The sequence below is a fragment of the Butyrivibrio sp. VCD2006 genome, from assembly GCF_000423925.1.
Taxonomy (GTDB): domain Bacteria; phylum Bacillota; class Clostridia; order Lachnospirales; family Lachnospiraceae; genus Butyrivibrio.
This window is the reverse complement of record NZ_AUIX01000009.1, coordinates 1-210,917: the sequence shown is the minus strand read 5'-3', so window position 1 is coordinate 210,917 and position 210,917 is coordinate 1. Positions and strand designations below refer to the sequence as shown.

Annotated in this window: 170 protein-coding genes and 5 pseudogenes; 29 read left to right on the top strand and 146 right to left on the bottom strand. The window is 41.0% G+C overall.

Going from position 1 to position 210,917, the window contains the following annotated elements; translation table 11 throughout:
- Positions 1-295 precede the first annotated feature (295 nt).
- The 4 genes from G586_RS22000 to G586_RS0106675 form a co-directional block, all read right to left on the bottom strand.
- On the bottom strand, positions 296-1,363 hold the full coding sequence (locus tag G586_RS22000; RefSeq protein WP_035772664.1) for a pyruvate kinase: 1,068 nt from the start codon (positions 1,361-1,363) through the stop codon (positions 296-298).
- A 39-nt stretch (positions 1,364-1,402) separates the two neighbouring features.
- Positions 1,403-2,671, bottom strand: a complete 1,269-nt coding sequence (locus G586_RS24715) for a CapA family protein (protein WP_081674251.1) — start codon at positions 2,669-2,671, stop codon at positions 1,403-1,405.
- A gap of 93 nt (positions 2,672-2,764) precedes the next feature.
- Positions 2,765-3,385 (bottom strand): MBL fold metallo-hydrolase, encoded by a 621-nt coding sequence (locus G586_RS0106680; RefSeq protein ID WP_026527136.1) that lies wholly within the window; start codon positions 3,383-3,385, stop codon positions 2,765-2,767.
- Positions 3,386-3,459: 74 nt separating this feature from the next.
- Positions 3,460-4,089, bottom strand: coding sequence for a lactate utilization protein (locus tag G586_RS0106675; RefSeq protein WP_026527135.1), 630 nt, complete (start codon positions 4,087-4,089; stop codon positions 3,460-3,462).
- 263 nt (positions 4,090-4,352) lie between these two features.
- Between G586_RS0106675 and G586_RS0106670 the strand changes: the two genes are divergently transcribed.
- Entirely contained in the window at positions 4,353-5,276 is a 924-nt protein-coding gene (locus G586_RS0106670; RefSeq protein WP_026527134.1) for an ArsR/SmtB family transcription factor, read from the top strand.
- A gap of 148 nt (positions 5,277-5,424) precedes the next feature.
- Here G586_RS0106670 and G586_RS0106665 read toward each other — a convergent pair whose 3' ends face one another.
- The 7 genes from G586_RS0106665 to G586_RS0106630 all read right to left on the bottom strand — a co-directional run bounded on the left by G586_RS0106665 (position 5,425) and on the right by G586_RS0106630 (position 18,419).
- Positions 5,425-6,351 carry a carbohydrate ABC transporter permease gene (locus G586_RS0106665; RefSeq protein WP_081674247.1) on the bottom strand — a complete coding sequence of 309 codons (927 nt, stop codon included), beginning with the start codon at positions 6,349-6,351 and terminating at the stop codon, positions 5,425-5,427.
- Positions 6,352-6,364: 13 nt separating this feature from the next.
- A complete protein-coding gene (locus tag G586_RS0106660; RefSeq protein ID WP_026527132.1) occupies positions 6,365-7,282 on the bottom strand; it encodes a carbohydrate ABC transporter permease in 918 nt (305 codons plus the stop codon).
- A 244-nt stretch (positions 7,283-7,526) separates the two neighbouring features.
- A complete protein-coding gene (locus G586_RS0106650; RefSeq protein WP_026527130.1) occupies positions 7,527-9,065 on the bottom strand; it encodes an ABC transporter substrate-binding protein in 1,539 nt (512 codons plus the stop codon).
- 198 nt (positions 9,066-9,263) lie between these two features.
- Complete coding sequence (locus tag G586_RS21990; protein ID WP_051204615.1) at positions 9,264-10,904, bottom strand: glycoside hydrolase family 43 protein; 1,641 nt, start codon at positions 10,902-10,904, stop codon at positions 9,264-9,266.
- Positions 10,905-11,146: 242 nt separating this feature from the next.
- Positions 11,147-12,103 (bottom strand): glycoside hydrolase family 43 protein, encoded by a 957-nt coding sequence (locus tag G586_RS0106640; RefSeq protein WP_026527129.1) that lies wholly within the window; start codon positions 12,101-12,103, stop codon positions 11,147-11,149.
- Between the two features lie 374 nt (positions 12,104-12,477).
- Positions 12,478-17,436: a leucine-rich repeat protein gene (locus G586_RS0106635; RefSeq protein WP_026527128.1), complete on the bottom strand. Its 4,959-nt coding sequence runs from the start codon at positions 17,434-17,436 to the stop codon at positions 12,478-12,480.
- Between the two features lie 116 nt (positions 17,437-17,552).
- Positions 17,553-18,419, bottom strand: coding sequence for an aminoglycoside 6-adenylyltransferase (locus G586_RS0106630; RefSeq protein WP_026527127.1), 867 nt, complete (start codon positions 18,417-18,419; stop codon positions 17,553-17,555).
- Between the two features lie 280 nt (positions 18,420-18,699).
- On the opposite strand from G586_RS0106630, the gene G586_RS0106625 reads away from it, so the two are divergent.
- On the top strand, positions 18,700-20,049 hold the full coding sequence (locus G586_RS0106625) for an MATE family efflux transporter (RefSeq protein ID WP_026527126.1): 1,350 nt from the start codon (positions 18,700-18,702) through the stop codon (positions 20,047-20,049).
- A gap of 35 nt (positions 20,050-20,084) precedes the next feature.
- Here the strand turns inward: G586_RS0106625 and G586_RS0106620 are convergent, their stop codons facing one another.
- From G586_RS0106620 to G586_RS0106550, 14 genes and pseudogenes are all read right to left on the bottom strand, one after another.
- Complete coding sequence (locus tag G586_RS0106620; RefSeq protein ID WP_026527125.1) at positions 20,085-21,302, bottom strand: iron-containing alcohol dehydrogenase; 1,218 nt, start codon at positions 21,300-21,302, stop codon at positions 20,085-20,087.
- 195 nt (positions 21,303-21,497) lie between these two features.
- The gene (locus G586_RS25550) at positions 21,498-22,829 is read right to left on the bottom strand and encodes a DUF1287 domain-containing protein (protein WP_081674245.1); all 1,332 of its coding nucleotides are present in this window, start codon (positions 22,827-22,829) and stop codon (positions 21,498-21,500) included.
- Between the two features lie 129 nt (positions 22,830-22,958).
- Positions 22,959-23,828, bottom strand: a complete 870-nt coding sequence (locus G586_RS0106610) for a hypothetical protein (RefSeq protein WP_026527124.1) — start codon at positions 23,826-23,828, stop codon at positions 22,959-22,961.
- A 1-nt stretch (position 23,829) separates the two neighbouring features.
- Positions 23,830-24,285 (bottom strand): hypothetical protein, encoded by a 456-nt coding sequence (locus G586_RS0106605; protein WP_026527123.1) that lies wholly within the window; start codon positions 24,283-24,285, stop codon positions 23,830-23,832.
- Positions 24,282-24,830, bottom strand: a complete 549-nt coding sequence (locus tag G586_RS0106600) for an RNA polymerase sigma factor (protein WP_026527122.1) — start codon at positions 24,828-24,830, stop codon at positions 24,282-24,284. Before G586_RS0106600 ends, G586_RS0106605 begins: the two co-directional genes overlap by 4 nt.
- A 227-nt stretch (positions 24,831-25,057) precedes the next feature.
- On the bottom strand, positions 25,058-25,855 hold the full coding sequence (locus tag G586_RS0106590; protein ID WP_026527121.1) for a response regulator: 798 nt from the start codon (positions 25,853-25,855) through the stop codon (positions 25,058-25,060).
- Positions 25,856-25,865: 10 nt separating this feature from the next.
- Positions 25,866-26,885: a response regulator gene (locus tag G586_RS0106585; RefSeq protein WP_026527120.1), complete on the bottom strand. Its 1,020-nt coding sequence runs from the start codon at positions 26,883-26,885 to the stop codon at positions 25,866-25,868.
- Positions 26,863-27,525, bottom strand: a pseudogene (locus G586_RS0106580) (EAL domain-containing protein); the annotation flags it as partial. The pseudogene G586_RS0106580 and the gene G586_RS0106585, both read right to left, overlap by 23 nt.
- Positions 27,526-27,543: 18 nt before the next feature.
- Positions 27,544-28,800, bottom strand: coding sequence for a hypothetical protein (locus tag G586_RS0106575; protein WP_026527118.1), 1,257 nt, complete (start codon positions 28,798-28,800; stop codon positions 27,544-27,546).
- A 3-nt stretch (positions 28,801-28,803) separates the two neighbouring features.
- On the bottom strand, positions 28,804-31,479 hold the full coding sequence (locus G586_RS0106570) for a DegV family protein (RefSeq protein WP_051204614.1): 2,676 nt from the start codon (positions 31,477-31,479) through the stop codon (positions 28,804-28,806).
- A gap of 17 nt (positions 31,480-31,496) precedes the next feature.
- Positions 31,497-34,040, bottom strand: coding sequence for a hybrid sensor histidine kinase/response regulator (locus G586_RS0106565; RefSeq protein ID WP_026527116.1), 2,544 nt, complete (start codon positions 34,038-34,040; stop codon positions 31,497-31,499).
- 369 nt (positions 34,041-34,409) lie between these two features.
- Positions 34,410-36,032, bottom strand: coding sequence for a chaperonin GroEL (groL, locus tag G586_RS0106560; RefSeq protein ID WP_026527115.1), 1,623 nt, complete (start codon positions 36,030-36,032; stop codon positions 34,410-34,412).
- Positions 36,033-36,237: 205 nt separating this feature from the next.
- Positions 36,238-36,522 (bottom strand): co-chaperone GroES, encoded by a 285-nt coding sequence (locus G586_RS0106555; protein ID WP_022763119.1) that lies wholly within the window; start codon positions 36,520-36,522, stop codon positions 36,238-36,240.
- 146 nt (positions 36,523-36,668) lie between these two features.
- Positions 36,669-37,562, bottom strand: coding sequence for a metallophosphoesterase family protein (locus G586_RS0106550; protein ID WP_026527114.1), 894 nt, complete (start codon positions 37,560-37,562; stop codon positions 36,669-36,671).
- Between the two features lie 123 nt (positions 37,563-37,685).
- Between G586_RS0106550 and G586_RS0106545 the strand changes: the two genes are divergently transcribed.
- Positions 37,686-37,985 (top strand): hypothetical protein, encoded by a 300-nt coding sequence (locus tag G586_RS0106545; protein ID WP_026527113.1) that lies wholly within the window; start codon positions 37,686-37,688, stop codon positions 37,983-37,985.
- A 90-nt stretch (positions 37,986-38,075) separates the two neighbouring features.
- Here G586_RS0106545 and G586_RS0106540 read toward each other — a convergent pair whose 3' ends face one another.
- The 10 genes from G586_RS0106540 to G586_RS0106495 form a co-directional block, all read right to left on the bottom strand.
- Positions 38,076-40,487, bottom strand: coding sequence for a glycoside hydrolase family 3 protein (locus G586_RS0106540; protein WP_026527112.1), 2,412 nt, complete (start codon positions 40,485-40,487; stop codon positions 38,076-38,078).
- Between the two features lie 218 nt (positions 40,488-40,705).
- A complete protein-coding gene (locus G586_RS24710) occupies positions 40,706-42,181 on the bottom strand; it encodes a hypothetical protein (protein WP_155834040.1) in 1,476 nt (491 codons plus the stop codon).
- 236 nt (positions 42,182-42,417) lie between these two features.
- Positions 42,418-45,054, bottom strand: a complete 2,637-nt coding sequence (ppdK, locus tag G586_RS0106530; protein ID WP_026527110.1) for a pyruvate, phosphate dikinase — start codon at positions 45,052-45,054, stop codon at positions 42,418-42,420.
- A gap of 96 nt (positions 45,055-45,150) precedes the next feature.
- Positions 45,151-46,038, bottom strand: a complete 888-nt coding sequence (locus G586_RS0106525; protein ID WP_026527109.1) for a glycerophosphodiester phosphodiesterase family protein — start codon at positions 46,036-46,038, stop codon at positions 45,151-45,153.
- A gap of 110 nt (positions 46,039-46,148) precedes the next feature.
- Positions 46,149-47,963 carry a hypothetical protein gene (locus G586_RS0106520; RefSeq protein ID WP_026527108.1) on the bottom strand — a complete coding sequence of 605 codons (1,815 nt, stop codon included), beginning with the start codon at positions 47,961-47,963 and terminating at the stop codon, positions 46,149-46,151.
- A gap of 31 nt (positions 47,964-47,994) precedes the next feature.
- On the bottom strand, positions 47,995-51,087 hold the full coding sequence (locus tag G586_RS0106515) for a toll/interleukin-1 receptor domain-containing protein (protein WP_081674239.1): 3,093 nt from the start codon (positions 51,085-51,087) through the stop codon (positions 47,995-47,997).
- 158 nt (positions 51,088-51,245) lie between these two features.
- Positions 51,246-52,115, bottom strand: a complete 870-nt coding sequence (locus G586_RS0106510; RefSeq protein ID WP_026527106.1) for a phosphoribosylaminoimidazolesuccinocarboxamide synthase — start codon at positions 52,113-52,115, stop codon at positions 51,246-51,248.
- Between the two features lie 58 nt (positions 52,116-52,173).
- Complete coding sequence (locus G586_RS0106505; protein WP_026527105.1) at positions 52,174-53,814, bottom strand: ABC-F family ATP-binding cassette domain-containing protein; 1,641 nt, start codon at positions 53,812-53,814, stop codon at positions 52,174-52,176.
- Positions 53,815-53,946: 132 nt separating this feature from the next.
- Positions 53,947-54,444: a hypothetical protein gene (locus tag G586_RS0106500; protein WP_026527104.1), complete on the bottom strand. Its 498-nt coding sequence runs from the start codon at positions 54,442-54,444 to the stop codon at positions 53,947-53,949.
- A 116-nt stretch (positions 54,445-54,560) separates the two neighbouring features.
- Positions 54,561-55,424 (bottom strand): PHP domain-containing protein, encoded by an 864-nt coding sequence (locus G586_RS0106495; RefSeq protein ID WP_026527103.1) that lies wholly within the window; start codon positions 55,422-55,424, stop codon positions 54,561-54,563.
- Positions 55,425-55,565: 141 nt separating this feature from the next.
- Between G586_RS0106495 and G586_RS0106490 the strand changes: the two genes are divergently transcribed.
- Together G586_RS0106490 and G586_RS0106485 are read left to right on the top strand one after the other, a co-directional pair.
- Entirely contained in the window at positions 55,566-56,372 is an 807-nt protein-coding gene (locus G586_RS0106490) for a Cof-type HAD-IIB family hydrolase (RefSeq protein ID WP_026527102.1), read from the top strand.
- A gap of 58 nt (positions 56,373-56,430) precedes the next feature.
- Positions 56,431-60,153, top strand: a complete 3,723-nt coding sequence (locus G586_RS0106485; protein WP_026527101.1) for a leucine-rich repeat protein — start codon at positions 56,431-56,433, stop codon at positions 60,151-60,153.
- Positions 60,154-60,210: 57 nt separating this feature from the next.
- Here the strand turns inward: G586_RS0106485 and G586_RS0106480 are convergent, their stop codons facing one another.
- The 7 genes and pseudogenes from G586_RS0106480 to G586_RS27485 form a co-directional block, all read right to left on the bottom strand.
- On the bottom strand, positions 60,211-60,924 hold the full coding sequence (locus tag G586_RS0106480; protein ID WP_026527100.1) for a hypothetical protein: 714 nt from the start codon (positions 60,922-60,924) through the stop codon (positions 60,211-60,213).
- Between the two features lie 132 nt (positions 60,925-61,056).
- Positions 61,057-61,311 (bottom strand): hypothetical protein, encoded by a 255-nt coding sequence (locus tag G586_RS0106475; RefSeq protein ID WP_026527099.1) that lies wholly within the window; start codon positions 61,309-61,311, stop codon positions 61,057-61,059.
- Positions 61,312-61,360: 49 nt separating this feature from the next.
- Entirely contained in the window at positions 61,361-61,960 is a 600-nt protein-coding gene (locus tag G586_RS0106470) for a Maf family protein (protein WP_242831978.1), read from the bottom strand.
- Positions 61,961-62,036: 76 nt separating this feature from the next.
- Positions 62,037-64,199, bottom strand: coding sequence for an RNA degradosome polyphosphate kinase (locus G586_RS0106465; protein ID WP_026527097.1), 2,163 nt, complete (start codon positions 64,197-64,199; stop codon positions 62,037-62,039).
- A gap of 23 nt (positions 64,200-64,222) precedes the next feature.
- Positions 64,223-65,767, bottom strand: a complete 1,545-nt coding sequence (locus G586_RS0106460) for a Ppx/GppA phosphatase family protein (RefSeq protein ID WP_026527096.1) — start codon at positions 65,765-65,767, stop codon at positions 64,223-64,225.
- Between the two features lie 65 nt (positions 65,768-65,832).
- A complete protein-coding gene (locus G586_RS0106455; protein WP_035772692.1) occupies positions 65,833-67,155 on the bottom strand; it encodes an ATP-binding protein in 1,323 nt (440 codons plus the stop codon).
- 78 nt (positions 67,156-67,233) lie between these two features.
- Positions 67,234-67,473, bottom strand: a pseudogene (locus G586_RS27485) (chorismate mutase); the annotation flags it as partial.
- Positions 67,474-67,620: 147 nt separating this feature from the next.
- On the opposite strand from G586_RS27485, the gene G586_RS0106450 reads away from it, so the two are divergent.
- On the top strand, positions 67,621-68,646 hold the full coding sequence (locus G586_RS0106450) for a DUF5050 domain-containing protein (protein WP_026527094.1): 1,026 nt from the start codon (positions 67,621-67,623) through the stop codon (positions 68,644-68,646).
- Positions 68,647-68,733: 87 nt separating this feature from the next.
- Here G586_RS0106450 and G586_RS0106445 read toward each other — a convergent pair whose 3' ends face one another.
- The 7 genes from G586_RS0106445 to G586_RS0106415 all read right to left on the bottom strand — a co-directional run bounded on the left by G586_RS0106445 (position 68,734) and on the right by G586_RS0106415 (position 76,655).
- Positions 68,734-69,171: an aspartate carbamoyltransferase regulatory subunit gene (locus G586_RS0106445; RefSeq protein ID WP_026527093.1), complete on the bottom strand. Its 438-nt coding sequence runs from the start codon at positions 69,169-69,171 to the stop codon at positions 68,734-68,736.
- A 14-nt stretch (positions 69,172-69,185) separates the two neighbouring features.
- Positions 69,186-70,142, bottom strand: coding sequence for an aspartate carbamoyltransferase (pyrB, locus tag G586_RS0106440; RefSeq protein ID WP_026527092.1), 957 nt, complete (start codon positions 70,140-70,142; stop codon positions 69,186-69,188).
- A gap of 155 nt (positions 70,143-70,297) precedes the next feature.
- Positions 70,298-71,962: a DUF1720 domain-containing protein gene (locus tag G586_RS0106435; RefSeq protein WP_026527091.1), complete on the bottom strand. Its 1,665-nt coding sequence runs from the start codon at positions 71,960-71,962 to the stop codon at positions 70,298-70,300.
- Between the two features lie 162 nt (positions 71,963-72,124).
- Positions 72,125-72,898, bottom strand: coding sequence for an ABC transporter ATP-binding protein (locus G586_RS0106430; RefSeq protein ID WP_026527090.1), 774 nt, complete (start codon positions 72,896-72,898; stop codon positions 72,125-72,127).
- A gap of 1 nt (position 72,899) precedes the next feature.
- Positions 72,900-73,784 carry an ABC transporter permease gene (locus G586_RS0106425; RefSeq protein WP_026527089.1) on the bottom strand — a complete coding sequence of 295 codons (885 nt, stop codon included), beginning with the start codon at positions 73,782-73,784 and terminating at the stop codon, positions 72,900-72,902.
- A 121-nt stretch (positions 73,785-73,905) separates the two neighbouring features.
- The gene (locus tag G586_RS0106420; protein WP_026527088.1) at positions 73,906-75,099 is read right to left on the bottom strand and encodes an ABC transporter substrate-binding protein; all 1,194 of its coding nucleotides are present in this window, start codon (positions 75,097-75,099) and stop codon (positions 73,906-73,908) included.
- Between the two features lie 137 nt (positions 75,100-75,236).
- On the bottom strand, positions 75,237-76,655 hold the full coding sequence (locus tag G586_RS0106415) for an MATE family efflux transporter (RefSeq protein ID WP_035772663.1): 1,419 nt from the start codon (positions 76,653-76,655) through the stop codon (positions 75,237-75,239).
- A gap of 145 nt (positions 76,656-76,800) precedes the next feature.
- Here G586_RS0106415 and G586_RS21975 point away from each other — a divergent pair, with 145 nt between their 5' ends.
- On the top strand, positions 76,801-77,157 hold the full coding sequence (locus G586_RS21975) for a hypothetical protein (protein WP_051204613.1): 357 nt from the start codon (positions 76,801-76,803) through the stop codon (positions 77,155-77,157).
- Here the strand turns inward: G586_RS21975 and G586_RS0106405 are convergent.
- From G586_RS0106405 to G586_RS26535, 6 genes are all read right to left on the bottom strand, one after another.
- A complete protein-coding gene (locus G586_RS0106405; RefSeq protein WP_026527086.1) occupies positions 77,108-78,421 on the bottom strand; it encodes a leucine-rich repeat protein in 1,314 nt (437 codons plus the stop codon). The genes G586_RS21975 and G586_RS0106405 overlap by 50 nt on opposite strands.
- A gap of 150 nt (positions 78,422-78,571) precedes the next feature.
- A complete protein-coding gene (locus tag G586_RS0106400; RefSeq protein ID WP_026527085.1) occupies positions 78,572-78,802 on the bottom strand; it encodes a hypothetical protein in 231 nt (76 codons plus the stop codon).
- Positions 78,799-79,968 carry a M56 family metallopeptidase gene (locus tag G586_RS0106395; protein ID WP_196811553.1) on the bottom strand — a complete coding sequence of 390 codons (1,170 nt, stop codon included), beginning with the start codon at positions 79,966-79,968 and terminating at the stop codon, positions 78,799-78,801. Before G586_RS0106395 ends, G586_RS0106400 begins: the two co-directional genes overlap by 4 nt.
- 29 nt (positions 79,969-79,997) lie before the next feature.
- Positions 79,998-80,396 carry a BlaI/MecI/CopY family transcriptional regulator gene (locus tag G586_RS0106390; protein WP_026527083.1) on the bottom strand — a complete coding sequence of 133 codons (399 nt, stop codon included), beginning with the start codon at positions 80,394-80,396 and terminating at the stop codon, positions 79,998-80,000.
- Positions 80,397-80,853: 457 nt separating this feature from the next.
- Positions 80,854-81,597 carry a leucine-rich repeat protein gene (locus tag G586_RS0106385; RefSeq protein ID WP_026527082.1) on the bottom strand — a complete coding sequence of 248 codons (744 nt, stop codon included), beginning with the start codon at positions 81,595-81,597 and terminating at the stop codon, positions 80,854-80,856.
- A 39-nt stretch (positions 81,598-81,636) separates the two neighbouring features.
- Positions 81,637-81,813: a hypothetical protein gene (locus G586_RS26535; RefSeq protein ID WP_196811552.1), complete on the bottom strand. Its 177-nt coding sequence runs from the start codon at positions 81,811-81,813 to the stop codon at positions 81,637-81,639.
- Between the two features lie 261 nt (positions 81,814-82,074).
- On the opposite strand from G586_RS26535, the gene G586_RS26530 reads away from it, so the two are divergent.
- On the top strand, positions 82,075-82,236 hold the full coding sequence (locus G586_RS26530; protein ID WP_196811551.1) for a hypothetical protein: 162 nt from the start codon (positions 82,075-82,077) through the stop codon (positions 82,234-82,236).
- Positions 82,237-82,399: 163 nt separating this feature from the next.
- Here G586_RS26530 and G586_RS0106370 read toward each other — a convergent pair whose 3' ends face one another.
- From G586_RS0106370 to G586_RS0106235, 28 genes and pseudogenes are all read right to left on the bottom strand, one after another.
- Positions 82,400-82,957, bottom strand: a complete 558-nt coding sequence (locus G586_RS0106370; protein ID WP_155834039.1) for a CAP domain-containing protein — start codon at positions 82,955-82,957, stop codon at positions 82,400-82,402.
- A 315-nt stretch (positions 82,958-83,272) separates the two neighbouring features.
- Positions 83,273-84,109 (bottom strand): AmmeMemoRadiSam system radical SAM enzyme, encoded by an 837-nt coding sequence (gene amrS / locus G586_RS0106365; protein ID WP_026527079.1) that lies wholly within the window; start codon positions 84,107-84,109, stop codon positions 83,273-83,275.
- 78 nt (positions 84,110-84,187) lie between these two features.
- The gene (locus G586_RS0106360) at positions 84,188-85,099 is read right to left on the bottom strand and encodes a LysR family transcriptional regulator (protein ID WP_026527078.1); all 912 of its coding nucleotides are present in this window, start codon (positions 85,097-85,099) and stop codon (positions 84,188-84,190) included.
- Positions 85,100-85,185: 86 nt separating this feature from the next.
- Positions 85,186-86,121: a cysteine synthase A gene (gene cysK, locus G586_RS0106355; RefSeq protein ID WP_026527077.1), complete on the bottom strand. Its 936-nt coding sequence runs from the start codon at positions 86,119-86,121 to the stop codon at positions 85,186-85,188.
- Between the two features lie 139 nt (positions 86,122-86,260).
- The gene (locus G586_RS0106350) at positions 86,261-87,397 is read right to left on the bottom strand and encodes a M20/M25/M40 family metallo-hydrolase (RefSeq protein WP_026527076.1); all 1,137 of its coding nucleotides are present in this window, start codon (positions 87,395-87,397) and stop codon (positions 86,261-86,263) included.
- A gap of 71 nt (positions 87,398-87,468) precedes the next feature.
- Positions 87,469-87,996, bottom strand: a complete 528-nt coding sequence (locus G586_RS21970) for a GNAT family N-acetyltransferase (RefSeq protein ID WP_051204611.1) — start codon at positions 87,994-87,996, stop codon at positions 87,469-87,471.
- Between the two features lie 58 nt (positions 87,997-88,054).
- On the bottom strand, positions 88,055-88,987 hold the full coding sequence (gene cysK / locus G586_RS0106340; RefSeq protein WP_026527075.1) for a cysteine synthase A: 933 nt from the start codon (positions 88,985-88,987) through the stop codon (positions 88,055-88,057).
- A 2-nt stretch (positions 88,988-88,989) separates the two neighbouring features.
- Positions 88,990-90,237: a glutathione S-transferase C-terminal domain-containing protein gene (locus tag G586_RS21965; RefSeq protein ID WP_081674236.1), complete on the bottom strand. Its 1,248-nt coding sequence runs from the start codon at positions 90,235-90,237 to the stop codon at positions 88,990-88,992.
- 54 nt (positions 90,238-90,291) lie between these two features.
- Positions 90,292-91,011 carry a hypothetical protein gene (locus tag G586_RS21960; protein ID WP_051204609.1) on the bottom strand — a complete coding sequence of 240 codons (720 nt, stop codon included), beginning with the start codon at positions 91,009-91,011 and terminating at the stop codon, positions 90,292-90,294.
- A 23-nt stretch (positions 91,012-91,034) separates the two neighbouring features.
- Complete coding sequence (locus G586_RS0106325) at positions 91,035-91,403, bottom strand: NifB/NifX family molybdenum-iron cluster-binding protein (RefSeq protein WP_026527074.1); 369 nt, start codon at positions 91,401-91,403, stop codon at positions 91,035-91,037.
- Positions 91,404-91,418: 15 nt separating this feature from the next.
- On the bottom strand, positions 91,419-92,750 hold the full coding sequence (locus G586_RS0106320; protein WP_026527073.1) for a nitrogenase component 1: 1,332 nt from the start codon (positions 92,748-92,750) through the stop codon (positions 91,419-91,421).
- Positions 92,743-94,224, bottom strand: coding sequence for a nitrogenase component 1 (locus G586_RS0106315; RefSeq protein WP_026527072.1), 1,482 nt, complete (start codon positions 94,222-94,224; stop codon positions 92,743-92,745). The genes G586_RS0106320 and G586_RS0106315 overlap by 8 nt, the downstream gene beginning before the upstream one ends.
- 24 nt (positions 94,225-94,248) lie before the next feature.
- Positions 94,249-95,091: a nitrogenase iron protein gene (gene nifH / locus G586_RS0106310; RefSeq protein ID WP_026527071.1), complete on the bottom strand. Its 843-nt coding sequence runs from the start codon at positions 95,089-95,091 to the stop codon at positions 94,249-94,251.
- Positions 95,092-95,123: 32 nt separating this feature from the next.
- The gene (locus G586_RS0106305) at positions 95,124-96,029 is read right to left on the bottom strand and encodes an ABC transporter permease (RefSeq protein WP_026527070.1); all 906 of its coding nucleotides are present in this window, start codon (positions 96,027-96,029) and stop codon (positions 95,124-95,126) included.
- Positions 96,026-96,826 (bottom strand): ABC transporter ATP-binding protein, encoded by an 801-nt coding sequence (locus tag G586_RS0106300; protein WP_026527069.1) that lies wholly within the window; start codon positions 96,824-96,826, stop codon positions 96,026-96,028. Before G586_RS0106300 ends, G586_RS0106305 begins: the two co-directional genes overlap by 4 nt.
- Positions 96,813-98,096, bottom strand: a complete 1,284-nt coding sequence (locus tag G586_RS0106295; RefSeq protein ID WP_026527068.1) for an ABC transporter substrate-binding protein — start codon at positions 98,094-98,096, stop codon at positions 96,813-96,815. The genes G586_RS0106300 and G586_RS0106295 overlap by 14 nt, the downstream gene beginning before the upstream one ends.
- Positions 98,097-98,428: 332 nt before the next feature.
- The gene (gene carB / locus G586_RS0106290) at positions 98,429-101,677 is read right to left on the bottom strand and encodes a carbamoyl-phosphate synthase large subunit (RefSeq protein ID WP_026527067.1); all 3,249 of its coding nucleotides are present in this window, start codon (positions 101,675-101,677) and stop codon (positions 98,429-98,431) included.
- Between the two features lie 155 nt (positions 101,678-101,832).
- A complete protein-coding gene (locus tag G586_RS21955; protein WP_081674235.1) occupies positions 101,833-102,519 on the bottom strand; it encodes a PLP-dependent transferase in 687 nt (228 codons plus the stop codon).
- 33 nt (positions 102,520-102,552) lie between these two features.
- Positions 102,553-102,714: pseudogene (locus tag G586_RS0106280) on the bottom strand (cysteine synthase A); the annotation flags it as partial.
- A 143-nt stretch (positions 102,715-102,857) separates the two neighbouring features.
- On the bottom strand, positions 102,858-104,048 hold the full coding sequence (locus G586_RS0106275; RefSeq protein ID WP_035772658.1) for a trans-sulfuration enzyme family protein: 1,191 nt from the start codon (positions 104,046-104,048) through the stop codon (positions 102,858-102,860).
- Between the two features lie 34 nt (positions 104,049-104,082).
- On the bottom strand, positions 104,083-105,288 hold the full coding sequence (locus tag G586_RS0106270) for a MalY/PatB family protein (protein ID WP_026527064.1): 1,206 nt from the start codon (positions 105,286-105,288) through the stop codon (positions 104,083-104,085).
- The gene (locus G586_RS0106265; RefSeq protein WP_026527063.1) at positions 105,281-106,153 is read right to left on the bottom strand and encodes a radical SAM protein; all 873 of its coding nucleotides are present in this window, start codon (positions 106,151-106,153) and stop codon (positions 105,281-105,283) included. The genes G586_RS0106270 and G586_RS0106265 overlap by 8 nt, the downstream gene beginning before the upstream one ends.
- Positions 106,154-106,173: 20 nt before the next feature.
- Positions 106,174-106,329: a YezD family protein gene (locus G586_RS25545; RefSeq protein WP_081674234.1), complete on the bottom strand. Its 156-nt coding sequence runs from the start codon at positions 106,327-106,329 to the stop codon at positions 106,174-106,176.
- Positions 106,330-107,070 (bottom strand): amino acid ABC transporter ATP-binding protein, encoded by a 741-nt coding sequence (locus G586_RS0106255; RefSeq protein WP_026527062.1) that lies wholly within the window; start codon positions 107,068-107,070, stop codon positions 106,330-106,332.
- Positions 107,067-107,747, bottom strand: a complete 681-nt coding sequence (locus tag G586_RS0106250) for an amino acid ABC transporter permease (protein ID WP_026527061.1) — start codon at positions 107,745-107,747, stop codon at positions 107,067-107,069. Before G586_RS0106250 ends, G586_RS0106255 begins: the two co-directional genes overlap by 4 nt.
- Positions 107,728-108,387: an amino acid ABC transporter permease gene (locus G586_RS0106245; protein ID WP_026527060.1), complete on the bottom strand. Its 660-nt coding sequence runs from the start codon at positions 108,385-108,387 to the stop codon at positions 107,728-107,730. Before G586_RS0106245 ends, G586_RS0106250 begins: the two co-directional genes overlap by 20 nt.
- Positions 108,388-108,389: 2 nt before the next feature.
- Positions 108,390-109,331, bottom strand: a complete 942-nt coding sequence (locus G586_RS0106240; RefSeq protein WP_026527059.1) for a transporter substrate-binding domain-containing protein — start codon at positions 109,329-109,331, stop codon at positions 108,390-108,392.
- A gap of 292 nt (positions 109,332-109,623) precedes the next feature.
- Positions 109,624-110,907: an O-acetylhomoserine aminocarboxypropyltransferase/cysteine synthase family protein gene (locus G586_RS0106235; RefSeq protein WP_026527058.1), complete on the bottom strand. Its 1,284-nt coding sequence runs from the start codon at positions 110,905-110,907 to the stop codon at positions 109,624-109,626.
- A gap of 223 nt (positions 110,908-111,130) precedes the next feature.
- Between G586_RS0106235 and G586_RS0106230 the strand changes: the two genes are divergently transcribed.
- Positions 111,131-111,526, top strand: a complete 396-nt coding sequence (locus tag G586_RS0106230) for an RrF2 family transcriptional regulator (protein ID WP_026527057.1) — start codon at positions 111,131-111,133, stop codon at positions 111,524-111,526.
- Between the two features lie 98 nt (positions 111,527-111,624).
- On the opposite strand, the pseudogene G586_RS27480 reads toward G586_RS0106230, so the two are convergent.
- From G586_RS27480 to G586_RS0106200, 5 genes and pseudogenes are all read right to left on the bottom strand, one after another.
- A pseudogene (locus G586_RS27480) lies at positions 111,625-113,519 on the bottom strand (extracellular solute-binding protein).
- Positions 113,516-114,328: an ABC transporter permease gene (locus tag G586_RS0106215; protein WP_026527055.1), complete on the bottom strand. Its 813-nt coding sequence runs from the start codon at positions 114,326-114,328 to the stop codon at positions 113,516-113,518. The pseudogene G586_RS27480 and the gene G586_RS0106215 overlap by 4 nt, the downstream one beginning before the upstream one ends.
- On the bottom strand, positions 114,321-115,394 hold the full coding sequence (gene potA / locus G586_RS0106210) for a spermidine/putrescine ABC transporter ATP-binding protein (protein WP_026527054.1): 1,074 nt from the start codon (positions 115,392-115,394) through the stop codon (positions 114,321-114,323). The genes G586_RS0106215 and potA overlap by 8 nt, the downstream gene beginning before the upstream one ends.
- 24 nt (positions 115,395-115,418) lie before the next feature.
- Positions 115,419-117,068: a PP2C family protein-serine/threonine phosphatase gene (locus G586_RS24705; protein ID WP_207640718.1), complete on the bottom strand. Its 1,650-nt coding sequence runs from the start codon at positions 117,066-117,068 to the stop codon at positions 115,419-115,421.
- A 134-nt stretch (positions 117,069-117,202) separates the two neighbouring features.
- A complete protein-coding gene (locus G586_RS0106200; RefSeq protein ID WP_026527053.1) occupies positions 117,203-117,862 on the bottom strand; it encodes a hypothetical protein in 660 nt (219 codons plus the stop codon).
- Between the two features lie 258 nt (positions 117,863-118,120).
- Here G586_RS0106200 and G586_RS0106195 point away from each other — a divergent pair, with 258 nt between their 5' ends.
- The 4 genes from G586_RS0106195 (at position 118,121) to G586_RS0106180 (ending at position 121,201) form a co-directional block, all read left to right on the top strand.
- Positions 118,121-118,978 (top strand): Rpn family recombination-promoting nuclease/putative transposase, encoded by an 858-nt coding sequence (locus tag G586_RS0106195; protein WP_026527052.1) that lies wholly within the window; start codon positions 118,121-118,123, stop codon positions 118,976-118,978.
- Between the two features lie 254 nt (positions 118,979-119,232).
- The gene (locus G586_RS0106190; RefSeq protein WP_026527051.1) at positions 119,233-120,063 is read left to right on the top strand and encodes a bifunctional hydroxymethylpyrimidine kinase/phosphomethylpyrimidine kinase; all 831 of its coding nucleotides are present in this window, start codon (positions 119,233-119,235) and stop codon (positions 120,061-120,063) included.
- A 21-nt stretch (positions 120,064-120,084) separates the two neighbouring features.
- Entirely contained in the window at positions 120,085-120,606 is a 522-nt protein-coding gene (locus G586_RS0106185) for a TIGR04002 family protein (protein WP_026527050.1), read from the top strand.
- The gene (locus G586_RS0106180; protein WP_026527049.1) at positions 120,599-121,201 is read left to right on the top strand and encodes a TatD family nuclease-associated radical SAM protein; all 603 of its coding nucleotides are present in this window, start codon (positions 120,599-120,601) and stop codon (positions 121,199-121,201) included. Before G586_RS0106185 ends, G586_RS0106180 begins: the two co-directional genes overlap by 8 nt.
- Positions 121,202-121,209: 8 nt before the next feature.
- On the opposite strand, the gene G586_RS0106175 is transcribed toward G586_RS0106180, so the two are convergent.
- The 10 genes and pseudogenes from G586_RS0106175 to G586_RS0106135 form a co-directional block, all read right to left on the bottom strand.
- Positions 121,210-122,283, bottom strand: coding sequence for a tyrosine-type recombinase/integrase (locus G586_RS0106175; protein WP_026527048.1), 1,074 nt, complete (start codon positions 122,281-122,283; stop codon positions 121,210-121,212).
- A 149-nt stretch (positions 122,284-122,432) separates the two neighbouring features.
- Positions 122,433-123,920: a glutamate synthase subunit beta gene (locus G586_RS0106170; RefSeq protein ID WP_026527047.1), complete on the bottom strand. Its 1,488-nt coding sequence runs from the start codon at positions 123,918-123,920 to the stop codon at positions 122,433-122,435.
- A 170-nt stretch (positions 123,921-124,090) separates the two neighbouring features.
- On the bottom strand, positions 124,091-128,638 hold the full coding sequence (gltB, locus tag G586_RS0106165; protein ID WP_035772654.1) for a glutamate synthase large subunit: 4,548 nt from the start codon (positions 128,636-128,638) through the stop codon (positions 124,091-124,093).
- A 466-nt stretch (positions 128,639-129,104) separates the two neighbouring features.
- Positions 129,105-131,213 (bottom strand): glutamine synthetase III family protein, encoded by a 2,109-nt coding sequence (locus G586_RS0106160; RefSeq protein WP_035772672.1) that lies wholly within the window; start codon positions 131,211-131,213, stop codon positions 129,105-129,107.
- Positions 131,214-131,393: 180 nt separating this feature from the next.
- Entirely contained in the window at positions 131,394-132,977 is a 1,584-nt protein-coding gene (gene asnB / locus G586_RS0106155; protein WP_026527044.1) for an asparagine synthase B, read from the bottom strand.
- Positions 132,978-133,110: 133 nt separating this feature from the next.
- Positions 133,111-134,880 (bottom strand): ammonium transporter, encoded by a 1,770-nt coding sequence (locus tag G586_RS0106150; RefSeq protein WP_026527043.1) that lies wholly within the window; start codon positions 134,878-134,880, stop codon positions 133,111-133,113.
- A 432-nt stretch (positions 134,881-135,312) separates the two neighbouring features.
- Positions 135,313-135,528 carry a hypothetical protein gene (locus G586_RS21940; protein WP_035772652.1) on the bottom strand — a complete coding sequence of 72 codons (216 nt, stop codon included), beginning with the start codon at positions 135,526-135,528 and terminating at the stop codon, positions 135,313-135,315.
- A gap of 16 nt (positions 135,529-135,544) precedes the next feature.
- A complete protein-coding gene (locus G586_RS0106140; protein WP_330363245.1) occupies positions 135,545-136,165 on the bottom strand; it encodes a hypothetical protein in 621 nt (206 codons plus the stop codon).
- Between the two features lie 2 nt (positions 136,166-136,167).
- Positions 136,168-136,311 (bottom strand): annotated as a pseudogene (locus G586_RS27615) (hypothetical protein); the annotation flags it as partial.
- A gap of 113 nt (positions 136,312-136,424) precedes the next feature.
- Positions 136,425-137,996, bottom strand: a complete 1,572-nt coding sequence (locus G586_RS0106135) for a Y-family DNA polymerase (RefSeq protein ID WP_026527041.1) — start codon at positions 137,994-137,996, stop codon at positions 136,425-136,427.
- 220 nt (positions 137,997-138,216) lie between these two features.
- Here G586_RS0106135 and G586_RS0106130 point away from each other — a divergent pair, with 220 nt between their 5' ends.
- Positions 138,217-139,599, top strand: coding sequence for a lysophospholipid acyltransferase family protein (locus G586_RS0106130; protein ID WP_026527040.1), 1,383 nt, complete (start codon positions 138,217-138,219; stop codon positions 139,597-139,599).
- Between the two features lie 118 nt (positions 139,600-139,717).
- Here G586_RS0106130 and G586_RS0106125 read toward each other — a convergent pair whose 3' ends face one another.
- The 13 genes from G586_RS0106125 to G586_RS0106060 form a co-directional block, all read right to left on the bottom strand.
- Complete coding sequence (locus tag G586_RS0106125; protein ID WP_026527039.1) at positions 139,718-140,239, bottom strand: cysteine hydrolase family protein; 522 nt, start codon at positions 140,237-140,239, stop codon at positions 139,718-139,720.
- Positions 140,236-140,451: a hypothetical protein gene (locus tag G586_RS26780; RefSeq protein WP_026527038.1), complete on the bottom strand. Its 216-nt coding sequence runs from the start codon at positions 140,449-140,451 to the stop codon at positions 140,236-140,238. The genes G586_RS0106125 and G586_RS26780 overlap by 4 nt, the downstream gene beginning before the upstream one ends.
- Before the next feature lie 2 nt (positions 140,452-140,453).
- Positions 140,454-141,992 (bottom strand): flotillin family protein, encoded by a 1,539-nt coding sequence (locus G586_RS21935; RefSeq protein WP_035772646.1) that lies wholly within the window; start codon positions 141,990-141,992, stop codon positions 140,454-140,456.
- 226 nt (positions 141,993-142,218) lie between these two features.
- The gene (locus tag G586_RS21930) at positions 142,219-143,076 is read right to left on the bottom strand and encodes a class B sortase (protein ID WP_051204605.1); all 858 of its coding nucleotides are present in this window, start codon (positions 143,074-143,076) and stop codon (positions 142,219-142,221) included.
- Between the two features lie 40 nt (positions 143,077-143,116).
- On the bottom strand, positions 143,117-145,444 hold the full coding sequence (locus G586_RS0106105) for an ABC transporter permease (protein ID WP_026527037.1): 2,328 nt from the start codon (positions 145,442-145,444) through the stop codon (positions 143,117-143,119).
- Between the two features lie 38 nt (positions 145,445-145,482).
- Positions 145,483-147,174 carry an HlyD family efflux transporter periplasmic adaptor subunit gene (locus G586_RS0106100; RefSeq protein WP_026527036.1) on the bottom strand — a complete coding sequence of 564 codons (1,692 nt, stop codon included), beginning with the start codon at positions 147,172-147,174 and terminating at the stop codon, positions 145,483-145,485.
- Between the two features lie 76 nt (positions 147,175-147,250).
- On the bottom strand, positions 147,251-147,955 hold the full coding sequence (locus tag G586_RS0106095) for an ABC transporter ATP-binding protein (protein ID WP_026527035.1): 705 nt from the start codon (positions 147,953-147,955) through the stop codon (positions 147,251-147,253).
- A 649-nt stretch (positions 147,956-148,604) separates the two neighbouring features.
- Complete coding sequence (locus G586_RS0106085) at positions 148,605-149,702, bottom strand: hypothetical protein (protein ID WP_026527034.1); 1,098 nt, start codon at positions 149,700-149,702, stop codon at positions 148,605-148,607.
- Positions 149,703-149,807: 105 nt separating this feature from the next.
- A complete protein-coding gene (locus G586_RS0106080) occupies positions 149,808-151,253 on the bottom strand; it encodes an MBOAT family O-acyltransferase (RefSeq protein WP_196811549.1) in 1,446 nt (481 codons plus the stop codon).
- 131 nt (positions 151,254-151,384) lie between these two features.
- Positions 151,385-152,311: a hypothetical protein gene (locus tag G586_RS0106075; RefSeq protein ID WP_155834035.1), complete on the bottom strand. Its 927-nt coding sequence runs from the start codon at positions 152,309-152,311 to the stop codon at positions 151,385-151,387.
- Between the two features lie 20 nt (positions 152,312-152,331).
- Positions 152,332-153,405 (bottom strand): hypothetical protein, encoded by a 1,074-nt coding sequence (locus G586_RS0106070; RefSeq protein WP_026527031.1) that lies wholly within the window; start codon positions 153,403-153,405, stop codon positions 152,332-152,334.
- A 404-nt stretch (positions 153,406-153,809) separates the two neighbouring features.
- A complete protein-coding gene (locus tag G586_RS0106065) occupies positions 153,810-155,201 on the bottom strand; it encodes a PhoH family protein (RefSeq protein ID WP_026527030.1) in 1,392 nt (463 codons plus the stop codon).
- A 189-nt stretch (positions 155,202-155,390) separates the two neighbouring features.
- Complete coding sequence (locus tag G586_RS0106060) at positions 155,391-156,410, bottom strand: TRAP transporter substrate-binding protein (protein ID WP_026527029.1); 1,020 nt, start codon at positions 156,408-156,410, stop codon at positions 155,391-155,393.
- A gap of 127 nt (positions 156,411-156,537) precedes the next feature.
- On the opposite strand from G586_RS0106060, the gene G586_RS0106055 reads away from it, so the two are divergent.
- Positions 156,538-157,803, top strand: a complete 1,266-nt coding sequence (locus tag G586_RS0106055) for a hypothetical protein (protein WP_026527028.1) — start codon at positions 156,538-156,540, stop codon at positions 157,801-157,803.
- Positions 157,804-158,088: 285 nt separating this feature from the next.
- On the opposite strand, the gene G586_RS0106050 is transcribed toward G586_RS0106055, so the two are convergent.
- A complete protein-coding gene (locus G586_RS0106050) occupies positions 158,089-158,817 on the bottom strand; it encodes an SEL1-like repeat protein (protein WP_026527027.1) in 729 nt (242 codons plus the stop codon).
- Positions 158,818-158,931: 114 nt separating this feature from the next.
- On the opposite strand from G586_RS0106050, the gene G586_RS0106045 reads away from it, so the two are divergent.
- Positions 158,932-159,969 (top strand): CPBP family intramembrane glutamic endopeptidase, encoded by a 1,038-nt coding sequence (locus tag G586_RS0106045; protein WP_026527026.1) that lies wholly within the window; start codon positions 158,932-158,934, stop codon positions 159,967-159,969.
- A 71-nt stretch (positions 159,970-160,040) separates the two neighbouring features.
- Here the strand turns inward: G586_RS0106045 and G586_RS0106040 are convergent, their stop codons facing one another.
- The 12 genes from G586_RS0106040 to G586_RS21920 all read right to left on the bottom strand — a co-directional run bounded on the left by G586_RS0106040 (position 160,041) and on the right by G586_RS21920 (position 174,177).
- Positions 160,041-160,292: a hypothetical protein gene (locus tag G586_RS0106040; RefSeq protein ID WP_026527025.1), complete on the bottom strand. Its 252-nt coding sequence runs from the start codon at positions 160,290-160,292 to the stop codon at positions 160,041-160,043.
- 14 nt (positions 160,293-160,306) lie between these two features.
- A complete protein-coding gene (locus tag G586_RS24700; protein ID WP_051204604.1) occupies positions 160,307-161,791 on the bottom strand; it encodes a methyl-accepting chemotaxis protein in 1,485 nt (494 codons plus the stop codon).
- A gap of 178 nt (positions 161,792-161,969) precedes the next feature.
- On the bottom strand, positions 161,970-162,620 hold the full coding sequence (locus G586_RS24695; RefSeq protein ID WP_051204603.1) for a hypothetical protein: 651 nt from the start codon (positions 162,618-162,620) through the stop codon (positions 161,970-161,972).
- 19 nt (positions 162,621-162,639) lie between these two features.
- Complete coding sequence (locus tag G586_RS0106025) at positions 162,640-163,701, bottom strand: glycosyltransferase (protein ID WP_026527023.1); 1,062 nt, start codon at positions 163,699-163,701, stop codon at positions 162,640-162,642.
- Between the two features lie 9 nt (positions 163,702-163,710).
- A complete protein-coding gene (locus tag G586_RS0106020) occupies positions 163,711-165,618 on the bottom strand; it encodes a hypothetical protein (protein ID WP_026527022.1) in 1,908 nt (635 codons plus the stop codon).
- Between the two features lie 89 nt (positions 165,619-165,707).
- The gene (locus G586_RS0106015) at positions 165,708-167,309 is read right to left on the bottom strand and encodes a helicase HerA-like domain-containing protein (protein ID WP_026527021.1); all 1,602 of its coding nucleotides are present in this window, start codon (positions 167,307-167,309) and stop codon (positions 165,708-165,710) included.
- Between the two features lie 167 nt (positions 167,310-167,476).
- Entirely contained in the window at positions 167,477-167,755 is a 279-nt protein-coding gene (locus G586_RS0106010; protein WP_022761419.1) for an HU family DNA-binding protein, read from the bottom strand.
- Positions 167,756-167,962: 207 nt separating this feature from the next.
- Positions 167,963-169,384 (bottom strand): amidophosphoribosyltransferase, encoded by a 1,422-nt coding sequence (locus G586_RS0106005; protein ID WP_026527020.1) that lies wholly within the window; start codon positions 169,382-169,384, stop codon positions 167,963-167,965.
- Between the two features lie 88 nt (positions 169,385-169,472).
- The gene (gene glgD, locus G586_RS0106000; protein ID WP_026527019.1) at positions 169,473-170,594 is read right to left on the bottom strand and encodes a glucose-1-phosphate adenylyltransferase subunit GlgD; all 1,122 of its coding nucleotides are present in this window, start codon (positions 170,592-170,594) and stop codon (positions 169,473-169,475) included.
- Positions 170,594-171,736: a glucose-1-phosphate adenylyltransferase gene (locus G586_RS0105995; RefSeq protein WP_026527018.1), complete on the bottom strand. Its 1,143-nt coding sequence runs from the start codon at positions 171,734-171,736 to the stop codon at positions 170,594-170,596. Before G586_RS0105995 ends, glgD begins: the two co-directional genes overlap by 1 nt.
- Before the next feature lie 163 nt (positions 171,737-171,899).
- Positions 171,900-173,594 carry an extracellular solute-binding protein gene (locus tag G586_RS0105990; protein WP_026527017.1) on the bottom strand — a complete coding sequence of 565 codons (1,695 nt, stop codon included), beginning with the start codon at positions 173,592-173,594 and terminating at the stop codon, positions 171,900-171,902.
- Positions 173,595-173,715: 121 nt separating this feature from the next.
- Entirely contained in the window at positions 173,716-174,177 is a 462-nt protein-coding gene (locus tag G586_RS21920; RefSeq protein ID WP_051204602.1) for a CAP domain-containing protein, read from the bottom strand.
- A 360-nt stretch (positions 174,178-174,537) separates the two neighbouring features.
- Between G586_RS21920 and G586_RS0105980 the strand changes: the two genes are divergently transcribed.
- Positions 174,538-174,798 carry a hypothetical protein gene (locus G586_RS0105980; RefSeq protein ID WP_026527016.1) on the top strand — a complete coding sequence of 87 codons (261 nt, stop codon included), beginning with the start codon at positions 174,538-174,540 and terminating at the stop codon, positions 174,796-174,798.
- Positions 174,799-174,903: 105 nt separating this feature from the next.
- Here the strand turns inward: G586_RS0105980 and G586_RS0105975 are convergent, their stop codons facing one another.
- The 8 genes from G586_RS0105975 to G586_RS0105940 form a co-directional block, all read right to left on the bottom strand.
- Positions 174,904-175,398 carry a hypothetical protein gene (locus G586_RS0105975; protein WP_026527015.1) on the bottom strand — a complete coding sequence of 165 codons (495 nt, stop codon included), beginning with the start codon at positions 175,396-175,398 and terminating at the stop codon, positions 174,904-174,906.
- A 69-nt stretch (positions 175,399-175,467) separates the two neighbouring features.
- The gene (locus G586_RS0105970) at positions 175,468-176,448 is read right to left on the bottom strand and encodes a phage tail tip lysozyme (RefSeq protein ID WP_026527014.1); all 981 of its coding nucleotides are present in this window, start codon (positions 176,446-176,448) and stop codon (positions 175,468-175,470) included.
- A gap of 27 nt (positions 176,449-176,475) precedes the next feature.
- Entirely contained in the window at positions 176,476-177,255 is a 780-nt protein-coding gene (locus tag G586_RS0105965) for a CheR family methyltransferase (protein ID WP_026527013.1), read from the bottom strand.
- Positions 177,256-177,435: 180 nt separating this feature from the next.
- A complete protein-coding gene (gene rpsA / locus G586_RS0105960) occupies positions 177,436-178,569 on the bottom strand; it encodes a 30S ribosomal protein S1 (RefSeq protein WP_026527012.1) in 1,134 nt (377 codons plus the stop codon).
- Positions 178,550-179,404 carry a 4-hydroxy-3-methylbut-2-enyl diphosphate reductase gene (gene ispH, locus G586_RS0105955; RefSeq protein WP_026527011.1) on the bottom strand — a complete coding sequence of 285 codons (855 nt, stop codon included), beginning with the start codon at positions 179,402-179,404 and terminating at the stop codon, positions 178,550-178,552. Before ispH ends, rpsA begins: the two co-directional genes overlap by 20 nt.
- A 2-nt stretch (positions 179,405-179,406) precedes the next feature.
- Entirely contained in the window at positions 179,407-180,069 is a 663-nt protein-coding gene (cmk, locus tag G586_RS0105950) for a (d)CMP kinase (RefSeq protein ID WP_026527010.1), read from the bottom strand.
- A 91-nt stretch (positions 180,070-180,160) separates the two neighbouring features.
- The gene (locus G586_RS0105945) at positions 180,161-181,432 is read right to left on the bottom strand and encodes an NAD(P)/FAD-dependent oxidoreductase (RefSeq protein WP_026527009.1); all 1,272 of its coding nucleotides are present in this window, start codon (positions 181,430-181,432) and stop codon (positions 180,161-180,163) included.
- A gap of 21 nt (positions 181,433-181,453) precedes the next feature.
- Positions 181,454-182,008 carry a TetR/AcrR family transcriptional regulator gene (locus tag G586_RS0105940; protein WP_026527008.1) on the bottom strand — a complete coding sequence of 185 codons (555 nt, stop codon included), beginning with the start codon at positions 182,006-182,008 and terminating at the stop codon, positions 181,454-181,456.
- A 242-nt stretch (positions 182,009-182,250) separates the two neighbouring features.
- Between G586_RS0105940 and G586_RS0105935 the strand changes: the two genes are divergently transcribed.
- Positions 182,251-183,057, top strand: a complete 807-nt coding sequence (locus G586_RS0105935) for a hypothetical protein (RefSeq protein WP_026527007.1) — start codon at positions 182,251-182,253, stop codon at positions 183,055-183,057.
- A gap of 107 nt (positions 183,058-183,164) precedes the next feature.
- On the opposite strand, the gene G586_RS0105930 is transcribed toward G586_RS0105935, so the two are convergent.
- The 7 genes from G586_RS0105930 to G586_RS0105900 form a co-directional block, all read right to left on the bottom strand.
- A complete protein-coding gene (locus G586_RS0105930) occupies positions 183,165-184,514 on the bottom strand; it encodes an NCS2 family permease (RefSeq protein ID WP_026527006.1) in 1,350 nt (449 codons plus the stop codon).
- Between the two features lie 188 nt (positions 184,515-184,702).
- Entirely contained in the window at positions 184,703-185,452 is a 750-nt protein-coding gene (tpiA, locus tag G586_RS0105925; protein WP_026527005.1) for a triose-phosphate isomerase, read from the bottom strand.
- A 22-nt stretch (positions 185,453-185,474) separates the two neighbouring features.
- Positions 185,475-185,972: a shikimate kinase gene (locus tag G586_RS0105920; RefSeq protein ID WP_026527004.1), complete on the bottom strand. Its 498-nt coding sequence runs from the start codon at positions 185,970-185,972 to the stop codon at positions 185,475-185,477.
- 106 nt (positions 185,973-186,078) lie between these two features.
- Positions 186,079-186,825 carry a triose-phosphate isomerase gene (tpiA, locus tag G586_RS0105915; RefSeq protein WP_026527003.1) on the bottom strand — a complete coding sequence of 249 codons (747 nt, stop codon included), beginning with the start codon at positions 186,823-186,825 and terminating at the stop codon, positions 186,079-186,081.
- Positions 186,826-186,847: 22 nt separating this feature from the next.
- Complete coding sequence (locus tag G586_RS0105910; protein ID WP_026527002.1) at positions 186,848-188,083, bottom strand: phosphoglycerate kinase; 1,236 nt, start codon at positions 188,081-188,083, stop codon at positions 186,848-186,850.
- Positions 188,084-188,323: 240 nt separating this feature from the next.
- Positions 188,324-189,349 carry a type I glyceraldehyde-3-phosphate dehydrogenase gene (gene gap / locus G586_RS0105905; protein WP_026527001.1) on the bottom strand — a complete coding sequence of 342 codons (1,026 nt, stop codon included), beginning with the start codon at positions 189,347-189,349 and terminating at the stop codon, positions 188,324-188,326.
- A gap of 336 nt (positions 189,350-189,685) precedes the next feature.
- Positions 189,686-191,704 carry a methyl-accepting chemotaxis protein gene (locus G586_RS0105900; protein WP_026527000.1) on the bottom strand — a complete coding sequence of 673 codons (2,019 nt, stop codon included), beginning with the start codon at positions 191,702-191,704 and terminating at the stop codon, positions 189,686-189,688.
- Positions 191,705-191,985: 281 nt separating this feature from the next.
- On the opposite strand from G586_RS0105900, the gene G586_RS0105895 reads away from it, so the two are divergent.
- Complete coding sequence (locus G586_RS0105895; protein WP_026526999.1) at positions 191,986-194,016, top strand: methyl-accepting chemotaxis protein; 2,031 nt, start codon at positions 191,986-191,988, stop codon at positions 194,014-194,016.
- Between the two features lie 144 nt (positions 194,017-194,160).
- Positions 194,161-195,006: a histidinol-phosphatase HisJ family protein gene (locus G586_RS0105890; RefSeq protein WP_081674230.1), complete on the top strand. Its 846-nt coding sequence runs from the start codon at positions 194,161-194,163 to the stop codon at positions 195,004-195,006.
- Between the two features lie 86 nt (positions 195,007-195,092).
- Here G586_RS0105890 and G586_RS0105885 read toward each other — a convergent pair whose 3' ends face one another.
- Both G586_RS0105885 and G586_RS0105880 read right to left on the bottom strand, forming a co-directional pair.
- Positions 195,093-197,120: a methyl-accepting chemotaxis protein gene (locus G586_RS0105885; protein WP_026526997.1), complete on the bottom strand. Its 2,028-nt coding sequence runs from the start codon at positions 197,118-197,120 to the stop codon at positions 195,093-195,095.
- Between the two features lie 28 nt (positions 197,121-197,148).
- Entirely contained in the window at positions 197,149-197,385 is a 237-nt protein-coding gene (locus G586_RS0105880) for a hypothetical protein (RefSeq protein WP_026526996.1), read from the bottom strand.
- A gap of 176 nt (positions 197,386-197,561) precedes the next feature.
- Here G586_RS0105880 and G586_RS0105875 point away from each other — a divergent pair, with 176 nt between their 5' ends.
- The 9 genes from G586_RS0105875 to G586_RS24685 are packed head-to-tail and all read left to right on the top strand — an operon-like array spanning position 197,562 to position 204,378.
- Complete coding sequence (locus G586_RS0105875; protein ID WP_026526995.1) at positions 197,562-198,284, top strand: GGDEF domain-containing protein; 723 nt, start codon at positions 197,562-197,564, stop codon at positions 198,282-198,284.
- A 10-nt stretch (positions 198,285-198,294) separates the two neighbouring features.
- Positions 198,295-198,792, top strand: coding sequence for an RNA polymerase sigma factor (locus G586_RS0105870; RefSeq protein ID WP_026526994.1), 498 nt, complete (start codon positions 198,295-198,297; stop codon positions 198,790-198,792).
- Positions 198,789-199,949 carry a transglutaminase domain-containing protein gene (locus G586_RS0105865; protein ID WP_051204597.1) on the top strand — a complete coding sequence of 387 codons (1,161 nt, stop codon included), beginning with the start codon at positions 198,789-198,791 and terminating at the stop codon, positions 199,947-199,949. The genes G586_RS0105870 and G586_RS0105865 overlap by 4 nt, the downstream gene beginning before the upstream one ends.
- Before the next feature lie 14 nt (positions 199,950-199,963).
- On the top strand, positions 199,964-201,016 hold the full coding sequence (locus G586_RS0105860; RefSeq protein ID WP_026526992.1) for a type II secretion system F family protein: 1,053 nt from the start codon (positions 199,964-199,966) through the stop codon (positions 201,014-201,016).
- 6 nt (positions 201,017-201,022) lie between these two features.
- Positions 201,023-201,379, top strand: coding sequence for a hypothetical protein (locus tag G586_RS0105855; protein ID WP_026526991.1), 357 nt, complete (start codon positions 201,023-201,025; stop codon positions 201,377-201,379).
- Complete coding sequence (locus G586_RS0105850) at positions 201,376-201,873, top strand: DUF4860 domain-containing protein (protein WP_026526990.1); 498 nt, start codon at positions 201,376-201,378, stop codon at positions 201,871-201,873. Before G586_RS0105855 ends, G586_RS0105850 begins: the two co-directional genes overlap by 4 nt.
- Entirely contained in the window at positions 201,870-202,460 is a 591-nt protein-coding gene (locus G586_RS24690) for a hypothetical protein (protein ID WP_051204596.1), read from the top strand. The genes G586_RS0105850 and G586_RS24690 overlap by 4 nt, the downstream gene beginning before the upstream one ends.
- Entirely contained in the window at positions 202,450-202,866 is a 417-nt protein-coding gene (locus G586_RS0105840) for a hypothetical protein (protein ID WP_026526989.1), read from the top strand. The genes G586_RS24690 and G586_RS0105840 overlap by 11 nt, the downstream gene beginning before the upstream one ends.
- A 21-nt stretch (positions 202,867-202,887) precedes the next feature.
- Complete coding sequence (locus G586_RS24685) at positions 202,888-204,378, top strand: diguanylate cyclase (protein WP_026526988.1); 1,491 nt, start codon at positions 202,888-202,890, stop codon at positions 204,376-204,378.
- A gap of 64 nt (positions 204,379-204,442) precedes the next feature.
- Here G586_RS24685 and G586_RS0105830 read toward each other — a convergent pair whose 3' ends face one another.
- From G586_RS0105830 to G586_RS0105810, 5 genes are all read right to left on the bottom strand, one after another.
- On the bottom strand, positions 204,443-206,383 hold the full coding sequence (locus G586_RS0105830) for an ABC transporter ATP-binding protein (protein WP_035772645.1): 1,941 nt from the start codon (positions 206,381-206,383) through the stop codon (positions 204,443-204,445).
- A 21-nt stretch (positions 206,384-206,404) separates the two neighbouring features.
- On the bottom strand, positions 206,405-208,150 hold the full coding sequence (locus G586_RS0105825; protein WP_026526986.1) for an ABC transporter ATP-binding protein: 1,746 nt from the start codon (positions 208,148-208,150) through the stop codon (positions 206,405-206,407).
- A gap of 112 nt (positions 208,151-208,262) precedes the next feature.
- Positions 208,263-209,399, bottom strand: a complete 1,137-nt coding sequence (locus G586_RS0105820; RefSeq protein WP_026526985.1) for a DUF4317 domain-containing protein — start codon at positions 209,397-209,399, stop codon at positions 208,263-208,265.
- A 37-nt stretch (positions 209,400-209,436) separates the two neighbouring features.
- The gene (fliY, locus tag G586_RS0105815; protein ID WP_026526984.1) at positions 209,437-210,036 is read right to left on the bottom strand and encodes a flagellar motor switch phosphatase FliY; all 600 of its coding nucleotides are present in this window, start codon (positions 210,034-210,036) and stop codon (positions 209,437-209,439) included.
- Between the two features lie 112 nt (positions 210,037-210,148).
- On the bottom strand, positions 210,149-210,799 hold the full coding sequence (locus tag G586_RS0105810) for an HAD family hydrolase (RefSeq protein WP_035772644.1): 651 nt from the start codon (positions 210,797-210,799) through the stop codon (positions 210,149-210,151).
- Positions 210,800-210,917: the final 118 nt, after the last annotated feature.

The following is a 210,917-nucleotide window of genomic DNA, read 5'->3' as shown; positions in this document are numbered from 1 at the left end:
ATCGTTCGTCTGACCAGAACTTAAGCTTGGCTTTTGTTCTGTCCGTTTTACCTTTAGTTAGGTTGTTTTGTTCTCTGAATATTCTTTTTGGAATTTTCAGGGTTGCATTACTATTTTATTGTCAAAGTGCTGATAAACACTGGGCTTGCGGGCTGTTTGTTAACTGCCGTGCGCCGCAGCGATATTTAATATATCACCTAGGTATTATAGTGTCAACAACAAATTACAAATTTTTTTGAAAAATTTTTATAAAGTGTTTTCGTTTCCTCAAAACCCGCATAATTACTGGATTTGTTCAAAATAATTCTTTGTTTTTTTCTTTATTTTTTTCATATTCATGTACTGTATTGGATAAATACTGTATAACTCCCACCGGAAATTCACCTATTGCTGTTTCTCCGGTGACCATAACAGAAGTAGCTCCGTCAAATGCCGCGTTATAGATATCGCTCACTTCTGCTCTGGTGGGAACAGGATTATGCTCCATTGAGGATAGCATCTGTGTGACTACCATAAATCGTTTATTTTGTTCTCTGCATGTTCTTGATATCCTTTTCTGCAAAGCCGGAAGCTCCCAAAGGGGAACTGCATTGCCAAGGTCTCCTCTTGCTATAACGATTTCATCGCACTCTCCTATAAGTTCCGGAAGCATTCTGACTCCATCAAGATTTTCAACCTTCGCGTAAATCTCTATATCTTTTCCTCCAGCTTCATCAAGAGTAGCTCTGAGTGTCCTTAAATCCTCACTGTTTCTGACGAAAGGCAGCATTACACCAGTGATACCATGTTTTGCGGCCACGCTGAGATTTGTCAAATCATCTATAGTAAGTGTTGGCATCATAACAGTTTTATTCTCTATAAGAATGCTTTTTCTACCGGTAAGTATTCCGCCACGCTTAATAATGATTTTTGCAGACAGATTAGTTTTATTGGAAACAATGCCTAGTATTTTCCCATCATCAAGAAGAATACTGTCACCATCCTCCATCTTCTCAATGACTCTTTGATCTACAGTTATTCTGCTTTCATTAAATGTATTGCAGTCTTCGGTTTTTTCAGAAGTCTCAACAATTGATAAAAACCCGTCATTAGGAATAACCGATATTTCATTCCCATCCTTAAGCTGTAATGGTTTATCAAGATCACCAATTCTTAGTTCAGGCCCCTGAAGGTCAATAAGAAGCTTTGGCTCTATATTTACGGATGAAGCTGCTTTTTTTACAGTATTAAGTAATTCAAGGTTATCATGAAGCATCGCGTGGGAAAGGTTGAGTCTAACTCCTGTCATTCCTGCGCGAAACATATCTGTCAGAGTCTGTTCATCATTACATGAAGGGCCAAGTGTGCCAAAAATATCTATCATATTTCACCATTATTCTTCAATAATTATATTGGGGTTATTTCAATCCCAGAGATTACCCCAAACTTCATTGCATAAATTTACACATTTGTCTTTTGAAAAGGAGCTGTCCTGGGCTCTTATGGCATTGGTATCAGCCAGGTTATCTGGATATTCATTAAGCGGAAAAACAGTAACACCGCCTTTTTCATTTGAGACATGGCATACAAGGGCCTTTACGCCATAATCGGATACTTGGGCGATTTCGTTTTCATCCTTTGTAATCGTAACCTCCGCCATTCCACCAACCATTCTATTAGTCACTCCTTCTCCTGTTCCTGATGTCCAGTTGACGAAATTGCCAAGAGAATAGTATACAAGCATCTTATCGTCTAGAAACTCAATGGGTTCTATGACGTGCGGATGTGTTCCAATGACGAGATCTGCGCCATGTTCTTCAAAAAGCTTTGTCCATTTTTCCTGGGATGAATCGGGAGTCAGTCTGTATTCCGTTCCCCAGTGCGGAAACACTATAGTAAAATCTGCATGTTCTTCCGCGTAGTCCAGATCTGCTATCACTTTGTTTTCTTCAAGAAGGTCTACAGCAAAGGGCATATCGGATGGCTGGGAGATTCCATTGGTGCCGTAGGTATAGTTTAGTAGCGCGATCTTTATGCCGTTCTTTTCTATTATATATATGTTCTCTTTGTCTTCTGGCGTTTCGTTTATTCCTAATACAGTAATATCCGGGTAGTTTTCCTCCCAAAAGGTGCAGGCGTTTATGAGTCCCTGTTTTCCTTTATCGAGCACATGATTAGTAGCATGGCAGACAATATCAAAGCCCGCATCTACGAGTGCATCTCCGATTTCATAGGGAGCGTTGAAGGTTGGATAACCGCTGATTCCAAGCTCTTTCCCACCTATAATTACTTCCTCGTTTACCACGGCCAGGTCGAAAGAGCTGATATCCTCCTTCATATTGGAAAAAATAGGACTAAAATCGTATGTGCCATCTTCTTCCATGGAAAGCTCTTCTATTGGTGTGTGAAGAAGAATATCACCTACCATGCAGAGGGTAACGGTGTTTTCCGAACTACTATCAATTTCTGTGCTACTAGTGCTCGCTGCAATATCTGATGTATCAAAGACTTCGCTATTTTCAAACGCCTTAGCATTATCAGTAATATCGTGTTCCTCTGCAGAATCAGCAGCTATCTTCCCAGATGAAAATTCCGTTTTTGTTGTTTCACTTGATATTTCAGGCGCTGGCTTGGAACCGCATCCGGAAATCAGCGCCATTATTGCCAGTATATTTACCAATTCTCTTTTCATATAAGCATTAATATCCTGTATGTCTGATCTGCGCTCCAAAAGATGTTCCAATAAATCGATTACCACTGCTGTATTTAGCATTGAACATGTAGCTTATAAAAGATCATTACTAATATAAGGATTATCCTTCTGTCTTCTGGAGAATATTTCTCTCAGATTACCAAGAAGATAGTCCCGGTCGTGGATAGTGTTGTCGTGACTAAAGATAGTCTTTGTGAATGGTACGCTCTCAAGAAGCTTTATCTCGTCATGGAGAAGCGAGACATTATAGCCTTTCACAGAGCTATAGAAGGAGTCTCCCATGAAAAGGTATTCATCATTAACAATCACACAAAGAGAATCCTTTGCGTGACTGTTTTTTATAGGAAGAATTCTTATTTTCACTCCGTCATCAATAACTATTTCAGTATTAACGACTGTGCCCTTCCCGGGGGATTTTTGGAGATAATTCCCTATGGTCTTATATGTGTAATTACCCACAAAGAGATTCTCATCTTCAATGTCAATCCGTTTCATGTTTTCACAATGATCCTGATGAAAATGAGTGATGATTATTCTCTTATTTGTAATGCCAGAAATTTTCTCATAAGCAGAATCGTTGCTGCCGACATCAATTATATATGTATAAGCATTTCCTTCTATAAAATATACATCTGCCGACAGCGGATTCTCAGATGCTTCCAAACGTGTTATGTTTTCATCTATCTGCGTCACAAAGTTTTATCTCCTTTTATGATTCGTACCTTTTATTACATATATATAGAAAATAATTTCTAATGTAATGCGTATCAGAATCCAAGATTATCATTTACAAGGATAACGTGGATTCGTCCCTCATGTCTTGAGAATCTTGTTATAAGGAACTGACAGCATATAGTGTCGGGTGATTTGCAGTCCATACATGAACCGGTCTTAGCACAGGGAGTTGAAAGTCCGAATCTCTGAGCATTTATGGGTGCTGCCACATTTCTGGCTCTCTTCATTGCACCATCGAGATCATCACACACCTTATTCATTCCTACTATGAAAACGACTTTTTTAGGGCCCTGAGCGATTGCTGATACTCTGTTTGCATTTCCATCGATATTTACAAGAATGCCGTCCTCTGTCATAGCGTTAGCACTTGAAAGAAAAACGTCAGCATCATAAGCTGCGAGCATAGCAGCTCTCTTGTCAGTTGCCTGGTCTCTGTCAATAAAATTGTAGTTGCCGTTTTTTATAGCATCAACAAGTCCGATCTCGTGGGCAGACATGGCGCCACCCATTGTAACTGTGCTGCCTTCTTCAATAATGCCGAGAGCTATTTTCAAAGCCTCTTCCTTAGTTTCAGCGTAGTAGCCGCTCATATTTCTGGATTCAAGTCCTTTGATAACTTTTTGTGATAAAAGGTTGTTTCGCTTAGTTATGTTTTCGTTCATGAAATCTCCTCCTTAATTTACGTTTAAGTGTAGCCTTGCAAAACATATCCGAAAAGAATAAACTATATGAGTTTTGCCTATTAGAATTATTCTTTAATTGTACCCTTTACAGGTTGTAAAGACAAAGCTAAAGTTGCCTCTTTTCAATAAAAAATACGCGGTTTATTGATGTTTTATAGGAGGGGTATTTTAGTTGAAATTAAACCACTTTATATGTTATTATATTATTGTTAAATATTTTACTTTTTATTAAAGGAGTCACCATGCTTCATATAAAATCTCTTTCTGAGGGATTGGATTTATTCAAGGCTCTCGGATCTGATGTCAGAATTGAAATCATTAAAATTCTTCTCGAAGACAACGGTATGAATATGAATGAACTTGCAAGCCGCCTTAATATCACAAACGGCGCTCTTACCAGTCATATCCGCAAGCTTGAAGAATGTGGCATGATAACCGTAAGTAATGAAACCAATGGACACGGCAACCAGAAAATCTGCTCTGTACACGTGGATAAGATTCTTATAGATATTCAGGATGAAGCACAGGATGAGAACATTTACACAGCCGATATCAAAGTTGGCCAGTTTTCCGATTATGAGGTTTATCCTACCTGTGGTCTTGCTTCTTCTTCAAAGATTATAGGCGAGGTTGATGATACCAGGTATTTCTCCCACCCTGATCGCTATGATGCTGACATTCTTTGGTTTACGAAGGGGCATGTGGAATATGTTGTTCCGAACTTTATTCCGTTTAATCAGAGAATTGATGAGATTTGCATTTCAGCAGAGCTCTCAAGCGAAGCTCCCGGAGTAAATAATGTCTGGCCTTCCGATATTCACTTTTATCTAAACAATGAATTTTTGGGAACCTGGATTTCCCCGGGTGACTTTGGTGATGTGAAGGGTATCTTTACTCCCGACTGGTGGTTCCCTAACTGGAATCAATATGGTCTGCTAAAGATGCTGGTTATTAACCATCGCGGTACTTTCATCGATGGCTTACAGATTTCTGATATCAACATTGATCACTTCAAATTGACAAGCAAGAGCAGCATAAAATTCAAGATGGCCGTCCCTGAAGATACAGCTCATGTCGGCGGTCTCACGATTTTTGGTAAGACCTTCGGTAACTACAGTCAGGATATCAATGTAAAGATTGCATATAGTCCTATTGAACAGTCTTGATCAAAGAAATAATCCTATGATTTGATTCGATATTCGAAAAAGCCAGAACATGTTAATAAAAATGGTGATTACTTCATTTTTGAAGTAGTCACCATTTTTGATTAAGCTAAACTATATATCATTTTTCAAGCTATTTTGAAAATGATTTTTATTTGATACCACTAATGGCTATGGACTCTATAATTACACGCTGGAACAGGAAGAACAGTACCAATGTGGGCAGCATTGCTATAACAGAAGCTGCCATGATCAAAGCATAGTCACTCTGAATCGCATAATAGGAATTGAAGGATCTGATAACTACCTGAAGAGTCCAGTGCTTCTCACTTCTAAGGAAGATTGTCGGAGCAAGGTAGTCGTTCCATATTCCCATGAACCACAACATAAGCTGGGTTCCAAGAGCTCCCTTCATAAGAGGAAGGAAAATCTTGTAGTAAATCTCAAAGTAATTACAGCCATCGATTTTTGCAGCATCCATAAGCTCTGTAGGAATACTGTAAAGATTCTGCCTGAGGAAAAAGATCATGCTGACATTGCCAAAGCACCCGGGAATGATAAGGGGTGCGAGGGAATTGGTCCATCCAAGCTTTGTGAAAAGCACATACTGCGGAATCATGACAACTGCGAAAGGGATCATGATAGTTGCAAGAAGTGCAAGGAACAAAGCGTTCTTTCCTCTGAAGTTCATCTTAGCGAAGGCGAAGGCTGCCAATGACGATGTGAAACCACCAATAAGAAGAACAGGAATCTCAACCGTGATCGTATTGATAATGCCTGATATAAACTGGCCTTTACTAAGAACCTGACTGTATTTTCCTATAAGAATAGGGTTAGGAAAAAGTGTCAGAGATCCTGATAATATCTGATTCTTAGTCATGAATGATGTCGCCACCATGTAAATAAGTGGGAACACCATTGTAATTGCGAATACAAAAAGTACTATGAAGATCACTACGTTCATGACCTTCTCTTTGGAAGATGTGACGCGGTCACTCTGATAGTCTTTTGTACTTGCTTTTGCTCTTTTGGGAGAGCCAGAATTCGCATTTGATTTTGCTTTTAATGCAAGTTCCATCTGTCACACCTCCTTAATCTATAGTTTTTACCCATTTATCCTGTCCCCAGAAATTGATGGCAGTGATAATGAATATGATAATCGCAAGAATTACTGCTACTGCACTACCGTATCCGAGCTGACCATTAGTAAACGCTTTTTCATAGAGATAAAATACAACTGTTGCAGCGCTGTAGTTAGGCCCGCCGGAGGGTGTCATTACCTGAACTTCTACGAATACCTGGAAACCACCGATAAGAGATGTGATAAGGACGTAGAATGTAACAGGTGAAAGCAGAGGCAAAGTAATGCTCTTAAATTTCTGCCAGCTGTTAGCACCGTCAATCATTGCTGCTTCGTAATAGTCTCTCGGAATATTCTGAAGTCCTGCGAGATACAGGATAATTGTGCCTCCAAGTCCCTTCCATACCATGAAGATGATGAGCGATATTTTTACCATGAGTTCATCGCCAAGCCAGTTGGGTCCATGAAGTCCTGTAAGTGCCTTGTAGATTCCGTTCAAAAGGCCATAGTCGTAATTAAATACCCATGCCCAGAGAATTGATACCGCAACAAGTGAGGATACTACAGGAACGTAGTACATTGTTGTAAGGAAACGCTTGCCGGGGATTTTTCTATTAAGTCCCATAGCCACAAGAATTCCCAGGATCATTCCGATGGGAATACCTATCATGTAAATAATTGTGGTACCCATGGCTTTCCAAAATTTTGCGTCATTTAGAATTTTGATGTAATTTCGAAGGCCTACGATATTGCCCCACAAGGAGTTAATTCCGGTCCATTTACTTGTGCTGGCAATCAGGGCAAAGACGATCGGATATGCCATAAAGAGCATAAATCCTACAAACGGGGCAGCGATAAAAAGCCATGCCCATCTCTCTTCTCTCTTTGCCATCGCGGACATCCGAGGTTTTACTTTATTTGATGCCATAAAAATGCTCCTTAAAAATGAAGTCCCTTCATTTAATGAAAGGACTTTATGATAACCCTCATCCGTCAGCTAAAGCTGACACCTTCCCCCAGAGGGGGAAGGCTTATGTTTTAAGTCAGATGCTTAACTTAATACAAGCTCATTATGTTTTAAGTCAGATGTTTAACTTAATACAAGCTCATTATGTTTTAAGTCAAATGCTTAACTTAATACAAGCTCATTATGTTTTAAGTCAAATGCTATATTAGTTTGTTGCTGAATTCTGAAGCTCGATTGCTTCGTCAAGTGCTTCCTGCATCTCAGGCTCTACCTGCTGTAAGAAATCCTCTACAGTAATGTCGCCATTCTTGATGTTGAATACGCCTGACCAGAAAGGTGTCCACCACTCTGCGTTGTAAGTGTAATCGAACTCCTGAAGAGCTGCTGCATAGTGATCGTTGCTGTCGAAGTATCCGAAGATAACATCTACGTTTGAAGCATAAGGAACTTTTCCGCTATCTACAGCATCCTTGAACTCGCCATAAGCAAGATCTGTGATGTTAGGAAGCTGAATGGACTCACCGGTTGAAATACCTGAAACTGCTTTCTGTCCTTCAGGATCTGTTGAAAGCTTTGTGATAAGCGCTGCTGCAAGTTCAGGGTTCTCGGACTTAGCTGAGATACCATAACCAACTGAACCCATCCATGTGTGTGATCTGCCGTCACCGGAAGGTCCTACAGGCCATCCGCAAAGGTTCCACTTGTAAGGGAATGTAGCATCATCCATGAATGCTGCAACGTCCCAAGTACCGCATGCGTAGAATGCAACCTGTCCGTCAAGCCATCTCTGATATCCACCAAGCGCTGTATCCTGCTCAACTGAAGGTGTGAGACCATTTTTTGTAAGATCTGTGTAGAATGTAAGAGCTTCCTTAAGCTGCTCGTTGTTAGCTACGTTAACCTTGGTCATATCATCGTTAAGGAACTTAACTCCATTAGAATAAAGAAAAGGTGTCATACCCCACTGATCAGCATTTGCAACGCCCCACTGATCGATTTCTCCATCGCCGTCCTTGTCTATTGTAAGCTTCTCACATACCTCAACGAACTCATCGTAGGTGTAAGGCTTCTCGGGATCAGGATAATCCAGTCCTGCTGCATCGAAAAGATCCTGATTATATGCAAATGCGAAGCAGGAAAGATCCTTAGGAAGTGCGTAAAGTGATCCCTTACCAATATCCTTACCGTCATAACGGTATATCTCCTGAGTTGTTCCCCAAACACTGCCGATTGTGTCAGCATCAACATAATCATCAAGAGGAAGTACATAACCATTGTCTACGTAAGAACGAACTGCTGCAGGTCCTACATAAAATACATCAGGCATGTCGTTTGCTGTCATATTAGCGATCATCTTCTGGTTGTACTCGTCCTGAGTTGTAACCTCAAATACAACTTCCTTGATTTCATCCTTGTGTTCATCTACGAACTGCTTAACGAGATCTTCATATATCTTCTTCTCATGCTCCTGCATATAAAGGAATACATGAAGTGTCTTGTCGCCGTTACCAGTGAGTGAATCAGAAGATGAACCATCAGAAGTCTCAGCCTCAGCGGCACCGGCATCCTCAGTAGCTTCGCCGGCATCAGTGGATTCTGTAGCATCTCCTGCAGCCTCCTCTGTCTTGCTCTCAGCAGGTGCCTCAGCCTCGCCTGCCTCTTCAACTGTAGTTGTAGCGCAACCTGTAATAGTACTAAGTCCCATAACGGTTGCCATTGCAATACCTAAAAATTTCCTTCTCATTACCATATCCTCCTAAATAAAGTTGTACGGTGATTAACTTATACTAAAATTTTACTCGGCGTAATTTAGAGCGTCAATAATTATTTTAGATTTTAGTAAAGCATTTTATATTTTTGTCAATTTCAATAAAATCATAAAATAGTTTTTGTGTAATTAAACAAACTTATCAAAAATTGCTTTAAGCTCTTTACAAAATTGCTATTTTGTGAATTTTACACACCAGATTGTCTGATTGTCAGAACCTTTTGCTGTGATACATACAGTATTATTTCCCGCCTCATCCATCATAGTGAAGGCACAACCCTCGTATTCAGTTCCATTTATAGCAAGCTGTATGTAAGAAGTTCCATCTTTTACTTCATATGTTCCTGTAATACTCTCGCTACTCGTAGCCGCAGAAATGGTACCGTTTTCAAAAGTGCATTCCACAGGCCTATTTATCAAATCATTTACGTCAAGGCCATGATTCAAAATATAGAAGTTGCCCTCAAGAAATTCAGGCGAGATAGCGGTATTAGCGCAGTTAGAAGGTGCACTCTCATCTCCTGTATACTCGAAGGGAGCTGCGGTAAACCAGCCATCCTCCGTCATAAATAGTTTATGCACTCTTGGCTCATGGAATTCCTGACCATCATCAAATCTCTGGTGATAGACGATATAGTAGTCGCCCTTTTCATCCTGGAACACAGACTGTCCTCCGGGAGCCATGTAAGTCACTGAAAGACTGGGAAGCGTGTAATTTCCCATCATTTTTAGGCCATAGTTCATGTAGTCCTCTTCGCTTCCAAGCCTGTGACCTTCTGCGTCCACATATGGCCCTGTTGGGGTCTGACTTCTGAATTGCCTGATCTGATAACCGCCATTACTGGTAAGTCCGCCATAGGACACGAACAAATAGTAATAACCAGTCTCCGGAGAGTAAGTTATGTACGGTCCCTCAATCGCATGATGTCCACCGCCTACAAGTTTGTATCCAAAGTACGGATCAGGTGCATCCTCTCCTCCACTTTTTGCTTCTTCTATGGGATGAATCGGTTTTCCTGTAGCAGGATCAAGTTCTAATAGAAAAATTCCACCTGACCATGATCCATAAACCATCCACATTTTTCCTTCTTCATCGGTGAATATTGCAGGATCTATGCAATTGGGCCACTTATTGTTATCGTATCCGCCAAGTTTAAGATAAGGCGTGATATCAGCATCTTCTCCCAGAACATCATAAATATCAGTCTCTGCCGCTGTCGTACTTGTAAAACCTGAATACAGAATGGTATCCGTGTAGGTGTACTTGCCCCCAGGCTCATCTGACACTGCCATGCAGAGATTGGACTTAATATAGGTAGATGTTGTGCAGAAGTACATCACATACTTGCCCATTGTTTCGTTATAAAAGGTGTTCGCTGCCCAAACTGAATAGCCGCCCTCTTCATTCTTGCCAACATATTTGAAGGCATCCAGATCTCCAGAAAAAATGTTATCGAACACATTGTTGCCATTACCTATGTAGCTCCAACTTTTCAGATCATCAGACTTTGCAAGAACCTGATGGGAGCCTGTCATGTAGTAGGTTCCGTCAGCAAGAATAATCTGCGGGTCGTGGCAGCATACTGCATTTTTATAGACTCCTTTTTTGATATCCAATTCAGTAGCCTCCTTACCTTCCTTGCCGCTTTTATCATCAGCAGTCGCGGTTTCTTCGATGTTTTCTGAAGAAGATGGTTGTTCTGTTGTAGAGACGTTGCTTGTGGTGTTACCAGAACAGCCGGAAAACGTAACTGCGAGAGCTGATAAAAAAATGGCGCAGCGGATTTTGTATTTTAGCTTTCTTTTTTTATACATTCGACTATACTCCTGTTACTCATACCCTCATCCGTCAGCTTCGCTGACACCTTCTCCCAGAGGGAGAAGGCTTTTGTTTTTATCAGCTTCGCTGACACCTTCTCCCAGAGGGAGAAGGCTTTTATTTTTGTCAGCTTTGCTGACGCCTTCTCCCAGAGGGAGAAGGCTTTTGTTTTGTTAGCTTCGCTGATGTTTAGTACTTTTCTAGATGTTTAGTACTTTTCTAGATGTTTAGTACTTTTCTATCTATAAGAAAATATTGGATAGCCATTCTCGTCGTAACGGATTTTCATGAGCATTGCATGGCGATTAGGGTTGTAAAGCGGATCCCCCTCAATCTCAGCCTCCGTTCTTGCGTGATATACCATAATGTCATCGCCGTTCTCATCTACTGTAAAAGAATTGTGACCGGGACCGTAAATGCCAAGTTCCGGATCACTCTTTAGAACAGGATAACGCTCCTTGGACCATGATCTAGGATCTAAAAGATCAGCATTTTCGTCAGCAGTAAGCATTCCAACGCAGTACGCTATGCCAGTCTCACTTGCTGAATAGGTCATGAAAATCTTTCCGTTTTTCTTGAGGATTCCAGGACCTTCGTTAACCCAGAAGCCAACTCTCTCCCAGTCATAATCAGGAGTCGTCAGAAGCACCTGGATAGTAGAAAGCTCATAAGGACTCTTCATCTCAGCTATGTAAAGGTTTGAAATCTGCTTGCCAACCCCTACCTTCTCAGCCCAGATGTAGTACCACTTCCCTCTGTGCTCGAAAACAGTCGCATCAAGTGAAAAAGCCCTGAAGGAAAACTCATCATCAGCAGCACAGGTCATTTTACCCTTCTCGACCCATGCATCAGCTATCGGATCATCTCCCTGACACTCTAGGACATAGGGGCGAATCATCCATATATCCTCTGCTGATCCTGCTGCGAAATATATGTACCACTTTCCCATAACACGATGCAGCTCGGGAGCCCAGATGTGTTCTCCCATTATTCCTTCAGAATGCTTCATCCAAATGGTATGCTCCTCTGCTTCTGCCAGGCCAGCAAGGCTCTCGGACCGCCTAAGAACTATCCTGTCATAGGCGGGAACTGAAGCAGTAAAATAATAAAAACCATCCTCTGCCTTTGTTACATAGGGATCAGCCCTTTGCAGTATCCACGGTTCATTAAATTTTAGCTCTTTTTCTTTGCTCATATTACCTTCCATAAATAATATTTTTTAATGAGTAGTTGTTGAATTATGTAAAAAGTTCAGCATTAAAGCTAATCACCAATTGTTATAAGTTAATCACCAGTTCATTTGTTAATAAGTTAATCTTTTATTTATTGCTGAACTATTTTATCTATATCTAAATTATATTATTCATATCTAAATTTATCAACTTATTTGTAAAATATTGTAAAGCAGTTTTTTAACCTGTTTTTAAAGAAATAGCAAGCTTACAGAAAAATGAAAAAGCCAGAGAATATATCTCAAACCTCTTTCATTACTAAGTTGTAATCAACAGATTTTTCAATATATTTCCCTGACTTTTTGGGATATTACATATGCAATTGCTTAGCTATGTATCAGCCTTTTTTGAATTTGTACTTAGCCTTCTTGGCTCCTGCCTTTTTAAGTTGCTTTACAAGCTTATTGAAGGTCTTTTTATCCTTACAAATAATAGTGATTTTTGCGCCATTTTTAATTCCTTTGAAGCTGGCTGCCCCAATGGTTCTAAGATTGTTTGCCTTTATTGTGATAGATTTAAGGTTCTTACATCCTTTGAAGGCAGAGGAGCCAATCTTCTCTATGTTGGCACCTATCTTAACAGTTCTGAGTTTTTTGCAGTTTTTGTAAGCCCCACCGGCAATCTCATTTATCTCATAGCTCTTGCCATTGTAGCTTAGATTATCGCCAATGTTTACTGACTTAGCCTTCTTGTCTCCATTGATAATAGTAGCTGCCGTTCCAGAGTTGTAAACCTCATACTGCTCACCTCTCACAGTGATAATTCCGTCTTCATCCTCCGCATCATTCTCTTCAGAGCCTGTTGTATTGGCAGTATCAGACGAATAATCATAATGCTTCTTGGGGGTTACTGTCCACGGTAAGCTGCCTGATGAACTATCTTCTGTAGAATACTCGGATTGATCAGTACTATCAACGTTGTCTGAAGTAGATGTTCCACTTTCGTTATTATTGGAGTCTTCCTGCTGCCCACTATCAGGCTCACCGTTCTCGTTTTCATTCCGGTTGTCAGTCTGATTATAGTCATCACCAACATATCCCCACATTCCATAGACAGTGCGGTCAACATATACAGGTGAATCAAACCAGAAAAGCACTCCTTTTGACTTGGCAGTATACCAGCCCATAAACATATAACCACTTCTAACCGGTACCTCAGGCTCTTCTATAGTAGTTTCTTTATCAGTTACTATTTCAAAGCTTTCAAAACCTTCTCCCGGTTCAAATATAACGCTAACCTTGGCATAAGTATACCAACCTGCAGGGAGCTTAGTTTGGCAGCACGCATAATATAAATCGTTAAGCCGTCTTTCTGTGCCATTATATCTAACTTCTGTAAACCTGTTCAAATTATTAAATGCGTTATCATCAAATGTAGTAAGCGTAGAAGGCAGGCTAATATTTTCAAGCTTATTCATGCCATTGAACGCATTAGTACATACAGAAGTTACTCCCTCGGAAATTACGATTTCCTGTATTCTTTGTCTGAATGCGTACCATGGAGCAGAATTATTTTCGGTTACCTTGCCCATATCACCATTTCCTGTGATGAGCAGTTTGTTACCAATTATTTTCCACGACACGCTTCCAAAGGCATGCTCATTTTCAGCATCATCCTGGCTTTCTTCAGGAGTATTACCCTGTCCCTCTGTCTGAGAATTACCCTGATTTTCTCCGGATGTGTTTTCCTGTTCCTCAGTCTGAGTATTACCCTGATTTTCACCGGATGTGCTTTCATGTTCCTCGGTCTGAGGGTTGCCCTGATTTTCACCGGATGTGTTTTCCTGTTCCTCAGTCTGAGTGCTGCCTTGATTTTCTCCGGATGCGTTTTCCTGTTCCTCAGTTTGAGTATTGCCCTGGTTTTCACCTTGATTATTATTATCAGAGTAATCTCTCACCCATGACGGAACAAGATAAACGTCTTCATCTATCGGAGTATTGAACTCATAGAAGCTACTATAATCCGTGGATTTATACCAGCCCTCAAGCTTGTAACCTGTAAGCACAGGATCAGCGGGTCTTGTAGGGATGGAATTTTTGTCAATAATCTGAGGCTCAATAACATGGCCTGCTACAGTACTGAATTCAACATATACTTTAGTAACATCCAGATCAGCCTTACTTAAGTACCAATACCACCCATTTCCAGCCAATGTTTTAAGCTGATGTTTTGAGCCGTCATAATGGATCTTTACATTCTGACCTATACCGGAAAATGCAGAGGTATGAATTGAAGTTATTGTGTCCGGTATATAGAATTCTTCAAGGTTAGTTACATTACTGGTTATATATGCACAAATTGATGTGACGCCTTCCTTAATAACAATCTTTTTAATCTGGTTTCTTCTATTGTACCAAGGAATACTTAATGAGTTGGTAACATCATCCATGTCGCCGTTTCCGCCGATGGTAAGAGTATCATTACTAAGGGTCCATTTTACAGAACCAAATTCACGGTCAGTAAGAATCTCGGTCCACTTCGCATATAGAGTAATATCCTCTGTCAGGTCTGTATCAAATGAATAGACCTGGCTATAGTCACTCGAGGTATACCAGCCATCAAACCTATATCCATTCTTTTCAGGATCAGTAGGTCGTACCGGTATAGTATTCTTCTCTATTATCTGAGCATCGCGCTGTGAGCCATTAACAAAATCAACATTCACCTTAGAACAGTCTATGCGGCAGTTTTTCAGATACCAAGAATATCCACTTCCTGCAATAGCCTTTAGATTTTTAAGTGTACCATCATAATAAATTTCTGTGCTTTCGCTGATGTTTGAAAAAGCATAGTTCTCTATTTTAGTTATGGATGCAGGAATGCTGACTGATTGAATATTCGTATTATATCCAACAAAATACTTACATATATATGTAATACCGTCTTCAATTACCACCCTGTCAATTCTGTTCTTGAAATCATCCCAGGGAATGTCTCTACTACCGGAGACTTCAGGCATAGCCTCATTGCCACTGATGGTAAGTGTTCCATCTTTAATGCTCCAGTTAAGATTGCCAAATTCAGCATTTTCCACCGGCGCTTCATCCCATTTAGCAGTAAAGGTTACATCCTCAGAGATACCGGTATTAAATCCATATACGGTATTGTCGCTTCCTATCCATCCGGTAAAGGTATAACCCATAGAACTCGGGTCTGCCGGTCTTGACGGTATACCATTCTTTGAAATCACCTGTGATATAGAAGTCTGATTCTTACCGGCTGCAAACTCCACATTAACCTTGGTACAATCAAAAGTGCATCTGTTCAAATAATATGAGCATTTACTACCTGCCATTGAATCAAATTTCTTGCGTGTTCCATCATAGTGAATAGTTGCACTGCTAACAAGACTACCAAATGCATAATCGTCAATCTCAGTTATTGTTGAAGGAACATATATATGTTCAAGGTTTTGGGAAGCTGTTACCAGGTATTTGCAAAGAGTTGTTACGCCTTCCTCCACAACAATCTTTTTAATATTAGATGTCTGCTTATACCATGGCAAATCCGGAATATATGTGATTCCTGACATAGCTGCATCGTTTTTAATTGTTAAAATGCCATCTTTATAAGTCCAATTCCCATCACCAATCGTAGGTTCATCCTTAGCATAATGAACTGTCGCCAAAACCAGTTCATCATTACTATACAGACCAGATGTAAGCTCTTCCCATTTAGAAGGATAGCCTCCATAATAAACATTAAATTGTCCCACATTCACTACTGCAGAACTAGAAATATAAGTAACACTCTCCGGGATTCTGATAACACTTACCCTTCTCAGGTTGCAGATAGAATAATCAGACATATCTGTAACCCCTTCTTTAATATCCACCTCTGTTATGGCACCAGCAAGATGACTCCAGGGAACAAGCGATGAATACTGCCATGTCCCCATGGAACCATTACCTGATATGGTAAGTTTGCCCTTTGAATATCTCCAGCTCAGATTATCACCAAACGTGCCTGAAAATGTGGGTTGCCAACCAGTATAAGCGTATGTTTTGGGTTTTCTTCTCTGCGTCTCACTGCCACTCCCCTCAGGGGTCTTTAGCCATGTAGTGTATGTAACCACGCCTTCGTTTACACTTATATCATGAATATATCTATTACTAATGATGCTGCTTCCAGGAGAATATATTTCCTCCACTTTGCCACTCATATCAGTGAGCAAAAGATAGTCCGTTCCGGCAGTAACAGTGTAAGTACCAATATATCCCTCCAACACCCCTACCGGAAGCTTCTCTTCTTTAATAAGATATGAGCTCCAATCAAGTGTTTTTGTAGTTTTGGAATTACTCTTGCTGACAACATAATTAATCAGAGTATTACTAATGCTAACATTTTTTATATATCCCCCATTACTGATATCATCTCTGAATGAATGTCTGGCTAATAATCTTCCGGATTTATCTGTAAGTATCATATTATTTGCATCTGCAAAAATGAACTTATCTCCATAGGAAAGCAGCCAAATAATCTCAGACATGTCAACTCCGCCTAATGTTGTCACAGAAGACATGTTTCCGGTCTTATAGTCATAATAATAGCCGTTATAATCCTTTCTGTAACACCATTTCCCATTAACATATTTCATAGGCTTGGATACATCTGTCCAATAATACGAATCGTGATCCTTAGATGTCTGATATTTTGTGCTGGAGTAAATATGTTCGCCGCCAATTTTCCAATCAGAACTGTTATGCGCACTAAAACCCTTATATCCATCATGAAGAGCCTCTTTACTGCGCATGAAATTTCGATGCTCACATGCACCGGTATCAACACGAAGGGTAGTCGGATCATCCCATGTACAATCAACGTAATACCACTTGCCATTTACCTTAATAATATTCCATGCATGACTTAGGGCATCGCTTGTTACATACTTGCACTCAATGCCTAATCGATTCATGATTTTTTCATAAGCATACGCATAACCTGAACACACAGCCTTATGTAATACAATTGCACCATAAGAGCTGTATGCGAGAGGATACTTTGAGTAACCATTATCATATGCATCATAATCATATATGACAGTTTCACATAAATAATCATGCACAAAAAGTGCCTTTTCTTCATCAGTCCATCCAGTATTTACCTGACTGATTATCTTACGAATAATCTCTTCTTCTTCAGCATTTCTTCTGGCTGCAACTTTAACATTATCAGAAACAGTCACTGATAAATCATATTCTCTTTCTGCTTTAACGGAAATACCAGTGCTAAGAACCAGCACTGCACTGAATAATAGACATAACCTAGCTACATTTAGCTTTATATCACGTATCATTTTTCTAAATTCCCTCTCAAATAAAAAAACGCGAAGCAAGCAATCATATTTTATTGCGCGCTTCGCATATTATATTCTTTTTATTATTAAATTTCAATATAAAAATTCTATGTATTCTAGTCTTTACTAAATAATTCTTTCCTATGTACCATAAAAGCTCTGACGTTCTTTGATTCATCAAGATCAAGTGGGAAGCCCAGCTTTTCTGAGACATAGATTGATAGTTCCTCAAAGTAGTCGTACATAAGAAAGAGCTTATTCCACATATCTTCATATTCGCCGTTTGCAAAAATTCCGGTGAAGCGGTTCATTTCCTCATCGGTGAGGTAGTTTTTTAGATACTTTGAATTTGACCCGGTTGTAACTTTAAAGTCATTATCGATGCCAACTTTCCAGTTGATCATTTTCATAAACATGTCCATCATGTAATGTTCCATGACACGCCTCGCATAATAGACCTCGTGTCTGCATAGGCCTTTGGTGGCGTAATTGCTGACCCATCGGAATTCATTAACTGTATTAAAGAATTCGAATTCGGAGGGCTTTTTAATATAGAAGATTTCTTTTGAGTCTATGTCTTTGAGCACCTTGAAATTGTCTTTATTTATCAGAACTGTTCTGGGCTCAGCAAATTCCCTTTGCTTCTCAATCTCGCTAATATCTATGAAAGTGAGGTCGATTCGATTTCCGTCCTTATATTGGGTTAGATAAGCAAAGCGAGATTTCCCACTGTAATCATAGGGCTCTGCATAAAAATCATCTGGCATTTGCATAATCAGTATTTCCCCGAAGCGCTTCATGTACTCTTTATCTGCAGTAAATTCTCTAATGTCCGAGACAAAGAAGGTGACATCGAAATCCGAAAACTCATCATGAACTGCTCCCTTGGTGACATTGGAGCCTTCCATGGTTACGGCTCTTATTCTGTCATCCTCCTCTGCAGTTTTTATTATCAGGTCATACATCTCATCGTAAGATTTCATTGCTGCTCTCCCTTGATCAAAATTTCTCTACTATTATAACAGTATTATAAAACGTAGAATATCTTAGATAACGACTGAATACGCTTTATTTGTAGAAGGTTTAATTCCGTATTATTTCTTAAATTTTACAATATTTTTGTAAACTCTATTGAAAAAAATCCGGCTTTGAAATAGAATCATATCTCTATGTAGATTTTGCAAAGCTCAATTTTATATATTATTGATTTTTATAGCTTGAAGCACTTTAAGTTTAGTTTGAAATAATGATGGAGATAAGCTTATGAATGGAAAAATGACTGAGGGTAAGCCTCTTCCGATACTTTTGAAATTTGTTATCCCAATTCTGCTTGGATTCATTTTTCAACAGTTTTATAACATGGTAGATACCGTTATCGTTGGCCGGTTTGTTGGACCTGAAGCACTTGCGGCAGTTGGTTCCACAGGAACAATAATGTTCATGATCATGGGACTTGCAAATGGAATGACTACCGGTTATACGGTGCTGATAAGCCATCAGTTTGGCGCAGGAAGTAAAGAAGGTACCAGACAGGCTTTTGTAAATGCGATAATACTTGGCGTTATTAGTACGCTGATTGTTACTGTTGTAGCTATTATCGTTATGCCATCTCTCCTTCATATAATGAATACACCTGATGATATCTATGATTACGCATATGCTTATATCATTACTATATGTGCAGGAAGCTTTGCTCTTATTGGTTATAACCTGTTTGCTGCTTCTCTTCGCGCAATAGGAAACAGTAAGACTCCGCTTTATTTCCTGATTTTTTCAGCGGCACTTAATATCATTCTTGATCTGTTGTTCATTATAGTGTTTAAACTCGGTACTTTTGGTGCAGCACTTGCTACGGATATTTCCCAAGGTGCATCCGCTATACTATGTATCTTCTATATTTATAAGAATGTGGAAATACTAAGGCCCAATAAGGGAAAATGGACGCTCAATAAGAATTTTGCAGGAAAGCAGCTTAGGATCGGCATTCCCATGGCGCTTCAGTTTGGAATAACAGCATCCGGAACAATGGTAATGCAGGCTTCAATCAATATTTATCAGTCAGTTGCCATCGGTGGTTTCACTGCTGCAGGCAAGGTTGTAAATCTAATGACAGCAGGCATGCCTTCCATTGGACAAACTGTTGCTGCGTATGTTGGTCAGAATTATGGCTATGGTGACCTCGACAGAGTACACCAGGGAACCAAGGATGCCATGAAGATCATGACAATTTATTCAGTTGTCACCGGTGTTTTGAGTGTGGTACTCATGCCAACGATTGTCAGCATGTTCTTTGATAAGGGCGTAGATATATCGCAGTATCTGCCCTACAGTAGAACTTACATCTTAGAAGCAGCGATATTCTATATTCCGCTGTCTATGATATTCATATATAGAAATGCAATGCAGGGATGCGGATTTGGTCTTACAGCTTTGATGCTGGGTGTGATGGAATTAATATCAAGACTTTTGACAGCATTCGTTTCAACAAGAATGCATAGCTATGCAATTGCTGTTGCCGGAGATGGATTCTCCTGGCTGACGACAGGAATCTTGTCATTTATACTTTATATGGTCGTTATGAAACAGTTAAGAGAAAGAAAGCGGAGGGATTAAACCTCCGCTTTCTCTATATTAGTTATAGCCAGTTATTAGAAATCCACCTCTGTGTCGTAGTAGCAGCACTTGAGGAGCTTCTCCATCTCTTCCTGGCTGGGCTGGCGAGGATTGGAGCCTGTGCATGCATCGAGGATTGCGTTAGCAGCGATGTCATGAAGTCTCTCAAGGAATACGTTCTCAGGAACGAAGCCCTGCTCTGCCGGAAGTCCGTCTGCACCGTAGTGGTTGATGCTGTGAGGAATGTTCAGAGCATCGTTCATCTTGCGGAGGTAGTCAATGAGGAGTTCAACCTTCTCATCGTCATCCTTACCGCCGAGGTGCATGTAATCAGCGATAACGCCATAGCGCTTCTTAGCTGTCTCGTCCTTAGCGTTGAATGCAACTACCTTAGGAAGGTACATAGCATTAGCTGCGCCGTGGATGATGTGAGCTCCGAGGTCTGCGAAAGCAGCACCTGTCTTGTGAGCCATTGAGTGAACGATACCAAGAAGTGCGTTGGAGAATGCCATACCGGCAAGGCACTGAGCGTTGTGCATAGCGTCTCTGCATTCCATATCTTCGTTGTAGGATTTAACGAGGTTTTTCTGGATCATCTCGATTGCATGGATAGCAAGCGGATCTGTGTAGTCACAGTTAGCTGTGGAAACATAAGCCTCAACAGCGTGTGTCATAGCATCCATACCTGTGTGAGCTACGAGCTTCTTAGGCATTGTGTGTGCAAGCTCAGGATCAACGATAGCAACATCGGGAGTGATCTCGAAGTCAGCAATCGGGAACTTGATACCCTTCTGATAATCTGTGATGATTGAGAATGCAGTAACCTCTGTAGCTGTTCCTGATGTAGAGGAAATAGCACAGAACTTAGCCTTTGTGCGGAGTTTCGGAAGTCCGAATACTTTACACATATCTTCAAATGTGGTCTCAGGATACTCATACTTGATCCACATAGCCTTAGCTGCATCAATAGGTGATCCGCCGCCGATTGCAACAATCCAGTCAGGCTGGAACTTCTGCATAGCTTCAGCACCCTTCATAACTGTCTCAACTGAAGGATCGGGCTCGATGCCTTCAAAGAGTTCAACTTCCATTCCGGCTTCCTTAAGGTAATCCTCTACCTTCTGAAGGAAACCGCCCCTTTTCATAGAACCGCCACCTGTACATACGATGGCTCTTTTGCCCTCAAAAGTTTTAAGTGCTTCAAGAGCACCCTTTCCATGATAGATATCTCTGGGCAGTGTAAAACGTGACATACAAAATACCTCCTTAAAATAGACTTGTTAAATAAATAACGTAACCCATAGGTATATTATAGAAGCATATTTAAGTAAAAACAAATCTTGACTTTTATCTTTTTTTCATAAATTTTATTAGTTATATAACGCAAAAAAGGCACAGAAATATCTGCACCTTTTTTAGGTATATTATGACGATGTTAATTCTCGTTCTTAATTGCCAATATGAGACAGTATGTCATCAAGTGTGAGCTCTTTTCCGGTTCTTCTTTCGTATAGTTCTTCAAAGGATTTATTCTGATCCTGCGGATCAAAATCTACATCCTTCGCATTCTGAATCCAATGACTGTCAGATGGCAACATTTCATATAGGATATTGTGCTGTAGCCATTCGTATGCCATATCATCAGCAGTTCTGTAGGATGTCATGTCAGAGCCATGTATGGGATGCTCATCTATGAGAGTCTGACATATTAAAAGCATATCCTTTTCATTATCTATCTTATAGGAGTCAATTATTTTCCAATTATCAGGAGTATAGACTGCGGAAAATTCTTCGCCTCCATAAGTGAAGACGTATTTGCTGCCAGCGGCGTCAGTACTATGGAAGTTCAAGTCAGTAACGTTAGAAAGCAGAGATGTAGCATCAGATGATTCTGCGCTATCTGTTGCAGGATTTTCCTCAATTTCCTCATCTGACAGCCCTGATTCATATTCTTCACTGTCCTGGTCATTTGAATCTTCATAGGATATAGCATCATCGCCATCTTCCATATCACTGAAATCCAAAACATCATCGTTGTTTTCAGCAACACCACTATCTTCATCCTCTGTTATATCATCTAAGTTCAAAGCATCATCCCTGTCTTTACCGGTTTCAGGATCAGTCTCTTCACCTTTTATCCTGTAATGACCGACGATTTCTCCCCACGTTTCAAGTATATCCTCCTCATAGGAAGCCTGAATGGGGTTTGCATGATGAAGGACAAAAGGGATTCCTTTATGGTTACGTTTATCAGAAATCAGGCCAATGTGATTTTTCCAGATTACAATGTCACCTGCCTGCCATTTGTCTATTTCACTAATATCTGTAGTAAGACTTACAGCAGTGTGATCAAAGTAAACTCTGAGATTTTTCACACGACGAAAATCGATAGCACTATCGGGAGTATCAATGTCGTAATCTTCTGCATTTTTCTGAATATCCTCAGAAACAAGCTGCATCAGATCATAACCCGCACCGCCAAGGGCAAAGCCTATTACATCGGTGCATACTCCGTATTCATCATTTGGATAACCGGTTGTTTCATAGTATTTACTTTTGTATTTGGGCTTGGTCTCAAGGTAGTCCTTTGCTGACTGAAGTATATCTCGGTAGTCTTCAACTCCGTCACCATCTGCATCCACTTCACTTTTCGTTCTGGTTATTCCAAAGTCTGCATCGGAGTATTTTAGATGCGGAATGTAATTATAGCGGTATGCAAGGAAAGCTGCTCCCGCAATTATTATGATTATAATTATGAATTTAAACACCCTTTTTAACATGGAAGGATGCTCCTTTCTGCTTGCCATTTTATAACAGTAATAAATTATTTGTTCAATTATAAAAAAGAAACAACACCCTCTTATTATAAGTGGATGTTGTCGCTTTTTTCAAAAAAACATAAATCTATTTTAAGCCTCTTTCTTCTCTTCACCTGAATTGATATCCGGTGTATCTGTTGATACTTTAGCTGAGAACTCAAGATTTATAGGAGTTTCAGGTGCCTTGGGGGCCTCAGGTGCATTTACAGAACAATTAGGCGCTGCAGGTGCCGGAGGTGTTGAAAAGTCAGGCATCTTTGGTGCTTCAGGAGCCTTTATAGTAAAATCCTGTGCAGGCTTGTTAAAGCCGGGTGCAGTCTGATTAAAGGAAGGCGTGCTAGGAGCGTTAAAGTTATGTGCCACAGATCCATTGTTGCTATAGGAATTGGTATTCCTGCTGGCAGCAATATCATATGTGATATCACTTATGAAAAGTTCCTTCTTTTTTCCATTGATCATCTTAAGTCCTACGAAAATGATCAGCAGTGCGATAAGCAGCTTGGGAATAGATTCAAATGCGCCATGTAAATAGCGGGCAATCGGTGAATCCGTCATCCATAAAAAAGCCTCCTCAATAGGTCTTGTAACCATGTTCCAAAGGGTTGCGATACCTATTATGATAAGTGCCCATGCAATAACTTTTCTTGTCTTTTCAGACTGAATGTTGATCTTCTTGCCATCGATAAAATCATTCCAAAAGAAGTCGTCTCTTATACTCATGAAAATATCCGGAGTACAGGTAGCCAGATTTCTGGCATGGAAAAATCCATAGAACCATATTACCGGTATAAATACTGCGAATGCATCGCTTAAGTCAAGGAAACCTATCATCATGATCACACCAAAAAATGTTAGCATCAGGCTGGCTCCCATTTTCATAAATCCCATGTACATCTCTGCTGCACCGGGCAAGAATGCAAATATAAAATTAAAAAATCCTCTTTTCTGTCTTGGTCTCATTTTAATCCTCCATATTCTTTCCAAAGCCTGCTGATGCCATAGAGTCACTTATCACATGGTTTCCGAGAAATGTCGCTACGATATTGGTATCCGTGCTTCTCTCTGTCCTCAGAGACTCAGTTGCTTCCCTGATTTGCCTTCCATTTTCTGAATTCATAGCCATAGGAGCTACAACCATAAATAGAATCGCGGCGGCCATCGCCATACAAACCTGAAAACGAAACCTGGCAAACTGCTTCTTTTTCTCATCAAACGAAACTATCTCTCCCTGCCTCTGTTCTTCAAAACGTGGATCTGCATCTCTAAAATCTACGCTGTTATAAATAGTTTTGCTTTCTATTCTGTCCAAGATGCCTTTTTCAAAGCCCGGAGGAGCCTGCAGTAGTCCGGAAGCTTCGGTGTCGCTTATAAGTTTTTCAAGCTCATCATCACTTAGATATTCAAATTTATCATTCATGCTTCCAACCACTCCTTCCTATAATTTTTCTTGAGCATCTCTTTTGCCCTATATATACGCGTCTGGATGGTTTTTAGATTATCGCCGTTTTCTTCGGCAATCTCTCTTGCGGTCTGGCCTCTTATAAAATGTTTTATCGCCACATCGCTGTAACCCTCCGGAAGGTCTTCACAGCATTTGGTAAAACTGTTTAGCACATCTGACGTCTCATAAATGTCAGCAGGATCCGCTCCTGCAGAACTACTGACGGTTGATACACTTCCCATAACAGGTTGTGGCATTTCATCATCTGCCGTGGGAAGAGTTCTTGCAGCTGCGCTTCTTAAATAATCGGTACATTTATTCGCCGCTATGCGGCAGAGCCAGGCTTTTTCATTAGTTCCATCAAACCCATCTATATGCATATATGCTGAGAGGAATGTCTCCTGGGCTATGTCCTCCGCGGTAAAATAGTCACCGGTCATTCGAAGACATATGGAAAAAATGAGATTTTTATACTCATCCATCCAGCGTATTAAGTTTTCTTTGGCCTCCGTTTTTTCCACTTAGTTGTCTCCGTTTTTTGTTTTTTTACCGCTCTCATTTAATATAACGCGAGAGAGAAATAAAAGTCTTCAAATAAAATAAAAAAACCACAAAAAATTTTTGTGGTTTAGAAAAGCCCCCTCATCCGTCAGCTTCACTGACACCTGTCTCCGCTCCGCTTCGGTCCGCGCAAAGCAATCGTCCCCCGGACGATTTGCGCCCCCAAGGGGGAAGGCTATAAGCATAGTTACTTAGCATTAGCCTTCTGGATTGCGAAGTACTGATCCAGTTTTTCGCGAAGGGCATCCTTGCCTATGGATTTAAGGATGTAGTCAGTGGGGTTTAGCTTCATGGCTGTCATTACGCTCTCACGGCTCTTTTGCCCTGTGAGGAACATGATTGGCAGCTCATCTGTTTCAGTATCACTCTTTAGCATCTCAAAAATCTGAGGGCCGGTGGTTATTGGCATCTGGTAATCAAGAAGGACAAGATCCGCCTGGTTGGCTGTAAGCCAGCGGATAGCCTTGATACCGGTGTTGGCCATGACAACCTGATATGAATCCTTGAGCCAGTCTCTGATCATCTGCATATATGCCACGTCATCATCAACTATAAGAATTACCTTTCTGGTCTTTTGTTCCATCATCTGACTGAACTGATCCGTGACGGTATCAAGAAGTTTTTTCATAACGAGCGGACGCTCAAACCAGGCTGTTATGCATTTCCCGGGAATAGTCTTAATCGCCTCATTGTATTCTTCCTGTTTGCCGATCAAAATGAGGTTCTTTTCCTTTTCCATGCAGAGGTCCTTGAGAAACACAAGAAATGACGGGTTATCACCAACTGTTTCATCCATATAATAGATGATCAGTTCGCAATTATTGGTACTGTTCTGGAGCTTCTTCATGTCAATGGGTATATATTTACTTGGGCAGCCGATTTCAGCAAGCTTCATTTCCATTCCATGAACTGAAAATGTCTCTTGCGCACTTATTATGACTACGCTTTCCTTCCCGGACTTTTCCTTATCTTTATCCATGGTCATAGGAACCTCCTCAGTTCTCATCAGCTAATTTACGGATTCCATCAAAGTCAAGTTCTATAAGGTGCTTTTTAATCTTCTGCATTTTATCCAATGCTTTGGGCTTAAGTGCCCTTTTCATTAGTGAATCAACTATTGATTCCAATATTCCATATTCCTCGGCAATAGCAAATTCCCTTATTGCCATCATTGCATCCTCAAATTCTTCATCCGTGATAGGTTCTTTTTCATCATCATTTTCATGATGTAAAAAGATATCCGCATGACGTTTGCACTCTTCAATAAAGGATGCATGTTCACGTTTTATGTAGTCGATGTCTTTATCGTTGCCGGCTTTTTCCATCTCTGCTGCCTTCTTTGATAAAGTCATCGCACCGATTATCCTGGAAGTGCTTTTTAATCCGTGAGCTTTTATTGTGTAATTTTCTATGTCACCGGACTCAAAACAGTTTTCCAATATTCTTATATTATTTTGTATGTGCCGCTCGAAAATTTCAACCGATGAAAGATATGCCTCTGCGGATCCACAATTGTTTATGCCCTCATTTTCTTGTATCAGAGGCTCATCCTTGATCCAGGACGGTATTTTTTCAAGCTCTGAATTAAGGAACTCATTGTTTGCCTCGTTATTCAGATCAGTGCCCTTATTTTGCTCTATGGCCCCAGAGCCGCCTGAGTTATCAAGTATCTGACAGACTCTTGATAAAAGCACATCAGCCTTCACAGGTTTTTTTATATAATCGGAAACACCCAGTTCACGTCCCTTTTCTTCACTTTCCTTAGTATCATCGGAAGTAAGGAAAATGAAGGGGACCTTACCAGCTGTCTTTGATTCTATGATTTCTTTAAGTTCATAACCGGACATTTCAGGCATCTTCAGATCCGAGATAACCATATCCGGTGAATTATTTGTAAAAAGCTCTACAGCCTCGCTGCCGGAAGAAGCAAGAATTGTTTCATAATGGTCCTTAAGCGCCCGATCAGCGATCTTGAGCATCATTGGCTCATCATCAACTATCAGTATCTTTCTCACTTCGCACCTCCTCGACTGCTTCCTTGTTTGCACGGAAGTATTCTCCCTGCATAAGGTTGCATCCCATCATGGAAAGCATATTCATTGTGGCTTCGTCATTTACATCTGAAACAACTACCGAAAGCGGAATGTTTTCCAACATCTGAATTGTTCCCCTAAGCAAAGCTTTTCCACTTTCGGAAGAAGCTTCATCAATAAGGCTATGATCCAGCCTGACCGAGCTTATTGGAAACTCTATCAGATGTTTGATATTTGTGTAACCGTTACCATATCCATCCAGTGCAAGTTTATATCCCTGAAGTGAAAGCTTTTTTATATTGTCATCAAATCCCTCACTCATATTATCGTACGCTGTATCCGTTATTGCAAAACAAATCTGATCCGGATGGACTTTATACTTACCTCTCAGATTCCATATCCTGTCAGTGAGGTTCTTCTGCATGCCAAGCATATCCGATAATCCAAGCACAATGTACTTATACCCATTGGCATTAAGGTTTCCTTTTCCTACATAGGCAAAGACCTGCTCCATGACATATTCTTCAAGGAGCATATTGGTTCCTCTTGCTTTTAAGACTCTTGCTAAAATATCTCCACTTATCTCTCCAAAAATCTCATCGTTTATCTTTACATATGCCTCAGCAAATACAAATTTATTTTAAGTAACGGACCATACCGGGCGGTAGCTTACTTCAAGCTTCTGAGCATCTATTGCTCTGTTAAGTATTTCTTCTAGCCTTGTTTCTATCTGATATTCTCTAAGCCCTATTATCTGTGGTGCATGATAATATATTTTTTCATTATCATATCTGATAAAAGTATGGCAAAAGCGGAAAAGCTCTTCTGTGTTATCAATATCTTCAGGGAATTTTATTGATATGACTTTTAAGTCTACTCTTACCCCTGTAGCTGATATATTGCCACTTTTCTTTCTTACCATCTCTCTGATGCTATTTATAGCCTGTACCGGATTATAGTCAATGTCTTCGAGGATCAGGTAAAAAAATCCAGGTGTTCTGAAATACAAATCGTAGTACAGCTTCTCACTTTTTGCATAAGCTGCTATTGCCCTCTCCATTGAATGAATATATTCAAAGAAGGTGTTTTCTCCAATATATCTCAATAGATCAGCCGCATTATTTATATGCGCAATGATAACCTGCACCTGCTGACCTGTTATCTGGATTTTGCCCATCTCCTCCCTAAATGCAAAATAGCCGGGAAGCTTGGTATTCATGTCCATCTGCCTTTCAGGCTTCTGAACAAAGAGGACAACAAACAGTAACGTCATGCTTGTGAAAAAGCACTCCACAAGATATCTTGAGTCAAAATACTGAATTATAACACCAACAATATTGAGGACATACATACTGGCAATTGAGAGCGTCTCTGACAGATAAAGGAGTTTTCTTCGCATAAACAGATAGATCATTCCAAATACCATGTAGAAGGATGCCAGCCCATAAACTACGAGTATGTATGGTCCACGTTCATATCCTACTGCTGAGTTTACGGTAAAAACCGCCCCGGTCCTCTCATTAAAGATGAGCATCGCAAGAGTTCCTAAATAAGGAAGTAGTATCAATAGCTTTGCCCAAAAGGATTTTATCAGGTACCAGGTTCTTGTAACCGAGAACAGATAGAACGTATAAACAACATTAAGTCCGCTTCTCGCGGGAAAATAAATGTAATTTATAATCGCGATCAGCTTTACCTGCATCTCGGTAAGCGGAAATGAGGTGGCAACAAGATTCCCCAAAAGGTCACTTACAGAAGCTGTAAACGCTGTGCAGATAATAATAAGCAGCAGCTTATTAGACCTTCCTTTGGTCATCTTCTTTGACACCGTAGCTATAACCAAAATTATGAAAATAGGAATGGATGAAATTTGATAATAAAGTATATTTTCACTCATGCACTATTTCCTCGCAAATATCAATCCAAAACTCCCTATTCCGCAGTTTATTGCAATAGAGGGCGATGCCTTCTGAATATATACCCTGTCAAAGCCGATAAATCTACTGACTTCATCTCTGATTTTTTCTGCCTCAGACAGCTTGATTCCCGCATAGGTAATAAACAGTATCGACTTGTCAATATCGGAAGGATTCCTAAAAAGTGACTGTATGTACTTTGGCTTTATTCTTTCGATACCTCCGGCCCAAAGTCTGTAAACCTTCATATAGGAATTTCTTGTAATAAGGACAGGATGGAACATAAGCGCATTGCACAACTTATTGATGAAGCTTGAAAGATGACCGCTTCTATATAAATAATCAGTCGTGCTTATAACAAAGCTTGTTTTTATCTTCTCCTGCTTTTTCAAAAGCTCACGAACTATCATCTCCGGATCATACTGACCACTTTCCGCCAGCTCTTTTGCATAAAGAACCAACAATCCTGTTCCGCTTGAAAGCTGTCCCGAATCAAATACCTTTACGTTGTAAAATGCAAGGGCTGCTTCACATGCGTTTTCATAGCCCTTACTAATATGCTTTCCCATTGAGATATGAATGATATGCTGAGCATATGTAAGCTGTTCGGAGAAAAAGTTTTCATATTCCTGAACCGTTGGCTCTTCACTTCCCGCAACAACAGAGCCATCTTCAAGAGATCTTATAATAGCTGAATTGCCCGTCTCTATACCGTCATAAAAGACGCCTTCATTCATTCGAACCTTATAAGGGACGATGGGGATATTGAGCTTTGATAATAATTCTGCCGGTAAATCTGCAGTGCTGTCAGTTGTGATAAGAATTGGAATCTTCGTCCTCATTTCCCTGATAATGGTTTCCGGCTCAAAGTTTTCGTCCACATTATCTATTACTGTAACAAGGTTTTCAGGTAAAAGCTTTAAAACTGTCCGTTCAAGTTCTGAGGAATCAATCGGCTTAACAAGATATTCATCAAAGCCCTCTCTCCTATACAGAGCCTGGTTCTCACTTCCTGCATTTGCTGTAAGAGCTACTACCGGCGCATCCTTGCACAATCCACCTGCCTGATCGCGAAGCGCATGGAGACACTCGATTCCATCCATCCCTGGCATCAGATGATCCATAAAGATCATGTTGTATCTGTTTTGAAGTGTCATATTAAGGCACTTTGAAGCGTTCTCTGCTGTATCTATTATAACTTTAGTTTCCTTCAGAAGCTTTTTAACTACCAGAAGGTTAGTCGCATTATCATCAACTACAAGGATTCTCGCCTCAGGAGCCTCAAAGCTCCTATTATATTTGGGTTTATCCAGAGCCTGACCTAGCTTTCGCATTCCAAACTCACCCATCATTTTTTCGTCGGCTATTTCCTGCTCAAGTGAAACCACAAAGGTAGAGCCTTTAGTATATACGCTGTTAACAGATATTGTTCCGCCAAGAAGGTCAACAAGCTGTTTTACTATAGAAAGCCCAAGCCCTGTTCCTTCAATATATCTGTTCTTTTCATTGTCCTCTCTTCTGAAGGCATCAAACAGATGAGGAATACTCTCTTTTCTGATTCCTATTCCAGTATCTTCAACAGAATATGTAACTATAGCTTTACCTGCATCTGTTTTAACGCAGTGCACAGAGAGACTGATACTGCCTTCCTTCGTGTACTTTACAGCATTATTAAGAAGGTTTAGCAGAATCTGCTTAATTCTGACCTCATCCGAAAAAAGCTGGGACGGCATGCTTGGATCAACATAAACACTGAACTTAAGCCCTTTTTCATCAGCCTTTATCCATGTCATATTAACTATCTCGGAGAGCATTTTTCCGACATCATACTGGACCTTCACTATTTCCATTTTTCCGGATTCCATCTTGGACATATCCAGAATGTCATTTATAAGAGATAGAAGGATTTTGGAAGCAGATTGAATATTCGCAGCATTTTCGGCAACATCCTCGCTGACATCCGCCCTTAATATCATCTCATTTAGTCCGATTATTGTGTTTATGGGAGTCCTGATTTCATGGCTCATGCTTGAGAAAAAGCGGCTCTGGGCTCTGTTCATTTCCTCGATTTTCTTTGCCTGCAGTTTAGCCTTTTCACTCTCCTCAACATATAGCCTGTACTGTGTGCGCACCATATAATAAACAGAAAAGCCTACAAGTAATATTGAAACTCCTGAATCAAGATACCATCCAAAACGTTCATGACTTACGATAAGTTCCGGAACAAAAAATGATGCTATATACAGTGCAAAAATAAGAATTGTAAGGAGTGTCATCATTACTATTCTGAACGTCCCCACAAGGATAATACCTATGTAAAGGTAAGCGAACACAAACCATATAACACCGCCGCCTGTGAGGCCTCCGCCGAAGCAGAACACTAATGGCACCACAAAACCTACCACTAAGACGGACATGATAGATGCACCAAGCTGAATTCTATTTTTCTTAACAGCCAAATATGTAATCAAGGGTGCAACTAAAACTGTAACAAGGAGCGCACTAATCTCGCCCATATTTTCATGAAGGAAAATATCTGCAATAAGTGCTAGTATAAGTGAAAACATTCCGATAATCGTAAGCAATATAAAAATCTTAGCTCTCACGCTTTCTCCGGAATCCACTATTCTCCTGAAAAAAGTTTGTACCTTTTTTCTCATAGAGCGCTCCCTTCCCATTACTGTTCCAGCAGCTTGGCTATAGTTTCCATAAGCTTTCTATACTGAATTACTAAAATCGAGTGATTATCTTCTATTGCTTTTTCATCCCCGTTTTTAGCAGCATCCTCCAGGAACTTTGCCTTTTCGGAAAGGTCAAAAGCTCCTATTAACTTTGACGTACTCTTAATACCATGTACTCTGATCTCATAATTCTTATAATCTTTTGCAGTATAGTACCCCTCTATCTCCTCCAGCTTGCTATCCCTTTTATCCGCATAATCAAGGAGGAGTTCTTCGTAGAATGCTTTATCTCCACCGCAATAATCCAATCCGTATTCAGTATCCACACCTAAATCCTGTAGTTCCTCAAAAGGATTTTGAGATTTCTTGGATTCTGTCGGTTTTATTTCAGGTGCCATCAAATTACTTATCTGAGTAATCTGTTCCACATCTTCTGTAGTCAGGGTATTGTCAGAAGATTCCTTATTATCTTCAATCGTTTTTGAGTTTACGACCATATAGTTTTTGAGAACATGTTTAAGTACCCGTTCAAGCTCCTCCATTTCGATTGGCTTAGGTACAAATCCGTCAAAGCCCTCGGATATAAACATATCTTTTGCAGAGCTGATGGCGTTTGCGGTAAGTGCAACCATGATAATCTCTTTGCCGGCTCTTGCCGCATTTTGTTTGATTATATGCATCGCTTCCACCCCATCCATGCCGGGCATCATATGATCCATAAAAACAATGTTGAAGTCGTATTGCTCGCAAAGCTTTATTGCTTCCTCGCCTCCTGATGCTGTAGTTATATTCATCTTGTAGGCGCCAAATATCTCTCTGGCTACTATCAAATTCATATGCTCATCATCAACAACAAGAGCTTTTACACCAGGGAAAGTAAGTATTTCTTTAGTTTCTGATCTTTCATCCACAAAAGAATGGTTAAGGAAGTTGGCAATCTGATTTCCATAAAAAGGTTTGTGAATAAGAGTAATGCCAAGTCCCGTATCGGTGTCATAGTATTTTTCAGCGATAACCGCAACATTCATGTGCCGTGAAAGCATGTCGATATAATCCTTGTTTTCGCGGTATTCTCCGGTTCCAACAAAAAGATGTGTTATTTTGGTTGAATCAAGAAGCTTTGATAACTCTTTTTTTGACTGTGCCCGATAAAATGTCACTGAAAGTCCCACAGTAATATGCGAGATCATATCCATGTAATACTCGCGTATCTTCGGATGATCCGTAGAAGTAAAGCCAATGAATCCGGCAACTATGCACTTTTCATGATCAGCAACATGTATACTCGGCCTGTTTTTCTCAACCTTCTGAGGAATACTTACCTTCACTGATGTTCCCTCTCCAGGCACACTTTCTATGGTAAGTACACCTCCCATTGCTTTTGTAAGACCATTTACTATCGGAATACCAAGTCCAAGGCCTCCCATGATTCGATTTCTACCGCTGTCAACCTGATAGAATTTTTCATAGATGTTATCAATTTCATCCTCTGTCATTCCGACTCCGGTGTCCTTTATCTCAATGACGAGATTGATTCCATACTCTCTTTCTATCGGGTATAGGCGCATATATACTCCGCCTTCTTTTGTAAATTTAAAGCCGTTTCTTATAAGATGCCAAAGCACCTTTTTTATTTTGTTTTCATCTCCAATAAGAACAGCAGGCACGGCCGGATCAATGTCTACTATCAGGTCAAGATCAAAGTCTTCCAAAAGGTATAGCTTCGCCAAAAGATCATTGATAAGTGAACTTATCATGTAGGATTCATTATTGGCCACTACCTTCTTCATATCTATTTCCGTGAAATCAAGAATATCACTGATTTGCTCGGATACTCTATGTCCGGCTGCAGATATAGACTTTATTTTATTCATATCCTGTTCCGGCAGGTTCTCCTTTTGCAGCACATAAGACAACCCTATAACTGCACTTATGGGTGTTCTTACTTCGTGAGAAACATTAGCCAGGAAATTGTTTGCTCTTTCATTTTCTTCAGAAAGTGCACCTATTTTCTCAATATATTTCTTTTCAGTATTAGCCCAGGCCTTGATAATGCGATCCACTAAGAATGCACTTGCAGGCACAAGCATAAAAACAATCAGGCATCTTAAAACGCTATCAGAGTCGAGATCGAGCCCTCTTGACTTATTTACGATTATCAAATGAAATATCAGTCCAAGAAATGAAACAAGAATTCCATACCAGATAAGAATTCGTTCTTTGGTAAAAGCAAAGAGAAAAATCATTATGACAAGTACAACACCGCAATCATATATAGTTCTGATTTTCATGCAGTAGTAAAATACCAGAAACATGGCGTATATGCCGCAGCAGTATAACTGCATACGTTGAGGTAGCTGGTTGGATATAAAAAGTCCCCAGCAGATTGCCGTCCCGAATATTACTACCGGTATCATCCAGATTTCCCAAGACAGCAGAATAATCAGTATAACAATAATAGCCGCCATAATGGTAGTCGCCATAATGAGACTTAGATAAACTACTTTTTTAAGTTCGTTATCTATCCTGCTATTCTCCACTCGTTTCCCCCTTATGCACAGAAATCCCTGCATTATAAATATTTTAAGTGTAGAGGAACGAAAAAACCATAAACTATGTATTAAATATCGTATCAAAAGTATAAACTGGAGGGAGGTGGGGATGTTGACTCTTCGAGGTACAGACTCGGAAAGATGTTCTATCGCTCAGACTCGGAAACGCTTACGCGTTCCCTCGTTACCGTTGGTTCTCATATATCCACTCCGTTAAATAAGAAATAGCGCGTCTGCGACGCTTTTGAAAAAAAGGACAGCTTATTTCGAGCAAGCTCGATAAGCTGTCCTTTTTATTTTCAAGTGCTACGCACTCTATTTCTTATTTAACTCCAGGGATGCATTCATCCCTATCGCTTACATCATTCCCATGCCGGGGTTGCCAGCGGGCATCGGAGGTACGGGTTCCTTAACTGTAGCAACAGCAGCCTCTGTTGTGAGGAAGCTTGATGCAACAGATGTAGCATTCTGAAGAGCGCTTCTTGTAACCTTGGCAGGATCAATGATACCATCCTTAACCATGTCAACATACTGCTCTGAGTAAGCATTGAAGCCGATTCCCTGCTTAGACTCCTTAACCTTGTTAACAATTACAGATCCGTCGAGACCGGCATTGTTAGCGATGTGGTAAAGAGGTGCCTCAAGTGCCTTAAGAACTACCTTAGCACCTGTCTTCTCATCACCCTCAAGAGTATCAGCAAGCTTTGCAACTTCCTTAGAAGCGTGGATATATGCACTACCACCACCGAAGATGATACCTTCCTCAACTGCTGCTCTTGTAGCATTGAGAGCATCCTCCATGCGGTACTTAGCTTCCTTCATCTCTGTCTCTGTAGCAGCACCAACTCTGATAACTGCAACACCGCCAGCGAGCTTAGCAAGTCTCTCCTGAAGCTTCTCTCTATCGAAATCAGATGTTGTATCCTCGATCTGCTTCTTGATCTGAGCGATTCTAGCCTGGATCTCTTTCTTGTTGCCAAGACCATCAACGATAGTGGTCTTCTCCTTCTCAACCTTGATGCTCTTAGCACGTCCAAGGTCATCCATTGTTGTATCCTTAAGCTCAAGACCGAGGTCAGCGCTGATAACCTTACCACCTGTAAGGATTGCGATATCCTCGAGCATAGCCTTTCTTCTGTCACCATAGCCAGGTGCCTTAACAGCTACTACGTTGAATGTGCCGCGAAGCTTATTTACGATAAGAGTTGTAAGAGCCTCACCGTCTACATCCTCAGCAATGATAAGGAGCTTAGAGCCAGTCTTAACGATCTGCTCAAGAAGAGGAAGGATATCCTGAATGTTAGAAATCTTCTTATCTGTGATAAGGATGAAAGGATCATCAAGGTTAGCTTCCATCTTGTCCATATCTGTAGCCATGTAAGCTGAGATATAGCCACGATCAAACTGCATACCCTCTACAAGATCAAGCTCTGTGAGCATTGTCTTGGACTCCTCAATGGTGATAACACCATCGTTAGAAACCTTCTCCATAGCATCAGCGATCATCTGGCCAACTTCATCATCACCTGATGAAACTGCAGCAACTCTCATGATCTGATCCTTGCCCTTAACCTTTGTAGCCATCTTGCTGATAGATGCAACAGCTGCATCTGTAGCCTTCTTCATACCTTTTCTAAGAACGATCGGGTTAGCACCTGCAGCAAGGTTCTTAACACCTTCATTGATCATAGCCTGTGCAAGAACTGTAGCTGTTGTTGTACCATCACCTGCTACATCGTTAGTCTTTGTAGCAACTTCCTTAACAAGCTGAGCGCCCATGTTCTCATAAGCATCCTCAAGCTCGATCTCTTTTGCGATTGTAACACCGTCGTTTGTGATTGTAGGTGCACCATAGCTCTTATCAAGAACTACGTTTCTACCCTTAGGTCCGATTGTTACTCTAACTGTATCTGCAAGCTTATTAACGCCTTCTACCATAGCTGTGCGGGCGTCAGCGCCGTACTTAATTGTCTTTGCCATTTTAAATTGCCTCCGTTTGATTTTTCTTACCCCTCATCCGCCCTTCGGGCACCTTCTCCCCAGGGAGAAGGCTAAGATGAGATTTTCACTACCTTCTTTATATTTAGAAGGCTAAGATGAGTTTTTCTCTACCTTCTTTATATTGAGAAGGCTAAGATGAGTTTTTCTCTACCTTCTTTATATTGAGAAGGCTAAGATGAGAATATTATTTAATTATAGCGAGAATATCGTTCTGCTTAACGATGATGTAGGTTACGTCATCAAGCTTAACCTCTGTTCCGGCATACTTGGAATAGATAACGTTGTCACCCTTCTTAACCTGCATCTTTACTTCTTTACCATCAACAACTCCACCGGGTCCTACTGCGATAACCTCAGCCTGCTGGGGCTTCTCCTTCTCTGCACCGGGAAGAACGATTCCTGACTTAGTTGTCTCCTCAGCCTCAAGTGCCTTAAGTACGACTCTGTCTGCAAGTGGTTCTAACTTCATTTTAATTGCCTCCTTATATCTTCATTGATATTATTGACTTTTTATTGTTAGCACTCTTTTGTTATGAGTGCTAATCATCAAGGAATATATTACCACACACAGAGAAAAATGCAATACCTAAAGCGCATGTATCTTTGTATTCGTAATCAGTTATTCTTTGGTCTTGGAATATCTTTGCCTGAAAGGTCTAAATAATTTTCCTTAAGAGCTTCAGCCCAATACTGCTCCGGAATGGTCGGCCATCTAACAATGCCTCTGTCCTCTTCACAGAGCTTCATTGCCTGAAGAAGAATTGCCTCACTTAAATCAACGCCTGTTCTTATGGTATGCATGGTAACGGCAGCCCACGCAGGTGCAAACTCCATAAGCCCACTTGTCGTGAACTCCTTTAAAATTGCATGTCTGTCATATTTTACCTGTACCAGTTCCTCTTCCCAACCTGATTTTCCACTGTGGATAATCGCAAACTCGGCATAGCAGTTTTTATTTCTCGGAAGTCCTAATGCTCCCGGATTTACTGCTCTTTTTCCTCTATATAAAAAGCTCTCCTGCACATGGGTATGGGCATGCAAAAGCACATTTGTCTTAATCTTGTTAAGGGTTCTTTTTGTATTTCTTTTATCTCCAAACAGTAGGTCAGAAACGCCGGTCGGTGATCCGTGGCAATACTCAAAGCCTGAAACTCCCTTTGGATTCCATATACCATAAATAGGCAGCTCTTCAAAAAGCTTTAAGTCTTTTTCCGTAAGCTGCTCGTAAGTATATAGAAGAGATCCGCTTCCCGAGCCCTTCATCCAACCGTTTTCACCTGCTTTTTTATAATTGAGCATGTATTCTTCACGGTTTCCGCGCACTGTAAAGCAATTGAAATATTGTCTTAGAACGTATATCAGCTCCATGGTTTTTTTCACGCCGGGACAGTCAGAAATAAAGTCGCCAAGCAGAGCATAATTTGTTATGCCCTTCCCCATACAATAATCGACACATGCCTGAAATGCTATGTCATTTCCGTGTATATCTCCAAATACTGCTATATCCAACAACTTCTCCCATCTATATTTAAGTTTTTATATTTTTATTATAAGTAGTTAATAGTCAAAAAAAATCCGCTGTGCGAAAATGTATTCAAAGGTTGATAACATATCTTTGAATGGAGGATTACTATGGCAAGCAATCGTGAAGATCTGATCCGTTCTCTCGCAGGCGTTATGGGCATGAGTGGTGAAGCAAAAAAGAAGGATTCGCATTATGATCCTTCAACCGGAACACTATACTGCGGAAGCAAACTCTTTTCTCAAAATGACATAGCAGAAGCAAAGAAATTCTGCGAATCAAATATGAAAAAAATGGCGAGTATAGGTGATAATGCTGCGATGTACTATGAGATTGCAGCGTGCGCCGTTGAACTTCTTGAGCAGGATAGCGTCAAGAATGGCGGAAAAGTCGTCGTGAAGGATGAATGAGTCCTTTATTCCAGCAAAAATCCATCGGTATACCTTTCCCCTGTCCGGGAAGGTATACCGATTTTTTCATGCATATTTCAAAAAGAAATATCAGTCAATTCTTAAGATCAGTCTAAGAATATTCTTAGCTGCTTTGTTAAGCTCGTCACGGGTAATGGCACCCTTTTCAAGTGCAGCGAGTATTCTTTCAGGGAAACCGCAGCCCATCTTCATATCATTACCGGCTGCTGTTTCTTTATAATGTTCGCCGAAAGTCCACCAGTCTGTGGTAACCATTCCGTCAAAGCCCCACTCCCCGCGAAGTATTCCATTGAGGAGATCCTCATTTTCAGAAGCCCTTCTTCCATTAATTATGTTATAGGATGTCATGATGCTCCATGGATGTGCTTCTTTTACAGCTATTTCAAAGCCCTTTAAATAAATCTCGCGAATTGCTCTCTCTGAAGCTCTTGAATCGCTGTTTTTACGGTTGGTTTCTTTGTTATTAAGTGCAAAATGCTTGGCGGTAGCTGCCACATTGTTGCTCTGTATTCCACGTATCATGCCTGCAGCCATTTTTCCTGTAAGAAGCGGGTCCTCGGAATAGTACTCGAAATTTCTGCCGCAAAGGGGTGATCTGTGAATATTCATTGCAGGCGTGAGCCATACTCCGATGTTGTTTTCTTTAACCTCTTCACCTCCTGCAATTCCAACCTGCTCTGTAACCTCCGGATCCCATGTGCATGCAAGCAGTGTAGCACAAGGAAAAGCGGTTGTTTTAACAGCAGCCTCAGGCTTAATTCGAAGGCCTGCAGGTCCGTCAGCAGTCATAACATTAGGAATTCCAAATTCATCGTTATTACCATAACCAAAGGTGTTGGCAACACCCCTGTTCGGCTGTCCACCAAGAAGCCATGCTATGTCTTCATCAGAAAGTGCTTTTACAAAATCATCAAGCAGCATCTTACCATCGAAAACATCAATAAGCTGTGGCTTCTCAGAAGGCTTAAAGCAACATCTGTGACCTTCAGCGCGCACCTTAGGAGTAGGAAGCTCTGTATCATCCATCGGCATATCCTTCAGCGCATTTTCATTATATTTAGATGAATCACCCTGAGGAAGCATCTCATATGAGCCATCAGCAAGAAGTCTCTTCTGAAGGAGTGCAGGTGCCATTTTCTCTGTAAGCTGAAGCACTACCTTATCTTCGTCCTGAACATACTCTGTATCAACTTTTTTTGATGATCTTACATCTGTTCCAACGTAGAATTTATATTTACCCTTTTCAAGGACATAAGCCGACTTCTTTACTTTACCAAGATCGTCATAGGATGCCATGTCATCTACTGAAAACTCAATAATTACCTTCTGTGACTGACCAGGTTGGAGCTTAGCAGTTTTCTTAAAGCCTATCAGTGTGCGCTCAGGTTTTCCAAGCTTACCCTGGGGTGCTCCAAAGTATACCTGAACAACCTCTTTTCCGGCATAGCTACCAACATTTGTCACGTTGACACGGACAGTAACCTTACCCTTATCTTCACTGACCTTGATGTGGTTCAAGTTAAACTGAGTATAGGAAAGTCCGTAGCCGAAGGGATATATTACCTTCTTAGCAGCGTCCTTAATTGTCTCAAAATATCTATAGCCTACATAAACATCCTCTTCATATTCCACGTAATCATCTGAATCATGGAAATGAGCTGTTCCGGGATAGTCTCCAAGGTTGCCGGCGAAGGTATCAGCCAGTTTTCCTGATGGATTGCCAATTCCGCAAAGAAGCTCAGCGGCAGCAAGTCCGCCCTCCATTCCGCCCTGCCATGCAATAAGCGCAGAATCAATCTTATCGTTATTCTTTATCCAAGAAACATCGAACATTCCGCCAATGTTGAGAACGATTATGGTGTGCTCAAAGGACTCGCTTATGGTCTTAACAAGAGCCTCCTCTGCCTTTGACAAATAGAAGTCTCCTCTTTCAAAAAGACTGTCTGTGACATCTACAAGATCCTGCACTACATCCTTGTGCTTCCTTCCGTCGTCGTTATCAGCCTTTCTATCCCAACCCTCTCCTGAGTATCTGCTAATGGAGATAATGGCTGTGTCAGTGAAGGCCTTAGCCTTACTTAGAAGCTCGGCAGGAACCTCGGGCTCTGCTATAAGTCCCGGCTGCTTTCCTTCCTTATAAAGAGCATTCACATAATCCTCATAGAAGAAAACAGAATCCTCAAAAAGGCTAACCTGTCGTTCAAGTGCCTTTAACCCCTCTGCCAGGTTCGTGATATAAGGGACGGTAACATCACCTGATCCGCCGCCGCCCTTTACGTAGTCGATGGTTGCCTTTCCAAAAAGTGCAACCTTCTTGCCGCGGCTAAGAGGAAGTGTATTCTTATCATTTTTAATAAGAACCATTCCTTCCTTGGCAGCATTTCTCGAAATTTCTATATGCTCTTTTGATGCTGTAACTCTTGTGCCATCCTCCTTTAACGGAAGATTAGGATGGTAATTTACACGTGTCCATTTATTCATTTGTAACCCTCCAATTCTCTATAACCCTTATGCGTCAGCTTTGCTGACACCTTCCCAAAAGGGAAAGGCCCTATTTAATATCCATTTATGAAATCTAAATAAGGTCCGATACCAAATATTATATCAGATATCGGACCTTATAATTCTTAATATTGCGCTGTTATTAAGTCATATCATCTTTTTATTTTAGGGCATTTATTCATGGTATTTCTACAGTTTTAATCAAGAGAAATCGGTATCTCATCTGTCCAGCTAAGGTATGGATCCTGTGTTTGCGCAACGGCCTTTGCAATAATATCCTTATCAATTTTAAGATCTACCGTCATTTCTGTATCCGGAGTAATAATTGTAAGAGGCTTGCTCAAATCCATAATAAATGGTGTAGCCAGAACCTTGATTTCTCCGTTCACTTTGCCATCTGTTTGTAACTCAACTGTGTTAGTTTTTGCATCATAATGAGCTTTAATTACACCTTCATTCACATCAAAGTCAGCAGATAACCAGTAAAAAGCTGTATCATCTCTTCCTGGAGCTCTTGTAGATAAATCCCATACAAAAGTTTCCGGAAATGCAGAACGCAAATATTGGCTGACATAGTTCACCGCATTACAATCAATATCATAATCCAGCTCCATTTTAAGGTCGTTAGCAACATAATCCAGTAATGCTGAGTTGAATTCATCATCATCGCCATATGACAAATTGGATATATCCGGCTCGTATCCTATAGACTCATAGAGGTCAAGGAATTTGTGTACCCAGTCTTCCTTTATAGCTCTCTTTGCGAATAATTCAGGGTAAGAGAGCACAACAGAATCACCGCCATTGTCCACAAAATCATTGTAGTTATGTCCTTCCGGTACATGCACCAGAATACGGTGGGGATATTTACAACCATACTTTTTACTATAGCTGTTTAAAACTGCTTCGTATTCCGCACCTCTTATGGATCTGATGGCATCTTCGGAATAAAAATCGCGAATCCCAACTTGAATCTCGAAGGGAAGATTCGATGTATTTAAGAGGCTAACCCCATTAGGATGTCCTGATGACATATTAACTGCAGCAAATCTGTCAGCCATCCTTGGTGCTATGGCATATACCCCATCACCTCCGGCTGAAAAGCCTAAAAGGTAAACCTTATTAGGCTCAGCCCTTTTTAGTAAGTACATATCCTCTATCAAACGATCATACATTGCATAGGATTCATCCAGAAAATGCGTATTCCAGACATCCTCAATACCTCTTACCGCAACATAGATTCCACTCTTAACTGATCTTTTGTAATAATCCGCCATTTCTAACCATTGCTCATTATTAATCTCTGCCGGGCCTCCACCGCCGCCATGAAGAGCAATGTAGAGTGGATAATTACCATATTCATCAGGATCTCCAATTACCTCCATGATATAGTGCATCTCGTGGTTACCCATCCTAATAGTGCAGACATCCCTGGTTTGGGTAATTATTTCATCATTCTCCTCATCATAGATATCAATATCCATTGCTACCGGAGTAACCTCTCGTATTCTGTCAGGGTCTTTAAAAGCTTTTGCACGCAATTCATTAAATGCTTGGCAAATCTCATAAATGCCCTCATCTGAAGCATCTGATATATTTGCTTTTACTGTTATTGCATTCTGATTGATGTAACTGATTATAATTATTACTGCAAGGATTATTGTCATTGCCATGGAAAAAACAGCTTTGTTGCTTGATAACTTTATTAAATTTCTTTGTTGTTTGCCTCTCATAACCAATCCCCTCATAAAAAACTAATGGTTAATATCGTACCAGTAAAATGATACATCAGCTATATTGAAAAAATGATTAAATAAAAATAAATTATTGTATCAAAAAAGCGACAAAAAAAAGACTGCACACTATGAAAGTGTGCAGTCCAATAATTTAACCGGCAAATGCCAATTTATTATTTATTTGCGATAGCTGCCTGAGCTGCTGCAAGTCTAGCAACAGGTACACGGAAAGGTGAGCATGATACATAGTCAAGGCCAATCTTGTGGCAGAACTCAACTGATGAAGGATCTCCACCGTGCTCTCCGCAGATACCAACATGAAGGTTAGGATTAACGGGCTTACCAAGCTTAAGTGACATATCCATAAGCTTACCAACACCTGTCTGGTCAAGCTTAGCGAAAGGATCGTTCTCGAAGATCTTCTCATCATAGTAAGCGTTAAGGAACTTACCAGCATCATCACGAGAGAATCCAAATGTCATCTGTGTAAGGTCGTTTGTACCGAAGCAGAAGAAATCAGCCTCTGCAGCGATCTCGTCAGCTGTAAGAGCAGCTCTCGGGATCTCGATCATTGTACCAACCTCATACTCAAGCTTAGCGCCAGCAGCTGCGATCTCAGCATCAGCTGTCTCAACAACTACCTTCTTAACGAACTTAAGCTCTTTAACTTCACATACAAGAGGAATCATGATCTCAGGCTTAACGTTCCAATCAGCATGCTCCTTCTGAACCTCAAGAGCAGCACGGATAACAGCCTTAGTCTGCATCTTAGCAATTTCAGGATATGTAACTGCAAGACGGCATCCTCTGTGACCCATCATAGGGTTGAACTCGTGAAGAGAAGCGATGATAGCCTTGATATCTTCTACGCTCTTGCCCTGTGCATCAGCAAGCTTCTTGATCTCGTCCTCAGTTGTAGGAACGAACTCGTGAAGCGGAGGATCAAGGAATCTGATTGTTACAGGACATCCCTCAAGTGCCTCATAGAGCTGCTTGAAGTCGTTCTGCTGATAAGGAAGGATCTTCTCAAGTGCAGCTTCTCTCTCCTCTACTGTATCAGAGCAGATCATCTCACGGAATGCAGCAATTCTGTCTTCCTCGAAGAACATGTGCTCTGTACGGCAAAGGCCGATACCCTCAGCACCAAGCTCGCGAGCCTTCTTAGCATCAGCGGGTGTATCAGCGTTTGTACGAACCTTAAGCTTTCTGAACTGATCAGCCCAATCCATGATACGGCCGAACTCACCAGCGATCTGAGCGTCAACAGTCTTGATAACGCCATCATAGATGTTACCTGTTGTACCGTCGATAGAGATGAAGTCTCCCTCGTGGAACTCTTTACCAGCAAGTGTGAACTTCTTGTTCTCCTCGTCCATGTTGATGTCGCCACATCCGGAAACGCAGCACTCACCCATACCACGAGCAACAACGGCAGCGTGTGATGTCATACCACCACGAACTGTAAGGATACCCTGAGCAGCCTTCATACCTGTAATATCTTCAGGTGATGTCTCAAGACGAACAAGGATAACCTTCTCACCTCTCTCAGCCCATGCTACAGCATCATCAGCTGTGAACACGATCTTACCGCAAGCAGCTCCAGGTGAAGCACCAAGACCCTTACCCATAGGAGTAGAAGCCTTAAGAGCAGCAGCGTCAAACTGAGGATGAAGAAGTGTATCAAGGTTACGAGGATCGATCATTGCTACAGCTTCTTCAGGAGTCTTGTGTCCCTCATCAACAAGGTCACAAGCGATCTTAAGAGCAGCAGGAGCTGTTCTCTTACCGTTACGGCACTGAAGCATGTAAAGCTTCTTGTTCTCAACTGTGAACTCCATATCCTGCATATCGTGATAGTGGTTCTCAAGAGTATCACAAACCTTGATGAACTCAGCATATGCTTCAGGGAATTCCTTCTCCATCTGAGCGATCGGCATAGGTGTACGAACACCAGCAACTACGTCCTCACCCTGAGCGTTGATAAGGAACTCACCCATAAGTTTATTCTCACCTGTTGCAGGGTCACGTGTGAATGCAACACCTGTACCAGACTCGTTATTAAGGTTACCGAATACCATAGGCATTACGTTAACAGCTGTTCCCCAAGAATAAGGGATATCGTTGTCACGACGGTAAACGTTAGCACGAGGGTTATCCCATGAACGGAATACAGCCTCGATAGCAAGCTTAAGCTGCTCTACAGGATCTGAAGGGAAATCAGAACCGAGCTGGTTCTTATACTCAGCCTTGAACTGCTCAGCAAGCTCCTTAAGATCAGCTGCTGTAAGATCTACGTCAAACTTAACACCCTTCTGCTCCTTCATCTTGTCGATGAGCTGCTCGAAGTACTTCTTACCAACTTCCATAACAACGTCAGAGAACATCTGGATGAAACGACGATATGAGTCATATACGAAACGCTCGAATGCAGGATCAGGATTGCCCTTGATCATTGCTGCAACAACCTCGTCATTAAGACCAAGGTTAAGAATTGTATCCATCATACCAGGCATAGATGCACGAGCACCTGAACGAACTGATACAAGAAGGGGATTCTGAAGATCACCGAACTTCTTGCCGTTGATCTCTTCCATCTTCTTAACGCCTTCCATAGCCTGAGCCATGATCTCGTCATTGATCTTACGACCATCTTCATAGTACTGTGTGCAAGCTTCTGTAGAAATTGTGAAGCCCTGAGGTACAGGAAGACCGATTGATGTCATCTCAGCGAGGTTAGCGCCCTTACCACCAAGAAGGTTTCTCATGGTCATGTCGCCTTCGCTAAACATGTAAACGTATTTTTTCGCCATTTCACTACCTTTCTTACCGATTATTCGATTCGGTAAAACCCTTTCCATTAAATGTTACTATTTTTTTATAATTAACTATGTCGTGCATAGTAATTATCAAACACTTGGAATAAATCCTTCAAAAATAAAGATGTCGAATCTGTCTCTGTTTCTGTCAAGCTCTTCCTGGCTTTTTATGGTCCAGGCAGCCGCTGTGTTCTTGTAAAGTTTGTGACAGATCGTCCTCGACAAATTGTCTGCATGCTTGTGGTTATATGCCACAAAATCAGGTTTTGTGAGGAAGTTAAAAATCAGGAATGCAAGCATAATGTAAAGCGGTGTGTGCATCACCTTGTCGATTTCATGGAAAAACTCCTCTGAGAGCTGGCCTCTGAAAATCTCGTTGTGATTTTTCTTTAACCAGTACAGTCCCAGCGGATTGAAAGACTCAACACAATAAACACCTTTATATCTGCTTAAAAGATCATAAACCTTGGGACAAACCGAAAGATCAAATCTCTCGATCTTAATCTCCACAATGAGTGGTACTCTCCCATCCACCATATTGAGAAAATCTTCAAATCTCGGTATCTTCTCATCTGAATCAAGAAGATGAAACTGTAATAGTTCCTCATAGGTGTAGTCTATAACCTTACCTGCTACTCCCAAACTGCCGTCTTCGTTTTTAACGGCATCTGCGGCCTCATGGCCCTTTTCATATCTGGCAACTCGTGCCAATGTAAAATCATGGAAAACAACGGGAATCCCGTCTTTTGTGAGCTGAACATCCAACTCTATTCCATACCCTTTTTCGACAGCCTTCCTAAATGCAGCCATAGAATTCTCAGGTGCATCCGTATGGTTGTCGTGCAATCCTCGGTGTGCATATAGATTCTGTACAAGCAGTTTTTCAGATATGGTCTTCTTGCTCATCCCCGGCATAATAGCCAGTAAGTAAAGAGCGGCAAGAACCAGTAAAATAACAATCAAAACTTTAAAAATCATTTTATTTTTCTTCCTGCTGACGATCTTTTTATCACGCCCATGATATTTTAATATTTTAGTACGCTTTTGACAAGTAAAAAAAATAAAATGTCAATAGTTTTTTTATATAATTATTTGCATATCAAGTTGATCATAGTTACTATATTGTCTCTGTCCATTTGCTTATAATCTACGTTTTTTCCGGTCACAGAGTTCTCATAACTTGATAATTCATCAAGTTCATCCCATGGAATAAGACACGCATGAAGCTTGTTTTTGTTGTCTTTTGTAATTCTGATAGTATTGTCGTTTCGATATAGATCTGCGCGTTTGCCTATTTCTTCCTTAGTCATGCACTTGTAGCCCATTGAGTAGTGGAAAGCACACCATCTCTTATGCTCTGATTTGGCAAGGTTCTCCATGCACTCATCCCCCGGCTTCTCAAAAGCTGTCAATCCAACCTGGCGAAGCAAGCCTGAAAGATAATCCGCACTGGCTCTGCAGCTCATTCTGTCGAAATATGTACAGTTATTCCACTGCTCATCGGCAGATTCAGAATCACCTCTGTAAAAATGATTTATTTCTTTTGCAAGCTTATCAAGTGATCTTCCGTAAATTATCGCAGGTTCAAAGGTTTTGGTTATTTCGCTTCGCATGTCATTTTTGTAAAGAATGACTTTATCAACGCAGCACTGGAAAACAGGTGCATATCTTCCATTCTTCATCATGATATCAATTATTCCATATGCCATCTCTCTTCCGGCTGTCTCATTGCCGACAGCAATATAAACACTGGTAATGGCATCTGAATTATTCTTCACATAATCAGTTAGCATGCTGCTTCTTCCATCGTATGGCTCAAAGCTTATATCATAATTGCTGAGCATTTCAGCATATTGTTCTTTGAAAAAGCCATCCTTTTTACTGATATCAGGATCAAAAACCTTCACCTGAAAGTTGCTGCCTTCAAACTGTCCGCATGCGACAATTCTTTTAAGAAGCTCCTGTCCGACATGGCCAAAACCAATTATTACGATATCTACATTGTTCTCTGCCTTACCGTTTGTATCAAAGTTTACCGTATCGCTTACAGGATATTTTCTAAGAAGCATTCTGGCAGTCAGCTCTGATTTATTGAATGTGTAGGTACTTCCGAATCCATATTTATCGCCTACTGCCTGCAAATTGTTGCTTTCAATATCTTCATGTCCAAGAAGTACAAGCTCAGACTGAGATGGATCAATATTAAGTGCCTTTAAAGCATACATCATCTTAAGAGCATAATCGTAATTAAGGTCCTCATTATCAGACAAAGCGCTAAGGCGTACTTTTCCATCGTTTCTTTTTATTGAAAACTTTTTTAAGAACTTTTTAGTAGGCACTGCCTCCGCATTATCCGGAAACCATACTCCGCCCATCTTTCGAATAGTTGCATCATAGTCAGTTCCGTTTCCAATAAAAGCAACTGATGTTTTTCCGTTTTTCAAAAGCTCTCTTCCGATTTCGATCGTGTGCTCATTTATTCCGTAAATAATCTCTACATCGCGAATCCGCAGTAAGAACATACGAAGACGTCTTAATACATCTTTTCCGATGAAGAGAACTATTGCACTTACTAACGCATAGTATGCAAAAAAATGTATTGTCCAGAAAAATGTCGTAAATACAGGACTCGTTCCCACAATTCTGGTGAACTTTTCATAGTTATCACCACCTGGATTTCCGAACATTCTTCCCAGGTCAACAACTGTTCTCAGGACAGCACTTATAGGTTGCGCTCCATATATATTGGAGTTTATGGTTCCATATATGCCAAGTCCTCCCATGATAGCGATCAAAAATGCTATTTCCATCCACTGGGATACATGTTCAGCATCCACAGCAAGCCACAGCGCAATCGAAAAGAAAATTGTACCCGCGATCAATATAATAAAAATACTTTCCATACCATCTGATCCTTAGTTTTTTACTAAATACTCAATTGATGTTATATTGTAACTTTTTCTCGGCACTTAAGGTTGAATTACCAAATTGTTTATCTGCTTCAGCAAGTAATTCTGTATAGTTCTTATAATGAATGCGATTAACAATCTTATGGTCATTTGTAAGGAGTATTGAATTGTCTCCTCCTAAATATACCAGTCCCTCTTCAACAGAAGCGACGCAGCCATAGCTTTTGGTATTGTATAACAAGAGGCCTCCGCCAAATGCAACAGCAAGAATATCACTGTCTTCATCGCAGACTATGTATTTCAAAAGACCGTTTGCTTCCATTTTACTTACAATCTCGCCTGTCTTAGTCTCGCAGATAATAACATTATAATCATCACCCTGCATTACAAGGTGTTTACCATCATCCGTGAAGGAAACAAACGGATAGTAATATGCAGCCATATCGATTTCTGTAACTGTTTCCATGGTTGTTGTATCAGCCACTCTCATCTTACCATCCAGGCAACATAATGCAATGTACTTACCATCCTTACTTAGATCCATGAATTTACATCCATAGCCATCAGAAATGGTACGGAACATGTCATCCTTAACATAGGTTGCTTCTTCTGCTACACAATCATAAGCGTACAGGTTTTCTCCTGCCTCGGAAATATATACTGTTTTTCCATCCGAAGCCGGAATAATATAGCCTATTTTGCCCTCTGCCCTGCTCTGACAAATTTTAGTTTTATTCTCAAGATCAAAGATAAGTGCATCGTGCGATGTCCAAAATGCAGCTGTTTTTCCATCTTTAGATATAGACATATCGTAAAGAGTAAAATCAAAACCATAATCAGCAAGCATTATCTTCTCAGCACTTTTTTGAGCAAGATCTACAGCCCAAAAGCATCCTCTGTCATCAAAATATGCTTTATCCTGTGAGAAGAATACTGCATCAACATCGGCATCATCTTCGGTTGTATAAACTTCTTCCCCATTCTTGTCAAAGATAGTAACCGCTCCTACAAATTCAGCTGCCCCCAGGGAAAAATACTCAGAATCAGGCGAAACGTTGTATGATTTCACATTGTAGTCAAAATTAAGGAACTCCTCTGAATCAGGCGCTTCATGCCATGTCAGAACATGTAAATCCGGTGAAGAGAATGAGCTGAAAACTATTGCATTACTATAAAGTACTGAATCTCTGATTGAAGCATTAGTCTGGAAATTGAATTCCGAGTGTATCTGTCCTGTTTCAAAGTTTACGAAATCAATATTTCCCGATCTATAACCAACTCTTCCAAAAGAATTACCGGATGAAAGCGCTACCATTTTTGCCTGACCGGGAAGATTAAAGCGCACTCTGGTTTCACCTGTTTCCTCATCCAGCGTAAAGGCATCAGACTCAATAGTGACAACAACATCACTCTGCGTTTTACCGCCTTCCTCATATGAGTGGGACATTATGATTGAATCAAAGGTCAAAACTTCCCTTACATTAGCATCTATTCTTTTTGACCACAGAACGTTACCGTTTTTATCAATCAGATCGACAATCATATCTGTGACTCCTGATTCGATCATATCGGAGTTGCCGCTCAGGAAAGCATAATTGCCGTTATCCGTTTTACAAAAATCCAGAATAAAGCCGGTAGACACCTGTGTGTCTACAGTCGTATTGTTATCAAGATCAACAAATGATACTAAGGTGTTCCCTTCATCACTTAATCCATGACCAATAATATAAAGTCCGTCTGCCTTATAGTATCGTCCCTCTTTAGAGAATGACAGATCACTGTTATTGGGAATAGTTGAAATCACATCGCCGTTTTCAGGATTAAGCCTTACTATCTCGTCATAGCAGGCAACAAAAATCTCATTCCTGTCAATTAAAACATCGCTCTTTGATATATAAGAATCAAAGTCCTTTGTGAATATTACATTTCCATCATAGCCATATTTTGTAAGACTTTTGCTTGTAGCAACATAGAGACCTGTATCATCAGCATCTGCGCATACAACAGATTCAAAATAGTTACTACTGTTTACACTTGGTTCTATTGTTAATTCAAGTGACCAGTCCTCAGAATTCCATACATAAACCTTACCACCATTATCGATTGTAACAAGTCTTTTAAAGTCATCCGTTCTCTCCATGTATGAAATTGGCAGAGAGTGAGACAGATTCCTTTCAAAAGATACGTTCTTACCGCAATCGTATGCATATAGTGTTGTTGCAAGAGCATATTCCGATTCTGCTACGTAAGGGCGCTCATTTCCTTCAGAGGGAAGCCCCTCTTTAGCCACGAGGACAGCGTCCGCACGATTACCCGCGTTAAATAATGACAAAGCCTCTTCAGCATAGAACCTTGACTGATTTTCCTGCTTTCCCTTGTACTGCTCGGTTATCTCATCAGCCATCTGGCTCTTCTCTTCGGCAAGCTTACTTTTCTCATCAGCGAGTTGACTCTTCTCGTTAGCAAGCTGTTTCATCTTTGCCGCAACATTAGCATTATATATACCAAATGACATTCCGGACACAGCAATTACTCCTGCTGCAGCTGAAGCAAGAGTAACTGTTTTTCTGATCACACGCTCTCTATGACGCTGTCTGAGCTCATCATATGTGCATCCGATTACAGGCGCAGCAAGACGAAGGAGTTCTGTCTTATATTTATGATTTCTCTCCTTCTTATCTGCTCCTCTGACATCGGCTGCAAGAGGCTCAACAGGATTGCCATCCTCATCTGTAAGGAGCTGTGGCGGGAATGACTCCGCAGGCTCTCCTTCAATAAGTACAGCGAGCACATGATTTCTGTCATGCATCTTTATGAAGTTTTCTATTTCCTTACATACCCAGTAAGATTCCGGTGTTCGTGGAGAACAGATGACTATCAGATATTTTGACTCGGCAAGTGCCGTGGAAATGTTGTCATCAAGATCACTTCCTATGGGCAGTTCTTCCTGATCTCTGAAAACTCTGCCCATCTTCTTTTTCCCAGTTTTGTTCTGGACTGACCTCGGTATTTTATAGGTCTCAAGTCCTGTGTGAATTTTCTTTGCAACCTCCATATCAAGAGGTGCATGCCTGTAGCTTATAAAAGCATCATATCTCATCCCCAAAAAACTCCCCATTTATATTTTTAGTTCCCCTCAGTTGCATATTATAGCAAAAAATCAATGCTACAAATATGGAAAATACAGCAAAATAATCATTCCCAACATAGAGAATGCAGCAAAAAAATCCCGCTCCTAATATGTAATAAAGCAACATACCGGAGCGGGTAAAATTATTAGAGTTTCTTGCCTGTCAGAAGCTCATATGCTTCTTCATATTTTGCAATTGTCTTATCGATTACGTCTGAAGGAAGGTTATAGTCGCTCTCCGGATTAGCCTTGAGCCAGTCTCTTACGAACTGCTTATCAAAAGAGGGCTGTGATTTACCGTGCTCATATCCTTCTACCGGCCAGAAACGGCTGCTATCAGGAGTGAGCATCTCATCAGCAAGCACTACTTCACCTTCTTCGTTAAGGCCAAACTCAAACTTGGTATCAGCGATGATGATTCCGCGAGTAAGTGCATAATCAGCACACTTTTTATAAAGTGCAATAGTATAGTCGCGAAGCTTCTCTGCATATTCCTGTCCATGTCCGGGGAAGTCTCTTTCCAGAACTTCTACAGAACGCTCAAAATCGATATTCTCATCATGGTCACCGATCTCAGCCTTAGTTGAAGGAGTGTAGATGGGTTCAGGGAGCTTATCGCACTCTTTAAGTCCCTCAGGGAGCTTTATACCACATACTGTGCCATTCTCCCTGTAGCTGTTCCATCCGCTTCCTGTTATATATCCGCGAACAATGCACTCGATGGGAAGCATTGTAAGCTTCTTGCAGAGCATACTGTTTCCAGTAAATTCGGGCTTTCTGAAAAATTCAGGCATATCAGCTGTATCTGTGCTGATCATGTGATTGCTTACGATATCCTTAGTATAGTCAAACCAAAACTTTGACATCTGGGTAAGAACTGTACCCTTTTTTTCAACCTTATTCTTAAGAATAACGTCGAATGCTGAGATTCTGTCAGTAGCTACCATGATAAGGGCATCACCCACATCATAAATCTCACGTACTTTTCCTTCTTTTACCGGACTGTATTCCTGCATAATTACTCCTCCCTTTAGGCGCTTTGCGCTGTTAACAATTTATATGATATCTGAAAAATCAGTCATCATTATCTTCATCTTCGTTAGTACTGTAAACTGTACGCTTTCTTGCCATTGCATCGCTCTCAAGGTACTCGTCATAAGTAGAACGCTTGTCGATAAGCGAGCCATCAGGCAGGATTTCCATTATTCTGTTTGCTGTTGTCTGAACGACCTGGTGGTCACGGCAGGCAAAAAGCTCAACTCCGGGGAACTTGATCATACCCTGGTTAAGAGCTGTGATTGATTCCATATCAAGGTGGTTGGTAGGTTCATCAAAGATAAGGCAGTTAGCACCGCTGATCATCATCTTACTGAGCATGCAGCGAACCTTCTCACCTCCGGACAATACCTTAACCTTTTTAACACCATCCTCACCTGCAAAAAGCATACGGCCAAGGAAACCGCGGACATAAGTAACATCCTTGATCTCTGAATAGCCAGTGAGCCACTCGGTGATTGTGTAATCATTATCGAACTCATGAGAGTTATCCTTGGGGAAATATGCCTGTGAAGTTGTTACACCCCACTTGTAGGTTCCCTCATCGGGCTCAAGCTCACCTGTAAGTATCTGGAAAAGAGTTGTCTTAGCAAGCTCGTTTCCTCCAACAAATGCTATCTTGTCATCGTGCTGAACAACAAATGATATTTTATCAAGAACCTTCTCACCATTAATTGTTTTACTGATTCCATCAACAGTAAGAACCTCATTACCGATTTCTCTCTCAGGTCTGAAATCGATGTAAGGATACTTTCTTGAAGAAGGCTTAATTGTATCAAGCTCGATTTTCTCAAGGGCTTTCTTGCGGGAAGTAGCCTGCTTACTCTTACTGGCATTAGCAGAGAATCTAGCAATGAACTCTTTAAGTTCCTTGATCTGCTCTTCCTTCTTCTTATTTGCTTCCTTCATCTGACGAATCATGAGCTGTGATGACTCATACCAGAAGTCATAGTTACCTGCATAGAGCTGAATCTTGCTGTAATCGATATCAGCAATATGGGTACATACCTTATTAAGGAAGTATCTGTCGTGGGATACGACGATAACTGTATTCTCAAAGTTGATAAGGAACTCCTCAAGCCATGCGATAGCATCCATATCCAAGTGGTTGGTAGGCTCGTCGAGAAGAAGGATATCAGGGTTACCGAACAGTGCTCTTGCAAGAAGCACCTTAACCTTCTGATTACCATCAAGTTCGCTCATCTGCTTATAGTGAAGATCGGTTTCGATTCCAAGTCCGTTAAGAAGGCTCTCTGCATCAGATTCAGCTTCCCATCCATTCATCTCGGCAAACTCGGCTTCAAGCTCACTGGCTCTGATTCCGTCCTCATCTGTGAAGTCTTCTTTAGCATAGATAGCGTCCTTTTCCTTCATGATCTCATAAAGTCGGGCGTTACCCATGATAACAGTATCAAGAACAGTAAACTCATCATATTTGAAGTGGTCCTGCTCCAGGAATGAAAGACGCTGGCCGGGAGTTATTACTACATCTCCGTTTGTGGTCTCAAGTCTTCCTGATAATATCTTAAGGAAAGTAGATTTTCCTGCTCCGTTAGCACCGATGATACCATAGCAGTTACCCTCGGTGAATTTGATATTAACATCTTCAAAAAGAGCCTTTTTACCAACTCTAAGTGTGACATTGTTTGCACTGATCATATTGAAAAACTACCTCCGATCGTGTTTCTTCTAATAATAATGTAATCAACTTACGTATTATATTGGAAGATAATAAAAAATGCAATATAAAAGAAGCCCTCTCCAACAGTTTAGAGAAGGCTTTTTTACTATTCATCTAACATATATATATCTAAAATATAATTCAACAGAGGTCTTGAGTTTTTGATAACCATCGTCATTATAAACCTGTCCCATAAGACGGAAGTTTCCTACAAAGGGCAATGGCTCTTTTCCTGCTAATTCCTTCGAAGCATTGAAGGTTTTAAGAACCGCCTCCTGAACGCTGTTTTCTTTAACAAAGCTTCCCGGATTGGCCATATCCTCCAAAACATCTATCGTTTCGAATCTTTTATAGTCAGCCATAGTGAGATATCCGAAGTACTCGTCTTCTTCGTCATTGGCATCTCTCAAAGGAGCAGTCTTTGAAAGGTATAGATCATAGGGGTGATTCTCTTTATAATCGCTATCTGTGGTATACAAATATATTGTTCCAAAGTCCCTGATTCTGAAAAAATCCGCATTACATGAAGCCACATGCCTCGTATAGCCTGTGGAATCCCATTTCAAAGGATCAATATCCATTATTATGGCTTCATCAAAAACATACATAGAAAGACCTCCTGCACTTTGGATAATCTACTATATATAGATTATACAGTGTAGAAGGTCACATAACTCTTAAATATCTAGAAATTTTAGTTTATATCTATTTCAGTATTTTAATTCTATAAAGCTTTCTTATTTTTCAGATAATATTCCTTTATTCGCTCGGCGACTTCATAAGGAACTGTCATTTTCCCTGTTCCGGCTCCTAGGTCAATATGGGGCTTGTTTTTCCCATGAAAATCCGAGCCTCCACTGATAAGAAGATTATATTTCATAGCAAGTGCTTTTATATCGCGCTCGTCCTGAGGTGTATATGTTCCATAGATGGCTTCAATACCAACAATTCCGGCATCTTTCATGGAATGAACAAGTTCGTCCATTGCATCCCTTCCAAGTCCGTAAAGAACAGGATGCGCCAGAACCGGCACTCCTCCTGCCGATAAAATCTGATCAATTGCCATTTCCGGTGTTATTTTTTCTCTTGGAACATAATACGGACAGTGATCACCTATGAATCTGTCAAAGGCTTCCTTTACACTCGTTATATATCCTTTTTCCAAAAGCAGTTTGCCAAAGTGAGCCCTTGTGATAACTGCTCCCGGATTCTTTTGAACGAGTTCTTCATAGGTTATTGGCATCCCGGCATCAGTGAGTTTTTTGCACATTTGTCTGTTACGTTCTGTTCTTGAATCTATAAAGCCCTGAAGAGACTTCTTAAAGCTATCGCTCTGATAGTCTATATATAGCCCGACTATATGAACGTCCTTTCCATTTCTGACAGTCGAATACTCTATGCCGGGGATTACCTCAAGCTCAGGATAAAGCTTCCCTCGTTCCATTGCCTCAAAAAGTCCGGATACCGTATCGTGATCAGTAAGCGCAATTGCTGAAAGCCCTTTTTCATAAGCATAATCTATTAGTTCTGATGGTGAATATGTTCCGTCTGATGCAGTCGAATGAGTGTGTAAGTCCGCTTTTTTCATACTAATCTCCGTTTTAGATGTAAAAGTCATGTGCTATCAATCATTTTATAATAAGCGCATCACAAGCAAAAAATCAAATTTTACACAGGTGAACAATCAGTATATAATTCACTAAGTATTTTATAGAATATGGAGATTGCCATGAGTAAGATTTTTTTCACTGATTTGGATGGAACATTATTAACAAAAGAGAAAAAAGTATCACCTGTTACTATGGATGCCTTAAAGAAATTCACCGGTGCAGGTAATCACTTTGCGATAAATACAGGAAGATCCTTAGAAAGTGCCATGGCCGCACAAAGGGACAACGATCTGTTTTTCCCGGGGAGCTTTCTTGTCGCTTACAATGGTTCGCAAATCTATGATTGTGATAATAAGAGAGATGTATACAGAACCGGTGTACCTTTTGAAATGATACCTGATATTTTTTCCCTGGCAAAAGAATATGGTGTACATTGTCATACCTACACCGACGAAAATATCATAACACCTTATGAGGATGAAGAGCTTACATACTACAGAAGAGTTATCAAGACTCCTTATATAGTAACAGACGATATTTGCTCTGCCCTCACCGATGTGCCCTGCAAGATAATCGGAATTGAGCTTCATGACCGTGATAAGTGTGATCGCTTTAAGGCGGCTGTCGAAGAATATGCCGGTGACAGGCTCACTCTTCTTTATTCAAATCCCTACTACCTTGAGATTTTCAATTCCGAGGCAGGAAAAGGAAGCGCTGTTGTAAGGCTTGCCGATCATCTAGGAATCCCACATGAAAGCACAATCGCAGCAGGCGATGAAGAAAACGATATCTCTATGATAAAGGCTGCAGGTCTTGGAATCGGAATGATAAATGGCACCGATGAAGTAAAAAAAGCAGCTGATATCATTACAGAGACCGATAATAATAACGATGGTCTTGCTAAGATTCTTCTAAACAATCTATAATAGTCCTTAAGTCTATTATTATCGGGAACTATCCCGAAATCATTTGGAGGGAAAGTGTATGAAAAAAAGGGTTAAAGCAATCGCAGCCCGGCTGCTGTTTGCGCTTCTTTTGATGCTTCTGTGCATCAATCTCAATTCACTGGATGCGTCCGCATCTGTCAGGGACAACAAAGGTAAAGTCCTGTTTTCCAATAACAAATACATGAAGGTCACTATTGGAGGAACATCTCTTCAATATAATGATATTCCTCATCTTAATCCTAACTATCTCGCAGGATATTATTTGGATCTCAAATTCGAGAACAAATACACTAAGCCTGTTTTTGTCAACGTTTATGTTACAAAGATTAATGGAAAAAACCTTTCCTCACCTTTGGCCATAACAAGAAGTATTGAGCAGGAAGGTTATCCACACCTTTCCGGATACCTTTCCAGTTTTCGTATAGGGAAAGGCGCGACCGTATCGAGACCGGCTGTAATTTCGTTCTCTACTCTACTGGAAGGAAAAGTAAATAGAGTAAAAAATATCGATGGTTACATAAAGATTATTGATACAACGGATAAGATTCTTCTTAATGAAAAAAATGGTACATTTCACGCAGCTCTTGAAGATGATTCCTCCAATGATGAGATTCTTTTTAATGAGCTCACCGGTGCAAAATTCAATTCAAGTGATAATAGTTCCATAAAGGGGGCTGTTGTATTTAACCTATCTGCATTCAAGAAGGATTCGAAGGGTGACTATGATATTTATTGTGATTACCAGAACACTACTTCTTCTAATTTGCTTTTAACTGCAAGCTATAAGGATGGTTCAAAAATATTCAGTTTTTATCTTTCACCAAATATTTATTCTGTAAATAGAAGCCCTAGCTACCTAGGAGACAATTCGAAGCTTGAAAATTTGCTTAAAAACAAGGCGGTTGAACCAGTCACTTACACTTTAAAAAACACCGACTCAGGAAAAGTCATTTCCACAAAAAATGCAAATCTGGATTTTGGAAAAATAATTGTTATAGAAGATTCAGCTCATTCTTATCAATCTTTAAATGTGTATTTTGTTAACAAAAATGATTCCTCTAAGAGCTGTTATAATACATTTTATATAGGCGATGATCCGCGTTCCTGTAAATTAGCACTAGATGACAGGAAGCCCGAAACCAGTATTCCACACGAAAAAATCGTCTGGTCAAGCAGTGATGAAAGCATCGCTACAATTGACAGTAATGGTAATATCACACTTACCGGCGTTCCCGGAGTGACAATCATACGCGCAGCTTATGGAACGTTAATTTTTCAAAAAGCATTGGATGTCAGAAGTCCCAAACTCGTAATATATTCCAAAGCCGTAGCCTGTGATGATTTCATTCCTTACGACTACTCCATATATCCTGAGTCAATGGATAATTTTAATGTTTCAATAAAAACCGAAGATGAAAACATTGCAGTCATGGGGCCTTATAAAAGGCTGTATGGCAAATCAGAAGGAATTACAAAGATAATCGCTACTGCCAGTATGGAAGGATATCCTACACCCCTTACAGCAGAAGCATATATCCGTGTACTTCCTAAAAGGGAAGAGACCACTGAACTTAAAAATAAACCTATTGTAAAAGCGCCATCTCTTAATGCCAGCGGATTATTGTTCAAGGAAGATAATGTATTCAGTATTAGTCTTGACAGTGCGCAGATGGTTGGGTCAAGCTATCGTCTGGATATTACTGAAGAATGTCTTGGAGCACAGCCAATAAACAGCGACATTACCATTACTAGCATAAATGGTCTCAAGGTACACAGTTTTCATCACGGTTACACCCAGAAACTAAAAACCTCCGGAAAAATAACAAAAGGCACTCCCAAAAAGCATACATTTTCCATTGGCGAAGATGTGTTTGCCCAATTGGGTACAATGGAAATTTCGGAGCTTCGTGGAACAGTCGATTATCTGGTAGAAAATGGAAAACATTCAAAATGGCCTTTTGTAATAAAGCCCGGAACCGGAACAGCCACATCATATGTAAGAAGAACTCCTTCAGGTAAGGATCTCAGTCTAAACTTTAAGGATATTAGCGCTGAAGTAACAAGTATATACGAAAGGTGTTACAATCACAACTTAATTGAATCCGTAATTTCATTGTATATACAGAATAAATCAAAAAATAATACTTACCAGTTTTCAGCGTATATTAATAAGGTTAACGAAAAAAGTGTAAATGACAATTACATTTTCAATACCCTTAAGAGCGAATGTCTCTACCCCGGCGAGAAAATGTATGGAAACATGATTATTCCCGAAGAATACTACATCACAGATATAACAAGTATTAACAGCCTCTCCATAAGCGTTACAATAAGGGATATGTCTGATAAAGTTTCACATGACGAAACAGTTGTCTTAAATGACCTGTCCAAAATTTCAAGAAAGGCAGAGACCTTAGATTTCGACTCCTATCCTAAAGAACTGTTCGTGGGACAAGAGCCATATTATTTCAGTGTGTATGAGGATGGCATGAATCATTGGATAAATCGTTCAAAGCTCACCTATAGCACCTCTGACGAAACGGTTTTATCCATAACAGCTGATGGAGGGTTAATAGCAAGGAAGCCTGGTGTCGTATTAGTAACCGTCACTGACGAAGAAGGGCGGATGGGTGTCTTGGCGGTAGGTGTAAATGCTCCTAAATTGTCCTTTGTCCAGCAAAAACAAACTTTGGATGAAAATTCCTTTGCTGAATTGTCATCACTATTCAAGGTGGAGCCTGCTGATCTTCTTGATAAAATAACATTCAAAAGCAGCGATGAATCGGTAGCTACCTTTAACAGCGATGGTTATCTCATAACCAAAGCCCCCGGAAAGGTCACTTTGACAGCTACTTATGCTGATTCCAATAGCTCATATTCAGATAGCTGTGAACTGACTGTCAAGAAAATGAACAGCTTAGAGCTTTCGGATCACGAGCTAATCGCCCATCCTGATAGTAGCGGTAATTACAGGCTACTCTCTCTTCATGCAGGAAATGATGACTTAAACTCACTTTACAACGTAACCTGGACATCCAGTAATACTACCAAAGCAGAAATTGTACCATTTGATTCCGAAAATTATAATGTTCCAAGCGGTTATTCAGGCTCAATCAGGATAAAGCCCATTGCTCCCGGAACAGCAACAATTACTGCTTCCTACGGTGGTAAGACAGCTACCTGCAAGATAATTATCAAGGATTCATCAGGCGAAGTTCCCGAAGATGAGCCGGGTGAAAATGACGAACCACAAAATCCCGGAAACGAGCCTGCATCAGATACGCCATCATCAGATGCTTCTGAAACAGGAAATACCGGTAATGACAACGCTCCTACTGTCATACCTGTTGATTCTCCTTCGACTACCACTACAGAAACCGGCTACAAGAAGGGTGATAAGTTTACAGATCCTACTTCCGGAGCGATATATGTAATTACCTCTGACAGCGAAGTTCGATTTGAAGCCATTAGCAACAAAAAGGTATCAAAGATAATAATTCCTGAAAATGTAACTATTGGTTCAAAGAAATATGCAGTCACTTCGATAGGCTCAAAAGCATTTAAAAACTGTAAGAAGCTAAAGAGTATTATCGTTGGTAAAAATGTATCCAAACTGAACAAAAACGCTTTCAAGGGATTAAAAGACGGCACTAAGATCACTCTTACTGCCAAGAATAAAAAAACTTATAACAAGCTTGTTAAAAAGTATAAAAAAGCCGGTGCTAAAAAGGCAAAGTTTAAATTCAAAAAGCTTAAATAACAAATGATAACAAAAATTAAAAGTCCCTGTTCGAAATGAACAGGGGCTTTTGCCATCTTAATTAACTTTAAGAAATGAACTTAGCTTAGCATTCTTTTTGCTGTACATATTTGTCTTTGCAAATTTCATATTTCTGATTTCAAAATCCTGACACATCATATAGTCCAAATCTGTTGTCCCTGCTATACCTACATAAATATTCTTTCTCTTCTTTGGATAGCAGACTGCAATAGTATAAATAAGATCTTTGTATCCGGCAACATCATAGCCGCCGGCCTTCTGTTCATAATAGCTGTCATATGATCTCACACAGGCCGATAACACTCCATCAACCTCAGTGGTCCCTAATGTAAAGGCGCCAAGTGACAATCCGCTTTTCCCATCTATGACAACAGCATTATAGGTAGCAGTAATACTGTTTCCAAGACCACTCTTGTTAGCTGCCTTGACAGCCCTTGCTACCTGACCTGAATTAAGTTTAGGAGTAGAGATTTTCACCTTGATATATGCACACTCATACCCTTCTCTATCCTCAGCATCTTCTTTTTCAAATTCCATAATCCGAACCTTGCTGTTCCTATAACCTATTCCGGGACAAGCACTTTGAACAGTAACATTCTTTCCCTTTTTTAAGGTCGTTCGGATATTATTCTTTTTGAGATAATTGGATGATGCACCCGCCTGTATCGCACAAGCCGGACTTTCCAAAACAACTACAAGCGAAAGTGCAAATACCAATAATGATACAAAGAACTTTTTTGCAATTTTCATAGTATCTTCCCTCATCTATGAATTAATTGTAAAAAAGAGGGAATATACAAACAATGTATATTCCCTTAAGTATTTATTAACTTTCGCTAATATCAGCAATATAAAATTACTCGTGTTATAAAAAGCGCAAATTCATCCTTCAACTATGAGATATCTGCCATCACCGACATCAAAAACTTCAGATGCTTCCATGACATCGCCATCCCCAGGATCAAGACCTGCCTCCTCAAAGTATTCCTCAACCTCCTCTGGAGAGTCAACAACTACTGCCATGCAGTCTTCAAGAAAAGCCTCCGCTTCCTCCGGGCTCTCAGCCACATTTTCAGAAAAAAGTTGTCCCTGATTTTCTAAAAAACAATTAAGAACGGCATCATCATACTCGTGCATTCATAGCTCGCTTTCCCACAGGCTACCCTATTACCTGTGCATAAAGTGGTTATATTAAATCTCTGGTTTTTAATTTCTGATATAATCTTGAGAGCGGAAGTCCAACCACATTATTGTAGTCGCCTTCGATACCCTTGACATATCTTCCGAAAATTCCCTGGATACCATAGGCTCCGGCCTTGTCATAAGGTTCATCGGTATCAAGATAATCCATAATTTCCTTTTCACTCATCGGATATACATTTACGTCAGTACACTCGTAGAATGAGAACGACTTCTCTTCACCACCTGAACCATATATCACCGTCACTCCGGTATACACCTGATGTGTCTCTCCCTGAAGATTCCGGATCATTTCTTCGGCATCGTTTCTGTCCTTTGGCTTGCCAAGTATTTTCTCTCTATATGATACAACGGTATCTGAACCAATTACAACGAGAGTGTCTTTATTATCTCTAAAAAGTTTATGAAAAATCTCTTTAGCCTTCTGCTCCGAAAGAGAAGTCACAACCTCTGAAGGAACATCGCTGGTTATTATTTCTTCACCTTCCGCAGGGATTATTTCAAATTCAATATCCAAAGTCCCAAGAAGTTCTCGCCTTCTAGGAGACCCTGATGCAAGTATGTATCTCATTTTTTCCTCATTCATAAACTATACTCTGGATTTTCTTCTCCCTGGTACATATAGCTATTACACAAAATAAGGCATTGTACTTAGAGAAAAATTATAGTCCATGATCATCTCTATATTCAGGTTCAAAGACTCTGTTCTCAGAAATATTCTTTGGCTTTCCCAGTTCCGTAGCCTCTTTTCCGAACAGCTTCTGTGAGTTAAGAGAATCTCCTCCTCTCTTCGTCACCTTAATATATTCCCCTTTATCATTCATCACGTGGGCTTTAACATTATCACGAAGTTCACAGTCAAGGATATGCCAAAGCTTCTCACGAAGCGCCGGATTCTCAACAGGGAACATTATCTCAACTCTTCGCTCAAGATTTCTTGGCATCCAGTCTGCACTTGATGCATAGTACTCGGGGCTTCCACCATTTTCAAAATAGAAAATTCTACTATGCTCAAGGAAGTTACCAACTATAGAACGAACCTTGATATTATCGCTGACTCCGGGGATTCCGGTTCTAAGACAGCAAATACCTCTTACAATGAGATCAATCTTAACCCCTGCACTGCTTGCTTCATAGAGTGCAGCAATTACATCCTTGTGACAGATTGAATTCATCTTGGCTATGATATGGGCAGGCTCGCCATTTCTTGCGTGATCTGCCTCTCTTTTAATAAGATCAAGAATTCTGTCCTTAAGCCACAATGGTGCAATAGTCAGCTTATTCCAAACAACCGGCTCCGAATAACCTGAGAGCATATTAAATACAGCAGTAGCATCCTCGCCATAGGCTTCAGCGCAGGTAAACATTCCGACATCAGTGTAAAGCTTTGCTGTGGAATCATTATAATTACCTGTTGCCAAATGAACATAACGCCTGATACCATCTTCCTCTTTTCTAACAACAAGCGTTATCTTACTATGAGTCTTGAGACCCTTTAATCCATAAATTACGTGACAGCCTGCTTTCTCAAGCATCTTAGCCCAAACAATATTGTTTTCCTCATCAAAACGGGCCTTTAATTCAACGAGAACGGAAACCTGCTTGCCGTTATCAGCCGCCTTAGCAAGCGCCGCGATAATAGGTGAATTACCACTTACGCGGTACAAGGTCTGCTTTATGGCAAGTACTGCCGGATCTGATGCAGCAGTCTCAACAAATCTGACAACAGGATCAAAGCTCTCGTAAGGGTGATGCATAAGGATATCACCCTCTCTTATGCACTCAAAGATATCTCTGTCATTAGGAAGCTGAACTACCTGTGCAGGCGGATTATATCCATGTTCCTTGAGGTAATCAAAGCCTTCTATGCCATACATTTTCATAAGAAATGTAAGATCAAGAGGTCCATCAACGGTATAAACTTCTCTCTGCTCAACCTTAAGCTCATCAACAAGAAGCTTTAAAAGTCTCTTATCAAAACCTTTCCCAACCTCCAGTCTTATGGCCTGGCCCCACTGACGTCTCTTGAGCTGTTTCTCTATTTCTTTAAGAAGATCCTCTGCCTCGTCCTCATCAATCGAAAGATCGGCATTTCTTCCAACCCTGAAAGGATGGCAACATACGATATCATAATTGAGGAAGAGCTTATGAATATTCCTCTGAATGATCTGCTCTAGAAGCATGATCTTTCTTACGCCGCTCATCTCAGGAATTTCCATTATTCTCGGAAGTACGGAAGGCACCTGAACCATGGCGAATTCCATCTCATCATCGTTATCCTTGCCCTTAACAAGAGCACCGATGTTCAGGGTCTTATTACGAATAAGAGGGAAAGGTCTCGATGAATCCACCGCCATCGGAGTAAGTACTGGATATACAAAATCATCGAAGTACCTGTCAATATAATCTCCCTCTTCAGGGCTTAGTTTTTTATAGTCCTTCACGATCTCGATTCCATTGGAACTAAGCTCAGGCAATAACAATCGATTGTAAATTCTATATTGCTCAATAACAAAATTATGAACAGCTTCCGTCACTTCGTCGAGCTGTTGCTTAGGTGACATTCCTGCAATATCCGGCTTCTTATAGCCCGCGTTAATCATGTCCTTCAGCGAAGCCACACGAACCATGAAAAACTCATCAAGGTTGCTGGATGTTATGCTAAGGAATTTCAGTTTTTCAAACAGAGGTGTGGACTTATCCTTAGCTTCGGACAAACACCTGCTATTGAACTGAAGCCAGCTGAGCTCACGGTTCATATAATATTCGTTATTATAAAAATCTATTTTTTCCGGTTCACTTATATTTTTCTTTTTTCCTGCCATTTCGACCCCTCATCTATAGTAAGTTAAAAACGTTTCTGTCGTATTACCGGTTTGATTCCATAAACCTGTTCAAAGAAGCTTCCTCTCGCTTCAAACAACCCTCTTTCAAGAGAAATATCTGCCATGGTATCAACCGTTATTTCCATCTCCTTATCCTTAACAGAAATCCGCACATCCTTAAACTTTTGTTTGTGGGTTCTGTCGAGACCATTAGCAACTCTTAAAATCGCCGTAAGCTTGGCAATGGTCAGATACGCATCATGATCAATTCCATGGAATCTGTAGCCTCCGCCTTTGTAGTATTCAAAATCATCATGATTAAATCTTACTACATTCGCCACTATTGACCTTTCCAAATGAGATAACCCGATAATCTCTGTGGACATTATGATGTTATAGGAACAATCTCCGAGATTGATCATGCTTATGTATTTACCACAGTCATGAAGAATTGTGCATATCTGCAATAACAGACGTTCTCTTTTTCCAAGTCCGTGGACTTTTTTCATACTGTCAAAAATATTGAGTGCTATTGTCTGAAGCGTCTCACTGCGCTGCTTGCTTCCCATATATCTTCGTGAAATATTCTGAGCACATGCCACGATATCCTGCTCGAAATCATGTGAGCTCTTTATATATTTCTTGCGCTCGGCATATTCGAATGCAATACCATCACATAGAGTTCCTCCCGGAGCCCAGATGGTCTCCGCCTTAAGCATTGCCATAATGTTGCTCACCAGAAGTCCCGAAACATACATAAGCATTATGTTGTCCTGAGCAAGTCCCAATTTTTTTGATATGTCTGCAAGCGACTTATTGGCAAGGGTGCCCATATAATAAACAAATTCCTTTGCAGAGGCATACCCCTTTTCTTCCATTCCCAAATTTATCCTTTGAAGAACAGGTGATACATAATCATCTATAAGAATAACATTCTCTATTTTTCTGTCCTTCAAATACATCTTGGCAAATACATTTAGCTGCGATTCAACCAGTTCCTGTACAAGCATTGGGAATTTGCTATGTCCGGGCTGAATATGCTGCATGGTGGAATACAATCTTAGCACTCCGAGCCGAAGCTGCTGGGTAGTAACAAGAGTATCATTCTCAAAAAGAGAAATCTGAATACTTCCTCCACCCACATCAACAATAGCAGTTGGTTTCTCAAGAAATTTAAAGAACCGCTCGTTATTAAGAGCAACCGATTTGTAATCAAGAAACCTCTGCTCGGAGTTACTCAAGATGTCAATCTCAAGTCCGGTGCGCTGTCTTAAGAGCTCAAGAACAGTATCCGTATCCTGTGTCTCTCGCATCGCACTTGTACCATAGGCCTGATAGCGTGTAACTCCATAGCCCTCCATGATCTTATTGTAGTCCGTCAGGATACGAATAAGTTCATCCATATGAGTAGCTGAAATCTGACCTGTGGCATAGGTTTCCGTACCAAGATCAATCTTATGGCTTACATGATCGATTTCCTTAACGCCTTTTTTCTGAGACATCTCAAATATCTTCATGTCCAAAGCGTAGGAGCCCATATCTACTGCAGCAAATACATCTGTTGCCATATATACCCCCCGTTTCATGTTACTTAATAAACCCTAAAAGAATACCTATATCTTCTTTGCTTAATTTATTTTCCTAATAGATAATCTATAAACTGCTGAGCTGTTCGTCCGGAAAGCCCGCCATGATTCATCTCCCACTTTCTGGCCTCGGAGATAAGCTCATCCTCAGGAAGATTGATATCATTTCTCTTTGCAAGAACCCTGACTATTTCATCATATTCCTTCATCTCCGGTGCACCAAAATATATAGTCACACCAAACCTGTTAGCAAGGGACAGCTTTTCCTGAACCGTATCATTTCGATGAAGGTCATCGTCAAGAATAGCAGGCTTATCCTTAAAGCTTTCTCTTATCAGATGTCTTCGGTTCGAAGTTGCATAGATCAGGACATTTTCTGGCTTCTTCTCAAGTCCGCCTTCAATCACTGCCTTAAGATACTTGTAGTCAGTCTCAAATTCCTCAAAGCTGAGATCATCCATATAGATTATAAATTTGTAATTACGACCTTTTATCTGCGAAATTACATCATTGAGATCCTTGAACTGATGCTTATAAATCTCGATAATTCTCAGCCCCTTATCAAAGTACTCATTAGCAATAGCCTTAATACTTGATGACTTACCGGTTCCGGCATCACCATATAGGAGACAATTGTTGGCCTTCTTACCTGCAACAAACGCATCCGTATTTTCAATAAGCTTCTGCTTAGCTATCTCATAGCCAACAAGATCCTTTAATTCAACATGTCTTATATTCCTGATAGGTTCAATAACTGCACTGTTTTCCTCATGTCTGATTCTAAAGGCCTTGTGAAGCCCGAATTTTCCAACTCCATAATGCTTATAGAACATTGTCAGCTCGCCAAGCATCTCTTCGGAATCAGAGCATCTTGATAAGCATCCCGAAAGTTCACAGATCCTATCCCTTACCCTTGTATTAAATACCTTACTCTCAGATGAACCAATCTGATATTCAAAGAGGGCTCTAAGTTCCGGCACATGAAGCCTCTCGATCATCTCGCTAAAATCAATATCAAACCATTTCTTGAAACAGGATAGATCGTGAAGCGCCAGCTCTTTGATTGAACCTCCGGTATCGCCGCGCATTTCATCGGCCATACTGTATGCATTTTCATCTGATACCAGAAGAAGTGTTAAAAAGGCATGCCAAAGATTCCCATAAAATCCGCGCCTTGCTGACTCTTCTATAAGAATACTCATAAGGAAATGTATAAGATTTTCCTGCTCTTCCCTCGTAAAAGTCTCATCGGAAAGCTTTCTATCCGCTAAGATGACAAGATTGTCCCTTAAATATGACTGCTGATTTGTAGCGTTTCTATAGAGAATAAGTGAATTATTTGTTGTACGTCCGCCTTCTCCTTCTGAAATCAGGTCCCTGTAAACCGGATCGCTTTTGGCCTGACTATCCGTAACACCACTTTCAGAAAGTCTCTCATACTGCCTTTTGCGGCTGATCTCCATTATTTTTTCGAATAACTCTCCGGTAGGCTCTTTATTCTCATCGCTTTTTGTATGAGCCTTAACATCCTCTATTTTCTGGTCTTCTCTTTTCTTATCAAAAATGCTTTTGCCTACCTGAATCTTGTAATCAGCGACTTTCTTGCTGATTTCCATCCTTTTTTCAAATAATTCTATAAGTTCTGAATCGATCTTATCGATATCTGAGCGTAGTTCATTTAAATCCATACCTTGTTCTCCTGCGTTTTATTATTAGAATTGTACCATAATTTAAGGGAAAGTTAATGGTATTAGCGCTAAAAATCGTGCTATACTTTATTAAAAATAGTTTATAAATTACACATCCGGTTTTTAACATACTGAGGTAATGACATTATGAGTAACAGAAAATTTCTGATACTATTTACAGCCATCATCACAGCTCTTACGATCGTTATTTTAATCTACATAATTTCCAGGCGAGTTCCCATGAATGATGAAAATGTTGTCGGTAACACACCTGGCAATCTATATAATGGCGGCCTTTTTTTGGAAATGGACGGCAAGGTCTATTTTTCAAATCCTCTTGCTAATAACTGTCTCTACTCAATGAATCCGGATGAAACCGATTTAAAAGAGCTGACAGTCATGAACACAAGAAATATTGTCGGCGCCGGCAAATATATTTACTTCTATCTTGATTACTCATCCACAAACACCTCAAGTGATACCATCAGCGGACTTGGAAGAATATCTACCTTCTATGGTCTTTACAGAAGTAACATAAATGGTGACAATCAGGTAATTCTGGATAGAGAAAATGTTTCATCAGTCCAACTTGTAGGAAGCAATCTCTATTATTCAGTTACTTCCGGTGAAGAAGCCGGACTTAATAAAATCAGAATCGACGGTGAGAAGCAGGACTTTATCACATCAGAAAAGCTGGATCCCTCATGCGCTTTAGAAGGCAAAATATATTATAGCGGAATAGATCTTGATCATGATCTTCATGTAATGGACACAATGTCTGAAAATGCATCAAGTATCCTGCTAAGCGGAAATATCTGGCAGCCTATAGTCCAAAACGGTTATGTATACTATATCGATGCTGCTCACCATTACAGACTGTGCAGGACAAATTTATCGACCGGTGAAACTTCTGTCCTCACCAACTCAAGAATTGATTTCTATAACATGAATGATTACAACATATTCTACGCAACATCAGAACCCGGTAACGAGTCTCTGCGTGTTATGAAGCTTGATGGTTCCGATAACGTAGTCATCGCAGAAGGAATATTCCATGCACTTAGTCTCACATCGAAATATCTTTATTTTAAGCCTTTTGAAGTTGAGAACGTTATGTACCACGTTCCTGTAGATGGATCAGATGTTGTAAGCACTTTCCTTCCATACAAATAAAAACGCCATGGTACTTTTTTCGTTCATGAATATGCAAAATAAAAGCAGGAATCCAATCGTATAAACCGGTTCCTGCTTTTTTATATTTTATTTTGATGAACTTTCACTGTATTTTTCATCACAATATTTGCAGCGATAAACTTCCTTATCTTCATCAGCCAGATAAAAGATATGGGGCAGCCCCTGCTCTATCGAAGAAATACATCTGGGATTATGGCATTTAATTACATCCTTAATCTCGTGCGGAAGGAAAAGCGCTCTTTTCTCAACAATCTCTCCCTCCTTGATAACATTGACTGTTATATTGTGATCTATAAATGCCAATACATCCAGGTCAAGTGTATCAATATCACATTCAACCTTAAGAATGTCCTTTTTCCCCATGACATTACTTCTGGCATTCTTGATAATTGCAACAGTACAATCCAGTTTATCAAGGCCAAGATGATGATATATCTGCATACTCCTGCCAGCCTTGATATGATCTAAAACGAATCCCTCTTCGATTTTTCCAACGTTCAGCATATTTACTTCCTCTCTTAAAATGTTCTCAAAAGTCCATGATTCATATGAGCATCCGTCTTATCAAGGAGCGTTAAGATAAGCGCCATTCTCACATACAAACCATACTGAACCTGCTTAAAATATGCGGCCCTGGGATCCTTATCAACTTCCACGGAAATCTCATTTACTCTGGGAAGCGGATGAAGAATATGCATATCCTTTTTAGCCATCTCCATCTTCTCCTCGTTGAGGATATAGAAATCACGCAGTCGTATGTAATCCTCCTCATTGAAGAAACGTTCCTTCTGAACTCTTGTCATATATAAAAGATCCAGTCTTGGCATTACATCTTCAAGTTTTATGACTTCTTCATATGTTATGTTATTTTCATTTAGCATCTCCGTGATATAGTCAGGAACACGAAGCTCTTTTGGTGATATGAAAATAAAATGGATATCTTTGTAACGAACAAGTGCATTTATCAAAGAATGAACTGTTCTTCCAAACTTAAGATCGCCGCAAAGGCCAATAGTAAAACCGGAAAGAGTTCCGTGCAATGATCGGATTGTAAGAAGATCCGTAAGAGTCTGAGTTGGATGATGATGTCCACCATCACCGGCGTTGATAACGGGAATAATTGAATTCGCTGCTGCTACCATAGGAGCACCCTCCTTAGGATGACGCATAGCACAAATATCAGCAAAACTGGAAATAACTCGAATAGTATCGGCGACACTCTCGCCTTTAGAAACTGAAGAACTGGATGCATCGGCAAAACCGATTATCTGACCGCCTAGACGTAACATCGCGGTTTCAAAACTGAGTCTGGTTCTGGTACTGGGTTCATAAAAACAGGTTGCCAGAATGTTACCATCGCATTTGTGAGCATAAGCGCTCATATTTCGCTCAATATCACCTGCTGTGTCAAACAGCTGCTCAAGCTCTTCAACAGTGAAATCAAGCGGACGCATCATGTGTCTTAGATTATTCATCATAGATTATGCACTCCCCTATATACTGATTAGCATTTTTCCTTTTTCAATTATATATGTTTGAGTCACGATGTCTATAGAGTAACTTCCATTTTTCAAAAAATAACGGCAGAAATCTTACGCAAAGATTTCCGCCGCTACTATAAATTATTTATTTAGTTAAAGAGCCATCCATAGTTTCTTACATGCATAAAGTATACAGTTTTTTCACCCATGAAAATTGTATATTCATTATTGGCAGCACTTCTTATTTTACCTGTCTGATCAAAAGGTATGCTATACGAAGAAGAACCCTTCTTGTACTCATAGTTCTCAATGCCATTATTTTTAATATATTCCTTGACCTCTTCCTCTGTCAGATCACAATTAAGTCCGCCGGGAAACTGAATCAGATAATCATCATAAGAGCTGTTATTAGCACCTATCATTACCACAATCGTATACTTCAAAAGTATAGCTTTATCAGTAGGATTATACACGTTAGTGGTAAAAGACATATTGCCCTTTCTAAACTGAATTACATATTCCTGTCCCGATCCTACGGAATAATTCTCATCCCCGTCATATTTCCAACCATTCCTGGTCAATTCTTCAAAGGGTACCGGAAGATTGTAAACTGTTCCATCGAGTTCAAAGTTTCCTGAAAAGGGATCGTCACCAAGTGAAGAAGGCGCAACATAATTATCCAGATAAGAAGGTCTCTCAGAGCTTACATCAACCTGCTCAAATCCTACAGGCTCATTTTCATTAGTAAGTCTTATGTTCTCGAATACTCTGTCCTCATTAAGGCTATAGCCAACACAATACTCCAGGCTATTACTGCTATCACCGTAATAATAAAGGACATCACCATAGGTACCTTCAAAAAGTTCATCCGGCTCACCCATTGCAGCTACTATATCCGCCTCTGTACTCTTGCCAAGTACAAGATCTCCTCCATGGATTGTCAGCTCATTACCAAACTCCTCCATATCATAATCAGAAAGAGAAATTTTTGTGATATAACAGTCCTTAGCTTCCTGAGCATCCAGGCTAAAGTTTGTGATATCAACCAGGAGTGAATTTCTTCCTCCGGGATAATAGAATTCTAAAAACTCTTTAGAATAAGAATCAATAATAGTGGCTGCCTCTTTATCATCATCAAAGGTCCACCCTTTATCCAAATAGTCACTGACCTTGCCAGGAATCTGATATGATTCATCACCAATTTGGAAAGTAAACAGATTTCTGGTATCAGTTTCGCTGCCTGATTTTGTAGAATTCTCTTCGGCTATGGCATCTAAAGGGACGCTATCACCATCCTGCTCATCTACCTGTTCATCTGCCGTTTCTTCTGCCGATTCTTCTTCCTCTGTAAGTCCAAAGTCCTCTAGTGTAGGCTCAGTAATCTTTTCCAGTTCCAATCCCTCTATACCGGTATCTACATACTGATCCTCATCTGGAACCTCTGCAGTTATGGATTTTTCAATATCCTTCTCAAGATTTTTGGCTGCCACGATTTTCGTAAGCTTAACAACTCCTATAATTCCTGTTATCAGGAATAGAGATGCACATACTCCCGCAATCGTCAATGCCAGCTTTTTGTTCTTATCTGACTGTTCCTTTTCAATTGCTGCCGGATCATAACCGTAGGCATTAGATTGCTGCATGCCATAACCGGTGGGCTGATTGCCTTGGATAAGTGGTTTTCCCGTCATCGGGTCATACTTATAACCTGACTGCGGATCAAGTGGTTTTCCTGTCATCGGATCAAACTTGAAGCCGCTCTGCTGCTGACCCATCTGTTCCCCTGTCATTGGATCAAATTTCTGCTCATTCATATTTTTCTCCCCTAAACTTTTTATAGTTCCCCTCTGTGAAAATTCTAACATACTGATATTTACCATTCAATCAATATAAAAGGCGGATTAGAAGCATGTAAGCTATCCAAATCCGCCAATAATACAATCAATATGATCTATCAATTCAGGTAAAAGCAGGTATTAATTACCGCACTCAACACTTATCTCATTAAACAGATGCATGATCTGATCAGGATTCATCTTCTTTTTCTCTTCTCCTGACTTATCAAGTATAACAGAACCTTCATGAAGCATCAAAAGTCTGTCGCCATACTGAGTAGCATAACGGAGATTATGTGTAACCATGATGGTAGTCACCTTCTTCTCCCTAACGATTTTCTCCGTAAGTTCCATAATTATATCGGCTGTTTTAGGGTCAAGCGCCGCGGTATGCTCATCAAGAATAAGAAACTCCAAAGGTGTCATAGTACTCATGAGAAGAGCAACTGCCTGTCTCTGTCCGCCTGAAAGTGAACCAACCTTAGTGTACAGCTTATCCTCAAGTCCAAGTCCCAAGCCTTTTAAAAGTTCCCTGTAGTAGTCCTTCCTCTTATGATTAACACCGGCTTGCAATCCGTAAATCTTGCCCTTGTTATCTGCGATTGACATATTCTCAAGTATGTTCATTGAAGGGCAGGTACCCTTAGATGGATCCTGGTAAACTCTTCCAATAGTTCTGTGTCTCTGATAGTCACGCTCATTGGCAATGTTAACACCGTTAACAAGCACCTCTCCTCTGTCCGCCTGAATAGAACCGCAGATGATATTAAGCATTGAAGTCTTTCCCGAGCCATTACTTCCCACAACTGCCACAAACTGTCCGTCCGGAACTGTCAGGTTAAAGTCATCAAATAGTACCATCTCATTGACACTGCCGGGATTGTAGTTTTTATAAATAGATTTCAGTTCCAGCATATCATGCCTCTACTTTCCGCTTTCTGTCTCTGGTAATAATAAGAATAACCAGGAACAGAACAGCTGTGATGAGCTTTAAGTCTGTCGACTGCAGGCCGCACTTAATCGCTATGGCAACGCATGCCTTATATACAATCGCTCCGATCACAACACTTGTTGTAACTTTAAAAAATGAAAACTTCTTAAGAAGGGCAGTTCCAATAATTACACTCGCAAGTCCTATTACCGCAGTACCGGTTCCCATAGACACATCAAAATATCTCTGCTGCTGGGCATATATAGAGCCTGAAAGTGCAACCAGGCCATTTGCTATAGCAAGTCCGATAATTCTGACCTTGCCTCTGTCAACGCCCATGGATGTTACCAGTACATCGTTGTCTCCTACTGCCTGAAGCATAAGCCCGGATCTGGTCTTCAAATACCAGTCCAGTATAAACTTAACAATAACAGTTATTACAAGAAGGATTATTACCGACTGAAATTTTGCAAGGCCCGGTACAGACTCAAATATTCCGTTCACAAGCTTATTATCAAAAATAGTGTAATAATCGTACATCGGCAGATTAGCTTTACCCGCGATACGAAGATTTACAGAGTAAAGACCGGTCATCATAATGATGCCGGCAAGAAGATCTCTTACCTTAAACACCACATGTATGATACCGGTACATACTCCGATAAGACACCCTGCCGCAAAGCAAATGGGCAAAGTAAGGATTGGCATTACTCCAGCCCTGATCATAACTACTGCAAGACAGATTCCGAAGGGAAAGCCTCCGTCAACTGTCATGTCAGGAAAATCCAGTATTTTATATGTTATATACATTCCAAGAGCCATGATCGCATAACACAATCCCTGCTCCAGTACACTTACTATTAGCGCCATAGTACCCTCATCCGCCCTTCGGGCACCTTCCCCCAGAGGGGGAAGGCTTTCTTTTTTTATCTTCTCTTGAATGCTTTGCTTTCTTTTATATCAGCTTGAAAAATGCCAAAATTAGAACAGTTTAATTTGCAGCGATGCTGTCAAAAATTTCAGCTGCTGTTGAAACCAATTCATCATCAAGAGTCATCTCGATCTGTTCAGCTGCCTTGGTGTTAACATAAAGACTGGGCTCGCTGATTACCTCAAAAGGCATCTCTGAAGCTTCGCTCTCACCCTTAAGAACCTTCGCTGCCATCTCACCGGTCTGGATACCAAGCTTTACATAATCAAGTCCCATTGCAGCTACGCATCCAACCTTAACCTGCTCAACCTCAGAACCGAATACCGGAATCTTCTGCTCGTTTGCATAACTAAGAACTGTCTTAAGGCCTGAAACAACAGTGTTGTCAGTTAAGTTATTGATGCAGTCAACCTTTGTTACAAGATCTGCTGCAGCCATATCAAGATCAGCAAGTGTATTGATTCCGCTGTCAACGATCTCAAAACCATATTCTGAAGCATGCTCCTTGTACTGAGCGATTGTACTCTCCGAATTGGTTTCACTGGTTGTATAAAGGATACCAATCTTCTTAGCATCAGGAAGCATCTTTCTGATCATCTCAAGCTGCTCAGTAACAGCAAGAGCATCAGATGTTCCTGTGATATTGCCAACAGGTGTTCCATCCTCTTTTGCAAGCTCAGCTGCAACCGGATCTGAAACTGCTGAATAAATAACAGGTACTGTAGTTCCAAGTGCTGAATTGTAAGCACTCATAGCACTGGGTGTAGCAATACCGCATATAAGGTCAACACCATCAGCTACAAAAGCGTCAGATATCTGGCTTGCTGTACCTGTATCTGCCTGTGCGTTCTGGAAGTGAACTGTGAGGTTCTCGCCCTCTACGATTCCTTCGTTTGCAAGTCCCTGAAGAAATCCTTCACGGCAGTTATCAAGTGAACCATGCTCAGCGAACTGTGAAATACCAATTACATATTCATCTGCAGCTTCCTCAGTCTCTGTTGTTTCCTCAGTCTCTGTTGTTTCCTCGGAAGTCTCCTCTGTAGCTTCTTCAGCTTCTTCTGCCTCTTCAACTACTTCTTCTGCTTCAGAAGTCTCTTCTGTAGCTTCATCTGCTGTCTCTGAGCTCTCAGCTACAGCTTCTGTGCTCTGCGCCTCCTGAGCGTCGTCTGCTGTCTTGCGGTTATCTCCGCAACCAGCAACTGTCATTGCCATCATTGTTGCAGCCATAATAGCTGCCAGCATCTTTTTTTTCATAATTCCTCCTTTAGTGCATATAGCACTTCACTACTGTAAATTATCACAGCAAGTAACCCCCTTATAATACTACAAAAAGCTATATGGCGCAATGAGAGCGCGCATCCTTAGGGGAGCATTTTTTCCTATTACTAGGATCATATTATCTTCCGGTCTTTCCATTTCCCACTTCTGAAGCGCCATATATCAAGTGCCGCCTTTATGCACCAGTCAAGTACCATAGCAAGGGCTATTCCTATGACACCCATTCCCATCCACAAAGCAAGGATGAATGACAGAGCCGTCCTGCATACAACTGTGGCAAAGATAGATGCCCACATCGTAAATTTCACGTCCCCTGCTGCTCGAAGGCCGGATGAAAGAGGTCCGGAAAAAGGTTGGACCAGCGCAGAAAACAGATTGTGTATCGCAACTATTATCAGTATCAGGCGCTTAGTTTCATCGGAAAGATTATATAAAGTAAGCAAAATCGGAGTAAGCGCCATTACCATCACATTCCAGATGAGCGCTAGTAAGAGCGACAGCCTCGTGAGCTTTTTTATATTCCATTTTGCAGCTTCATAGTCACCTGCTCCTACGCACTGTCCGACTACTGTAATGAACACCGTTCCCATTGACATGCCCATGCATGCAGCCAGTGACCAGAATGTCTGTCCTGTGGTATTTGCTGCTATCTGCGTGGTTCCAAAGGTTGCTGTAAGCATACCAAGAACAACCTTAGCAGCCTGAAAAAGGGTGTTTTCTATTGAGTTCGGAATAGCCACACCTAATATGCGACCTGCCATGGGAGCATCAAGGCGAAGTGAATCCCGAATCTTTATACTGATTCTGGGATTACTTAATGCTTTAATTTTTCCAAGAAGTTCATCAGAAGCTCTTGTCTCAATACACAGCGCTGTCATAATAGCTGCTGCCACATACCATGAAATCGTAGTCGGCCATGCAACTCCGGCGGCACCGGCTTTAAGTACAAAGATTCCTATCGCATTTCCCACAACATTTACAAGATTAGCTACAAATGAAACCCACATGGTCACTCTGGTCTGTCCCATTGCACGAAAAACTGCGGCCCCGGCATTATAAACAGCATTCGCAGGAAAAGACCAGGCCACTATCCACATGTATATCTTGCAGGCTGCCAGTGTATCTGCCTCTGCCTTAGGATACATTATCTGAAGAAGGGATGATCCGAAAAAAAGCATAATCACCATACATAGCAAAGAAAGCGCCCCGCCTATAAAGAATATCTGAGAAGCTGATAAATCTGCATTATCCTTTTCCTTACTTCCTATGTATTGAGATACAACTACCGATCCCCCTGCGGAGATGGCTGTAAACAGATATATGAAAATGGTGTATACCATGGTATCAAGCCCTACACCGGCAACCACGGCTTCACCTGCATAGCTGACCATCATGGTATCTGCAAGTCCTACCACCATCTGCAGAAGTTGCTCTATAAGGAGCGGTATGATCATCGACTTTAAAGCAGCATTGCTAAAGCGTTTGCGGTCATCCGGTAAATATTCTCTTGGTTCTATTATCCTCTCAAGCATAATACTGTTTTCATATGAACTACATATGAAAAGCCTCCATTTCTTTTGTTTTCTGTACCATAAATATGATATCATTTTTTCGAAAACAAAACCTAATCGTTATTGGTTTTGCTATTGATTCATTTGTTAATATTTGGAAGCACACATGAACAACAAAAAGCTTGCAGTCATTTTCCCGGGTATGGGCTATCACAGCGATAAGCCGCTTCTTTATTTTTCAAAGAGAATCGCCCGTGAAAATAGTTATGAAATAATCGAGGTTAATTACAAATTTCCTCATAAAGCTCGTGAGATTATGAACAATACGATCAAGATGCAGGAGGCTTTTGAAACAGCCGCTTCTCAGATAAAAGAAGTCCTTGGCAATATTTCTTTTGAAGATTACAGTGATGATATTTTTATAGGAAAAAGTATTGGGGGCTGTCGCATTAGTGCGACAGCCCCAAAAGTAATTACTTTGTTTTTCTCTGAAATTTTGCTTTTTTTACACCAGCTTTTTTAATGAGCTGCTTTAGCTTTGAAAACTGTTTATCGCTCATATTCTGGATAGTAACCTTTGCTTTTTGCTGGATATTTCCAAAGGCTTCCTTGCCGATATGATTTAATTTGTTTGCTTCTATCCAAATATTATTTAGAGATGTGCAGCCATAGAAGGCTTTCTCCTTAATGGACTTAAGTTCCTTGGTTCTTGCAAAGGAAACATCCTTAAGCTGCGAGCAGCCTTCGAATGCACTTTTTCCTATATATCTGATGTTACAATCAGCAAACATGGCGTATGTAATAGTCTGATTGTCTTTAAATGCATTGGCAGCAACTCCTACTATGTCATATCGCTCATAACCAATATGATCGACGTATGGCCAGGGATCAATGTGTTCCAGTTCAAATGTCGTGGCAGAAGGACTAAACCCAGTGATTTCAACTTCTCCGCGATGCTTTTTGGTTGCGGGCTTTACAACTCTGTAGGAAAATTCACCTGCTGTAAAGGTCTCACCCTTAGAAAGCTTTATCATGGCATCGGATTCATCCGGAATCTTAGTCTTTTTGTTTTCCTTTTTGGGATCGTCCATAGAGAAGTAAACCTTCTTGGCACCGGCTTTTTTGAAAAGCTTATTAATTTTGGAAGCTTCTTTTGTGCTCATGCCATAGGTATCGACCCTTATAATTGAACTGGTATTATTTAGCGCATCTGAGCCAATTTTCTTTAGGGTGTTGCTGTTCAAATAAAATTTATTTAATTGTTCACACCCATAGAAGGCTCTATCCCTGAAGGTTGTAAGATATTTATAAGAATCAAAACGGCGAAGATTAGTACAACCCTCAAAAGCACTTTTCCCGACATATCTGATATGAGTAAGACTGGTGTCAAAACCGCAAATTGTTTTATCATCCTTAAAGGCATTATCTGCGATACCAATGATAGTATAGGGTGCATATTCTTCCATTGACTCGTAATCAATATTAATGGATATATTATTGCGGTCAAAATACTTTGGATTCTTCTGCGACCAATCATAGTTTTGATTAATGCCTGCAACTTCTATCTCAATTCCCGGCTTTTTCTTTGTTGCTGTTTTTACAACTCTGTAAATTAATGGTTCGCTATCTTCAACATCTTCATAAAATACATCCCCTACCTTAAGTTTGTTATAAGATATTTCTTCACCGGATGGGTATAACCGTTCGGCAGATGCTTTTATGGAATACATGTTAAATGCAGCTGCAATTCCGGATGCGGCAAACAGCGCAAGTATAAGCTTTTTCATTTGTGTTCTTCTCCTTTGATGTTACCATGAAATATAGCAAAGACTTGGTGCGATATTGTTTACGAAAATTTCTCAAAGTTTTGCAACGTAATGTCATCTGCTGCATTCCGCTTGCTATGATATTAGTATTGACACAGATAATTACTATGGTTAGTCATCAATCCATTGAGGATCAATCCATTTATTATTTAGGTTATCCCATCTTCTATGTTGTCTTTTTCCATGATATCTCCTAGTTTTAGTTACTATATCTTTTGCTCTTTTGATAGAATCTTCAATTATTGTATTTACATTAGGTGTTTTGGCAATGACTTCCTTACTATTTCCGAAAAAATAAATGCATAATCCAATAAGAAATAAATATTTTTTTATTTTATTCATCTGTGTATCACCTTTCCTCCGTATTTATTAAACCATTCAATGTCTTTGTCTGTTGCGGATATAATAGCTCCGTTTTTTAAGTATATTTTGGAAGTTCCATCTTCTGAAATAACTAGATAATCTGTATCCATGTCGATTTCATAACAATCAGAATCTTCAATAATCTCTCCTGTTGGAGGGGCATATTTTGGTTGAAGAATAAATGCATAAGAACAAAAGACAATGGCTATTACTATAAATGGAACTAAAATGATGCTCTTTTGGAAATGTATACTTGAGTAATCTTTTACGGTTTCGAATCTTTCTTTTATATATATAGATTCATTTGATACAAAGTTTAAAGCCGGTTCATATGAAGTAATGCTACTATGTTCTGCGTTTTTATTTTCCAGTACTACCAACATGGTGGTTAGATAATCTTCCCTTGCTTTTGACGGCATCTTTGAAAGCACAGCATTATCGCATCTGAGCTCTATAGATTGAATGAAATCTTTTTTTAGTAAATACATGCAAGGATTCCAAAATAGAAAGCAGGAGGCGATATTTATCAATAGCTTTTTCAATGAATCACGCTTTATTATATGGATATATTCATGTTTCAGAATGTAATATAATTCATTATTTTCATAAATATCATTGTAATTAGAGGGTAGAATTATTGCTGGTTTGATTATTCCTACACTGATGGGACTGTCTATAAAGGGTGATACTAGGAGTTTTGTGTGAATATGAAGATTTTCTTCGCTTATGATCTTGTTAAGGAGAGCAGAGGCGTTTTTTCTTGTGATACATTGGGTATGTCTTATTGCTTTGCTAGCTCTTGCATAGTAGATAATGAGGCGAACTAATAATATAAGAATAATGATTAAATAAATGAAACTTACTATCTGCCAACCCCAAAATTCTGTTTTATATATTTGTATGGGTATAAAGAATAGAATATCAGTAATTGGCATTAATAATTTGCACTCTACCGGTACTGCAAAAGGAAACTCTAATGGGATCAACGCACGAATGGTACATAAACCATATATAAAAACAAGGCCAGAAAGGCTTAAAACTCTTATTCTAAATAATTTTTTTCTAAGAAAGTATATGATAAAAATACATAAACTACTAGCCAGTATTCCTGTGAAAAAATCGACGAATATCTCTATTGCTGTCATACCTATCTTATTCCTCCCAAACAACCCCATTATTCTTCTTTTAATTTATCTATGATGTGCTGAAGGTCATTTATAAGTTCTTTGCGTTCTTTTTTGCTCTTTGGAAATTCGTTCCCCATGAATGCAAGAGCAATGCTGCTTAAGGATTTGATTCCCATTCCATCCTCTTTCATACGCTTGGCTAAGTATTCTTCTTTGGTCATGGCATATGTAAATTTTCTGGCGTACTGAGTGTTATACTGCTCGAAACCATTTACAACTATGAATTCTTTGTTTATAAGACCGTTGATTGTTCTAAAAACAGATAGTTTGTTCCATTTTTCTGAATCTAGCTTCTCAAGCATATCCGTACTTGTTAATGCTTCAGGGTTTTTCCACAACAGTTCCATAATTTCTTTTTCGCGAGGATTTAAATCTTTATTTTTCATATTAACCTCTCCAATTTAGTTGATAGTTCGCACAATTATCGCACAATTATTTTCTATTATGCTTATGCAGAAAGTGACATGCATATTAGTTATGTGATATCATTTTATAATATCAGAATTTATTTTTCTATACATAAAAGGCTAAAGCTTTATTGGTTTGTTCTTATTTTTCCCTCTCATCGCAGTTAGTTATTGGCTTTAAGGTAATCATTTATTTTTTTCTTTTCATATAACGAGGATAGTAAGATATGCTTGTGAGATAATTATGAACTCTCAATCACATTATACATAAAGAGCCCTAAAGCATCTCTGCTTCAGAGCCCGTATAATTCTATTCACCCTCGTTGAATAGCACCATCTATTCAGCTGCCACCAATTAATTGACCGTTAACCCCATCCCTAAAGGGTTAAAGTGAAAGTGGCAAGGTCTTTGAGGTATGGGAAAGGGGCTGTCGCTTTAATAGAATTCTCTTTTTATACGTAACTTCTTCACGCCAGCTTTTTTGAATAGCTTTTTGACTTTTAAGACCTGTTTATCATTCATGTTCTCGGCAATAAGCTTCATCTTGGTTTTTGTGTTCTTAAATGCGTCTTTGCCAACACGCTTCAATTTATTCCCAGTCAGATAAAATTCATTTAATGCACTACATCCAAAAAAAGCCCTTGCCTTGATTGTGGGAGTATTTCTAGTATGAAATCTGTGCAAATAAGTGCATCCTTCAAAAGCACCTTTTCCAACATATTTGAAATCATAACAAGGATAGACATTGAAACTATAAATGGTCTTATTATCTTTGAAAGCATAATCACCAATCCCAACAATCCTAAAAGGCCAAAGTTCCTCCATGGTCTCAGAATCGACACCGATATATACCTTATTAGGATTACAATTTTCTGGCCATTTGTAATTTTCATTAATTCCAGCAATTTCGATATCAAACTTATTGCTTTTACTTGTTGGTTTTTTGACAACCCTGTATACCAGAGGTTCTGTATCCTCTGCGTCATAAAATACATCGCCTACTCTTAATTTATAAAATGGAACATGTTCTCCAGTTGGAACTAAGATTTCTGCTTTAACCTTGATAGGAGTCAAATTTATAACAGCAATAACCGCTAAGATCGCGACTAGCATTAAGTAAATTCTTTTTATTATTCTCATTCTTTCATTTCCTTTTTGATAGAGTTTATTTGTATTCATCAAACATCTTCAATGTAATCCCATCTGAAGCATTATGCTTTATATAGTTTCATCCTCTTCATCTCCCTCATACAACTCATTACTATTGTCTTCGGCTTCTGTGCTGGTTAGTTCATCTTCTAAATTCAATTCCCCGTTGAATTCAGCATGAACTACCATCATTGGCGTTAAAAATGTCATAACCCCTGCCATCATTATTGCAACCATTTTTTTCATAAACAAATACCCCTTTTTTATTAGAATCATATAATTGATTCTGATATGAAGTATACTTTTCTGGTTGTTAATAGTCAATACTGTTATCGTTAATTGATACTTGTATTCTTTTATGTCTGCCATTTATACTTAAATTTAACCTTACCTTACTCAAAGTACCTACGGAACTTCAACTTCCCAGCCCATTAAACATCATATAGTATAAGTAACGTTTCACACCCTGCTGCATAATGTTAAAATCATGCTACCAATAGAAGTATCATGACTGATAAAGAACTTGCAGCAAAACTTAGAGAGAAATACATTCTGAATCCGCCAGAAGGCATGACGGCGAATGGAATCAGTAACATGAGTAATGGCGATATCCTTGATATGGATTACTTCATGCACGAAGAGGATAATTTCTTTGATGAGGTAGACTGATAATAATACTCAGCATACCTCCGCTTTGCATGGCCCGGTCTTGTCCGGGCCTTTAATTCAAGATTTCGCCGTCAAGGCGAAATTTCCTATTAAACAAGAAAAAAGGACAGATTTTCGAGCGAACTCGAATCTGTCCTTTAATATTAATTCGCTTGGATCAGGATTAGTATCCAAATTCCTGTGCCCAGTACCAGTTACCATTTTCGGCCTGGAATACTGCAATTCCAACTGTTTTGAATCCGGCTTCCATGATGTTTGCAGCATGGGTAGGTGATGCCATCCACGCAGCTACAACAGAATCGCCTGTATTATAAAGCTTTGCAAGGTTCTCACCATACATGATAGTACTGTCAACAGTATACCATGCTGAACCATTAGGTCTGCTGTGTGAGAATGTACCAACGATTTCCTGTGCTCTAACGAGAGCAGCCTGAGTAAGTGGTTCGCTCCATGCAAGAGCTCCGAGGCCTGCAGCTGTACGCTTCTGGTTAACAAGGCTGAATGCTGACTGTGCTGCTGCAAGAGCGCCTTCACTAGTGGTAGCCTCGCCTGCAAGAGCAATAGCCGCATCATCAATATAAATGTTCTCGGTATCTTCATTGATTCCTCTGAGAGCAGCTACATCATCAATTGTTGCAACCTTCTCTGCTCCGCAAGCCATAAGGTTAAGAGAAAATACAACAGCAACAACTGTAGCTATAGCACGTTTAAACTTCTTCATAACTGGTTCCTTCCATAACAAAACTATATTGGCAAAAATTACTTACACATAAATAATACCATGAATATCATATATGTCAATGCCTTAATCAAACTTTTTTGCATTTATGATTTATATTTTTGATTATTTATATCACATATAAGTTCACAGAATAACCACAATTTGGTCACTATTCGTTACGATTTATGTTGTAATATAACATCAAGACATAAGAGAAGTTTCATCCCCCTTATAAGAACACTTTCTTCATACACTACAAACCAAAAGCCGGGTTCTGGTGACAAGAACCCGGCTTCCCTCTTTTATTTATTCAATTTAGCAATTCCCTGTGTACACATATTTGAGATTACACCTTGCTACTTCTGCAAGATGATAAATCGTTCCAACATCGGTTGCCGGAATGTCAGTCATATGAAACCTGGGAAAATAGCGGCTTATATGAAGTGGAATATCATCACGAATTTTAGCTATCCAGGCAGATAATTCCAAAATCTCTTCATCCGAATCATTAAGTCCCGGTACTATAAGTGTAGTAAGTTCAATGTGGCAATGCGGTGCTGCTGCCTTAATGAACTCCATCACCATTTGTCTGTCTCCATGTAGCACATCAGTGTAGTAATTATCCGTAAACCCCTTAAGATCAATATTCATCGCATCAATATTAGGAATAATGTCATCATATATTTTTTCAGAGACACAGCCATTTGAAACAAGAACTGTTTTAAGTCCTGCCTCATGTGCGAGAATTGAAGTATCCCTTACATATTCAAAGCCAATTAGCGGTTCGTTATATGTAAAAGCAATTCCTATATTTCCCTCTTCCTTATATGAAGATGCTATGCTTACAAGCTCCTTAGGTGAAATATATTTTACGGGTGGACCGGACAATGGCGATTCAAAACCATACGAAATACTATGATTCTGACAAAACGGACAACGGAGATTACAGCCGTAGCTGCCGACAGAAACAACCATCGAGCCCGGAAAAAACCTTGCAAACGGTTTCTTCTCAATCGGGTCAAGGGCTATAGATGAAATAAGACCGTAATTTGCACAGATGATCTTGCCATCCCGGCAAATCCTTCCCATGCACATTCCGGTCATTCCTTCTTTCAAATTGCAATGATTATGACATACTTCGCAAACAGACATGTTTCCCCCTCACATGATATCCATCTACACTATGCTGCAATTACAAATCCTATACTCCAGACATTAAATGTCTCTAAATTATTTATCAGTCTCTTCCTTATGACGCTCCAACTTTTCAACAAAAGTCTGCCCCATCTCACTAAGAGTGCTTCCTTTTCTTGTAATATATCCGAAGGTCAGATTCTCCTGCTCTTTAAGCTTTACTACCTTAATCTCATTGGAATTAAGGCTGTCTCCTAACATTGCTGCACCTACTGCGTAGCCATCAAGTCCAAGCATCAGCTCTATTGATGTTGCTCTCTCATTGGTGCTAATGACCTTCTTGTAATCATAGGTTGCAAGGGCTTCCTCTCTATAATAGAAGGAAGTGTTATCTCCCTGGTCAAATACCATGCAGGGATAATCCTGCAGTTCCTCAAGAGAGAGTTCTTCCCTGTCTGCAAGAGGGTGATCACTTCTTAAATATACATAAGTATTTCTTGTAAAAAGCTCGTGAAATTCAAGAGAAGCATCAGCGAATATTTTTTTGAAGGTACTCTTATTAAAATCGGAAAGAGCAATCACACCGACTTCACTCTTTAAGGTCTTGATATCCTCAATTACTTCACTGGTCTGAGTTTCTTTAATTGAAAACTGGTACTCATCAAGATCGTATTCTTTCACTGTATCTATAAATGCGTTTACAGCCACAGTGTAATGCTGCATCGAAACTGAAAATGTTGGCTTGTGTCCACCTGCGTTTAAGAATTTTTCCTCAACCTTTTCAAACTGTTCCACCGCAGTTCTTGCATAAGCTATGAAGTTTGCGCCTGCTGCCGTAGTGACAACGCCATTATGAACTCTTTCAAAAATTTGGATTCCAAGCTCGCTCTCAAGGTCTCTAATCGCACTTGAAAGACCGGGCTGCGAAACATAAAGCCTGTCTGCTGCCTTTCTCATGGAACATTCTTCATCGATTGCTATAACGTATTTAAGCTGTAATATGGTCATATTGAAAAATTCTCCCCAAACAGATATTTTCAATAATAATACACCATATTACAGCTTAGTTTCTACTTATTAATTTATATATAAAATCATTCTGCAAAAAGAGCAGTTGAAAGGTATCTGTCACCGGAATCAGGAAGAAGAACCACTATGTTCTTACCCTTATTCTCTTCTCTCTCAGCGACGATTGATGCTGCCTTGAGAGCCGCACCTGAAGAAATACCAACAAGAATTCCCTCTGAAACGGCAAATCTCTTTCCTTCAGCAAAAGCATCATCATTTTCGATAGCAATTACTTCATCATAAATCTTTGTGTTAAGAGTATCCGGAACAAAGCCTGCACCGATTCCCTGAATCTTGTGAGGACCTGACTCGCCCTTTGTGAGGACAGGGCTTGTTGCGGGTTCAACTGCAATGATCTTGATATCAGGATTCTTCTCTTTTAAGAATTCTCCAACACCTGTAATTGTTCCGCCTGTGCCAACGCCGGCTACAAAGATGTCAACCTTTCCGTCTGTCTGCTCCCAGATCTCAGGGCCGGTTGTAGCTTTGTGTACTGCAGGGTTTGCAGGATTAACAAACTGTCCGAGAATAACTGATCCTTCGATCTCCTTCTGAAGCTCTTCTGCCTTAGCGATAGCACCCTTCATTCCCTTGGAGCCCTCTGTAAGAACGATTTCAGCACCATAAGCCTTAAGAAGATTTCTTCTCTCAACACTCATTGTATCAGGAAGTGTAAGGATTGCTCTGTAGCCCTTAGCTGCTGCAACTGCTGCAAGACCGATTCCTGTGTTACCACTTGTAGGCTCTATAATTGTTGCGCCTTCCTTTATTCTTCCGCTCTTCTCAGCATCCTCAATCATGCTAAGTGCTACTCTATCCTTAACTGAACCTGCAGGATTGAGATACTCAAGCTTTGCAAGAAGTGTAGCATTTGTAACGCCTGCCTTTTTGCTGTATCCATTAAGCTTAAGAATCGGTGTTCCTCCAATAAGTTCAAGTGCACTTTCTTTAATGTATGCCATTGTTATTTCCTCCCATTCATTATGTTTAAGTCTAATTTGTCCGCTCTTTGCTGCGTCTGTTTTATTTGATGAGCCTATACTATCACAGCTATGGCCCACATAAAATTACGCAAAGCTTATAGGGAGGCATAAACATTACTTATATATTATTAAGCATGAGAGTCTTAATAAGCTCTGTCATTTTTACAAGCTCAGGAATAGTTGTGTATTCCGAAACAGTGTGAATATCATGCATAGGATTAAAAATGCATATACCATCAATCCCATTTCGCACAAGGACATTATTATCACTTCCTCCAAAGGATTTTTTCGAATGTAATTCTTCTCCCTGTTTTTTCAGTGCCTTTTTATACAAACTCAAAGTACTATAGCTTTGATCACTCTCGATGATCCTGTAAGCATGAAGTCTTACATCTGATTTAAACATCACATCTGCGCCAGCAGAATCTGCCTCTTTTGTAAAAATATCCCTGATATAAGTAAACGCCAAAAGTGCGTCCTCATGAATCGCGCTCCTGATCTCTCCTTTAATAACAACATTTGCAGGTACAGCATTACTTACTGTCCCGCCGTTTATGGTTCCGAAATTAAGCGAAGTATGATCATTTACCCATCCCTGTTTTATCTTACTAATGGCACTTGCAGCCACTGCTATGGCATTTATTCCATTCTCCGGTTCAAAGCCTGCATGAGCAGCTCTCCCATTGACTTCTATCTCAAAATATATAAGGGTTGGCTCTTGCGATGAATATTTGCCGAATTCTCCGCTGCAATCAGGAACAAAGGCATTACGCGATTTTATAACCGAATAATCAAAGGCAGATGCACCTACTGTATATGTTTCTTCCGCTACTGTAAATAAGAGTTCTATAGGCGGATGATCTGCTCCGCTCTCTTTAATCTCCCTATATGCTTCATAAATAGTAGAAAGTGCAGCCCTGTCGTCAGCACCAAGAACCGTCGTTCCATCACTGGTTATTCTCCCATCATCATGAACGATGATCTTTTTATTTATTCCCGGCTCGACCGTATCCATATGACCACAGAAAAGTATTGGAGTATCTGCCTTTCTTTTACCGGTTCCCTCAATATATCCATAGAGATTTCCTGTATCTCCACCGATTTTCTTTGCCGAATCATCCTCTGTCAGCGTTACTCTAATATCACTCCATAAACCTATAAGATAATCCGCAACCTTCCTTTCCCTGTATGAAACGCCGTCAATCCCGGCAAGGCTTACAAAGGTATCTACTATTCGTTTTTTTTCAGTTCCCACAACAAAACCTCACATTTATAAGTCCCATATCCAATCCGCGAAAGTGCAGCCGGATATGAGACTCATTACATTCAGGATATTTTCTTTTCAACAAGTACACAGGAAAAACCAAGATCATTCTTCTGCGGGATGTAATCATGAGGAATACTGTTTTCTTCAGCATATGAGTCATCCTCATAAAATCTTGGATCCACCTGTGGAACAAGCTCGTATCCAAGCTTTTCATAGAATTTTTGTGCCCTGTCCTGACTGTTAATTACTACTCTGAAAATCCCTGCTTCATTTATCCACTTCTCGGCTTCCTCTATAAGTTTGCTTCCGACTCCCTTTTTCTGATATTCTCTAATAACGCAAACTCTCCCTATTTTTCCAACTCCCTCAAAAGGAAAAGTAATCTTACAACCGGCTACCGGTTTGTTGTCATGAATAAGAACTACAGCCTTGTATTCATCATCAATCGGATTATCACTCGCATACTCAAGTGTTATGGGAATATCCTGTCCAAACACAAAAGCATCTGTTCTTGCATAATCGTAAGCTGCAAAAAGCCATTTGGGCGAATTCTTTGTAACTCTGTAAACTTCCATATCCTTAGCCAATATCCTTCCATAATTATGATAGTGTAATTAATAACTTCTAAGGCATGCAAAACGAAAATCAATAATCAAACAAATCACTTGAAAGATACCTGTCACCATTGTCCGGAATTATTACTACGATATTCTTTCCTTCGTTCTCATCTCTTTTAGCAACCTCTACAGCAGCCCATAGTGCAGCGCCTGCCGATATTCCAACAGAAAATCCTTCTAACTTTGGAAGAAGTCTTGCATACTCATAGGCATCTTCATCTGTCACATCAATTACCTCATCAAAGAGCTCGACCTTTGTCACAGGTGGTGTCAGCCCTCCGCCGATTCCCTGAATCTTATGAGGTCCCGGTTCATGGCCGGTTAAAACAGCGCTTCCATTAGGCTCAACTGCTATTATCTTAAGGTCCGGCTTTTTTTCTCTTAAATAATCACCGGCTCCGGATATGGTTCCGCCTGTTCCTGATGCTGCAAGAAAGATATCGACCTTTCCATCCATATCCTCCCAAATCTCAGGACCTGTTGTCTTATAATGTGCTCCGGGGTTGGCGGGATTACCTCCCTGTCCCATAATTACACCGCCTTCGGTTTTCTCTAATATTTCAGCCGCCTTTGCTCCGGCGCCTGCCATGTTTGCTGCTCCATCTGTAAGAACAACCTCAGCACCATAGCTTTTAAGTGTTGTTATTCTCTCCTTGGACAGATTGCCAGGCATGCAGATAATGCACTTATAGCCTTTTGCTGCTGCAACTGAAGCAAGTCCTATTCCGGTGTTTCCACTGGTTCCCTCAATAATAGTTCCACCGGGCTTAAGTCTTCCGTCTTTTTCCGCTTCGAGAACCATGTTGAGCGCAGGACGAGCTTTCACACTGGCAGTGGGATTAAAGAACTCAAGCTTTGCATATATATGAGCTTTTGTCTTTTCTTTTTCTTCAAGTCTGTGAAGCTGCACAATAGGTGTATGACCTATCAGCTCCAATATGCTGTCATATGTTTTCCCCATGATTAATCTCCATTCTTAAGAAGTCCCTTTAGAGGATTGATACTTGCATCAACTCTGAGAACACTGTTCTTCGGATCTGAAGGATCTCTGTCTGCCTGCTCAGGTGAATTCCAATGAGATACAGATATCTCGGTTATATAATCCTCAACCGTCTCGCCCTTAGGATGACGAAGATATATATCGCCATTAGGATCGGAGGAAAGTGCTGCTCTTTTCCCGTCATCAGCCCAGAGCTCATCATAGTTGATCTGACTTGCTATTCTTTCATTCCAGTCTGCGAAAAGATCCTTATCCTTATCTGTCTTATTTCCTCCAAGAACAAGGTCGTGAACAAATGTGGCATTCTTAAATGCAGGAATATTGTAAAGCTCCTTCATATATCCGTAGATGTTGGGATAATCTGCAATTCTTTTTTTAACGGGTCCTACGTTTTTGAAGTAGCTGGTATCCCATCTTACAAGAGTTACAAAAAATCTGATATCCGAATCAGTGATGTAATCTCCAAAGAGGAATCTGTTTTCCGAGAGTCTCTTCTCAAGCTTATCAAGAGACTCATAAAAATCATCAAAGGCCTCATTGTATGCCTCAAGAGACTGGCAAAATGCCATGCGGTAATGCCCGTTGTTTACATGTGGGAACAACCAGTCATTAAATTCATCAATGACATCCCGATACTTTACAGGGTAAAGATCCGGCGCATCCTCAGGCTGAAGCGCTCTGAAATTCACCTCAAGATAATTTGTCATTCTGTGATAATCGTTATTAACGGCTTTCTTCTCTTTAATATCAACAATAGTAGGTGTTGTTGCTCTTCCCTTAAACTCGGGATTAGCATTCTTGTAAAACTCAGAGAGGAAGTGAGCTCCGGTTCTGGGATCCTTGAAATCCTTCTGATTTGCAAAGCCATGACCATACTTGTTTGTTTCTCCGCTGTGTGTTGTTCTGATATCAAACACCTTATCTGTAAGTCCGAGTATGTCGCGAACAATCACAGGTCTGTTTGACCAGTTGCATCCTTTTGCCCAGTATATCTGATATCTTCCTTCCTCAGCTTTCCACTCACCTTCGCCATCTCCTGATTTAGCAATAAAAGCATTTGGCTGTCTTACAAATGCGCCTCTGTCATCTATCTCGTTTTTAGTCTCCATAGGTCTTGGCGGAACTCCGACCAGACTGGCAAACTTTTCAGCCAGATTGTCAGTATAATTATTCTTTTCTCTGTGTTCAGCTAAGCTGCATGCATTACTCATACCATTTTCTCCTTCCATTTATAGACAAAAGAGGCTAAACTGCCTCTTTTTCCTTTATATAGCTATCCTTGTTTTTTCTACATATTTCTTATATTTGTACAATGGCACTGTCCTTATACCCGCAATTCTCCCATCCTTTTCGAACTTAAGAGAATTGTCATTGGCGTGCATTCGAAATGCCATGGAATAATATGGATATAAAACACCATCATTCCAATTAGTCACTCCGTCTGATGATTGTATAAGCGGCTCCACCCTGAATTTTTCCGATTTCGGAAGCCTTAATATGCTTCCAAGAACAGGCTCAACACTTTTTATTTCACCTGACTCATAAAATTCTACGCCCAGGTCTGTTGTAATATCACCGTAAGGCGTATGGACAGTCAATCTCTCCTTAGGCCAGATGGTTATACTTGCAAGCTGTCCGCTTTCATAAAAATAAAGGCACATGGGTTTAACCTTTTTCATCTCCCCCTGAAGGTTAAACTCTATATCCGTTGCAAGCTCATACTCCTGATCCTCAGTCCAAAAGCCTGAGAGCTGCCCATAAAGCGGAAAAATTCTTTTGATGGCGCCACTTTCATAAAATGTAATAAGTTCTGCAGGAACTTTTCCAAGCGGTGTCTGAATCTCTGTCTGCTCCTGCAGATATATACTATAGAGTGCTCCCCCCTTAAAGTACTCCACAGATGGCCGGTTCTTCTGTCTTCCATCGGATATTTCGTAAAATGGTACGAGATCTCCGACTGGAGTCTTTATTATTTCTTTCTGCATATTGGTAATCACCACATCTCCGATCAAATTAGTACATTCGTCCTATATCGTTCTCTGAATTTATGAATCTTGGGTACCGCTTTATCGATTGGCATAATGACATCCAAAATCGCTATGCCGTATCTTCGAAGCACTTCCTCAGCATGCGGTCCGCTTCTTGCGCAAAGAACAAAATCAACATCCTTAAGATTTTCAGCCACGTCATTCATAATGCTTCCTGAACATCTTACGCAGTCCTCACCGCCTCCGCAGGCTGAGCGCACATCCCTCTCTTCAATTTCTTCGTAGTTACCGTCTTCATCGACCTCAAGGATCAAAAATGAATCCGCATGACCGAAATGTGTATCGATTATTTCACCATCACTTGTGGCAACAGCAATAAGATATGACATAATAAAATCTCCTGTTTATCCGATAAATGCAACCTGAGGGTTTACTGATATCTCACCGTAATAATCTGAAAACAGATCAATACCTCCCTCATATCCAAAATAGTTCTTAGTTCCTAAAAGTGTCTGTCCATAAGGAGCACAAACAGGAATAAATGCACATTCGAGAGCTCTTGCAGTAAGCATATCCCAATTGGATCCAAAGATTACTGAACGACTCTCATGCTCTTTTCGCAGTTCTGCTTCCGCAAGACCGCCATCCTCCGTGAAAATGACCTCGTAATCCTTATCTTCAAGCTCCACATCATAAAGTGATGCTCTGACAGCTTCCTGTCTTTCCTTTGGAACATTGTCCGTAATGTAGATTCTAAGCGGAACCGAACCCATATCATTTACCATGAATCTCGTAATGGAAACCGCTGCCGATGCACTTCCTATAAAATAGAAATCCTTTGGAACATATTTGCAGGAATAAATAAATGGCTGCTGTCTGTTTAAGTAGTAGTAATATCTATCCTCATTTTTTCTTATGTAGCTCTCAGCCGCTATCTGATCAAGGTGTGCATATTCAACGAGAGTCCTTATAAACTTAGTTGTTTCTGTCGGGCCTATCGGCACATTATCAAACTGAAGGTATGGAGTTCCGTACTTTTTCTCCAAAATCTCAGCGATATCAAGATCGACCCAGGGTGCCAGGACAAGATTGAATCCGGCTGAAGGAATCTTTTTTACATTCTCAATGCCGTGTCTGTGACCGTAAATAATATTGGGATGAAGCCCAATCGCTATAAGAAGTTCCTCAAGTCTTTCCAAAGTTCCATGCCAAAAGGTATCGTAGAAAGGAACGATTCCAAACACATTTACCTGAAGAGGATCAACCTCATTTGTAGGTTCCAGAAACTGATTGATAATGGATTTTAAAATCTGACTGTGACCAAAGAGATTGTTGCCCACAAAGCCGGGGAGCTTGGCACTGATTACAGGAATCCTGCTTCCCTCAAAGCTATCCGCTACCTCTTCTATGTCATCACCAACGATTTCAGCTGTACATCCGTCTACAGCAATGATAAGATCCGCATCATAATATTCGATTGCTTTTTCCACAACAGTTCTAAGATGCTCGCCACCTCCGAATACAACATCCGTATTACAGAAATCCGTGCAAGGTACTACGGATTCTTCAAAGGGAACGGGTGACTGTCCGCCGTTTACCCTTCCAAAAATTCCCTGTGCCTGTGCAAGACATCCGGGTCCTGTGTGTGTTACCGGTAATACTCTGTCTATTGCAAGAGCTGTATATATTCCTCCAAGTGCACATGCAACCCTGGATTGTTCAATGCATTCAGCCATTTTGTGCCTCCTTGATAAAACTAAATGGTTCTGATTCCAAGTAAGCCTTGGTAAAGGGTGCAATATATCTTGCCCCGAATTTTTTCTCAAAATTAGTATTTGCCAGTGTCTTGATCACAAGCTCACCAAATTCCACAAGACCTCTATAGCCAACCATAGGAAGCCCAATTCTTACTTCCATAGCAGTAATTCCCTGCTTTATAGCCCATACAGACGCTCTGTGAGCTCTGGAAATAACTATATCCGGAAGATTATGCTTAAGTGTGATCATTGTCTCCATGTTCTGTCCGTCATTTACGCTGGTCGGAACATCCTGATCAAGCTCGTATACGTCGGAAGCAGCAGCAACCTTATCAGGAGTCTCGTTGTCGAGATGAGGATCGTAGTGATAAGCAACTGTATGAACAACCTCCATACCAAGTTCCTTACACATTCTTGTATATTCATAGGCAAAGCTTGCTCCGAGAGCAATGAAAACCTTCTTTCCCTGAAGCTTTTTCTTAACCTTTGCAAGTCTGAAGGCGTAATTCTCTTTTTCTTCCTTAATAATTTCTTCAGCTATGTCCTCTTTTCCAAAGTAAGCACCAAATTCACGAAGGAATCTCTCTACGCCAATTCCACCATAAGGAAGATGTGACTGAAAATACTTAACTCCGAATCTCTGCTCCAGAGCGCCGCATAGGTAACTTGACTGCGCACCACACTGCCCAAATACAGCCTTAGACTCTGATGCTTTGGCAAAATCATCAAGATTTGAACCACCTGTAAGGAAAAGCATCTTGAATCCAAATCTTTCAAACATCCACTCAATGTGGTCTCTTCCCTTGGGATAAAATCCAACATATGTAACAATATCTTTTTTCTCGGAAGGCTCCTTCAAAAGTGCCTTGGAAACAGCGTGACAATATGCGTCAAAGCCTGATGCCCAGATCTTGGAATTGATGCCCTCACTGGATGCATATCCAATCGGTACTCCAAGCTCCTCTGACATTTCTTCAGCTACAGAGCATGCATCCTCACCGATGATTGCTGATACGCAGCTTGATACAACATACATATGCTTAGGATGGTGTCTGTCATATGCAAACTGTATTGTACTTCTAAGCTTTTCAGATGCACCAAATACAGTATCCTGCTCCTTTATATTGGTTGAAAAAATCTTAAGATTTCTCTTCTGGTCAGCATTTTTACTTTCATAGAAGCTGCTACTAAGTGATCTGTTATAACCGCAAAGACCTGCACTGCAGCCAACAGGTGAGTGGTCTATGATAACTGCTCCCTCAAGACCTGCAAGCTGATCAAGACAATGAGAATGGCTGCAGCTGCACCCTGTTGAAAAATCTCTTTTGCTGTTTTTAAGGCATCCTTCGCAGCCCTGTCTTGCCATATCTTTAAGAGTCCCATGGTATCCGGTTATTGAACCGAGGCGGGTCTCTCTACATTCTGAAGTTTGCAAATTAAGATTAACTGCCATCATTAACTCCTTTTTATCTATTTATCAGATTCTGTAATCATCAGTAAGGTTGTCCATAAGACCATACTCAGTAAGTATTTCCTCAAGTCTCTCCTGAGTCATGGGCTTTGGAATAACAAGCATTTCGTTCTTCTCAATTGCTTCAGCAAGATTTCTGTACTGCTGGGCCTGGCCATGCTTAGGGTTGTACTGAATAACTGTCTGCTTATGAATCTCCGCTCTCTGAACCTCATTATCTCTTGGAACAAAATAGATAAGCTGACTTCCGAGCTCTGCAGCAAAAGCCTTTAAAAGTTCCTCTTCTCTGTCAACATTACGGCTGTTGCAGATGATTCCGCCAAGTCTTACACCACCCTTTAATGCGTATTTTCTGATACCCTTACAGATATTGTTAGCTGCATAAAGAGCCATCATCTCGCCTGATGCTACGATGTAGATCTCCTGAGCCTTTCCTTCGCGGATAGGCATCGCAAAGCCGCCGCACACAACGTCTCCAAGTACGTCATAGAATACAAAATCAAGATCCTCAGTATATGCGCCCATTCCTTCAAGTGTTCCGATGGAAGTTATTATTCCTCTTCCTGCACAGCCGACACCGGGTTCAGGTCCACCTGACTCAACGCATCTTATATTTCCAAATCCATTTTTAATAATCTGTTCGAGATTATGAATATTTCCCTCTTCTCTGATGGTGTCCAGAACAGTCTTCTGAGCAAGTCCTCCAAGAAGAAGTCTTGTTGAATCAGCCTTAGGATCACAGCCTACAACCATCAGCTTTTTTCCAAGCTCTGTAAGTCCTGCTGCCAGGTTCTGTGTTGTTGTTGATTTTCCAATTCCACCTTTTCCATAAATCGCAATCTGTCTCATTTTGATTTTCTCCTCAAAAAAATTTTCAATATTTATGCTGTAGTCCACTTCATTGTGTGACCTTCAAAAAGCTTTATAAGCTCATTTATTGCAGTTACAACAACCGCTATCAGGATGATTCCTGCAAAAACTCTCTCATAATCCGCAAAGCTTGACCATTTTCTTACGTAGTAACCAAGTCCTACTGTCGATCCTATGGTCTCAGCCATTGTAAGTATCATGAATGCGGCTGAAATTCTTATTCTTAGGCTTGTGATTATCGGTATTGCACAGTCAGGAAGAAGCACTTTGAAAATCATGTCAAAGTTATTAAGGTTAAGGCTTCTTGCACTGTCCACAAGCTTTTTGTCAACTGCAGCCACATTTCCGATCATGCTCATAAGAGTCGGGAAAAAGATCCCAAGGAAAATCGTAATTATTGAAGCTGACTGGAAGCTTGGCGCCACCGCTACAACATAGGGTGCATAAACCAGCGCAGGTATTGCTGCGATAACATTTATTATTGGTGTAAGTGACTGCCTTGCTCTTTTGTAGTATCCGATAAGTAGTCCAAGGAATACTCCAAGCACCATTCCTGTACCCACACCTGCCAGGATAAGTCCCATGGAATGTACGAACCCCAGCGCCATTCTGTCGTAGTCGGTTGTAAAAATATAGAAGACATTCTCCGGTGGCGGGAATACCGTATAGTGAAGGTTCTTAAACACCTTTGCCTCTAAATCCCATAAAATAGCTATTCCAAAAATGAATGAATACATATCATTTGGATTTTTCCCTTTGTTGTCCTTAAAGAGAGCTGCTAAATGAGCTATCTCAAAAAGCGTAAGGACCACAATATAGGCTAAAGGTGATTTTAGTTCGTAATCAGGCTTTAGAAATGACAGCGCAACCGCTGCAACATATAAAAGATTTGGCAGATTAATGATCTTTTTAATCATATGTATGCACCTTCCTCTGCTATTTCATTACTTACTTTTTCGTAGAACAGACTGATAAGTTCTGAGCGAAGCTTAATGTAAGGAGTACTCTTTGTAAGCTCATCCCGCTGCCTGTCCTCGCCAAATCCTGTCTGGATGTCTTTTCTGATCCTTCTTGGCTGCATGAATATGATTCTGTCAGCAAGATAGAGCGCCTCATCCACGTCATGTGTAATGAACACAACTGTCCTTCTCCTCTCACCATGACTACACAGGTCTCTCAAAAGATCCTGAAGCTCTGCCCTTGTCTTGGTATCAACCGCTCCGAAGGGCTCATCCATAAGGAGAATATCCGGGTCCATAGCAAGACTTCTTGCTATGGCAACCCTTTGCTGTTGTCCTCCTGAAAGCTGTCTTGGATACTTATTTTCGTAGCCCTCAAGACCAACCTTCTTTAAATATTCAAGAGCGATATGTTCAAGCTCTTTCTTAGGTGCCTTTGGATATTTCTGTTTTAGTCCAAAGATCACATTTCTCTTAGCTGTCAGCCAGGCAAAAAGCGAATAATGCTGGAACACTATGCATCTGTCCTTACCGGGGCCATCCACTTCCTTGTCATCAATAAGGATGTGACCCTCCAGCGGAAACTGCAATCCTTCAAGTAATGTTACAAGTGTACTTTTTCCGCAGCCTGACTGTCCGATGATACACACAAATTCTCCATCTGAAATTTTAAGATTTACATTATCAAGAGCCAGATATCTTTTCTCTTCATACTCATATTCAAATGAAACATTCTGTATATCAATTGCAGCCATCGCATTTCACCTCTACTACGTCTGTATTTTCTTCGCATTTATCGCATTTTTCTACGCACGCTGTATCCTGTTCCGCGCAGTTGTCGCATTTTGCAGTTACATCGCCGTATTCACTGTTGTTCGTTTTGAAAAGCTCAAACACATCCTTATATGCTGTAACATCAGGATTTTCTTCAATAAGCTCGTTTACAGCTTCTTCAAATAATGAAATATTGAAATGATCCTTGAGCTCTACTCCTTCAGCAGGAGTGATAAGTCCGGCATCGATCTGTGACTGATAAAGCTTACTTACATTGTTGAAAAGTGGATCCGGACTTACGGGGTTTTTGTACTGTGCAAAAGCACCGGTCTTGATTGGATTAGGTGTTGCTATATATCTTTCAACATATGAGTTATCCTGTTCAATGAATTTAGCAACTGCCTCTACAACCTTTGATGTATCATCTCTATAATCAACAAGAGCTCTTGTCTGTGCTCTAAGGAGCTTTTTGAATGCTCTTTGATGTTCATTAAAATATGTCTGGTTTGCAGTCTGTCTGCAGCATACGAAATTGCCAAGTACTTCCGCTAACTGGAAGGCCTCAACAAGTCCTGCCTTCTCACCGACTATCAGGAACTCCTCTGTAAGGAAGCCTGCATCTATCGTGCCTTTCTTTAGCGCCTCAAGAACCTGATCAGTAGCAGGAATTTCTACCCAATCAACATCTTCACGTTCAATTCCGTTTTCCTTAAGAAGTGCAAGCAACTGAGAATAAGTTGTGCTTGTAGGACTGTAGGCTATCTTCTTACCTACCCAGTTGTTATAATCCCTAAAATCTACATCCTCATTTCCCTTGCCCTTAACCATTGAAGATCCTTCAGTTGCTGTTCCTGCGTAGATGACAAGATCATTGCCCTGAGCGATCTGGGAAAGTGAAGGAACAACTGCATAGGGCCAAACCTCAAGCTTTCCGGCTGAAAGTGCTGCCAGGGCCTGAGTTGAATCATCAAGCGGAACAAATTCAACATCAAGCCCTTCCTCTTTGTAATAACCAAGCTCCTGTGCCGCAACTACAAGTGCTGGTCTTACTGCTCCTGATGTAACAAGTCCGATCCTGAGCTTGTCCACTGTATCATCAGTGCTTGCTGCCTTTGGAGCACTTTCATCAGTGATATTCTCCGCTGATGTGCCAGCCTGTCCCCCACAGGCAGCCGCGCCACTTAGTAGTGTTACTATGCCGAGTACTGATATTACCTTCTTTAATGTTTGTGTTACTTTCTTTTTTTTCATGTTCTCCTCCTGATCTTTGGTATAAAAAAAGAGATACAAGCTCAATCTGCGATTGAATGCTTATACCTCCGGTTGTCCAGTCAGTACTGCTTTATTTGTTCTCTTGTTTTATACTTGCTTTGTTATTGTCAATTATACATAGATTATTACTTTTTCAAATTATAGAATAGCTATCATTCGCTATAACTATGAGTTATCACTAGTTTCTTGTTTGTTTTCTATAACAAAGAAAAACAGACCCTCAAAAGTCAGATTGTTCATCCGCCTTTTGGAGGTCTGTCCTTTAATGTCTGTTTTCAATTTGTCATCATGTTAAGTCACATGCACGCCTATTACTTTGACTCAGCGTATTCCTGAAGTGACTTGATGCTGCCTGCGCCTGCCTTTTTCACTTCTCTTATACCCTGAGCTGCTGCCTTAGCTGCCGCAACCGTTGTTATATAAGGGATGCGGGCCTTTATTGCTGCACGGCGAAGATATGCATCATCATACTTCGCACCCTTCTCAATAGGTGTATTTATCACAAGCTGAATATCACCATTCTTTATGAGATCCTCGACATTTGGTCTTCCGCCCTCATAGTTCTTAAGAATCTTTGTGGCAGGGATACATGCCTCTACTATAGTTTCATAGGTCTTTCCTGTAGCATAAACCTTGAAGCCCTCTTTAACAAAGGCCTCAGCGATTTCAGATGCATCAGGCTTATCCTCTGTATTTAATGATATAAGCACTGCACCCTCAAGAGGAAGCGCAGCATTTGCTGCTTCTTCTGCCTTGAAGAAGGCTTCACCCGGAGTCTTTGCAAGTCCAAGAACTTCACCTGTTGAGCGCATTTCAGGTCCGAGAACAGGATCTACTTCAGGGAACATATTGAAGGGGAATACCGCTTCCTTAACACCATAGTATTCAGGCTCTGTATTCTTCTTATTATCAATAAGCTCCTGAACAGGTGATGGTCTTCCTGTAAGGGATGCTGTGATAATATCTGTAGCAACAGGCACCATCTTGATACCGCAAACCTTTGATACAAGCGGCACTGTACGGGATGCACGTGGATTAGCCTCAAGCACGTAAACTGTGTCATCCTCGATCGCATACTGCATATTCATAAGTCCAACAACGTTCATCTCAACAGCGATTTTTCTTGTATATTCCTCAATGGTCTTAAGGTGCTTCTCTGAGATATGCTTTGAGGGAACTATACATGCTGAGTCACCTGAGTGAATACCTGCAAGCTCAATGTGCTCCATAACAGCAGGAACAAAAGCCCTCTCGCCATCACTTATGGCATCAGCCTCACACTCCAGCGCATTGTGAAGGAATCTGTCGATAAGGATCGGACGGTCAGGGGTTACACCGACTGCTGCCTTCATATAACCTTCCATGCTCTCTTCGTCTCTTACAATCTCCATTCCTCTTCCGCCAAGCACGAAGGAAGGGCGAACCATTACAGGATAACCGATTCTTGCAGCTATCTCTTTTGCACCTTCTACATCAGATGCCATTCCTGACTCAGCCATGGGAATCTGAAGCTTCTCCATCATCATTCGGAACTGGTCTCTGTCCTCTGCGAGATCGATAACTTCAGGAGTTGTTCCAAGGATGTTTACACCCTCTTCCTTAAGCTTTGCAGCGAGGTTAAGAGGTGTCTGTCCACCGAACTGAGCGATAACGCCTACAGGCTTTTCTTTTCTGTAAATCTGAAGTACATCCTCAAGTGTAAGAGGCTCAAAGAAAAGTGTATCCGATGTGTCATAGTCTGTAGAAACAGTCTCAGGATTGCAGTTTACAATTATAGTTTCAAAGCCGAGCTTCTTAAGGGCAAGAGCCGCATGTACGCAGCAGTAATCAAACTCGATACCCTGTCCTATACGGTTGGGACCGCCACCAAGAATCATGATCTTCTTAGCACCCTCTGCTGATTCTGGCATGGGATTTTCAAGCTCAGCGTCTGTCTTATATGTTGAGTAATAATAAGCAGCGCCTTCCGTTCCATATACATGAACGCCGTCCCATTTTTCCGTAAGGCCAAGCTCATCTCTCTTATTTCTGATGTCATCCTCAGATACACCAAGAAGACCTGAAAGATATCTGTCCGCAAAACCATCTTCTTTTGCCTTTATGAGAGCTTCCTTTGAAGGAACACTTCCCTTGAAGTTTTCAATAAGAGATGTTTCCTCTTCGACAAGCTCTTTTATCTCATTAAGGAAGTAGTGCTTAACCTTTGTGATATCAAATATCTCATCAACCGTCACACCCTTCTTGAGTGCTTCATATATAAGGAAGTATCTCTCGGAGGAAGCATCCTTTAAAAGATGAAGAAGCTCTTCCTTATCCATCTCCTCATATTTCTTCACATTACCAAGACCATATCTTCCTTTTTCCAGGGATCTTATAGCCTTCTGGAAAGCTTCCTTGAAGTTCTTACCGATGGACATAACTTCACCGACAGCTCTCATCTGTGTGCCAAGCTTATCCTCAACGCCGTGGAATTTTTCAAAGGCCCAGCGGGCAAACTTAACAACGACGTAATCACCGTTGGGAACATATTTATCCAGTGTTCCAAACTTAGAATCAGGAAGCTCAGACAGAGTAAGTCCTGTTGCAAGCTTAGCTGACACAAGCGCAATCGGGAATCCTGTTGCCTTACTTGCAAGGGCTGAGGATCTTGATGTGCGGGGGTTGATCTCGATAACTACAATTCTTCCTGTCTTAGGGTCATGAGCGAACTGTACATTGGTTCCGCCTATAACACCGATGTGCTCAACGATCTTGTATGCCTGACGCTGAAGCTCCTTCTGTAGCTCCTCATCTATTGTGAGCATAGGCGCTGTACAGAAGGAATCTCCTGTGTGCACACCAACAGGATCTACATTTTCAATAAAGCAAACTGTGATCATGTTGTTGTCTTTATCTCTTACAACCTCGAGCTCTAATTCCTCCCATCCAAGGATAGATTCCTCTACAAGAACCTGATGGATGATTGATGCTGCAAGACCTCTTGCACAGACTGTCTGAAGCTCTTCTTTATTATAGACAAGGCCGCCACCTGCACCGCCCATGGTATAGGCAGGACGAAGAACAACAGGGTATCCAAGCTCATCAGCTTCTGCCAGCGCTTCCTCTACGCTGTAGCAGGCCTTTGATCTTGCCATTTCTATACCGAGCTTATCCATTGTATTCTTAAACTCAGTTCTATCTTCACCTCTCTCAATGGCGTCAACCTGAACACCTATGACCTTGACATTATATTTATCAAGAACACCTGCCTTATATAATTCAGCACACAAATTAAGACCAGACTGTCCTCCCAAATTGGGCAAAAGAGCATCCGGTCTTTCTTTTTCAATTACAGCCGCAACGCGGTCAACATTTAAAGGCTCAATATAAGTCTTGTCAGCCATCTCCGGATCAGTCATGATAGTAGCCGGATTGGAATTAACAAGTACTATTTCATATCCAAGGCTTCTGAGTGCCTTGCACGCCTGAGTTCCTGAATAGTCAAATTCACACGCCTGTCCGATAACGATAGGACCAGAACCGATGATAAGAACTTTGTGAATATCTTTTCTCTGTGCCATACTCTCCTCCAAAAATAATCTCCTCAAATTTCATTACCCAACATGATACCACAATATCACTTTAATGTGCTAAAGAATTTTCACTTATTTTTTGTTTTATAAAAAGGCTATATATAATGAAAAGCAGGAGTCATTACGACTCCTGCCATATAAAATCAGTCACCAACCTTTTTGATGTAAAGTTCATATGTACCATCGCCATTATCATCAAGTCTGAGAACTTCGTGTCCTTCTTCTTTGATGCTTCGCGGTACGTTCTGAACAGGTTCTCCATCATTTAAATGAACCTGGAGAATCTGTCCTTCATCTAATTCTTCAAGGGCTATGCCGGCTTCATGTGCTACCTCCGAAACAGCAGGTACATCAAGAACCTTAAGAGAAGGGTTCGATATCAGTTCAGCAAAAATAACTCTTGTTTTGTCCGTTATCTTTTCCCTGACTTTTTCCGGAGTCATATCATCAACAAACACTGCGTGAATACCAATCTTTTCAAGGTCATGAAAAAGAGAGATTGTTCCACCATAAAGTCCGCTTCCGGCAATTATCTCATCACCGCAGGAACAGACTGCAAGAAGTGCTGTCGTGATAGCCGACATACCGCTGCTACAGCTCACGGCGCCGACTCCGCCCTCAAGCTCATCTATCCTCTGCTCAAAGGCTGACAGGGTAGGATTTCCTATCCTTGAATAGGCATAGCCCATGCTTTTATGCAAAAAGACCTTCTCAAGTTCCTCCATGCTCTCGTATTTGAAAGCAGTGACCTGGGAAACAGGCGGGAGGATTTCTCTTCCGGGGTTATCTGCTATGGATTTTCCATGTAATAGTTTTGTGTTGAATTCCATTTATTAAGCTCACCTCATGAAAAATCTTTTCCCTTATTTTGTAAAAAGAGCTGTTGAATAGTATCTGTCTCCACTGTCAGGAAGGAGAGCCACAATGACCTTTCCTTCATTTTCAGGCTTCTTTGCATATTCAATTGCCGCAAACAGTGCTGCGCCTGAAGAAATACCTACAGATATGCCCTCTTTCTTTAACAAGTCAAAGTGTAAAAGCATTGAAATGATAATACTATCTATTTGCCTACTGTGTCAATATGTTATTAATAACCAATTACTTATATCCTCCTAAAAGAAAAAACATCCAAGATGCCCCGTTGTCATCCGGGTTCTCTTGGATGTTCTTATGCAGTCTCTTTTTCTGCAATTGCAAAAACTCTGTTAAATTCACAAATTAGATCAGCTATGCCTTCAATTCCTACTGAAAGTCTTAAGGTGCAATCGGTGATTCCATTCTTTTTCAGGACATCTGCAGGAACATCTGCGTGCGTCTGGGTGACAGGATATGTGATAAGTGTTTCGGTACCACCAAGACTCTCGGCAAAATATATGAGCTCCACATTATTGAGGATGGCCCTTGCAAACTCCGCGCTGTCTACCTCAAAGGTAATCATTGCTCCAAAGCCTCTGGCCTGCTTTTTCATGATTTCATAGCCGGGATGCTCAGGAAGTCCGGGATAAATAACCTTCTTAACATGCTTATTTGTCTTAAGATAATTTGCAAGCTTTAATGCATTCTCTCCTGACCTCTCAAGTCTTACTGCAAGAGTTCGTATACCGCGAAGTATAAGCCAGCTGTCAAAAGGACTAAGACCTGCACCTATTGTGTTCTGAATAAATCTTATCCTGTTATCCAGATCCTCATCCTTTACAATTACAAAACCGCCGATAGTATCATGATGGCCTCCCAAAAACTTGGTTCCGGAATGAATCACAATATCTGCTCCTAATAATAACGGATTCTGAAAATAGGGTGACATAAAAGTATTGTCAACAATAAGAAGAAGTTCTTTCTCTTTTGCCACCCGTGATATTTTTTCAATGTCAGTAACATTCATCATCGGATTTGTAGGTGTCTCAAGATATATGGCCTTTGTATTTTCCTTTATGAAAGGCTCTGGATCTTCAGAACTCAGATTCACCGCTGTGTATTCAAATCCGTTTTTTATGCATATCTCATTAAAAAGCCTTATGCTGCCACCATACAGATCAGAATCTATTATTATGTGATCTCCGGGCTTAAAAAGCTCCATCACTGTCGCGATGGCTGCCATTCCGCTTGCAAAAGCGATTGCATCTCTTCCGCTTTCAAGATATCCGACAATTGATTCAAGCTGCTTTCTTGTTGGATTTTGTGTCCTTGTATAAGCAAATCCCGAAGTCTCTCCAAAACCAGGGTGCTTGAATGTCGCTGTCTGATAAATCGGAAAACTTATCGCTCCCCACTGATCCATAAGTGATCTGTCCAGCTGCTGACATTTTGTATCCAAGCTGCAATTTATCTCAGTGCATCTGTTACATCCACTACAGTCCATATCACATACTACCCGGTCAGATTTTATCGTCCGATCAGATTTTTCCTTTCCTTTTCTCTATTGCATCCTTTAGCTGTAAAAGTGCTTTTTCCAAAGTTTTTCTTGTGCAGGCGATATTGATTCTTTCAAAGAGATCTGTCTGCCTGCTAAATACTATTCCGGGGTCAAGCCACAGCTTTGCCTCTTCAACTATAAGTTTTGCCAGCTCTCTTCTGTCTGTTGTCACTTCTGAAAAGTCCAGCCAGATCAGATATGTCCCTTCAGGCTCAATGAGTTTTATTTCAGGCAGATTTTTCTTTAAGAAATCTCTCGCAAAATCAAGATTATCCTGAATATAATCATTCAGCTCATCCATCCAGTCAGCGCCTTTTTCATATACTGAGATCGTAGCAGTAAGTCCCATTATATTTGCCTGGCTATAGCCTCCTGCCGAGTTTTCTCTTTTGAATCTGTATCTTATTTTTTCATTAGGGATTATGATGTTCGCTATCTGAAGTCCCGCAATATTGAAGCTTTTGCTGGGAGATGTGCCGAGTACAAGATTTTTTATATACTTATCTCCCAGCTCCATGTATGAGGTATGTTTATAGCCTTTATATATAAAATCACTGTGTATCTCATCTGCGAAAACTATCACACCATATCTGTTACATATGTCTCCGATTTTTGTAAGTTCTTCTTTAGTCCAGACTCTTCCCACCGGATTATGTGGGCTGCAGAGAAGAAACAGCTTAACGTTATTAGACTTTATCTTCTCTTCAAAATCCTCAAAATCGATTTCATAGTATCCATTCTTATAGACAAGCTGGTTATTTATGAACTTTCTCCCATTCAGCTCTACAGTTTCCCTAAAGGGATAATAGACAGGTTCCTGTGCAATAATGCTATCTCCCGGCTCTGTAAAGGCTCTTACTGCAACTGCTATTGCATAGACAACACCCGGAGTAATGACATTCCACTCTTCCTCTATCTCAAAGCCATGACGATTTTTAAACCAGTTTTTCAAAGCATTTTTATAGTCCTGCTTCGGGTCTGTATATCCGAAAACTCCATGCCTTACTCTCTTTTCAAGATCCTCAAGAATCTCATCCGGAAGTTTGAAATCCATGTCAGCAACCCATAGGGGAAGAAGGTCATCTCTTCCCTTACGTTCAACACCGAAATCGTACTTAAGACTGGATGTACCTCTTCTGTCTATCTCCTCATCAAAATTGTATTTTTTAAGGACATCATTAGCCATGTGAAAAAGTCTCCCTGACATTTAGTCTTTTCTGAAATACCTGCATGCTGTATTCCGAAACTCCCGGAACACCCACCGCATCTGCCCGGCAATGAGCACAATGTCTGAATACCTTTATATACTTTTCTGCTTCCTCCCTGACCTTCTCGATAAGCTCGGCCGTCGGCCTCTCCACATCTGAAAGCTTATGCTGCGGGATCAGAGGAATAATATTGTAGATAAGAGCTCCAAGCTCCTTTACTGTCTTTGCAACTTCGCTTATATGCTCATCATTTATTCCGGGAACCAGGACTGTATTAATCTTTACTGTGACACCGGCATCGGCAACCTTTTTTATTCCCTTTAACTGATTTTCAATCAGTATCTTTGCACCCTCTACACCCTCATACTTTTTTCCGTGATATATGATGTAATCATTTATCTTCGCCTCAATCTCAGGATCAACTGCATTCACGGTAACAGTCAGCGTATCAACTCCAATTTCCAAAAGTTCATCTGCTCTCTCATAAAGCAGAAGTCCGTTTGTACTCATGCACTTTAAGAGCTCCGGATGCTTTTCAGATATTTTTTTGAAAGCTTCAAAGGCATAGTCAGTTGCCAGTGTATCACCGGGTCCCGCAATTCCGGCAACCTTTATATTTGGTGCTATTTCAAGTGCTCTGTCTATGAACATATTTGCTTCATCAGGTGTGATTATTTTGGAAGTGACTCCCGGTCTCTGCTCAACATCATTAACTGTTCTGTCGCAGAATTTGCATGAAATATTACATCCCGGGCTCACGGGAAGATGAATTCTGCCCGCATTAAATCTACATCCACCAAAGCATGGATGATTTTTTTCAAGTTCTTCAATTGTTCTGGCCATATCTCCTACTCCTTAAAAGCTCAGTCGAATCTCTGCTTAGTGCTGGTCTCGACCTGAACTATTCTCCCATCATGGATCGTGATGATCACGTTCCCATACTTCAGCTCCTCAACCTTTTTCCGTATCTCTTCCCATACCTTTTCATTTCTTTCTCTGGCCATCTTTACTCTCCCCATTTATTCATACGCAAAAGTCTTTAAAAATCTCTTTGCTCTGTCAGTGGACGGTTCCTCAAAAAACTTTTTCACATCGCTTGATTCTTCGACGATTTCACCCTGATCAAAGAAAACAATTCTGTCTGCCACGGCCCTGGCAAATGCCATCTCATGGGTGACGATGATCATAGTTGATCCGCTTTTAGCAAGATCAAGCATTGTCTGCAAAACTTCATGTACCATCTCCGGGTCAAGAGCTGCAGTAACTTCATCAAATAAGAGTACATCAGGGTGCATTAAAAGTGCTCTTACAATAGCAACTCTCTGCTTTTGTCCGCCTGAGAGCTGCCTTGGATAAAAGTCCTTTTTATCTGCAAGACCTACTCTGTCGAGCAATTCAAGTGCCTCTCTTTTAACATCATCCTTAATTCTTTTTTGTACTTTAACCGGTGCAAGAATTGTATTTTCTATAACCGTCTTATGCGGAAAAAGATCATAGGATTGGAAAACCATACCTATCTTTTGTCTGATATTACTGATGTCCTTTTTATCCGGCTCCACCGGAAGTCCGTCAACAGTTATAACGCCGCCCTGAATCTCCTCAAGGCCGTTTAGGCACCTCAAAAAGGTACTCTTACCGCATCCTGAAGGTCCGATGATAACTACAACTTCCCCTTTTTTCACGGAAAGATTAATGTCCTTTAGGACTACATTTCCACCGAATTCTTTATGTAAATGTTTTACTTTAACGAGCTCACTCAATTTAATGCCCACCTTTTTTCAAGTTTTACTGCAAATCTGCTGATCGGCCAGCAGACAATGAAATATAAGAAGAACACAACTGCGAAAACTCCGAAGGCAGCATTAGGTGATGCCTTCCTGTTAGCCTCTATTATCTGCTGTGCCACCTTTAAGACTTCAACTATACCTATCATCATTACAAGTGAAGTTGTCTTTATCATTCTGGTGACAAGATTTATTGATAGAGGAATGAGTCTTCTTATCGTCTGAGGAAAGATTATAAAAAAATGCACCTGGAACTTATTAAGTCCTAGTGCATATGCCGAGTCATATTGTATTCTCGGTATGCTTTTTATAGATCCCCTGACAAGGTCCCCCATCTCTGCGGTTCCCCAAAACACAAAAACTATTATTGCGGAAAGCTCTGCAGAAATATTGATTCCAAAAACTCTTGTTGTTCCAAAATATACTATGAACAGCAATACCATCTGTGGCATTATTCTGACAATCTCAAGATATACCCTTAAAAGAAAACGCATGACCGAATTCTTTGATGTCATAAGTACACCGATTATCAGGCCGAGTACTATACTTAATGCCACAGAGATAAGGCTGATTTCTACCGATACCCAAAGACCTTTTAAAAGTCTAAGCATGTTTGTGCCCTTAAAGAGCACATCAATTCCCAAACTCTGCATAGCGTACCCTCCTCTCTATTATTGATCCCAGGATTGATACGGGAAGCAGCATTATAAGATAATAAATAACCAGTAAAAAGAGACATTCTATTGTCTTTGCATACATTCCTATGAGGTCCTTAGCTGTAAACATCAGATCCATAAGGCTTATTGTCGAAAAAACAGAAGTCTCCTTTAGCAGGAAAATTACATTTGCCATTATTCCCGGCATGCTTACTGAAAATGCCTGTGGGAGGATTATGCTCCAAAAGACCTGACCATGTGTCATCCCAAGAGAAAGAGCACTCTCACTCTGAATTTTATCGATTGATTCAAGACCGCTTCTCATGGTCTCTATCATGTATGCTCCGCCTATAAGGCCGAGCCCCAATATACCACAAAGCTCCGCTGATACCCTAAGTCCAAGCTTTGGAAGTGCAAAGTATATGAAAAACAGCTGAACCAGGAGCGGAGTGTTCCTAAACAACTCAATATATATTTTCAAAACTCTGGAGACTACAGGTATCTTAAAATAGATGGCAGCCGCCCCTGACAGCCCTATGGCAAAGGCTGTCAGGATGCCAAGCACGCCTATTTTAACAGTCAGAAGTAGTGCTTCGTTATATAGCGGTATATAGGATTTAAGCACATTTACATCCATTTTTACTGAACCTTACCACCCTCTACAACAAGGGTATCTTCATAGTCCTTTCCATAAGTATCAAGGAGTGTTGCCTCGTAATCTTCATGGAAGAAGTTGTCATTTCCAATAGTCTCAATCTCATCGTTGAGCCATGTAAGAAGTGATTCATTGCCCTTTGTTACTGCAGGTGCAATTGTGTCTGCATCTCCAAGTGAAGGAATTCCTACTGTGAAGCCCTCGTTCTCAAGTGAGAAGGCAATAACCTCTGTATTATCATTAGCCCATGCAACAGCGTTGCCGTTTTCAAAAGCTGTCTTTGCTTCTGCGTATGCATCATACTTCTGAAGCTTAATATCAGGATAGTTCTTCTCAAGATATGTCTCAGCTGTTGTTCCGGAGATGACAATGATCTGATCATCTGCGCCTACAGCATCAAGACTCTCTACTACAGCATCGGAAGGTGATACAACTCCAAGCGCAACATTCATGTAGGGAAGTGCAAAATCAACCTCCTGTGCTCTCTCTTCAGTAACAGTAAAGTTAGCAAGAATAATGTCTACCTTACCTGTCTGGAGGTATTCAATTCTGTTAGCAGCTTCTGTTGATACATAGTTTATGTCTACGCCAAGATCCTCACCGATCTTCTCTGCAAAATAAACATCATATCCTGCATACTCGCCGTTCTCATCAACGTATCCAAAGGGACTCTTGTCTGAGAATACACCGATGTTGATGGTTCCACTCTCCTTGATCTCATCAAGTGTCCTATAAACTGTATCGCTCTTTTCCTCAGAAGCTTCTGCTGCATCAGTAGTTGCTGGTGTTTCGTCCTCTACTGTTGTAGCATCCGAAGCTGCGCCGGATGATTCTGCCTTTGCAGTACCGCAACCTGCAAGAGATGCAAATGCAAGTGTTGTTGTGGTTAACAGTGCTCCGATTTTTGTTAAATAATTCTTTTTCATAATTCTCTCTCCTCTTAAATCCCCTCATCCGCCCTTCGGGCACCTTCCCCCCAGGGGGAAGGCAAAATAATAATCATCGCCCTAATGGAAGGCTGGTTCTCCCTTAATGGAAGGATGGTTCTACCCTAATGGAAGGATGGTTCTACCCTAATGAAAGGCTACTCATGCCCTGATGAAAGGCTACTCATGCCCTGATGAAAGGCTACTCATGCCCTGATGAAAGGCTTATAAACATAGCCTTCCCCCTTAGGGGGAAGGTGGCACGAAGTGCCGGATGAGGGGTTAATAACAATTACTTTGCTGCTGCAAATCCTTTTTCAAGGTCAGCAATAATATCATCTATATGCTCAGTACCGATTGAAAGTCTGATTGTGCTCTGTGTGATTCCCTGATCTGCAAGCTCCTCATCATTAAGCTGTGAGTGAGTTGTTGTAGCGGGATGAATAACAAGGCTCTTTACATCTGCAACATTTGCAAGAAGTGAAAAGATCTCAAGATTGTCGATGAGCTTCCAAGCTGCCTCTTTTCCGCCCTTGATCTCAAATGTAAAGATTGAAGCTCCGCCGTTCGGGAAGTACTTCTCATAAAGTGCATGATCAGGATGATCTGAAAGTGAAGGATGGTTAACCTTCTCTACCTGAGGGTGAGCTGCAAGGAACTCAACTACCTTCTTTGTATTCTCTGCATGTCTGTCGAGACGAAGCGAAAGTGTCTCAACACCCTGAAGAAGAAGAAATGCATTGAAGGGTGAAATTGTTGCTCCTGTATCTCTAAGAAGTATTGCTCTGATATATGTAACAAAAGCTGCAGGTCCTACAACGTCATAGAAGGATACTCCATGATAGCTGGGGTTCGGAGCTGCTATCTGAGGATAGTTGCCGCTCTCCTTCCAGTTGAACTTACCGGATTCTACGATGATTCCACCAAGAGTTGTTCCATGTCCACCGATGAACTTTGTTGCTGAATGAACAACGATGTCAGCGCCATGCTCAATTGGTCTTATAAGGTAAGGTGTTCCGAAGGTGTTATCAATTACAAGCGGAAGTCCGTGCTTATGAGCGATCTCTGCAATAGCATCGATATCCGGAATATCACTGTTGGGATTTCCAAGAGTCTCAAGATATATAGCTCTTGTGTTTTCCTTTATTGCTCCCTCAACCTCTTCAAGATTATGTGCATCAACAAATGTTGTTGTAATTCCATACTGGGGAAGTGTGTGTGCTAAAAGATTGTAGCTTCCACCGTAGATGGTCTTCTGAGCAACGATGTGTCCACCATTTGCTGCAAGTGCCTGTATTGTATAAGTGATAGCTGCTGCTCCTGATGCAACTGCTAAAGCTGCGCTTCCGCCTTCAAGGGCTGCTATTCTCTTTTCGAAAACATCCTGTGTTGAATTTGTAAGTCTGCCATAGATGTTTCCTGCATCTGCAAGTCCGAATCTGTCTGCAGCATGCTGTGAATTTCTAAATACATAAGATGTGGTCTGATAAATCGGAACCGCTCTCGCATCTGTTGCCGGATCCGGCTGCTCCTGACCAACGTGTAACTGAAGTGTCTCAAATCTGTAATTACTCATACCATATACCTCCAAATCTGACTGTTTTTTGCTTTGCTTTTCTCTAAGCTTGGATTGATGATACAATCCTTTTACCTATCACGTCAATAGGTTTTACGATAAGCTTTTGTTGTACCTTGCGATAACCAAACCATAATTCTTGAAGTGAATTATGTGCTATACTATTTTTAGATTTCTGTGCACTAATAATCAGTCATAAAAATAATAAAAAAGGAGAATTATAATGTTTTCTACAAAGGGACGTTACGCACTTAGAGTAATGATAGACCTTGCACAACAGGATAGTTCAGAATATATACCTCTTAAGGATATTGCAGAGAGACAGGATATCTCAAAGAAGTATCTTGAGATCATCGCAAAGGAAATGGTAAAAGGAGGACTCATCGTCGGTGCCAGCGGAAAGCATGGCGGATATAAGCTTCTCAGAGAACCTTCAGAATACTCCGTAGGTGAAGTTATAGATCTTATGGAAGGAACCTTTGCACCGGTTGTTTGTCTTGAAGAAAATGCAGAGGAATGCCCCCGCATAGATAAATGTAAGACCGTATCTATGTGGAAGGAATTCTATGAAATAGAAAAAGACTTTTTCTATAATAAAAAAATAAGTGACCTGCTTTAATGCAAAAAGGTCAGCCATACGTTTCAAAAAATCAAGGCTATAAATCGCAAGTATCTGCGTTTATAGCCTTTTAAAATTAATCTGATATTTTGTTATGTCTAGTAAGACTTCACTTCTCTCCACAGATCGCTCAGATGTCTGTCAACTTTCTCTCCAAGACTTACCTGAACCTCCAGATTATATTTAGACAGATCAGGAAAAGCAATCGGTGAATTTCTGATATCCTCATCCTCAATGTAATCTCTGGCCGGAATATTGGGCGTTGAGTAGGTTATATAGTCAAAATTAAGATATGCTATATCAGGGCGGCAAAGATAATTTATGAACTTCTCGGCATTTTCCTTATGCGGTGCGCCCTTAGGAATCACCCAGGAATCCATCCATAGAGCCGTACCCTCTTTTGGAATCACGTACTCCAGATCCGGATTTTCACGCTGTGTAAAAATGGCTTCTCCGGAATAAATAACTCCAAGAGCTGCCTCGTTACCTATCATCTTATCACGGACCTGATCTATAACATAAGCCTGCACCAAAGGTTTTTGCTGCTGCAAAAGCTCTTTCGATGCCTGAAGCTCATCTTCGTCGATGGTGTTCATGGAATATCCAAGATATTTTTCTGCCACCATGAAAGCATCTCTTATCGAATCCTGCATCAAAATCTCGTCTTTATACTTTGGATCCCAGAGTATACTCCAGGAATCAACTTTTTCTTTGACCATGGTCTTGTTGTAAAGAATACCTACGGTTCCCCAGACATAGGGCACGGCATATTGATTTTCCGGATCGTAATCCCTGGCCATCTCCCAGTATTCGTCCCCTATATTCCCATAGTTCGGAACATTGTCAAAATTGATTTCCTGCAAAAGATCGTTATCGATCATTTTCTTGATCATATAGTCGGAAGGGCAGACCACATCATAATTCACAGCACCCGCTTTTATTTTCGGATACATTATCTCATTGGTCTCATATTCATCATATACTACTTCTATCCCGGTTTCTTCGGTAAACATTGTGAGAATCTCAGGATCTATATATTCGCCCCAGTTGTACACATAAACAACATTATCATCATTGTTCTTTGAAGCTTCATTACCTGCACAGCCGGACAAAGCTGATGTGATTAAAAAGAGACTCAAAAATAATAACTGCTTTTTCATAGAGCCCCTCCCCTTCCTGAACTTACTACTACCTGCTTCCTTGTCCTTACCTTAATCTGTCCTTCAGGCCTCCTGGTTCCGGGTCTGTAATTTACCATGAAAAGCAGAATCAGGATAGTCAGGAACATGATAGTCGAAAGCGCATATATTTCGGGATTGACTCCTTTTTTCACTTCAGAATAAATCTTGGTTGAAAGTGTATCAAATCCCGGTCCCTGGGTGAAATGAGTAATGATAAAATCATCAAGAGACATGGTAAAGCTCATAAGGAATCCTGAAAGGATGGCACCCATAAGATCCGGAACTATTACCTTGAAAAATGCATATACAGGCGTTGCTCCGAGATCCAGAGCGGCCTCATAAGTGCTGATTTTTAGTTCTCTGTACCTTGGCATAACCGACAGGATTACATAAGGAATATTGAAGGTTATGTGTGATAAAAGTACTGTTGTGAAGCCCATTGTGGCTCTTGCTGCTATAAACAGAAGCATAAGGCTTACACCTGTAACAATATCAGCATTTAGCATTGGGATATTGGTTACTCCCATTATTATGCTTCTGCTTCTTTTTTTCATAAACAGCATACCTGTACATGCCGCTGTTCCAAGTATCGTGGCAATAAATGCAGAGAGAAAGGCCAGTATAATCGTAGTCCTGAAGGCACTTATTACTTCTTCATTTTGAAAAAGCCCTATATACCAGTTAAGAGTAAAGCCTCCAAAATGAGAACGAGATTTACTGGAATTAAATGATAATATCATCAGGGTCGCTATAGGGGCATACATGAATATCAAAACCAAAGTCAGATAAAAATTTCCAAGTCTTTTCTTCATTTGATATCCTCCCTGTCATAATTCGAAGTGATTATCATGCTGATTACAATAAATACCATCAGCACCACAGAGAGTCCCGCTCCGGCATTCCAATCAGAATCCTGAGTAAATAGCTGCTCTATTACATTACCGATAAGAAGTATTTTTCCTCCTCCCAATACGTCCGAGATGACGAAGGTAGTAAGACTGGGGACGAATACCATTGTAATTCCGGAAATAACACCTGGAAGGCTTAATGGCCAGATAACTCTGAAAAATATCTCCTTATAGCCTGCGCCAAGATCCCTGGCCGCATTGATAAGATCCTTATCAATTCTTGAAACAGAATTATAAACAGGAAGAATCATAAAGGGCAAAAAATCATAAACCATTCCCAAAAGAATAGCCGGTGGTTTGTTGATGATATAAATAGGCGGTAGACTTAGCGCTGACAAAATCCCGTTTATTACTCCTTTTCTTTCAAGGATATTCTGCCATGCATATGTGCGAAGCAGAGAATTCATCCACATGGGAAGGATAAATAAAAGGGACAAAATTGATGAGTTGCTGCTTACTGTCGATGAGAGTATCAGCGCCAGCGGGTATGCAATAAGAAGGCATATCAGCGTCGACACTAATGAAAATGCCATAGAAAGTAACAGTGCCTTAATATTCACATAGGAAATAATGTCAGCCACATTGTCAAAAGAGAATGCTCCCGACGCATCTGTAAAAGCATAGTAAATCACAAGACATAAAGGAATTATTATAAAACCTGCACTCCACAGGATGTAGGGCGAGGCAAGAAGTTTTACACGCTTATCACTCATTTATTTCCACCGCTTTCTCATCATCATACTCAGCTTTGTGCATGATCTGAATATCAAAGGGATCTACATGTATTCCAACTCTTGAGTCCACAGCAAAGCAATCCGTTGAATGTACAACAAATTCAAAGCCTCTTGCCATTACACACATTTCATAGTGAACGCCTTTAAAGATAACATCGGTAACAATTCCCTCGATGGTCCCATTTTCAGGCTCAATAAGATCAATATCCTCAGGTCTTATTACCACATCTACAGGATTGTTTTCACCAAACCCTGTATCAACGCAGTCAAATTTGGCTCCAAGTATCTCCACAAGCTTATCCCTTATCATGATTCCGGAAAGGATATTGGAGTCACCTATAAAGTCAGCCACAAAGGTGTTCTGAGGCTCGTTATAGATATCTGTAGGTGTTCCTATCTGCTGTATATAACCCTGATTCATGACAACGATGGTATCAGACATGGTAAGTGCCTCTTCCTGATCGTGTGTTACATAAATGAAGGTAATTCCCAGCTCGTTCTTTAGTCTTATAAGCTCATACTGCATGTCCTGACGAAGCTTAAGATCCAAAGCTCCCAAAGGCTCATCCAGCAAAAGGATTTTGGGCTCGTTTACGATAGCTCTTGCTATTGCTATTCTCTGCTGCTGTCCTCCCGAGAGAGAATCCGGCATTCTCTCTTCAAAGCCATCCATATTTACAAGCTTTAGTGCATATTTAATCTTATCCTTTATATATGACTGGGATTTCTTCTTTATTTTCAGACCGAACGCGATATTTTCGGCAATAGTCATGTGCGGGAAAAGGGCATATTTCTGGAAAACAGTATTAACCTCCCTCTTATTTGCAGGAAGTGATGTGATGTCCTTTCCCTGGAACATAACAGATCCCGAGTCAGGTGTCTCGAAACCTCCAATTATCCTGAGAGTCGTGGTTTTACCACAACCGGAAGGTCCAAGGAGCGTTAAGAATTCATTTTCTCTGATGTAAAGATTAAGATCGTCGAGTATAGTTGAACTACCGTAAGATTTTGTGATGTGCTGAAGATCGATGAGCTTATCCTGCATTTTTGTCCACTCCTCAAATGAATTTTACTTATACCAAATGTTTAGCATTGTTGTATCGTCAAACTGATCCGCACCATTTGCAAATTCAGCCAGTGAGCTGTACATATGCTCAACCGTAGCCTTGGTTTCCATTTCTTTGCATTCGTTAAGAGCTTCGATCATTCGATCGGTGCCATAGAACTCCTCAGCCTTATTCTGATTTTCCGGAACACCATCCGTATACAGGAAAAGTCTTCCACCTTTAGGAATATCAAACTCATAATCCTTGAATTTAAGTCCGCTAAGTCCTCCGCAGACAAATCCATGGGGATCATGCAGCAGTTCATAATTTCCATTTTCATCCGATACTGCCGGATACTCATGTCCTGCATTAGCTGCAATAACATGTCCCGTGGAAACAGTAAGTATTCCAAGCCAGACAGTAACAAACATATCTACAGAATTATTAGCTGAAAGCCTGTCATTTACATAGCGGAGAATCTCTGACGGAGTTCCACCCTGCTCAGCTCTGGTCTGGATTGCTATCTTGGAAACCATCATATAGAGAGCCGCAGGGATTCCTTTTCCGGAAACATCCGCCATAACGATACATAAGTGATCATCATCAATCATAAAGAAGTCATAGAAATCTCCACCAACTTCCTTTGCAGGTTTGCAATCTCCATAGATTTCAAACTGATGATACTTTTCAAAATCAGCAAAGTTCCTGGGAATAGTTGCTTCCTGAATCTTAGTTGCAATATCAAGCTCCGTTCCGATTCTCGCCTTCTCCGCCGCAAGTCTGTCTATATCCTTGAGATAACTGTTCATCTCAAACTCCATGCTTCGAAGTGATTCAGAGAGCTTGATAAGTTCCTTCACATTGCCATTATAAGTATCCTGAAAGATATCGGTACCTGTATGAGAATCGAATCGCTCTTCATACATGCCTGCATAATCCTCAGCCTTGCCTGCCATCGCATCTATTGGCATTACGGCATTTTTATTAACAGCAAGAAAAACTCCCACGCACACAATTGCCGTGATGATCATGGCTACTATAGATGTTTGAAACAAAAATGTTCTGACGTTCTTGACTGCAGTGCTGATAGGAATGTCTGCCGTGAGATAGGAATATATCCCCTTTGCATCGTCAGTATAAACTGCAACCCCGTCAGTTCTTACCCTTCCATATTTCTGGGAAATGGTTACATTGCCCATATAATCCATTCCGGGATGTCCGACATACGCACTGAAATCGTCAAATAGAAGTTCGCCGCATCTCTGTACATTGGAGTCACTGGCATCCATCACATACACCCAGTAGCCCTTTTCAGGATAAATCAGCGATACGCAGTATGCAGTGGAAATTGTAGCTCTTCTTGTATTATTCAGTTTCTGCCATAACTGCTTATACTCAGTACTGTTCTGAATCTCCGAGAACTTTTCAAAATAAGCAGCCTCATCGTCCTCTCTCATGGATACAGGATCTTCAATAGTACTTACTACATCTGCGGTTTTTATTATCAGATCGTTAAGTACCTCTCTATCCACCTCCACAAGTGCAGACCTTGTCAGAGAAGTCTCCATCCCCTCATAAATTTTAATTGCCTGATTTTGGAAAAAAAGTGCTGATACCAATATGCATACCAATACCAACAGTATCGATGATGTGACTGAAGTATATACTGCCATTCTGGCCATTGATATATTTTTTTTCGTTTGTTTTTTATTTTTCATAAGTTTATTTTACAATGATTTCCATTAATCTGCGTAAAAAAATAACGGAACCATTCCAAAATTGGAAAAGATTCCGTTACCATTAGTTGTTATTCACCTTCATACAAACCAAGATAGGAAACTATCTTGAATTCCGGATTATTAATATTTATATCTCTGAACCAGATATCTCCATCACCTATGCTTGCTCCCATATAATTTGCCCATAAATCAGAAACAGTCCATGATTCGATTTTTGCTAAAAGTGCATCATCAAACCCAACTTCATTTGCATAAGCTACAAATTCTTCCTTGTTGTTGCAAAGATTATCAAATTCCTCAGAGCCAATCGGATACTCGATCATATCACCGATAGTGTCCCAATCCTTAGCAATAGTCGCATCAACTATTTTCTGTGCATATGCCTCAACTTCTTCTTTGCTGGCATCAGTGAAAACAGAATAGTCTACAACTATTTCTTCATCAGTGTCACCGGATTCATCATCAGCTTCTATTGCATTATCTTCATTTACTGTTGTTTCTTCTACTGCGCTATCATCTGTAGAAGTCTCTTCCACAGCCTGGTTTTCTTCCTCTGAAGCGGCAACCTGTTCTTCAGTAGTTACTTCAGCCTGAGCTTCAGTAGCTGCCTCGCTCTGCGCTTCTGTAGAGCTTGCTGAATCTGCCGAACCACTTGCGGGATTACCACATGCAAAGAGCATACTGCTCATTGAAACAACTGCACATAATGCCAAAATTCTTTTTTTCATAAATACTCCTTAAAACAAAAACATGAAATGCATTGTACCGCAAATACGCAAATGTCACAACCCCTGCTACAAAATTGAAGCACCTTAAGAAAACCTTAATAAACTCTTAAAACTATCTTACATTGAAACTAACAATTGTCTATGGTATTCTTAACCCGCGTTGTTCAAACGTGCCAGATGAATTTCATTCATCTGATTTTCACTATTATCTTTTGCAAAAGAAATACAATAAATATTTTTAGGAGTTTTAACTATTTTATGTCTAACGAAAAAATCACATATAAGGATGCAACAGGTACTATTGAGTATACTTTAAAAAGCGATCTGATGTTTCACTATGTTATGCAGAAATCAAAAACTGCTCTGCTTGGTCTTGTCTGTGCCCTGAAAGGGATAGATCCTTCGAGTGTCAGAGATATTATTGTCATGAACCCAATCGAACTAAACAATTCCGCCAAGGAAACTGTCATGGATCTTAAGCTCATTCTCAACAACAACGAAATTTTAAACATTGAGCTCCAGGTATACACAGATAAATACTGGATTAAGCGTTCGTTGCTATACCTATGTAGGGCTTATGATTCTATTGGCATGGGAGATGATTACTCAAAACTAAAACCTACGACCCACATCTGTATAACGGATCAAAATCTTTTCCCTGATGACCAGGAGTTCTATAGAGAATATCTGCTTCTGAATACAAGAAATCATCACCTATACACTAAAAATTTCGGGATAAAAGTGCTACAATTGAATCACATAAGAAACGCAACCCAAAAAGACATCGACAATAATCTTGTCTATTGGGCGAAGCTTTTTGAAGCGGATACCTGGGAAAAATTTCAATATCTTGCTCAGAACAATCCGGCTATAGAGGAGGTGGGTAATTTGATTCTTGAACTAAACACCGATAATCAGGCAAAAGAAATACTTGAAGGTCAGCGCAGATACCGAGAAATGCTTGCTTCTCAGTATACTGCCGGCTATACAGATGCTGAAGAAAAAATGGCTTCTACAATTGCAGAAAAAGATAATGCTATTGCAGAAAAGGATGCTGCTCTAGCTGAAAAAGATGCTTTACTAAAAAAGTATATTGATAAATTTGGCAACTTATAGGATCTTGCTACAATAATCCTATATGATATATCGTAGGCTACGCTACGATAACTTCAATATCAAATCTCGTGATGATATGACTAACACATTAAGGAAAACCGGTATTATGGGTAAATCTCATAGTACCGGTTTTTCTTTGTATAGACATATTAAATTCTGGTATTAATAAAATTATTAAATCTGATTATTTTTATAGAACCAATTGTAGGTTTATATTCTTTGTCATAGCAAAGCAGTAAAGGAGTAAAGTAAACGTGAAAATTGCAGCAATAAACGATCTTTCCGGATTTGGAAAGTGTTCATTAGTCGCTGATATGACTGTTTTATCAGCAATGGGAATTCAATGTTGTCCAATACCCACAGCCGTGCTAAGTGCTCAAACGGGATATCCTTCCTTTTATAGCAAGGATCTTACAGGAATCATACCGGAATACACCAGGGAATGGAAAAAGCAGGGAGAATGCTTCGATGGAATAATTACCGGATTCATGATGAGCAAAGAACAGGCTATAAACTCCTTAGAGTTTATACGGCAATTTAAAACAGAAAAGACTACGGTTCTTGTAGATCCGGTGATGGGGGATGATGGCAGAACTTATAAAAACTTCTCAGTAGATCTGCTTCATACCATACGCGAAATGACTAAGGATGCGGATATCATCACACCAAATCTGACAGAACTGATACTACTTGCAGGCGATAGCCCTGAAAGTGTACTGAGGCTAAGAGGTGATGAATTAACACGCGATATTTTTCGTCTATCCATGCTGGTCGGTGGTGATCAAGGAAAAACCATTGCAGTTACCGGCATTCCCATGAAAGAGGCCGGTGAAGTCGGAAACTTCATTTTGGAAAAAGGTGAAAGCAGGATCATTTCTTCCGGAAGCAACGGCTTACATTATTCAGGGACCGGAGATCTTTTCGCTGCTGTATTTTTGGGGGCATATATTTCGGGGAAAAATGCCTTTGATGCAGCTGATACGGCAAGTCGTTTTATTTATGCTTCTGTTAAAGACACACCTGCGGATACTTCACCGAATTCCGGTGTTGAATATGAAAAGAACCTAAAACTGCTTATGCAATAAAAGAAAGTGAGGAAAAAAGGTATGAAAAAAAGAGACAGTAAAATTTACAACTTGGCACTAACAGGAATATTAGCAGCACTTATAACCATATTCACAGCATATATCGGACATATTCCTGTGGGGGTAAATGGCGGATATGTTCACTTCGGTGATGGGATTATATATCTTGCAGCTGCAATTTTACCCATGCCCTACGCAATGGCTGCAGGTGCAATAGGTGGTGGTATTGCGGATCTTCTGACCGCACCTGCATGGACACTGGCTACCGTCATTATCAAGGCACTTCTGGTAATTCCCTTTACAAACAAAGGAGCAGGTATACTAAACAAAAGAAATTTGATTGCCCCTGTAATAGCATATTTTATTTCACATACAGGCTATTTCATTGCTGAAGCTATATTGTTTGGTGTAAAAGCAGCATTTCTTTCCGGTTTGGCAGGCGGTCTGGTACAATCAGGTGGCAGTATGATCTTTTTCCTGCTTCTGGGTCAAACTCTCGACAGAATAGGCTTCAAGTCAAAAGTGGAGGTGGCAAATGGCTGATATAATCTATACTTACAAGGACTCTGTATATGCCAATATAACTAACAAATGCAACTGCCGGTGTACATTCTGTATCAGATTTGTAAAGGATGGAGTCGGCGATGCTAAAACTTTGTGGCATCAGATTAATCCGTCCAGAGAAGAAGTCCTTACCGCAATTAAAAACTTTGATTTTACAGGCTATAAGGAGCTTGTCTTTTGCGGGTATGGTGAACCCACCTGCCAGCTTGATATTCTTCTTGATGCTGCTGCATATGCAAAGAAAGAAAAAGGCCTTAAAACAAGGCTCAATACTAACGGACAGGGTTCAGCCGAAAACGGACGTGACATTGTTCCCGAATTATCCAAGGTCATTGACAGTGTTTCTGTCAGCCTTAATGCCCCTTCGAAAAAGGAGTATGAGGATGTGACAAAACCACAGCTAAAAAACGGTTTTGAGAATATGCTTGAGTTCACCAAAAGATGCCGTGAAGTCATCGGAGATGTCAAATGGTCAATTGTAGACGTTCTTCCGGAGGAAGAAAAAGACAGGTGCCTCTCCTTGTCTAAAGAACATAGCATTCCGCTTAGAATAAGAAAATATAGCAGTAACTAAAACACCTGTCATTCATCCTCATTCATACCGTAGATATCAATCCCGGCGGCGCGTCTCTTGTGCTCCTCTTCTACTGCTGCGTAGTGCTTAACTGTGGTGTTTACATCCTTATGACCAAGGACATCTGCCACCATGTAGATGTCACTGGTCTTATTGTAAAGTGCTGTGCCGTAGGTACGACGAAGCTTATGGGGGGTGAGGTTTTTCTCAAGCCCCATGTTCTTTCCATATTTACCTACCATATGCTGGATGCTGCGGACTGAAAGTCTGCTGTGCTTAAGTGATATGAAAAGCGCATCCTGTTCTTCATCTTCAAGGAGGGAGTCCCTCTCATTATTGATGTAGTCGCGAAGAGTATTTCTGACTATCTCGCTGATATAGAGTTCGTCCTCAAAGCCACCCTTTCGGACAATCTTAATAGTATTCGTATTAAAATCCACATCATCAAGGTCCAGGCCTGCGCACTCAGATACACGCATTCCTGTGTTAAGTAAAAGTGTGATTATTGCAAGATCACGCTTAGCTGTAAGTTCGGACATTACCTGCGAATGGTGTGATCCGGACTTTACAGTTGAAACAGTGTCCATAAGCTGCTTCACCTGGTCGCTGTCGAGACGATTAATAGATCTTCTCTGCTTCTCCTTGGTCTTGGAAGCAGCCTTTAATGTCGGATCATTTTGAAGATATTCAAACTTAATAAGGTATTTAAAAAAGTTCCTTACAGCAGCCATTTTTCTAGCAATAGCCTTATCCCTGGCCTGCTTGATACCGGCCTTCGTCACCTTATGACCGGCAGCAACGTAGGTCTGAAACTCGTTGATATCAGGAGCTCGAAGCTGCTCAAGTACTGAAATCGGAATCTCTTTTATCTCCAGATTCTTACATAAAGGATTGCATTCCTTAATAAAGCAAAAGAAGAAATAAATATCATGGGCATAGCTGTATGCAGTGTTTATCTGGTACCTTAGCAGGCACTCATCGACAAAACCGTGAGCATACTGCGGAAGCAGCTGCTTAACGCCATTGATATTATCTCTTCTTCTATTTTGTAATTCGTTATAATATGCTGAATTCTCACCCATACCAAACTTCCCCCATAAAGAGTAACTTATTCTCCATCGCCCGCATACATAATCAGGCTAAAAGTAAAATAATAAGCTTGGTACGCACTTTTATCCTACAGGAAATTCGAATAATTTTCCTATAGGACAAGAAAATAGGCTACTCTGAATTAATTCGTATATCCCATCAGGTACTCATCTACTTCCTTTGCGCAGGCTCTGCCCTCAGCAATAGCCCATACGACAAGAGACTGTCCTCTTCTCATGTCACCGGCCGAAAAAAGCTTGGTACCTTCGATGTGGTAGCCGCTCTCATCCGTAATAACTGTGCCCCTTTGGCTGCGCTTTACAGAAAACTCATCAGCTGTGTAATCTTCACATCCAATAAACCCTGCGGCTATTAAAAGTATATCACATTTCAGAGTTTTTTCAGTACCTGCAACCTCAGTCAGCTTACCATCCTTGAAGGTAACCTTTACAGTTTCTATCTGCTTGAGATTCCCCTTTTTATCTGTGGTAACACTCTTAACTGTTGTCTCAAAGACTCTGGGATCTTCGCCAAATACGTAGATTGCTTCTTCATGGCCATAATCAGTTTTAAGAGTCTTTGGCCACTCCGGCCATGGGTTATTTTCGGCGCGTGTTACGGGAGGTTTAGGCATCATCTCAAGAGCAGTTACACTCTTTGCACCATGTCTTATTACTGTTCCGATACAGTCATTACCGGTATCACCGCCTCCGACAATAACAACATTCTTACCCTTTGCATCAATGTATCCGCCCTCAGCTTCAAGGGAGGAAACTGTTTTGCCGCCGCTCCTAACAAGTGCCTTGGTTGTTTTTGTAAGGAAGTCTACAGCGTTGTATACTCCCTTAACCTTTTCAGGATCTGCTACTGCAAGAGGCCTGGGTTTCTTAGCTCCGCAGCAGAGAACAACTGCATCAAACTTTGCAAGCAGCTCCTTCGACTTCACATCATTTCCAACGTCTGAATTAGTATGGAAAACAACTCCCTCTTTTTCCATGAGCTTTCTTCTGCGCTTGATCACGCTCTTATCAAGCTTCATGTTGGGGATACCATACATCAAAAGTCCGCCGATTTCATCCTCTCTCTCGAAGACCTCTACGTTATGTCCTCTGTGATTAAGCTCATCCGCTACTGCGAGACCTGAAGGTCCGCTTCCTATAACGGCAATTTTCTTTCCACTTCTGATTGTAGGTATAAAAGGCTTTATATAGCCATTTTTATAAGCTGTTTCAACGAGGAAAAGCTCATTGTCATGAACCGTAACCGCATCCCCGTTTTGTCCGCACATGCAGGCTTTTTCGCAAAGTGCCGGACATACTCTTCCGGTAAATTCCGGAAAATTACTTGTTTTGTGGAGCCTTGCAAATGCATGCTCATCATGTCCTCTGTATACCTCATCATTCCATTCAGGTATCAGATTATTTAAGGGACATCCTACTACCATTCCACTGAGGTTCATTGCTGACTGGCAGAAAGGAACTCCGCAATTCATGCATCTTGCGGCCTGCTTTCTTCTGCTTTCGGAATCAAGAGGAGTGTGAAACTCCTCGAAGTTTTTGATTCGCTCAGCGGGCGGTACGTCCCTATTATTTGTTCTGTTATATTCTAAAAATCCTGTGTCTTTTCCCATTTTTGCCCTCATCCGTCAGCTTCGCTGACACCTTGTCTCCGCTCCGCTTCGGTCGGCGCAAAACCGACATCCCCCGGATGTCGTGCGCCCCAAAGGGGGAAGGCAATTTATTTTTCTTGCACTTACTCCTTATCCCAGAGGAAAGGCATATTTTGTATGCTTCAGATTTATTATGTAAGTTCTTTGAAAGCTTCTAATACTGCGTGCTCGTGATCAATGCCCTGCTCTTCGTATTTACCGATCGCAGTGAGCATCTTCTGATAATCGTTAGGAACAATCTTCTTGAAGTCAGCGATGTAATCATCAAAGTTATCAAGAATCTCTTTTCCATATTCAGAATCTGTCTCCTTTACGTAATCCTCAAGGATTGAGTGAAGTTCTGCAATATCGTACTTCTCAGTAACCTCATAGAGAGAAGACATATCCTTATTCATACGAAGATAAAGTGTGTGTTCCTTATCAAGAACATAAGCGATACCGCCGCTCATACCGGCTGCAAAGTTTTTACCTGTCATTCCAAGAATAACCGCTCTACCACCGGTCATATACTCAAGGCCGTGATCTCCGCAGCCTTCGGAAACCGCAACTGCACCGGAATTTCTTACACAGAATCTCTCACCGGCAACACCGCATACATATGCTTTTCCTGCTGTTGCTCCATAAAGAGCAACGTTACCAATAATTATATTTTCATGGGCTTTGTAGGTTGCCTTCTCAGAAGGTCTTACAATTACCTTACCGCCGGATAATCCTTTTCCGAAGCCATCATTTGCATCACCATAGAGCTTCAAGGTCACACCCTTAGGAAGGAATGCACCAAAGGACTGACCACCGCCGCCATGTGCGGTAACCTGAATGGAATCATCAGACAGGTTATTAGCAAAATCAGCAGTAACTCTGCTTCCAAGTAATGTACCAAAGCTTCGGTCTGTACTTGATATATCTACATTGATACTAATACCGGCTTTCTTTGCTGCCTTATCGCCATATCCCTTTGAAGACTGAAGGCTCTTTTTAAGTGCGTCCTTTCCTTTCTCATACTCAGGGATAAGCACCTTTGAATCCAGTGTTTTCTCCAGACCGAAATCATAAACATCTGCAGGTTCAAAGTGGTTCTTTTCTCTTCCTGCATATGCACTGTTAAGGATTCTCTGAAGATCAGCTGCATCCTTGCATCTTGCTTTCGGAACACTTCTCATTTTCAGGCAGTCGGTTCTTCCTACCATGTCTGTGACTTTTCTGAATCCAAGCTCACTCATGATTTCACGAAGCTGTCTTGCCACGAAAAGCATGAAGTTCATTACGTGCTCAGGCTTACCCTTAAATCTCTTTCTGAGCTCTTCATTCTGAGTTGCGATACCTACAGGACAAGTATCCTTGTTGCAGACTCTCATCATCATACAGCCCATGCATACAAGGGGAGCTGTAGCAAAACCGAATTCCTCTGCACCAAGAAGTGCTGCTATAGCTACGTCTCTACCTGTCATCAGTTTTCCGTCAGTCTCAAGAACTACTCTGCTTCTAAGTCCATTATCAAGCAGGGATTGATGAGCTTCGCTTACACCAAGCTCCCAGGGAAGTCCTGCGTGATGTACTGATGATGAAGGAGCAGCTCCTGTTCCTCCGTCATAGCCTGATACAAGGATTACCTGCGCGCCTGCTTTGGCAACACCTGAAGCAATGGTACCTACGCCCGCCTCAGATACAAGCTTAACTGAGATTCTTGCCTTATCATTTGCATTTTTAAGGTCATAAATAAGCTGTGCAAGATCCTCGATTGAATAAATATCGTGGTGCGGCGGAGGTGATATAAGTGCTACGCCGGGAGTTGAAAATCTTGTAGCTGCAACCCAAGGGTAGACTTTCTTTCCGGGAAGATGTCCACCTTCACCGGGCTTAGCACCCTGAGCCATCTTTATCTGAATCTCCTGTGCACTCTGGAGGTATCCGCTGCTTACACCGAATCTTCCTGATGCAACCTGTTTTACAGCACTGTTTCTCTCTGTACCGAATCTGGCAACATCCTCACCACCTTCACCTGTGTTGGATTTTCCTCCAAGCCTGTTCATGGCAATGGCAAGAGTTTCATGTGCTTCCTTTGAAAGTGAACCGTAGGACATAGCTCCGGTCTGGAAGTGCTTAACTATCTCTTCCTCGCTCTCAACCTCATCAAGTGGAACCGGTTTTTCTGCGGGAACAAATGATAAAAGTGCACGAAGTGTATGAGGTCTGTCCTCATCATCTACCATTTTTGTATATTCCTTGAATCTCTCGTAGTCACCCTCTCTTACAGCTCTCTGAAGAGTAACGATAGTCTTAGGACTATACATGTGATCTTCCTTATCCTCACCGCTTCTGAGTGTGTGGAAGCCGATTGAATCAAGGGTAGAATCTGTTGAAAGTCCGAGCGGATCAAATGCCTTATTGTGACGAAGCTCAACATCCTCCCCAATTTCTTTGATGCCGATTCCGCCCACACGGCTAACGGTACCTGTAAAGTACTTATCAACAAACTCTGCTGAAAGACCGATAGCTTCAAATATTTTTGCTGACTGATAGGACTGAAGTGTTGAAATACCCATCTTAGCCGCAATCTTAACAACACCGCCAAGAAGTGCCTTGTTATAGTCCTCTATCGCAGTGTGATAATCCTTATCAAGAATTCCTATATCAATAAGCTCTGCGATGCATTCCTGTGCAAGATACGGATTGATTGCTCTTGCACCAAAACCAAGAAGTGTAGCTATCTGATGTACATCTCTGGGCTCACCGCTCTCAAGGATAAGTGATACCGCAGTACGTCTCTTGGTTCTTACGAGATGCTGCTCGACAGCAGATACTGCAAGAAGTGAAGGTATCGGCATATGGTTTTCATCAATGCCTCTGTCAGAGAGGATTATTATGTTGATTCCATCCGCAACAGCTCTGTCCACAGAGATGCAAAGCTGCTCTAAAGCTCTCTCAACCGGAGTGTTCTTGTAATAAAGAAGAGATATCTTTCTTACATGGAAGCCGGACTGATCAAGTGCTTCAATCTTCATCAGGTCAACACCTGTCAAAATCGGGTTATTTACTTCAAGCACACGGCAGTTGTCGCTCTTTTCCTCCAAGAGGTTACCATCAGAACCGATGTAAACAGTTGTATCTGTTACCACCTTTTCTCTAAGTGAGTCGATAGGCGGATTTGTAACCTGTGCAAAGAGCTGCTTAAAGTAGCAGAAAAGCGGCTGATGGTGCTGTGAAAGCATAGCCAGGGGAATGTCTGTACCCATGGAAACCGTGGGTTCAATTCCGTTTGTTGCCATAGGCATGATCTGGCTCTTTACATCCTCATAGGAATATCCGAATACCTTGTAGAGCTTATCGCGCATCTCCTGAGTATTGGTCGGTATCTTCTTATTAGGAATCGTAAGCTTGTTAAGATGCAAAAGATGTCTGTCAAGCCACTCACCGTAAGGCTTAGCGGTTGCATATTTCTCCTTACATTCCTCATCGGAGATGATTCGTCCCTGTTTTGTATCAACAAGGAGCATGTGTCCCGGTGATAAACGTGATTTTTTAAGAATATTCTCTTCGGGAATATCCAGTACGCCAACCTCGGAGGCAAGAATGAGTCTGCCATCCTTAGTCACATAATATCTCGAAGGTCTCAGACCGTTTCTATCAAGAGTTGCACCAAACACTTCACCGTCTGTGAAAAGTACAGCAGCAGGGCCATCCCAAGGCTCCATCATTGTTGCGTAATAATGATAGAAATCCTTTCTGTCCTGTGCCATGAAGTCATTGTGCTTCCAGGGCTCAGGAATTGTGAGCATCATGGCAAGCGGAAGATCCATTCCGTTCATGTAAAGGAATTCAAGAGTATTATCAAGCATTGCTGAATCTGATCCTGAGGAAGCGATTACAGGATACACTTTTCCCAGATCATCCCCAAAAACATCAGAATGCATCGTCTCTTCACGGGCAAGCATTCTGTCGCTGTTACCGCGAATTGTATTGATCTCACCATTATGTGCGATCATCCTGTACGGATGAGCTCTCTGCCATGAAGGTGTTGTATTTGTTGAAAAACGGCTGTGTACAAGAGCAACTGCTGTACGATAGTCAGGTGAGAGCAGATCCTCATAGAAATTGCGGAGCTGTCCCACAAGGAACATACCCTTATATACTATTGTTCTTGATGAAAAAGAGCAGATATAAGTATCCTCTGAGGATTTTTCATACTCTCTTCTTAAACAATAAAGTCTTCTGTCAAACTCGATTCCTCTAGCTGCATCATCAGGTCTTTCTATGAAGCACTGACAAATATACGGCATGCAGTTTCTTGCAACTTCACCTAATATCTCGGGATGGATTTCCACATCTCTCCAGCCGAGAACCTTCAGGTTTTCTTTCTCTGCTATTACTTCAAGCATGCGCTTTGCAAACATTCTTTTCATGGAATCCTGGGGAAAGAAGAACATACCGATTCCGTAATCACCGGCATCCTTAAGAGTGATTCCCAGCTTTCCTGCCTGCTTTGAAAAGAATTTATGCGATATCTGAACCAGGATTCCTACGCCGTCGCCGACTTTACCTGTGGCATCTTTACCGGCTCTGTGCTCAAGTTTCTCGACTATGCTGAGGGCATCATCAAGAACTTTGTTGTCCGCTTTGCCATCTATATTTATAACGGCGCCTATTCCGCAGGCATCCCTATCATTAAACCAACTTTCCATCGTCTCCACCTTTATATTATTAGCAAACTCCAGCTTTGGGTACGCTTCAATGAGATATACACTATTTGCTCACGTTGAACCGAAAACTTCGCTGAGCCCATAGCATCACTCGCTTCGTGCAAAGGCACTTACGAGTGATTGGTCTCAGCTTCGTGGTTCACAGTTCGCAAAGTATTGTATATCTCATCTAGCTTAACCCGAAGCTTGGAGTTTGAATCCACAACTTCTAATTGTTATCACGGAGCCGGATGGTTACGTATTTAGCTCAAGGAGTAATTTACTTAGCTCAAGGAGTAATTTACTTAACTTAAGGAGTTTTGTAATTAACTCGAGGAGTTATGTTTTGACTCAAGGAGTTGAGTATTTGAATCAAGGAGCTGTGTACGTAATCCGGGTCCGATCTTTTCTCAAGAAATTTTTAAGCTGTATTTTCTGCTCAAGGTATGATGTACCGAGCTTATCAGTTTTATCTTAATGAGAAGAGGAGCTGTCCGTATGTAGGATAGCTTAAGTACTTATCAGGGATAAGAGCCTCTGCCTCGTCTACATACTTTCTAACTTCATCCATATCCTTAAGGATTACTTCCTCGTAGTAGCTTGCCTGATCTAAGATGTCTGCCTTATCCTCAGCTGTCTTTGTATCAACTGCAAGCTTTGTAAGAGCCTTGCTCATCTCTGCAGAAGAAGCATCAAGTGTCTTTAAGATGCCTGTCTCATGCTCTGCGCAAGCACCATCGATGAGGCTCTTCTTCTGGATGATTTCCTTTGTAAGATCTTTCTGGTAAGCGATAAGTCCTTCTGTGAAGTCTTTTCGTACCATCTCCTGCATTGTAAGTGCTTCGATATGGATTGACTTTGAGTAGTTCTCAAGAAGGATCTCATATCTGGAGTGAAGTTCTTCCTTAGTGAAGATATTATGCTTTGTAAAGAGATCGATGGACTCATCTGAAATCCAGTAAGGCATTGCATCCGGAAGGGACTTAAGGTTAGGAAGTCCTCTCTTTGCTGCTTCTTCAACCCACTCTTCTGTATAGCCGTTACCATTAAAGAGAACTCTCTTATGTGCAAGAAGCTCTTCCTTAAGAACATCCATGATCTTATCCTTAAGCTCGTCTGCGCTGAAGGCTGAAAGCTTTTCATAAAGTCTCGAAAGCTCTTCTGCTACTGCTGTGTTAAGTACGATGTTTGCATTAGCAACAGATACTGCAGAGCCGGGCATACGGAACTCAAACTTGTTACCTGTGAAGGCGAAGGGTGATGTTCTGTTTCTGTCGGTGTTGTCCTTTGTGAAGTGAGGAAGTACCTGAGCGCCCATAGCCATCTGAACTTTACCTGCGCTCTGATAAGCTGTTCCTTCTTCAACTCCCTTGAGAACTGATGCAAGCTCATCACCTACGAAAATTGAGATGATTGCCGGCGGTGCCTCGTTACCACCAAGTCTGTGGTCGTTTCCTGCAGATGCAACTGAAAGTCTGAGAATTGGAGCATACTCATCAACAGCTGCGATAACTGCCATAAGGAATACAAGGAAAGGAAGGTTCTCACCGGGATTCTTTCCGGGATCAAGAAGGTTCATACCTGTGTCAGTGCATACTGACCAGTTGTTATGCTTACCTGAACCATTGATTCCTTCAAAAGGCTTTTCATGTAAGAGGCATGCGAAGTTATGCTTATCGGCAACTTTTTTCATAACCTCCATTGTAAGCTGGTTGTGATCAACAGCGATGTTTGCTGTTTCAAAAACGGGAGCAAGCTCATGTTGAGCGGGAGCTACCTCGTTGTGCTTTGTCTTAGCAGGGATTCCGAGCTTCCAGAGTTCTTCATCAAGATCATGCATGTATGCAGATACCTTGGGTTTGATAACTCCGAAATAATGATCCTCCATTTCCTGACCCTTTGTTGCAGGAGCACCGATAAGAGTACGTCCTGTGAAAAGAAGGTCCTTTCTCTTTTTGTAGTTGTCCTTATCAATAAGGAAATATTCCTGCTCGGAACCAATTGTTGTATTGACTCTGTGAACATCCCCATACCCCAGGAGGTGGAGTACTTTTACCGCTTCCTCGGAGAGAGCCTCCATGGATCTAAGAAGTGGTGTCTTTTTATCAAGAGCCTCGCCGCCGTATGAGCAGAAAGCGGTGGGGATGTACAGTGAGCCGTCCTTAATAAATGCTGGAGATGAGGGATCCCATGCTGTATAACCACGGGCCTCAAAGGTTGCACGAAGTCCGCCTGAAGGGAAGCTTGATGCATCAGGCTCGCCCTTTACAAGCTCTTTTCCGGAAAACTCCATGATGATCGTGCCGTCATCCATGGGTGAAATGAAACTGTCATGCTTTTCAGCTGTAAGTCCTGTCATGGGCTGGAACCAGTGTGTGAAGTGTGTTGCACCGTTCTCAACTGCCCATTCTTTCATAACTGCAGCTACACAGTTAGCTACATCGAGCTCTAAGTGGCTGCCTCTTTCTATTGTCTTATGTACTGCCTTGTAAATGTCCTTGGGAAGTCTGTCTCTCATTACCTTGTCATTAAAAACGAGACATCCAAATTCTTCTGTTAATTTGCTAGCTTCAATCATATCCTTTTCCTCCTTTTTGCCCCTCATCCGTCAGCTTCGCTGACACCTTCTCCCATAGGGAGAAGGCTTAAGGGATCTTATATTTTTAAATAAACACCACTACTTTTTGTTTATAAAAAAGTCTATTACTTTTAAATAATCTATATGATTACTGCTTTTAAGGTCTGATTTTTCATTATTCTATTTTCCACTGGCGCCGTAGTTGGAAAGTACTCTTGCTGACGGATCGTTAACGTCGCAGCCTTTCCATGATTTATTTGGCATCCAGAAATCTATAACCATATCCGATTGTCCGGGATAGTATTTTTCAAATAATTCTCTATATAGAAGTGATTCCTTTGTGAAGGGAGTTGCATGTGTGTATGCCTTTCTCTTCTCCTCATATTCAGAATCTGTGTAATGAGCCTCTGCATATTCCATGAGGTCATCTCTTAAGGAATGTCCTACAGCATCTGAGAATGCTGCCTTTTCTCTCATTAGAATTGAATGAGGGATAAACTTGTCAGGCTCAAACGCTTTTCTTAAAAGGAATTTACCCATTCCGTAGGTATTAAGCTTCTTCTCGGGATCAATTGACATAACATAGTCAACGAAGTCCAGATCTCCGAAAGGTACTCTTGCCTCAAGTGAATTAACACTGATACATCTGTCTGCTCTTAGAACATCGTACATATGAAGCTCTCTGACTCTCTTCTCTGCTTCCTCCTGGAAGGCCTCAGCACTGGGAGCGAAGTCTGTGTACTTATATCCGAAAAGCTCATCTGAAATTTCACCTGTGAGAACAACCTTGATATCGGTGTTTTCATGGATCCATTTGCAAAGAAGATACATTCCGATTGATGCTCTTATTGTTGTGATGTCATAGGTTCCAAGTGCCTTTACTACAGGCTCCAAAGCATCAAGAACATCCTTCTTGCTGATGATCACCTCGTGATGATTGCTGTGAATATATTCTGCAACCTCTCTTGCATATTTAAGATCGATCGCATCTATGTCCATTCCGATTGCGAATGTCTCAATCGGCTTATCCTGAAGACTTGCTGCAACTCCACATACAAGTGAAGAATCAAGTCCGCCTGATAACAAAAATCCTACCGGTGCATCCGCATCAAGTCTCTTCTTTATTCCATTAAGTAGTTTGTCGTGAATGTTTGTTGTAATTGTTTCAAGTTTATCGGTTCTTACTTCCTTTACCTTGGTCAAATCTCTGTAGCATATGAATTTGCCATCCTCGTAGTAATGTCCTGGCGGGAAAGGCATTATTTTCTTACAAACTCCTGTAAGGTTTTTAGGTTCAGAAGCGAACAATATGTAACCGTCGTCATCATAACCATAGTAGAGAGGTCTGATTCCTATCGGATCTCTCGCTGCAATGAAATCATTTTTCTCAGCATCATAGATGACCATTGCAAACTCTGAATCGAGAAGTGAAAACATTTTTGTTCCAAGCTTCTCATAAAGAGGAAGAATAATCTCGCAATCACTGTCACCATTAAAGCGATAACCGAGAGATTTAAGATAGGTTCTGAGTGCCTTAAATCCATAAAGCTCACCGTTACAAACAACAGCATTTCCGTTTAGTTCAAATGGCTGCATTCCTAAGCAGTTAAGTCCCATAATTGCAAGTCTGTTAAAACCGAGCCATCCGCCCTTTACTTTTAAGGTCCTTGATTTGTCCGGTCCTCTTGATGCTGTCCTTTGCAGCATTTCTTCAAAAAAATCTTTGCTGATCTCTTCTCTGGTATATGTGAGAATTGCGCACATATTACTGTTCCTCCTGGTATTTCATTTTTTATATAAGCCTCTGGGTCAGACACCACTCAAAACCCAGAGGTCGAATAGTATACTTATTTTTGTGATAACAGGATTGCTCCACTTCGTTCCCGCAATCCCTTTATCACTCAGCATCTGCCAAAGCTGCAATGCCCTCTTCGCCGGTACGAATCTTAACTACGTTGTCGATGCTGTAAACGAAGATCTTACCATCACCGATTTTTCCTGTGTAAAGTGTTCTCTTAGCTGCCTCGATGACATCCTCTACAGGGATCTTGCTGACAACAACTTCAAGCTTAATCTTGGGAAGAAGTGTTACATCCATCTCAACTCCGCGGTACTTCTGGCCTGAGCCCTTCTGTACTCCACATCCCATAACCTGAGTAACTGTCATACCGGTTACACCGATTTCGTTCATTGCCTTACGAAGTTTGTCATATCTTGAAAGCTTAGTAACAATAACTACCTTATGAATTGCTGAATCTGTCTTAATAGGCTGTGTAACAACCGGTACGGAAGCATTCTTCTGGAACTCTGATGCTGAATCATAGTCGCTTACGCCAAGATCTGTGTTCTCGTTAATGCTCATATTGAGTGAACCGGAAACATCCATGAGTGCGAATCCTGAATAAGCTGATGCAAGGCCGTGCTCTGTAGCATCAAGTCCTGTGATCTCCTCTTCCTCAGTAACACGAAGACCAAGTGTAGCCTTGATTACTGCGAATGTGATTGTAATTGTTACCGCTGTCCAAGCTGCAACTGCTGCGAATCCGATGAGCTGAATTCCAAGAAGCTTAAATCCGCCACCATAGAAAAGGCCAACCATTTCATTTCCTGAAGCATCTGCGATGCTGTAGCCGGGTGCTGCATTTGTTGCAAAAAGGCCAACTGCGATTGTTCCCCAGATACCGTTTAAGCAGTGAACTGCAACTGCTCCAACCGGGTCATCAACATGAAGCTTATAATCAAGGAACCAAACACCGAAGCAAACAAGAAGTCCTGCTACGATACCAATTACGATTGCACCAAAAGCATCTGTTACATCGCAGGGAGCTGTGATAGCTACAAGGCCTGCAAGTGAAGCGTTAAGACACATTGAAACATCAGGCTTACCATACTTGAGCCATGTAAAGATCATGCAGGTTACTGTTGCAAGTGCAGGTGCGATTGTTGTTGTTACGAAAACTGAACCAAGCTGATCTACTGTTGTACAAGCTGCTCCGTTGAATCCGTACCAGCCAAGCCAGAGAATGAAAACACCAAGAGCTGCTGCTGTAAGATTGTGGCCAGGGAAAGCATTTACCTTAACTACATCGCCATTTGCATCCTTTTCGAATTTACCAATGCGGGCTCCAAGAAATGCTGCTCCGATAAAAGCTGAGATACCACCAACCATGTGGATACATGTTGATCCTGCAAAATCATGGAATCCCATCTGTGCAAGGAAGCCGCCGCCCCATGTCCAGTGAGCTTCAATGGGATAAATGATTGCCGAGATAACTGCTGAATATACGCAGTAAGAAATGAACTTTGTTCTCTCAGCCATGGATCCTGAAACGATTGTTGCTGTTGTTGCACAGAACACAAGGTTGAATACGAAATTGGACCAGTCAAAATTTGCATAGCTTGTAAAAATATCAAATCCCGGTCTTCCGATGATGCCCATCATGTCCTCACCAAGTAAGAGGCCAAAACCAATCAGGATAAAAACTACAGTACCGATACAGAAATCCATCAGATTCTTCATAATGATGTTTCCTGTATTCTTTGCTCTGGTGAAACCTGCCTCGCACATTGCAAAGCCTGCCTGCATCCAGAAAACAAGAGCTGCTCCGATCAAAAACCATACTCCGAAGACACTCGAATCAATTGCACTTAAAATCTCTTCACTCATAACCTGCTCCTCCTTAGGTTTGTGATTAACGCATGACTATAACCAGCCAGGTCGTGTTCACGAAAAAGCGGTGCAACGGGAGACTGCCACATACAGTCTGATGCCCCATTGCACCGCTTCAAAACTATTTCATATTATCGTTCTGACGACTTACCCGCCAGAACCAGGTAGTACACTAAGCTAAAAAATCGTGCCAAGTGATTATTTGTGAATACATGTATACAATAAAGTGTATACGTCTCCGGAGTTTGTATTCATAATGAACTCGCTGGCGAAAAACACCAGCAAAAAAGGCGCCTTAGAGTGTTATCTCTAAGACGCCCTTGTCTTTTATAGTTTGTGATTTTACGCTTGTGAAACTAATGTGTCAAGATACTTTTTTTAACTTTTTTCAATTTATTAAAATACGTCAAAGTACATTAAAAAATTAAGCTAAAACTCTGTCCTGTCGCGCTCATACTCATCTTTTGTGTTCACCCGCTCTGTTTCCTTTGCGATCATGTCATCGTAGCCTGTTAAAGCTGCAAAGGGCATAAACTGCGCCGCACGATCATAGAGACTCATGTGAGGATGTACAGGGGACTCCCAACGTGGTCTGTCGATGATATCCGCATATTCAGTTCTGGCATCCTGCTTGTTTCCGCTCATATCATATCCATCTGAATTACTTAACGCCTGTCCACTTCCACTCAGCAACCTCAGGCATATCAACACCTACGTCGTGAATGTAAGTCTTATGCTCTACAAGCTTATCCTTCATCTTCTGTACAAGGAATGCACCCTTGTTACCCATCTGAGGCATGTTGTTGAGCATAGCGATTACAAGGTCAAAACGGTCAATCTTATTCTGTACTCTCATATCGAAAGGAGTAGTGATTGTACCTTCCTCATGGTAGCCGTATACATGGATATTTCTATTGTGTCTTGTATAAGTAAGCTCATGGATAAGAGTCGGATATCCATGGAATGCAAATACAATAGGCTTATCCTTTGTAAAGATTGTATCATACTCTACGTCTGAAAGTCCGTGAGGATGCTTATTCTTAGGCTCCATCTTCATAAGGTCAACAACGTTTACAAAGCGAACCTTGATCTCAGGCATCTCCTTGTGAAGAATATCAACTGCTGCAAGTGCCTCAAGTGTAGGTGTATCACCACAGCATGCAAGTACGATATCCGGATCCTCTCCTGTATCTGTAGAAGCCCAATCCCAGATACCAATACCCTGTGTGCAGTGCTTAACAGCCTGTTCCATTGTAAGCCACTGCGGTCTGGATGCTTGCAAAGCTTCTGAAGACCATCCATATCACGACTGATATTGGGATAAACCTCACTATATGATCCTTCAAGATATGTATTGGCTACAAAGAAATTACCGCCGTGACCGGGACCTGAAATAAGAATCATATCCTGATCACCTCTTTTGTTAATTATTTATCATCCACACAGTACTATCTTAGATTTCGAGTTAATTTTCCATATAATTCTTGCTCAATAGCACCTAATTAGTGCCTTGATGTTTTTTTTACAATAAGTTTACGATATTATGCTTTATGTCCTCCTATCTGTCCGTTCCTCATAATTGTTGTTGCTCCTTCACTTAAATTCATGCCCTTAAGCACAGCATTCTTGCCGAATTTCTCCTGAAGCTCAAGGGTTGCCTTTTGAAGCTTTCGCTCTTTTTCCTCTGCCAGTTTTTCCGCTTCCTTCTCCTTTTCAAGTGCTGCATAATCTGTGAAAAGATCAAGCTGCTCCGGTTCTTCCTCCGGGATGTTATTTTCATCAATTACTCCGATAGCGGCAATGCCTACTCTTCGTATCATAAGATCAGGATCAACTATTCTGTCAAAAAGTCTCATCATGGCATCCATGATTTTCTTTGTTGAGCTTGAGTACTTATCAAGTCTCTCAGAACCGTTGGAATGCTCAGGAGAAATTCTTCCATAATAATCTTTTGAAATATTACCCGTATATTCTTTTCCGGTATTAACTACGATATACACGTCATCCTTACCGCTTCGTCCGGGAACCGCAGGCCTGATGCAATCCTTGTCATAGCTCACCGTAAGTCCGATCTGTTTAGTTACCAGCCCTTTTTTCACAAGATCAAGAACCATTAGCTCTGTCATCTCTTTGATGATGAGTCTCCCCTTTTCATAGTCGTAGGGTTCCATAAGGACCTGTCCCGAGGATATCGAATTGTTGTCCGGTTTATAGGACTTGATAGTAGCGATGTCAGTGGGCTCCCATCCCCAGGCATGGTCAATTAAAAGCTCTGCGTTTATGCCAAGGGCCTTATAGATCAGATCTTCATTCTGAGTGCTAAGTCTTGCGATATCTCCCATGGTAAAGCACTGTAGCTTTTCCATTCTCTTCGCAATTCCCCGACCAACTCTCCAAAAATCCGTGATTGGTCTGTGACACCACAAAAGCTCTCGGTAGGATTTTTCTTCAAGCTCTGCTATCCTCACTCCCTGCTCATCAGCAGGAACATGCTTTGCTACTATATCCATTGCGACCTTTGCAAGATACATATTCGTGCCTATTCCTGCGGTCGCTGTTATTCCCGTATTTTTCAGGACATCTCTTATCATAGTCATGGCAAGCTCATGGGCTGTCATTTTATAGGTATTAAGATATCCCGTTACATCTATAAAGCATTCATCTATCGAGTAAACATGGATATCATCTGAGCTGACGTACTTTGTGTATATTGAAAAAATCTCAGTACTTACTTTTTCGTAAAGGGCCATTCTTGGAGGCGCAATTATAAAGTATAGTTCCAGCGACGGATCCTTATTGAGGTCTTCTGCATCAAAAGAAGTCCCTGAAAACACATAGTTTCCGGAAGCATCCTTTGGTGCGACTCCAAGCTTTATTGCCCGCCTGAGTCTTTCTTTATTAACTTCTTTTATCTTTTGCGTAACCTCAAAAAGCCGGGCACGTCCCGGTATCCCATATTCCTTCAATGACGGAGACACTGCCAGACATATCGTCTTCTCAGTTCTAGACGGATCTGCCACAACAAGATTTGTTGTAAGTGGATCCAAGTCTCTTCCCGCTGCTTCCACCGATGCGTAGAAGGATTTGAGGTCAATTGCGATGTATTGTTTCATACTTTATATAATATCAACCTTTTTCATCCATTGGTATTATTTTGGGGCATATTATGACTCTAAATGACAGTACCTGCTATAGATTCCTCTCCTATTAATTAAATGTGGTATCATGTATCTATGTATTCTTGAATCATAGCTTCAAGAATGAAAACATCCCGGAGTAAAAATCCGAGATACACTTTCTAATTGTTTATTAAATTTGTTGGGGGATTATAAATTGAAGATCAAGGTAATACCAAAGAGTTTTCCAGAAGTAGAAAATATAAAGACCTACCAGAACAAAAAGCCTTGCAAACAGACAGCTTTCTGGCGTTTTATCATGCGCATGGTAGCAAAGAAGGATCTGGAGGATTGTCACTTTTCATATGAAACTGAAGGCATGGAGAAGCTAAATAAAAATGAGCCCTGCCTTATTCTTATGAACCATTCCTCAAGTACTGATCTTGAAATGGTTGCTGAAATTTTTCATGACAGAGAGTTCCATATAGTCACAACCCTTGATGGCTTTATTGGCAAGGAATGGCTTATGAGGCAGATTGGCTGCATCCCTGCAAGGAAATTCATCACCGACATGCCGCTTATCAAGGATATACTGCACTGCCTAAATGACCTTAAAGCTTCCGTTGTAATGTTTCCTGAAGCAAGCTACAGCTTTGACGGAACTGCCACAAAGCTTCCTTCGAGTGTTGGAAAATGCTTAAAGCTTTTTAAGGTACCGGTTGTGATGGTAACTACCACAGGATCCTTCCACAGGGATCCTCTCTACAATGGTCTTCAGAAAAGAGATGTTACCGTGAGTGCCAGGGTTAAGTATCTCCTGTCTCCTACTGATATCAAGGAAAAAAGTGTGTCCGAATTAAATGATATTCTTAAGCGCGAGTTTACCTTTGATCATTGGAGATGGCAAAGAGAAAATGGAATCAAGGTATCTGAAGAATTCAGAGCCGACGGACTTCACAGAGTACTATACAAATGTCCTGTCTGTGGCAAGGAAAAGACTCTCACAGGAAAAGGTATTAATCTGTCCTGCAGCTTTTGTAAAATGGTCTGGGTGCTTACAGACGACGGATCTCTTGTAAAACAAAATATTTCTGAAAATGAAATACATGATAATAATTCTATCAATGCAAATCCTGCTTCCATAAGTCAGGCACATACTACATACCTTGAAAGAAACTACGACTTTTCATATATATCAGACTGGTATAGATGGGAAAGAGATTCTGTCAAAAAGGAAATAACTGAAGGTAAATATTACCTTGATATTCCGGTAGATATCATCGCCGTTAAAGATACTAAGGCTGCCTACAGAATTGGCGAAGGAAGACTCGTTCACAACATCAATGGCTTCACGCTTACCGGATGTAATGGTGAATTGTCCTATTCACAATCTCCAAAGCACTCCTATTCTCTCTACGCAGATTACTTCTGGTATGAGATCGGAGATATGATAAGCATCGGTGATATGAATGTTCAGTACTACTGCTTCCCGAAGGATTCCGGAGTCAACGTTGCCAAGGTAAGACTTGCAACAGAAGAGATTTACAAGCTGGATATTCCTTCAGCTAAAAAGGATCTTTCTACTCTTGCCGGGTTATAATATGTTCTTTATAATCATTGCACCCTGATTATAAGTAATCCCAGACAGATTAAATCCCCAGCCTTATCAAAACAGGTAAGGCGGGGATTATTGTTATCACCGGTAATTGTTTTTCTCATTATGCCATTGCAATCTGGCATGAAGCCATTGTCTCAAGAGCAGCATTGTGCTTGTCAGGTGTTACACCTGCACAGCATGTAGGATCAACGCTGATCTTAACCTCAGGCATGAATGCCTTTAAAATAAGAGCGTTTGATGCAACACAGATATCTGTGCACAGACCAACAAGCTCGATCTCGATTTCTTCTTTGTCTGCGATTTTCTTTATCTCCTGTGCAAGCTCAACTGATCCGAATGTGGGCTTATTTATTACTTTTGCATTCCCAAGAGCTGCAGCTACGTCGCCATTTATTTCCCATCCGGGAGTTCCTTCAATGCAATGCTCAACAGGAAGATTAGCACCCTCCTGAGTGGACATATAATCCGGCTGATGTGTATCTCTTGTTGCAAAGATATTCTCTACATCATAGCTCTTAATCTTTTCAACCACATTGGGAACTATAGCAACTGCCTCGGCAGTTCCAAGACTTCCATCGATAAAGTCCTTCTGCATGTCGATAACAACTAGAATTTTTCTCATACTTTCCTCCATATCATTCTTGGATAATTTTTATAGTATAGTACCACATATTTCAGAATAGCACTAACACCCTGATAATTTTTTCTGATATTCAGGTCCCTCAACAGCAACCACATTATTTTAAAACTCAAGAATGCTTCCATAATGACAATAATCATAGCCCCGGTCTTTCGACCGGGGCCACCCACGCTGCCTGAACCAGTTGTCTTCATTATTATTCAGTTACAACATCACTGTCTGCTTCAACACTTACATTAACGCCACTTCCTGTAAGATTGATGTTCTTATTTACCTTGGCATCATAGGTTCCGGCTCTCATGATCTCGGTAAAGTCAACGCCTGTAGCCTCTGACATGGTATCAAATACCTGTTTCATAACTATGGGCATGTTACCTGAAATCTGGCTCGCACCATTTGTGCCATCACCTGTACCATAGATGTTGATCTTATCGATCTGTGAAAGAGGCTTAGCAATTTCAGCAGCCATCTGAGGCATGATCTTGATCATCATCTCAGCCATAGCAGCACCGTTGTACTTCTTGTAGGCTTCTGCCTTCTTCTCCATTGCTTCAGCTTCTGCAAGACCTTTAGCCTTGATTGCTTCAGCTTCGGCGCGACCCTTTGCTTCAATACCTGCTGCCTCTGCATCATACTTAGCCTTGATACCTGCAGCTTCCTGCTCTGCTGCGTACTTCTGAGCTTCAGCCTGTGCCTTCTTAGCATCAGCCTCACGCTCCTGCTCGTACTTAACAGCTTCAGCTTTCTTCTGTCTCTGAACAAGCTCTGCTTCGGCTTTCTTCTCAGCCTGATACTTCTCAGCATCGGCTTTCTTTTCAATCTCAGCAGCAAGTTCCTGCTGCTTAACAGCTACTTCCTTCTGCTTAAGTTCTGCCTCACGCTCAGCCTTAGCGATCTGAGCATTAACAGTGTTGGTCTGAATTGTTTTTTCCTGTTCCTGTCTCTGGATCTCGTATGCGGCATCAGCCTTAGCCTTTGCTGCATCGGTTTCCTGTTTAAGTTCTGCCTGCTTCATAGCAAGGTCACGCTGTTTCTGCGCTATCTCAAGGTCAGCTGCAATTCTTGCATCATTAGCTTCCTTGTCAGCCTTTGCCTTTTCAACTGCTACTTCCTTTTCAGCCTGAGCCTTTGCAACAGCTGCGTCCTTCTTGATCTTGGAGGTATTATCCATACCAAGGTCATTTATGAGACCGTTTTCATCGGTTACGTTCTGAATGTTGCAGGAGAGAATCTCGATACCGAGCTTACTCATGTCCTTTGAAGCCTTTTCCATAACCTGATCAGAGAAGCTGTCTCTGTCGGTATTGATTGCCTTAAGAGCCAGGGTACCGATGATCTCACGCATGTTACCCTGCAGAGAATCCTGGAGGTCAAGTGTGATCTGCTCAGGATTCTTGTTAAGGAAGTTCTTGGCAGCAAGCTGAATAGCTTCAGGTGTTGTGCCGATTCTTACCTTAGCAACGGCGTCAACATTAACATTGATGAAGTCATTTGTAGGTACTGACTGCTCTGTTTTGATGTCAACAGTCATCTGTCCAAGATAGAGTTTGTCGACTCTTTCAAAAAAGGGAACTTTAATGCCTGCGCGTCCAACCAGTATACGAGGAACCTTTCGAAGTCCGGAAATGATGTAAGCCCTGTCCGGAGGTGCCTTTACATAACCAGCTGCAATGATGATCATTGCAAAAATAATGATTGCGGCAATTACGATTGTCATTGTTAATGATGTAGTCATACGACCTTCCTTTCCCGGGGATTTTCCCCCAACGCATCCACGATATACGAATCACTATGAATCGTTATCTCGAATGTCTTTATGCTTATATTCTAAGTTCAGTGATGTCGGGAATATATGACTACTTTGGAGTCTTTGTGTATCGTATTCCTCCATTTATGTGAAATATTTTTTCAAAAAATAAGACTTCATTTCAAATTAAAAATTCGAAGTGAAGTCCTAATCATTATTTATCATAAGCGGCAATTTTTACTGAATGTACAACAAACCTGACACCGCTTCCATGCTGGCCGGCACAGGTGGAAAGTGTAAGAAGTGATGGATAATCATCAAAGCTGATATCTTTAGGAATATCTATCATTGAACACTTTTTAACATAATCAAGATACTTATCATAGTCGTCTTCAGTCTTAACCTCTGTGTAGCTGAATGAACCATCCGTCGTTCTATAGTATGAAAAAATCCTATACTTCAGAACCTTATCCTCAGTGTAAATGTAGATGTAAGGCTCATCCCCCAGGATATCCTCGTCCTTATTTTTGTATAGAACCTTTAGTGCACCAAACATTGATCCATTTTTCATGTTATGTCCAAAGAGCATATCGCTCATTCCGCAAAATTCAGGGTCAGATAATACGTCCATGAAAATACAGCCCGCTTTGTTTGGCACGCCTTCAAAGGTTTTATACAAGTATTGATTTATTGTCTTTTCTTTTACAACAGGATAATTGATCGAAGAGATCGCAGGAAAATAAAGCCATCCGATAAAATCCGGATTGACCTCTTTTAATGCGGAGAAATCGATATCAAGCTTTGGATAATATTCCTCATCTAAGCCATCATCAGCGCCTGTGTCCCGGCTGTCATTTCCTACTTCATCAGTTTCTTTAATGTCCTCTTTAACGGACACCACATACTTATCTCTGATATTGTCATATTCGTTTACCGCAATGGAATATTCTTTCTGGTCGAAGTAAACCATGACACCTTCGTAGCAAATAACACCAATCAGAATAACTATCAGAATTATTCTGATTACTCCCCATATTGAAATTTTACTTTTTTCGTTATTTTCATTCCCCATAATAAACTATTTTAACTGAACCTCACATATTATTAAACCCTTATTCCCTGCTCTTTAATGCCTCTACCATATCGATAGATTTAACCTTTGATGACACATACAGATTTACAAGTACAGATACCATAAACGTTCCTATCACAGCGCCAAGGTATGGCATTGCGGAAGGATTAATGACCATGTCGTAGTAAATTCCTGTTGTAAGATCAACAAGTAAACCGAGCATCACACGCCCAAACGGCACACCAAGCAGCGCTCCAAGCGCAGTTATAGACAGGCTCTGCTGCAAAAGAATAACTCTTATATCCCCTGAGGTAAAACCAAGAACCTTAAGCGTTGCTATTTCTCTGGTCTTCTCAACATACGACAGAACACCGAGGTTATATAAAACCACAACTCCCATCACAACAGCAATTGCAATGATAATATAGGAAACATAATATGATATCTCATTTGTATTCTTAAGAGACTCTATCAGCTTCTCCTTACTGTCCACAGAAACTACTTCCGTCCTCGATTTTAATGAGGTCGGCACTGTCATATTCGTGTAAATATAATTCGGGACGAACTCTCCTCCTATCTCTTCCCATGCACTCCGGCTCATAATAATACCCTGCCCCGCTGCCAAACGGCATTTCTTTACTATCGGGGCACTGAATACCCTTGAGCTTCCGGGTATGGTAAAGTTAAGTGTCTCACCAACTTCGACACCCAAAAAGTCAAACATCTTGGTAGAAAGTACGATTCCACTCTGGGGAGGCTCTATATATTCAAGATTCTCATCCTCCAGTAGGAAAAGATTACCATCATCAAGGACTGTCAACTCCCTGACCGATTCCTCAAAGGCCGTGCGCAGTGTTGCAGCAGCTACCTGAACAAGCTGTCCATTGTATTCCTTTGCATATTCGTAAACAGTGCCATAGGGTGTGGCATCCGCAAAGCAAATTTGCTCATTTGCCCTGATAATCTCACCGTACATCCATCCGGCCTGATTGCTCAGACATTCAAAGAATCCAAGTGCCATGAATATCAGCATACTACATACCAGAATTCCTGCGACACTTACAGCTGTCCTTAGCTTATTTCTTCTGATATCACGAACATTCCATCTTGTGGCAAATTTCAGCAAACGCCATATTACAGTATTCTCAAGAAAACTTGTTGATTCAAACTGAGGTGCTTCAGCCTGTAGTATCTTCGATGCATTCTGAATAAGGAGCTTTCTTGTAGTTATAAAGGTCACCGCAATACAAAGGGCTATGGTAAAGAGGCACATGTACAGTGTTTTTACAGTAAGCTGAAGATTCTGCAGGGGATTCTGATAGTAGTAGTCATTGAGGTTATTTAGATAATTCCCAAGAACAAGTGGTCCTATGATAACGCCGGATAAGCAGCCCAAAGCTGCAATGATCACTGAATAAGACATATAATGGAGAGTTATTTTCTCCCTTGAAAAGCCCAAAGCCTTTAATGTACCTATCTGTACTCTTTGCTTGTCGGTAAGTCTTGTCATGGTGGTAATAATTCCAAGAACCGCTACTGCGAGGAATATCAGTGGAAACACAGTTGATATTGCATCATTTGAGTCCATTGATCCTGCATAATCCATATAATCCTCATCCTCAATCTTAGTTCTTATAAGAATATCGGAATTATCAAATTTCTGCTCTATCCTTGAACGCATGGAGATCATCGTGTTCTTTTCTTCATCACTAAGCAGATAGCCGTTGTGTGTTACATCCTCAAGGTCAACAATAAGCATATCAAACCCGGCATAACCGCTTGGGCACTCACTTATATCCATGATAATAAAGCCGTGAGTACCGTACTCCGGCTCTGTATACGTCGCATTCGGAAGATAATAAAGAAATTCCGGGCAGTATACTATTCCATTTACCTTTTCGTGCAATGTGTAATTGCCGCTTGTAAAGGTTAGCGTGTCACCAACATGGATTCCCATTGGATCAGCAAAACGCTTCTCTATCCAGCAGCCTGAGCTTCCGGGGGTATATTCCACTCCATCAGTCACGAGCATCTTGGAAACATCATTGCTTTCTATATAACTAAGGACCAGCAATCTCTCTTTATCAAGGTTAATCTTGCCGGTTGCGCGAGACATACCATCAACATTCCTCACCCCGTCCAGATTTCCCAGCATATCAATATCTCTATATGAAAACTGGATTCCCTGAATATCCAGATCCTTGTAGTTTGTCATATCAAAGTAATCAGAAGCCGTGCGGGCCGCACCAACATTGCTGGATTCAAAGCCTGTCTGAATAAAAAGGGCAAGTAATGTCATTATATAGATCGCAAAAAACTGGATCGCATTTTGTTTAAGATCACGCAATACTTTCTTAAAAAGAATCATCTGCGCCTCACCTGTCTGCTAAAAATCTTTTAAGCTTCTTAATTAGCGGGCTTAAATCTTTTTCCTTCATCTTCGTCGCTTAGAGCAGAAACGATGACCGTCTCCCCTTCTGAAAGTCCCTCAAGGACCTCTGTAACTCCATTTCCCGCAGCGCCTTTGACTATACTTCTCTTCTCAGCCTTTCCTCCCTTAAGCACGTAGATATAATCTCCGTCATCGCCTGTATAAACGGCTTTGTCCAAAACGCTAAGAACGCTCTTTTCTTCTTTTGTAAAAATCTTAACCTGTGCTTCAAGCCCTATAGTAGGTCGAGCCTCAGAATCATCAAAGGTTATCTCAACCTTTACCTTGGGTTTTCCCGAGGTATCCGTAGTCGTAGCCACCGGAGAAATAGCTGATACAGTGCCGGTATAGGTCTTTGCACCAATGGTTGCCTCTGCCTTTTGTCCTGTCTCAACATTTTCAATATCATATCTGGATACCATCAGTGTCGCCTTATATCCGCTATCAGGCTGGATTACAAAAAGCGGAGTACCTGCTTCTGTTATAGCTCCATCATCCACAAGTCTTTCAAGGATTGTTCCGGTAGCTGATGACAGCACACCCTGCTTAACGATATTTAGAGCCTTCAAAGCTGTAGCTTCCTCTGCTCTGGCGATCACCACTGAATCCTCATATGATTTTAACTGTGCTTCGCTCACTATTTTTTCTTCAGCAGCAGCCTTCTCAGTCATAGATGTAGACCATTCCTTATCTATGAGTTCAAGCTGTCTTGAAAGCTCGGCATATTTGGCAAAATCCTCAGTTGAAAGCTGATCGACCGGTATTGAAGCAAGTGCATCCCTGCTGTTATTAAGACTGTCCTTTAAGTTGTTTACGGATTCTCTGGCATTCTCTTTGCCATTTGCAGACTGCTTTGTCTGTTCCTTTATCTTTTTATACTCTTTCTTATCTATCTTTTTCTCTGCTTTTAAAGCTTCAAGATTCTCTGATTCTTTCTGAATCTCCTCAATACATTTCGCATACTCCTCCGAATCCTGCGAATAGTGTTCAAGCTCTGACTGATAATTTTTTATAAGCTTCTTTGATATCTCTATTTTTTCATTAACCTGATCAAGCTCTCCCTCCATCTCAAGCTGTTTTCCATGGCTTTCCTGATATGCACCGGTTTCCGCCTCAAGTCTTGCAGCCTCAACCTCGAGATTAGTCTGAAGCTTTGCTATTTCACCCTCAACGCCCTGAATATTCTGCTGTATGCTTCCGCTTTTTGCATTCTGGGCAATGCTTATATCATCTCTGTCTTCTTCAACAGAGACATACTGAGCCAGCAGCGCACCTGCCTTGTTGGCTGCTGTGGCTGCCTTGGATCTGTTCGTATTATTATCTGTTACCGCAGCATTATAATTGTCTTCATGGTACGTTACATTAAGACCTGCTTTATTATACTGATCCTCAGCCTCGGTAATGTCATAATCAGCAAGCACATCGCCCTTTTTAACGCAGTCATTGACCTTACAGGTTATGGATGACAGCTTTCCTGTTGCCGGAGCATATACAGTTACCGCAGCATCAGCTTCAATAAGGCCTATTTCACTAATGCTCTCTGTTACATTTCCTTTTACGGCTTTCTCAACATCAACAGAATCCGGAATCATGCTGTATGCAAAGACGCCTCCTCCTGCTGCAAGAACTACTACACCTGCAATTATATTTCTGACAATTCGCTTCATATCCCCCTCCTGAAATTCTGAAAGCAAACTTCTATTTTACATGGATTATGTTTATTAGCTGATTTTTTTCAAAAGTTCACCATACGATTTCATCAGCACTTTTTGGATTATCATTCTTTACGATCTTATTTACGGTTCCGTTTTTCACATATATGACCTTATCCGCTATATCTGCAAAAAGGGCGTTATGCGTAACCATTACAACAGTTCTGTTATCTTCTCTACTTTGGGCACAAAGGAGCTTCAATACTTCCTTTCCGGTTTCAGTATCCAGTGCTCCGGTAGGTTCATCGCATAATAAGAGCCTTGGCTTCTTTGCAATGGCTCTGGCAATGGCAACTCTCTGCTGCTGTCCTCCCGACATCTGAGATGGAAAATTATTTTTTCTTTCCTCTAAACCTACGAGCTTTAACGCCTCTAAAGGATCCATTGTTTCAATCCCAAGCTCACTCATAAGCCCGACATTTTCCATGGCAGTAAGAGTCGGAATAAGATTGTAAAACTGGAAAATTATCCCAACATCTATTGCGCGGAAAGCACTTAGCTGTCTGTCTGTTAAATCGGTAACTGTTTTCTCACCGAAGGTGATTTGACCGCAGGTGGCGCTATCAAGTCCACCTAGCATGTTAAGAAGCGTACTTTTTCCTGATCCTGAAGGCCCAAGAATTACAACCATCTCCCCTTCATCAATTGTCAGGTTTACATCCTTTAATACCTCATTGGCAACCGATCCGGAATAGTACGTCTTGCCGACATTTTTAAGAGTGATCAATACTCCCATATGATCTTTGAAATCCCCCATATCTCATAAGATGTTTTACTTTTATCATAATTAAGTTTATTCTAACAAAAAAAACCCATATCACTACGTGATATGAGTTTTTTTAATAAATATTTTAGAAATAAATCAGGCTATTGATCTCTTTGCGACAATACCCATATTTTTATTAGGATCGGGACGTTTCATCTAATTTTAGTGAATCACGATAGGCGCGGCTGCATTTGCTATCTTTTGACTTTTGCGGCCGCATATTTGATTAAAATTCTTACTATGTGCTCTGATATTCGCAGCTACATCTACTGACTTTTGGCTTTTGCGGCCGCGTTTTGCTTAGAGTTTTTCCCTTTAACTCTGATATCCGCGGCTACATTCACTGACTTTTGGCTTTTGCGGCCGCGTTTTTACTTAGAATCTTTCCCTCTAGCTCTGAAATCCGCGGCTGCATTTACTATCTTTTGGCTTTTGCGGCCGCATTTTGCTTAGAAATTTTCCCTTTAGCTCTGAAATCCGCGGCTACATCCTCTGACTTTTGACTATTGCGGCCGCAAATTAGCCCAAAACACCTGTCACTAGCAAGATTATAGTTTGGAAATATTATTAGGTCATAGATATCCAACATAACTTATAGCTATTAGTTCTAATCTAATCCTTATTGTTCTTTCAAATTTTCTTCTACCAACTGCTCTATATATTCAGCATGTCTTAAATATGAGTCATAATTTGAATCCCCCCTATGATCCGGTAAAAGCTCAGCGTTATAGAGGCTCTTTAATGTTCGCCCAAGATAGTCAGTGTATTTGTTAGCCCCATTATAGTTAAGGTGCGAGCTTCCGTCAGAAATATCAGAACCTCCTGTATAATCAAGGCCTATGTCTTCAAGATGTCTGAACACATAGTCAAAATACACATTGCCATCTCCTGCGGCATTTTTTTCGAGCAGATATTTCTCAAGCCAGTTGTAGCGCTGAGTCTCCTCCTGAACAAGCCCCTCCTGCTGCTCAACATTGAGCTCATAAGGAACCATAGTCACATATAGCTCAATATCGTTTTTCTTTGTAAACTCGATTATCTTATCAAGATATGTGATGCACTTTTCCATCGGCGGCTTGCACTCATCCGTGTCTATCACAGGATCAGGCATCACCTCATTGTGGAAGTGAGGAACAAAGCCCTTGTAATAGCTAAGGTCTTTGCCAAATGCATAATCAAAATCTCCGTCTTCAAGATTGTTATACCTGTCATGATATCCGAAAAATGAAGGAAAATACTTGTTCCAAAGTTCCTCCTTATTATCGAAGCAGGCATTCATCAGCTGCAGTTTATTCAGAGAAAATCTCATCCCATACAAGCTATCGCTCAAGAAATAATAGTGAAACTTGTAATCCTCCTGAAAGGCTGCTGCCGTGAAAAAATCGAGAACAACAATCTTTGGCTTTTGCGTTTTACAGATTTCCTTCAAATAGTGATAGGAAACCCAAAGAGGCTGCTCTGCTGATGAGAGATCATACCCCGCAATTCCATAGTCGCTAAATAGCTTTGCAGTATTGATTCCACAGTGCACATGACTTGAGCCCAGCATAACCACATCGATGGAATTCTTTGGCTGGTCATAGAGCGCGCGCATCTGTGTAATACCCGCCTCGGTTTTGGTGCAAAGGATATTATTGGCGATGCCTATTGCAAGAATAAATATTATTATGCTTAGAAGTGTTGCTATTATTCTTTTTGTTATATGCTTAGTGTTCATAGAACCCTCATCCGTCAGCTTCGCTGACACCTTCTCCCATAGGGAGAAGGCTATGAATTTAATCATTATTTCATCTTACAAAAAAAGGATCATTATTTTACCTTGTCAGAATTGTGCGTAAACGAAGCTACGTATCTCATCTCCTGCGCCATATCTTCCAAATATCAAAATGACAAGTGCAAGAAAAACAAAAACTCCGCCTCTTAAAAAATCCCCCCATTTTGTGGCAGCCATTTCAGGAGGAATACTATCCTTCCTGTAGGCTAAAGCGTCCATGACAGTAAGAAGAATTAGAGACAGTCCTGCTATCCACCATTCGATCTGAGATAGTCCAAGCATAGGACCATCCTGAAAAGAGAGCCCTGTTCTAATCCCCGCAGTGCCGACAAAAGGTATCATACTTTTTATAAAGGTTAGTGCAACTCCCATGTCAGGTGCTCTGAAAAATATCCATGCAAAAGATACCAGGACAAAGCTTATAAACCTTCCCATCATTCCCTTTACGAGAAACTCTGCTCTGCTCTTTTTCATGATACTTGCAAGTACATTCATTACCCCGTGGAAGATTCCCCATACAATAAATGTAAGTCCTGCGCCATGCCACATTCCGCACACAAAGAAAACAGCAAGGGTGTTCAATGCTTTTCTAGCCGTTCCTTTTCTGTTACCGCCAAGGGGAATGTAAACGTAATCCTTAAGGAAATTACTGAGTGAAATATGCCAGCCGCGCCAGAAATCAACCACATTTTCACGAAGATATGGTGTTCTGAAATTCTGTGTCAGCTCTATTCCGAACATGGATGATATTCCGATCATTATATTGGTATAGCCTGCGAAGTCACAGTAAATCTGCATGGTATAAAGCAATGACGCAAGCATGACGGTCAAGAATCCGAATTCTGTAGGCTTCTCGAAAACAAGGTCAACCGGGATTCCAATTCTGTCAGCTATGACCATCTTCATGAAAAGTCCCCACAGAAGATATGAGAGTCCCCTAACCGCTTTTTCAAAATCAAAGAGCTTTGTTCCTTCAGTCTTCTCAATCTGCAAAGCAAAGTCAGCTTCCCTCTCTATGGGGCCGCTCATCCACTTAGGGAACCACATCATATAAAGAGCATACATAAAAGGATTCCCGCCGGCTTTAGATTTTCCCTTGTAAACGTCAGCAATATAGCTGATAGCCTGAAAAGTATAAAAGGAAAGTCCTATTGGAAGCCCGAGCTCAGAAATCTTACCCGGAACCTCTATTCCTATAAGAGATGAAATCAGCGCAAGATATTTCCAGCCAAACAAAATGGCGGCAAAAATGATAACGCCACATGTAAGAGCTACACCTTGTGCTCTCTTCTCATTCTTAGTTTTGAAGTGCGAGATAATCACACCAAAAGCATAAGACAATGCGGTTATCGCAAGCAGCACAGAGAGTCCGAAGGCTTTTCCCTGCCAATATATAAAAATGACACTGGCAATAAGAAGAACCCATTTCCGTAGCTTGCCCGGAGTGATAGTAAAAAGTAAAAATGTAACTATTAAAAAAACAAAAGTTGTCAACTGAAAAAGCAAGTCGATTATCCCCCAATCTTAGCGGATTATTGTTGTTTTAAGCCAAATACTGATTCTGAGCTTATTACTGTTTTAAGCCAAATACTAATTCTGAGCTTATTACTGTTTTAAGTCATCTACTAATTCTGACCAAGATACCCTGTAAGCTCATCCAAAGTCATATGAGAAAGAGCTGCAGTTGAATTGAAGGTATACTGTGAATTGAAGTCATACTCTCCATCTGCAATCATGAGCTCATCAAGGAAGTAATGTCCAAAATCATCTGCAAGCGTATTCTTATAAACCGCTGTATACTCCTCCGCGGAAATAGCATTGCCATCACCATCGGAATATGTCTTGTTACCATCTGAACCCTTCATTACTACTACAGAATTCATAAGCTCCGGAGCCTTTGTTTCTGCATTAACGCGGTAAATGTAGCTTTCTATCTTTTCATAGTTACCTGTTATCACATACTTTATGAAGAGATTCTTTTCAAGATAAAGAGCGGCATAGGCTTCAGGAATGAATGAAGACTCACCATTATCCTCATCTCTGAAAATCTCAAAGGGTTCAGTTACACCGCCCGCTGCAAAGCTACAGTAATAAGCGCATTTTCCTGCAACATCATGCATAATAAGCTCAGGTATCCCATCTTTATCAATATCAAGAAGTGAAAATCTGGAAAGATCGTCTGAGCTATCAGGATACAACAAAGCACAGTCATCCTTAAACTGCGATGCCCTTCCTATAAGTCCGTCCTTATATTCAGCGCTTGCAATAACCTCAGAAGGATCTGATATGATCACTTCCTCTAAGGCTCCATCCAAAGCTTCCTCTGCCTGCTCTTCTGATGCATTTTCTGATGCTTCTTCCAATGGCTCCTTTGCTATTTCCTCTGATTGTCCTTCTGCGGCCTTCTCTTCAGTATCCACTTCAGAGGAATAGGTAGCCTCATCATCAGCCTTTTTAATATCTGTATCTTTATCTGTCTTAAAAACAAGCAGATAGACCAGGATAGCCAGCACAGCAAGGGATACAGCTGCAATGGCAATAAATATCTTCATTGAGTTTTTCTTTTTATTTTTCATCGCCATTCCCAACCCTCACTTGAAACTTGTTCCTTCAGTTCAGACACATTAACATCCCATGAGCTATATGCAGAATCACCTCTGTGATCCGGCAAAAGCTCAGCGCCATATCTGTTTCTTAAATCCTCTGCAAGATATTTTGCAAACTGGGTACTTCCGTAATAATTCAGATGGGAGCTTCCATCAGCAAAATGTGTGCCTCCCTCGTAATCTATTCCAAGGTCTCCGATATGTTTGAAGGTGTAGTCAAAATATATGTTATCAATTCCCTCATCCTTAATCCCTGCAAGATAATTCTCAAGCCAGTTATATCTGAGGTCTTCCTCCTGGGTTACCCCTTCCTGCTGCCCTACATTGAGATGATATGGAACGATTGTTATATAAAGCTGTATGCCGTTTTTATATGTATAATCTATGATCTTCCTTAGATATTTCTGTGACTTTTCAGAAGGTGCCTTCACATCCGTTGTATTTGGTACAGGTGTTTCCACAGGCGCCTGCTTAAAAGAGGGCGTGTATCCCTTAAAGGAGCTGTAATCCTTACCCCATCCATCCTTTAATGCAGTCAGGTCATCAGAATTCTCAGGTGAATAATAAGAATAGATGTATTTCTTTTTTAATTCCTCATCGCCATCTACCGCAGTATTTACCATCTCCACCTTATTCATTGAATAGCGAAAACCGCAGAATGCATCCTGAAGATAATAGTATTTATCAGCATAGCCATCAAGAAAAGCTGCCGGCGCAAAGAAATCCAAGACCACTACCTTGGGCTTTTGGTATTTACAGATTTCCCGAAGGTAATAGTAGGATATCCATATCGCCTGCTCGGCAGAAGAATAATCATACGCAGAGATGCCGTAATCCTCCCAGATTTTAGCGGTATTTATTCCATAATTAACGTGACTTGACCCGAGCATTACAACATCTATGCTATCTCTGGGCTGACAATACATGGCAAGTCCCTGCCTGATTCCACCGTTTGGTCTGTCCGTCAAAAGTCCACCGGTGACATTAATAGAGCTCATAAGGCAGGTTATTGTTAAAAAAGCTGCAATTAGTGATTTCATATTCCATTCCTCATAAAATTGTCCACAGATAAAGAGATTGTAACAGAATTGTGCGCTTAATATCAAATAAAGTCTTACGTAATTTCAAGTTATACATAAATGCCCCTCATCCGGCACTTCGTGCCACCTTCCCCCATAGGGGGAAGGCTTAAAAGAATATCAGCAAAACTAACAGGTATAAAAAACATCTATCCAGGATTCCTATCAGCAAAACTAACAGGCAGAACAAAGAGTCGCTCGCGACTCTTTGCGCGCTGGTGCGCGCAAGCTTTAGCTTGCAAAATTCATCTGCGCACCAGTCGCATCCTTAGCGGAGCTCTTTTTATTCAATAGGAAATCCAAAGGAATTTCCTATTGAATAAAAAAGCCTCTATCCGGGATCCACCCGGGTAGAGGCTTACTCATTACAATATTACTTTGTCTCTCATTCTTCCTATGGCATCCATAGCAAGTCTTGATCTCTCGCATTCCTCGGCGCTGAGAGTTATCTGCCAGCATAATTCCGAGCCCTTCATATGCTCGGAAGCATATGATAATCCATTTGTCCTTTCATCAAGGAATGGTCTGTCTATCTGGTTCGGATCGCCGAGAAGAATAATCTTGGTATCCTTACCGGCTCTTGTGATGATACCCTTGGCCTGAGCCGGTGTCATGTTCTGGGCCTCATCTATGATGAGATATGTCTTTAAGATTGAACGACCTCTGATAAAGTTTAGTGCCTCAGTCTGGACTATTCCTCTCTCGAAAATTTCATCCGTTTTATCCTGAAGCTCCTTCTCATCAGCATATCTCTCCTCTTCACTGGAATCGATAAGCTGCTCTAGGTTATCAATGATAGGCCTCATGAGCGGCCCGATCTTTTCCTGCTCGTCTCCGGGAAGAAAACCTATATCATCATCAAACTGTGAGTTAGGCCTACAGACAAGAATTCTTCTGTATTCTCCCGTTGGTCTGTTTATCATTTTCTCAAGACCTACAGCAAGTGAATAAAATGTCTTTGCCGTGCCTGCCATTCCCTTTACTATGACAAGTGGCGCTTTATCCGCGGGCTGCATCAATGCTTCCTGAAGGAAGTACTGACCTGCATTTCTCGGTGTAACCCCGTAGGGCTGCGCCTTTTCAAATTCTAATTTCTTGATGATTCCGTGATCAACTCGGCCCATCTGTGTCTTGTTAGTGGACTGGTCACCCTGGAGAATCACAAATTCATTTTCATAGAGCTCCGGCTTTATCTTATTACCATTCTCATCGCAGGTATAAACTGCATCTACCGGCACTCCCTTTCTTCTAAATTCTTTAAATATCTCTTCCGGTGCGTATACCCTTATTCTTCCTAAATACTGATCATCACCGGATACTACCTGTTCAGTTGTAAAATCCTGAGCCTGGATTCCGAGGAGCTGTGCCTTAATTCGCATCAGAATATCCTTTGTTACCAGGATTACCTTCTCCTTCTGTGTATCCGAAAGCCCTTTGCATACTCTGAGGATACGGTTGTCGGATTTGTATTCCACCATATCCTTGGGGAGCTCAACATCCTTGTAGTTTTTCTCTACTCTTAGGATTGCTCCGTCCTGGAGTTCTACTCCTTTTGTAAGATCGCCTTCCTTTCTCAGCTCTTCAAGGAGCCTGATTACTTCACGGACATTGGCACCGCGCTCACCCTCGTCGCGCTTGTGCGAATCCAGTTCTTCAAGTACCACCAGCGGCAGGACAACATCGTTGTCGTCAAAACACTTTAAAGCGTGTGGCGCCTGAATGAGGACATTAGTATCGAGTACATAGATTTTTTTCATGCACTTCCCCCCATCCTATTTAGTTAGACGTAAGAAAAAATGGTATAACTCCTACGTCTATGTAAGAATTATACCATATTTAGGGTTTTTATAAATCAAAAAATACTACAATTTGTGATTACATGACTAAATAGTCAGAAATCGTGATATTTTTTAATCACTTGACCAAATAGTCACACAGCTTTCACATCACCTGTTTGCGAGCCAGCCCTTGGTTTCCTCATATACATCCTTGAAATCTCCTGAGTAATTCTCCCTTATTTTCTCAGTGGCATCCATAAAGGGCTTTAAATCCGGATAGGTTACCTCAACACCCAGAGCGGTCAGCTTTTTAAAAATATCATCTTCAAATTCATGAACGCCCTTCTGCTCAGCAAGTGAAGAAGACTCTGCTGCGGCATCCACTACCGCCCGGTCTTCATCCCCAAGCGAATTGTATACATCAGTTCTCATTACCACGTTCCATAGATTATAAGCGTGATTAGTCACTGATACATAAGGCTGAAGCTTGTAATACTGATTAGTGTAAAAGGTTGTAACAGACCAGTCCGCACCATCATAAGTTCTTCTGTTAAGGTTATCGTAGAGTTCGGCACCAATGTAGTTATAAGAGGTAGCGCCAAGCATTGAGAACATATCCATAAGGACCTTACTTCTGACAGTTCCTATGATGAGCCCCTTCATATCTTCGGGAGCGTTTATAGTGTGCTTTGAATTGGAAAGACATCTGAAGGAACCGCAATAGTGGCAGATTACTTTTAGCCCCTTCTTTTCCAGCTTTTCATCAATAGCCTTATTTATATCGCTTTTTGCAAATTCCCATGCAGTCTCGTGATCTCCAAAAAGATATGGCAGTCCAGTTATACCCTCTTCCGGAATAAGGTCGGTAAAATATGGAGCGGCAATCACAGCCATGTCAATTTTATCCTTTTTAATAGCCTCATATGCAGTCAGCTGGTCATTATACTCATTTATGTAATGAATCTCACACAAAACTCTTCCATCTGTTCCTTCTTCCACATCAGCTTTAAACTGCTTTATATAGTCACATCTAAAATCGTCTTCAGGCATAGCAACTGCAATTTTTATAGTAGTAACATCACCTGATTTATTCAGCGATTTTCCGCAACCAAAAATAGTGCATGCCAAAAAGCACACAACCACAAGACATATGATAGCCCGTTTAAAAATTGTATTAAAAGCAATCATAAACCGCGTCTCCCATGTGATTTGTCAACTTTAATGTTAGCAAATAAGCGTCTAAATGCAATTAATATATTCTTAAAATATTATGATATAATGAATTTATAAATAATCGGGTGGAGGATCAAACATCTTGGCTCTTTTTGGCAGAAATTATGAAGATGAACTTGATAATAATTATATGCCGCTTGAAGAGTTCGCTCCTACTATCAGCAGACAGGAAGCTGTTAAGAGGAAGAAGCTCACTGACCTCATCTCGCCCATCAGAGATATTCCCATCGCATTAAAAGGAAGAAGAAACCAAATAGAAAATGACCTTGACTCATTCTCTTGTGATCAGGATGAGAGTTTTGATGCGCTCATTAAGGAGGTTGGCGATATAGTTTCCACCACCGAAGGGCACATCGATGATGTCGGCACTCTTAACGAGACAATTGAGAAGGTTCGTGATGCTCTCTCGTCTATCAAGGAGACTACTGACAGCCTTCCGTCTCTTCCTGATAATTCAGAATTAGCTGAGGATATCGAGATCCCGCAGATCAATCTTCCAAAGCTTGCCGAAGAATATATGCCTGACCCTGATCTCGTAACGCAGATAAGAAGCTATTCTTCTTTTTCTCACATTTTGAAAAAGTCCGTAGCCTATACTCTGTCTTCACTAGAGCAGTACCACGCGCAGGTTCAGAGTCTTTCCAAGAAGAAAGAAATGCTTGAATCCCTCGCATCGGAAGCAGATCTTTTAGCTCTTAACACCACGATCGATGCCACCCATATGAATGAGGAGAGCCGCGAATTTTCAACAACTGTAGCAGCAGAGGTCGGTAATCTTTCAAGAAAAATCCATGAAATCTCGGCTGCACTGGATGCGGAGCTTGATGCTCTGGAAAATGGCTTTAAGACAGTCCGCTCTTCCGTTAACACCATAGAATCCGCGCACAGAGATGCAGCCAGATATGCTGATATGTACTCTTCTGCCAGCAATGAATACTACAGACAGAGCACTAATTATACAAATATTCTGATTCAGAGCCTCTCAAGGCTTAATCAGGATTTCAGGGAAACATTGGATAAGCAGGATGCTCTTCAGGAGGACTATCTTGAAGCACTGGATGTCTTCAGGTCAGAAATAATGTCCTCAGCCCGTGAAATCGTTTACAAGGGCAGCCGTATAGGAAGCGTTCTTGACGGCTGTATACGCGGTTCAGCTTCCCTAAAGGATGAGATGACAGAAACACTCGAGAACATTAAAGAGCTTAAAGTATCTCTTGCTGCTGTCAGAAAAACGGATGCCATCAGAAAATCCAAGTATTCCGCCGCACTCCTCAAAGCATTTGACCAGGACATCGTATGGCTTCACAACAAAATTGAAAGTGTCATTGACGCCTCAGAAGAAGAATAAGTATAAATTGCAGACTTCCCATACTCAAAAGGCGCAGTAAGGCCTCGGGTATGGGAAGTTTTCATATTAGCCATAACACAACAAAAGAGCCAGTGTTTTACACTGGCTCTTTCTCCCTCATAATGCATAAACCGCAGAACGATTTATATTTTTTGCAGGTCCTGCCTGCATTTATATACTTCATTCATCAATATACTTAGATTTTATCACACTTTTCCGATAATACAACACATAAAAAATGTTTTTTTCGCATTTTTATAATATTTTTAGAAAAATAGTTTCCTGTTAAAATCTAATATACCGCGGTCTTCCCGAGCTGACGACATAGTCTTCAGCACATATATAAGCAACCAGTTTCCCACGATAGTAGAATTCACACCTGTTTCCATTCTTCTCATCCATTACAAGCGTGATGGTATCCACTCGTATGCAGTCCTCTGATTCCTCATACCATAATCCCTGAACGTTCTGTCCATAGGTTATAGCGAAATCCTTAAGCTCGCAGTAGTGGAATCTGTCGTAGGTTATCAGCATTCTCGATCTCTTGCATTCATCGGCTCCGGACTTAGGTATTCTGGCACATATGATCTTGATTCTGCCGCTTTTCATATGCCTGAACGAAACCATTATGTCATGGCCATCCTCAAGTGCCTGATAGAGTACAAAGGGATGCGGGCTACAGTAGAGCCTCTCGCTTCCATAACCAAGCTTCTTTCTCAATTGTGCAAGAACAAGCCTGATTTTTGCGATGAAAGCTTCATCATCAGTGTTTCTTCTGACCTGAAGTCTTAAGATAACCGCATACTCTGCCTGAAGATAATAAAAGTAAGCCTGTGCGATATCCACGGAACCTCCAATACCCTTGCGGTACATATCGCCAAGCTCATAGGCAGCCTCTGCAAATCTGCATCTGTAGTGACTCTTTCCCTCACTTATGAATTTTTTGCGCTCCAGGCGGTAATCAGCTCGCTTTGCTTTTCTGATACCTACCCTGCTCTCATCCCGTTCTTTCATAGAAGTTATGATAACACAGAAGAGATTTCTTTACACCCTTGATTTTATTTCGTATAATTTCGCTAGAAAAGAAAATAATATTTTCACCCATTGATTTCAAAGGAGATTATTTTAATGACAGTTAAAAAGAAGTTTTCACATCTGGGTTTTTCGATCGTTTTTTATCTTGTCGCATCCAACCTTATCAGTGCAATCGCAATAATGATCGCAGCATTTATTTATGCCTTCGTATATTACTTCGATGCAATGGTGGCAGCATCAAATGGCGGACCTGCCATTGATTTTTCACAGACTGCTGCCCTTATCGCCAGCTTCAGAGCAAATTCCACACTAATAAATCTTATAACCGCATGTTCAAGCTATTTTGTAGCTGTACCGCTTACAATACTCGTTCTTAACACACCTCGTTTCAGAGATGTTCCGCTTAATGGAATGCAGTTTTCAACTCCGGTAGAAAAAACCATGCAAAGAAACCTTACTCCCGGAGAATTAATCAATTTCCTGTTGTTTATGTTCCCTCTTGGAATACTGGGCTCACTCATAGGCAATATTCTTGCTTTGATATTAGGTTCAATAACAGGTCAGCATTTAAATGATATTCTTACGTCAGCATTGTCAAATATGTCTCTTCCTATGGTGTTTCTTCTCAGTGTGGTACTGGCACCGATTTTCGAGGAGCTTGTCTTCAGATATGCAGTAATAGGCTACATTAGACGCTATGGTGAGTGGAATGCCATAATAGTATCCGCTCTTATATTTGCACTAATTCATGAAAATATATTCCAATTCTTCTATGCTTTTGCTGTTGGTATCATATTTGGCTATGTTTATGTTTACACAAGAAAGCTGATTTATTCAATAATCTTGCACTGCACCTTTAATTTCTTTGGGGCCTTTGTTCCAATACTGATCGATCCGAGTTTTTCGCCCACAAACAAAGCAAGTATAATTTATTCCATGATCCAATATATCGTAGCCATAATCGGGTTTATCCTGCTTATAAATTACATTAGAAAAGGGAAGCTTTTAGAGACTACTCCCGGAGCACCGATTCAAGGCAAGCTAAGTAAAGATGCCATCCTTAATCCCGGAATGATCACACTCATAGTAGTATGTCTTATCTTTACGGTACTGTTAATGTTCTTTACCTAAAAACTGAAAGCTTTAGTATTAATAGCAAAACTCCCCTCAGACTTTGAGGGGAGTTACTTTTTTATTATGAACTATAGCATCTCAACTATTTCCTGTGAAAAATCAGCAATACCTTCTTTGTACAATTTCTGAACAAATTCAACAGCTCGCTGTCCTGATTCCTCAATCGGCACATCCTGGGAATAAATGTACTCAACCTTGTTTCCGTTAGCCATGATGAAATTAACCTGTGTTCCGATAATCTGTCCGTCACCTACATCCATTCCTACTACCTCGACATCAGTAACCTCACGAACACGTCCTGCAGCAAATAAAACTCTCATAAAGACCTCCTTATTCAATCATCATCTGAGTCATCCGTATCAAAATTGATTTCCTTAAGGCGTTGTGCCTGCTTGTAAATTCCATCAAGTGATTTCCTAAAGCTCTCAAATTTTGAAACAGCTTCTCTTGCGTTTTTAAGACCATCATTTGACAGAGCAGCAACCTCTTCGCTGGTAGCGGAAAGATTGGAAATATTGTCATTGATCTCATTTGTTGAGTTATCAATGAGCTCCATGCTGTTTCCGATATCTCTTATCTTCTCGATAAGATCCTCAACATTATTATTGATTGTCTCAAAGGATGATGCCGTATCGCGGATAACCTGATTCTGCTGTTCAACAGATTCTACCGTGTTATCGATACTCTCCATCGCTTTGTTGGCATCCTCTGTCAGCTCTCCGATAATCTTTGTGATCTCACTGGATGCATTGTTAGTCTGTTCCGAAAGCTGTCTAATATCATCAGCAACAACCGCAAAGCCTTTTCCTGCCTCACCTGCTCTTGCAGCCTCAATTGAAGCATTCAGGGCAAGCAGATTTGTCTGCTTTGAAATCGCCATGATAGAACCGAGGATTTTCTGGACGTCTTCCACTTTGTTGATAACAGCTTTTGTGGATTCAGCTGTAATCTGGCTGGCCGAGCGAACACCTCTCGCTTTGTCTCTTAGGACCTCTATCGTCTTTGCAACATCCGCAACTGTTTCCTTCGTGTTGTTAGATGCCTCTATCATCTGTTGACGCTGCGAATCAGCAACCTGAGTCTGTTCTCTGATCTCCGCTACCTTCTGAGCCTCATCTGTAACAGCATTGGCTGTGCTCTCAGTAGAGCTTGCAATATCCTTCATGCCGGAGCTTGTGTTTTCAATGATTGTCTCAAGTTCGGAAATACTTCCCTGTGCTTCATCGAAATGCTTTGCAATTCTTCTGGCAATCTTACCCATATCATGACTTGCTGCTTCCTGAGCCTTTGCACTCTCTTCAAGGGAAGTAACATGTTCTTCATTGAATGTGTAAAGAAGACTCATTGTATAGTATGCCGCAAGTATGATAAGAATCGTTGCAACACCGGTAAGTCCGATTTCAGTAAAGGATCTTTCATTTGTAGAAAGGACACGCATTGCCGTGATCACATACATAAGGAGGATTACCGAGCTTCCTCCGATAATTATTCGCCTGTTCATGTAGACGATTCCGCAAACAAGAATCGGAAGTCCGAACATAACGTAGAACAACTGGTTTTCCACGATCATGACTACCACAAAGGTAACAGTGGCTCCAAGCATTATCATGGCTGATCCTAATTTTTCTTCACGGAATTTAGCCATCGCCACTGCCATAACAATAATACTCATGACAACTGCCAAAAGCTCTACTATTCTGCCTCCGGAAAAACCCTTGGTTACTCCTTCAAATAAAAAAGCGAGTCCAACAGTAGCCACGATAATAAGGCATACTACAAACGCTCGCTGATTAGCACGGGAGAATTGGTTTTTATCCATATTGTCCTCCTCAAAAATAAGTAAAGTCCGACTGTTACAACGTTAATCTCACACTTAATATTTTATCAGAATAGACGAAATAAGGTTCTTAATTTTTACTAAATAAAGATATCCCGCTCTTTATAATTACTTTATAAATAATGCATATGACGTAAGGGGTATTAGTTATATTGCCCCATTACTGTCTGTCATAATAATCCTTGCCTGAACAGATAAAATAGGTCCTTATATAGCCATCTGTCGAAACAAAAGCAATTTCGTTCGTTGCTTCAAGGTAATAAATATCATCGCCATCTTCAGCCTCAGTCTTATGCAGCGCCTCAGGATTATTTATTAGAGCATTGGCACCTGCCAGATACTCAGCTTCTGAGGAAAATCCCATATCTATACCATGCTTCTCATAGTGTCCCGTGAGCCTGTCCTGATATCTGAAACGGTATGTTTTCTGCGACGCCTGAGCTTCCTGCTTATCCTGATCTGACTCGCTCTCTTTGACTTCCTGCTCTTCCTGCTCTAAGAGTTCCTCCTGTTCTTGTTCTGCCTCATCCTCCTGAACTTCCTGTTCTTTTTCCTCTATAGCAGCAATTGCTGCCTGCGTGGCACTCTGGGCCTCGCTGTCATCCGAGCTTGTCAATACCTGTGCAGAATTCTCGGCAGGTTCATATTCCTCTGTCTGCGAAGGTGTATTAGTATCCGGCTTATGCGAAACCTCGCCAAACTGCGGATACATTATCATATACATGGCACAAAATATAAATAGCACCATCATCCCCACATAATAGGTCTTCGATTTCTTCCGCCTGTTCCTTCTATATCTTCTGTTATCCATTCTTTATCCCCAAAAACTTTTACTTATACACAAATTCCCGTTGTATCACGAAGCTGAGTAAAAATAGCAGACAATCCACCGGGATTTTTACATATACTTCAGGCACGGTACTGAAGAAGCCATGAATGAAGGTAACTCCATATCCGCTCAGTAGTACGATCACAATCGCAAGAAGTATATACTTAACGACAGAGAAGAATTTATTACCCTTCCCCTTGAATACCACTTTGTAATTGACCATGAAATTATAGGTAGCTGATATGATTCTGGCCAGGATAGTTGAGAGCATTATATAACCAATAACAAGTCCCTCGGTATTCCTGAGAAGTCTGCAGAAAAGCGCAAACACAAGCATATCAATTACACTTGAAGAAAGGGATGATACCACGAACTTGAAGAATAATGCATATATCATGATAGAATCCCTGATAGGCCTGAAATGGCTTGATTTATTCTCTTCGATATAAATGGTCTCTATGGAAACCTGCCTTATCGGGACTCCCTGATACTTGGTTGCAAGAAGCATGTTTGTTTCAAAATCATATCTCTCGCCATTTTCATTAAGAAGATACTTCATGAATTCAGGGGAAATACCTCTAAGTCCAGTCTGAGTATCACTGACCTTAACTCCCGTCAGTAATCCCATCACCTTGCTTGTTGTTTTATTTCCAAAAACCGATCTTGCAGGTATACCGCTTTCATCAAAGTCTCTGCAACCAAGAACGAGCGCATCCGGAAACTCCATAAGCTCATCCTTGACTCTTTTTATATCCAGTACCCGGTGTTGTCCGTCAGAATCTGCGGTAATAACGCCTCCAAGGTCGGGGTATTCATTTAGACAGTAATTAAAAGCATCCTTAAGGGATCTTCCCTTACCCATATTTACCGCATGTCTTAGAATTACTGCTCCAAACTCTGACTTTGCTTTTTCAAAAAGCTGTCCGTAAGTGCTTTTGTCAGATCCATCATCAACGATGACTACAGGAAAAAGCTCTGCATTCCTAAGTTCCTCCAAAAGCTTTATCATTTTTTCATCCGGCTCGTATGCCGGTACTATTATCGGTATCGTTTTATTTTCCATCTTTAACCTTTAGTACAGATAAACCTTAGACAGTCTTATACCATCTCCGGTATTATCTATCTTATATATTTTCCAAAATTCGAAGGGCTCACTCCCTTCAGTCATACTATCAAACATCTCCTTTGCATTATCAGTCTCTGCCTCAGGCTCCTCCACAAAGAGATATTCAGCATGACTTCGAAGTATCTTGTCAGTGATACTTCCTATTCCATCATCATTAGTCAGGGTATCATAGACAGCAGGAACAGGTGATACTTCCTTACTGATATATGCGTCGTGAAAATAATGATTCGCCTCACCGCTGCGCATATTGAGGACTCTGTGCCCCCATAGATCTCTATGTCCATACACACTTTCAAAAAACATCTGACCGCCATCATCTATCATTGCCTGATTGTATTCTGTTTTCTCAGCAAGAGAATCCCGATATTCAAACAGATAGTAATTTAGTCCTTTATAGTCTGCTGTAAGCAGTATAAAGCCAGCGATCACGGCATAAATGATGTACGCTCTCTTTTCATCAGCGGTTCTTTGAGATTTCCCTGCATTCGTCAGCGCAATGCCGGCCAAAAGATATAAACCTCCAATAGTAAATGGCGCTCCATACCTTGTGGTAGAGTTTGTCATGGCAAATGCATCAAGGTATTGATCCTCCGCCTGGAAAAGTGATATGTGCGCAATAAAAATGATCAGATATGAAACAATCGCTGAAACTATAAGGAATAACGCAAAAGGCTTTTTCTCAGAAGACTCTAAAAGCCCAAATTTAAGCATAGCAACAAGCGCAACAAAAATAATTATAATCATAACACCTATCGGAAGGTCAAGGGTTATGTTGTGGTCGGCATGCATTGGCATAGTCCAAAGCCCCAGGAAAAAGTATTTTGCTTTCTCAAGAGCATTGGCAGGCACGCTGTAGGAGCCTGTAGCCATCTTGATTCCAAGGCCTGTAGCCTTGGCAACTCTTCTGTTTAACAGGCAGAAGAACAACCAGCTTCCGTAAAAAGAAGCTGAAAAGAAAATTGAAAAAATGATTCCTTTTTCTTTATAGCCCAAAAGGAAATAGAACAATAGCGCAAATAGTGCCCATTCAATTCCAACTGATTTTGTAAGAAGCAGTACAGCTGTATAAAGAGCAATCCTCCCGTAATAGAATAAATCTGTGTGATTATCCTTATCCCAGATTGCGAACAGAAGTGCCCCATAAACTATGCCCATAGTAATATCAGCAGGAGTTCCATAGAAAATGATTCCGCTTACTATTCCGGGAATCAGAAATGCCAAAATTGTAAAAGGAGCAGAAAATCTCTCCCTTACAGGACTTACGAATGGCATAAGAAATACCGCATTGAATGCAAAATAGCCTGCAAATTGAAGTCCTTCCATATACTTTGAGGGGCTTATCTGCAAAAATATCCACTTGGCAAGTGAAGTAACCGGCGGATAGTCTCCAAATTCCGGAGATACATTTCCATATTTACCGGAAAAGCCGCCAAGATAATATATCTGTTTTGCATCTGAAGACCAAAAATTAATATCATCCCACCAGGTAAAAATCTGGTCTCTTGTAAGATAAGTGACAGCAGCAAGCACAAGAACAAACACGATGACAGAAGGAGTACATAGAGCCTTAAGACTACGCCTCAGTACTCTCTTGTGGATGCTTATGCTGACAATTTTCTTTGTCACTGACTCTGCCATGGAGCAATGCTCCATAAAAACAAAAACTCCAAAGAGCACTATAACCACCGCGGAGATGCCATAGATATATTTTAGTCCTCTAAAAATAGCCAGCAGGTACAACACAAGTATCTGCATTGCACCTGTTATGGCTATCGTATCACATATGCTTTCTTTGAATTTCACTGCCAGAGAAGCAGCTGTTAAAAATAATGCTGTTGGTATTAAGAACCACATGAAGACCCCTCATCCGTCAGCTTCGCTGACACCTGCTCCCCTTTTGGGGAGAAGGCTTTAATTTTGTAATCATAATATCAAGCCAATAATTACATCTTGAACAGGGTGCCTATGATACCTCGTCCAAGACTGGCTCCTATATTTCCGCCAAGAGTCTTGCCGAATTTGCCAAAGCTCTTTCCTGCAGCTTTTCCCACTTCACGTCCTACAGTTCCGCTGACTGTAGATGCAACTGATTTTGCCGCGCGTTTCTTGGCAGCCTCAGCTTTAGCCTTTTCTCTCTCTTCCTGCTTGATCTTAGCAGCCTCTTCCTTCTCCTTAGCCTTAAGTTCTGCAGCCTCTGCTTTTTGTCTTTCCTTCTCTGCTTCAGCCTCTGCCTTTGCCTTTGCAGCTTCCTCAGCATCAAGGACGCCCTTTCTCTGAAGCATCTCATAAGCAGAATCAGAATCGACCGCATTAGCGTATTTGCTGTACAAAAGACTGCCCTTTATAGCATTTTCTCTGTCAGTATCATCTATGCCTCCAATTTTGCTCATAGGCGGTAGAATGAATGCTCTTTGTGCAATCTCTGGTGTGCCGTTTTCATCAAGGAAGGACACTACAGCTTCTCCTGTTCCAAGCTCCATTATTGCGTCAAAGGTCTTAAACTCAGGATTCTCCCTGAAGGACTCAGCAGCAGCCTTAACCGCCTTCTGATCCGCAGGAGTATACGCATGAAGTGCATGTTGTATCTTATTTCCAAGCTGGGCAAGAACACCATCCGGAATATCTCTTGGATTCTGTGTTATAAAATAGACACCAACACCCTTAGATCTTATGAGCTTTACAACCTGCTCAATCTTATCAAGGAGTGCTTTGGAGGTATCCTTGAAAAGAAGATGTGCTTCATCAAAGAAGAATACCATCTTAGGCTTTTCCATATCACCAACTTCGGGAAGTGTCTCAAAAAGCTCAGACAACATCCAGAGAAGGAAGGTTGAATAAAGAACGCCATTATTGATAAGGCTCTCAGAATCAAGGATATTGATCATTCCCTTGCCGTTTGTATCTGTCGTAAACCAGTCTGTAAGATTAAGCGCAGGCTCTCCGAAGAAGATATCGGCGCCCTGTGTCTCCAGCGCAACTATACTTCTGACGATAGCACTGATAGAAACAGAACTCATTTTGCCATAGTCTGCAGCATAATCCTTATTATTTTCGGATAGCTCATTAAGGAGTGCCTTCAGATCCTTTGTATCGAACAAAAACCACCCATTGTCATCAGCTATTTTAAATGCAATTGTAAGGATATCACTCTGAAGGTCATTTAGACCAAGAATACGGGATAACAGAATAGGCCCCATCTCAGAAACAGTGGTGCGAAGCTGTATGCCCTTTTCGCCAAAAAGGTCCCAAAAAGTAGCCGGATATTTCTTATACTCGTAGCCGGTGCCCTCAAGAGAAAAGCGCTCAATTCTCTCTTCCATTCCGGAGCCTTCGCGGATCATTCCTGCAAGATCACCCTTGACATCAGCCAGGAATACCGGAACTCCCATGTCTGAAAATGACTCAGCCAAAACCTTAAGCGTAACAGTCTTACCTGATCCGGTAGCACCTGCTATAAGTCCATGTCTGTTAGCCATTTTTGGCAAAAGATACAGATTATTCCCATTTCCGGTTGTAGCAGCCCAAACCTTACCGTCTTTAAACATTTTCCATACCCTCCAAGTGAATTGTTTTTGCTATAACATACTACTATTTTAACTACAATTCTTTTTCAAAACAACAAACTAAAACCATTTATAATATAATTTTTATCACTATTTTATTAATTGAAAAAGCCGGTAGTCAATGACTACCGGCCTTCTATGAAGTTTAATTATTTCTTATTAACAAGATCCTTAAGAGCCTTACCAGCCTTGAACTTAGGAGCTACAGAAGCAGGGATCTTGATGCTCTCGCCTGTCTGAGGGTTCTTACCTGTTCTTGCTGCTCTCTTTGTGGTCTCGAAAGTACCAAAGCCAACAAGCTGAACCTTATCCTTCTTCTTAAGCTGCTTTGAAACAACGTCAACGAAAGCCTTAACAGCCTTCTCAGAATCCTTCTTAGAAAGACCTGTCTCCTTTGCAATTGCTTCTACTAATTCTGTCTTGTTCATAATTGTTTTCCTCCAAATATAAGAAAATTTAACTACATGGACTATACTAGCACCCGAAATGCCTAAAAACAAGCCTTTTTTGATAAAAAAAGTCGAATTTTCACGTATTTAAGCGCTTTTTGGTGATATGTGTCAAAAATATCTGATTATTATAGTGAAAATCACATATTGAATCTTACACAATTAGTATTTATCTGACTTTTACGCTTATTCCTTACCACTCCAACAGTAAGTACAAAGCTTGCAGGGCTCAAGAGGTATCGCTTCCACCATATCGTCTAATCTGTGGTAGTGAAGTGATGTGAAATTGAGTTCTTTCCTTATCTCTTCGAGCATAGCATCATACTGAGGAGAGTCGGGATCTGTGTATTTGCGCACAGTCTCTTCGCCCGGCTTCGGATAGCCCTCGAGCTTCTCAATAACACGTCTTGTAATAAGCTCCATCTCGGAGTTGGAACGTGAGAAATTGAGATATTTACATCCATAAATAAGCGGAGGGCAGGCAGGTCTAATGTGAACTTCCTTAGCGCCGCTCTTATAGAGGAACTCTGTAGTCTCACGAAGCTGTGTTCCACGCACAATTGAGTCATCGATAAGAAGAAGACTCTTGTTATTTATCAGCTGATTAACAGGTATAAGCTTCATCTTGGCAATAAGGTCTCTTCGTGACTGAACTGTAGGCATAAAGGATCTGGGCCAAGTAGGTGTGTATTTTACAAAGGGTCTTGAATAGGGAATACCGGAAGCATTGGAATATCCAATGGCATGCGCAACACCTGAATCTGGCACACCTGCAACAAGATCAGGATGAAGCCCTCTTTGCATGTCGCGCTGAGCAAGCTTTTTGCCGCAGCCGTATCTCATATTCTCAACATTGAGGCCTTCGTAACAGGATGCAGGGAAACCGTAGTAAATCCAGAGGAATGTACAGATTCGCATATCATCAAATGCAGGTGCCACAATCTCTACGCTTTCGGGAGTTATGAAGGCTATCTCTCCCGGCCCAAGTTCCTTATATGGATCATATCCAAGGTTCAGGTATGAAAAGCTCTCAAAGCAAACACAATACCCTTCATCCTTATGGCCTATCTGTACAGGTGTCCTTCCGAATCTGTCTCTGGCGGCATAAATACCCTCAGTAGTCATAAGAAGGAGCGTCATTGATCCCTTTATGATTTCCTGCGCATATCGTATACCTTCAACAATAGTCACCTTCTGGTTAATGATGGATGCCACAAGCTCTGTGGGATTGATATCTCCTCCGCTCATCTCAAGGAAATGCGACCTGTTATCCGCAAAAAGCTTGTTGGTTATCTCATCTATATTATTGATCTTACCAACAGTTGTTATTGCATATGTGCCGTGATGTGAACGAACAATAAGGGGCTGGGGCTCAAAATCTGAAATACAGCCGATTCCCAAATGTCCTTCCATTCTTAGCATATCTTCTTCAAATTTTGGTCTGAAATATGATCTCTCAATATTATGTATGGAACGGTCAAAACCTTTTTTCCTGTCATATACTGCAAGACCCGCCCGGCGAGTGCCGAGGTGAGAATGATAATCTGTTCCGTAAAACAAATCAAAAACTGCGCTATCACGCGATGCTACGCCAAAAAAACCACCCATGGAAACCTCCTGAAAATGATTACTTATAAACACTTCGTGTTCCATAATATCATAAAGAAAGTTCCATGTGTGGTTTAAGTTTTGAAAATTATAATATATCGTTTCTCTTTACATAAGCAGGTGTTACAGAATCGGAAACTACACGTTTAACGTTTCTGATATCAGCCCATTTATCAATTACGGCGTTTTCAATGTGTACACCTTCAGCAATGTTGTTGTAAGCAAGAACTATGGAGTTTCTGACAACAGCATTCTTACCGATGTGAACATTACGTCCGATGATGGAGTTCTCTACTGTACCTTCGATGAGGCAGGCATTACAAATCATAGAGTTTGTAACCTTTGCTCCATGGAAGTACTGTGTAGGACAAGCATCAGTTGTCTTGGTATAGATAGGCCATTCAGGTCTGAAGAACTCCATGGATGTACTATACTCAAGAAGCTCCATATTTGCCCTGTAGTAGTCATCAAGGCTTGTAATTGCTGCAAAGAATCCCTTGTGCTGGAAGCCTCTTATGTCGAGATCCTTGCAGGAAAGAGCAACCATATCTGCAAGTGAATAAGCTGAGGATTCTTTTCTTGATCTCTTTATAAGGTCAAGGAATATCTGCTTACTCATAACATAGGTATCCATGCTGATATTTCTTTCCTTGGCAGTACCCATGTTGCGCTCTATTGACTCGATACCCTTCTGTTTATTAAGGGTTACCACATTACATGCTCTGTAATATTCCTTAGCCTGATCAACCTTATGATAAAGAAGTGTGATATCCGATCCTGCTGCAACATGCTCCTCAAGAAGCTGCTGATAGTCCTGCTTGTAGATCATGTAGCTTGGTGCTACAACTACATATTCCTGAGGCATGCGCTCGATCTGTTCAAGGTTCTCAAGATAAGCATTTATATCCGTGTTATAGATCGAATTAGCACCATTGTTCTGAGTGAAGAACATCTGAATAGCTCCGCGCTTGGAGTTAATGTTATAGTGCCTTCCGGAACCTATATGCTCAACAATTGAGCGGGGTCTTGAATTCAAGCAAACCTGAATTCTGTCAAAACCACTGTTGCTCATATTTGAGATAGGAAAATCGATAACCCTGAATCTTCCAAGGAATGAAAATGCTCCAATAGGTCTGTAATCGTGAAGTCCTTCAACTCTGATGTAATTTGAAGCGGAGTTGATTACGCCAAATGCCTTATGTTCTGCCATTATTTATCATCCCCCTTTACACTTTTTGCAACAAGGAGGATTTCCTCACTCTTCTTGTTTCCAACGGTTGCATTTTTCCCTATACGAACGTTCTCAGCCACAAGTGCTCTTGTAACTGTAGCTCCTTCAAGAACAGATACTCCAGGCATTAATACAGAATCTGTAACCTTTGCCCCCGGTCCAATTTTAACTCCTGCAAAAATGACTGAGTTCTTTACCTCACCTCCGATAGCTGAGCCCTGATTTATATATGCTCTGTCTATCTTGGCACTTGATGCAATATAAGCGGGTGTCATACCGACATCCTCTGTATATATCTTCCAGCTGGTGTCATCCAGATTAAGCTCATTCTCGCTATCAAGAAGATCCATATTAGCTTCCCAAAGTGAATCTATAGTTCCGACATCCTTCCAATAGCCCTTGAACTCATAAGCATACAGTCCCTTGCCCTGATTAAGCATTACAGGAATAAAATCCTTACCAAAGTCATGACTTGAATCGGGATTCTTCATATCCTCAATAAGCATCTTGCGCATTGTCTTCCAATTGAAGATATAGATACCCATGGACGCAAGGTTGCTCTTAGGCTTTGCAGGCTTTTCCTCAAATTCGATAATACGGTTGTCCTCGCCGGTATTCATGATACCAAAACGGCTGGCTTCCTTCTTAGGCACGCCACGAACAGCGATAGTTGCATCCGCATTATGCTCCTTGTGGAATCTGAGCATCTTATCGTAATTCATTTTGTAAATGTGATCTCCGGAAAGAACAAGAAGATACTCCGGATCATAGGCATCGATAAAATCGATATTTTGAGAAATTGCATCAGCTGTTCCGCGATAAACGTCAAGACCTGAATCCGCCTTCTCTCTGGGAGTTAAAACGAACACTCCACTATCCTTGGTATCAAGTCCCCAACGTCCGCCGGCTGCAACGTAGCTGTTGAGCAATACAGACTCATACTGAGTAAGTACACCGACAATGTCAATTCCGCTGTTAGCACAATTGCTAAGCGGAAAGTCAATAATGCGATATTTTCCTCCATATGCAACAGCAGGCTTTGCAACCTTGTTTGTAAGCTCATGGAGTCGGCTTCCCCTGCCCCCGGCAAGGATCATAGCCAGCATATTTGTCTGAGCCATATTAAATTCCCCTCTCTCTTTTTTCATAGAATTTATTGATGTTCTGAAATTCAGAACTTAAGATGTGCACAAAGCTTGGTAAAACCTGACTATGTAATCACTTAATTTATATTCTAAGCGTTATACTTATTAATTTCAACGTGAAATAGTGCTTTTTTAGCCACTATTTGTAAAGTTCATTAAGCTGCTCCTGAAGAACGACTGTGACATCATCGATTCCCTCGAGCGCAAGCTCATCCTGCAGCCTTGTGATAACATCCTCTGCCGTCCCTTCATACTGGCCGTAGGATATCATTTTCATGTATTCGCTGTAGATCTGATTACACTTTTCAATTTTGCCCTCTATCTCACTTTCGTCGGGAACAAACTGGCCATATGGGTAATCAATTTTTTTCTTCTCATACGAAGCATATAATTCATCCACGATATCCCAATTGGTTTCGGTATCACGAATCTCAAGATTATCATTTCTTCCCCACCAGAAATTGGTAATATCATAAATGTTGTCCGATTCCGGATCATAGTCCTCAGGCTTATCACGAAGCCCCTGCTCATTTATGGAATATGAAACGCCCTCTATCCCATAACACATAAGTCTATAGCAGCGCGAATCATTTCTCAGGAGGTCATAAACCATCAGAGCACGTTCAGGATGCAGTGATCCCGCTGATATTGCCATTGCCCCATGGGTTATCAAAGGAGCCACAAGATTTCCATTTTCCTCTCCAAAATAGAAGAAGCCTGATTTAGCATCCGGGTTTTCACTATAAACAGTATTTTCCTCAAGATGTGAACATAAGTTGGCATAGGTCTGAGTGTGATGTTGTTCAACCGCGACCTTTCCTTCCCTATATTCATCTCTGTTATCAGCGTCTGTATTATTCATGACATTATGCGGCCATACTCCGGCTGCATTCCACTCTTTCATCAGCCTTGCATATTCTGTTAGTGTGGTTTTATCCATCATGACCGGCACGACGAGTGTATATGGATCATCAATTGTTCCGCCCCACAGATTTGAAGCACATATACCCTGAATTGGGACAAAATCCGTATGTGAGGTCAGCCACCCGTCAACCATATTCAAATACTGAGTTCCATCCGCATCCCACACTTCCTTAAGATCCGGATCAACACTCTTTACATTCTCAAGATATGTAGTAAGCTCTTCCCAGTTGTGGATTCCATCTTCAAGCCCCAGTGCATCAGCCAGATCCTGCCTGTAAATAAATCCATGATTAGTCCACTGAGTATAATTGTCCTCAGGCATAAAATATATTTGATCATTGTATTTACACATGTCCCAGTAATCAGCAGATACAGACTCATATGTGCGGGGTGCATAACGCTTAAGCATACTGGTGGTTAAAGGAAGGAACACCCCCTTCTTTACATTTATCCATCCATCAAGCCAGTCAGTGGCGGCTCCTATCAGATCAACGCTCCCATCAAGAAGCGCAAGCTTTTCATCATAGCTTTCAAGATAATTATCCCATTCAATAAACTCAATATTCAGCTCAGCATTTACTTCCTCGTTAAGTATCTCATTGAGCTCCGCTATTGTTTCATGAAGTCTTTCGGCTGCCTTCCCTTTAGGATTATCACCTGTTGTCAGATAAGTTATCACAACATGCTCTGAGGTATCTATTCCGGAAGTATCAAAACCGGCCTCTTCATCTTCTCCGGATGCTAATATTTCCGCATTATTGCTTTGTATATCATCAGGCACAGCAAAGCCGCCCTCTTCCTTTGATGCTTCTCCATCATTATCCATAGGAGGAACATCAAGATTACCGCAAGAAGCGAGGGTAACAAGCATTATTAAACTAAGTAAAACGGATACCACCCTTTTTCCCATAAGAATACCTCAGTAAAATACGTTTATATACAAATAATTATGTCATAAAAAAAAAAACCAGATTATTATTTTTTCATAAAAAAAGCTGCTCTGCCAAATTGCAGAGCAGCGTAATATGCATTTAGTAACCAAACTCGCAGGCGAGATAGGCAACCCCGTTTTCATCCTCGTAGCAGGAAATTCCTATACGCGTAAAGCCGGTCAAAAGAACAGTTCTGTGTGATGGGCTTCTATACCAGGCAGCCATAATGTTCAGCGTACCCTTTTTCTCATCGGTGTCCGCACGTGCAAGATTCTCTCCATAAACTCCGGTACCCGCGGTATACCACGCACTACCATCCGGTCTTGTGTGGTCAAATCTCGCAGGCAGCTCAGTTGCTCTTATCGCAGCTGCCTGATTTAGTGAATCAGATACTGTAAGAGCAGGTAATCCAAGCTCGACTCTTAGCGCGTTGATGTACTCAACAACCTCACCAGTGTTAACTGTCTTTGCCTGTACTGTAATACCTTTGGTAATAAATACCATAAAGACAATACAGCCAATCAAGTAAAACTTCAAAAGTCTTATCCTAGTTGTACTCATATTCAATTCCCCCTCAACAAAATAATAATCTCAAATGTGATCATTTTTTGATATATCTATTATCGGATAAAAATATCAAAAAATTATAAAAATTATGTAAATTTTTGCCAAAAGATAATCTTTTCATGATTATTAATAGTATTGCGTTTGTATATTGTTATTTTTTAGTAATTATTTAGCTTGACTTTTTATATACTTGAACACTATAAGGTTTTGTGGTAAATTATATGTAGTTTTCAATACTACATGTGAGGGTTTTTGAAATTACATAAGTTTTTAATCGGTTACGGGATGCCAGAAAAATCAAATCAAAGCACCGAATCTGGCCGGAATATAAAAAGCTTTATTAAGGAGGGAAGTATGACAGCAAAAGAGTTAAAGCATTTTTTCAAGGACCATCTTGTTCCATCCAAGCTTTACAAGATTGGAAAAGAGCGCGACGGAAGAATATGCCTGACAAAAAACAAAGAGTTTTGGGAAGTGTATTTTTTGGATCACAAGCAAAAGATCGGACTTATGAGATATACAGATGAGAACAGTGCATGCCTTTCCATGAAGGAAGAACTTAGAAAGATTATGGAAAGCATCTACGAAATCACATGGAAGCCCATAAGAGCATAATGTAGACCTTACGCAGATTTCATATCTGCTCATTAAGAAAGACCACAGACGAGTATTCTCTCGTTTATGGTCTTTTTTCTTTTTAGCTTTTTATATATAAAACTATTATGAATTGAAATATAGTATGGCGCAAACGATAGCTAAAGCCCAGAACGCAAAGCCTATATAGGTAGTCCATCTGGAACTGTCATAGGCCTCCTGCGCAATGTAGTTCTCTTTTATAAGTTCAATTCTCTCTTCTTCATGACCATCATAAATCGGAGGTTCAGCATCCTCATCTTCCTCCGAGGATTTATCATCAGCATTCTCCTCGGCGCCTTCTTCGCCATTCTCTCCTACTCCCCCTTCCACACCTGTATCAAGTGCAATGTCCTCAATAGTAGGCTCTTCCGGTTCAGGAACAGGCATCTGAATATCCTCACCCGAAATCTCTGACATTTCAGGTTCAGCCCCTTCTTCATTCTCTTCGTCTTCATGACCTATCAAATTAGGATCCTTAAGCTCAGGCTTCGGAGGTCTGTTGAACTCTCCTACAATAATGAACCCCAACCCTATAAGAAAAATAAATAGCGAATAAATAAGATAAATCCTGCTATGCATATATGACACACCTCATAAGAAAAATGAAAATCTAAAGACTATAAATACATCTTCATAAGTCATAAATGATCAGTACTTTTCAATCGATATGTCCTGCGGTGCTACCTTCTTAAGCATCTTTGTATATTCCTTTTTTACAGATTTCTTTACATAAAACACGGCATCGTCACTTATTCCTTTAAAGCATCCCTTTGAAAACGTCTTTATTTTCTTGGATTTTATGCTTATCTCTTTAAGATTCGAGCACCCTTTAAAGGCATTTTTTCCAATAGAAGTAACATTAGTTCCTATTGTCACCTCAGACAATATCTCATTTCCCTTGCACGCTTTAGGAGCAATAGAAGTTACCTTGGCAGTAACATGACCAATCCTCACCTTATTAGGTATCTCCAAAGCTGTCGCTTCTTTATCAGCCATTCCCTTAAAAGCAACTTCAAAGTCTCCTGTAGCTTTGAATATGCCCTTATCGGTCACATAGGTTTGTCCCTTATGAAGCTTTACCTTAACTCCCTTATACTTGGGCCAGTACTTCTCTTTTGCAAGATTTCCTCTTTCCTTTGCTCTTTCCGCTCTGTCAACAGGGATCTCGTAATAATAGCACCAGTCGTGTCCTGCATTGTAAGCTCCGGACTTTGAATTATTGACACTCTTTATAATCGATAGAGTATTTGGATAATATGTATTAAGCTCATATTCCAGATAGTAAAGCTGTCCTTCAAGCTCCCGCCAGTCATAATCATGGTCATCGCACCAGGCACGTAGTCTTGACATTCTATCTGCGTGCCACTGACATATCCCATAGCTTGTTCCGTTGTCGGCAAGGGCATCCTCTCTAAAGGATGACTCCTTTTCAATATTAGCAAGCACTCCACAGGATGCTGCATTATTGAATTCCATCTCTTCACGCAAAAAGAAAAATATCTTCTCTTCGTTGTTTTTCCCGTACAAAGATGCAGCCCTTACACCCATTGAAGGTGTAAGCAGACTGCATCCAAAAATAAACAATATTGCAAATAAAGCTTTTCCCCAAATTTTTTCCCCTTTTTTCATACCTCTAAATCCTCCTGGTGATTACTTTTACATCGGCTTCTCGTAATAGAATGAGCTCTTTCTGATAAATCCGATTTCCTTATAGTTTATGATCTGCTCGGTGCTACCGATAAACAATACTCCGCCCGGAGCAAGTGATGCATAATACTTTCTGAAAATCTCGTCCTTCGCTTCTTCAGTAAAATAGATAAGTACATTACGGCAAACGATAAGATGATAATCCTTCGGATAAGGCTCTCTTAGCAGATCAGCTTGCTTAAAGTTCACGCGCTTTTTAATGTCATCGCAAACGCGCCATTTATCGCCCTCCTGAGTGAGGTATTTCTTCTTAAGGTCCGCAGGGACTCCTGATACTTCCTTGGCGTCATAAACGCCTGCTCTCGCTTTCGCAAGGGCAACGGTATCTATATCCCATGCCATTACATTGATCTGATTAAGAGGCACATGATTGGATAAAAGCATAACAATAGTATATGGCTCATCACCGGTAGAACATGCTGCACTCCAGATTTTCAGATTCTTTCCAAATCTGTTCATGAGCTCCGGAACCATCTGCTTATCCATCAGATTCCACTGATCGATATTTCTGAAAAACTCAGAAACATTGATTGTCAGGTAAGTAATGAAGGTTTCTCTTGCAGTCTGATCCTTTTTAATCAGATCCATATACTGGTCATACCCCTTACATTCCGTCTTGCCTATAAGCGTATCAATTCTTCGTTTCATCTGTTTTTCTTTGTACGCATTAAGATCGATCTTTGTAAGTTTATAAACCTCGCCTTTAAACCACTCATAATCAACTGCCATTTTAGAACCCCCTCTTTGCAAATCAGAATAATGCACACCCACATAAAATGTGCATCTGAAGAGACTATAGTATAATTAAAGTATAACCAAAGGCAGTTTTTATGTAAAATAAAATAAATATAAACAAAATAAAGTAAAAAAGACTGTCGCTTTTTGCGACAGTCTTTATAATATCAATGATTATTCAGCGTCCTGCTCAGCGATAGCCTTCTCGATATCTACTGATACAACGTCACCGCTCTCCTCTGCTTCTTCCTTCTCAGGAGCTGTAAGAGCCTTGATGCTAAGGCTGATCTTGCGATCTGCTTCGTTGAAATCAACGATTCTAGCTGTAACTTCCTGACCGATGCTAAGTACATCTGAAGGCTTCTCAATGTGCTCTCTAGCGATCTGAGAAACATGAAGAAGTGCGTCGATGCCGGGCTCAAGCTCGATGAATGCGCCAAAGTCAGTCATTCTAGCAACCTTACCGGTTACTTCGTTACCAACAGCATACTTGGAATCAGCATCCTTCCAGGGATTCTCATCATCAAACTTTCTGGAAAGAGCAATCTTGTTGCCATCGATACCCTTGATCTGAACCTTAACAGTATCGCCAACCTTGAAGGTCTTCTTAGGATTCTCAACACGTCCCCAAGACATCTCAGAGATATGAAGAAGTCCGTCTGCGCCACCGAGATCGATGAATGCACCGAAATCTGTAACGTTCTTGACAACACCTTCAACGATATCGCCAACACCGATTGTCTCAAACAGCTTCTTAGCCTGCTCAGCCTTCTCAGCTGTGATGAGCATCTTGCGGTTACCGATATATCTTCTACGCTTAGGATTATATTCTGTAACTACAAACTGGATCTCCTGTCCTTCGTACTTGGAAAGATCCTTCTCGTATGTGTCTGATACAAGGCTTGCAGGGATGAAGATACGAACTTCATCAACAACAACTGTAAGACCACCATCAAGTACCTGTACAACCTTAGCTGTAAGTACTTCCTGATTGTTGTAAGCCTCTTCGATACGCTTGTTACCTCTGTCGAGGGCAAGTCTCTTGTATGAAAGGATAACCTGACCGTCTGCGTCATTTGTCTTAAGGACTTTGACATCCATTGTGTCACCTTCCTTAACAACCTGAGTCAGATCGATGCTGTTATCGTTACTATACTCGCTCTTAGTAAGTACACCATCTGATTTATAGCCAATGTTAAGAATAATCTCATCAGGCTTCACAGATATAACAGTGCCTTCAACGACCTCCCCCGTATGAATTGTTTTGAACGACTCATTGAGCATTTGTTCAAAAGATTGTTCTGACATGATTCTGAACCTCCTCGATAATGTTCTTTGGGGTGGACGCCCCGGCGGTAATACCCACTAGTTTAACCGCTTTAGGAAGTTCTAAATGCAAGTCATCCAGTGTCTGAATAAAATATGTATTTGCACACTTCTTACTGCATATCTCATACAGTTTCCTTGAATTAGAACTGTGCGCTCCGCCTATCACTATCATAGCATCGACTTTAGCGGCAATAGCTTCCGCTTCTGTCTGCCTTTCCTCAGTCGCACTACAAATAGTGTTCACAACATTAACATTGTAGCGCGTATCTGAAAATTTATCAACGGTTTCTTGAAATTTATTTGTATTAAATGTAGTTTGTGAAACAATACATATCTCAGTTCCCTCGGAAACTTTTAAATTTTCCGCTTCTTCCGGAGATTCCACAACAAAAACAGGACCTGTCGCATAGCTGACAATGCCGTCTACTTCGGGATGTTTTGCACTTCCAACCACAACTATTGTCTTGCCGTTTGCACTTTCCTTCTCGACTATGTCATGAATTCTTTTTACAAAGGGACATGTGGCATCCACATACTCAAGTCCCTGTGCTTCCATGATCTCATAGATTTCTTTTCTTATTCCGTGAGATCTTATGACAACTATACCTTCAGTGACCTTTTTAAGCTCTTCCACGCCCTCTATAACGCTGACACCTTGCTTCTCAAGATCAGCTACAACAGTTTCGTTATGGATAATCGGTCCGTAGGTATAAATCTTTTTGCCTTTATTCTTTTTTATCTGGTCATAGACCACATCTACAGCTCTTGTTACACCAAAGCAAAAGCCTGCGTGTTCAGCTAATATAACTTCCATGATTACTTCCCCTGGTAAAGTGAAATGATCTTATCCGCAACTTCGTCGATAGTCATATAAGATGAATCGATTTCAACCGCATCATCTGCTTTTTTAAGAGGAGAGTTTTCTCTTGTCATATCTCTGTGATCTCTCTCCTTGATGTCTGCTTCGATCTCATCGATATCACAGTTTTCTCCTTTTTCGATGAGCTCTTTATATCTTCTCTCTGCTCTGACTCTTGCTGAGGCAGTAAGATATACTTTCAGCTCGGAGTCAGGAAGGACAACTGTTCCTATGTCTCTTCCATCCATTACAACATTCGTTGTCATAGCCTGCTTTCTCTGGAGTTCAACAAGCTTTTCTCTGACCTTGGCATTAGCACTGGTCTTGGATGCCATAGCACTTACCTGTTCAGTTCTAAGCTGTGAATTTACATTTTCTCCGTTGAGGAAAACAACCTGCTCTCCATTCTCGTGTCCTATGGAAATATCAGCACTATCGATATTACTCTCTATCTGTGCGTTGTCATCTCCGGATACTCCGTTTCTGATCATATGTACTGCCATTGCTCTGTACATGGCACCTGTATCAATATAGATGAATCCAAGCTTTTTGGATACCATCTTTGCAATTGTACTTTTTCCTGCTCCTGCAGGTCCGTCTATAGCTATACTACTTCCCATTATTATTCTCCTGTTTCGCTTATTAAAATCCCCTCATCCGGCACTACATGCCGCCTTCCACCAAAAGGGAATGCTTTCTCTAAATCATGCTTCAATCAGTTGCTGCACACTCTCCGGCAAGATGTCCTGTGGACCAGGCTATCTGCAGATTGAAGCCACCGGTCTGAGCATCAACATCTATGACTTCACCGGCAAAGTAAAGTCCTTTGATTTTTTTTGACTCCATAGTGGAGGGATTGATGTCACTTGTTGAGACACCGCCTCGTGTGATGATTGCTTCCGGAAAACCGCGAAGCCCTTCTACTTCCATTTTGAGATTTTTGATCAATGATACAAACGAAAGTCTCTCGCCCCTTGTGACAGCATTAACCTGCTTCTCAGGATCAATGCCCGAAAGCTTTATCATAACCGGTATCATCTTTGAGGGAAAAAGTGCATTCAGGCAATTTTTAAATTGCTTGTTTTTGCCATTTTCAAACTCTCTCTGAAGCCGCTTATCAAGCTGTTCTTCAGTGAGTGCCGGCTTAAGATCGAGATGTATTATATATGAATACTTCTCTCCCTTCTTATCGGTTTCTTCATAATAACAACTGGATGTCAGAATAAGTGGGCCGCTTACTCCAAAATGAGTAAAAAGCATCTCACCGAATCCATCATATACGTATTTCTTTTTCTTGCCGGGACCACTTGCTGGTATCTGCTCAAGCTTTACTCCAACATTCTTAAGTGACAATCCCTGCAGCTCCTTGCACCACTCCTCCTTTATATTATATGGAACAAGTGATGGTGTGGTTTTTGTAACCTTATGCCCGAGCTCCTTGGCAAATTTGTAGCCATCGCCCGTTGAACCTGTTGAGGGATATGATAAGCCTCCGGTGCATACAATTACAGCATCGAATTCGCTTATTCCTGAATCCTCGGAAACAATGCCTTTAACCTTACCCTCTTCGTCCACCTGAATCCAGCGGACTTCATCCTGATATCGTATCTCTACATTGCTCTTTTTCAGAATTCGCACAAGAGTACTGATAATATCGGATGAATGGTCAGACACAGGAAAGACTCTGTCACCCCGTTCGGTTTTAAGCTTACATCCGTTATCCTGAAAAAGCCTCATTACAGCTTCGTTATCATAGCCATAAAGAGCACTGTACAGGAATTTTGAACCGTGTGGTATTTTATCAAAATACTCAGAAATATCGCAGGCATTTGTCACATTACATCTGCCCTTACCGGTTATGTATATCTTCTTACCCGGCTTCTCATTTTTTTCAAAAATAGTGACGGCTGCTCCGCTACTCGCCGCGGAAATAGCCGCCATCATTCCGGCTGCACCGCAGCCAATTACAGCAACTTGCTTCATAAAATACTAATTACTCCAAAATTAAGACAGTCTGAAAGCTTCATATGCTGACTCCAGCATTGAAACAGATTCAGCCTCCTCAAGGTCAAAATCACCGGTAACTGCCATACATCCGGCACCATGAATAAATATCCACATCTTCATGAAAAGCTGCTCAGCATCCGGAACGCCTCTATCCTTAGCCTTAGATACCTCACGAACAACATTTTCATCAGAACCGTTAACGATATCGTACATACTCATACCTTCAGTTGCGTCAGAGGATATGAAAAGCAGCTTAAAAAGATTAGGGTGCTTTTGTGCGAATGTGATATAGCTAAGTCCCAAATCGATGAAGGGTGTGTCATGGGCTGATTTTGCTTCTCTGCAATGTGCTTCAAAGGTCTGAACAGCCTTAGCAATTACATCCTTTTTAAGCTCATCCATATTCTCATAAATTCTGAAGATAGGCTGCGTTGAACATCCTGCAGCAGCTGCCAGACGTCTTGATGTGATCTGATCAAAACCTTCCTTTTTGGTTATTTTGAATGCCGCATTTACAATTTCTTCCTGAGTAATAGTGGCTTTTCTGGACATGTGCTTTCCCTCCGTTTCAGACTGTATAGTTTAATCGTATCATGCGTTATTATTTTATTGTTTTGAAAAGTTTATGTCAATTATTTATAGGGTTTCGAAATAAACTTTCGTTTATTTTGAAAAGTTTTGAAAATTATTTTCAGACAATAATATAAGTTGTCAGATAATTACAAAAGTGGTATAATCAATATAGGTTTCTATATACTTTTTGATGTTGGGAGTGGGGAGACAGGAGGTTTGCTATGGCAGATTTAAATGTTACAGTGGCTTTCGGTAATGAACGAATCCAGCCCTCAGTGACTGTTTCTACCACAAAAGCCGCAGAAACATTAAAGGAACAAAACAAGACTGCTAGTTCCAGAAAAGAACACATTAAAGAGGTTCTTGAAGATGTTATTGCTGTGTCCAAAGATGGCGATACCGCTCAGGCCAGTAAAAATGCCCAAGACAAGTTAAAAGAAAACGAAGAACTGGGCGACGTTAAGGAATTGAAGGAAAAGCCTTCAAATGAACCTTCAGCTGCAAAGAAGCTTTTGGATGAGATGCAGAAGAAGCAGGAAAGCAAACCCTCTCCTGCTGAAGAGCTAAAGCAAAATACAGAAAAGTTAAAAGACCGGATTTCCGAGAAAAAGGAAACTCCCGTCCAGGAAGCAAAAAAGGAAGATATCTTTGCAAAGAAGAACACTGCACCGGAACCTAAAAAACCGGCTGCCAAAGATCCTATGAATGCTCCAAAGAAATCTATCGAGAATTCATTTGATTCTTATACAGATGCGCAGCTGCGTCAGATGTACATCAAAGGTGATATCTCCCGTTATGATTATGACCATGAGATTTCAAACAGGGAGAAAAATAGTGACGTTCGGAGCACGGAAGAAAATGATGAACAAGTATTCCGTGAAGGTATCGTAAGAGCTCTTAAAAACGAGAATAAAGCAGAGCTTAGCGGTGATAATATCGAAAGAGCTTTTGATGAAGATGCCAATGAAAATATGCAGGCAGAGCAGCGAATGGCAATGATAGATGCAGCCGACGAACTTACAGGCTGATGAATAATTTAAAACAGGAGATTTTTATACAGATAGAGAGAGCGTACATCGGTTGTCTACTGGATGTGCGCTCTCTCTGTTTTTACTTTATCTAATAATTCCTCTTATTACTGGAAGTTAGTAATAAGTGCAGCTATGCGAACCGCAAACATAGCAAATACAATCCACATAACAGGTGAAACCTCTTTAGCCTTGCCGATGAGCACCTTAACTAATACCCATGCAAGAACTGCAAACATGATACCTGTAGCTATTGAATATGTAAGAGGCATCATAACAAGTGCAAGATAAGCACCGATTGTATCAGCAACATCACCATCAAAAGTAATGTTCTTAGCACTTGAAACCATAAGCATACCTACATAGATAAGTGCAGGAGCTGTAGCAAATGAAGGGATTGCAAGGAATATAGGGCTAAGAATAAGTGATACGATGAACATAACACCTGTTGTAAGTGCTGTAAGACCTGTGCGTCCGCCTGCAGCAACACCGGCACTTGACTCTACAAAGCTTGTTACTGTTGAAGTACCAAGGCATGAACCTGTAACTGTACCGATAGCATCTGACATGAATACGCTGCCAACCTTAGGAAGATTACCATCCTCATCAAGAAGTCCTGCCTTATCAGCAACACCTACTACTGTTCCTACTGTATCAAATATATCAACATAGAGGAAGCTGAATACGATAGCTATAAACTGAACAAAGTGTGATGCTGCCCATCCAAAGTCAAACTTGAATGCTGTGTCAGCAATTCCGCCAAGCTGAAGTCCGTTTGAGAAATCAGGGAATACATTGCCAGCTGTATACCAACCTGTAGCCTGAGCGATCATACCAAGAACCCATGTAGCAATGATACCGATAAGCACTGAGCCTGTTACTCTGAAGTGCTGAAGTACAACTATGATAACAACACCGATCAGGCAAAGAACTACATCAGCGTCAGCAAAGCTACCAAGAGCAACTGTTGTTGACTCGTCAGGAACTACTACATTAGCGCCTCTAAGACCTATAAATGCAATGAAAAGACCAATACCTGCTGAAATACCGAACTTAAGGTTCTGAGGTATGCTGTTGATGATCTTCTCACGGAATTTTACAAGTGACATAAGAAGGAAAATAATACCTTCTACAAATACTGCAGTTAAGCAGATTTTAAAAGCATTCTCTCCCTCGCTTGCAAGCTCTCCGAGACATACAGTGTAAGCAAAGTATGCGTTAAGACCAAGACCTGCAGAAAGTGCGATAGGATAATTTGCAAGAAATGCCATACAGAATGTAGCTATGGCTGATGCAATAGCAGTAGCAACAAATACACCACTGGGATTCATTACTGTGCCAAGAATACTGGGATTGACAGCGAGAATGTACGCCATCGAAAGGAACGTGGTGAGACCGGCAATAATCTCGGTTTTCACCGTAGTATTATGCTCCTCTAATTTGAAAACTTTTTCCAACATGTTACTTTCCTCCTTTTGCGGTCGAACCGCGTGTGCATGATGAACACATAAGATAACTTTTATCACTTTAATTTATAAAAGCCTTTTCAAATATATCATAATTTGAAAAGGCTTAAAAGAAGAAATTGAGCGATTTTAATTGATTTATTTTATACCCGAAAATCTACACCTGTAAAGAATACAAGTCACTTGCAATTTACTATTTTCCCAAATTCAGGCTTAAGTGATGCGCCGCCAACAAGCCCGCCATCGATGTCAGGCTGTGCGAAAAGCTCGGACGCATTGCCTGCATTTACAGAGCCGCCGTACTGGATGCGAACGCTCTGTGCTGTCGCATCATCATAGATTTCAGCTATGCAGTCACGGATAGCCTTACATACTTCCTCAGCCTGCTCTGTTGTAGCGGTTCTGCCAGTACCTATGGCCCAGATAGGTTCGTAAGCGATAACCATTTCTTCTACTTTTGAAGCCGGGATTCCATTTAAATCCGACTTTATCTGCATTCTGATAAAGTCAAGGGTGATGCCCATTTCTCTCTGCTCCAGAGTTTCCCCGCAGCAAAGGATAGGTGTGAGTCCATGCTCGAATGCCTTCTTAAGCTTCTTATTAAGTTCCTCGTCTGTCTCATGGAAGTATTCACGTCTCTCTGAGTGACCAAGAATAACATACTTCACACCTGCTTCTTTAAGCATCTGAGGAGATATCTCACCTGTATAAGCACCGCTCTCCTCGAAGTACATGTTCTGAGCACCTATTGCAATATTTGTGCCACGTGTTGCTGTTATAGCAGGAACAATGTCAATTGCAGGTACGCAGAAAACCACATCTACGTCGAGAGATTCTACAAGCGGTCTCAGTGTTGCGATAAGTTCTACGGTTTTAGCCGGTGTCATATTCATTTTCCAATTGCCGGCAACTATTCTTCTTCTTTCCATTTTTAAATCCTTCCAGTCATTTTCATACATTCGCAAGAATATCTGCGAGCACCTCTTCCATGGTGTTGTTCTTCTCATCTATAACAATATCTGCATATTGCTCATAAAGCTTGCAGCGCTCATTATAAAGAGACACAAGCGACTGTCCCTCCTTCATGACTACGCCTCTCTGCTTCACGTCACTTAGTCTCTTACTCAGGACTTCCATGTCCACTTTCATATATATCACTTTTCCAATATTCTTATAATGCTGCATTGCCTCGTTGCCATAAACAACGCTGCCGCCGGTCGCTATAACAGTCTTTTGAACTTCAATACCGGCATTTACTCTATTCTCAATATTTATAAAGCCGTCAATACCTTCCGTTTCAATAATCTCAGAAAGCTTACGACCCTCTTTTTCCTGAATCACTATATCCGAATCTATAAAATTATAGCCAAGAATCTTGGCAAGTATAACGCCGACTGTACTCTTACCTGATGCCGGCATTCCGATCAGAATGATGTTATCTTTTTTCATAATGCTCTCCTAAATCACCCTAAGGTGATTACTTAAAAGAAACGGATTCAATTGGATTAATTTCCAAATTGAATCCGTTCCATAAAATCTAAATCAGTTTATCTTATCAAGCGTTAACGATCTTGCCAAAGTCAGGCTTAAGTGAAGCGCCACCGATAAGACCACCATCGATATTGGGCTTAGAAAGAAGCTCTGCAGCGTTGCCAGCGTTCATAGATCCGCCGTACTGGATGCGAACTTCATCAGCTGTAGCCTGATCATAAAGCTTAGCGATAAGCTCACGGATAAGTCCGCAAACCTCTTCAGCCTGATCAGCTGTAGCTGTCTCACCTGTTCCGATAGCCCAGATAGGCTCATAAGCGATAACAAGCTTCTTAACCTGGTCAGCTGTTACGCCATCGAGATCCCATGTGATCTGTCTCTCGATCCACTCCTTGTATGTGTCAGCCTTACGAAGTGCAAGGGACTCACCACAGCAAAGGATAGGTGTAAGGCCTGATGCAAATGCCTTCTTAACCTTCTGGTTGATAAGGATATCGTTCTCACCGAAGATGTCTCTTCTCTCTGAGTGACCGATGATAACATACTCTACTCCAGCATCCTTAAGCATAGGAGCTGAAATCTCACCTGTGTAAGCACCGCTATCAACGATGTAGAAGTTCTCTGCTCCTACGTGTACGTTTGTGCCCTTAACAGCCTCTACTACAGGTACAATATCGATAGCCGGAACGCAGTAAACTACGTCAACAGCATCATTCTTTACAAGATCTTTAAGCTCTGCGCAAAGAGCTACTGCCTCGCTGGGAGTCTTGTTCATCTTCCAGTTGCCGGCAATTATTCTTCTACGTGCCATTTTTATTCTCCTTAAAAAGTGATTACTTATCGTCTGCTGCAACTACGCCAGGAAGCTCCTTGCCTTCAAGGAACTCGAGGGAAGCGCCACCACCTGTTGAGATGTGGCTCATCTTGTCTGCAAAGCCAAGCTGATTAACTGCTGCTGCACTATCACCACCACCGATGATTGTTGTAGCATCTGTCTCAGCAAGAGCCTTAGCAACAGCCTTTGTACCTTCAGCAAGTACAGGGTTCTCGAATACACCCATAGGTCCGTTCCAAACAACTGTCTTCGCACTCTTTACAGCGTCTGCGAAAAGCTCTCTTGTCTTAACGCCGATGTCAAGGCCTTCCTTGTCAGCAGGAATTGCATTTGACTCAACGATAGCTGTCTCGATGTCAGGATTGTCGATAGGATCCGGGAAGCCGCCAGATACAACTGTATCAATAGGAAGAAGAAGCTTCTTGCCATTCTTCTCAGCCTTCTCCATCATTTCCTTACAATAATCGATCTTCTCGTTATCAACAAGTGAAAGACCAACCTCATATCCCTTAGCCTTAAGGAATGTGTAAGCCATACCACCACCGATAATAAGTGTATCGCACTTCTCAAGAAGGTTATTGATAACGTTGAGCTTATCAGCAACCTTAGCACCACCAAGGATTGCTACGAAAGGACGTACCGGATTCTCAACAGCGTTGCCGAGGAAATCGATCTCCTTCTGCATAAGGTAACCAACTGCACAGTTGCCACCCTTCTCACGAACATACTTTGTAACAACAGCTACAGAAGCATGTGCTCTATGAGCAGAACCGAAAGCGTCACATACATAATCATCACAAAGATCTGCAAGCTCTTTTGCGAAAGCTTCGCCTGCATCTGAAGGCTTTGTCTCTTCCTTGCCACGGAAACGTGTATTCTGAAGAAGAACAACATCACCCTCGTTCATAGCTTCAACAGCAGCAGTTGCATCAGCACCTGTTACGTTGAAATCTGCTACAAACTTAACGTCCTTACCAAGCTTAGCAGAAAGGCTCTTTGCTACAGGAGCAAGAGACTCACCATCGTTGGGGCCGTTCTTAACCTTACCGAGATGTGAGCAAAGGATAACCTTGCCGCCATCAGCGATAAGCTTCTTGATTGTAGGAAGAGCAGCGTTGATACGTGTCTCGTCTGTGATCTCGCCGTTCTTAAGAGGTACATTGAAGTCGCAACGAACAAGTACTCTTCTGCCCTTTGCGCTGAAATCGTCAACTGATTTCTTATTAAGTGCCATTTGTTTATCCTCCTGGAATTTTAATAATGAAGTTCTGCTCTCGCTTACGCTTGACAGAACCAGCTTATTCACTAAATTCGAAAATACCTCATTAAGTGAATAACCTAAAATGAGGTCCGGTCCATTAGGACCGGACCTCACATAAGATCTCTTTAAATAGTTCATAAGGAAGTTCGACTCTCGCTTGCGCTCGATCGAACTAAGTGCGCACCATGCGCTCGCGAATACCTCGCGCGGTGCTTACTTAACGAACTTCTCGAAGTACTTGATTGTACGAACCATCTGAGATGTGTAAGAGTTCTCGTTGTCATACCATGAAACAACCTGAACCTCGTAAAGGTCGTCACCAATCTTTGTTACCATTGTCTGTGTAGCATCGAAGAGTGAACCATATGTCATTCCAACGATATCAGAAGATACGATTTCGTCCTCGTTGTAACCGAATGTCTCAGGATCAGAAGCCTTCTTCATAGCCTCGTTGATGCTATCCTTTGTAACTTCTGTGCTGCTCTTAACTACAGCGAAAAGAAGTGTTGTTGAACCTGTCGGAACCGGTACTCTCTGAGCAGCGCCGATGAGCTTGCCGTTGAGTTCAGGAATAACAAGGCCGATAGCCTTTGCAGCACCTGTGCTGTTAGGAACGATGTTAACAGCGCCTGCGCGAGCTCTTCTAAGGTCACCCTTTCTCTGAGGTCCGTCAAGGATCATCTGATCACCTGTGTAAGCATGGATTGTTGCCATGATACCAGACTGGATAGGTGCATAGTCGTTAAGAGCCTTAGCCATAGGTGCAAGGCAGTTTGTTGTGCAAGAAGCTGCAGAGATGATGTTGTCATCTGCTGTAAGTGTCTCGTGGTTAACGTTATATACAATTGTAGGAAGATCATTTCCTGCAGGAGCAGAAATAACAACCTTCTTAGCACCAGCGTTAATGTGTGCCTGAGCCTTATCCTTAGATGTGTAGAAACCTGTACACTCAAGAACAACGTCTACACCGATCTTGCCCCAAGGAAGGTTATTAGCATCAGCCTCCTTGTAGATCTCGATCTCTTTACCATTAACTGTGATTGAGTGATCGCTGTATGAAACCTTGTCAGCATACTTGTACTTACCCTGTGAAGAATCATACTTAAGAAGGTGTGCAAGCATCTTAGGATCTGTAAGATCGTTGATTGCTACGATCTCTGTTCCCTCGTGCTCAAACATCTGTCTGAATGCAAGACGACCGATACGGCCAAAACCATTAATTGCTACCTTTACTGCCATTTTAAGTCCTCCTAAAATGATATTAAAAATTTTATTTGCTGTTACTAATTCTTTACAACTGATTGTCAAAAATTTGACAGCACATTTATTCTATCTGAAATCTTAGCAATTTTCAAGTAATCCGATAAGAAAATCACAAATTAATCACGAAAAAGTTTGAATTTACTAAATACAGTTTTTAATTATACGAAAAAAGTTTTATTGTATATAAATTTGCCCCGGAAATATTCCGGGGCAGGGATAAATTTACATAATAATATCGGAAGTTCTGCTCTCGCACTTCGTGCTCGCCAACACTAAGTGCATACCACCGTTCGAAAATACCTCACGGTGTACTTACTTAAAGAAGCTCATATCCTCCCTAAGTGTATCTGCAATTGCCTTTAAATCGTCAGCAGAGGATGCAAGCGTTGTAACTGTTGCAGAAAGCTCCTGCATTGATGCTCCTGTTTCCTCTGAGGAAGCTGCATTTTCTTCAGATATTGCAGACAGCGCACTCATTGTATCAACAACTGCATTCTTTGAAGAGTCGCAGGTCTCAGCTCCCTGGGAAATCAGGTCAACTCCGCCCACAGTACTTCCAATATCTTCAAGCATTCCGTTTACAGCCTCGAGAGTCTCACCAAGTGCAATCTGCTGATCCATATTGCCCTGTTTAACCTCTGCGGCTGCAGAAACAGCTGCATTACTCTGCTCAAGCAGAATATCCATCTCTCTTCTTATATCATCAGCCATCTGCTTGGAATCATCAGCAAGCTTTCCTATTTCTTCTGCAACAACCGCAAAGCCTTTTCCTGCTTCTCCGGCTCTTGCAGCCTCAATAGAAGCATTCAGTGACAGAAGGTTTGTCTGAGTTGCAATGGACGCAATACCCTCGACCTTGTCGTTGATATTGGATACCGCTTCCTGGGTTGCGGAAATGGTATTCGAAATATCATCAATCTTATTGGTCATATCAGAGGAAGATGCCTGCAGAGATTCCAGTGATCTGCTGGAAACTTCCGAAGCTTCCTTCATCTTCTGTGCTATTCCTGAGAGATTTCCGGTAGAGTTCTGAACATCCATAACCGCATCTCCGATCCTTCCAACATTCTCGGATGCACTCTGGATCTCGTCAGCCTGCTGTGTAGCACCTGATGCTATCTCCTGAACTGCATTGGAAACATCCTCAGCTGTCTGGGATATCTGATTAGCTGTATCAGAAAGCTCTTCAGATGACTGGGCAACACTTGACGCTGATTCTTTAATTCTTCCAACAATCTCAGAGAGCTTATTAAGAACTGAATTTGTATTTACCACCATATGGCCAAATTCGTCCTTTCTGCCGCCATGCTTCTCTATAACCGAGAATCTTCCGTCTGCAAGAGCAGCCAGCGAATCATTGACATCCTTCACAGGATCAACAAATGACTTAGCCATTAGTAATGAAATAACTACTGCAATAACCAGCATTATCACTCCAATGAGAATAACGATAAGTGCCGATTTTCTTGCGGATGCCATAACGACATTCATTCGTTCGGCACAGCTTATTACATATCCTGTCTGTTCGTTTTTGACAAATGCCACAATAGATTTAGATCCGCCATAATTTGATACATACACAGCATTTTGTTCTGTAGAAGTCATAAAGGGTGACTTACTGAGATCTGTCGGATCATCAGTCGCTGCTATCTCATAATCAGAATGGGCCGCAAGCACACCATCGGGAGCGACCAAAAACGCTTCGTTTCCTTCTGCTTCATCAACAAGGAGATTATGAAACTCATTCAGATCATAGTTTCTTTGTACAATTCCAACAACAGAACCATCATTACCGAAAATCGGGCAAGCCATGGTAATTTGTCTGATTCCTGTGGCTGTAGATACGATTACATTAGAAACTGCATTTTTTCCTGTCATAGCAGTCTTAAAATAATCCCTCTCTGACACATCAACCAGGTCTCCTTTGGTCCTTAGCACCTGCATTCCGTCAGCACCTGTAAGAACAGTCAGATTTCCATCTGCAAGCATTTCATCCACACCTGAAAGATACTTAAGAGCTCTTTCCCTATGATACTCATCATCCTGATTTTCCATAAAATCAGCTATTGCAGGAGACATTCCCACAGATTGAATGGTCTTAAAATTGTTGTTAATCACACCGTCGAATGTAGCCTGAATATACCAAGCCTGCCAGTCTACGCTATTCTCTGCATCAGTTATTGCCTTATTCGTAGAAGTCTTATAGCTGACACCAATTGATATTACCAGCGGAATGATAGTCACCGCCAGCATAACACCTATAAGTTTCGTTTTGATACTGTCCATAAAAGCAATCTTTCCCTGTCCGTCATTAACATTTACTTTAGCCATTATCTATGCCTCCTATCGACTAAAAAACATTTATCAGATTCCTAAAAATAACCATGAATTATCCACATATCATTTTCAAAATATCATCTTAAGAATATCACTCAAGCACGCCAAATAGGCCGTTTTTATTTTTTTTTCATAAACGTTATTCCGTTTTTATAATTAATATAAATAAACATTAAAATTTTTATTATAAATCGTTTATAATCAGCAAAACCTTGAATATTTTTTATATAATCATACAAATAAGTATTTCCTAAAAATATATATGGAGGTAGATTATGGCTAAGGAAACTATAAACAAGCAAAAGGCTGGTCCCAAGATCAGCTTCTCAAACAGTATTAGGACCAAGCTTATTGCAGCAATGCTTGGTGTAGCTCTTGTTCCGCTTTTAGTCGCTATTATTATAAGCTATAAGACTTCAACAGACAAAGCCATGGAGGACGCACAGGACTCCATGCAGTGGCAGGCCAGATACATCGAGGCGCAGTTTGCTGATCTTATAAATCAGAACATGGATATGATTCGTCAGGTTGGTGAGAACCCTACAATTCAGGCCTATATGGAATTTCCCGAGGCCGGCATTGGAGATGACGTCATAATGTCCACTCTTCAGGGCGTTGATGATGTCCTCTCAGATGGCAATGCCACTACTCTGACAGGTGGTGATGGTGTGCAGATCATGCGTACAGACGATGGTAAGCTTGTTGATGTACATGAGCGTGAGTATTTCCAGAACGCAATGAAAGGAACTCCATATGTTTCAGACGTAATCGTAAGTGCATCCACCGGCGCAAGACAGATTACCTTTGCCGCTCCTGTCATAGGTACATCAGGAGCTCCAATCGGTATCGTTCAGAGAAATTACAATCTTAGTGAATTCCATACATTCCTTGCAGGCGAATCAGAGGATGCCTTTATCACAGACAGAACCGGTCTGGTTGCAGCTCATTCCCAGTATGAAATTGGCGAGGGCGCCCATGAAGAAGAATCCAGAGCAACTTCCGAATTCATGGTTTCAGGTTTAGATTCCGGCTTCTACTTCGTTGATACAGGCAGAGGCTATGATGCTTATGTAGCTTATGTAAAAGAGCCCCAGACAAAATACACTATTTGCGTAGCCTCCAATTCTGTCAAGGTCCTTAGCACCGCAAGAAAAACAGCTTCTATCATCGTAGCCATCGGTATTGTAATGGCAATCATTGCCGCTGTTGTTTCTATATTGATGGGCCGCGCTTTCGTAAAGCCCATAAATGGAGTAAGCACTTCTCTTGAAGCTCTCGCAGATGGTCGATTTGAAAAAGTCGATGAAAAACGTCAGAGAAAAGATGAGTTCGGTATCATGATTGACAATACCAACTCTGTTATAGATAAGCTCAGTGAAATAGTTGGAAGCATTAAATCCAGCGCAAACAGCGTAGCTTCTTCATCGGAAGAACTGTCCGATATGGCAAATCAGATTTCACAGACCGCTGAAGACGTATCAAATGCAGTTCAGGAAATTGCATCAGGTGCTACACAGCAGGCAGACGAAATTCAGAGTGCATCAGAAAATGTCGGCAGAATCGGCGATGCAGTCGGAGATGTCCAAAGCTCTACAGGCAGTCTTTCCGATCTTGCGGGTAAGATGAAAGAAGCTTCAGAGGTTTCCAGCAGATCACTTGCTTCTCTTCAGGATTCTTCCGTCGAGATGACTGCAAAGATTGATGAAATCTCCAAAACAATAGCAGCTACTCAGGAAGCCGTTTCAAATATCAATGATAAGGTTGAAGGCATTTCTTCAATCGCAACGCAGACCAACCTCCTCTCACTTAATGCAAGTATTGAGGCCGCAAGAGCTGGTGAAGCAGGTAAGGGATTTGCAGTAGTTGCTGAAGAAATCGGTAAGCTTGCCGACGATTCCAAGGCAATGGCTGATGATATCAGAAAAGAAATGGATGTTCTTCTCGGACAGTCTCAGGCTGCGGTTCAGGCTGCAGAGGATGTCCGTCAGGGCAATAATGATCAGCAGATCGCTCTTGGTGAGACTCTCGATGCCGTAAACGGAATGCTTGGCGATATCGGCAGTACTGTAGGTGGTGTACAGCTCATCTCTCAGGGTGCTGACACCTGCGAATCCTCCAAGAATGCAGTTGTCGATACAATGAGTGCACTTTCAGCAATATCCGAAGAAAATGCCGCATCCTCAGAAGAAACAGGCGCCTCCATGCAGGAGCTTTCAGCTACTGTTACTACTCTTGCAGGATCAGCAAGCAGCCTCAAAGACATTGCCGAACAGCTTAATGCCGAGATGGAATTCTTCAAGTCATAACCTCCTAAAATATAAATCTAAATATTATTATCAAGACGGTGGCCGAAACGGTCACCGTCTTTTCATTTTATCGTTATATCGCATAAAAGATTATTTGGAAACTATGCAGTAAAAATGCTAAAATAGTACCCTGATATTTTATGAATGGAGAAAAACTTTATGGCACATAGTTTACCTGCTGATTTTCATATACATACACATCACTCCGGAGACTGTGAATCTCCCATGGAAAAAATTATAGAGAAAGCCCTCGAAAAAAAGCTTTCCGCGATCTGCATAACGGAACACATGGACATGGACTATCCTATAACACCTACGGAGCCTGAGGGACTTTTTGAAGTAGATACAGACGCATATCAGCGCGAACTGATATTATTCAAGGAAAAATATGCCGGAATAATAGATATCCATTTTGGCATTGAACTTGGTCTGCAACCTCATATTGTAGAGCGCAACAGGGAATACCTTGCAAAATATCCCTTTGACTTTGTCATTGGCTCAAACCATCTATGCCACGGAAAAGATCCCTACTACTCTTCTTTTTATGAAGGACGTAAGGAAAAAGAAGCTTTTATGGAATTCTTTGAATCAACATTGGAGAACATAACTCTGTTTGATGACTTTGACGTTTTAGGACACCTGGACTACCTTGTCCGCTACGCTCCAAACCTCAACAAAAATTACAGCTACAAAGATTATTCAGACATTATCGATGAGATTTTGAAAACACTAATAGCAAAAGAGAAGGGCCTCGATGTAAACACCAAAGCCCTTTATAGCGAACCCTCTCTTGGAGATTTGAATCCTTCAAAGGAAATCATTTCCCGCTTCCACGAATTGGGCGGCGAAATAATAACCTTCGGTTCCGACGCCCACAAACCCGATAACGTAGGCCTCGGCTTCGAAACCGCCGTAGAAATGGTGAAATCATGTGGCTTCAAACGCTACGCCGTATTCTCACAGCGAAAGCCCACCTTCCTTGATCTTTAATAGCCCGTACTTAAGGAAGTTCTGCTCTCGCTTCGCGCGCCAGAACTAAATTCGCATCTTCAACTCGAAAATGCCTCGCTGGATGCTTACTTAAAGAAAGCCATCTCGTTATTCAGCTTCTCAGCAACTTCCTTGAGGGAGTCAGCTGAGGATGCCAGAGTCGTAACTGTTGCGGAAAGCTCCTGCATTGAGGCGCCGGTTTCCTCTGAGGAAGCGGCGTTTTCTTCGGAAATGGCAGATAGTGAAGCCATCGCATCCGCAACTACATTCTTGGCATCTACACAGGTACCTGCGTCTGTTTCGATACTCTTAACACTTACAACAGTAGATGAAATATCCTCTATCATCGCATTGACACTCTGCACGGTAGTTCCAAGAACCTGCTGCTGTTCATCATTTTGCTTCTGAACCTCTGAAGCCATGGCAACGGCAGACTGTGACTCCGAAAGGAGAACATCCATCTCTCTTCTGATATCATCAGCCATATTCCTTGAATCATCCGCAAGCTTTCCGATTTCCTCAGCAACAACCGCAAAGCCTTTTCCTGCTTCACCGGCACGCGCTGCTTCGATTGAAGCATTGAGGGACAAAAGGTTTGTCTGGGAAGCGATAGATGCGATTCCCATAACCTTTTCATTTATATTCTCTACGGCCTGGCTTGTAGCACCAATCTTCTCAGTGATCTTACTTATACTCTGACTCATACTCTCTGAACTGTGCTGAAGATCCGCAAGACTCTGAGCTGACTCTGTACTGACTGACTGCATTCGTCCCGCAAGATTTGAAAGATCATCAGTACTGCTCTGAACATGTCCTGTGGCTTCGCCGATGTTGCCAACATTCTCAGTTACGCTTTGTATCTCGTCAGCCTGCTGGGTTGCACCCGATGCAATCTCCTGAACCGCCGTAGATACATCATCAGCTGTCTGGGAAATCTGATTAGACATATCAGCCAGCTCCTCAGACGAATTATTTACCGATATCGTCGAATCCTTAATACTGGAAACTATCGATCTTAATTTATCTATAACAGCATTTGTATTGTTAATGATGTCTCCAAATTCATCCTGTCTGTTTGTAAATTTCTCAATGCTTCTGAATTCACCTTCTGCGAGCCTGCTTACTGTATCATTTACTTCCTCAAGGGGCTTCGTGAAGGAATTAGCCATATTAAGTGATATAAGCGAAGCTACTACAAGCATTACTATTCCAAGGACAATACTTACTGTCGCACTTGTGATTGTCTGCTTCATTACCGTATTGTAATCAGCAACCGTGATAACTATCCAGCCTGTCTGAGGCTCCTTCTGGAAGGACATAACAACTTTCCTGCCGTTTGTCTTACCTATGTAGCTTCCGGAATCTGCCGACTGTGCCATCTGATAAATCTCGAGATGACTGAAATCCTGAAGGTCATTGGCATCAACTTCCCATCCTGAATGACCTATAACCTGTCCTGACGAATCAAGAATAAATGCTTCCTCTCCGGCAGATGTATCCACTGCACTTGCCAGGAAATCGTGCAGTGCATCAAGTGCATAACTCCTCTGTGCAGTACCTATGATCTGTCCTCCTGCATCCTTTATTCCTGTGATTATAAAAATTGTGGCGGACCCATTTGACTTTGAAGCATATACTTCAGAAATAAAGGTTTTACCATCCTTAATACATCTCTGGAAGTAATCTCTGTCTGCAATATTCTGAAGTTCACCGGATGATCTTACTACCTGATTACCATCCGGCTGGGTGAGAACTATTGAACTGTCACCCTGAAGTTCTGATTCCACATCCTGAAGCCAGAGCTGCATAGGCTCAATATCACGAAGCTCCTCAGATCTTTGCATGAAAGAAATCGTGCCCGGATTAGTTGCTATCGTCTCAAGTCCTATTACCATTTCTTCAATATATTGCATATAGGACTTTTCAACCACTCCTGCCTTATACATATTGATGTCTTTTGCATCGGCAAGAGATTTACTCATAGAGCTCTGATAATTGATAACCAGGATTATCACAAGCGGAACCATACAAATAAGTATCATCGTACTTATCAGCTTTGGCCTTACACTGGTTAATGAAAAGCCCTTTTTCTTCTCGTTATTGCTTTCAGCCATATAGCTACCTCCTCATAAGATATAACCTTTAAATATCCTTCTCAACAGTCAGAAAGCACTCCTCCGCCAGTTCCGTTTCTTTTTCGTAAAGAAGCTCCTTAAGTCCGAATATCCAAAACTTCTTTGGAAAGACCATAATCTGCTCTTTTGCGACACCAAGGCGAAGAAGCCTTTTTTGCAGCTGGGAGCACTCATCAATATAAAGATATATTCCCAATGCCAAAAATATTGCTAACAACAATAAAAATACAAACAAAACTATCATAGAATCACCTCAGCGTAATTATACTAAATTGCATTTAAATAATGTTTGATTTTCCGAATATTTTAGCCTAACTTTATCCTTAGTTTATAGTTAGAATATTTTTTTTGAATGTGTATCCCTTATAATATTTCTAAGTAAGAAAATATGCCATTTTATGCCATCAGAGGGGGATTTTGATGTCTTACAGGCCTAAACTCGTGAAGAAAATCTGCATTACAAAAGCTGTATTCATGGCAGTTTTCATTTTGCTTGCCTTAATATACTTTTTTATCCTCATCACTAATCAGGATCTTCGTAATTCCATTTGGGAAGAAAAGAGTTTTCTCATCTCATTTATTGTAATCTGGCTCTGCCTTTTGGCAGGATTTCTCTCTGTTTTCATGGATTTTGTTTTAATAAAGAAAAACCAGGATATGGTTCGGGATTTGAAAGATCTTTCATTTCTTGACAGACTTACCGGGCTTCCAAACAGATACAGCATTGACCGGATATCGCTTAAATACGATTCTCCTGAAAAGCTGTTTCATCTTGGCTGCGTTCTGATAGTGCTTGATAACTTAAAAGAGATAAATGAGAAATGCGGCAGAGGAAGCGGCGACAAAGTTATTTCGGATTTTTGCTCCATTCTGGAGTCTGTAGGAAGGCAATATGGTCTTATCGGAAGAAACAGCGGAAATGAGTTCCTGGTTGTAATCGAAAACTGTGACAAAAACATTATAGAACTATTCCTCGGAGATCTTGGAAGGCGCATACACAATCACAACACATTGTCAGACTGTCTTCCGATTGAGATCACATATTCAAGTGCACTTGGAGATGATAGTAGTGCAGAGCATTTCTATTCCATTATCACAAGTGCATACAAGAACTTTTCAGTAAACCCTAAAACTCTTACCTAAGGAGACGAGAATGCCTGCAAAAAAAGATTTGTCAAAAATTCCGGCTCTCGTCCTTGGAGCCTGGAATGATGATATAGAGTGTTTTTCCGCATTATATCTTCTCACCGTAGATGACACCTACAATTACTGCAGGCACATTCTAGGTGATGACAGAAGTGCGTCCTTTGCTGTTTGTGATGTTTATACAACAGCTTTGAAGAACATACTAAAGCTCAAAGACCCTTCTCTTTTCACCTCATGGATTAGAAGGATTGCTTTTGACATATGCTACGAGAAAGTAATAACCGATTCCCGGACTGATCTGTATTCATTACTTCATCCGGAGGAGCTTGAATCACTACCTTTTTCTGAAAAACAGATATTCTTCCTACACGATTTTGTAGGACTTCAGGAAAAGGATATTGCAAATGCTCTTCACATAACAAAGAAGCATGTTGAAAAATGCCTTGCAAGTTCAAGAGAACATATCCTCGAGCTAAGAAAACTGCAGGGTTCTGATAGCCTATGAATTATGTAAAAAACAAGAAAAACCAATTTCATATGGGCGAGGACCAGGTCACTCCCATACTGCTTGAGATTTTACATTCATCAGGCAAGGATACTGACTTTCTTGAAAAAGACGACAATATATTATCCTCTCTAGTAGATGGCAAAAGAGATCGTCCTTATTATATGCTTTCGGCTTGTATCAACATAAGCCTGATCATGCTGGTGGTCATTCTTTTGTCCCCAATATTACTGATCGTGCTTCCTCATGGCCTTGTTATTGATGAGGACAGATTACTCGCCGCAAAAGCCATGGCGAACAGAGAAGCCTATGATGTGTCAACTCTTGTAAAAGGAACGAGGGACAACACTCCTCTGTGTCTTAAACCTAAAAGCAGCGGGACGGTCGTTTACAAGAGTAACCTGGCTGTTGTGGATGCCTCTAACAGCTCTGAAGGTTACGTGATAATCCGCTACACCGGTGAGTCGCCGAAAGTTAAGCTGCGCATCACCGGCCCTGATGAAGTTGTATATACCTATGACCTGAAAACAGGCGGCGGTGAAGATGAAGTTTTTCCGCTACAGGCCGGGGACGGAGATTACCTGATATGTATTTACGAAAACCTTGTGGGAACCCAGTATGTAACAGCTTTTACACAGGAGATAAATGTCACATTAAATGATGAATTCCTGCCCTTCCTATATCCAAATCAATATGTTGATTTCAATGAGGGCAATCAGGCAATTGCATACAGCGAATACTTATCGTATACGGCGAACGGCGATCTTGATGTTGTATCCTCCGTGTACAACGCACTAATAAGCAGTATGACATATGACTACGAGGAAGCTGAAACCGTGCAGAGCGGCTACATTCCGGATATTGATGAAGTCCTGACAACAGGAAAAGGCATATGTCTCGATTATGCCGTTCTAATGACTGCCATGCTCAGATCGCAAAGAATTCCTACCCGAATGGAAGTAGGATATGCAGGCACAGCATACCATGCATGGATAAGCACTTATATAAAAGATATAGGCTGGGTCAACGGTATGATCCAATTCGATGGAAAAAAGTGGTCATTAATGGATCCAACCTTTGCTTCAACCACAGAAACAGAAAAGCTGAAATCCTTTATAGGTGACGGCGAAAACTATAAGACAAAATACATCTATTAAACCGGGAGACAAAGATGAAATCAAAGACTGGAAAACTTTTATCAGATTATGAGATCTCCGTTTTTTGCAGACAGATGGCACTGCTGATAAAGGCAGGAATTGCGCCTCTTGAAGGAATTGAAATCATGCTTCAGGATTTCAAGTTTGAAGATGACGACTCCACACTGCGGACTATTTCTCAGATTCTGAGCTCCGGAGAAAAATTCCATATTGCACTTCAGATGACCGGAGCCTTTCCAGGCTATGTAATTCACATGGTAACAATAGGTGAAGAGTCCGGAAATCTCGATCTGGTAATGGATTCTCTTGCGGATTACTACGAGCAGGAGGACGCAATACGAACCAACATCAGTAGTGCAATCTCCTATCCCCTCATAATGATCGGCATGATGATAGTTGTCATCATAGTCTTGATAACTCAGGTTCTGCCCATTTTCGGACAGGTATTTGCACAGCTCGGAACTGATATGAACAGCTTTTCAAGGACACTTGTAGCAATAGGAAATGCCCTGAATCGCTATTCCATAGTCTTCATATTACTGATGCTTATATTAACCTGCGGCTGCATATTCTTTATAAAAACCAAAAAGGGCCGTAATATCTTTCGTTCAATAGGAATGCATATTAAACCCATAAGAACCATTTACAACGAAATCGCAACTGCCAGATTCGCCAATGGAATGGTCCTTACGCTTTCAAGCGGCATGGATACTTATGAGGGCCTAAGGCTAGTCAGTAATCTCGTTGAATACAATGATATGATCGTCAAAATTGAAACCTGTCGTTCCCTCATAGCTTCCGGAGACAGCTTCCCCGAAGCAGTAAAAGAAGCCGGCATTTTCAATAAGTTCTACTCGAGGATGATAGCCATTGGCTTCCAGTCAGGTTCGATGGACACTGTTATGCAGCAGATAGCCAGAAAGTACTCGGAAACCACGCAGCGGAAAATGTATAATTTCGTATCCATCCTGGAGCCGACACTAGTCATAATACTCTCACTTATAGTGGGAATGATACTGCTTTCAGTGATATTACCCCTTATGGGTATCATGTCATCAATCGGATAATAATTTATGGAAGACCTGACACTTAAGAAACAGCAAAACTTAATACTGAGCCTTATCGGCTTTATTATTCCCACTCTTGTGATTATTTTTATCGTAGTCTTTTTCTACGTAGGTGTATCACAGATAAGCAAGAGCACGGCAAAAAAGCAGGAAGCCAGCCTTTATACAGCAATCGAAAGAGATATAGTGCAGTGCTACTCCATTGAAGGGATATATCCCCCAAGCCTCGAATATCTTGAGGAGCACTATGCTCTTGTTTACGACAAAAGTTTGTTTTATGTAGACTACAGACCCGTAGCATCCAACATTTATCCGGATGTCACCATTTTGCATGTTAGCAGAGGAGCATCATTCATAAAATGAAAAAGCAAATGGACAACAGACATACAGTGGATATGCTTTTTGTCATAGCTCTCCTCTTTCTTTTCGCGATGGGAGCTCTGATGCTTATTGCCCTGGGGTCCAGTATTTATAAGAGAAGTGTCTCCACACTGTCCGATAATTATGACAGGCGTACAGCCTATGCATATATAACCGAAAAACTCAGACAATATGATGCTGAGGGAAATATAAATACTGATATTTTTAACAAATCAGGAGCTCTCAGGATCGATACTACGATAGGCGCTGTGGATTATGTCACTTATCTGTATCAATACGAAGGTTCACTTATGGAGCTGTTTTCAAGAGCCGATGTGGAAAATCTGCTTCCTGAATCAGGGCAGCGCATCATGGATATAAATGATCTTGTCATCACCTCTAAGGGCGATGGTCTTCTGCTTATCACGATCACCCTTAGCGATGACGAAGAGCTTACTTTCATCACATCAAAACGATCGGGGACGGGAACAAGATGATGAACCATACACGCCATAGCAAAACGAGTCTCTTCCTTATGGAGCTCATCATATCGATCATGTTTTTCTCGATATCCGGGGCGATATGTATTCAATTATTTGTGAATGCCCACAGCCTTTCAGAGGAATCAATCGAGCTTAATAATTCTGTTTTGTGGACTCAGAATATTTCAGAGGTATTCCACGGATGCAAAGGTAACCTCCACGATATAGCTAACTTCTTTGCTGACAATTCAGTGGTTCTTGTCTCCTACGAGGACAACCCCGAGATAGGAACCATGGTCATGTATTTTGATGAAAACTGGAAGCTTATAGACTTTCCGTCACAAAATGATACTCTTCATAACGCAAAATACGAGCTTCTTTTATGCATAGTAAAGCTTCCTGCAAGTGAAATCTACGCAGATACAGAGGCCGATACATCCATTATGTCAGGTGATGCACTGCAAGGCGAAATAACAATTCTTGAAATGGATGATGAAACAGTAATTGATCAGATACCTGATAAAGATGATCCGGATATTATTTCAGACAGGTATACGGATTACTATATCGGAACAGCGGAGGTAATAGCTTATGAACCATAAACAGGTATACAGCACTCACATAGGAGCTGCATCCATACTTCTGATATTCTTGGTTCTCAGCCTTATATCTTTTGCTTCGCTTACTCTTGTAAATTCAAGAGCCGATTATGTACTAAGTAAAAAGATGCAGGAAAGATCCATAGCATATTATAACGCCTGCCATGAGGCCAATGGTTTTATAGCGGAAAATGAACCAAAATTCAGAAACATGTCGGCAATAGATTCAGATGCACAGGACATGATAAAAAAGAGCTTTACATTAAGTGAATTTCAGACACTTGATATAGCAATACAACCGAATTATTTAGAAAATACAGATTTTCCTTCCTACAGAATACTGGAATGGCGAGTTGTTACACACAATGAAGATGTTATATATGACGAAACACTTCCTGTAATGAAGTAACTGTTACAATGAGGCTATTTAATGAACGATACAGGTAAATCTCCGGTTTTCAACACCAGCCGGGAAAACAGAAAAATACTTGAATATTTTCATAAATGTAAGCCTTCTATCGAAGATACCAACCGTTACATGCTGAGAAAATCATGCATGTATATTTCCATGTGCCTTATTGCGATGATTTTCCTTGCAAAAGTGATCGTTCCGGATTTCCAGCTGAGCATTGCTCATTTTCTGCTAATCCCACTGCTTGCAATATATTTTCTTATAAACCTGTATACAAGAACACATCATAAGATAAGCTCCAAGCTTTCAGACGCGCTTTGCACCACCTTCTATTTTACGCTATTTATACTGTTTATCTTAAGAGACATGACCTCATATTCCAATCATCAATCTATGTGGTTCCCTCTCTACCTTGTCGTATTCCCCACGGTATACATTGCAAGAATGTATAAATACGGCTTGTTTGAACTGTCGCTTATTATTATTTTCTGCGTATCATCTTACTTTACGAAGCCTGTGGAAATATTCCACAGAGATGTTTATCTCGCGCTTGCTTCCTATGTCCTTTCTATGCTAAGCGCGCACATCATTCTTGAAGTCAGATCCGAAGAAGGGCTGGCTATTGAGGAGCTCACGAAAATAAGCACTATAGATAAGCTGACCTTTCTCCTGAATAAAGGTGCTCTTCTTTCTTCCATCAACAATTATTTTGATAGAAGAAAACCGGGCGAGCCTTGTGGAATGTGTATTATTGATGTTGATAATTTCAAACAGGTAAACGATAACTTCGGACACAATGTCGGCGATAAGCTGTTAGCAAGCATTGGAGACTTACTTAGAAAAAACTTCAGATCCTCAGATTACATCGGCAGATTTGGTGGCGATGAATTCATGGTATTTATGCCCGGAATAGCTCGTCTTGATATAGCAGAGATGCGCTGCCGTAGTTTGCAGATGATGATGACCGATCTTGATTTTGGAACAGGTCATCGTTTTTCGCTAAGTATTGGTGCCATCATTGATACCGGTGATCATCCCATGGGAGAAATATTCCGTATGGCTGATGATGCTCTCTATCAGTCAAAGATCATGGGCAAAAACTGCGTAAGTACATGGGTAGTCCCCAAAACAGAAGCCTTTGAGAAACCTCTCATTCTTCTCGCGAGCTCCAGGGACAATCCGCGGGCTTCTCTTTTGACAGAACGTGAATCCGATAAGTATTCAATAATCGAAACTCACAGCGGAGATACCGCTCTGACTTACATCAGCCAATATCATGAGATCTTAAAACTGATAATCCTCGACCTTGACATAGAAAAGGTGTCAGGTGATCAGGTTGTTCATTATATCAAAGATCGTGCCGGCTTCAACCACATTCCTGTCATCGCAGTTGCCACAGATAAGGACTCATTTATCGAAGCAAGAGAATCCGGCGCCGATAAAGTCTTCTTCGCAACCGATAAGGACGAAAAATATGAAGCCGCCATCCATGAACTTATGAACAGATAAGGTTTGCGAACAAAAAAGTCGGAACAGATGGATTCCTGTCCCGACTTTAGTTGTGTTATATAGTTTACGCGGATACCATCTCAGGCTTGTTACCTGTATAGAGCTGGTAATATCTCTTCTTAAGTTCAAGCAGTTCTTCGTGGGTTCCCATCTCGACTATTCTGCCCTGTTCAAGAACAACGATGCAGTCACTGTTCTTAACTGTTGAAAGTCTGTGAGCTATTACGAAGGTTGTACGACCATGCATCAGCTTATCCATGCCATCCTGTACGATTTTCTCGGTACGTGTATCGATAGAGCTTGTCGCCTCATCCAGAATAAGAACCGGCGGATTAGCTATAGCTGCTCTTGCGATTGCCAGGAGCTGTCTCTGACCCTGTGAAAGATTAGCGCCGTCACCTGTCAGCATTGTATTATAGCCTTCTGGAAGCCTCTTTATAAAGCTGTGCGCATTTGCAAGCTTAGCTGCTGCCTTAACTTCTTCATCAGTTGCATCCAGTTTTCCATAGCGGATATTCTCAGCAACCGTTCCCGTGAACAAATGTGTATCCTGGAGAACCATGCCGAGGGATTTTCTTAGGTCAGCCTTCTTGATCTTGTTAACATTGATGTTATCGTATCTGATCTTACCATCCTGAATATCATAAAATCTGTTGATGAGGTTTGTGATGGTAGTCTTACCTGCACCGGTGGATCCAACAAGTGCAACCTTCTGACCCGGCTTAGCATGAAGAAGAATGTTGTGAAGGACAATCTTTTCATCCGTATATCCAAAGTCCACATCATTGAAGGTTACATCACCCTCCATGGGCTGGTAGGTTGTTGTGTTGTCAGCCTTGTGATAGTGCTTCCATGCCCAACGTCCTGTGAATTCGGAAGACTCAACAATCTGTCCGTTTTCTTCCTTTGCATTAACAAGCATTACATAGCCTTCATCAGTCTCAGGTGTTTCATCAAGAAGATTGAAAATACGCTCTGCTCCGGCAAGTGCCATGATGATACTGTTAAACTGCATTGATACCTGGTTAATAGGCATTGAAAAGCTCTTATTAAAAGCAAGGAAGCTGGCAAGTCCGCCGACTGTAAAGCCAAAGTACTGATTAAGGGCAATAGCTCCACCAACGATTGCGCAAACCACGTAGCTCAAGTTACCGAGCTGTGCATTGATGGGTCCAAGAATACCTGAAAAAGTATTAGCCTTAAAAGCACTTTGATAAAGCTCTTCATTGAGAACGTCAAAGTTCTTTATTGTCTCTTCTTCATGACAGAACACCTTAATAACCTTCTGACCAGTCATCATCTCTTCGATATATCCGTTGAGAGCACCAAGATTTTTCTGCTGTGCAACGAAATTCTTACCGGAAGCCTTGGTTGCCTTGGCCGTAACAAAAAGCATAAATGCAACCATAATAAGTGTTACTATCGTAAGCGGCACGCTCAGGATAAACATTGAAACAAGTACACTGGCAATTGTAATTGCACTGTTTAACAGCTGCGGCATACTCATTCCGATCATCTGTCTCAAGGTATCGATATCATTGGTATAGATTGACATGATATCTCCATGAGCGTGAGTATCAAAATACTTGATAGGAAGAGATTCCATGTGGTTGAACACTTCAATTCTCAAATTTCTAAGTGTTCCCTGTCCAACGTAGATCATAAGTCTCGCCTGGACAAAAGCTGCAACAATACCGACTGCATAGAAAATGATCACATTGCCGATAGCTTTTGCAAGCGGGCCATAGTCAGGATTTGCCTGCCCCATGAGCGGTGTAATGTACACGTCGATAAGAGTCTTGGTAAACATTGTTCCCTGAACACTTGCCACAACTGACAGGATAATGCAAATCACAACCAGAACCATATGTATTCCGTAGTCTTTAAAAACGTAGGACATAAGTCTCTTAAAGAGTTTTCCGGGATTCTTTATCTTAGGTCTCGGGCCGCCTCTCATTCCTCTGGCTCCGGGTCCCCTAATTTCTTTAACTTTTTCTTCTGCCATATCTGTAAGCCTCCAAATTTATTACTTGCTATCAAAATCAGCATCACCGCTGCTGCCCACCTGAGATTCATAAACCTCACGGTAAATATCGTTATTCTTAAGCAGTTCATCATGTGTTCCAAAGCCGTTTATCATACCGTCATCCATTACAATAATTCTGTCGCATTCCTGAACACTTGATATTCTCTGTGCAATAATAAGCTTGGTTGTATTAGGAATCTCCTCAGCGAAAGCTTTTCTGATCTTTGCATCCGTTGCGGTATCAACTGCGCTTGTTGAATCATCGAGAATAAGTATTTTAGGCTTCTTAAGCAGTGCTCTTGCTATGCAAAGACGCTGTCTCTGACCACCGGAAACATTGGTACCACCCTGCTCGATATAGGTGTCATATCCATCGGGCATTTTCTCAATAAACTCATCTGCACAGGCCAGATGGCAGGCTCTTTTAATCTCCTCATCAGTAGCGTTCCTGTCACCCCAGCGAAGGTTCTCAGCGACAGTTCCGCTAAACAATACATTCTTCTGCAGAACTACCGAAACCTGATTTCGGAGAACCTCCATGTCATATTTTCTGACATCAATTCCGCCCACGCTTACGCTTCCCTTTGTAACGTCATAGAGGCGGCTGATAAGATTTACCAGTGATGATTTTGCGGAACCGGTTCCACCAATAATACCGATGGTCTCACCTGACTTAATATCAAGGTTTACATCCTTAAGAACGGGCTCTGTTCCGTCAACACTATATGAAAAGCTGACATTATCAAAAACTATGCTTCCATCCTTAACCTCCATAACAGGGTTGGAAGGATTAGCAATACTTGTCTCCTCATCAATCACTTCTGCGATACGTTTTGCACTTGCCTGTGACATTGTTATCATGACAAAGATCATTGAAAGCATCATAAGGCTCATGAGGATATTCATGCAGTATGTGAGAAGACTCATCATAGCTCCGGTCGTAAGTTCCTCAGCAACGATCATATGTGCACCGAACCAGCTGATAAGAAGAATACAGATGTAAACTGTTGCAGTCATTACCGGTCCGTTTAAGGTTACAACCTTCTCGGCCTTAACAAACATTTCAAAAATATTCAAAGCCGCAGTCTTAAACTTAGCCTTTTCATAGTCCTCACGTACATATGCCTTCACGACGCGAATGGCTGATACGTTTTCCTGCACACTCTCATTAAGTCTGTCGTATTTCTCAAATACCGCTTTGAAATACTTGGTAGCCTTGCTCATGATGAATGCAATAAAGCAGCCAAGACCGATTACAGCAATAAGATAAATGCTTGCGAGTCTGGCATTTATTACAAATGACATGATCAGTGCGATCACCATTGAAGCAGGAGCTCGCATTGCCATTCTAAGTATCATCTGATATGAATTCTGGATATTCGTGACATCGGTGGTAAGTCTTGTTACCAGTCCGGATGAAGAAAACTTATCTATGTTTGCAAAGGAAAAGGTCTGAATGTTATCAAACATCTTTTTCCTAAGGTTTCTGGCAAGACCTGTAGATGCCTTAGCACCAAAATAAGCACCGCCAAGACCTGCAAACAGACCAAACAGGGCAACAACTATCATCATTAATCCGGTACGCATGATATAGCCCATGTCCGCTCCGTTGATTCCAAGATCAACGATTCTTCCCATAAGAATGGGAATGATCATTTCCGCAATAACCTCACCTATCATACAGATAGGGGTAATGATACTCGGAAGTTTAAACTCATGTAACTCCCCTAAAATCTTTTTAACCATTTTTCACCTTCCTATCTTCAAATAAGAGAGCGTCTATGCGCTCTCTTAAAATTCAATTTTATAAAATTTAACCACAAAATCACTGGGTTAAGTAAGCAAAATCGTATATTAGTTACTTTATAAACGTCCTTACATTTACCCCGTTTACTTCAATATGATCGTCCACCGCGATAACCAGACATTGTCTGCCGTCTATTATCTTTGTCTCCACAAGATCGGTCCTGTCAGGAGCAACCTTAATGATTACATTCGGTGCCTCTATATCAAACTTCCTTGTATGCGCTATGTTGGTTGCAAGAAGCTGGCAATCCTCCTCTCCTACAACCTCCTCGTATTTCTTGTCAAAGAAGTCCATTCGCTCATCAGGTACGCCGCTATCCCTTAAAAGATGTCTTACATCCTCCTTAGTCAGCTCTAACGGCTCACTCTCGTCCTCATGATCTTCTATCATTGTTGCCAGATTATCATGGATGTTTTTCATCACATCATAATCAGCCTCTTCTCCTATAGCCTCCTGAACAAGTTCCTCAAACAGGTCCTTCTGGGCAGGCGCTGACATAGGCGGCTGTCCACCGAAAAGAGCCTGTATGAACTCGGGCTGTATATCATCCGCCTTCTTGGAGAAATAAAGCATGTTATGGATATCCGCATTTCTTTCTATAAAAGCTGGAAACAGGAATCCCTTGCCCGGATTCTTATCAACAATCCAGTCACGGATTCTGTCCTCTATATCATTGGTCTTTTCATTGTATCCAAGTGCTGCCTCCGAAAGCTTAACGGGGCATATGCTGCAGAGGATGTAATCGTAAATAGTATCGGAAGCATCCTCCATCTCAATTCCGTCTTTAGTCATTCCCGGAACGTCATAGACAGCATGTACGAGAATGATCAGGTAGTTCTCGCCATAAATATAATTGGCAATGATCTTTTCATAAAATTCATCGATCAGCGCATCATCCTCAAGATGCGAATCTCTCAGCCTCAGCAAAAACTCCTGAGTGCCCCCCTCTTCCTCCTGATCAATTGGGAATTCCAGGTTTATCAGAGTCTTACCAAATACACCGGAAAGAGTATGCTTGAAAATATCAAGGTATTTAAACATCTCTTCATCCGGTAAACTTTGAAACGCCTTGCGAAACACAAGGCGCTTGTTTTTTTCCCCATCAACATAACACCCGCAGATGTGATCAATAGTGCATCTGTCGGGTGTGAATTGTTTCCTTATTTCTAATACTTCTGCTTTGTTCATGTTAGCTGTTTTACCGATGTACTTTTCCCAAGTACACTTAATCCTTTGCCATAAATTTATCGCACATCTCGCGAGCAAACTGAACAGGATATAACTGAACCATCGTCGAATCGATCAGATCCTCAATAGTCATCTTGAAAGCTACCTTTATAAAATTATCATATTCCGTCTCAAAACTCTTTTCAAAAATCTTGACACTGTCAACATCTATTCTGTTAACCACCGGAGTGCTGATATCTGTAGGAACACTGAGCATCATTGAAAGAGATGTTGCTGCAGCGCCCATCATCTGGTTCATAGCCTCAGATGCTGCTGAAAGATGAAGATCTGAAATCTCGCAGGCAGTATTGGTACCATCACCGCCCATCATCAGATCCGTCATAACCTTGACATCATTCTCTTTAAGAATAAGAACGTTATTACCAGTCAATCCTTTTACATAGTGAATCTGAACAAAAATACAAGTGTTCTCATAATCATCCAGAGTTTCACTGCGCTTGATTACAGAAACATTAGGAGTAGTGATGTCTACCTTTTTGTTAACCATCATGCTAAGCGTTGTAGCAGAATTGCCCATACTGATATTAGCAATTTCTCCTAATATGTCTCTCTGTTCATTTGTAATTACCTGATCCATAAAGAACCCCTCGCTTCGTTATAATCAGTTTTTCATCGCTAGATATCACAGATATATTACTATTTTATGCCATTCAGTTCGGGGTGTAAAGGAAGTTTGAACCTATGATTTCTTAATTTTCTATAATATTTTTGAGGTCTAAAAGTGAACCAAGTTTCCTGTAATACAGCCCTTTTACCTCTTCCTCGTCATCATTCTGGTCAGGAATATATATTGTTTTTATGCCCGCGCTGCTTGCCGAACGCACACCGTTGGGTGCATCTTCAACAGCTATACAGTTTTCTTTCGGTACTCCGACCTGTTCACAGGCGTACAGATAAACGTCAGGTTTCGGTTTACCCTCTTTAACCATCGTCGCACAGCAGATCTTATCAAAATAAGAAAGAAGTCCTACCTTTTCAAGATATCTTGTGGCCCTCTCCTCATCTGTTGCGGTTGCTGTAGCAATGATGATATTGCGCTCTTTTAACCACTCAAGAATTTCACGTGCTCCTACTTTAAGTCCGATACCATCCCTTGCAATGATTTCTTCAAAGAGTATCTTTCTATAAGCTCGGGCCTCGTGATAATCAAAATCATCACCATACCATTCCTTAAACTGCAAAGGAGCAAAAGGTCTGCCCAGACTTCTTAATTGTAAACACTGCTCTCTCGTCATATGATATCCAAAGTGTTCAATAGTCTCGGGCCATATCTTCTGATAAATCTTCTCCGTGTCTATCAGGGTTCCATCCAGGTCAAAAAGTACTGCTTTTATCTCCATGTTTAAATCTCCGAACTTTTTTATATATAAATCAACAATTTTAATAATACCATCTGTACCGTGATTTTTTACAATTTTCTTTGATTATTTTTGTTTATTTATAGCGTTTTAATTTGAT

Bases quoted from the DNA above. Each gene is read 5' to 3' on its own strand.
- G586_RS22000 (WP_035772664.1), bottom strand. From the start codon at position 1,363: ATGATAGATATTTTTGGCACACTTGGCCCTTCATGTAATGATGAACAG.
- G586_RS24715 (WP_081674251.1), bottom strand. From the start codon at position 2,671: ATGAAAAGAGAATTGGTAAATATACTGGCAATAATGGCGCTGATTTCC.
- G586_RS0106675 (WP_026527135.1), bottom strand. From the start codon at position 4,089: ATGAACGAAAACATAACTAAGCGAAACAACCTTTTATCACAAAAAGTT.
- G586_RS0106670 (WP_026527134.1), top strand. From the start codon at position 4,353: ATGCTTCATATAAAATCTCTTTCTGAGGGATTGGATTTATTCAAGGCT.
- G586_RS0106665 (WP_081674247.1), bottom strand. From the start codon at position 6,351: ATGGAACTTGCATTAAAAGCAAAATCAAATGCGAATTCTGGCTCTCCC.
- G586_RS0106660 (WP_026527132.1), bottom strand. From the start codon at position 7,282: ATGGCATCAAATAAAGTAAAACCTCGGATGTCCGCGATGGCAAAGAGA.
- G586_RS0106650 (WP_026527130.1), bottom strand. From the start codon at position 9,065: ATGAGAAGGAAATTTTTAGGTATTGCAATGGCAACCGTTATGGGACTT.
- G586_RS21990 (WP_051204615.1), bottom strand. From the start codon at position 10,904: ATGTATAAAAAAAGAAAGCTAAAATACAAAATCCGCTGCGCCATTTTT.
- G586_RS0106640 (WP_026527129.1), bottom strand. From the start codon at position 12,103: ATGAGCAAAGAAAAAGAGCTAAAATTTAATGAACCGTGGATACTGCAA.
- G586_RS0106635 (WP_026527128.1), bottom strand. From the start codon at position 17,436: ATGATACGTGATATAAAGCTAAATGTAGCTAGGTTATGTCTATTATTC.
- G586_RS0106630 (WP_026527127.1), bottom strand. From the start codon at position 18,419: ATGAAATCTTACGATGAGATGTATGACCTGATAATAAAAACTGCAGAG.
- G586_RS0106625 (WP_026527126.1), top strand. From the start codon at position 18,700: ATGAATGGAAAAATGACTGAGGGTAAGCCTCTTCCGATACTTTTGAAA.
- G586_RS0106620 (WP_026527125.1), bottom strand. From the start codon at position 21,302: ATGTCACGTTTTACACTGCCCAGAGATATCTATCATGGAAAGGGTGCT.
- G586_RS25550 (WP_081674245.1), bottom strand. From the start codon at position 22,829: ATGTTAAAAAGGGTGTTTAAATTCATAATTATAATCATAATAATTGCG.
- G586_RS0106610 (WP_026527124.1), bottom strand. From the start codon at position 23,828: ATGAGACCAAGACAGAAAAGAGGATTTTTTAATTTTATATTTGCATTC.
- G586_RS0106605 (WP_026527123.1), bottom strand. From the start codon at position 24,285: ATGAATGATAAATTTGAATATCTAAGTGATGATGAGCTTGAAAAACTT.
- G586_RS0106590 (WP_026527121.1), bottom strand. From the start codon at position 25,855: ATGACCATGGATAAAGATAAGGAAAAGTCCGGGAAGGAAAGCGTAGTC.
- G586_RS0106575 (WP_026527118.1), bottom strand. From the start codon at position 28,800: ATGAGTGAAAATATACTTTATTATCAAATTTCATCCATTCCTATTTTC.
- G586_RS0106570 (WP_051204614.1), bottom strand. From the start codon at position 31,479: ATGAGAAAAAAGGTACAAACTTTTTTCAGGAGAATAGTGGATTCCGGA.
- groL (WP_026527115.1), bottom strand. From the start codon at position 36,032: ATGGCAAAGACAATTAAGTACGGCGCTGACGCCCGCACAGCTATGGTA.
- G586_RS0106555 (WP_022763119.1), bottom strand. From the start codon at position 36,522: ATGAAGTTAGAACCACTTGCAGACAGAGTCGTACTTAAGGCACTTGAG.
- G586_RS0106545 (WP_026527113.1), top strand. From the start codon at position 37,686: ATGGCAAGCAATCGTGAAGATCTGATCCGTTCTCTCGCAGGCGTTATG.
- G586_RS0106540 (WP_026527112.1), bottom strand. From the start codon at position 40,487: ATGAATAAATGGACACGTGTAAATTACCATCCTAATCTTCCGTTAAAG.
- G586_RS24710 (WP_155834040.1), bottom strand. From the start codon at position 42,181: ATGGCAATGACAATAATCCTTGCAGTAATAATTATAATCAGTTACATC.
- ppdK (WP_026527110.1), bottom strand. From the start codon at position 45,054: ATGGCGAAAAAATACGTTTACATGTTTAGCGAAGGCGACATGACCATG.
- G586_RS0106525 (WP_026527109.1), bottom strand. From the start codon at position 46,038: ATGATTTTTAAAGTTTTGATTGTTATTTTACTGGTTCTTGCCGCTCTT.
- G586_RS0106520 (WP_026527108.1), bottom strand. From the start codon at position 47,963: ATGGAAAGTATTTTTATTATATTGATCGCGGGTACAATTTTCTTTTCG.
- G586_RS0106515 (WP_081674239.1), bottom strand. From the start codon at position 51,087: ATGGGGAGTTTTTTGGGGATGAGATATGATGCTTTTATAAGCTACAGG.
- G586_RS0106510 (WP_026527106.1), bottom strand. From the start codon at position 52,115: ATGCAGGAATACAGTCCGGTAAAAGAAGGAAAAGTACGTGAGATTTAT.
- G586_RS0106505 (WP_026527105.1), bottom strand. From the start codon at position 53,814: ATGATCAGTGCAAACAATGTCACACTTAGAGTTGGTAAAAAGGCTCTT.
- G586_RS0106500 (WP_026527104.1), bottom strand. From the start codon at position 54,444: ATGTATGTTTTTGATGAAGCCATAATAATGGATATTGATCCTTTGAAA.
- G586_RS0106495 (WP_026527103.1), bottom strand. From the start codon at position 55,424: ATGAAAAAAGCGGACTTACACACTCATTCGACTGCATCAGACGGAACA.
- G586_RS0106490 (WP_026527102.1), top strand. From the start codon at position 55,566: ATGAGTAAGATTTTTTTCACTGATTTGGATGGAACATTATTAACAAAA.
- G586_RS0106485 (WP_026527101.1), top strand. From the start codon at position 56,431: ATGAAAAAAAGGGTTAAAGCAATCGCAGCCCGGCTGCTGTTTGCGCTT.
- G586_RS0106480 (WP_026527100.1), bottom strand. From the start codon at position 60,924: ATGAAAATTGCAAAAAAGTTCTTTGTATCATTATTGGTATTTGCACTT.
- G586_RS0106475 (WP_026527099.1), bottom strand. From the start codon at position 61,311: ATGCACGAGTATGATGATGCCGTTCTTAATTGTTTTTTAGAAAATCAG.
- G586_RS0106470 (WP_242831978.1), bottom strand. From the start codon at position 61,960: ATGAATGAGGAAAAAATGAGATACATACTTGCATCAGGGTCTCCTAGA.
- G586_RS0106465 (WP_026527097.1), bottom strand. From the start codon at position 64,199: ATGGCAGGAAAAAAGAAAAATATAAGTGAACCGGAAAAAATAGATTTT.
- G586_RS0106460 (WP_026527096.1), bottom strand. From the start codon at position 65,767: ATGGCAACAGATGTATTTGCTGCAGTAGATATGGGCTCCTACGCTTTG.
- G586_RS0106450 (WP_026527094.1), top strand. From the start codon at position 67,621: ATGAGTAACAGAAAATTTCTGATACTATTTACAGCCATCATCACAGCT.
- G586_RS0106445 (WP_026527093.1), bottom strand. From the start codon at position 69,171: ATGCTGAACGTTGGAAAAATCGAAGAGGGATTCGTTTTAGATCATATC.
- pyrB (WP_026527092.1), bottom strand. From the start codon at position 70,142: ATGAATAATCTAAGACACATGATGCGTCCGCTTGATTTCACTGTTGAA.
- G586_RS0106435 (WP_026527091.1), bottom strand. From the start codon at position 71,962: ATGAATGAGCAGAAATTTGATCCAATGACAGGGGAACAGATGGGTCAG.
- G586_RS0106430 (WP_026527090.1), bottom strand. From the start codon at position 72,898: ATGCTGGAACTGAAATCTATTTATAAAAACTACAATCCCGGCAGTGTC.
- G586_RS0106425 (WP_026527089.1), bottom strand. From the start codon at position 73,784: ATGGCGCTAATAGTAAGTGTACTGGAGCAGGGATTGTGTTATGCGATC.
- G586_RS0106420 (WP_026527088.1), bottom strand. From the start codon at position 75,099: ATGAAAAAAAAGATGCTGGCAGCTATTATGGCTGCAACAATGATGGCA.
- G586_RS0106415 (WP_035772663.1), bottom strand. From the start codon at position 76,655: ATGCTTGAGAGGATAATAGAACCAAGAGAATATTTACCGGATGACCGC.
- G586_RS21975 (WP_051204613.1), top strand. From the start codon at position 76,801: ATGAACAACAAAAAGCTTGCAGTCATTTTCCCGGGTATGGGCTATCAC.
- G586_RS0106405 (WP_026527086.1), bottom strand. From the start codon at position 78,421: ATGAAAAAGCTTATACTTGCGCTGTTTGCCGCATCCGGAATTGCAGCT.
- G586_RS0106400 (WP_026527085.1), bottom strand. From the start codon at position 78,802: ATGAATAAAATAAAAAAATATTTATTTCTTATTGGATTATGCATTTAT.
- G586_RS0106395 (WP_196811553.1), bottom strand. From the start codon at position 79,968: ATGACAGCAATAGAGATATTCGTCGATTTTTTCACAGGAATACTGGCT.
- G586_RS0106390 (WP_026527083.1), bottom strand. From the start codon at position 80,396: ATGAAAAATAAAGATTTAAATCCTCGCGAAAAAGAAATTATGGAACTG.
- G586_RS0106385 (WP_026527082.1), bottom strand. From the start codon at position 81,597: ATGAATACAAATAAACTCTATCAAAAAGGAAATGAAAGAATGAGAATA.
- G586_RS26535 (WP_196811552.1), bottom strand. From the start codon at position 81,813: ATGAAAAAAATGGTTGCAATAATGATGGCAGGGGTTATGACATTTTTA.
- G586_RS26530 (WP_196811551.1), top strand. From the start codon at position 82,075: ATGACTGATAAAGAACTTGCAGCAAAACTTAGAGAGAAATACATTCTG.
- G586_RS0106370 (WP_155834039.1), bottom strand. From the start codon at position 82,957: ATGAAGAAGTTTAAACGTGCTATAGCTACAGTTGTTGCTGTTGTATTT.
- amrS (WP_026527079.1), bottom strand. From the start codon at position 84,109: ATGTCTGTTTGCGAAGTATGTCATAATCATTGCAATTTGAAAGAAGGA.
- G586_RS0106360 (WP_026527078.1), bottom strand. From the start codon at position 85,099: ATGACCATATTACAGCTTAAATACGTTATAGCAATCGATGAAGAATGT.
- cysK (WP_026527077.1), bottom strand. From the start codon at position 86,121: ATGGCATACATTAAAGAAAGTGCACTTGAACTTATTGGAGGAACACCG.
- cysK (WP_026527075.1), bottom strand. From the start codon at position 88,987: ATGGGGAAAACATATGACAGCATATTGGAGCTGATAGGTCATACACCT.
- G586_RS21965 (WP_081674236.1), bottom strand. From the start codon at position 90,237: ATGAGTAATGCATGCAGCTTAGCTGAACACAGAGAAAAGAATAATTAT.
- G586_RS21960 (WP_051204609.1), bottom strand. From the start codon at position 91,011: ATGCAGAAAGAAATAATAAAGACTCCAGTCGGAGATCTCGTACCATTT.
- G586_RS0106325 (WP_026527074.1), bottom strand. From the start codon at position 91,403: ATGTCATATCTTATTGCTGTTGCCACAAGTGATGGTGAAATAATCGAT.
- G586_RS0106320 (WP_026527073.1), bottom strand. From the start codon at position 92,750: ATGGCTGAATGCATTGAACAATCCAGGGTTGCATGTGCACTTGGAGGA.
- G586_RS0106315 (WP_026527072.1), bottom strand. From the start codon at position 94,224: ATGGCAGTTAATCTTAATTTGCAAACTTCAGAATGTAGAGAGACCCGC.
- nifH (WP_026527071.1), bottom strand. From the start codon at position 95,091: ATGAGACAGATTGCGATTTATGGAAAAGGTGGAATTGGAAAATCAACA.
- G586_RS0106305 (WP_026527070.1), bottom strand. From the start codon at position 96,029: ATGATTAAAAAGATCATTAATCTGCCAAATCTTTTATATGTTGCAGCG.
- G586_RS0106300 (WP_026527069.1), bottom strand. From the start codon at position 96,826: ATGGCTGCAATTGATATACAGAATGTTTCATTTGAATATGAGTATGAA.
- G586_RS0106295 (WP_026527068.1), bottom strand. From the start codon at position 98,096: ATGAAAAAAAAGAAAGTAACACAAACATTAAAGAAGGTAATATCAGTA.
- carB (WP_026527067.1), bottom strand. From the start codon at position 101,677: ATGGCACAGAGAAAAGATATTCACAAAGTTCTTATCATCGGTTCTGGT.
- G586_RS21955 (WP_081674235.1), bottom strand. From the start codon at position 102,519: ATGGAATTCAACACAAAACTATTACATGGAAAATCCATAGCAGATAAC.
- G586_RS0106275 (WP_035772658.1), bottom strand. From the start codon at position 104,048: ATGGACTGTAGTGGATGTAACAGATGCACTGAGATAAATTGCAGCTTG.
- G586_RS0106270 (WP_026527064.1), bottom strand. From the start codon at position 105,288: ATGGCTAATGATGTCCTTAAAAAATACAATTTTGATGAGGAGATAGAC.
- G586_RS0106265 (WP_026527063.1), bottom strand. From the start codon at position 106,153: ATGGCCAGAACAATTGAAGAACTTGAAAAAAATCATCCATGCTTTGGT.
- G586_RS25545 (WP_081674234.1), bottom strand. From the start codon at position 106,329: ATGGGGAGAGTAAAGATGGCCAGAGAAAGAAATGAAAAGGTATGGGAA.
- G586_RS0106250 (WP_026527061.1), bottom strand. From the start codon at position 107,747: ATGCAGAGTTTGGGAATTGATGTGCTCTTTAAGGGCACAAACATGCTT.
- G586_RS0106245 (WP_026527060.1), bottom strand. From the start codon at position 108,387: ATGGATGTAAATGTGCTTAAATCCTATATACCGCTATATAACGAAGCA.
- G586_RS0106240 (WP_026527059.1), bottom strand. From the start codon at position 109,331: ATGAAAAAGAATTATTTAACAAAAATCGGAGCACTGTTAACCACAACA.
- G586_RS0106235 (WP_026527058.1), bottom strand. From the start codon at position 110,907: ATGAGTAATTACAGATTTGAGACACTTCAGTTACACGTTGGTCAGGAG.
- G586_RS0106230 (WP_026527057.1), top strand. From the start codon at position 111,131: ATGTTTTCTACAAAGGGACGTTACGCACTTAGAGTAATGATAGACCTT.
- G586_RS0106215 (WP_026527055.1), bottom strand. From the start codon at position 114,328: ATGAGTGATAAGCGTGTAAAACTTCTTGCCTCGCCCTACATCCTGTGG.
- potA (WP_026527054.1), bottom strand. From the start codon at position 115,394: ATGCAGGATAAGCTCATCGATCTTCAGCACATCACAAAATCTTACGGT.
- G586_RS24705 (WP_207640718.1), bottom strand. From the start codon at position 117,068: ATGGCAGTATATACTTCAGTCACATCATCGATACTGTTGGTATTGGTA.
- G586_RS0106200 (WP_026527053.1), bottom strand. From the start codon at position 117,862: ATGAAAAAAAGAATTTTGGCATTATGTGCAGTTGTTTCAATGAGCAGT.
- G586_RS0106195 (WP_026527052.1), top strand. From the start codon at position 118,121: ATGTCTAACGAAAAAATCACATATAAGGATGCAACAGGTACTATTGAG.
- G586_RS0106185 (WP_026527050.1), top strand. From the start codon at position 120,085: ATGAAAAAAAGAGACAGTAAAATTTACAACTTGGCACTAACAGGAATA.
- G586_RS0106180 (WP_026527049.1), top strand. From the start codon at position 120,599: ATGGCTGATATAATCTATACTTACAAGGACTCTGTATATGCCAATATA.
- G586_RS0106175 (WP_026527048.1), bottom strand. From the start codon at position 122,283: ATGGGTGAGAATTCAGCATATTATAACGAATTACAAAATAGAAGAAGA.
- G586_RS0106170 (WP_026527047.1), bottom strand. From the start codon at position 123,920: ATGGGAAAAGACACAGGATTTTTAGAATATAACAGAACAAATAATAGG.
- gltB (WP_035772654.1), bottom strand. From the start codon at position 128,638: ATGGAAAGTTGGTTTAATGATAGGGATGCCTGCGGAATAGGCGCCGTT.
- G586_RS0106160 (WP_035772672.1), bottom strand. From the start codon at position 131,213: ATGATTGAAGCTAGCAAATTAACAGAAGAATTTGGATGTCTCGTTTTT.
- asnB (WP_026527044.1), bottom strand. From the start codon at position 132,977: ATGTGCGCAATTCTCACATATACCAGAGAAGAGATCAGCAAAGATTTT.
- G586_RS0106150 (WP_026527043.1), bottom strand. From the start codon at position 134,880: ATGAGTGAAGAGATTTTAAGTGCAATTGATTCGAGTGTCTTCGGAGTA.
- G586_RS21940 (WP_035772652.1), bottom strand. From the start codon at position 135,528: ATGAGCGGAAACAAGCAGGATGCCAGAACTGAATATGCGGATATCATC.
- G586_RS0106135 (WP_026527041.1), bottom strand. From the start codon at position 137,996: ATGAAACAATACATCGCAATTGACCTCAAATCCTTCTACGCATCGGTG.
- G586_RS0106125 (WP_026527039.1), bottom strand. From the start codon at position 140,239: ATGAGAAAAATTCTAGTTGTTATCGACATGCAGAAGGACTTTATCGAT.
- G586_RS26780 (WP_026527038.1), bottom strand. From the start codon at position 140,451: ATGAAGACAACTGGTTCAGGCAGCGTGGGTGGCCCCGGTCGAAAGACC.
- G586_RS21935 (WP_035772646.1), bottom strand. From the start codon at position 141,992: ATGACTACATCATTAACAATGACAATCGTAATTGCCGCAATCATTATT.
- G586_RS21930 (WP_051204605.1), bottom strand. From the start codon at position 143,076: ATGGGGAATGAAAATAACGAAAAAAGTAAAATTTCAATATGGGGAGTA.
- G586_RS0106105 (WP_026527037.1), bottom strand. From the start codon at position 145,444: ATGATTCTTTTTAAGAAAGTATTGCGTGATCTTAAACAAAATGCGATC.
- G586_RS0106100 (WP_026527036.1), bottom strand. From the start codon at position 147,174: ATGAAGCGAATTGTCAGAAATATAATTGCAGGTGTAGTAGTTCTTGCA.
- G586_RS0106095 (WP_026527035.1), bottom strand. From the start codon at position 147,955: ATGGGAGTATTGATCACTCTTAAAAATGTCGGCAAGACGTACTATTCC.
- G586_RS0106085 (WP_026527034.1), bottom strand. From the start codon at position 149,702: ATGAACACTAAGCATATAACAAAAAGAATAATAGCAACACTTCTAAGC.
- G586_RS0106075 (WP_155834035.1), bottom strand. From the start codon at position 152,311: ATGAAGATATTTATTGCCATTGCAGCTGTATCCCTTGCTGTGCTGGCT.
- G586_RS0106070 (WP_026527031.1), bottom strand. From the start codon at position 153,405: ATGAAATCACTAATTGCAGCTTTTTTAACAATAACCTGCCTTATGAGC.
- G586_RS0106065 (WP_026527030.1), bottom strand. From the start codon at position 155,201: ATGAAAAAAATCTATGTACTCGATACTAATGTCCTCATTCAGGCGCCA.
- G586_RS0106060 (WP_026527029.1), bottom strand. From the start codon at position 156,410: ATGATTGCTTTTAATACAATTTTTAAACGGGCTATCATATGTCTTGTG.
- G586_RS0106050 (WP_026527027.1), bottom strand. From the start codon at position 158,817: ATGAAAGAACGGGATGAGAGCAGGGTAGGTATCAGAAAAGCAAAGCGA.
- G586_RS0106045 (WP_026527026.1), top strand. From the start codon at position 158,932: ATGACAGTTAAAAAGAAGTTTTCACATCTGGGTTTTTCGATCGTTTTT.
- G586_RS0106040 (WP_026527025.1), bottom strand. From the start codon at position 160,292: ATGAGAGTTTTATTTGCTGCAGGACGTGTTCGTGAGGTTACTGATGTC.
- G586_RS24700 (WP_051204604.1), bottom strand. From the start codon at position 161,791: ATGGATAAAAACCAATTCTCCCGTGCTAATCAGCGAGCGTTTGTAGTA.
- G586_RS24695 (WP_051204603.1), bottom strand. From the start codon at position 162,620: ATGGATAACAGAAGATATAGAAGGAACAGGCGGAAGAAATCGAAGACC.
- G586_RS0106025 (WP_026527023.1), bottom strand. From the start codon at position 163,701: ATGGAAAATAAAACGATACCGATAATAGTACCGGCATACGAGCCGGAT.
- G586_RS0106020 (WP_026527022.1), bottom strand. From the start codon at position 165,618: ATGTGGTTCTTAATACCAACAGCATTATTTTTAACAGCTGCTTCTCTG.
- G586_RS0106015 (WP_026527021.1), bottom strand. From the start codon at position 167,309: ATGTTTAAAGACGGTAAGGTTTGGGCTGCTACAACCGGAAATGGGAAT.
- G586_RS0106010 (WP_022761419.1), bottom strand. From the start codon at position 167,755: ATGAACAAGACAGAATTAGTAGAAGCAATTGCAAAGGAGACAGGTCTT.
- G586_RS0106005 (WP_026527020.1), bottom strand. From the start codon at position 169,384: ATGGGTGGTTTTTTTGGCGTAGCATCGCGTGATAGCGCAGTTTTTGAT.
- glgD (WP_026527019.1), bottom strand. From the start codon at position 170,594: ATGGCAGAACATAAGGCATTTGGCGTAATCAACTCCGCTTCAAATTAC.
- G586_RS0105995 (WP_026527018.1), bottom strand. From the start codon at position 171,736: ATGGCTCAGACAAATATGCTGGCTATGATCCTTGCCGGGGGCAGGGGA.
- G586_RS0105990 (WP_026527017.1), bottom strand. From the start codon at position 173,594: ATGGGAAAAAGGGTGGTATCCGTTTTACTTAGTTTAATAATGCTTGTT.
- G586_RS21920 (WP_051204602.1), bottom strand. From the start codon at position 174,177: ATGAGTACAACTAGGATAAGACTTTTGAAGTTTTACTTGATTGGCTGT.
- G586_RS0105980 (WP_026527016.1), top strand. From the start codon at position 174,538: ATGACAGCAAAAGAGTTAAAGCATTTTTTCAAGGACCATCTTGTTCCA.
- G586_RS0105975 (WP_026527015.1), bottom strand. From the start codon at position 175,398: ATGCATAGCAGGATTTATCTTATTTATTCGCTATTTATTTTTCTTATA.
- G586_RS0105970 (WP_026527014.1), bottom strand. From the start codon at position 176,448: ATGAAAAAAGGGGAAAAAATTTGGGGAAAAGCTTTATTTGCAATATTG.
- G586_RS0105965 (WP_026527013.1), bottom strand. From the start codon at position 177,255: ATGGCAGTTGATTATGAGTGGTTTAAAGGCGAGGTTTATAAACTTACA.
- rpsA (WP_026527012.1), bottom strand. From the start codon at position 178,569: ATGTCAGAACAATCTTTTGAACAAATGCTCAATGAGTCGTTCAAAACA.
- ispH (WP_026527011.1), bottom strand. From the start codon at position 179,404: ATGGAAGTTATATTAGCTGAACACGCAGGCTTTTGCTTTGGTGTAACA.
- cmk (WP_026527010.1), bottom strand. From the start codon at position 180,069: ATGGGAAGTAGTATAGCTATAGACGGACCTGCAGGAGCAGGAAAAAGT.
- G586_RS0105945 (WP_026527009.1), bottom strand. From the start codon at position 181,432: ATGAAGCAAGTTGCTGTAATTGGCTGCGGTGCAGCCGGAATGATGGCG.
- G586_RS0105940 (WP_026527008.1), bottom strand. From the start codon at position 182,008: ATGTCCAGAAAAGCCACTATTACTCAGGAAGAAATTGTAAATGCGGCA.
- G586_RS0105935 (WP_026527007.1), top strand. From the start codon at position 182,251: ATGGCAGATTTAAATGTTACAGTGGCTTTCGGTAATGAACGAATCCAG.
- tpiA (WP_026527005.1), bottom strand. From the start codon at position 185,452: ATGGAAAGAAGAAGAATAGTTGCCGGCAATTGGAAAATGAATATGACA.
- G586_RS0105920 (WP_026527004.1), bottom strand. From the start codon at position 185,972: ATGAAAAAAGATAACATCATTCTGATCGGAATGCCGGCATCAGGTAAG.
- tpiA (WP_026527003.1), bottom strand. From the start codon at position 186,825: ATGGCACGTAGAAGAATAATTGCCGGCAACTGGAAGATGAACAAGACT.
- G586_RS0105910 (WP_026527002.1), bottom strand. From the start codon at position 188,083: ATGGCACTTAATAAGAAATCAGTTGACGATTTCAGCGCAAAGGGCAGA.
- gap (WP_026527001.1), bottom strand. From the start codon at position 189,349: ATGGCAGTAAAGGTAGCAATTAATGGTTTTGGCCGTATCGGTCGTCTT.
- G586_RS0105900 (WP_026527000.1), bottom strand. From the start codon at position 191,704: ATGGCTAAAGTAAATGTTAATGACGGACAGGGAAAGATTGCTTTTATG.
- G586_RS0105895 (WP_026526999.1), top strand. From the start codon at position 191,986: ATGGCTAAGGAAACTATAAACAAGCAAAAGGCTGGTCCCAAGATCAGC.
- G586_RS0105890 (WP_081674230.1), top strand. From the start codon at position 194,161: ATGGAGAAAAACTTTATGGCACATAGTTTACCTGCTGATTTTCATATA.
- G586_RS0105885 (WP_026526997.1), bottom strand. From the start codon at position 197,120: ATGGCTGAAAGCAATAACGAGAAGAAAAAGGGCTTTTCATTAACCAGT.
- G586_RS0105880 (WP_026526996.1), bottom strand. From the start codon at position 197,385: ATGATAGTTTTGTTTGTATTTTTATTGTTGTTAGCAATATTTTTGGCA.
- G586_RS0105875 (WP_026526995.1), top strand. From the start codon at position 197,562: ATGTCTTACAGGCCTAAACTCGTGAAGAAAATCTGCATTACAAAAGCT.
- G586_RS0105870 (WP_026526994.1), top strand. From the start codon at position 198,295: ATGCCTGCAAAAAAAGATTTGTCAAAAATTCCGGCTCTCGTCCTTGGA.
- G586_RS0105865 (WP_051204597.1), top strand. From the start codon at position 198,789: ATGAATTATGTAAAAAACAAGAAAAACCAATTTCATATGGGCGAGGAC.
- G586_RS0105860 (WP_026526992.1), top strand. From the start codon at position 199,964: ATGAAATCAAAGACTGGAAAACTTTTATCAGATTATGAGATCTCCGTT.
- G586_RS0105855 (WP_026526991.1), top strand. From the start codon at position 201,023: ATGGAAGACCTGACACTTAAGAAACAGCAAAACTTAATACTGAGCCTT.
- G586_RS0105850 (WP_026526990.1), top strand. From the start codon at position 201,376: ATGAAAAAGCAAATGGACAACAGACATACAGTGGATATGCTTTTTGTC.
- G586_RS24690 (WP_051204596.1), top strand. From the start codon at position 201,870: ATGATGAACCATACACGCCATAGCAAAACGAGTCTCTTCCTTATGGAG.
- G586_RS0105840 (WP_026526989.1), top strand. From the start codon at position 202,450: ATGAACCATAAACAGGTATACAGCACTCACATAGGAGCTGCATCCATA.
- G586_RS24685 (WP_026526988.1), top strand. From the start codon at position 202,888: ATGAACGATACAGGTAAATCTCCGGTTTTCAACACCAGCCGGGAAAAC.
- G586_RS0105830 (WP_035772645.1), bottom strand. From the start codon at position 206,383: ATGGCAGAAGAAAAAGTTAAAGAAATTAGGGGACCCGGAGCCAGAGGA.
- G586_RS0105825 (WP_026526986.1), bottom strand. From the start codon at position 208,150: ATGGTTAAAAAGATTTTAGGGGAGTTACATGAGTTTAAACTTCCGAGT.
- G586_RS0105820 (WP_026526985.1), bottom strand. From the start codon at position 209,399: ATGAACAAAGCAGAAGTATTAGAAATAAGGAAACAATTCACACCCGAC.
- fliY (WP_026526984.1), bottom strand. From the start codon at position 210,036: ATGGATCAGGTAATTACAAATGAACAGAGAGACATATTAGGAGAAATT.
- G586_RS0105810 (WP_035772644.1), bottom strand. From the start codon at position 210,799: ATGGAGATAAAAGCAGTACTTTTTGACCTGGATGGAACCCTGATAGAC.